At 71.9% G+C, this 227,506-nt stretch carries 206 protein-coding genes, 4 tRNA genes and 2 pseudogenes (1 of these 212 running past the window's edge); 98 read left to right on the forward strand and 114 right to left on the reverse strand.

Features of this window, described 5'->3' with window-relative positions; genetic code table 11:
• The 3 genes in view from IFY26_RS01270 to IFY26_RS01280 are tightly spaced (each overlapping or abutting the next) and all read left to right on the forward strand, a layout consistent with a single transcriptional unit that may run on beyond the window.
• Positions 1–458, forward strand: the 3' portion of a protein-coding gene (locus IFY26_RS01270; protein ID WP_463366314.1) for an ABC transporter ATP-binding protein. The gene continues 484 nt to the left of window position 1, outside the view; the window shows 458 of its 942 coding nt (coding positions 485–942); its start codon lies beyond the left edge, outside the window; it ends in the stop codon at positions 456–458.
• On the forward strand, positions 451–1,305 hold the full coding sequence (locus tag IFY26_RS01275; RefSeq protein WP_232547196.1) for an ABC transporter permease: 855 nt from the start codon (positions 451–453) through the stop codon (positions 1,303–1,305). The genes IFY26_RS01270 and IFY26_RS01275 overlap by 8 nt, the downstream gene beginning before the upstream one ends.
• The gene (locus IFY26_RS01280; RefSeq protein ID WP_232547197.1) at positions 1,305–2,159 is read left to right on the forward strand and encodes an ABC transporter permease; all 855 of its coding nucleotides are present in this window, start codon (positions 1,305–1,307) and stop codon (positions 2,157–2,159) included. The genes IFY26_RS01275 and IFY26_RS01280 overlap by 1 nt, the downstream gene beginning before the upstream one ends.
• A gap of 13 nt (positions 2,160–2,172) precedes the next feature.
• Here IFY26_RS01280 and IFY26_RS01285 read toward each other — a convergent pair whose 3' ends face one another.
• The 3 genes from IFY26_RS01285 to IFY26_RS01295 are packed head-to-tail and all read right to left on the reverse strand — an operon-like array spanning position 2,173 to position 5,111.
• Positions 2,173–2,871, reverse strand: coding sequence for a hypothetical protein (locus IFY26_RS01285; RefSeq protein WP_232547198.1), 699 nt, complete (start codon positions 2,869–2,871; stop codon positions 2,173–2,175).
• Positions 2,868–4,097 carry an MFS transporter gene (locus IFY26_RS01290; RefSeq protein ID WP_232547199.1) on the reverse strand — a complete coding sequence of 410 codons (1,230 nt, stop codon included), beginning with the start codon at positions 4,095–4,097 and terminating at the stop codon, positions 2,868–2,870. Before IFY26_RS01290 ends, IFY26_RS01285 begins: the two co-directional genes overlap by 4 nt.
• 42 nt (positions 4,098–4,139) lie before the next feature.
• Positions 4,140–5,111, reverse strand: coding sequence for an NAD(P)H-quinone oxidoreductase (locus tag IFY26_RS01295; RefSeq protein WP_232547200.1), 972 nt, complete (start codon positions 5,109–5,111; stop codon positions 4,140–4,142).
• Positions 5,112–5,155: 44 nt separating this feature from the next.
• Here IFY26_RS01295 and IFY26_RS01300 point away from each other — a divergent pair.
• Positions 5,156–5,240, forward strand: a tRNA-Ser gene (locus IFY26_RS01300).
• A 1-nt stretch (position 5,241) separates the two neighbouring features.
• Entirely contained in the window at positions 5,242–5,688 is a 447-nt protein-coding gene (locus tag IFY26_RS01305; protein ID WP_232547201.1) for a hypothetical protein, read from the forward strand.
• A gap of 21 nt (positions 5,689–5,709) precedes the next feature.
• On the opposite strand, the gene IFY26_RS01310 is transcribed toward IFY26_RS01305, so the two are convergent.
• On the reverse strand, positions 5,710–7,377 hold the full coding sequence (locus IFY26_RS01310) for an LCP family protein (RefSeq protein ID WP_232547202.1): 1,668 nt from the start codon (positions 7,375–7,377) through the stop codon (positions 5,710–5,712).
• 104 nt (positions 7,378–7,481) lie between these two features.
• Here IFY26_RS01310 and IFY26_RS01315 point away from each other — a divergent pair.
• A tRNA-Ser gene (locus tag IFY26_RS01315) sits at positions 7,482–7,571 on the forward strand.
• Between the two features lie 232 nt (positions 7,572–7,803).
• The gene (locus IFY26_RS01320; RefSeq protein WP_232547203.1) at positions 7,804–8,061 is read left to right on the forward strand and encodes a hypothetical protein; all 258 of its coding nucleotides are present in this window, start codon (positions 7,804–7,806) and stop codon (positions 8,059–8,061) included.
• 88 nt (positions 8,062–8,149) lie between these two features.
• On the opposite strand, the gene IFY26_RS01325 is transcribed toward IFY26_RS01320, so the two are convergent.
• The 4 genes from IFY26_RS01325 to IFY26_RS01340 form a co-directional block, all read right to left on the reverse strand.
• Positions 8,150–9,346, reverse strand: a complete 1,197-nt coding sequence (locus IFY26_RS01325) for a hypothetical protein (protein WP_232547204.1) — start codon at positions 9,344–9,346, stop codon at positions 8,150–8,152.
• Between the two features lie 57 nt (positions 9,347–9,403).
• Positions 9,404–11,272, reverse strand: coding sequence for a phosphoenolpyruvate carboxykinase (GTP) (locus IFY26_RS01330; protein ID WP_232547205.1), 1,869 nt, complete (start codon positions 11,270–11,272; stop codon positions 9,404–9,406).
• 145 nt (positions 11,273–11,417) lie between these two features.
• Entirely contained in the window at positions 11,418–12,623 is a 1,206-nt protein-coding gene (locus IFY26_RS01335; RefSeq protein ID WP_232547206.1) for an FAD-dependent oxidoreductase, read from the reverse strand.
• On the reverse strand, positions 12,620–13,348 hold the full coding sequence (locus tag IFY26_RS01340) for a class I SAM-dependent methyltransferase (RefSeq protein ID WP_232547207.1): 729 nt from the start codon (positions 13,346–13,348) through the stop codon (positions 12,620–12,622). The genes IFY26_RS01335 and IFY26_RS01340 overlap by 4 nt, the downstream gene beginning before the upstream one ends.
• A gap of 197 nt (positions 13,349–13,545) precedes the next feature.
• Between IFY26_RS01340 and IFY26_RS01345 the strand changes: the two genes are divergently transcribed.
• A tRNA-Arg gene (locus IFY26_RS01345) sits at positions 13,546–13,618 on the forward strand.
• Positions 13,619–13,822: 204 nt separating this feature from the next.
• Here the strand turns inward: IFY26_RS01345 and IFY26_RS01350 are convergent.
• Positions 13,823–15,361, reverse strand: coding sequence for a GntP family permease (locus IFY26_RS01350; protein ID WP_232547208.1), 1,539 nt, complete (start codon positions 15,359–15,361; stop codon positions 13,823–13,825).
• A 347-nt stretch (positions 15,362–15,708) separates the two neighbouring features.
• The gene (locus IFY26_RS01355) at positions 15,709–17,412 is read right to left on the reverse strand and encodes a 3-ketosteroid-delta-1-dehydrogenase (RefSeq protein ID WP_232547209.1); all 1,704 of its coding nucleotides are present in this window, start codon (positions 17,410–17,412) and stop codon (positions 15,709–15,711) included.
• 149 nt (positions 17,413–17,561) lie between these two features.
• Here IFY26_RS01355 and IFY26_RS01360 point away from each other — a divergent pair, with 149 nt between their 5' ends.
• Positions 17,562–18,155, forward strand: coding sequence for a TetR/AcrR family transcriptional regulator (locus IFY26_RS01360; RefSeq protein ID WP_269778958.1), 594 nt, complete (start codon positions 17,562–17,564; stop codon positions 18,153–18,155).
• Between the two features lie 111 nt (positions 18,156–18,266).
• Complete coding sequence (locus IFY26_RS01365) at positions 18,267–19,976, forward strand: hypothetical protein (RefSeq protein ID WP_232547211.1); 1,710 nt, start codon at positions 18,267–18,269, stop codon at positions 19,974–19,976.
• Positions 19,977–20,144: 168 nt separating this feature from the next.
• Here IFY26_RS01365 and IFY26_RS01370 read toward each other — a convergent pair whose 3' ends face one another.
• From IFY26_RS01370 to IFY26_RS01380, 3 genes are all read right to left on the reverse strand, one after another.
• The gene (locus tag IFY26_RS01370; RefSeq protein WP_232547212.1) at positions 20,145–20,537 is read right to left on the reverse strand and encodes a type II toxin-antitoxin system VapC family toxin; all 393 of its coding nucleotides are present in this window, start codon (positions 20,535–20,537) and stop codon (positions 20,145–20,147) included.
• Positions 20,534–20,761 (reverse strand): FitA-like ribbon-helix-helix domain-containing protein, encoded by a 228-nt coding sequence (locus IFY26_RS01375; protein ID WP_232547213.1) that lies wholly within the window; start codon positions 20,759–20,761, stop codon positions 20,534–20,536. Before IFY26_RS01375 ends, IFY26_RS01370 begins: the two co-directional genes overlap by 4 nt.
• 80 nt (positions 20,762–20,841) lie before the next feature.
• Positions 20,842–21,336, reverse strand: a complete 495-nt coding sequence (locus tag IFY26_RS01380; protein ID WP_232547214.1) for a VOC family protein — start codon at positions 21,334–21,336, stop codon at positions 20,842–20,844.
• Positions 21,337–21,551: 215 nt separating this feature from the next.
• Between IFY26_RS01380 and IFY26_RS01385 the strand changes: the two genes are divergently transcribed.
• On the forward strand, positions 21,552–22,679 hold the full coding sequence (locus IFY26_RS01385) for a ScyD/ScyE family protein (protein WP_232547215.1): 1,128 nt from the start codon (positions 21,552–21,554) through the stop codon (positions 22,677–22,679).
• A gap of 110 nt (positions 22,680–22,789) precedes the next feature.
• Here the strand turns inward: IFY26_RS01385 and IFY26_RS01390 are convergent, their stop codons facing one another.
• Both IFY26_RS01390 and IFY26_RS01395 read right to left on the reverse strand, forming a co-directional pair.
• A complete protein-coding gene (locus tag IFY26_RS01390) occupies positions 22,790–23,875 on the reverse strand; it encodes a hypothetical protein (RefSeq protein WP_232547216.1) in 1,086 nt (361 codons plus the stop codon).
• On the reverse strand, positions 23,872–24,414 hold the full coding sequence (locus IFY26_RS01395; protein WP_232547217.1) for an RNA polymerase sigma factor: 543 nt from the start codon (positions 24,412–24,414) through the stop codon (positions 23,872–23,874). Before IFY26_RS01395 ends, IFY26_RS01390 begins: the two co-directional genes overlap by 4 nt.
• 289 nt (positions 24,415–24,703) lie before the next feature.
• Between IFY26_RS01395 and IFY26_RS01400 the strand changes: the two genes are divergently transcribed.
• The 4 genes from IFY26_RS01400 to IFY26_RS01415 all read left to right on the forward strand — a co-directional run bounded on the left by IFY26_RS01400 (position 24,704) and on the right by IFY26_RS01415 (position 26,416).
• Positions 24,704–25,084 (forward strand): nucleotidyl transferase family protein, encoded by a 381-nt coding sequence (locus IFY26_RS01400; protein ID WP_232547218.1) that lies wholly within the window; start codon positions 24,704–24,706, stop codon positions 25,082–25,084.
• Positions 25,081–25,512 carry an FAD synthase family protein gene (locus IFY26_RS01405; protein ID WP_232547219.1) on the forward strand — a complete coding sequence of 144 codons (432 nt, stop codon included), beginning with the start codon at positions 25,081–25,083 and terminating at the stop codon, positions 25,510–25,512. The genes IFY26_RS01400 and IFY26_RS01405 overlap by 4 nt, the downstream gene beginning before the upstream one ends.
• A gap of 128 nt (positions 25,513–25,640) precedes the next feature.
• On the forward strand, positions 25,641–26,096 hold the full coding sequence (locus tag IFY26_RS01410; RefSeq protein ID WP_232547220.1) for an SRPBCC family protein: 456 nt from the start codon (positions 25,641–25,643) through the stop codon (positions 26,094–26,096).
• A 95-nt stretch (positions 26,097–26,191) separates the two neighbouring features.
• On the forward strand, positions 26,192–26,416 hold the full coding sequence (locus IFY26_RS01415) for a hypothetical protein (protein ID WP_232547221.1): 225 nt from the start codon (positions 26,192–26,194) through the stop codon (positions 26,414–26,416).
• 53 nt (positions 26,417–26,469) lie between these two features.
• On the opposite strand, the gene IFY26_RS01420 is transcribed toward IFY26_RS01415, so the two are convergent.
• Positions 26,470–26,682, reverse strand: coding sequence for a DUF5302 domain-containing protein (locus IFY26_RS01420; protein ID WP_232547222.1), 213 nt, complete (start codon positions 26,680–26,682; stop codon positions 26,470–26,472).
• Between the two features lie 78 nt (positions 26,683–26,760).
• On the opposite strand from IFY26_RS01420, the gene IFY26_RS01425 reads away from it, so the two are divergent.
• The 4 genes from IFY26_RS01425 (at position 26,761) to IFY26_RS01440 (ending at position 31,247) form a co-directional block, all read left to right on the forward strand.
• Positions 26,761–27,225: an NUDIX hydrolase gene (locus IFY26_RS01425; RefSeq protein WP_232547223.1), complete on the forward strand. Its 465-nt coding sequence runs from the start codon at positions 26,761–26,763 to the stop codon at positions 27,223–27,225.
• A gap of 50 nt (positions 27,226–27,275) precedes the next feature.
• Positions 27,276–27,899 (forward strand): DUF305 domain-containing protein, encoded by a 624-nt coding sequence (locus IFY26_RS01430; RefSeq protein ID WP_232547224.1) that lies wholly within the window; start codon positions 27,276–27,278, stop codon positions 27,897–27,899.
• A 152-nt stretch (positions 27,900–28,051) separates the two neighbouring features.
• A complete protein-coding gene (locus IFY26_RS01435; protein WP_232547225.1) occupies positions 28,052–29,800 on the forward strand; it encodes a DEAD/DEAH box helicase in 1,749 nt (582 codons plus the stop codon).
• A 25-nt stretch (positions 29,801–29,825) separates the two neighbouring features.
• A complete protein-coding gene (locus tag IFY26_RS01440) occupies positions 29,826–31,247 on the forward strand; it encodes a TIGR01777 family oxidoreductase (protein ID WP_232547226.1) in 1,422 nt (473 codons plus the stop codon).
• A 25-nt stretch (positions 31,248–31,272) separates the two neighbouring features.
• On the opposite strand, the gene IFY26_RS01445 is transcribed toward IFY26_RS01440, so the two are convergent.
• The 5 genes from IFY26_RS01445 to IFY26_RS01465 all read right to left on the reverse strand — a co-directional run bounded on the left by IFY26_RS01445 (position 31,273) and on the right by IFY26_RS01465 (position 36,954).
• Positions 31,273–31,782: a GNAT family N-acetyltransferase gene (locus IFY26_RS01445; protein ID WP_232547227.1), complete on the reverse strand. Its 510-nt coding sequence runs from the start codon at positions 31,780–31,782 to the stop codon at positions 31,273–31,275.
• Between the two features lie 48 nt (positions 31,783–31,830).
• Positions 31,831–32,874: a glycerophosphoryl diester phosphodiesterase membrane domain-containing protein gene (locus tag IFY26_RS18050; RefSeq protein ID WP_232547228.1), complete on the reverse strand. Its 1,044-nt coding sequence runs from the start codon at positions 32,872–32,874 to the stop codon at positions 31,831–31,833.
• A 44-nt stretch (positions 32,875–32,918) separates the two neighbouring features.
• A complete protein-coding gene (locus IFY26_RS01455; RefSeq protein WP_232547229.1) occupies positions 32,919–33,275 on the reverse strand; it encodes an iron chaperone in 357 nt (118 codons plus the stop codon).
• Positions 33,276–33,280: 5 nt separating this feature from the next.
• Positions 33,281–33,718, reverse strand: a complete 438-nt coding sequence (locus IFY26_RS01460) for a hypothetical protein (protein WP_232547230.1) — start codon at positions 33,716–33,718, stop codon at positions 33,281–33,283.
• Positions 33,719–33,843: 125 nt separating this feature from the next.
• Complete coding sequence (locus IFY26_RS01465; protein WP_232547231.1) at positions 33,844–36,954, reverse strand: S8 family peptidase; 3,111 nt, start codon at positions 36,952–36,954, stop codon at positions 33,844–33,846.
• A gap of 498 nt (positions 36,955–37,452) precedes the next feature.
• Between IFY26_RS01465 and IFY26_RS01470 the strand changes: the two genes are divergently transcribed.
• Entirely contained in the window at positions 37,453–38,655 is a 1,203-nt protein-coding gene (locus IFY26_RS01470; protein ID WP_232547232.1) for a DUF480 domain-containing protein, read from the forward strand.
• Positions 38,656–38,665: 10 nt separating this feature from the next.
• Here the strand turns inward: IFY26_RS01470 and IFY26_RS01475 are convergent, their stop codons facing one another.
• The 4 genes from IFY26_RS01475 to IFY26_RS01490 all read right to left on the reverse strand — a co-directional run bounded on the left by IFY26_RS01475 (position 38,666) and on the right by IFY26_RS01490 (position 44,538).
• Positions 38,666–39,853, reverse strand: a complete 1,188-nt coding sequence (locus IFY26_RS01475) for an MFS transporter (RefSeq protein WP_232547233.1) — start codon at positions 39,851–39,853, stop codon at positions 38,666–38,668.
• A 132-nt stretch (positions 39,854–39,985) separates the two neighbouring features.
• Positions 39,986–41,674 (reverse strand): glutamine--tRNA ligase/YqeY domain fusion protein, encoded by a 1,689-nt coding sequence (locus tag IFY26_RS01480; protein WP_232547234.1) that lies wholly within the window; start codon positions 41,672–41,674, stop codon positions 39,986–39,988.
• 33 nt (positions 41,675–41,707) lie between these two features.
• Positions 41,708–42,412 carry a cytochrome b5 domain-containing protein gene (locus IFY26_RS01485; RefSeq protein ID WP_232547235.1) on the reverse strand — a complete coding sequence of 235 codons (705 nt, stop codon included), beginning with the start codon at positions 42,410–42,412 and terminating at the stop codon, positions 41,708–41,710.
• A gap of 5 nt (positions 42,413–42,417) precedes the next feature.
• Complete coding sequence (locus IFY26_RS01490; RefSeq protein ID WP_232547236.1) at positions 42,418–44,538, reverse strand: glycoside hydrolase family 3 N-terminal domain-containing protein; 2,121 nt, start codon at positions 44,536–44,538, stop codon at positions 42,418–42,420.
• Between the two features lie 68 nt (positions 44,539–44,606).
• On the opposite strand from IFY26_RS01490, the gene IFY26_RS01495 reads away from it, so the two are divergent.
• On the forward strand, positions 44,607–45,656 hold the full coding sequence (locus tag IFY26_RS01495; RefSeq protein ID WP_232547237.1) for a Gfo/Idh/MocA family protein: 1,050 nt from the start codon (positions 44,607–44,609) through the stop codon (positions 45,654–45,656).
• A gap of 18 nt (positions 45,657–45,674) precedes the next feature.
• Here IFY26_RS01495 and IFY26_RS01500 read toward each other — a convergent pair whose 3' ends face one another.
• A complete protein-coding gene (locus IFY26_RS01500; protein WP_232547238.1) occupies positions 45,675–46,700 on the reverse strand; it encodes a ketopantoate reductase family protein in 1,026 nt (341 codons plus the stop codon).
• Between the two features lie 66 nt (positions 46,701–46,766).
• On the opposite strand from IFY26_RS01500, the gene IFY26_RS01505 reads away from it, so the two are divergent.
• Positions 46,767–47,516 carry a DUF3152 domain-containing protein gene (locus IFY26_RS01505; RefSeq protein WP_232547239.1) on the forward strand — a complete coding sequence of 250 codons (750 nt, stop codon included), beginning with the start codon at positions 46,767–46,769 and terminating at the stop codon, positions 47,514–47,516.
• Position 47,517: 1 nt separating this feature from the next.
• Here the strand turns inward: IFY26_RS01505 and IFY26_RS01510 are convergent, their stop codons facing one another.
• Positions 47,518–49,086, reverse strand: coding sequence for an S-layer homology domain-containing protein (locus tag IFY26_RS01510; protein WP_232547240.1), 1,569 nt, complete (start codon positions 49,084–49,086; stop codon positions 47,518–47,520).
• A 53-nt stretch (positions 49,087–49,139) separates the two neighbouring features.
• Here IFY26_RS01510 and yaaA point away from each other — a divergent pair, with 53 nt between their 5' ends.
• The gene (gene yaaA, locus IFY26_RS01515; protein WP_232547241.1) at positions 49,140–49,943 is read left to right on the forward strand and encodes a peroxide stress protein YaaA; all 804 of its coding nucleotides are present in this window, start codon (positions 49,140–49,142) and stop codon (positions 49,941–49,943) included.
• On the opposite strand, the gene cobA is transcribed toward yaaA, so the two are convergent.
• The 3 genes from cobA to IFY26_RS01530 are packed head-to-tail and all read right to left on the reverse strand — an operon-like array spanning position 49,940 to position 52,558.
• Entirely contained in the window at positions 49,940–50,686 is a 747-nt protein-coding gene (gene cobA / locus IFY26_RS01520) for a uroporphyrinogen-III C-methyltransferase (protein ID WP_232547242.1), read from the reverse strand. The two genes, yaaA and cobA, sit on opposite strands and share 4 nt — an antisense overlap.
• Positions 50,687–50,744: 58 nt before the next feature.
• A complete protein-coding gene (locus IFY26_RS01525; protein WP_232547243.1) occupies positions 50,745–51,380 on the reverse strand; it encodes an IMPACT family protein in 636 nt (211 codons plus the stop codon).
• Between the two features lie 2 nt (positions 51,381–51,382).
• Entirely contained in the window at positions 51,383–52,558 is a 1,176-nt protein-coding gene (locus IFY26_RS01530) for an ROK family transcriptional regulator (RefSeq protein ID WP_232547462.1), read from the reverse strand.
• Positions 52,559–52,694: 136 nt separating this feature from the next.
• On the opposite strand from IFY26_RS01530, the gene xylA reads away from it, so the two are divergent.
• From xylA to IFY26_RS01555, 5 genes and pseudogenes are all read left to right on the forward strand, one after another.
• Positions 52,695–53,867 carry a xylose isomerase gene (gene xylA, locus IFY26_RS01535; RefSeq protein ID WP_232547244.1) on the forward strand — a complete coding sequence of 391 codons (1,173 nt, stop codon included), beginning with the start codon at positions 52,695–52,697 and terminating at the stop codon, positions 53,865–53,867.
• Positions 53,868–53,871: 4 nt separating this feature from the next.
• On the forward strand, positions 53,872–55,278 hold the full coding sequence (xylB, locus tag IFY26_RS01540; protein WP_232547245.1) for a xylulokinase: 1,407 nt from the start codon (positions 53,872–53,874) through the stop codon (positions 55,276–55,278).
• Between the two features lie 12 nt (positions 55,279–55,290).
• Positions 55,291–57,978, forward strand: coding sequence for an FtsX-like permease family protein (locus IFY26_RS01545; protein WP_232547246.1), 2,688 nt, complete (start codon positions 55,291–55,293; stop codon positions 57,976–57,978).
• Between the two features lie 26 nt (positions 57,979–58,004).
• A pseudogene (locus IFY26_RS01550) lies at positions 58,005–58,724 on the forward strand (ABC transporter ATP-binding protein); the annotation flags it as partial.
• 194 nt (positions 58,725–58,918) lie between these two features.
• Positions 58,919–60,511 carry a DUF222 domain-containing protein gene (locus tag IFY26_RS01555; RefSeq protein WP_232547247.1) on the forward strand — a complete coding sequence of 531 codons (1,593 nt, stop codon included), beginning with the start codon at positions 58,919–58,921 and terminating at the stop codon, positions 60,509–60,511.
• Between the two features lie 79 nt (positions 60,512–60,590).
• On the opposite strand, the gene IFY26_RS01560 is transcribed toward IFY26_RS01555, so the two are convergent.
• The 4 genes from IFY26_RS01560 to IFY26_RS01575 are packed head-to-tail and all read right to left on the reverse strand — an operon-like array spanning position 60,591 to position 62,225.
• Positions 60,591–61,265 carry an aspartate/glutamate racemase family protein gene (locus IFY26_RS01560; protein ID WP_232547248.1) on the reverse strand — a complete coding sequence of 225 codons (675 nt, stop codon included), beginning with the start codon at positions 61,263–61,265 and terminating at the stop codon, positions 60,591–60,593.
• Between the two features lie 16 nt (positions 61,266–61,281).
• Complete coding sequence (locus IFY26_RS01565; RefSeq protein WP_232547249.1) at positions 61,282–61,614, reverse strand: hypothetical protein; 333 nt, start codon at positions 61,612–61,614, stop codon at positions 61,282–61,284.
• 36 nt (positions 61,615–61,650) lie between these two features.
• The gene (locus IFY26_RS01570; RefSeq protein ID WP_269778961.1) at positions 61,651–61,998 is read right to left on the reverse strand and encodes a type II toxin-antitoxin system PemK/MazF family toxin; all 348 of its coding nucleotides are present in this window, start codon (positions 61,996–61,998) and stop codon (positions 61,651–61,653) included.
• Positions 61,998–62,225 carry a ribbon-helix-helix protein, CopG family gene (locus IFY26_RS01575; RefSeq protein WP_232547250.1) on the reverse strand — a complete coding sequence of 76 codons (228 nt, stop codon included), beginning with the start codon at positions 62,223–62,225 and terminating at the stop codon, positions 61,998–62,000. The genes IFY26_RS01570 and IFY26_RS01575 overlap by 1 nt, the downstream gene beginning before the upstream one ends.
• Positions 62,226–62,647: 422 nt before the next feature.
• On the opposite strand from IFY26_RS01575, the gene IFY26_RS01580 reads away from it, so the two are divergent.
• From IFY26_RS01580 to hisC, 3 genes are read left to right on the forward strand one after another with little or no spacing between them, the layout of a single operon-like run.
• The gene (locus IFY26_RS01580) at positions 62,648–63,805 is read left to right on the forward strand and encodes a VanZ family protein (protein WP_232547251.1); all 1,158 of its coding nucleotides are present in this window, start codon (positions 62,648–62,650) and stop codon (positions 63,803–63,805) included.
• 3 nt (positions 63,806–63,808) lie between these two features.
• Entirely contained in the window at positions 63,809–64,201 is a 393-nt protein-coding gene (locus tag IFY26_RS01585) for an MmcQ/YjbR family DNA-binding protein (protein ID WP_232547252.1), read from the forward strand.
• 10 nt (positions 64,202–64,211) lie between these two features.
• Positions 64,212–65,315 carry a histidinol-phosphate transaminase gene (hisC, locus tag IFY26_RS01590; RefSeq protein ID WP_232547253.1) on the forward strand — a complete coding sequence of 368 codons (1,104 nt, stop codon included), beginning with the start codon at positions 64,212–64,214 and terminating at the stop codon, positions 65,313–65,315.
• On the opposite strand, the gene IFY26_RS01595 is transcribed toward hisC, so the two are convergent.
• Complete coding sequence (locus IFY26_RS01595) at positions 65,306–65,848, reverse strand: type 1 glutamine amidotransferase domain-containing protein (RefSeq protein WP_232547254.1); 543 nt, start codon at positions 65,846–65,848, stop codon at positions 65,306–65,308. The genes hisC and IFY26_RS01595 overlap by 10 nt on opposite strands.
• A gap of 81 nt (positions 65,849–65,929) precedes the next feature.
• On the opposite strand from IFY26_RS01595, the gene IFY26_RS01600 reads away from it, so the two are divergent.
• Positions 65,930–66,745, forward strand: coding sequence for a uracil-DNA glycosylase (locus tag IFY26_RS01600; RefSeq protein ID WP_332836128.1), 816 nt, complete (start codon positions 65,930–65,932; stop codon positions 66,743–66,745).
• Positions 66,746–66,752: 7 nt separating this feature from the next.
• Here IFY26_RS01600 and IFY26_RS01605 read toward each other — a convergent pair whose 3' ends face one another.
• The 7 genes from IFY26_RS01605 to IFY26_RS01635 are packed head-to-tail and all read right to left on the reverse strand — an operon-like array spanning position 66,753 to position 74,142.
• Positions 66,753–67,340 carry an HAD hydrolase family protein gene (locus IFY26_RS01605; RefSeq protein WP_232547256.1) on the reverse strand — a complete coding sequence of 196 codons (588 nt, stop codon included), beginning with the start codon at positions 67,338–67,340 and terminating at the stop codon, positions 66,753–66,755.
• Position 67,341: 1 nt separating this feature from the next.
• Positions 67,342–68,811 carry an MDR family MFS transporter gene (locus tag IFY26_RS01610; protein WP_232547257.1) on the reverse strand — a complete coding sequence of 490 codons (1,470 nt, stop codon included), beginning with the start codon at positions 68,809–68,811 and terminating at the stop codon, positions 67,342–67,344.
• A 54-nt stretch (positions 68,812–68,865) separates the two neighbouring features.
• The gene (locus tag IFY26_RS01615) at positions 68,866–69,153 is read right to left on the reverse strand and encodes an alpha/beta hydrolase (RefSeq protein WP_232547258.1); all 288 of its coding nucleotides are present in this window, start codon (positions 69,151–69,153) and stop codon (positions 68,866–68,868) included.
• Positions 69,090–69,629, reverse strand: a complete 540-nt coding sequence (locus IFY26_RS18055; RefSeq protein ID WP_232547259.1) for an alpha/beta hydrolase — start codon at positions 69,627–69,629, stop codon at positions 69,090–69,092. Before IFY26_RS18055 ends, IFY26_RS01615 begins: the two co-directional genes overlap by 64 nt.
• Positions 69,630–69,643: 14 nt before the next feature.
• Entirely contained in the window at positions 69,644–71,380 is a 1,737-nt protein-coding gene (locus IFY26_RS01625; protein WP_232547260.1) for a glycoside hydrolase family 13 protein, read from the reverse strand.
• A 34-nt stretch (positions 71,381–71,414) separates the two neighbouring features.
• On the reverse strand, positions 71,415–73,226 hold the full coding sequence (locus tag IFY26_RS01630; RefSeq protein ID WP_232547261.1) for a sugar-binding domain-containing protein: 1,812 nt from the start codon (positions 73,224–73,226) through the stop codon (positions 71,415–71,417).
• A 10-nt stretch (positions 73,227–73,236) separates the two neighbouring features.
• Positions 73,237–74,142, reverse strand: coding sequence for a DMT family transporter (locus IFY26_RS01635; RefSeq protein ID WP_232547262.1), 906 nt, complete (start codon positions 74,140–74,142; stop codon positions 73,237–73,239).
• A gap of 119 nt (positions 74,143–74,261) precedes the next feature.
• Between IFY26_RS01635 and IFY26_RS01640 the strand changes: the two genes are divergently transcribed.
• Positions 74,262–75,233 carry a Gfo/Idh/MocA family oxidoreductase gene (locus IFY26_RS01640; protein WP_232547263.1) on the forward strand — a complete coding sequence of 324 codons (972 nt, stop codon included), beginning with the start codon at positions 74,262–74,264 and terminating at the stop codon, positions 75,231–75,233.
• A 1-nt stretch (position 75,234) separates the two neighbouring features.
• Here the strand turns inward: IFY26_RS01640 and IFY26_RS01645 are convergent, their stop codons facing one another.
• Positions 75,235–77,706: a glycosyl hydrolase gene (locus tag IFY26_RS01645; protein ID WP_232547264.1), complete on the reverse strand. Its 2,472-nt coding sequence runs from the start codon at positions 77,704–77,706 to the stop codon at positions 75,235–75,237.
• A gap of 34 nt (positions 77,707–77,740) precedes the next feature.
• On the opposite strand from IFY26_RS01645, the gene IFY26_RS01650 reads away from it, so the two are divergent.
• The gene (locus tag IFY26_RS01650) at positions 77,741–78,565 is read left to right on the forward strand and encodes an exodeoxyribonuclease III (protein WP_232547265.1); all 825 of its coding nucleotides are present in this window, start codon (positions 77,741–77,743) and stop codon (positions 78,563–78,565) included.
• A 10-nt stretch (positions 78,566–78,575) separates the two neighbouring features.
• On the opposite strand, the gene mmuM is transcribed toward IFY26_RS01650, so the two are convergent.
• From mmuM to IFY26_RS01665, 3 genes are read right to left on the reverse strand one after another with little or no spacing between them, the layout of a single operon-like run.
• On the reverse strand, positions 78,576–79,490 hold the full coding sequence (mmuM, locus tag IFY26_RS01655; RefSeq protein ID WP_232547266.1) for a homocysteine S-methyltransferase: 915 nt from the start codon (positions 79,488–79,490) through the stop codon (positions 78,576–78,578).
• Complete coding sequence (locus IFY26_RS01660) at positions 79,487–80,137, reverse strand: SIMPL domain-containing protein (RefSeq protein ID WP_232547267.1); 651 nt, start codon at positions 80,135–80,137, stop codon at positions 79,487–79,489. The genes mmuM and IFY26_RS01660 overlap by 4 nt, the downstream gene beginning before the upstream one ends.
• Positions 80,137–80,442, reverse strand: coding sequence for a GNAT family N-acetyltransferase (locus IFY26_RS01665; protein ID WP_232547268.1), 306 nt, complete (start codon positions 80,440–80,442; stop codon positions 80,137–80,139). The genes IFY26_RS01660 and IFY26_RS01665 overlap by 1 nt, the downstream gene beginning before the upstream one ends.
• A gap of 41 nt (positions 80,443–80,483) precedes the next feature.
• Here IFY26_RS01665 and IFY26_RS01670 point away from each other — a divergent pair, with 41 nt between their 5' ends.
• The gene (locus tag IFY26_RS01670; protein ID WP_232547269.1) at positions 80,484–81,428 is read left to right on the forward strand and encodes an NAD(P)H-dependent flavin oxidoreductase; all 945 of its coding nucleotides are present in this window, start codon (positions 80,484–80,486) and stop codon (positions 81,426–81,428) included.
• 6 nt (positions 81,429–81,434) lie between these two features.
• On the opposite strand, the gene IFY26_RS01675 is transcribed toward IFY26_RS01670, so the two are convergent.
• Genes IFY26_RS01675 through IFY26_RS01685 form a run of 3 tightly spaced genes read right to left on the reverse strand, consistent with a single transcriptional unit; the run spans position 81,435 to position 84,045 of the window.
• Positions 81,435–82,208 carry a tyrosine-protein phosphatase gene (locus IFY26_RS01675; protein ID WP_232547270.1) on the reverse strand — a complete coding sequence of 258 codons (774 nt, stop codon included), beginning with the start codon at positions 82,206–82,208 and terminating at the stop codon, positions 81,435–81,437.
• Positions 82,205–82,870, reverse strand: coding sequence for a response regulator (locus IFY26_RS01680; protein ID WP_232547271.1), 666 nt, complete (start codon positions 82,868–82,870; stop codon positions 82,205–82,207). Before IFY26_RS01680 ends, IFY26_RS01675 begins: the two co-directional genes overlap by 4 nt.
• Positions 82,867–84,045, reverse strand: a complete 1,179-nt coding sequence (locus tag IFY26_RS01685; RefSeq protein WP_232547272.1) for a sensor histidine kinase — start codon at positions 84,043–84,045, stop codon at positions 82,867–82,869. The genes IFY26_RS01680 and IFY26_RS01685 overlap by 4 nt, the downstream gene beginning before the upstream one ends.
• A gap of 143 nt (positions 84,046–84,188) precedes the next feature.
• Between IFY26_RS01685 and IFY26_RS01690 the strand changes: the two genes are divergently transcribed.
• The 8 genes from IFY26_RS01690 to IFY26_RS01725 all read left to right on the forward strand — a co-directional run bounded on the left by IFY26_RS01690 (position 84,189) and on the right by IFY26_RS01725 (position 92,110).
• Entirely contained in the window at positions 84,189–84,563 is a 375-nt protein-coding gene (locus tag IFY26_RS01690) for an SHOCT domain-containing protein (protein ID WP_232547273.1), read from the forward strand.
• A gap of 71 nt (positions 84,564–84,634) precedes the next feature.
• A complete protein-coding gene (locus IFY26_RS01695) occupies positions 84,635–87,241 on the forward strand; it encodes an alpha-amylase family protein (RefSeq protein WP_232547274.1) in 2,607 nt (868 codons plus the stop codon).
• Between the two features lie 225 nt (positions 87,242–87,466).
• Positions 87,467–89,758, forward strand: a complete 2,292-nt coding sequence (locus tag IFY26_RS01700; RefSeq protein ID WP_332836133.1) for a nitric-oxide reductase large subunit — start codon at positions 87,467–87,469, stop codon at positions 89,756–89,758.
• Positions 89,755–90,390, forward strand: a complete 636-nt coding sequence (locus IFY26_RS01705; RefSeq protein WP_232547275.1) for a hypothetical protein — start codon at positions 89,755–89,757, stop codon at positions 90,388–90,390. Before IFY26_RS01700 ends, IFY26_RS01705 begins: the two co-directional genes overlap by 4 nt.
• Positions 90,380–91,225, forward strand: coding sequence for an SPFH domain-containing protein (locus tag IFY26_RS01710; protein ID WP_232547276.1), 846 nt, complete (start codon positions 90,380–90,382; stop codon positions 91,223–91,225). The genes IFY26_RS01705 and IFY26_RS01710 overlap by 11 nt, the downstream gene beginning before the upstream one ends.
• Entirely contained in the window at positions 91,222–91,521 is a 300-nt protein-coding gene (locus IFY26_RS01715; protein ID WP_232547277.1) for a hypothetical protein, read from the forward strand. The genes IFY26_RS01710 and IFY26_RS01715 overlap by 4 nt, the downstream gene beginning before the upstream one ends.
• Positions 91,518–91,946, forward strand: a complete 429-nt coding sequence (locus IFY26_RS01720) for a hypothetical protein (protein ID WP_232547278.1) — start codon at positions 91,518–91,520, stop codon at positions 91,944–91,946. Before IFY26_RS01715 ends, IFY26_RS01720 begins: the two co-directional genes overlap by 4 nt.
• Complete coding sequence (locus IFY26_RS01725; protein ID WP_232547279.1) at positions 91,943–92,110, forward strand: hypothetical protein; 168 nt, start codon at positions 91,943–91,945, stop codon at positions 92,108–92,110. Before IFY26_RS01720 ends, IFY26_RS01725 begins: the two co-directional genes overlap by 4 nt.
• A 13-nt stretch (positions 92,111–92,123) precedes the next feature.
• Here the strand turns inward: IFY26_RS01725 and IFY26_RS01730 are convergent, their stop codons facing one another.
• Complete coding sequence (locus IFY26_RS01730; RefSeq protein WP_232547280.1) at positions 92,124–94,178, reverse strand: MDR family MFS transporter; 2,055 nt, start codon at positions 94,176–94,178, stop codon at positions 92,124–92,126.
• 48 nt (positions 94,179–94,226) lie between these two features.
• Positions 94,227–94,652, reverse strand: a complete 426-nt coding sequence (locus tag IFY26_RS01735; protein ID WP_232547281.1) for a ChaB family protein — start codon at positions 94,650–94,652, stop codon at positions 94,227–94,229.
• Positions 94,653–94,695: 43 nt separating this feature from the next.
• Between IFY26_RS01735 and IFY26_RS01740 the strand changes: the two genes are divergently transcribed.
• Together IFY26_RS01740 and IFY26_RS01745 are read left to right on the forward strand one after the other, a co-directional pair.
• Positions 94,696–95,121, forward strand: a complete 426-nt coding sequence (locus IFY26_RS01740) for a DUF3224 domain-containing protein (RefSeq protein WP_232547282.1) — start codon at positions 94,696–94,698, stop codon at positions 95,119–95,121.
• A complete protein-coding gene (locus tag IFY26_RS01745) occupies positions 95,118–96,020 on the forward strand; it encodes an RCC1 domain-containing protein (RefSeq protein ID WP_232547283.1) in 903 nt (300 codons plus the stop codon). Before IFY26_RS01740 ends, IFY26_RS01745 begins: the two co-directional genes overlap by 4 nt.
• Here the strand turns inward: IFY26_RS01745 and IFY26_RS01750 are convergent.
• Complete coding sequence (locus IFY26_RS01750; protein ID WP_232547284.1) at positions 96,010–97,521, reverse strand: DUF222 domain-containing protein; 1,512 nt, start codon at positions 97,519–97,521, stop codon at positions 96,010–96,012. The genes IFY26_RS01745 and IFY26_RS01750 overlap by 11 nt on opposite strands.
• Positions 97,522–97,601: 80 nt before the next feature.
• On the reverse strand, positions 97,602–98,546 hold the full coding sequence (locus IFY26_RS01755) for an SDR family NAD(P)-dependent oxidoreductase (RefSeq protein ID WP_232547285.1): 945 nt from the start codon (positions 98,544–98,546) through the stop codon (positions 97,602–97,604).
• A 104-nt stretch (positions 98,547–98,650) separates the two neighbouring features.
• Here IFY26_RS01755 and IFY26_RS01760 point away from each other — a divergent pair, with 104 nt between their 5' ends.
• From IFY26_RS01760 to IFY26_RS01770, 3 genes are read left to right on the forward strand one after another with little or no spacing between them, the layout of a single operon-like run.
• Entirely contained in the window at positions 98,651–99,838 is a 1,188-nt protein-coding gene (locus IFY26_RS01760) for a zinc-dependent alcohol dehydrogenase (protein WP_232547286.1), read from the forward strand.
• Positions 99,839–99,893: 55 nt separating this feature from the next.
• Positions 99,894–100,529, forward strand: coding sequence for a class I SAM-dependent methyltransferase (locus tag IFY26_RS01765; RefSeq protein WP_232547287.1), 636 nt, complete (start codon positions 99,894–99,896; stop codon positions 100,527–100,529).
• Entirely contained in the window at positions 100,522–102,021 is a 1,500-nt protein-coding gene (locus IFY26_RS01770; protein WP_232547288.1) for a xylulokinase, read from the forward strand. Before IFY26_RS01765 ends, IFY26_RS01770 begins: the two co-directional genes overlap by 8 nt.
• A 20-nt stretch (positions 102,022–102,041) precedes the next feature.
• Here IFY26_RS01770 and IFY26_RS01775 read toward each other — a convergent pair whose 3' ends face one another.
• Positions 102,042–103,040, reverse strand: a complete 999-nt coding sequence (locus tag IFY26_RS01775) for a DNA topoisomerase IB (RefSeq protein ID WP_232547289.1) — start codon at positions 103,038–103,040, stop codon at positions 102,042–102,044.
• 9 nt (positions 103,041–103,049) lie between these two features.
• Positions 103,050–104,138, reverse strand: a complete 1,089-nt coding sequence (ald, locus tag IFY26_RS01780) for an alanine dehydrogenase (protein WP_232547290.1) — start codon at positions 104,136–104,138, stop codon at positions 103,050–103,052.
• Between the two features lie 171 nt (positions 104,139–104,309).
• On the opposite strand from ald, the gene IFY26_RS18060 reads away from it, so the two are divergent.
• The gene (locus IFY26_RS18060) at positions 104,310–105,680 is read left to right on the forward strand and encodes a M23 family metallopeptidase (RefSeq protein WP_232547291.1); all 1,371 of its coding nucleotides are present in this window, start codon (positions 104,310–104,312) and stop codon (positions 105,678–105,680) included.
• Between the two features lie 7 nt (positions 105,681–105,687).
• Here IFY26_RS18060 and IFY26_RS01790 read toward each other — a convergent pair whose 3' ends face one another.
• Complete coding sequence (locus IFY26_RS01790) at positions 105,688–106,338, reverse strand: helix-turn-helix transcriptional regulator (protein WP_232547292.1); 651 nt, start codon at positions 106,336–106,338, stop codon at positions 105,688–105,690.
• 93 nt (positions 106,339–106,431) lie between these two features.
• Here IFY26_RS01790 and IFY26_RS01795 point away from each other — a divergent pair, with 93 nt between their 5' ends.
• Together IFY26_RS01795 and IFY26_RS01800 are read left to right on the forward strand one after the other, a co-directional pair.
• Positions 106,432–107,991: an ATP-dependent DNA ligase gene (locus tag IFY26_RS01795; RefSeq protein WP_232547293.1), complete on the forward strand. Its 1,560-nt coding sequence runs from the start codon at positions 106,432–106,434 to the stop codon at positions 107,989–107,991.
• A gap of 8 nt (positions 107,992–107,999) precedes the next feature.
• Positions 108,000–108,479, forward strand: coding sequence for a DUF3817 domain-containing protein (locus IFY26_RS01800; protein ID WP_232547294.1), 480 nt, complete (start codon positions 108,000–108,002; stop codon positions 108,477–108,479).
• Between the two features lie 10 nt (positions 108,480–108,489).
• On the opposite strand, the gene IFY26_RS01805 is transcribed toward IFY26_RS01800, so the two are convergent.
• Both IFY26_RS01805 and IFY26_RS01810 read right to left on the reverse strand, forming a co-directional pair.
• A complete protein-coding gene (locus IFY26_RS01805; protein ID WP_232547295.1) occupies positions 108,490–108,885 on the reverse strand; it encodes a DUF2752 domain-containing protein in 396 nt (131 codons plus the stop codon).
• Between the two features lie 47 nt (positions 108,886–108,932).
• The gene (locus tag IFY26_RS01810; protein ID WP_232547296.1) at positions 108,933–109,229 is read right to left on the reverse strand and encodes a hypothetical protein; all 297 of its coding nucleotides are present in this window, start codon (positions 109,227–109,229) and stop codon (positions 108,933–108,935) included.
• 159 nt (positions 109,230–109,388) lie between these two features.
• On the opposite strand from IFY26_RS01810, the gene IFY26_RS01815 reads away from it, so the two are divergent.
• A complete protein-coding gene (locus IFY26_RS01815) occupies positions 109,389–110,531 on the forward strand; it encodes a YibE/F family protein (protein WP_232547297.1) in 1,143 nt (380 codons plus the stop codon).
• 10 nt (positions 110,532–110,541) lie between these two features.
• Positions 110,542–111,144, forward strand: coding sequence for an HAD family hydrolase (locus IFY26_RS01820; RefSeq protein WP_232547298.1), 603 nt, complete (start codon positions 110,542–110,544; stop codon positions 111,142–111,144).
• Positions 111,145–111,153: 9 nt separating this feature from the next.
• On the opposite strand, the gene IFY26_RS01825 is transcribed toward IFY26_RS01820, so the two are convergent.
• A complete protein-coding gene (locus IFY26_RS01825; RefSeq protein ID WP_232547299.1) occupies positions 111,154–111,945 on the reverse strand; it encodes a carboxymuconolactone decarboxylase family protein in 792 nt (263 codons plus the stop codon).
• 38 nt (positions 111,946–111,983) lie between these two features.
• The gene (locus tag IFY26_RS01830; protein ID WP_232547300.1) at positions 111,984–112,955 is read right to left on the reverse strand and encodes an aldo/keto reductase; all 972 of its coding nucleotides are present in this window, start codon (positions 112,953–112,955) and stop codon (positions 111,984–111,986) included.
• 191 nt (positions 112,956–113,146) lie between these two features.
• On the opposite strand from IFY26_RS01830, the gene IFY26_RS01835 reads away from it, so the two are divergent.
• On the forward strand, positions 113,147–114,805 hold the full coding sequence (locus tag IFY26_RS01835) for a carbohydrate-binding domain-containing protein (protein ID WP_232547301.1): 1,659 nt from the start codon (positions 113,147–113,149) through the stop codon (positions 114,803–114,805).
• Between the two features lie 423 nt (positions 114,806–115,228).
• Here IFY26_RS01835 and IFY26_RS01840 read toward each other — a convergent pair whose 3' ends face one another.
• Positions 115,229–117,520 (reverse strand): RecQ family ATP-dependent DNA helicase, encoded by a 2,292-nt coding sequence (locus tag IFY26_RS01840; protein ID WP_232547302.1) that lies wholly within the window; start codon positions 117,518–117,520, stop codon positions 115,229–115,231.
• Positions 117,521–117,593: 73 nt separating this feature from the next.
• Between IFY26_RS01840 and IFY26_RS01845 the strand changes: the two genes are divergently transcribed.
• Positions 117,594–117,962 carry a PaaI family thioesterase gene (locus tag IFY26_RS01845; protein ID WP_232547303.1) on the forward strand — a complete coding sequence of 123 codons (369 nt, stop codon included), beginning with the start codon at positions 117,594–117,596 and terminating at the stop codon, positions 117,960–117,962.
• A gap of 9 nt (positions 117,963–117,971) precedes the next feature.
• Here IFY26_RS01845 and IFY26_RS01850 read toward each other — a convergent pair whose 3' ends face one another.
• The 7 genes from IFY26_RS01850 to IFY26_RS01880 all read right to left on the reverse strand — a co-directional run bounded on the left by IFY26_RS01850 (position 117,972) and on the right by IFY26_RS01880 (position 124,046).
• Positions 117,972–118,799 (reverse strand): carbohydrate ABC transporter permease, encoded by an 828-nt coding sequence (locus IFY26_RS01850; protein WP_232547304.1) that lies wholly within the window; start codon positions 118,797–118,799, stop codon positions 117,972–117,974.
• Positions 118,796–119,728 (reverse strand): carbohydrate ABC transporter permease, encoded by a 933-nt coding sequence (locus tag IFY26_RS01855; protein WP_232547305.1) that lies wholly within the window; start codon positions 119,726–119,728, stop codon positions 118,796–118,798. The genes IFY26_RS01850 and IFY26_RS01855 overlap by 4 nt, the downstream gene beginning before the upstream one ends.
• Positions 119,729–119,736: 8 nt before the next feature.
• On the reverse strand, positions 119,737–120,054 hold the full coding sequence (locus IFY26_RS01860; protein ID WP_232547306.1) for a type 2 periplasmic-binding domain-containing protein: 318 nt from the start codon (positions 120,052–120,054) through the stop codon (positions 119,737–119,739).
• On the reverse strand, positions 120,054–120,293 hold the full coding sequence (locus tag IFY26_RS01865) for a hypothetical protein (protein WP_232547307.1): 240 nt from the start codon (positions 120,291–120,293) through the stop codon (positions 120,054–120,056). The genes IFY26_RS01860 and IFY26_RS01865 overlap by 1 nt, the downstream gene beginning before the upstream one ends.
• On the reverse strand, positions 120,248–120,838 hold the full coding sequence (locus tag IFY26_RS01870) for an ABC transporter substrate-binding protein (protein WP_232547308.1): 591 nt from the start codon (positions 120,836–120,838) through the stop codon (positions 120,248–120,250). Before IFY26_RS01870 ends, IFY26_RS01865 begins: the two co-directional genes overlap by 46 nt.
• A gap of 123 nt (positions 120,839–120,961) precedes the next feature.
• Positions 120,962–122,752 carry a glycoside hydrolase family 35 protein gene (locus IFY26_RS01875; protein WP_232547309.1) on the reverse strand — a complete coding sequence of 597 codons (1,791 nt, stop codon included), beginning with the start codon at positions 122,750–122,752 and terminating at the stop codon, positions 120,962–120,964.
• A gap of 58 nt (positions 122,753–122,810) precedes the next feature.
• On the reverse strand, positions 122,811–124,046 hold the full coding sequence (locus IFY26_RS01880) for an ROK family transcriptional regulator (protein WP_232547310.1): 1,236 nt from the start codon (positions 124,044–124,046) through the stop codon (positions 122,811–122,813).
• A gap of 164 nt (positions 124,047–124,210) precedes the next feature.
• On the opposite strand from IFY26_RS01880, the gene IFY26_RS01885 reads away from it, so the two are divergent.
• From IFY26_RS01885 to IFY26_RS01895, 3 genes are all read left to right on the forward strand, one after another.
• The gene (locus IFY26_RS01885) at positions 124,211–125,551 is read left to right on the forward strand and encodes an ABC transporter substrate-binding protein (RefSeq protein WP_232547311.1); all 1,341 of its coding nucleotides are present in this window, start codon (positions 124,211–124,213) and stop codon (positions 125,549–125,551) included.
• Positions 125,552–125,666: 115 nt separating this feature from the next.
• Entirely contained in the window at positions 125,667–126,536 is an 870-nt protein-coding gene (locus IFY26_RS01890) for a carbohydrate ABC transporter permease (RefSeq protein WP_232547464.1), read from the forward strand.
• A complete protein-coding gene (locus IFY26_RS01895) occupies positions 126,533–127,384 on the forward strand; it encodes a carbohydrate ABC transporter permease (protein WP_232547312.1) in 852 nt (283 codons plus the stop codon). The genes IFY26_RS01890 and IFY26_RS01895 overlap by 4 nt, the downstream gene beginning before the upstream one ends.
• On the opposite strand, the gene IFY26_RS01900 is transcribed toward IFY26_RS01895, so the two are convergent.
• The 5 genes from IFY26_RS01900 to IFY26_RS01920 all read right to left on the reverse strand — a co-directional run bounded on the left by IFY26_RS01900 (position 127,385) and on the right by IFY26_RS01920 (position 133,072).
• A complete protein-coding gene (locus tag IFY26_RS01900) occupies positions 127,385–128,146 on the reverse strand; it encodes an alpha/beta hydrolase (RefSeq protein WP_232547313.1) in 762 nt (253 codons plus the stop codon).
• Positions 128,147–128,283: 137 nt separating this feature from the next.
• The gene (locus tag IFY26_RS01905) at positions 128,284–129,906 is read right to left on the reverse strand and encodes a glycosyltransferase family 39 protein (RefSeq protein WP_232547314.1); all 1,623 of its coding nucleotides are present in this window, start codon (positions 129,904–129,906) and stop codon (positions 128,284–128,286) included.
• Positions 129,903–131,360 (reverse strand): glycosyltransferase family 2 protein, encoded by a 1,458-nt coding sequence (locus tag IFY26_RS01910; RefSeq protein WP_232547315.1) that lies wholly within the window; start codon positions 131,358–131,360, stop codon positions 129,903–129,905. The genes IFY26_RS01905 and IFY26_RS01910 overlap by 4 nt, the downstream gene beginning before the upstream one ends.
• A complete protein-coding gene (locus IFY26_RS01915) occupies positions 131,348–131,926 on the reverse strand; it encodes a hypothetical protein (RefSeq protein ID WP_232547316.1) in 579 nt (192 codons plus the stop codon). The genes IFY26_RS01910 and IFY26_RS01915 overlap by 13 nt, the downstream gene beginning before the upstream one ends.
• 411 nt (positions 131,927–132,337) lie before the next feature.
• On the reverse strand, positions 132,338–133,072 hold the full coding sequence (locus IFY26_RS01920; RefSeq protein WP_232547317.1) for a hypothetical protein: 735 nt from the start codon (positions 133,070–133,072) through the stop codon (positions 132,338–132,340).
• 74 nt (positions 133,073–133,146) lie between these two features.
• Here IFY26_RS01920 and IFY26_RS01925 point away from each other — a divergent pair, with 74 nt between their 5' ends.
• Genes IFY26_RS01925 through IFY26_RS01935 form a run of 3 tightly spaced genes read left to right on the forward strand, consistent with a single transcriptional unit; the run spans position 133,147 to position 134,992 of the window.
• Complete coding sequence (locus IFY26_RS01925) at positions 133,147–133,746, forward strand: LysR family transcriptional regulator substrate-binding protein (protein ID WP_232547318.1); 600 nt, start codon at positions 133,147–133,149, stop codon at positions 133,744–133,746.
• Between the two features lie 14 nt (positions 133,747–133,760).
• Positions 133,761–134,078 (forward strand): hypothetical protein, encoded by a 318-nt coding sequence (locus IFY26_RS01930; RefSeq protein ID WP_232547319.1) that lies wholly within the window; start codon positions 133,761–133,763, stop codon positions 134,076–134,078.
• An 11-nt stretch (positions 134,079–134,089) separates the two neighbouring features.
• Complete coding sequence (locus IFY26_RS01935) at positions 134,090–134,992, forward strand: alpha/beta fold hydrolase (protein ID WP_232547320.1); 903 nt, start codon at positions 134,090–134,092, stop codon at positions 134,990–134,992.
• On the opposite strand, the gene IFY26_RS01940 is transcribed toward IFY26_RS01935, so the two are convergent.
• Both IFY26_RS01940 and IFY26_RS01945 read right to left on the reverse strand, forming a co-directional pair.
• Positions 134,955–135,104, reverse strand: coding sequence for a hypothetical protein (locus IFY26_RS01940; protein WP_232547321.1), 150 nt, complete (start codon positions 135,102–135,104; stop codon positions 134,955–134,957). The two genes, IFY26_RS01935 and IFY26_RS01940, sit on opposite strands and share 38 nt — an antisense overlap.
• A 34-nt stretch (positions 135,105–135,138) precedes the next feature.
• Positions 135,139–135,693 carry an NADPH-dependent FMN reductase gene (locus IFY26_RS01945; protein WP_232547322.1) on the reverse strand — a complete coding sequence of 185 codons (555 nt, stop codon included), beginning with the start codon at positions 135,691–135,693 and terminating at the stop codon, positions 135,139–135,141.
• Between the two features lie 64 nt (positions 135,694–135,757).
• Here IFY26_RS01945 and IFY26_RS01950 point away from each other — a divergent pair, with 64 nt between their 5' ends.
• The 6 genes from IFY26_RS01950 (at position 135,758) to IFY26_RS01975 (ending at position 142,077) form a co-directional block, all read left to right on the forward strand.
• Positions 135,758–136,207 (forward strand): MarR family winged helix-turn-helix transcriptional regulator, encoded by a 450-nt coding sequence (locus IFY26_RS01950; protein WP_232547323.1) that lies wholly within the window; start codon positions 135,758–135,760, stop codon positions 136,205–136,207.
• Positions 136,208–136,216: 9 nt separating this feature from the next.
• Entirely contained in the window at positions 136,217–137,416 is a 1,200-nt protein-coding gene (locus IFY26_RS01955) for a nucleotide disphospho-sugar-binding domain-containing protein (protein ID WP_232547324.1), read from the forward strand.
• Positions 137,417–137,465: 49 nt separating this feature from the next.
• Positions 137,466–138,752: a hypothetical protein gene (locus IFY26_RS01960; protein ID WP_232547325.1), complete on the forward strand. Its 1,287-nt coding sequence runs from the start codon at positions 137,466–137,468 to the stop codon at positions 138,750–138,752.
• Positions 138,753–138,818: 66 nt separating this feature from the next.
• Positions 138,819–140,357: a hypothetical protein gene (locus IFY26_RS01965; RefSeq protein WP_232547326.1), complete on the forward strand. Its 1,539-nt coding sequence runs from the start codon at positions 138,819–138,821 to the stop codon at positions 140,355–140,357.
• Between the two features lie 136 nt (positions 140,358–140,493).
• The gene (locus IFY26_RS01970; protein ID WP_232547327.1) at positions 140,494–140,847 is read left to right on the forward strand and encodes a YciI family protein; all 354 of its coding nucleotides are present in this window, start codon (positions 140,494–140,496) and stop codon (positions 140,845–140,847) included.
• A gap of 705 nt (positions 140,848–141,552) precedes the next feature.
• The gene (locus IFY26_RS01975; protein ID WP_232547328.1) at positions 141,553–142,077 is read left to right on the forward strand and encodes a DUF6596 domain-containing protein; all 525 of its coding nucleotides are present in this window, start codon (positions 141,553–141,555) and stop codon (positions 142,075–142,077) included.
• Positions 142,078–142,102: 25 nt separating this feature from the next.
• On the opposite strand, the gene IFY26_RS01980 is transcribed toward IFY26_RS01975, so the two are convergent.
• The 4 genes from IFY26_RS01980 to dnaB all read right to left on the reverse strand — a co-directional run bounded on the left by IFY26_RS01980 (position 142,103) and on the right by dnaB (position 146,472).
• Positions 142,103–142,480: a DoxX family protein gene (locus IFY26_RS01980; RefSeq protein ID WP_232547329.1), complete on the reverse strand. Its 378-nt coding sequence runs from the start codon at positions 142,478–142,480 to the stop codon at positions 142,103–142,105.
• A gap of 90 nt (positions 142,481–142,570) precedes the next feature.
• The gene (locus IFY26_RS01985; RefSeq protein WP_232547330.1) at positions 142,571–143,230 is read right to left on the reverse strand and encodes a DUF1345 domain-containing protein; all 660 of its coding nucleotides are present in this window, start codon (positions 143,228–143,230) and stop codon (positions 142,571–142,573) included.
• Positions 143,231–143,286: 56 nt separating this feature from the next.
• Positions 143,287–144,831 (reverse strand): hypothetical protein, encoded by a 1,545-nt coding sequence (locus tag IFY26_RS01990; RefSeq protein WP_232547331.1) that lies wholly within the window; start codon positions 144,829–144,831, stop codon positions 143,287–143,289.
• Between the two features lie 354 nt (positions 144,832–145,185).
• Positions 145,186–146,472 (reverse strand): replicative DNA helicase, encoded by a 1,287-nt coding sequence (gene dnaB, locus IFY26_RS01995; RefSeq protein ID WP_232547465.1) that lies wholly within the window; start codon positions 146,470–146,472, stop codon positions 145,186–145,188.
• 589 nt (positions 146,473–147,061) lie between these two features.
• Here dnaB and IFY26_RS02000 point away from each other — a divergent pair.
• The 4 genes and pseudogenes from IFY26_RS02000 (at position 147,062) to IFY26_RS02015 (ending at position 152,030) form a co-directional block, all read left to right on the forward strand.
• Positions 147,062–147,394, forward strand: a complete 333-nt coding sequence (locus IFY26_RS02000; protein WP_232547466.1) for a metal-sensitive transcriptional regulator — start codon at positions 147,062–147,064, stop codon at positions 147,392–147,394.
• Between the two features lie 251 nt (positions 147,395–147,645).
• Positions 147,646–147,885: pseudogene (locus IFY26_RS18350) on the forward strand (heavy-metal-associated domain-containing protein); the annotation flags it as partial.
• A 102-nt stretch (positions 147,886–147,987) separates the two neighbouring features.
• On the forward strand, positions 147,988–150,219 hold the full coding sequence (locus tag IFY26_RS02010; RefSeq protein ID WP_416046538.1) for a heavy metal translocating P-type ATPase: 2,232 nt from the start codon (positions 147,988–147,990) through the stop codon (positions 150,217–150,219).
• Positions 150,216–152,030, forward strand: coding sequence for a glycoside hydrolase family 13 protein (locus IFY26_RS02015; RefSeq protein WP_232547333.1), 1,815 nt, complete (start codon positions 150,216–150,218; stop codon positions 152,028–152,030). Before IFY26_RS02010 ends, IFY26_RS02015 begins: the two co-directional genes overlap by 4 nt.
• A gap of 3 nt (positions 152,031–152,033) precedes the next feature.
• On the opposite strand, the gene IFY26_RS02020 is transcribed toward IFY26_RS02015, so the two are convergent.
• The gene (locus IFY26_RS02020; protein ID WP_232547334.1) at positions 152,034–153,128 is read right to left on the reverse strand and encodes an ROK family transcriptional regulator; all 1,095 of its coding nucleotides are present in this window, start codon (positions 153,126–153,128) and stop codon (positions 152,034–152,036) included.
• 61 nt (positions 153,129–153,189) lie between these two features.
• Here IFY26_RS02020 and IFY26_RS02025 point away from each other — a divergent pair, with 61 nt between their 5' ends.
• Genes IFY26_RS02025 through IFY26_RS02040 form a run of 4 tightly spaced genes read left to right on the forward strand, consistent with a single transcriptional unit; the run spans position 153,190 to position 158,222 of the window.
• Positions 153,190–155,268, forward strand: a complete 2,079-nt coding sequence (locus IFY26_RS02025) for an alpha-galactosidase (RefSeq protein WP_232547335.1) — start codon at positions 153,190–153,192, stop codon at positions 155,266–155,268.
• Complete coding sequence (locus IFY26_RS02030; RefSeq protein ID WP_232547336.1) at positions 155,265–156,512, forward strand: ABC transporter substrate-binding protein; 1,248 nt, start codon at positions 155,265–155,267, stop codon at positions 156,510–156,512. The genes IFY26_RS02025 and IFY26_RS02030 overlap by 4 nt, the downstream gene beginning before the upstream one ends.
• A gap of 7 nt (positions 156,513–156,519) precedes the next feature.
• Positions 156,520–157,398, forward strand: a complete 879-nt coding sequence (locus IFY26_RS02035; RefSeq protein WP_232547337.1) for a carbohydrate ABC transporter permease — start codon at positions 156,520–156,522, stop codon at positions 157,396–157,398.
• Entirely contained in the window at positions 157,395–158,222 is an 828-nt protein-coding gene (locus tag IFY26_RS02040) for a carbohydrate ABC transporter permease (RefSeq protein WP_232547338.1), read from the forward strand. The genes IFY26_RS02035 and IFY26_RS02040 overlap by 4 nt, the downstream gene beginning before the upstream one ends.
• Here the strand turns inward: IFY26_RS02040 and IFY26_RS02045 are convergent.
• The 10 genes from IFY26_RS02045 to IFY26_RS02090 form a co-directional block, all read right to left on the reverse strand.
• Entirely contained in the window at positions 158,200–158,601 is a 402-nt protein-coding gene (locus tag IFY26_RS02045; RefSeq protein ID WP_232547339.1) for a YchJ family protein, read from the reverse strand. The two genes, IFY26_RS02040 and IFY26_RS02045, sit on opposite strands and share 23 nt — an antisense overlap.
• A complete protein-coding gene (locus tag IFY26_RS02050; RefSeq protein WP_232547340.1) occupies positions 158,598–159,923 on the reverse strand; it encodes a glycosyltransferase in 1,326 nt (441 codons plus the stop codon). Before IFY26_RS02050 ends, IFY26_RS02045 begins: the two co-directional genes overlap by 4 nt.
• Positions 159,924–160,005: 82 nt before the next feature.
• The gene (locus IFY26_RS02055; protein WP_232547341.1) at positions 160,006–161,028 is read right to left on the reverse strand and encodes a dihydroorotate dehydrogenase-like protein; all 1,023 of its coding nucleotides are present in this window, start codon (positions 161,026–161,028) and stop codon (positions 160,006–160,008) included.
• A 1-nt stretch (position 161,029) separates the two neighbouring features.
• Complete coding sequence (nifJ, locus tag IFY26_RS02060) at positions 161,030–164,647, reverse strand: pyruvate:ferredoxin (flavodoxin) oxidoreductase (RefSeq protein WP_232547342.1); 3,618 nt, start codon at positions 164,645–164,647, stop codon at positions 161,030–161,032.
• Positions 164,648–164,847: 200 nt separating this feature from the next.
• Positions 164,848–166,479, reverse strand: a complete 1,632-nt coding sequence (locus IFY26_RS02065; RefSeq protein WP_232547343.1) for an NAD(P)-binding protein — start codon at positions 166,477–166,479, stop codon at positions 164,848–164,850.
• Positions 166,480–166,548: 69 nt separating this feature from the next.
• Positions 166,549–167,670 (reverse strand): glycerate kinase, encoded by a 1,122-nt coding sequence (locus IFY26_RS02070; RefSeq protein ID WP_232547344.1) that lies wholly within the window; start codon positions 167,668–167,670, stop codon positions 166,549–166,551.
• A gap of 10 nt (positions 167,671–167,680) precedes the next feature.
• Positions 167,681–168,556: a 2-hydroxy-3-oxopropionate reductase gene (gene garR / locus IFY26_RS02075; RefSeq protein WP_332836129.1), complete on the reverse strand. Its 876-nt coding sequence runs from the start codon at positions 168,554–168,556 to the stop codon at positions 167,681–167,683.
• Positions 168,553–169,467 carry a dihydrodipicolinate synthase family protein gene (locus IFY26_RS02080; protein ID WP_232547345.1) on the reverse strand — a complete coding sequence of 305 codons (915 nt, stop codon included), beginning with the start codon at positions 169,465–169,467 and terminating at the stop codon, positions 168,553–168,555. Before IFY26_RS02080 ends, garR begins: the two co-directional genes overlap by 4 nt.
• On the reverse strand, positions 169,464–170,591 hold the full coding sequence (locus tag IFY26_RS02085; RefSeq protein WP_269778964.1) for an L-talarate/galactarate dehydratase: 1,128 nt from the start codon (positions 170,589–170,591) through the stop codon (positions 169,464–169,466). The genes IFY26_RS02080 and IFY26_RS02085 overlap by 4 nt, the downstream gene beginning before the upstream one ends.
• Positions 170,592–170,636: 45 nt before the next feature.
• Positions 170,637–171,212 carry a GNAT family N-acetyltransferase gene (locus tag IFY26_RS02090; RefSeq protein WP_232547346.1) on the reverse strand — a complete coding sequence of 192 codons (576 nt, stop codon included), beginning with the start codon at positions 171,210–171,212 and terminating at the stop codon, positions 170,637–170,639.
• Positions 171,213–171,385: 173 nt separating this feature from the next.
• On the opposite strand from IFY26_RS02090, the gene IFY26_RS02095 reads away from it, so the two are divergent.
• Complete coding sequence (locus IFY26_RS02095; protein WP_232547347.1) at positions 171,386–172,879, forward strand: MFS transporter; 1,494 nt, start codon at positions 171,386–171,388, stop codon at positions 172,877–172,879.
• Positions 172,880–172,882: 3 nt separating this feature from the next.
• Here IFY26_RS02095 and IFY26_RS02100 read toward each other — a convergent pair whose 3' ends face one another.
• The gene (locus IFY26_RS02100) at positions 172,883–173,392 is read right to left on the reverse strand and encodes a DUF4112 domain-containing protein (protein WP_232547348.1); all 510 of its coding nucleotides are present in this window, start codon (positions 173,390–173,392) and stop codon (positions 172,883–172,885) included.
• 101 nt (positions 173,393–173,493) lie between these two features.
• On the opposite strand from IFY26_RS02100, the gene IFY26_RS02105 reads away from it, so the two are divergent.
• The 4 genes from IFY26_RS02105 to IFY26_RS02120 are packed head-to-tail and all read left to right on the forward strand — an operon-like array spanning position 173,494 to position 177,272.
• Positions 173,494–174,477 (forward strand): siderophore ABC transporter substrate-binding protein, encoded by a 984-nt coding sequence (locus IFY26_RS02105; protein ID WP_232547349.1) that lies wholly within the window; start codon positions 173,494–173,496, stop codon positions 174,475–174,477.
• Positions 174,474–175,481 carry an ABC transporter permease gene (locus IFY26_RS02110; protein ID WP_232547350.1) on the forward strand — a complete coding sequence of 336 codons (1,008 nt, stop codon included), beginning with the start codon at positions 174,474–174,476 and terminating at the stop codon, positions 175,479–175,481. The genes IFY26_RS02105 and IFY26_RS02110 overlap by 4 nt, the downstream gene beginning before the upstream one ends.
• Entirely contained in the window at positions 175,474–176,520 is a 1,047-nt protein-coding gene (locus IFY26_RS02115) for an iron chelate uptake ABC transporter family permease subunit (protein ID WP_232547351.1), read from the forward strand. The genes IFY26_RS02110 and IFY26_RS02115 overlap by 8 nt, the downstream gene beginning before the upstream one ends.
• Positions 176,517–177,272: an iron ABC transporter ATP-binding protein gene (locus IFY26_RS02120; protein ID WP_232547352.1), complete on the forward strand. Its 756-nt coding sequence runs from the start codon at positions 176,517–176,519 to the stop codon at positions 177,270–177,272. The genes IFY26_RS02115 and IFY26_RS02120 overlap by 4 nt, the downstream gene beginning before the upstream one ends.
• Positions 177,273–177,278: 6 nt before the next feature.
• On the opposite strand, the gene cydC is transcribed toward IFY26_RS02120, so the two are convergent.
• From cydC to IFY26_RS02140, 4 genes are all read right to left on the reverse strand, one after another.
• Positions 177,279–178,859 carry a thiol reductant ABC exporter subunit CydC gene (gene cydC, locus IFY26_RS02125; RefSeq protein WP_232547353.1) on the reverse strand — a complete coding sequence of 527 codons (1,581 nt, stop codon included), beginning with the start codon at positions 178,857–178,859 and terminating at the stop codon, positions 177,279–177,281.
• Entirely contained in the window at positions 178,856–180,424 is a 1,569-nt protein-coding gene (gene cydD, locus IFY26_RS02130) for a thiol reductant ABC exporter subunit CydD (RefSeq protein WP_232547469.1), read from the reverse strand. Before cydD ends, cydC begins: the two co-directional genes overlap by 4 nt.
• A gap of 102 nt (positions 180,425–180,526) precedes the next feature.
• Positions 180,527–181,585 carry a cytochrome d ubiquinol oxidase subunit II gene (gene cydB, locus IFY26_RS02135; RefSeq protein WP_232547354.1) on the reverse strand — a complete coding sequence of 353 codons (1,059 nt, stop codon included), beginning with the start codon at positions 181,583–181,585 and terminating at the stop codon, positions 180,527–180,529.
• Positions 181,586–181,599: 14 nt separating this feature from the next.
• Positions 181,600–183,096, reverse strand: a complete 1,497-nt coding sequence (locus IFY26_RS02140; protein ID WP_232547355.1) for a cytochrome ubiquinol oxidase subunit I — start codon at positions 183,094–183,096, stop codon at positions 181,600–181,602.
• A 58-nt stretch (positions 183,097–183,154) separates the two neighbouring features.
• Here IFY26_RS02140 and IFY26_RS02145 point away from each other — a divergent pair, with 58 nt between their 5' ends.
• Complete coding sequence (locus IFY26_RS02145) at positions 183,155–183,475, forward strand: BlaI/MecI/CopY family transcriptional regulator (protein ID WP_232547356.1); 321 nt, start codon at positions 183,155–183,157, stop codon at positions 183,473–183,475.
• 8 nt (positions 183,476–183,483) lie between these two features.
• Entirely contained in the window at positions 183,484–184,131 is a 648-nt protein-coding gene (locus tag IFY26_RS02150) for a VIT1/CCC1 transporter family protein (RefSeq protein ID WP_416046539.1), read from the forward strand.
• Positions 184,132–184,155: 24 nt separating this feature from the next.
• Here IFY26_RS02150 and IFY26_RS02155 read toward each other — a convergent pair whose 3' ends face one another.
• The 4 genes from IFY26_RS02155 to IFY26_RS02170 all read right to left on the reverse strand — a co-directional run bounded on the left by IFY26_RS02155 (position 184,156) and on the right by IFY26_RS02170 (position 190,057).
• A complete protein-coding gene (locus IFY26_RS02155; RefSeq protein ID WP_232547358.1) occupies positions 184,156–185,568 on the reverse strand; it encodes an APC family permease in 1,413 nt (470 codons plus the stop codon).
• A 132-nt stretch (positions 185,569–185,700) separates the two neighbouring features.
• Positions 185,701–187,716 carry an ABC transporter ATP-binding protein gene (locus IFY26_RS02160; RefSeq protein ID WP_416046540.1) on the reverse strand — a complete coding sequence of 672 codons (2,016 nt, stop codon included), beginning with the start codon at positions 187,714–187,716 and terminating at the stop codon, positions 185,701–185,703.
• The gene (locus IFY26_RS02165) at positions 187,713–189,446 is read right to left on the reverse strand and encodes an ABC transporter ATP-binding protein (protein WP_232547359.1); all 1,734 of its coding nucleotides are present in this window, start codon (positions 189,444–189,446) and stop codon (positions 187,713–187,715) included. Before IFY26_RS02165 ends, IFY26_RS02160 begins: the two co-directional genes overlap by 4 nt.
• Positions 189,446–190,057 (reverse strand): TetR/AcrR family transcriptional regulator, encoded by a 612-nt coding sequence (locus IFY26_RS02170; protein ID WP_232547360.1) that lies wholly within the window; start codon positions 190,055–190,057, stop codon positions 189,446–189,448. The genes IFY26_RS02165 and IFY26_RS02170 overlap by 1 nt, the downstream gene beginning before the upstream one ends.
• A 124-nt stretch (positions 190,058–190,181) precedes the next feature.
• On the opposite strand from IFY26_RS02170, the gene IFY26_RS02175 reads away from it, so the two are divergent.
• From IFY26_RS02175 to IFY26_RS02185, 3 genes are all read left to right on the forward strand, one after another.
• Positions 190,182–191,084 carry an AEC family transporter gene (locus tag IFY26_RS02175; RefSeq protein WP_232547361.1) on the forward strand — a complete coding sequence of 301 codons (903 nt, stop codon included), beginning with the start codon at positions 190,182–190,184 and terminating at the stop codon, positions 191,082–191,084.
• Positions 191,085–191,179: 95 nt separating this feature from the next.
• On the forward strand, positions 191,180–192,685 hold the full coding sequence (locus IFY26_RS02180; protein ID WP_232547471.1) for a DNA-3-methyladenine glycosylase 2 family protein: 1,506 nt from the start codon (positions 191,180–191,182) through the stop codon (positions 192,683–192,685).
• Positions 192,682–193,176, forward strand: coding sequence for a methylated-DNA--[protein]-cysteine S-methyltransferase (locus IFY26_RS02185; protein WP_232547362.1), 495 nt, complete (start codon positions 192,682–192,684; stop codon positions 193,174–193,176). Before IFY26_RS02180 ends, IFY26_RS02185 begins: the two co-directional genes overlap by 4 nt.
• A gap of 766 nt (positions 193,177–193,942) precedes the next feature.
• Here IFY26_RS02185 and IFY26_RS02190 read toward each other — a convergent pair.
• A complete protein-coding gene (locus IFY26_RS02190; protein ID WP_232547363.1) occupies positions 193,943–196,306 on the reverse strand; it encodes a putative PEP-binding protein in 2,364 nt (787 codons plus the stop codon).
• Positions 196,303–197,292, reverse strand: a complete 990-nt coding sequence (locus IFY26_RS02195; RefSeq protein ID WP_232547364.1) for a LacI family DNA-binding transcriptional regulator — start codon at positions 197,290–197,292, stop codon at positions 196,303–196,305. The genes IFY26_RS02190 and IFY26_RS02195 overlap by 4 nt, the downstream gene beginning before the upstream one ends.
• A 239-nt stretch (positions 197,293–197,531) precedes the next feature.
• Between IFY26_RS02195 and IFY26_RS02200 the strand changes: the two genes are divergently transcribed.
• The 3 genes from IFY26_RS02200 to IFY26_RS02210 all read left to right on the forward strand — a co-directional run bounded on the left by IFY26_RS02200 (position 197,532) and on the right by IFY26_RS02210 (position 201,362).
• Entirely contained in the window at positions 197,532–198,764 is a 1,233-nt protein-coding gene (locus tag IFY26_RS02200; RefSeq protein WP_232547365.1) for a sugar ABC transporter substrate-binding protein, read from the forward strand.
• A gap of 100 nt (positions 198,765–198,864) precedes the next feature.
• Positions 198,865–200,463 (forward strand): ABC transporter permease subunit, encoded by a 1,599-nt coding sequence (locus IFY26_RS02205; protein WP_232547366.1) that lies wholly within the window; start codon positions 198,865–198,867, stop codon positions 200,461–200,463.
• Complete coding sequence (locus IFY26_RS02210; RefSeq protein ID WP_232547367.1) at positions 200,463–201,362, forward strand: sugar ABC transporter permease; 900 nt, start codon at positions 200,463–200,465, stop codon at positions 201,360–201,362. Before IFY26_RS02205 ends, IFY26_RS02210 begins: the two co-directional genes overlap by 1 nt.
• On the opposite strand, the gene IFY26_RS02215 is transcribed toward IFY26_RS02210, so the two are convergent.
• A complete protein-coding gene (locus tag IFY26_RS02215; RefSeq protein WP_232547368.1) occupies positions 201,363–202,739 on the reverse strand; it encodes a glucose-6-phosphate dehydrogenase in 1,377 nt (458 codons plus the stop codon). It lies immediately after the preceding gene.
• A 371-nt stretch (positions 202,740–203,110) separates the two neighbouring features.
• Here IFY26_RS02215 and lysS point away from each other — a divergent pair, with 371 nt between their 5' ends.
• Positions 203,111–204,604 (forward strand): lysine--tRNA ligase, encoded by a 1,494-nt coding sequence (gene lysS, locus IFY26_RS02220; protein WP_232547472.1) that lies wholly within the window; start codon positions 203,111–203,113, stop codon positions 204,602–204,604.
• A gap of 21 nt (positions 204,605–204,625) precedes the next feature.
• Here lysS and acs read toward each other — a convergent pair whose 3' ends face one another.
• Together acs and IFY26_RS02230 are read right to left on the reverse strand one after the other, a co-directional pair.
• Complete coding sequence (gene acs, locus IFY26_RS02225; RefSeq protein ID WP_232547369.1) at positions 204,626–206,515, reverse strand: acetate--CoA ligase; 1,890 nt, start codon at positions 206,513–206,515, stop codon at positions 204,626–204,628.
• 89 nt (positions 206,516–206,604) lie between these two features.
• Positions 206,605–206,904 carry a cell division protein CrgA gene (locus tag IFY26_RS02230; protein WP_232547370.1) on the reverse strand — a complete coding sequence of 100 codons (300 nt, stop codon included), beginning with the start codon at positions 206,902–206,904 and terminating at the stop codon, positions 206,605–206,607.
• A gap of 81 nt (positions 206,905–206,985) precedes the next feature.
• On the opposite strand from IFY26_RS02230, the gene IFY26_RS02235 reads away from it, so the two are divergent.
• The gene (locus IFY26_RS02235) at positions 206,986–207,774 is read left to right on the forward strand and encodes a DUF881 domain-containing protein (RefSeq protein ID WP_232547371.1); all 789 of its coding nucleotides are present in this window, start codon (positions 206,986–206,988) and stop codon (positions 207,772–207,774) included.
• Between the two features lie 47 nt (positions 207,775–207,821).
• Complete coding sequence (locus IFY26_RS02240; RefSeq protein ID WP_232547372.1) at positions 207,822–208,457, forward strand: aminodeoxychorismate/anthranilate synthase component II; 636 nt, start codon at positions 207,822–207,824, stop codon at positions 208,455–208,457.
• Positions 208,458–208,472: 15 nt separating this feature from the next.
• On the opposite strand, the gene pknB is transcribed toward IFY26_RS02240, so the two are convergent.
• The 8 genes from pknB to treY form a co-directional block, all read right to left on the reverse strand.
• A complete protein-coding gene (gene pknB / locus IFY26_RS02245) occupies positions 208,473–210,509 on the reverse strand; it encodes a Stk1 family PASTA domain-containing Ser/Thr kinase (RefSeq protein WP_416046544.1) in 2,037 nt (678 codons plus the stop codon).
• Between the two features lie 119 nt (positions 210,510–210,628).
• A complete protein-coding gene (locus IFY26_RS02250) occupies positions 210,629–212,053 on the reverse strand; it encodes a peptidoglycan D,D-transpeptidase FtsI family protein (protein ID WP_232547374.1) in 1,425 nt (474 codons plus the stop codon).
• Entirely contained in the window at positions 212,050–213,522 is a 1,473-nt protein-coding gene (locus IFY26_RS02255) for an FtsW/RodA/SpoVE family cell cycle protein (RefSeq protein ID WP_232547375.1), read from the reverse strand. Before IFY26_RS02255 ends, IFY26_RS02250 begins: the two co-directional genes overlap by 4 nt.
• Positions 213,522–214,967: a PP2C family protein-serine/threonine phosphatase gene (locus IFY26_RS02260; protein WP_232547376.1), complete on the reverse strand. Its 1,446-nt coding sequence runs from the start codon at positions 214,965–214,967 to the stop codon at positions 213,522–213,524. The genes IFY26_RS02255 and IFY26_RS02260 overlap by 1 nt, the downstream gene beginning before the upstream one ends.
• On the reverse strand, positions 214,967–215,449 hold the full coding sequence (locus IFY26_RS02265; protein WP_232547377.1) for an FHA domain-containing protein FhaB/FipA: 483 nt from the start codon (positions 215,447–215,449) through the stop codon (positions 214,967–214,969). The genes IFY26_RS02260 and IFY26_RS02265 overlap by 1 nt, the downstream gene beginning before the upstream one ends.
• Positions 215,442–216,158 (reverse strand): FhaA domain-containing protein, encoded by a 717-nt coding sequence (locus IFY26_RS02270; protein WP_232547378.1) that lies wholly within the window; start codon positions 216,156–216,158, stop codon positions 215,442–215,444. The genes IFY26_RS02265 and IFY26_RS02270 overlap by 8 nt, the downstream gene beginning before the upstream one ends.
• Positions 216,159–216,284: 126 nt before the next feature.
• Positions 216,285–218,021, reverse strand: coding sequence for a malto-oligosyltrehalose trehalohydrolase (treZ, locus tag IFY26_RS02275; RefSeq protein ID WP_232547379.1), 1,737 nt, complete (start codon positions 218,019–218,021; stop codon positions 216,285–216,287).
• Positions 218,014–220,806 (reverse strand): malto-oligosyltrehalose synthase, encoded by a 2,793-nt coding sequence (treY, locus tag IFY26_RS02280; protein WP_232547380.1) that lies wholly within the window; start codon positions 220,804–220,806, stop codon positions 218,014–218,016. Before treY ends, treZ begins: the two co-directional genes overlap by 8 nt.
• 167 nt (positions 220,807–220,973) lie before the next feature.
• Here treY and IFY26_RS02285 point away from each other — a divergent pair, with 167 nt between their 5' ends.
• The 6 genes from IFY26_RS02285 to IFY26_RS02310 all read left to right on the forward strand — a co-directional run bounded on the left by IFY26_RS02285 (position 220,974) and on the right by IFY26_RS02310 (position 224,988).
• Positions 220,974–221,918 carry an AEC family transporter gene (locus IFY26_RS02285; RefSeq protein WP_232547381.1) on the forward strand — a complete coding sequence of 315 codons (945 nt, stop codon included), beginning with the start codon at positions 220,974–220,976 and terminating at the stop codon, positions 221,916–221,918.
• A gap of 24 nt (positions 221,919–221,942) precedes the next feature.
• Positions 221,943–222,767 (forward strand): SDR family NAD(P)-dependent oxidoreductase, encoded by an 825-nt coding sequence (locus IFY26_RS02290; protein WP_232547382.1) that lies wholly within the window; start codon positions 221,943–221,945, stop codon positions 222,765–222,767.
• A 52-nt stretch (positions 222,768–222,819) separates the two neighbouring features.
• Positions 222,820–222,902, forward strand: a tRNA-Leu gene (locus IFY26_RS02295).
• A gap of 239 nt (positions 222,903–223,141) precedes the next feature.
• Positions 223,142–224,002, forward strand: a complete 861-nt coding sequence (locus IFY26_RS02300; RefSeq protein ID WP_232547383.1) for a tyrosine-type recombinase/integrase — start codon at positions 223,142–223,144, stop codon at positions 224,000–224,002.
• The gene (locus IFY26_RS02305; protein ID WP_232547384.1) at positions 223,968–224,273 is read left to right on the forward strand and encodes a tyrosine-type recombinase/integrase; all 306 of its coding nucleotides are present in this window, start codon (positions 223,968–223,970) and stop codon (positions 224,271–224,273) included. The genes IFY26_RS02300 and IFY26_RS02305 overlap by 35 nt, the downstream gene beginning before the upstream one ends.
• Before the next feature lie 280 nt (positions 224,274–224,553).
• On the forward strand, positions 224,554–224,988 hold the full coding sequence (locus tag IFY26_RS02310) for a hypothetical protein (protein ID WP_232547385.1): 435 nt from the start codon (positions 224,554–224,556) through the stop codon (positions 224,986–224,988).
• Between the two features lie 558 nt (positions 224,989–225,546).
• Here the strand turns inward: IFY26_RS02310 and IFY26_RS02315 are convergent.
• Together IFY26_RS02315 and IFY26_RS02320 are read right to left on the reverse strand one after the other, a co-directional pair.
• Positions 225,547–225,774: a helix-turn-helix domain-containing protein gene (locus tag IFY26_RS02315; protein WP_232547386.1), complete on the reverse strand. Its 228-nt coding sequence runs from the start codon at positions 225,772–225,774 to the stop codon at positions 225,547–225,549.
• Positions 225,775–226,160: 386 nt separating this feature from the next.
• Positions 226,161–226,508 (reverse strand): MarR family transcriptional regulator, encoded by a 348-nt coding sequence (locus tag IFY26_RS02320; protein ID WP_232547387.1) that lies wholly within the window; start codon positions 226,506–226,508, stop codon positions 226,161–226,163.
• A 357-nt stretch (positions 226,509–226,865) separates the two neighbouring features.
• Here IFY26_RS02320 and IFY26_RS02325 point away from each other — a divergent pair, with 357 nt between their 5' ends.
• A complete protein-coding gene (locus IFY26_RS02325; RefSeq protein ID WP_232547388.1) occupies positions 226,866–227,414 on the forward strand; it encodes a hypothetical protein in 549 nt (182 codons plus the stop codon).
• Positions 227,415–227,506: the final 92 nt, after the last annotated feature.

A 227,506-nucleotide genomic window follows, 5' to 3' on the forward strand; every position in this document is an offset into this window, starting at 1 on the left:
CCACCGGCCTCGACCCCCAGGCGCGTCACATCCTGTGGGACCGGCTGTTCCGCCTCAAGGAGCAGGGGGTCACGCTCGTGCTCACCACCCACTTCATGGACGAGGCCGAGCAGCTGTGCGACCGGCTCGTCGTGGTCGACCACGGGCGCATCGTGGCCGAGGGATCCCCGCGCGGCCTCATCCAGGAGCACACCACCCGGGAGGTCGTCGAGGTGCGCTTCGGCTCGGCCCGCAACGCCGAGATGCAGGCCGAGCTGGCCGCGCTGGTGGCCGACGGGCAGCGCAGCCGGGCCGGCCTGGAGGTGCTGCCCGACCGCATCCTGCTCTACACCGACGACGGTGAGGCGATGCTGGAGGAGATCAACCGCCGTGCCCTCAACCCGCTGACGCAGCTCGTGCGGCGCACCTCGCTGGAGGACGTCTTCCTCCGCCTCACGGGGAGGTCCCTCATTGACTGACACGGGCACCCCGGGGGCGGACGCCGGCCCCCGCGTCACCTTCACCGGCCTCGACCACCACGCCCTGGCCGCCCGGACCCGCCGCTGGGGCTGGCTGCAGTACGCCGGTTACCGTCAGGTCGCCGAGACGCCGTTCCTCGCCACCTGGCTCGCCGTCGCGTTCGGCAACCCGGTGCTCTACCTCGCCGCGATGGGCCTCGGCCTCGGCGCGATCGTCCAGGGGGACGTGGACGGCGTCTCGTACCTCACGTTCGTCGCGCCCGGCCTGCTGGCCGCCACGGTGGCGACGACCGGGGCGCAGTTCGGCACCTGGCCGATCTTCGGCGGCTTCAAGTGGCAGAAGAACTACCTCGCGGGGTACTCCACGCCCCTGGAGCCGGGGCAGATGGCCCTCGGCGAGACGACCGCGATCGGCGTCCGGCTCGTGCTGCAGGCCGTGATCTTCTGGCTCATGGCCGCGCTGTTCGGGGCGTGGCCGTCGGCGTCCGCGCTGCTGGCGATTCCCGCGGTCACGCTGGCCGGGCTCGCGATGTTCACCCCGCTCATGGCGTACTCGGCCACCGTCGAGAACGAGGGGCTGCAGTTCAACTTCATCCAGCGGCTCGTGGTGATGCCGATGTTCCTGTTCGCCGGCACCTTCTTCCCGCTGTCGGTCATGCCGGCGTACCTGCAGTGGGTCGGGTGGATCTCACCGATGTGGCACGGCACCCAGCTGGCGCGGATGGCGTCCTACGGCATGGCGAACCCGCCGTGGCTGACGGCCGTCCACGTGCTGTACCCGCTGGCGCTGATTTTGGCCGGGCAGTGGTGGGCCGGCCGCACGTTCGCGAAGCGGCTGGTGGGCTGATGGACGCCCCGAGCACCGGGCCCACCGACGTCATGGCCGCCACCAAGGAGCGGCTGCGGCGGCGTCCGGGGTGGATCGCGAACCTCTACGCGGGCAACGCGCGCGCCGTGATCGCGCGCGGGTTCCGCGTCATCCGCAGCGCCAACTGGGGCGTGGTGGCCACCGGGTTCTTCGAGCCGGTGTTCTATCTGCTCGCCATGGGCGTCGGCATGGGGGCCCTGGTGGGCAGCGTGCCTGGCCCGGACGGCCAGCCGGTCAGCTACGCCATGTACATCGCGCCGGCGCTGCTGGCGACCTCGGCGATGAACGGCGCGGTGTACGACTCGGTCAACAACGTGTTCTTCAAGATGCGCTACTCCAAGCTCTACGAGGGCATGCTGCAGACCTCGCTCGGCCCCATGGACGTCGCCATCGGCGAGATCTTCATGGCCCTGTTCCGGGGCTTCCTGTACGCCGTCGGCTTCCTCGGGGTGCTCACCGTGATGGGGCTCGTCACGAGCTGGTGGGCCCTGGCGATGATCCCCGTGGCGGTGCTGATCGCGCTCGGGTTCGCGTCCGTCGGCATGGCGGTCACGAGCTACATGAAGAGCTTCCAGCAGCTGGACCTGGTGCCCATGGTGCTGCTGCCGATGTTCCTGTTCTCGGCGACGCTCTACCCGATCACGGTCTACCCCGAGCCGGTGCAGTGGTTCGTGATGGCGATGCCGCTGTGGCACGGCGTGGAGCTCATGCGGCAGTTGTCGGTCGGCTACGTCACCGCGGCCTCGGCCGGTCACGCGCTGTACTTCGTGGTGATCAGCGTGATCGGCATCACCGCGGTGACGCTGCGGCTGCGCAAGCTGTTCCTGCGCTGAGCCGCCCGCCGCGTCAGGGCAGCCGCGTCCGGGCCACGACCTTGGCGCTGCGCTCGGCCAGCCGCTGCGCCTCGGCCGCCTCGTCGAGGGCGCCGGTCCAGTCGTCCACGGTCACCGAGACCAACGTGTTGCGCACCAGCACGGTGTGGACGGCCGTGTGCACCTCACCGACCCGGTAGGTGGCGGCGAACGCGTCGTGGTCGGCGAGCGTCACGGCGTAGTCCTCCACCCCGGCGGTGTCGAAGCGGCAGGCGCCGGTGTCGTGCGCGAGGTCGGCCAGCGCGCCGTCACCGTCGGCCCACGCGGTGACGACGTGGGTCGTGCCGACGCTGCCGTCGGTGGCGTACCAGGACCACTGCCGCCCACCCAGCGGCGTCGGCTCGAGGCCGGTGGCGCCGTTGTTGCTGGTGTCGCAGTACTGCCCCCCGGCGGCGGGTTGCAGCGGGCTCTGGCCACTGTCGAAGCCCAGCACCTGGCGCACCGTGAAGTCGCGGGCGCGGAGGGCGACGCGGCCGGGCACCACGGTGCTCGCCGTGGGTCGGCGCGCGGAATCGGGCACCAGGCTGATGCCGGAGGTCGCCGTGGTGGTCGTGACGGTGGAGCTGGCGGAGAGTTCGGTCGCGGCGGCGGCGGCGGGGGCGGTGAGGGGCGCGATGAGCGTCATGGCGGTGAGGGTGGCGGCGATGGCACGACGGCCGGTGGAGATACTCATGCCGACAACGACGAAGGACGCCCCCTTTGGGTTGCGTGGATTCTGCGGCGGGTCCGCACCCCGGCCACGAGCACGAGCCAGCCCAGCGCGGCGAGGAGCAACCCGACGCCCCCGGTGGCGAGGAAACCGGCCTGCCAGCCCTGGTGGTCGATGACCCACCCCACCACCGGGGGAGCCAAGGCGTTGCCGGCCGTGGCGAAGGTGCCCTGCCAGCCCAGCGCCTCGCCGCGGTACCGCTCGGGCACGTGGTGGCTGATGCGCTCGACCGCCGCCGCGAGGCTCGTGGCGCAGAACAGCCCGGCGCCCATCATGGCGAGGCTCAGCAGCCACCAGGTCACTCCCAGCGACCCGAGCAGGGTGGTCAGCGCCAGGCCGGCCACCAAGAAGGTGAGGGGGATCGTCCGGCCGGTGAGCCCCCCGTAGATCAGTCCGCCGATCAGCGAGCCGGACGCCCACACCGCCAGCACGACGCCCAGCAGGTGGGTGGTGCCCATGGCGCGCATCGCGCCGACGATCGCGAGGTCGGAGCCCGCGAGGGTGAACGCGATGGCCACGTTCGCCACGAACGTCGTCGCCACGGCGCGGTTCAGCCAAGTGCGCATCCCGGCGCGCGGCGTCGCGTCGGCGGCGGCGTCCGGACGCACGGGCGCGACCAGCGGGGGATTGACCACGACGAAACCGAGCGCGCCGAGCAGGCTCAGCAGGGCGAAGGTCACCAGCGCCCAGCCGGTGTCCCACGTGGTGGCGGCCAGGACGCCGGCCAGCGGCCCGAACATGAACGCCAGCTCGGTGAGCACCGAGTCGAGTGCGAGCGCCGTCCGGCGTTGCTCGACCGGCACGGCCGCCAGGGTCATCTGCCGGGTGATGACGAACCAGGGCACGGCGAAGAGCCCGACGGCCGCCATCGCCACCAGCAGCCAGCCGTAGCCGACGAACGTGGCGGCCAGGAACGCCACCGGGAGGACGACCAGGCTGGGGATCAGGGTGCGCCGCAGCCCGACGGTGTCGAGCAACCGGCCGCGCCACGGCGAGCTGACGGCGGTCGCGAGGGTGAAGACGGCGGTGACCAGCCCGGCGGCCGCGTAGCTGCGGCCAAGGCCGTCCACGACGTGCAGGGTGAGGATGATCGCGGCGCCGAACCACGGCGCCTTGCCGAGAAACCCGAGGATCGCGGCCTGACGCACCACCGGGTGCGCCCACACCGCGCGATACGCCGACAATTGCACCGCGCAAGCCTCTCACAGGCGCCGGGGGCGCCCGGACGCGCGTCAGACGACCAGGATGACCTTGCCGACGTTGTCGCCGCTCTCGAGGTGCTCGTGCGCGGCGCGGACGTCGTCGAGCGCGAACCGCGTCTCCCCGGCGGGGCGGATCGTGCCGCCGCTGATGAGCGGCCACACCGACTCCGCGACGCGCGCCACGATCTCGGCCTTCTGCTCGGTGGGCCGGAAGCGCAGCGAAGTGGCCGTCACCGTGGCGTTGCGGGTCAGCAGCGCGTTGAGGTTCAGCTCGCCCTTCACGCCACCCTGCAGCCCGATGACGACGAGACGTCCGCCCCGGGCGAGCGAGGCGACGTTGGACCCGAGGTAGGCGGCGCCCATGACGTCGAGGATCACGTCGACGCCCCGGCCGTCCGTGGCCTCCTTCAGCTCGGCCCCCCAGTCGCCGTGGTAGTCGAGGGCGAAGTCGGCGCCCAGGTCGCGGCAGACGGCCAGCTTGGCGTCCGAACCGGCCGTCGTCGCCACCGTGCAGCCGCGGGCCTTGGCGTACTGGATCGCGAAGCTCCCGACCCCGCCGGTGCCGCCGTGCACGAGGAGGGTCTCGCCGTCGCGCAGGCCGGCGTGGTCCATGTTCGAGACCACCGTGGCGGCCACCTCGATCAGACCCGCCGCGCTCAGGAGGTCGACCCCCTCGGGCGGCGACGTGACCAGGCCGGCCGGGACGACGACGTACTCCGCGTAGCCACCGCCGGCCAGCAGGGCGACCGCCGGGTCGCCGACCGACCACGTCGTCACCCCGGCGCCAACGGCCTCGATGTGGCCCGACACCTCCAGGCCGAGGGTCTCCGACACGCCCTTCGGCGGCGGGTAGTGGCCGCGGCGCTGCAGCAGGTCGGCCCGGTTGACCCCGGCCGCCGCCACGCGCACGAGCACGTCACCGTCGCCCGGGCTCGGGGTGTCCACCTCGTCGACGCGCAACACGTCGGGTCCGCCGTCCGCCGTCCTCACCACAGCTCGCATGGGTTCGAGCCTACGTGTCGAGTCGGTAGGATGAGGCCGTCCTTGGCGAGGTCGCATAGTGGACTAGTGCAGCCGCCTTGAAAGCGGCCGAGTGGCAACGCTCCGTGGGTTCGAATCCCACCCTCGCCGCGTGGAGTCGACCCGTCACGTCCTCAGGCCCAGCCCGGCGATCCGGGCGTTCGGGCTCGCCGCCGCGCTCGCCCTCGCCGGGGCGGCCCTGACCGTCGGGGCGTCCGCCTGGGGCTGGCCGCTGGCCTGGGGCGTCGTGGGGCTCGTCGTGATCGCGCTCGCCCTGGTGCTGGTCGGGCTCGCCTGGGCCGCCGCGCGGCGCCAGCAGGTGACGGTGGAGCTGGACGACGACGGTTATCGCATCGCCGAGCCCGGCGGGGAGCGGGCCGGCGCCTGGGCGGAGGTGACGCGGATGACCGGCGCCCCCGGACGCCTCACGCTGCACCACGGCGACAACGAGCGAGTCCACCTGGTCGCCTCACCGCAGCGGGCCGAGGCGCTGGACGCCGTCGCCGCCGACATCGCGCAGCGGCTCGACAACAGCCGCGGGTACACGACGCTGATCTGAGCGCCGCGCTTCGCGGGTGGCTCAGCCCCGCGCGGTGGGCGTGGGGGAGGGGGTCACCACCGCCGAGGCGGGGTTGTAGGCGCACTCGTCGGTCACGGTCTCGGGCGTGGGTGTGGCCTCCGGCGCGGCGGTGTCGGACGCCTCGGGTGCGGCCGTCTCGGTCGGCGCCGGGGCCGTGGTCGGAGCGGACGTCACCGTCGCCTCCGGTGCCGGCTCGGGCGCCGGCGGCGGCGCGAGGGCCTCTTGGACGCGGGCGCGCACGAGATCCCAGTCCGGCCGGGCGGTGGAGAAGCCGTCGACGGCGTTCTCGAAGCTGACGCTCTGCAGCGCCTGGCCCTGCACCTTGCGGGCCAGCACGAGCAGCGCCGGCAGCCGGCTGTTGGGCACGTCGGTCTGCACGATGTTGCGGCCCGCCTTGGAGAGCGCCTCGTAGTTGGTGAGCACGGTGGTGGGGTTGGCCTGCTGCACCACGGCCTGGATCACGCAGCGCTGCCGGGCCATGCGGGCGTAGTTGCCGGCCTCCGAGCCGTACCGGCCCCGGGCGAACCACAGGGCGTCGGTACCGTTGAGGTGTTGGGAGGGGCCGGGCGGGAGCCAGCGGTCCGGCGGACGGTTGGCGTCGTCGCTGCCGCCGACCGGAACCGGTTCGTTGATGTTGACCGTGACACCGCCCAGGGCATTGACGAACTCGATGAAGCCGTCCATGTTCACCATGGCGTAGTAGTCGACGTCGAGGCCCAGCGCCGTCCCCACCGACATCTTCAGGATCTCGGCCGCCGGGTCACGCACGCCGGTGGGCACCAGATCGGGGGCCATGGCCGGCACGTTGTTGTACAGGGCGTTGAGGGAGTACTCGGGGTTGTAGGACGAGCCGTCGGTGAACCCGTTGGGCCACCGCTGTGCCAGCGCCGAGCCCTCCGGGAACGGCATGCGCTGGATCTGGCGGGGCAGGCTGAACAGCGTGGTGAGGCCGGTCTCGGTGTCGATGGAGGCGAGGATGACGGTGTCGGTGCGGATGCCGAGCGCCGCGTCCCGCGACTCCCCGGAGTCACCCCCCAGGAGCAGGATGTTGAGGCGGGGTTTGCTCGCCCACGGGTCGGTGGCGGTGCCGAAGGTGGGTTCGGGCGTCGCGCCCGGCTCGTCATCGGTGAACACCCCGCCGATCAGCTCGCGGGTGTCGTAGACCGAGCGGGCCGCCACAAAGCTGGGGGCCACGATGGCCAGCACCAGGGCCCCGACCACCACCGAGCCCAGCAGCCGTTGGACGCCCGTCGGCGCGGCCGGCCGCAACGCGAGGTGGGTGACGACGACGGAGGCAGCCCACACCAGCCCCAGCAGCGGGATCGCGACGCCGACCACGGTCAGCACATCAGGGTCGAGTGCGGAGGTGAGCAGCAGGTCGCGTCCGCCGAGCCACAGCAAGCCGACCACGGCGGCCAGCAGCGCCACCACGACCAGCATCACGACCCCGACGGAGCGCCAGCGCGTGCGCAGCAGCCCGGCCCCGGGCAGCACCGCGCCGAGCAGGGTCCAGCCGAGGGCCGCGGGGAACGTCCAGCGGTCCCTCACCCTGCGGGCGCGGGTGGCGTGCGGCATCGGGGCGGGCTCGTCCGGCAGGGCGCGCTGAGGGGCGGGGTCGGCATCGGACGCCTGCGTCGCGTCGTCCTCGCTGCTCGCCTCGGTGGCCATGCCGCTCCGTTCGGGATCGGTGAATGATCGTGAGCATACTCGGGGACGCCTCGGCAGGTTTTGCCTGCCTGCTCCCTGCCCGGGTAGCCTGTGCCCTTGGCCGAGGAGGTGTCGCCTAGTCCGGTCTATGGCGCCCGCCTGCTAAGCGGGTTTGGGGGTTAACCCCATCGCGGGTTCAAATCCCGCCACCTCCGCCGCGCGTCCCGCCCGCTGCCCGTCAGCCGGCGGGGCGTCCTGTTTCTGGGGGCACCGCAGCCCCTCAAGAAGAGTTGTCCACAGATCTGGCCGGTGGGGAGTCCTCCCCATGGCGCCCCCGTCGACCCGCCCCTAGGTTGAAGTCATCGAAGCGACACCGGGTCGCGATCGAGACACAGAACCAGAGGCTCCGGTGGGGGCCGACAGACGAAGGGAGACACCATGTCGGGCATGGTCGGAATGGACATTGCTGGCGTTCGTGCGCTGTCGAAGCTGATGCTCAGCAAGGCGGACGAGATCGACAACGCCGCCAAGGCGATCACCAAGCAGCTCAACTCTGTGAAGTGGGTCGGCAACGACGCGCAGCGGTTCCGCAACGACTGGAACGGGCGGCTGACGAGCAACGTCCGCACGGTCACCGATGCGCTGCGCACGGCGGGCAAGCAGGCCTCCCGCGACGCCGACGAGCAGGAGAAGGCCTCCTCGTAACAGACCTCGGCCGCGCCCCAATCCGCGGCCGAGCAGGGGGGGAGGAGTGGGGCGGACCGTCGGGTCCGCCCCACTTCTGCGTCGCGGCTCAGGCCGCCGGATCGGCGTGGGCGTCGGGGACGCGCGGGTAACGAGTGAGCGCGACGAGCCGGGCGGCGCATGCTTCGCGGACCGTGTCCTCCGCCGTGTCCACCATGCTGTCGCGCAGGGCCGCGTCGGTCCGGGACACCACCGCGTAGTAGAAGCCGGCGAACACGCCCAAGAAGCCGGCAACGCGCAGGTGCTCCCACGTGAGGTCGTAGCGGTGGCGGCTGGTCTCGAACGAGAAGAGCACGGCCGGGTCGGCGCCGATCCAGGCGCGCACCGTCTCGGCGTTGATCGCCAGCCAGCCCAGCAGCATGAAGAACGCGAACACCGCCGCGCTGATCACCGTCACCACGGTCACGCGCGAGGACGTCACCACGAGCCGCAGGTCGTGCTCGTGGCGGTCCCCCAGCGGCGTCCGCACGGGGGCGACGATCTCACCCGCCCGCGGTGCCAGGGGGGTGGCCGCCAGGAGCCGGTCGATCTCGTCGGCGTCGTCGAAGGTGGCGAGCGCGGTCAGGTCGAGGTGCTGGCGGCTGTGGATGAACATCCACGACAGCACGCCGAACAGCAGCAGCACCCCGAGGTAGGCCCAGCTCGCGAGGCGTCCGACCGACTGCCAGATCTCCCCGGTGAAGTAGAACAGGCCGACCACGCCGAGCAGGAGCGGCAGCGTCCGGCCCAGGGCCACCCCGGCCGAGAGGAAGGCCAGGGCCACCTGTCGCCCGAGCCACGGGAACACCGCAAGGATGCCGCTGCGCACGATCAGGGGCGCGACGGCCAGCACCACGAGCTGCACCACCACCTGCGCCGAGGCCAACAACGTCACCAACCAGGCAGCAGACAGGGGAATCCCGGCGTCGGCGTCCCCGCCACGCGGGGTGAGCGCGTAGGCGAGGGCGGGCAGCAGCACGAACACCACCCGCTCCGGCACACCGACCACCCGTGGCGGAGCGAGCGGACGCCGACGCCGCGCCAGGTTCAGGCCGACCCAGGCGCCCAGCAGCAGCGCGACTCCCACCCCCAGAGCGATCCAGGGGTGGGGTGCTTCCAGCGGCATGAGCACGAGCAGCGTGACGGCGAGCAACACGGTGAGCACGCGGGCCAGCGTGGCGGGGCTGCGGTGCATCGCCGTGCCGTCGAGCAGCGCGGTGAAGCCGCGGCGGCGGAACCACCGCTCGACCTCTCTCGCCTCGTCCACGCCCCCATGGAAGCACACCCGCGGCCGGGCGGACGCCCCGCGCCGCCGGTGTGGCCGTCAGTGAGCGGACGCCTCGGGGAAGGTCGGCGGCTCCTCGCCGAGCTCCTCCGCGATGCGGACGCGGATGTGATGCAGCTCGTCCATCAACGCCTGGGGCAGCTTCTCCCCGAACTGCTCGAAGTAGGCCTCGGTGAGGTCGCACTCCTCGCTCCACGCGGCGTGGTCGACGTCGAACAGTGCGGTCAGGCGCTCCTCGGGCAGGTCCAGGCCCTCGGTGTTGAGGTCTTCGGGGCGGGGGAGGCGGCCGTTGAAGCGGTCGACGGCCTCGACCTCGCCGTTGACGCGGCGCAGGGCCCACTCGATCGCGCGGGCGTTGTCGCCGAAGCCCGGCCACAGGAACGACCCGTCGGCGTCCTTGCGGAACCAGTTGACCTGGAACACCTTGGGTGCCCCCTCGCCCAGGCTGTTGCCCAGATCGAGCCAGTGCGCCCAGTAGTCGGCCATGTTGTAGCCGCAGAAGGGCAACATCGCGAACGGGTCGCGGCGCAGGGCCCCCACCGAGCCCTCCGCCGCAGCGGTCTGCTCCGAGCTCACCGTGGCGCCCACGAAGACGCCGTGCTCCCAGCCGTAGGTCTCTGTGACGAGCGGAATGTTGGTGGCGCGGCGTCCGCCGAAGAGGATGACGTCGATCGGCACGCCGGCCGGGTCGTCCCAGTTGTCGCTGATGGACGCCGCCTGGTCGGCGCGCACGGTGAAGCGGCTGTTCGGGTGGGCGGCGAGTCGCTCGTCCTCGGGCGTCCAGTCGTTGCCCAGCCAGTCGACGAGGTGGGCGGGGGGCTCGTCCGTCATGCCCTCCCACCAGATGTCGCCGTCGTCGGTCAGGGCCACGTTGGTGAAGATCGTGTCGTGGTCGAGGGCCTCCAGGGCCGTCGGGTTCGTCTTCAGCGAGGTGCCCGGTGCGACGCCGAAGAAGCCCGCTTCGGGGTTGATGGCGTAGAGCCGGCCGTCGGGGCCCGGGCGCATCCAGGCGATGTCGTCGCCGACGGTCTCGACCGTCCAGCCCGGGATCGTCGGGCGCAGCATCGCCAGGTTGGTCTTGCCGCACGCCGACGGGAAGGCCGCGGTGAGGTGGTAGACGCGACCGTCCGGCCCGGTGATCTTGAGGATCAGCATGTGCTCGGCCAGCCAGCCCTCGTCGCGGGCCAGCACGTTTGCGATGCGCAGCGCGTAGCACTTCTTGCCGAGCAGGGCGTTGCCGCCGTAACCGGAGCCGAACGACCAGATCTCGCGGGTCTCGGGGAAGTGCGTGATGTACTTCTCGGCGTTGCACGGCCAGGCCACGTCCGGGCGGGCCGCGCCGTCGGCGTCCACCAGCGGGTACCCCACCGAGTGGATCGCCGGCACCCAGTCGCCGCCCTCGGCGATGGCGGCGAGCGCCTCGGTGCCCATCCGCGTCATGATGCGCATGTTGACCACGACGTACGGGCTGTCGGAGAGCTCCACGCCCAGGCGGCTGATGGTGCCGCCCAGGGGGCCCATCGAGAACGGGATGACATACATCGTCCGGCCCCGCATGCAGCCGGCGAACAGCCCGCGCAGCGTCTGCTTCATCGCGGCCGGCTCGGCCCAGTTGTTGGTCGGGCCGGCGTCGCTCTCGCGTTCGGAGCAGATGAACGTGCGCGACTCGACGCGCGCGACGTCGGAGGGGTCGGAGCGGAAGAGATAGGAGTCCGGACGCAGCTCGGGGTTGAGCCGAATCGCCATGCCACTGGCGACCATCGCGTCGTAGAGCCGGTCGCGCTCCTCGAGCGAGCCATCACACCAGACGATCTCGTCGGGTTGGGTCAGCTCCGCGATCTCCTCGACCCAGGCGACCAGGTCGGCGGGCGCGATCGCAGGGGGGGCGGTGGTGGTCTCCACGGACACGGGGTGCTCCTTCGCTCCACTGCGCCGGCACCGTCGCCGGCTCAGGACCCCATCATGCCCGGTCCGGTACGGCGCACCGCAAACGCTTCGAGCGAGTCGATCACCCCCTGGACGCGTTCATCTCACGATGTGTGCCGGGGTCGCCTCAACGGCCGTGGCGGTGGCCGGCGCGCGCGGCCAGCAGGGCCTCCGCGGTGCGGCGTCCGCTCGCCAGCGCCCCGTTGATCGAGGCCCCCGCGAGGTGGTCGCCGGCGAGGTGGACGCCGGGCGCCACCTCCGCGGTGCTGGGCTGCCACCCGGCGCGCAGGTCGGGCAGGGCATGCGGCAGGACGTCGCGGCGCAGCAGGGGCCAGGCGGCGGCGTCCGTGCCGTAGAGGAGGCCCACGTGCGCGCGGACGTCCGCCTCGCTGGGGGCGACGTCGTCCAGCACCGTCGAGGCCTGCACGAGGTGGCGCCCGGCGGGGGCGTACCCGGGGGCAGCGTTGGTCATCACGCAGGTGTTGACGACGGGGCCGCGACCCCGGATGCCGTCCACGACGATGAACGGGTGGTCGACGGGCGCGGCGTCCGGGGCGAACCACCACGTGGTGAGGCCACGCATGGGGCGCACGGGCGCGCCGGTGAGTTCGCCGGCGGTGGTGGGGTCGGTCGCCACGATGACGGCGGACGCCTCCAGCCGCTCGCCGTCCACCAGCACGGCCGGGCGCTCCCCGGGCTCGACCGCGGTGACGCGGCGGCCGATCTCGACTGCGACGTCCTCGGCCAGCAACTCCGCCAGGTGCCCCATGCCCGCCCGCGGCACACCGGGCGTCCCACGTAGGAAGAAGCCGACCAGGGTGCGCGCGAACGCCGCGGAGGTGACGCCGGCGGTGTCGGCGAGCACGCCGGACAGGAACCCGTCGAGCACCGTGCGGAGCTGGCCGGTGACTCCCGCGGCGTCCAGGGAGCCGCGCAGGTCGCGGTCGCGGCCGCGGGAGGCGAACCAGCGGGCGAGCGCCACGGCGTCGCGGGGTGTCACGATGCCCGAGCCGAGGGTCTCACCGACGCGGGAGCGGTGACGGAGGGGGTCCGCGAGGACGGTCTGACCCGCGTCGGTCGCGACCGCCACGCCGCGGCCGAAGCGCTGCAGCGCCAGGGCGTCCACGTCGATCGCGGAGCGCAGCTCGGGGTAGGCGGGGTTCACCAGGGCAAAACCGCGATCGAGCAGGAAGCCGTCGACCGAGTCGGTTGCGATGCGACCACCGGCGCGGCACGACCCCTCCAGCACGCGGACCTCGAGATCGGCCGCACGGAGCACGCTCGCCGCGCGCAGACCGGCGAGGCCGGCGCCGACGATGAGGACATCGGTCATGGGAGGCTCCCTTCGACGGGCTGCGCCGGGCGTCGCGCCCGGAACAGGTGGAGGATCTGGTGTTGCCAGCCGGGGACGGTGGAGCGGGCGACGTCGTCGAAGCCGGCGGCGACGAGGCGGTCGGCGAAGGCGGCGGGGGCATCGAAGTCGATCACGCTGCGGTGCAGGTGGGAGTAGAGGGCGCGGTTGCCGCCGGTGACGGTGGCGAGGGGACGGACGACCCCGAGGGCGACCGTCGTCCACACCGCGCGGGGCGCGGGCGAGCCGTCGAGGGCGTAGTCCTGCGCCACGAGGGCGCCGCCGGGGGCGAGGTGGTCGTGAGTGTCGCGGAGCGCGGCGTCGCGCGCGTCGGCGGGCACGTTGCGGAACAGGTAGCAGGCCAGGACGCCGTCGACCGGCCCGTCGAGCACATCGCCCGACGCGCCCGCGCGGCCCTGCTGGAAGGTGACGCTCGCGGGCCACTGTTTGGCGCGCGCCTCGGCGAGCATGCCGGGGGAGGCGTCCACACCGATGATGCGGACACCCGCGCCGAAGGCGTCCAGCAGCGCGCGCGTCGAGGCGCCCGAGCCGCACCCCAGATCGACGATGGTGCGCGCGTGCGGCACGGCCTCGGCCAGCGCCGTCGCGGCCCGGCGCAGATGGGCGTGGTACCCGGGGTTGAGTGAGGTCAGCAGGTCATACCGGCGTGCGCCGGCGTCGAAGGCACGGGTGACGTGCTCGCTCATCGTTCTCCCGAGGGGTTGGGGGACGCCGCGGTGGCCGGGTGTCCAACCTAGCCGGACGCCGCGTCCGGCGCAGCCTGGTGGGTCGGAGAGGGCCGTTCAGGCTGGGCCGCGAGCGATGTGCGGTTCGGACGCCCCTGAGTCGCGTTTTGGACGCGGTGCGGCCGGGAGGGTAGAGTGGTTCTCCGGTTCACGACCGAGCGCTCGTAGCTTAACGGATAGAGCAGCTGACTACGGATCAGCAGGTTGGGGGTTCGAATCCCTCCGAGCGCGCCGCTGATGGATCAAGGGCCCCGCACCAAGTGGTGCGGGGCTCTTGTTCTTCTGCGTCGCGGTCCACCAGGGGTCGAGGGCCTCCGGCTCAGGGGCCCAGTGGCCGTCGGGCCACCCGGACTCGGCTCGAACCCGCGGGCGGCCCCCACGTGGCGCACGGCGGCATCACGTGGCGCACCTCAACCTCACCTGGCGCAGCGGAGCTCACGTGGAGGGCCTTGTACGGGCCGCCGGGTGGGCTCCACCGCGCCAGGTCGCGTTTGGGTGCGCCACGTCCTGGTTCACTGCGCCAGGTGATGCCCTGTTGGGCCCCGAGCACGAATCGCCCGCCCGGCTGGCCCATGACGCCGTACGTCTGGGCGCACGGTCCGGGTCGGGGCGGCGTCCGTGACCGGTGCCTAGCCGGCGATCAGTGCCGCCACCATCACGAGCGGTAGCGACACGACCGAGGCGATGGACGTCACCGTGGTCATCGTCTTCAGTGCGCCTTGGGTGGTGAGCCCGAGCAGGGACTTGAACATCCAGAAGAAGTTCGAGTTCACCTGGAGGGCGAACATGGCACCGGAGGCGATGGCCAGGGCGAGGATGACGGGGGCGACGTCCAGTTGGCCGGCGATCGGCGCGATGATGCCGGCGGCGGTGATGGCACCGACCGACACCTCCGATGGCCAGGTGCAACAGGGCCGCGATGAACCACGCCAGGAGGATCGACACGATGACCGGGGCGCCGGAGTCCACCGCGAAGAGTCCGCCGAGCAGGTCAGCAAGGCCGGTGGCCTTGATGACCGCGCCGAGCGAGCCGCCGACACCGGTCACCAGCAGGATGTCGCCGGTGGTCTTGAGGCCGTCACCGAAGGCGTCCGCCGTTTGCTCGGTACCGACGTAGCGACGGGCCATGACGTAGGCACCGACCAGGCCGAGGAACAGGGCCACGTTGGCGTTCCCGAAGAAGGCGATGATGTCGTTGGTGAAGCCGGCGAGCTCAGCGAAGGCGCCGAAGGCGATCAGCAGCAGGGGCACGATGATGGGCAGCAGTGAGAGCAACAGCGAGGGACGCCTCGCGCCGCGGGGCAGGGCGTCCGCGGCCTCGACCTCCTCGAGGGCCTCGGAGTGCTCCTCGTCCTTGGCCGCGTTCCACCAGCCGATGGTCAGCATCCGGCGGAAGATCCAGACGGTGACAAGGGAGGTGATCACCCCGATCACGACGCCGTAGAGCATGTAGAGCCCCAGCGGCACCGACAGCAAGCCCGCCGTCGAGATGGCTGCCAGCCCCGGGATGACGAACACGTACCCGACGAAAATGCCCGTTCCGAGTGCACCGGCCAGCCACGCGAGGCCGTTCTTCTCGATGTACCTCGCCGACGAGCGGGCGACCGGAGCGGCGAGCACGACCTGGACATCGACGTAGATGGACGGCGCGATGGTTGTCAGCGCGAGAGCCAACGCGTAGGGCAGCCTGTTCGCGGGCACGACCCGGACGAGCGCCTCGACCATGACCGTGAACGCCCCCATGCGATGAAGGAGGGCCCCCATCAGGACGCCGAAGCCGATGAGCAGGCCGATCTTCGTCATGATGTCGCCGAAGCCGGTCGTGATCGCCTCGACGGTCGCGACGAAGCCGGTGCCCGATGCCAGCCCGAGGTAGAGACAGCCAAGGACGAGCGCGATGATCGGGTCGACCTTGACCCTGATGATGAGGACGATGATCGCGAGGATGGCGATCACGGTGTGCAGGGCAATCATGGGGGACTCCTTCGGCCGCACCGTTGTGGTTGGCATCAGCGTGCGCCGGGTGGGCCCACGAGAGCACGTGCGTGTTCACCATGTGGTCCGGCGTCGCGTCGACGAGCCGGGCAAGCTGTCCCTGGCCGGGACCCCCGTTCAGCCGAGCGCGCGGACGAGCACCGCAGCGGACGCGGCGGCCCACGCCTGCGGGCGGCAGGAGGCTGGGTAGGGGGCCGGGGCCGCACACGCCCGGTGTTGCGTTGCCTCACGGCCCCCCGCCGCCACAACCGTGTGGTCTGGTAGCCGCCGTCAAGGTCACCTTCCCCCGAAGAGATCCGCTGGCCCCGCTGGGTCGCCCGGGCAGATTAGTCGGCGGGATGGCCCGCGGCGTCCCGGGCGGCGATGTAGCCGTAGACCAGCCCCTGGCCGATCGTGGCTCCTGCACCGGGGTAGCAGGCCCCGAACGCGTTGGCTGCAGTGTTCCCGATGGCGTACAGGCCCTCGACCGGAGACCCGTCGGCGCGCAGGGCCCGGCCCCGCTCGTCCGCCCGAACACCCCCGCAGGTACCGAGGTCGCTGAGCACCACCTTGACCGCATAGAGCATGCCGCGCAGGGGTCGCAGGTTCGGGTTGGGGGTGACGGTGGGGTCGCCGTAGTACCGATCGTAGGCGCTCTCCCCGCGATGGTAGTCCTCGTCGTTGCCGTTGGCGGCGAGCGTGTTGAAGCGCTGCAAGGCCTCCACGAAGGTGCCCTCGGGCAGCCCGGCGGCCCTCGCGAGGGTGGCGGCGTCCGAGCCCTTGGCGGCGATGCCCGCGTCGTACCACGCCTGGGGGATGGGCATGCGGGGGAACAGGACGCCCGCCATGACGTAGCTGTTGCGGTAGGCCTGGTCGAACACGAGCCACATCTGCTCGACGGGGTCGCCGGCCTGCTCGCGGGCCAGGACGCCCTGCCCGAAGGTCATGTAGTCGTCGGCCTCGTTGATGAAGCGGCGTCCGTACTGGTCGACCATGAACGAGCCGGGCAGTGACCGCTCGGCCAGCAGCACCTGCGGCGCATCCTCTCCCATGGGTGCAACGGCCGGGAACCACCACGACTGGTCCATCAGGTCGATGTCGGCGCCGTACCGTTGCGCCAGCTTGATGGCGTCGCCTGTGTTGCCCTCGGCGCCGAGGCTGACGTCGTGGGTGAGGGAGGGCGACTGGTGGGCCTGCCGCATCTGCAGGTCATGGTCGAAGCCACCGGCCGCGAGGACGACGCCCCGACGGGCCCGGACGCTCATCGTCGTGCCCCGCTGATCCAGCACGGCACCTGTCACCCGGGCATCCTCGACGATGAGATCCACCACGGAGGTGTTGGTCCACACCGGGATGCCTGCTCGGATCAGCCCGGAGAACAGTCCGGCCGCGAGTGCCTGGCCCCCCGCGGCGTACTCGCGGTGGATCACCAGGCCGCCGACGCCCTGGAGGGCGCGCTTGACGATCCTTGGCAGGGCCTTGGCCGGCGCCTTGGCCATGAGGTTGAGCCACTTGTAGTCCGCGCCGGTGACCGGCATGGGAATGGGCGCAGCCAGGGGCCCTGGGCGCAAGCGACCGCGCTCCTCGCCCAAGGCTTCTGTCACGTCGAGCGGTGTGCACTCGCAGGTACGGCCCTGTGAACTCCCGCCCGGGTTCTCCGGGTGGTAGTCGGAGTATCCCTTGGCCCAGAAGAACTTCATCGGGGTAGTGCGTCCCAGCATCGCGACGGCGGCGGGTCCGTGCTCCAAAAAAGCCAGCCACCGCTGCTCGGGTGTGGTGTCCCCCACGACCGCGGCGAGATACTCCCGGGCGCGGGCGAGGGAGTCCGCAGCGCCGTCCTCGGCGAGCGCGGGGTTGGCAGGGATCCAGAAGGCTCCGCCGGAGCGAGCGGTCGATCCGCCCACCGTGCTCGTCTTCTCGACGACGAGCGTGGACAGGCCGAGCTCATGCGCGGCGAGTGCGGCGGCCATGCCAGTGCCGCTGCCGATGACGAGGAGGTCCACCTCTGTGTCAACGGCTGTGGGGCCGGCGGGGATCGTGGCGGTGTTCATGGCTGGCTCCTTCATGGCTGGGCTTTGCCGGGGGGGCGCTGACACTGACAACGTGTCCTCGGCCGGATCGTGCTCTCACACTAGCCGATCGGCTAGTTTGGGCAACACGGTTGGCTAGTCGGAGCGACACAACGAGGGAAGGGGTCCTCATGCCAGGAAGTGGCGGCCCGGCGGCCCGCGGCCAGGTGGTCGCGGCCGCTGAAGAACTTTTCGCCGTTCAAGGGGTGGCGGGCACCTCCCTGCAGAACATCGCCGACTGCCTCGGCGTGACGAAGGCGGCCGTCTACCACCACTTCCGCACGAAGGCAGCCATCGTATTCGCCGTCCTGCACCCAGCCATGGACGGGCTCGCGACGCTTCTCCGCGTGGTTGAGGGTCACGATGACCCCGTTCGACGCACCGAGGCTGCCGTGGTCGCATTGGCCGACCAGGCTGTCGTCCACCGACGGCTCTACGGACTGCTCCTGGGTGACGTGACCGTCGGGCAGCTGATCAGCGACGACGCCGAGATTGCCGGTCTTTTCCACCAGCTCCATGACGTCCTCGCTGGCGCGTCTGCAGGTACGGACGCCTCGCTGGTCCGCGTGTCGGTGTTCCTCTCCGGCCTCATGGGCCCCGCCGTTGACCCTCGTTGCGCGCAGGTCGAGGACGTCGCGCTGCGCAGGGAGCTCGTCCAGATCGGCAGAGCCCTCTTGGTCCCCCCGTCCGCGGCGAGCGGGACGCCGAACGCGCCAGTCCGGTGAGTGGGCGGATCTCGAAGTGAACGACATCGAACGGTAAACTAGCGCGTGCTAGCAATCCTTCGGCGAGGAAGGGGAATCTCCATGGGGCAGCGTCGCGCGAGGCGGGCGTGCGTGGGTGGAGTGCTGCTGGGACTGGTCGTGGCCGTCCCGGCCTGCAGTGCCGGCGAGACGGCGGGTCCGCCCGCCGAACCGACGCTGGTGCCGACCGCGACGGCGCCAGCGACCTCGGTCGAGCTGACGGGGGCGAGCACGCTGGTGGTGAACGACCCTGACGCGGTGGGCGAGGTCGGTGATGAGCGGTTGTCCCTGACCGAAGCGCTCCAGCTGGCCTCCGGAGCGCTGGGCGACGGCACCCTGTCCGCGGCCGAACGAGCCCAGCTCGACGGGGTCCCGGGGGCTGGCAGTGGCGACGAGATCCGATTCGACGTCGACGGTGGGCGGATTGAGGTGCCCGAGCAGACGGTCCCCTGGGGCTTCGAGTGGGAGCCGGCACCTGCGGAGACGCGCCTGCCGCGGCGGGAGAACAACACGGGCGACCGCATCGTCGGTGGGGGAGTCATCATCGCGAACGGGCCCGTCGACGGCCCCATTGGTGGCCTGGCCCTCAAGGTGTCGAGTTCCGATGTGTCCGTCGAGGGCGTCACCTTCGAGCGCTTCGCGCAGATGGTGAGCATCCAGCCCGTCGGGGCCGGTGAGCTCACCGGAGTCACGCTGGCCGACAACGCGTTTCTCAATGGCGGGGGGATCGACATCACGGCCACCGCTGTCGATGGCTCGAAGAGCACCGTCTCTGCTGTGACGATCACGGGCAACGACATCTTCGGGCCCCCCGAGTTCGGGGAGACCTTCCCCCGGAAGATCCACAGTGCGGTCGGCGGAAACGCGGCGCTGCTCACCGCCTCGGACCGAGCTGGCGCCGCCACGATTCGTGGGCTCTCCCTGACCGACAACGATGTCCGGGGATTCCAGGGCGGGTTCACCATCGCAGCCCTCCAGTCCCGAGGGGGCAATGCCCGCGGGGCACTCGACGGCCTGGTGATCGAGGGCAACACGATCGCGATGCCCGAAGGCGCTGGCGATCCGGCGGTCTACATCTGGGGAGCGGTGAACATGGACGGGCACGTGACCGACGTGACGGTTCGAGACGTGCGCATCGCCGAAAACCAGATCGCCGGCAACGGGTACGTGGTGCTCGTCGCCGGAGTTGAGCACCTCCTCCAAGGCAACACCAGGTCCGACAGCGTCGCCCTGGACGGGATCGAGCTCGAGGGAAATGAGATCTCCGCCGTCGAGACATGCGACGTCGGCATCCTGCTTGCCGGTGCCTTCACCGAGATGGGTGGCGGGCCGGGTGAGGGCATCGCGGTGCGTGACGCGTCCATCACGGGCAACACCGCCCACGGCTGCACCACAGGCATCCTGGCCACGCCCGTGCTGAACTGGGGGACGGCGGGGGTTAGCAAGTCCAACACGATCGAGGGGTTGGAGATCCGGGGCAACCGTGCGGGCGGAGCGGTGCACGAGGTCGTGGTCGCGGGCGGGACGCTCTATGCGACGGACGCCAACTTCTTCGACGCCGGTGACGCTGGGGTGGAGCAGAACGAGATCCGCGGGCTGACGATCCAAAGCCCGTCCGGTGGGCAGGGAGCCGTGCTCGTCGCGGGTGGACTGGGCTGGGGGCCAGCGAGGGGCTCGGTCACGGGCAACGCCGTCTCGGTCACGGCCGTCGACGTCCCGGGCGCGTGCACCACGCAGGAGGACGTGTCATTCGACTCACGCGCCACCGTCACGGGCAACGTTCTGAACGGGGTGGGCTGCTGACCAGCGGGATCGCCGCATCGATGCCGGATCAGCAGGTGGGGGGTCGAATCCCCCCGAGCGCGCACTCACGCAGCAGTGCCCGGCACCAGAGGATCCGGTGGGTGCACAACCTGCGCCTGGGCGGGGCTTGTCTCGATGTTGCCGCTCGACCAGGCCTTGGCTTCGGCGCTACGAGCCCTGCGCGATGAGACGGATCTCGGCGTGGTGACCGCTGGTGGCGAGTTTCGCGTCGCAGGTGAGCAGTGGCGACCCGAGCGCTTCGGCCAGGGCCAGGTAGCTGGCGTCGTAGCTGGTGAACTGATGGCGCAGCTGCCAGATCCTCTCAGCCAACCCGGCGATCTCGTACCGGTGAATCGTCAGGGCGAAGTAGTCCTCGCGAGCCCGGTCCGCGTCCAGTGGATTGAGCTTGTGAGCCAAGGTGAGGCCGCGCAACACGGACAACACCTCGACATCCAGAAGGTGTGGGGCATACAGGTCTCCGCCGAGAGCCTCGAACAGCGCCGCGTCCGCATCGCGCCCGACCAGCGCCTCGACCATGGCCGAGGCGTCAACGACGATCACGGGCGGCTGTTCTCGACCGCGGCCACGATCTCGGCTCTGCTCGGACCCTCGGCGCGATCCCTGGCGCGAAGTCGAGCGGCCACGTCCTCGTTGGTGGGGCGGGCGGCGATCCTGGCCAGCTCCGCTGCCACATAGGAGGACAGCGACGTGCCCTGCGCAGCGGCGCGTTCCTTCAGTGTCGCGGCCACAGCCTCGGGGACGTCGCGGATGTACAGGATGGTCACGCCTTCATGCTAGCAGTCTGCAAGCACTGCGTTCGGTGCCGGACGGTGAGCGGCAGATCATGGACACCGCGGGGGTGCTGTCAAGGACTAGGGGTTGACGGCCCGGACACCGCCTCGACCGCAGCGCGGATCGGCTCGATGTCGATCTTCCTCTGCTGCTGCATGGCCCTGTTCGCTGCGCGTGCCCGTGCGGGATCGGGGTCGCTCACCAGGTCCAGCAGCTCCTGGGGGGACACCTGCCAACTCAACCCGTAACGGTCGGTGAGCCAGCCGCAGGCCATCTCTGAGCCACCCTCGAGGAGGGCTTCGTAGATCCGGTCTGATTCCTCCTGGGAGTCCGTGCGGACCTCGATCGAGACGGCGGGGCTCAACTCATCAGGCAGGCCCTGCATCACGGTGAAGGTCTGGCTGCCGAGCGTGAACCCCACGAGCAGCGCGGTCCCGGGTTCTCCGCCCGTGACCTCGCTGTGCGGGAGGACCACCGTTCTCCTGAGATCCGGCAGGATCGAGGCGTAGTGGTCGACGATCTCCTCAAGATTGCCCTGGAACGACAGGACGGTTCCGTAGCGCGTCACCGTGACTCCTTCTCCGTGCGGCTCCCCCGACGTGGCGCCGGCCCGTGTTCGAGCAACTCCAGTGTGAACGGACCGGCGTCGCTGGTCCAGGCCGTGGCGGGCATCGGTGGCGCGCGAGCGCCCGGGCCCCGCACCCACGAGTGCGGTGGGTCATGTATCACCAGTGTCGTGCGGGTGCTCCTTGGGGGTGGGCCAAGGACCACAGGAGGACTCCGATGACCACTGCACTGCACGCTCGCGCCTGCGCCGCGCTCACCGCGGTCGCTCTGGCAGCCTTGGTGCAGCCAGCCCTCGCCGCCGATGATCAGCCGTACACCGTCGTGGCCTCCGGGCTGAACAGCCCCCGCCACCTCTCCTTCGCACGCAACGGTGACCTCTACATCGCCGAGTCCGGGGCGCCCTCGGCCGACGCGGGTGCGTGCGCGGATCACCCCGAGTTCGGGGAGGTCTGCCTCGCACACACCTCGTCCATCACGCTGCTGGACCGCACCGGCCGGCAGTCGCGCCCCGTCACCGGGTTGCCCGCCATTGTCAACGCGGACGGCGAGGCGACGGGCGCCTCCGACGTCGTCGCCCTCGGCACGACCCTCACGGTGGCGATGGGGCTCGGCGGGACGCCTGAGCTCAGGTCGCTGCTCGGCAGCGATGCGGATCTTCTCGGCACCGTCGTCGAGGTGAAGACGAGAGGTGGGCGGCAGCGCACGTCCGTGCTGGCCGATCTGGCGCGCTATGAAGCCGACCGGGACCCGGACGCCGCCGGCGCGGACAGCAACCCGGTCGACGTCGTCCGCGACCGCAGCCACGTCCTCACCGTCGATGCCGGGGGCAACAGCGTCCTGCGACTCACCGGGCCGCGGCGCGGCGTCCGCGAGTTCGCCGTGTTCGACGAGCCGGTGCTCATGGATCCGCCCCCGATTCCCGGACCGCCCCCAGGCTGGCCCACCCCCTTCCCCGCACAGTCGGTGCCCACCGCGGTCGCCCAGGGGCCCGATGGCGCCTGGTATGTCTCCGAGCTCACCGGCTTCCCGTTCCAACCGGGCAAGGCGACGATCTGGCGCATCGCCCGCGACGGGTCGCGCACCGCGTACGCCACCGGCCTGACCACGGTGACCGACCTGGCTTGGGACCGCGGCACGCTCTATGCCGTGCAGATCTCCGACGCCGGTCTGCTGAGCGGGGTCCAGGGCTCGCTGGTGCGCGTGGACCGATCCGGGGCCCACCAGACCGTGGTCGGTGACCTGTTCGCCCCCTACGGCGTGGCCATCCGCCGGGGGCAGGCCTACGTCACCACGGGATCCGTGGCGCCGGGAGCCGGCCAGGTCATCCAGGTCGCGCTGCGCTGAAGCCTCCTTCGCCGTCCCCCGCCGGTCTCACGTCGAGGTCGGCATGCGCCACGCACCGGTGAGGTCGCCGCGCCACCGTGCCCGGGACGCGGCGACCCCCTCGGCCGGCGTCAGCCGGTGACCGCCACGTCCTCGATCACGGACCCGTCGGACAGCGTGAGGGTGAGGGTGACGTCAGGGGCTGGGTCCTCCAGGCTGACGCCCTCGGGCAGCGGCCAGGAGGCGCTGAAGGCTCCGTCCTCCAGGGTGGCCGGCACGACGAGCCCGTGCGCGTGAACGCTCACCGCCACCACGTTCTCACCAGCCAGGCCCTCGATGGTGCCCACCTCGTGGCCGTCCACGACCCCGCCGCCCTGGGCCACCCGCGCGACCGAGGTCGGCGCCGGGAGGGCGGACGCCGGCCCCGTGCTGTGGTGGGGTGAGACGGTCCCGTCGGTGTAGGTGACGTCAGCCGTCACGTCCAACGGGCCGAGGGTGTCGTCGGGCCCCCACGGGGTGGTCGGCCACCAGGCCACGAACTCGCCGTTGGCGACGGTGGCGTGGATGGCCCGGCCGTCGGCGTGCAGCGTGACCGCCTCGACCTCCGCCCCGACCCGGCCTCGCAGGAAGGCGAAGGCATATCCCGGGCCGCTCTGCATGCCGGGGCCGTCCATCTCCACGTCCCGGGGCCCCAGGGGGGCCAACGGGCCCGGGCCGCCGCCCGTCCCCCCGCGCACCTGGCCGTTCTCGGCCTCCACCAGGCACTCGGCGGTTGACCCGTCGTCGGCGCGCAGCGCCACGAACACATGGCTTCCGCGCTGCTCGGCGAGCCCGACGCGGGCGTGTCCCGCATCCGGCACCTCCCAGGTGCCCATGAAGGCCCGGCAGCCCTCGGTCGCCTTGGCGAGAAGCCCGGGTTCGACGGACGATGGCGTGTCCGTCCAGTCGGCGAACGCGGCGTTCAGGCTCGGGTTCCAGGGCCACACCAGGGCGCCGACGGCCAACACGGACGCCGCCGCGGCCGGCACCAACCAGCGGGCGAGCCGGCGCGGGCGCAGCGGGACGACCCGGGCGCCGTCAGCACCGCCCGTGGCGTCCGTCGCGAGGATGGACGCCAGGAGGGCGTCGGCCCGGGCCTGCTGGTCGGGCGTCAGGGGTGAGGCGGCGTCCAGGCTGCGCAGGGCGTCGTCGACGGGGTCGTGGTGAATGGTGTTCATGGGTGGGCCTCCTCCAGGGGCAGGGTGGTCGGTTCGGCGCCGAGGTGGCGGCGGAGTTGCGCCCGGGCGCGGGAGAGTCGGACGCGGTAGGCGCCCGGTGAGATGTTCAGCACGGCGGCGGCGTGGGTGGACGTCAACTGCTCGAAGACGGCGAGGGCCAGCACTTCCTGATCGGCCTCGGAGAGCTGATGCCAGGCGTTCGCGACGCTGATGCGCGCCACCACGGCGTCCGCGGTGTCGGGGGTGCGGTCGCCGTGCAGCGCGGCGGCGTCCGCGAGGCGGACGGCGAGGGCGTCCGACCGCCGTTCGCCCCGACGGTGGTTGAGCAACTGGTTGCGCGCGATGCCGAACAGCCAGGCGCGGGCGCCGTCGAGGTCGACGGGGAGGTCGGCCACGCGACGCCACGCCACCATGAAGGTGTCGGCGACGACGTCTTCTGCCCGGTCGGGGGTGGTGCGACGCTGCACGAAGCGCAGGACGTCGGGGTGGGCGGCCCGGAACACTCCCCGGAAGCGCTCGGGCTCTGATTGTGCGTTCACACCCTGTTCCTGTCCGGTCGATCCCCAGGTGTTACCGGCGGTGCGCCGCCGGGTGGTGGACAGTGTTTCCCACCCGGGGGGACTTGCGCCCCCAGGCCATCAGTGATGGATTTGTCCGATGCCTCCCGTCGTAGCGCAGGGTCGAGGCGCCCGTGCGCGGCGTGGGGGGCGGGGGTGCCCGTGCAACCGGCGTCACGACGCCGCTCAAAGTTGCCGTTCACCCAACGGAGGGTGAACAGTTGACGAGTGATGCATCCACCCGGGTGCATCGGACACTGGGGGGAGCGAGATGGTCGGCACGGGGTACCTCGTGGGGCGGTTCGACATGGTGAACATCCGCGACCTCGACCTCATCGCCCAGGCGTCGCAGGCCTGCGAGCAGTTGGTGCTGCTCGTTCCCTCTGACGAGTTGTCCCTCGCGATGACGGGACGGCTGCCCGTCGTCCCCGTGAACGAGCGCGTGGCCATCGCTGCGGAATTGCAGGGTGTGGACTCGGTGGTCACCGTGGAGAGCACCTCGCTTGAGCTGGACTCCGACGCCGTCCTCTTCGCCGCGGACGACGAGGTGCTGCCGGCCGGGTGGGACGCCGCACGGCTCAGCGGCATGCGCACCTCGGCCAGCGCCATCCTGCGCCGGTGGCAGGCGCCGGCGGTGAGTGGCGCGGCGTGACCGACGCCCAGCCCGCCCGCTACCGCCTCGGCTATGTGCCAGGGGCGTGGGACATGTTCCACATCGGGCACCTCAACATCATCCGCCGCGCGCGCGAGAACTGCGAGCGCCTCGTCGTTGGTGTCGTCACCGACGAGGCCCTGTTCGCCGCCAAGGGCAAGTACCCCATGGTCCCGCTCGAGGAACGCATGGAGATCGTGCGTGCCCTGGCCATGGTGGACGACGTCGTCGTGGACTTCTCCTCCGACAAGCGCGAGGTGTGGGAGCGCGTCCGCTTCGACGTCCTGTTCAAGGGCGATGACTGGAAGGGCACGCCCAAGGGGGAGCGGCTGGAGGCCGCCATGGAGTCCGTCGGCGTCACGGTGTTCTACTTCCCCTACACCGCCCACACGTCCTCGACGGTGCTCCGCCGGGTGCTGGGCGGCTGACGCTCGACCTCTCGCACGCTGCACAATGGGTGTTGGCGTGCCGGTCCGGACGCCGCACCAGCCGGAGGCGTCCCGACGCGGGGCTGGCGGCGCAGGGCTGACGGTGCAGGATCAATGAGGGGGCAACGGTGATCGTCCACGAGCACAGTGCGGAGGCGGCGGTGGATCCGGCCGTGGTGTGGGATCGGTGGACCCAGGTGGAGCACTGGCCGGTCGACGACCCCCAGGTGGAGCGGGCCACGCTGAACGGCCCCATCGCCGTCGGCGCGGTCGGTCAGGTGAAGCTTGCGGGTGGCCCCCGGGCGACGTTTCGTTTCGCCCAGGTCGACCGGATGGGTGGCCGTTTCGCGATCGAGTGCAAGTTGTTGTTGTGCACCCTCCGCCTCGAGCACGAGCTCGACCGTCCGGACCCCGACGCCCCCGACGTGGAGGGTCAGGACGCGCCGTCCCAGCTGTGCCGCATCACGCATCGCGTCGTCCTGACAGGCCCCCTCGCGCGGCTGTGGAACAGGGTCATCGGCGCCGCCATGGGTCGCGGGCTGCCGACGGTCGTCGCCAACGTCGTGGCCGTCGCGGCCATCTGATCGGCACGCAGGCATTGTGCGGCGGGCGCCGCGTGGGGTAGACACTCCAGTGCCCGCGGCGTCCGCCGGTGCACGGGTGACGAAGGGAGCCAGCCATGACCGAGGCCAACGACGAGCAGCTGCATCGCGCCGACGAGGCGATCGACGAGGCCAAGCAGGCCGGGGACCGCATCGCGGACGCGGCCGTGCCCGAGGATCTCCGCCAGCCCGACTACTTCGGTCACCTCGAGGTGGGCGAGGAGTCGCCCGCGCAGGCGTGGGCCGAGCGCGAGCCCGACGCCACCGACTTCGAGCCGGAGAAGCCCGGCGACAACGCCTGAATCAGCGCGCCTGAATCAGCGCGGCGCCCGGTGAGCGGAGGCCGCGCGGGCGGTCAGCCGCCCGACTTGCGCCGGAACTGACGTTTGCCGCCCTGCTGGCCGTGCGGCCCGCCGGACGCCCGGCCCGGTGACCCGGCCGGACCGCCCGCGCTGCCGTGCTGGGCGTTCTTCTTGGCCTCGAGCGCCGCCTTCATCTGTTCCCGCGGGTCTGGCTGGTCCGCGGCCTCGGAGGGCTGCGCCCGGCCAGTGTCATCGGTGGTGCTCATGGCGCCCACTGTGGCACCTGGGGGGTGCTGGCGTCCAGAGGACGAAGCCCGGGCCGGGGGGCCGTCTAGCATGGGGGGATGCCGTTGCACAGCGCGGGGCTGCTGCCCTTCAACGATGCCGGTGGAGAGGTCAAGGTCTTCATCGTCCACATGGGTGGCCCGTTCTGGGGCCACCGTGACGACGGCGGCTGGTCGCTGGCCAAGGGCATGTACATCCCGGGTGAGGAAACCCCTGAGGACGCCGCGCGGCGCGAGTTCTCCGAGGAGGTCGGCATCCCGGCGCCGGCTGGTGAACTCATCGATCTCGGCGAGGTGCGGCTCAGTTCCGGCAAGCGGGTGCGTGGCTTCGCGGTCGCAGCGGACGCCGGCCTCGCCTTTGTGACGTCCAACACCTTCGAGGTCGAGTGGCCCCGCCGCTCGGGGCGCATGCGCACCTATCCGGAGGTCGACCGGGCGGGCTGGTTCGGCCTCGACGTGGCCCGCACGAAACTCACCGCTGGCCAGGTGCCGCTGATCGACTCCCTCGAGCGCATCATCGGGTGAGGCCATCGAGGCGCCCAGCCAGGCAGTGTGCCGGGGGCTACGCTGGATGCATGACCTCCCCCACTCGTCGCCGTGACTCCGCTTCGTTGCTCACCGCTCTCGCTGCGTCCCTGGCTGCCGGAGCGGCACTGCTGTCCGGCTGTGCGGGTCAGCCTGCGGCCTCCCCGGACGCCGGCGTCACGCCCGCCACCACAGCGCCGGCGTCGGAGCAGCAGGCCCACAACGAGGCCGACGTGATGTTCACCCAGATGATGATCCCGCACCACGAGCAGGCCATCGAGATGAGCGACATCCTGCTCGCCAAGCCCGGCCTGGGCACCGAGATGACCGATCTCGCCACCGCGATCAAGGACGCCCAGCAGCCCGAGATCGACCAGATGCGCGCCTGGCTGGCCGCGTGGGGTGAGCCCGAGGGTGGCGCGCACGCCGGCCACACCGGCATGGACGGCATGGTGTCGGCCGACCAGCTGGACGCCCTCCGCGACGCCGACACCCTCGCCGCGTCCGAGCTGTTCCTGGAGCAGATGATCGGCCACCACGAGGGCGCGGTCGCCATGGCCGAGGAGGAGTTGGCGTCCGGCACCGACCCCGACGTGCGGCAGATGGCCGAGGACGTGATCGCCACGCAGACCCAGGAGATCGAGTTGATGCGCGAGCTCCAGGTCGGGTTCTGAGCCACCCGCCGCCAACACGCGGCCAACACTCGGCCAACACGCCGGCCGGGGGTTCGCAGGGGGGCCGCGTCCGGCTAGGGTCGGGGGCCTATGTCTCGTCCCCCTCGGCGCCACGCGGCGTCCGCCCCTGCGACCGGGGGAGGGGTGCACCCGTGAGCCAGTCCGCCTTCGAACGCCTGAGCCCCGCCTTTCCCCAGCGCGCGCCGTGGGGCACGTCGGCGTCGCTGCGCGCGTGGCAGGCCGAGGCGCTGGAGAAGTACACCGCCGCCGCCCCGCGCGACTTCCTCGCCGTCGCGACCCCCGGCGCGGGCAAGACCACCTTCGCCCTGCGGGTGGCCGCCGAGCTGCTCCAGGAGCGCACGGTGCGCCGCGTCATCGTCGTCGCGCCGACCGAGCACCTCAAGGTGCAGTGGGCGGACGCCGCCGCCAAGGTGGGCATCCAGCTCGACCCGGGCACCGGGGGCCGCACGCGCGGCCGGTCGCGGCAGTACGACGGTGTGGCGGCCACCTACGCGGGGGTGGCGGCGTCCGTGTGGGGCTACCAGGCGATGGCCACCGACATCCCGACGCTGGTGATCCTCGACGAGGTGCACCACGCCGGCGACGCGCTGAGCTGGGGCGAGGCGATCCGCGAGGCGTTCCAGTTCGCGGTGCGGCGGCTGGCGCTGACGGGCACCCCGTTCCGGTCCGACGAGAATCCCATCCCCTTCGTCACCTACGACGAGTCGGAGGCCGGCGTCCGCGTCTCGAAGGCCGACTACACCTACGGCTACGCCGACGCGCTGCGCGACCACGTCGTGCGCCCCGTGGTGTTCATGAACTACGGTGGCCCGATGCGCTGGCGCACCAAGGCCGGCGATGAAATCGAGGCGAACCTCGGCGAGCTCCTGACCAAGGACGTCAGCGCGCAGGCGTGGCGCACCGCGCTCGACCCGAAGGGCGAGTGGATCGCCGCGGTGCTCGGCGCGGCCGATCGGCGGCTGACCGAGGTGCGCCGCCACGTGCCGGACGCCGGCGGCCTCGTCATCGCCACCAACCAGACCGTCGCCCGCGCGTACGCCCGCGTGTTGGAGCAGCACACGGGGGCGCGCCCCACGCTCGTCCTCTCCGACGACACGGGTGCCAGCAAGCGCATCGAGGAGTTCGCCGCGTCCGAGGAGCGCTGGATGGTCGCGGTGCGCATGGTGTCCGAGGGCGTCGACGTGCCGCGCCTGGCGGTGGGGGTGTACGCCACGGCCACGTCCACGCCGCTGTTCTTCGCCCAGGCCGTCGGCCGGTTCGTGCGGACGCGGCGCCGCGGCGAGGTGGCCACCGTGTTTCTGCCGACCGTGCCGATCATCCTCGCCCACGCGTCCGCCCTGGAGCGGCAGCGCGACCACGTGCTCGGCGCGCCCAAGCGCGGTGACGACTGGGCCGAGGACGCCCTCGTCGACGAGGCGAACCGCAGCGAGGCGGCGTCCGACGACCTCATCGGCAGCTTCGAGGCGCTGCGGTCGGACGCGGTGTTCGACCACGTGCTCTTCGACGCCCAGCAATTCGGCATGCACGCGGTGCCCACGTCCGACGACGAGGCCGACTACCTGGGCCTGCCCGGGCTGCTCGAGCCTGACCAGATCGGTCATCTGCTCCGCGAGCGGCAGCGGCGGCAGGTGAACCGCCACGAGCGGGCCGAGCGGCGCGAGCGGGTGACCCCCGAGGTCTCGCTGCACCGGGCGCTGGCCACCAAGCGCAAGGAACTGAACACGCTGGTCGCCCAGTACGCGCGGGTCAAGGGTGTGCCCCACAGCCACATCCACGCCGAGCTGCGCCGCCAGTGCGGCGGTCCCTCGCTCGCGCAGGCCAGCAGCGACCAGGTGGACGCCCGCATCACGATGCTGCGCACCTGGCACGCGCGTCCCTGAACGGCGGCGCTCTAGGCTGGGCTGCATGCCTGTCTTCGAGCACGTGTCGCGCTACCCGCACCCCCGCGCGGAGGTGTTCGCCTGGCACACCCGTCCGGGCGCGTTCGTGCGGCTCACCCCGCCCGGCATGGCGACGCTGCTGCAGGGGCCGAGCGACGGCATCAACGTCGGCTCAAAGATCACGCTGCGCATCTCCCACCCGCTGGTCTCCGGGCTGCTGCCGCAGGTCTCCTGGCGCGGACGCCGCGGCCCGGTGGGCGTGGACTGGCGCGTCCGGCACGTCGAGCTCGAGCCGGGGGTGCGGTTCGTCGACGAGCAGGTGAGCGGGCCCTTCAAGGCGTGGCGCCACGAGCATGAGTTCGCCGACGGGCCCGGCGGGTCGACGGTGATCACCGACCGGGTCACCTGGGAGCTGCCCGTGGTGCCCGACCGGCTGGCCGCCCCGCTGGTCGAGATGCAGCTGGCGGGCCTCTTCGCCTTCCGCGAGCGCCAGCTGCGCGCCGACCTCGCCCTGCATGCCCGCCTGGCCGCCCGCCCGGACGCCGCACCGCTCACGGTCGCCGTCGCAGGTAGCTCGGGCCTGATCGGCACCCAGGTGTGCGCCCTGCTGACCTCCGGTGGGCACACGGTGCGCCGGCTCGTGCGCTCCACCAGCGCGGACGCGGACGCCGTCACCTGGGATCCTGGGGCGGGGCACCTGCCGGCGGACGCCCTGGCCGGGGTGGACGTGGTGGTGAACCTGGCCGGGCACTCGATCGGCGGGCGGTTCACGGAGCGTCACAAGGAGCAGGTGCTGGAGTCACGCTTGCAGGCGACGGGCACGCTGGCCGCTGCGCTGGCGTCCGACCCCGAGGGGAAGCGCCTCGTCCAGGCCAGCGCGATCGGTATCTATGGGGCCCGGCGGCCGGACGAGCTGCTGACGGAGGGCTCCCTGCCCGGCGAGGGGTTCTTGGCCGACGTGGTGCAGCAGTGGGAGGCGGCGGCGCTCCCGGCGGTGGACGCCGGCGTCCGCACGGCGTTCCTGCGGATCGGCATCGTGCTCAGCGAGGGTGGCGGCGCGTTGCTGCCGCAGGTGCCACTGTTCTCGGTGGGCCTCGGCGGCCGCCTGACGCGCCGCGACGCCTGGTTCAGCTGGATCGGGCTGGACGACCTGGCGCGCGCCGTCGTCCACGCCGTGGCGACCCCGGAGCTGACCGGCCCGGTCAACGCGGTGGCCCCGCGCCCGGTGACGCACGGCGAGTTCGCGCAGACGCTGGGCCGGGTGCTGCACCGCCCCGCGATGCTGCCGACGCCGGCGGTGGGGCCGACCGCCGTGCTGGGCGCCGAGGGGTACGACCAGATGATCGACACCGACCAGCGCGTCAGCGCCGGCGTGCTGGCCGACAGCGGGTTCCGGTTCGCCCAGCACACCTTGAGCGATGCGCTGCGGCACGCGTTGATGCGCTGAGGCGTCCGGGTCACCGAACCCGGGGTCAGAGCACCAGTGTGAGGCCTTCGTGGGTGGGGCGGAAGCCCATCGTGGTGTAGAAGCCGTGGACGTGGCTGCGGTCCTTCTCGGTCGCGACCATCAGGACGCGGGCGCCCTCGGTGCGGGCACGCTCCTTGATCCAGCGGAAGACATCGCGCCCAACGGCGACCGAGTCGTCGCCAGCCCGGATGCGCGCACCGTTCACGATGGCGCGCATCGCGCCGCCGCGGGCCATCGTGCTGAGGAACGACAGCTGGAACGTCCCGATCACCCGTTCGGTGTCGTCGAGCACGACGGCCAGCAGCTGGTTCGGGTCGCGATCGATCCGCTCGAACGCCGTGGCGAGCCCGCAGGTCTCATGGGCCTCGCCGAGGATGTCGTCGCTGATCAGGGTCGTGGTGGCGACGTGCTTCGGCGAGGTGGGGTCATCGGCCAGGAGTCGCTCGATGATGTCCACGTCGTCGCGCGTCGCGCGGGCGATCGAGACGTCGTCGAGGTACGCGAGAATCTCCATGCCACGATTGGACCCCTTCGGGCCGCGCCGTGGCAAACCCAGTTGCCGTCAGGCCTGCGGGGCCGGCCCGGAACCCTGGGGCCCATATCCCTGCGGCCCATACCCCTGCGGCCCATACCCCTGTGGCCCGGGCCCCGGGCCGAAGCCCTGCCCGTAGGCGTAGCTCGGCGGCTCGCCCGCGAGCTGGCGGTGGCGGTTGAGATACATCACCGTGATGAAGATGGCCGTGACGGGCTGCAGCACCACCGTGAGCAGGAACTGCAGCAGGCCGGCCACGACCGCGCCGACGATGGCCGCCGCCGAGACGTCATTCCCGGTCTGGGACGCCGCGGTCAGCGGCATCAGCAAGACCTGGAGGAGCATCGAGATGACGTAGCTGGGGATGCTGATCGCCAGACCGATCAGCAGGTAGTAGCCGAGCGTGGGCCAGAAGGCGCCACGCGTCAGCCGCCAGGAGCTGCGGAGCCCGTCGAAGCCGGAGACCTGCTCGATGCCCATGGCAGGGATCAGGTAGAGCCACCGGACGTTGAGAAACACCGCGAGCACGCCCAACGCCAGGAACAGCAGCATGACGAACGCCATGGTGCCCAGCACGGCGACGGCAGCGTCATCGTCCCCGGCGATGCTGGCCTGGATGAGGGGCATCACGATGATGGCGAGGAGTAGCGCGTACAGCGCAAACACGGCGGCGGACAGGGCGAGCAGGAGCAGGACGATCCGCCGCGCGAAACCCCGGGTGCGGTCCATCAGGTCGCGCCACCCCGGCTCGTAGCCGGCGCTGAGGTCGCGGGTCGCCAGCGACGTCATGGCCTGGCAGCGGTACTGGAACAGCATCACGACGAACAGCACGGCGAAGAAGGCCAGACCACCCAGGAGCAGGATCCCGAGGGACGGCCCCGACGCATCGACGCCGGTGGCGGCGAGGGCGGCCGCGACGATGAGCGACACGATGACGAGTGCCACCACCAGCACCGCCATGGGGGCCAGCGCGAGGGAGATGAACAGCCAGAACTTGGCCTTGTAGGTGTGCAAGGTGCCGGTGAAGTGATCGGCGAGCGTCAGGGTGCCCTGCTTGAGGGTCGGGGTGGTCACGGGTTGCTCTTCGGGTAGATCTCACCCGCGATCCTAGGGCTTGGTCAGCCCGAGGCCTTCGCCCGCTGCTGGGCGAGGCGAAACTTGACGACGCGCGTGACGAGCTCCACCGGGATCGGCGCGGAGAGCGGCAGCTGGATGGCACCCTTGCTGTGCTTCAGCCCGAGCTCGGTGCAGGCGTCCGCCACGTGGGCCACCCCGTCGGCCCCGGGATACAGGCCGACGTGGTGCTTGCCGGCCGCGACGTGGACGAGGTTGCCGTGCAGCGTCCAGGTGGGCATGCCCCAGCTGATCTTCGCCCCGGCGTCGGGGGCCAGCGCGCGGACCAGCGCGACAAGCTGGGTGAGGTGGGGTTGGTGGGACGTCTCCTGCGCGGCAACGTAGTCGTCGATGACCGACACCGCGGTCAGCCCAACGGAGCCGGGGTCGGGGCGGGGGTCTCGGCGGACGCCTCGGGCCGCGCTGTGCGGCGTCCGAAAATGAAGCTATGGGACGCTACGACGGCGGGGAGCAGCGCCCAGATGAGGAAGCCGAGCGTCCCGAACCACAGGCCCGCCAGCACGGGCAGGAACCCGCCCGGCTCGAAGGCGACGAGCAGCGTCACGGCGATCAGCGCGAGCAGCGCCCAGAGCAGACCGAAGGTGCGCGGCAACGCCCGCGCCTCACGGGTGCGGGCGAGCAGGACGCCGGCGGTGACCGTGAAGAGGGCCCACGCCAGGCCGATGCCCGCGCCGAGGGAGACCACACCGCTGGGACCGCCCCACAGGACGGTGCCCCACACCAAGCTGCTGAGGACTCCCGCCAGGGCGACGGCGCGGTGGGGCAGTACGTGCTCGAAACCCATGGCGGTGGCCCTTCTGCGGGGAGATGGGGGAAGTCTAACCAGGGCCGGTTGATTGGGGTAGTGCCGGGGGGAAAGGGGATGCCCCCGCCCCGGCTTGGGCCGGGACGGGGGCATCGGTGGTTGGGTCAGCCCTGCAGCTGCAGGACCTGCGCCTCAGCGGCACCCGCGGCGTTGTCGACCACCACGACCATGGAGCCCAGGGGCTGCTGGTCGGCGAGGGCGTCGGCGTCGATCGTGATGGGCAGCGACGAGTTCGAACCGGCCGCGACCGGCTCGTACTGGCCCGTCTCCAGCGCCGGAGCCCACGGGTTGTACCGCGCGCTGCCGTCGAAGGAGTCATTCGCTCCGCTGTCCGTGATGGAGCTCACGTAGGCGGTGTAGGTGAAGTCGCCGTCCTCGGCCGACAGGCCGAGCGAGCTGGCCCGGACGGGGATGAGGACGGTGCTGTTGTCGGTCGGCGACTGGGCGAGGTAGCCCGCGGCGAGCGTCCGCGCGTTGGCCACGTCGCGGATGAACACCTCGTTGCTGCCGTCCACGTTGCCGGTGCGGACCAGGCCGGAGTCGGTGGCGTACACCACGTAGTCGGCCTCGTCGTCCCCGTTGGTGTCGATGATCACCTGGGTGTTGTTGCGGGCCGCGTTGGAGTAGCGATCCCAACTGTTGATGGCGAAGACCAGCAGCTGGTCGTTGCCGTCGGTTTCGAAGGACTGCACACCGGCGGCGCGCACGTCGGTGCCGGGGTGGTCCGCCAGGGTGGCGTCACCTTCGGCGTCCTCGAGACCGGCTTGGTAGATGTCGGCGACGCCCTCGACGGCCCCGCGGTTGCGGAGGTTGATGGACAGGTTGTTCCGGTCCGCGCGGCCCCGGTAGGCGGCCGTGAGGTCGGAGTCGGCGCGGGGCACGAGGAGGTACGGCACCTTGATGGTGTCAGGCCCGGTGAAGACCACGCTGCCCGAGACCTCGTGCATCGCGAAGCCGCCCTCCAGCGCACCGCCGATCGTCTCGACCGGGACGCGCAGGGTCACCTGGACGGTGGCCGTGCGGTTGGCCGGCACGGTGACGCGCTGGCGGTTGACCGAGACCGTCGCCGGCTTGCTCTGCGGCGAGGCCTCGGTGCTGACCGTGTAGGTCACCGGCGCGTTGGTGTGGTTGGTGAGCACCACGCGCTTGACGCCCGTGATGTCACGCTTGGTGGACTCCGCGAAGCCGAAGCTCAGCGACGGCTCACGGTAGACACCGCTGGTCGTCGTGAACTGGTCACCGGAGGCCGTCACGCGGGCGGCCACCACCCCGGCGGGGTCCACGAGGCCGGCGCCACCGAGGGTGAGGCGGTAGTTGGCGATCGCGTCGGCGTCCGCCGTGTTCACCAGGGCGTCCGAGAGGGCCCGGGCGTTCCAGGTCGGGTGTGCCTCGACGGCGAGGGCAGCGACGCCGGCGACGTGCGGAGCCGCCATCGACGTGCCCGACTTGTACGAGAAGCCGTTGCCCGCACCGACCTGGGCCGAGCGGATGGAGACGCCGGGGGCCGTGACGTTCGGCTTGGCACCGGAATCACCGGTGCGCGGGCCGCCCGAGGTGAACGAGCCGTACTCGGAGAACGTCGGGTTGGCCAGGGTGCTGGCCGTCATGGTGACGCTGCCACCCGCGGCGGCGACCAGGCGGTCACCGTCGTCGGTGGGAGCCGTGCCCAGCACGCCGCGCACCCCGAGGAACGGGATGGTGACGGTGTAGGGGGTGCCGTCGTCGGGGTTCTCGACGATCGGGCCCTCATAGGGCGGGAAGGCGGCGGTGTTGTTGACCATGACCGCGGCGACCGCGCCGGCCTGCTGGGCGTAGATGGCACGCGCCACGCGGGCACACGTGCCCCGCTGGCTGACGGCCACCTGGTTGTAGCCCGGCGTGATGCCGTTGCTGGTGTAGGCGTTGACCGAGCACCCGAGGGCCTCGTTCTCGCCGGTGGCCGGGTTGTCCTTCAGCACCACGACGCGCGCCGGGCCGCTCGGCAGGGCGGCGCCGTTGGCGTTGATCGCGTCGATGGAGCTGCCGTCGGGCAGGGTGATCCGCGCGGCGGGGAAGCTCTCGGTGGCGTCGTTGGCGGCGACGCTGATGACGCCGCGTCCGGTGCCCGGGGAACCCGTCAGGTAGGGGTTCGGGCCGGAGTTGCCGGCGGACGCCACGACCACCACGCCCGCGCCCACCGCGTTGGCGGCGGCGACAGCGGAGGGGTCATCGGCGGTGCCGTAGGACGAGCCGAGGGACATGTTGATGACGTCCATGCCGTTGGCGACCGACCAGTCGATGGCCTCGACGGTGACGTCCGTGCTGCCCGAGCAACCGAACACACGCACCGCGTAGAGGTCGACCTCCGGGGCCACGCCCGGGCCGATCAGCCAGTCCTGGTCAGCCGTCGCCGCGTTGTAGGGCCCGGAGTAGGCCTGGCCGTCCGCCGTGACGCCGCCGCCGCCGGTCGACCCGGCGACGTGCGTGCCGTGGCCGTTGCAGTCGAGCGGGTTGGGGTCGGGCTGGGGCACGGAATCCGCCTCGCCGGCGTCGTAGTCGTTGCCCACCAGGTCGATGCCGCCCTTGATGCGGGGGGCGTTCGGGCCGAACAGGGCCGGATCGGCCGGCTCGGTGCTGGTGGCCTCAGCGGCCTCGAAGGCCTCGACCGTGCCGGGGCCGCCGAAGTCGGCGTGGGTGTAGTCGATACCCGTGTCGATGATCGCGACCTTGATGCCCGCGCCGGTGTAGCCCGTGCTCTCCCACACCTCGGGAACCCCGAGGTAGGGGACGCTGATGTGGTTGGTGCGCTCGTGGATCTCGACGGCGTGGATGGCCTTGACGCCCGGCTTCTCAGCCAGCGACGTGAGCTCCTGCTTCGAGACCCGCACCTTGACGCCGTTGTAGGCGTCCTGCATCTGGGCCAGCACCTCGCCGCCCTCGGCCTCGGCGGCGTCCGCCACCGCGGCCTGCTCGCCGCGCAGCTTGGAGCGGACGTTCTCCTTCTGCCGCTCGGAGAGACTGCCCTGCTTGGCCTGGACGACAGCCACCGGATCGGAGGCCATCTCGACGATGACGTCGACCGGCTCGGTGTCGGTGAGCGACGTCGGCATGATGGCGGTGTCGACGAGCCCGGCCTGGGTCTTCTCGAAACGGTCGGCACCGGTCGCCGTCGCCGGGGCGGCGTAGGCGACCATGGGGGTCGCGGCGATCGCCAGCGCGGCGACGCCTGCGATCACTCTGGAGGGGTGTTTCACGGAGATCCCTTTCGGTGGGGGCGGCCCCAGCCCTGGAGCCAAGATGAGGAGAGGCTAAACCGCTCTCAGGGTCCCTGTCGCCCCTTGTCACAAAATCGATACCTTCTTTCTGGCGCCGACACGCACACCCCGGCTCCGAACTCCGGTTCCGGTCGCGGAGTTTGAGCCATGAACCGGAGTTTGAGCGAGATGGCGGGGTGGATCGGCCCTGGGATGGGCGCTGCAGGGGCGACCTGTGGGGGGCTGGTGAGTCGCCGTGTGTGGGGTCGGCTGACGGCGCTCCTTGGGTGCAGGGACGCTCCCCGGACGCGGCGCTGCTCCCGTCCGTCAGGCGCTTCGCTCCTCGCCCGCCACCGGGCTCTCCGTGCAGGAAGAGCGCTGCGATGGCCAGGGAGCGCAGTGGGGTGGGGCCCACCCAAGCCGGCGACGGCGTCCGGTTCGGGGTTGTCGCCGGCGTCCGGGGGCGGCCAGACTGACGCCATGGAGCGTCCCGTTCTCGACCCGGCCGAGCAACGCGTGCTGGGGGCCCTGCTGGAGAAGGAACGGACGGTGCCGGCGTCCTACCCGCTGTCGCTCAATGCGCTGCGCACCGCCTGCAACCAGACCACCAGCCGCGAGCCGGTCTCCGACTACTCCGATGCTGAATTGGAGGAGATCGCGCGGCGCCTCAAGCAGCGCGAGTTGCTCCGCGTGGTGTGGGCGGGCAAGGGGTCGCGCACGCTGAAGTACCACCAGCGGCTCACCGACGCGCTCGCCCTCGACGACGCCGAGCGCGCGCTGCTCACCGTGCTGCTGCTCCGAGGGCCCCAGGCCGCGGGTGAGCTCAAGTCGCGCACCGAGCGGCTCCACACGTTCAGCGACCGGTCCGAGGTCGAGAACTGCCTCACCCGCCTGGCGGGTCGGACGCCCCCGCTGGCGGCTCAGCTGGAACGCCGCGCCGGTCAGCAGGATCCGCGCTGGTCGCACCTGCTCGGCCCGGTGCCGGACGCGACCGCCGCTGCTCCGGCGAGCGGGTCCATCGACCGCGAGGTCGTGCTCGCAGCAGGGCCGGCCGCCCGCGACGCGGCGGTGCGGGACGCGTACGACGCGGCCGCCGACGCGTACGCGGACGCCACCGCCGACGACCTCAACGACAAACCGTTCGACCGCTGGCTGCTGGAGCGGATCCCGGACGAGGCGCCGGCGGGCCCGCTGGTCGACGTAGGGTGCGGGCCGGGGCACGTGGCGGCCTTCTTGGCGGACGCCGGCGCGGAGGTCACCGGGGTGGACCTGTCACCCGCGATGATCGAACGCGCGCAGGCCGACTACGGCGACCTCACGTTCCAGGTCGGGGATTTCGCCCAGTTGTTGAGGCCGCCGCGCAACCCGGGGTGGGCCGCACTCGTGGCGTGGAACGCCTTCGCGCACCTGGCGGCGTCCGAACTGCCGGGGGTGTTTACGACGCTGGCCCGCACGCTGATCCCAGGGGGCTGGTTCGTCGCCAACGTGGAAATCGGACATGAGGTTCGCCACGTCACGCAGGCGTGGGGTCGAAGCGTCGACCTGACGTTCGTGCGGCACGATGCTGGCGCGGTGCGCGATGCTCTCGCCGCGGCCGGGTTGCGCGTGGACGAGTGGTACATCCGCGGTCCACAGGCTGATGAGGAGGGCGAGCGGTTGCTCGTGCTGGCGCGGCGTCCGTGATGGTCGACGGCTAGACGCGCGCCTCGGCCGGCGGCGCGGCGCGTCCGGCCAACGCCAGGACGGCGAACCCGGCGATGGCCAAGAGGGCCAGGGAAACTCGCAGGCTGGTGAAATCCGACACCAAGCCGATGAGTGGCGACGCGGCCAAGAACCCAATGCGCAGCAGCCAGCTCGCGATGGTGACGCCCGCGCCCTCGGGCAGCCCGGGGAGGCGTCCGGCTGCGGCGTACGCAGCGGGCACGACCGTCGCGCTGCCGTACCCGGCCAGCGCGAAACCGATCAGGACGGCCGGCAGTACCGGCACGGCGATGACCAGGACGCCGCCGATGGCGATCATGAGGCCGCCGAGGCGCATCACCGGGACGACGCCCCAGCGATCGGTGGCGAGGTCGCCGAGGAAGCGGCCGACCGTCTGGGCACCGATCATGACGACGAAGCCGATGCCGGCGATGCCGATGGGGGTCTCGACGATCTGCACCAGGTAGAGGGCCGCCCAGTTCATGGCGACCTCCTCGGGCAGGACGCCGACGATCGCCAGCACGGCGAGCGGGATGATGGCCAACCACATGGACTTCGTGAGCCGTGTGGACGCGGGGTGGTTGGACTCTTCCCTCCGCTGGGTGCGGAAATCGGCGGGGAGCCGGGCGAGCCAGACCGCGAGGCCAGCGATGGCGAGCCCGACGAGGGCGGCGGCGACGAGGTGGATCTGGAGGGGGACGCGCTGGCTGGCGGCGAAGGTGGCGACGGCGCCACCCGTCACGGCGCCCAGGCTCCACAGGGCGTGCAGCGAGTTGATGATCGACTTGCCGTAGAGGTCCTCGACCAGGAGGCCGTGGACGTTCTGGGCGGCGTCGGTCACCGCGTCCGCGAAGCCGGCGAGGAACATGGCGGCGCCCAGGACGAGGACGTGGGGGGCGAAGCCGATGATGCCGAAGGCGACGGTGAGGACGGCCGTGCTGCCGAAGGCGGTGGGCGCGGCGCCGAAGCGGCGGATGAGCGGGGCGGGCAGCCAGGACGAGAAGAGGGCCCCGAAGGGGTACATCGCGATGAGCACGCCGAACTGGGTGTTCGTGAGGCCGAACAGGGCCATGATCTCGGGGTAGCGCGGCAGCAGGTTCGACAGGGCGAAGCCGTTGGTGAAGAAGAGCAACGAGATGCCGATGCGGGCGCGCACGGGGTGGGTCGACGATGGTGACACGATTCAGGATCGTACGGGCGGCGTCGGAGAGAAGTCGAACTGCGTGAAACTCCGGTTTGGGTCTCAAACTCCGGCTCCGAACCCGGAGTTTGAGACCCAAGGGAGCGTGTCGGCGCCCCTCGGGCGGGCGGCTCAGGCCTGGCGCTTCTGGACGGACGCCCATTCGTCGCGGAGGCCGACCGTGCGGTGGAACGTCAGCGGCTCCGTGGTGTCGGCGGCGAAGTAACCCAGGCGCTCGAACTGGACGACCTCGCCGGGCTCCGTCTCCGCCAGCACCGCCTCCACCTTGCAGCCCGTCAGCAGCTCCAGGGACGCCGGGTTGAGGTCGTCCAGCGGCTCACCAGTCGCCTCACCCGGCACCTCGGTGGTGAAGAGCCGGTCGTACAGGGCCACGGTGGCATCCGCCGCGTGGTGCGCCGAAACCCAGTGCATCGTCGACTTCACCTTGCGCCCGTCGGGGGAGTTGCCCCCGCGGCTGGCCGGGTCGTAGGTCGCGTGGACGGCGACCACCTCGCCCGCCTCGTCGGTCACCACGTCGGTCGCGGTGACGAAATAGGCCCCCCGCAGGCGCACCTCCCTGCCCGGCGAGAGCCGGAAGAACTTCGGCGGCGGCACCTCGGCGAAGTCGTCGGCCTCGATCCACAGCTCGCCGCTGAACGCGACAAGGCGCGTCCCGGCCTCGGGATCGTCCGGATGGTTGGCGACCTCGAAGTGCTCCACCACCGGGTTGCCGTCGGCGTCGGTGGGCCAGTTCGTGAGCACCAGCTTGAGCGGACGCAGCACGGCCATCCGCCGCTGGGCCGTCGTGTTGAGCTCGCGGCGCACGAACGACTCGAATTCTTCGATTGCCTTGCGCGAGTTGGTGCGCGTGACGCCGACGGCCTCACAGAACGCACGCAGCGCGGCGGCCGGGTAGCCGCGCCGGCGCAGCCCACGCAAGGTCGGCATGCGCGGGTCGTCCCAGCCCGACACCACCTTGTCCTCCACCAGCGTGCGGAGCCGACGTTTCGAGGTGATCGTGTGCGTCAGCTCCAGCCGTGCGAACTCGCGCTGGGTCGGGGCGGGGCCGTCCAGCGGCAGGTGCGCCAGGAACCAGTCGTACAAGGGGCGATGTGACTCGAACTCCAGCGAGCACAGCGAATGGGTGACGCCCTCGATCGCGTCGGACTGGCCGTGTGCCCAGTCGTAGGTCGGGTAGAGGCACCACGCATCGCCCGTGCGGTGGTGGTGGGCGTGCCGGATGCGGTACATCACCGGGTCGCGCATCTGCATGTTCTCGTGCGCCATGTCGATCTTGGCCCGGAGCACGCGCGCACCGTCGGCGAATTCACCGGCACGCATGCGGCGCAGCAGGTCGAGGTTCTCCTCTGGCGTCCGGTTGCGGTTCGGCGACTCGACGCCCGGCGTCGAAAACGTGCCCCGCTGCTCGCTGATGGTGTCGGCGTCGGAGTCGTCGACGAACGCCAGCCCGGCCTCCACCAGGTGCTCGGCCCACACGTAGAGCTGCTCGAAGTAGTCCGAGGCGTGGCAGACCGAATCGGGGGTGTACCCGAGCCACGCGATGTCGTCGACGATCGACGCGACGTACTCGGCCTCCTCGGTGTCGGGGTTCGTGTCGTCCAGGCGCAGCTTGCAGACGCCCCCGAAGTCCTCCGCGATGCCGAAATTGGTGACGATCGCCTTCGCGTGCCCCACGTGCAGGTAACCGTTCGGCTCGGGCGGGAACCGGGTCTGGACGCGTCCGCCGTAGGTGCCCGCCTCGTTGTCGCGACGGATCAGGTCGCGGATGAAATCGTGGGCCCCGGACGGCGAATCGGTCATGCGCGAAGGCTACCAACGGCGCTCACGCGTCGCTCAGGCGAGGTCCCCGATGCGGAACGACGCCAGCGCGGCGTTCGGTCGCGTTCGATCGGCATGCTGGGCGCGGAAGCGTTCGGTCGCGTCGGTACCGCACAGCCCAAGGATGCGTGGCGCGCCCCCGGGGTGACGCCCGACCCACTCGGTGAGGTCGTAGACGCCGCCGTCGATCGCCACCCAGCACGACGCGGCGTCCGCGTGGGTGGCCACCTCGGCCAGCGAGTACGCCACTGCCGGGGACGCCTCGGCCGCGGCGGGGGCTGCCAGCCGCTGCGTCCACGTCGCGGTCGAGCCGGAGTGCCCCGCCAGCACGACGAACGTCAGGCAGGCCAGGGCCGCGCCCACGGCGAGCGCCCCGACGGCCAGGACGCCCACGCCCCGCTGGCCGGGGCGGTCGGCGTCCCGGCGCTGCAGCACCCACCACCATCCCGTGAGGACGGCCAACGCCACCGCGGCGATCATCGTCAGGGTGCCCCACCGGGCGTGGGCCTCGGGCTCGGTGAGCTGCGCCGCCAACGCCTCGCCCGAGAAGCGCGCCGCCACCGCGGCCACGGCCGCGGCAACCACCGCCACCAGCGTCAGCCCGGCGTGACGCTCGCGCCACCTGGCGGACGCCACCGCCGCAATGACGGCCAGCGCGGCCAACGGCACCAGCACCACGGCCGCGTGCACGACCAGGGGGTGGAAGGGAAGTCCGAGCATGCGCGTCAGTCGGCCGCCAGGTGGGGGGCACCCAGCCCAAAGCCCGTCGCGTAGGCGTTCCCCGCCGCGTCCACGTAGGGCTCGTAGTCGTCGAAGACGTCCTCACAGGACGCCTCGACGGTCGCCATGTCGGCCGGCATGGTGGCGGGCAGCCGGCCACCGGGGTGCCCGGCGCCGGTCACCACGTCGAGCAGCGCCCGATCCGAGACGCCGTAGTGGACGAACAGCGCGTCGGCGAGCGGCTCCACCTCGGCCAGCACCACCGGCGTGTCCAGCTTCACCACCGCGACCACCGGCCGGTCGCCCATCGCGGCCCGGGCCTGCTCCAACCGGTCGAGGTCGGAGGCGTTGGAGATCACGGCGTCCGCGCCGCGGTAGCTGCGGTCACCCGCCAGGGACGCCTCGCGCGCGGTCTCGGCGCGGTAGGGCCGGTACTGCAGGCTGATCGGCCGGAAGCCGTCGACGTACGGGTCGGCGTGCGGGCTCTCCATCACGACCAGGGCGGCGTCGGCGTCCGCCGGGTCGTCCACCGCCTCGAAGTACTCCGCCACCACCGCCGGCTGCAGGGCGTCGCTGTCGGCGGCGGGCACGAGATTGCGCATGAAGCCCTTGTGGGCGTCGGTGTGCCGGGGCGGGATCCACACCTTCGCGCCGCGTGGCAACCGCGTGTCGAGGCCCTTCAGCGCGATCACGGACGCCAGCTGCGCGTCGTGGCCGGCCTGCACGAACGCCGGATTGCCGACCACGGCGAGGCTCTCGGCCAGCTCCAGGTAGGGGTCGTCGAACAGCCCGACGCGGAACATGCCCCGCAGCAGCCGGACGGCCGCCTCCTCGAATCGGGCGCGCATCACGTCCTCGCCGTACCACTCGGCACCCAGCGCGTACGCCTCAAGCACCGGCGCCACCTCGTTGTTGCCGCCGAACTGGTCGACGCCGTTCATGATGAGGCGCAGGTGACGCTCGGCCACGCTCAGGTCCTCCACCCCGAAGCAGCGGGCGGCGAAGGAGTCCATCGGCCCGGGGTCGCCGGTGATGCCCCAGTCGGTGCACACCACGCCGTCGTAGCCGAGCTCGCCGCGCAGCTCGTCTTTGATGAGTTGCTCGCTGTAGGCGTTGCCGAACGCGCCCTCGTTCTGCCCGACCGACACCGAGTAGTACGGCATCACGGCTCCGGCGCTGCCGGTTGGCCCGTCAAGGGCGAACGCCCCCTCCACGAAGGGGCGGCGGTGGGCGTCCGCGTTGCCGCCGGGGTACACGTTGTACTGGCCGAACCGGTAGTGGGCGTCGCGTCCACCCTCGCCGGTGCCGCCGCCGGGCCAGTGCTTGACCATCGCGATGACGCTGCCCGGCCCCCAGCCGCCCTCGGCGTCCGGGGTGGTCTGCAGGGCGTCCACGTAGGCGCGGGTGAAGGCGACGGCCTGCTCGACGTCGCCGCCGAAGGTGTCCACGGCGCGCATCCAGCGCGGCTCGGTGGCCAGGTCGATCTGCGGGCCGAGCGCGGTGGTGAATCCCAGGGCGCGGTACTCCTGGCGGACGGTGTCGGCGAAACGCCGCACGGTCTCGACGTCGCCGATCGCGGCCAGCCCGATGCCCTCGGGCCACTTCGACACCGCGGCGCCGCTCGACTTGAACTCCGCGCCGGAGTCGGACGCCCCGTGGCGGGGGTCGGTGGAGAAGTTCACCGGCACGCTGAACGGCTGCTCCTCGGCGAGCTGCTGCATGCGGTTGTGCCAGCCGACGGCGGTCGGCACGTCGGCAAAGGTGATGACGAGCACGTGGCGGATGTTGTCGCGCAGGATGAGCTCGCGCTGGCCGTCGGTGAGATCGTCGGGGGCGTGGACGTCCGGGTCGTACGGCTGCCCGCCGTAGGTGCTCGAGAACGGCCCGCCGGGCAGTGACGGCACCGTCTGGTGCCGCGAGTAGAGCATGAGCCCGGCGATCTGCTCTAGGCTGAGGCGGCCGGCCAGGTCGCGGGCGCGGGCGGTGGCGTCCAGGCGCCAGTCCCCGGCCGGGATCAGCTCGCCGGTGCCCGCCAGGTCGCGGAACCAGCGGCCGTCGATCTCGACGACGCGGCCCGTGGCCGTCGAGATCGTCGGCCCGTCGGGGTTGGTGAAGCGCTGAACCATGGGGTCCTCCTCGATCCGGTCTGCCCCCGAGCCTACGGCCACCGGGGCCGGCATGGTTGAGTGGAGCCATGACGCCGAGTGGATCCAGGACGCCAACGCTGCCGACCCCCCGCACCCCCGACCCCGCCGAGGCTCCGCCGCTGCGCTGGGGCATCATCGCTCCCGGCAACATCGCCGGCGCCCTGGCGCACGCGGTGCGCACCCACACCCGCCAGCGGCTCGTGGCCTGCGGATCCCGCTCGGCCGAGCGGGCCGAGGCGTTCGCCCGCGAGCACGGCATCGAGCGGGCCTACGGCAGCTACGAACAACTCGTCGCCGACCCGGAGGTCGACGTCGTCTACATCGCCTCGCCACACAGCGAGCACCGCGCCCAGGCGCTGCTCGCCATCGAGGCCGGCAAGCATGTGCTCATCGAGAAGTCGGTCACGCGCAACGCCGCCGAGGCGCGGGCGGTGTTCGACGCGGCCCGCGAGGCCGGCGTCGCCTGTCTGGAGGCCATGTGGCCGCGGTTCGCCCCGCGCTACGACATCGTCCGCCAGCTGCTGGACGACGGCGCGCTCGGCGAGGTCGAGACCGTGCTGGCCGACCACGGCCAGCGCATCACCGCCGAGCACGCGCCCCGCCTGCACGACCCGGAGCTGGCCGGGGGCGCGCTGCTCGACCTCGGCGTCTACCCGGTGTCGTTCGCCCAGCTCGTGCTCGGCTCCCCGGCGGACGTCGACGCCCGCGGCACCCTGACCGAGACGGGCGTCGACCGGCAGGTGACCATGGTGCTGGGTGCCCCGGGCGGCGCGCAGGCCGCGCTGTCGACGACCCTGGCGGCCAAGACGCCGTGCGCCGCGTCCGTCTCCGGCTCGGCGGCCCGCGTCGAGCTGCCTGGCGTGTTCTACTCCCCGGGCATCGTGCGGCTCGTGACGGCCGAGGGCGACGCGGTCGAGTCCGAGCAGCCCGCGATCACCGGCAGCGAGGGCCTGTGCCACCAGGTCGCCCACCTCGCCCAGCTCATCGCGGACGGCCGCACCGAATCGCCCCTGCTGTCGCCGGAGGAGTCCGTCGCCGTCATGACGACCATGGACGACGTGCGCGCGCAGGTCGGCGTGCGGTATCCGGGGGAGTAGGAGACCGCACGGCCGAGGTCAGGGGAGCAGCGCCAGCAGCTCGGCCGGGCGGTGCCGGAACCGCTCGATGCTCTCGGTGCCGTCGGTCAGGGCGAGCAGGGTGCGGGTCAGCACCTCGTTGACCGGGGTGGGGACGCCGTGGGCGGCGCCGTGGCGCACCACGGCCCCGTTGAGGAACTCGACCTCGGAGCGGCCCCGCCCCGAGTGCAGGTCGATGTGGAAGCTCGGCATCTTGTCCCCGCGCCCGGAGCCGAGCGCCCGCGTGAGGGCCGGCTGCGCGATCACCCGGGGCAGCCGTTGCGCGGCCAGGGCCAGCAGGCGGACGGGCGTGCCTGGCAGGTCGACCGGTCGCAGCCCCATCGCGCGCATCACGCGCAGGCACTCGCGCAGCACCTCGACCTCGACGCGGTAGAGATCGGCGTCGGAGAACAGCGCGGCCACCGGCAGATCGAGGATCGCCGAGGTGGCGTTGCCGGTCAGGTTCGTGAGTAGCTTCGACCACTTCATCGCGTCCGCGTCGGCAAACCCGCGGCAGGCGAGCCCGGCGCCGTCCAGCGCCGCGACGAGCCGATCGGACAGCGGGTGGCCGAGCGCGACGCCCATGCCGCGGTGCTTCTCCTCCACGGCCTCGCCGACGCCCGGCTTGCCGACGGCCGACACCACGGTGCCCGCGATCACCCCGGACGCCCCCACGCGCGCGGCGATCGTGGCCTCGTTGTCGACGCCGTTCTGTAGGCTGAGGATCGCCGGGAGCGACGCCCCGGTGGCCACCAAAGAGTCGATGGCGTCCGCGGTGTCGAAGGACTTCAGCGCCACCACGGCCACGTCGTGCGGGCCGGCGGCGAGGGCGTCCGCCGGGCTGTCGTACACCGTGACCGTGTCGACGGCGCGGACGCCGCCCGCGGTGGTCACGCGCAGGCCGCGCTCCCGGATCACCGCTGCGGTGGCCGGCTGCTCGACGAACGCCACCGTCTGGCCGGACGCGGCGAGCGAGCCGCCGATGTAGGTGCCGATCGCGCCGGCTCCCAGGAACAGGAACTTCATCGCCCACCGCCTTTCCGCGCCGAGCCTAGCGACCCGTTGTCGGTCGGTCTCCCTAAGCTGGCTGCCATGAGTACCGCCCACCCCGCGCCCCGCCGCGGCACGACCCTGTGGCGCCTCGTGCTGGTGCTGTTGCTCCTGGCCGTGGCGGCCGGGGTGGTGTGGGCCTATGTGGTGCCGCGTCCCCCGTCGCCGGACGCCGTGCCCGTCGAGACGACGCCGGCGCCCACGCCGACCCCGACCCCCGCGATCCCGGAGATCGCGCGCCAGCAGGTCTGGACGTCCGACACCCCCTCCTCGGGGGAGTACCGGCTGAACACGGTCGCCCTCGAGCCTGCCGTCGCGCACGAGCGGGTGGTCGACTATGTGGTCAAGGTCGAGTCCACGGTGCCCGACATCGACCCCGACGAGGCGGCCCGGGAGATCCAGGCCGTGTTCGACGATGAACGCGGCTGGGCCGGGTACGGCCGGACGTCCTTCCGGGCGGTCACGCACGAGTCGGCCGCGGCGATGATCCTGTACCTTGCCGCCCCCGACAGCGCCCAGGAGTTGTGCGCCCCGCTCGACATCGCGCGGACGTGGAACTGCCGCAACGGCGCCAACGTCGTGCTGAACACCGACCGCTGGCTGTACATGACGCCCACCTACGACGACCTCGCCGCGTACCGCGCCTACCTGGTCAACCACGAGGTGGGGCACTACCTCGGGCTGGGGCACGTCGAGTGCCCCGCGGCTGGCAGCGTCGCCCCGGTGATGATGCAGCAGAGCATCGACCTGGGCGGGTGCCTGCCCAACGCGTGGCCCCGCGAGGCGGACTGACTCAGCCGCCCGCCCGCCGGTAGAGGAAGGCGGCCATGGCCTCGCGACTGACCGGATCCCACGGCCGGTAGGTGCCGTCGGGGTAGCCAGTGGTGACGCCGCTGGCGACCAGCCACTCGATCTCGGCGCGGAACGGGAGCCCGGCCGGCACGTCGGTGAACGTCGCCCGCGCCGGCGGGGTGAGGGCCGGGGAGCCGCTCGCACGGTGCAGGAAGGCGGCCATGGCGTCGCGGCGCACGGGTTCGAGCGGCCGGTACGTGCCGTCCGGGTACCCCGTGGTGATGCCCACCGACGCGGCCCACTCGATCTCGCGGTAGAACGGGTTGTCGGGCGTCACGTCGCGGAACGTCTGCCGCGTCGGGGTGAAGGCGGGCGCACCGGCGGCGCGGTGGAGGAACGCGGCCATCGCGTCGCGGGCGATGGGCTGCGCCGGGCGGAACGTGCCGTCCGGCCAACCGGTGGCGATGCGGCGCGCAGTCAGCCATTCGACCTCGTTGCGGAAGCCCGAGCTGGCCGCATCGGTGTAGGACGCCGGTGGGGCGGTCACGCCGGCGACGCCGAGGGTCGTCCGGCGCGCAGCCGTCCACCAGATGGTCAGGTTCGCGTAGCGCTTCGAGCACACCCCGGCCGCGGTGCACGTCATCGGCGCCAGCGCGTTGCCCGTCCGGGCGGCCGTGAGCTGGGACGCTCGCGCGAGGGTCTCGGTGAGGGCGGGGGTGACGGTGGCCGGGGGCGAGGGCGCGATGGGCGGGGCGGTCGAGCCGGAGGCGGTCGCGGGGAACCAGGCGCGCAGGATGCGGTGGAAGTTGCGGTTGCCGTAGGTGGAGCACGCGTCGCCGGTGCCCGACACCGCGGCGATCGCGGCCTGGTTCGGCACGTAGGGGGTGTAGTTGTACAGCCCCGCGGTGGCCTGGTTCTGCAGGTACACCGACGCCTTCCCGCACGTGGTCTCGGGGTGGTAGGCGATCTGCACGGTGGTGCCGGCGCGGTGGTTGTAGCGCTCCGGGTGCTGCCGGTACTTCTGGAAGCGCTCGGCGGCGCCGTAGACCTGCGCGAAGTAGGACGCCCAGTCCGGCGCGCAGCCGGTGAAGTCGGGGCACCCGGCCCCCGTTGCCTGGTTGTACATCTGCCGGGTGAGCTGGCTGCCCGAGCGGGTGAGCAGGCTCGACTCGCGCTGGATCAGCACGAGCAGCACCTGCGGGTTGATGCCGCACGCCGTCGCCACGTCGGCGACGATGCCCGCCCCGGTGTTGGCGGGGTTGGCCGCGAGCGCTGCGCAGTAGGCGGTGGCGGTGAGCGCGGGGGTGGGCACCGTGTAGTCCTTCAGGCACGGCGTCTTGTCGGCGTTCGGCACGCAGGCGGCGCCGATCTGGGTGACGAACGCGGTCACCTCGGCGCGCGTCATCGCGCCCGGCCGGTAGAACGCGGCGTCCGAGATGAGGTTGCCGGGGTCGAAGCCGTCCAACGGGGAGGCGGCGGACGCCGGCGTCGGTGCGGCCCAGCCGGCCAGCCCGACCGCCAGGGCGGCCGCCGCGGCGGCGAGCGCGCGGAGGGGGCGAAGGACGGGCATGGTGCTCCTCAGGGGCCGACGGATGGGCGTCCGGGCGGGGTAGCCTGCGGGGCATGCTCGCCCTGCTCTCGCCCGCCAAGTCGCTCGACTTCGACACGCCGCTGCCGACGCGCAGGCACACCGTACCGACCCTGCTGGGCGAGTCGGAAGCCCTCATCGACGTCCTGCGCGGCCTGTCGGTGGCCGACGTCGGTGCCCTGATGGACATCTCCGAGGAGCTCGCCGCCCTCAACGCCCAGCGGTACGCCGAGTTCACCGTTCCGTTCACGCCGGCCAACGCGCGCCCGGCCGTGTTCGCGTTCGCGGGTGACGTGTACCAGGGGATGGACCCCCGCCGGTTCGACACCCGCGACCTCACGCGCGCCCAGAAGACGGTGCGGATCCTCTCCGGGCTCTACGGCGTGCTGCGCCCCCTCGACCTCGTGCAGCCCTACCGGTTGGAGATGGGCACGCGGCTGCGGACCGAGCGCGGCGCGTCCCTGTACGCGTGGTGGGGACGCCGCATCACCGACGCGCTGCGCGACGACCTGGCCGCCTCCCCGGGCGCGGACGCCGTGGTGAACCTGGCCTCGCAGGAGTACTTCGGCGCGGTGGACGTCGAGCACCTGGCCGCCCGCGTGATCTCGCCGCGCTTCGAGGACACCTCGGCGCGGGGCCAGCGGTCGGTGGTGTCCTTCTACGCCAAGCGGGCGCGCGGGGCGATGGCGGCGTGGCTGGTGCAGCAACGGGTGCAGAGCGTCGCGGCCCTGCGGGGGTTCGACGCCGCGGGGTACCGCTTCGACGCGGACGCCTCGACGGCCGACCAGCCGGTGTTCGTCCGCCGCTTCGAGGACAGGCCTGCGCCGGCCGGAGGTTAGGCGTCCGGGCTGAACGCCAGCGCGGCGACGTCCCCGATCACCACCACCGACGGCGGGGCCATGCCGGCGGCGGCCTCGGCCAGCTCGGCCAGCGGGGCGCGCACCACGTCCTGCCGCGCGGAGAACGCGTGGGTGACGACGGCGGCCGGCGTGGCGGCGTCCAGGCCCCCGGCGCGGAGCTCGGCGGTGATCTCGGGCAGGTTCTTGACGCCCATGAGGATGACCAGCGTGGTGCCGGCGTGCGCCAGGGCGCGCCAGTCCAGCGTGCTGCGCGAGTCGCTGGGCGCGACGTGGCCGGAGACCACGGTGAACCCCTGGGTCAGGCTGCGGTGGGTGACCGGGATGCCGACGGCCGCGGGGGCGGCGACGGCGGACGTCACGCCGGGGATGACCTCGACCGGGACGCCGGCCCGCGCGCACGCCAGCCACTCCTCCCCGCCGCGGCCGAACACGAAGCTGTCGCCGCCCTTGAGGCGGACGACCCGGCTGCCGGCGCGGGCGTGTTCGACGAGGAGGTCGTTGATCACGTCCTGGCTGGTGGCGTCGCTGCTGCGCGGCCGCTTGCCGACCTCGATCACCCGGGCGCCGGGGCGGAGGAACGCGGTGGGGTCGGGCGCGAGGTGGTCGATCAGCACCACGTCGGCCTGGCCGAGGGCGCGCGCGGCGGCGACCGTGAGCAGATCGGGGTCGCCCGGGCCACCGCCCACGAGGGTCACGGACCCGGGGAGGAGCTCGGAGCGCATGCCCGACAGGGTAGGCCAGCGCGGGTCGCGCGCTTCGGGCCGTCCGAGCCTTGTGCGTTCAGCCGGCGACGGCCACCTCGGTGACTTGGCGTCCCGCCGGGGTGAGGGCCGCGGGGTGCTGCAACACCTCGGCCGCGAGCGCCTCGGCCGCGGCGGGGTCGTCGACGGCCAGGCGCAGCACGACGGTCGGCCCCCAGGTGGCGTCGGTCACCTCGACGCCGCGCGCGAGCAGGGCGCCGTGGACGCGTCCGGCCTCGTCAGGGCCCAGTTCCAGCTCCACCAACGTACGCACGACGTGCCGGACGCGCGGCGCGCCGTCCAGCGCCAGCGCGACGGCGTCGGAGTAGGCGCGCACCAGCCCACCGGTGCCGAGCAGCGTGCCGCCGAAGTGGCGCGTCACGACGGCGACCACGTTGGTGAGCCCGGCGCCGCGCAGCACCTCGAGCATCGGGGTGCCGGCGGTGCCCGCGGGTTCGCCGTCGTCGGAGGAGCGCTCGATGGGCTGGGCATCGGCCACATCGACGATGAAGGCGCTGCAGTGGTGCCTGGCCTCGGGGGCTCGGGCGCGGGCGGCCGCGACCACGGCGCGGGCGGCGTCCTCGTCGTCCACACGCTCGACCCGGGCGAGGAACACCGACCGCTTCACCTCGAGCGTGGCCTCGCGGACGTGCCCGAGCGGCAGCCGGTCGGCCACGGTCAGGCCTGGGCCGCGGCGGCGTCCGGCTCGGACGCCTCGTCGGCCAGCACGCGCGCGGGGTCGGCGAGCAGGGTGGCGATGCCGTGGTAGGCCGCGCCGAGGGCCCCGGGGGCCTCGGCCGCGGTGCGGACGCTGACCTGCACCGGCTCGAAGGGCCCCGACAGCACGCGGGTGTCGAGCTCGGCGCGCACGGCCGGGGTGAGCGCGTCGGCCAGCTCGGCGAGGTGACCGCCGAGCACGACGTGGGAGAGGTCGAGCAGGTTGAGCGCCGCCGAGAGCGCGATGCCGAGGGCCCGGCCGGCGCGGGTGAGGGCGGCGGCGAGGGCCGGGTCGGGGTCGGGGGCGGCGGCGTCCGCGACGAGGACGTCCCAGTCGTCGCGCCCGGACGCGGCGAGCAGGGCCCGGCGTCCGGCGACGGCCTCCAGGCAGCCGCGCGCGCCGCAGCCGCAGACCGGCCCGTCCGGGTCGACGCACACGTGGCCGAGCTCGCCGGCCCAGCCGTGCCGCCCGGCGAGCACCTGGCCGCCGAGCACGGTCGACGAGCCGATGCCGACGTTGCCCGAGACGTACACGAACGAGTCGAGGTCGCCCGGGTACCCCGGGGCGGGCTGGGCGATGGTGAGGGCGGCGCAGTCGGCCTCGTTGTCCAGCCCCGTGAGGGTGCGTTCGGACGCCCATCGCGCCAGGTGGGGCAGCACGGCGACCTGGCTCCAGCCGAGGTTCGGCGCGCGCAGCAGGACGCCCGCGTCGTGGTCGACGATGCCGGGCAGGGCCACGTGGGCCGACAGCAGGTGGGCCCCGGCCGGGGCGTCCGCGAGCGTTTCGGCCCCGAGATCGGCCAGGCGCGCGAGGGTGGCGTCGGCGTCCGAGCCCGCGAGGTCGTCGGTCACGAACCGGCGAGCGAGCACGCGGCCGGCGAGGTCGATGACGTAGGAGGCGAGGTGACCGACGTTGGCCTCCAGGCCCAGCGCCACGAACGTGCCCGGCGCCGGCCGCAGCGGCACCCCGGGTCGGCCCCGGCCGCGCTGGGCCGGGTCGTCCTCGGCCAGGATGCCGCCGGCGACCAGCTGGTCGACGAGCCGGGAGACCGTCGAACGTGTCATGCCCGTGGCCCCCGCGACGTCCGCCCGGGTGAATTCTCCAGGGCGCGCGAACACGGCCTGGGCCACCAGCACGAGATTCAAGGAGCGAAGCGTCGACTGCCGTGCGCCGCGGGGTGAGGTGGAGGACAATGGCTGCACATCTTGACTGTACGCGAGAGCGCGTTTAGTCTTGTCGTGAAACTTATATCGATGGCGAGGAGGCCTCATCATGGTTCGTGCTCCGGAGAAGTCAGACAAGTTCTCGTTCGGTCTGTGGACGATCGGCTGGACGGGCACCGACCCCTTCGGCCCGGACACCCGCCCGGCCCTGGAGCCCTGGGAGTACGCGGAGAAGCTGGCCGAGCTGGGCGCGTGGGGCATCACGTTCCACGACAACGACGTGTACCCCTTCGACGCCGACGACGCGACCCGTTCGGAGCGCATCGACACGCTCAAGAAGGCGGCGGAGGCGTCCGGCCTGGTCATCGAGATGGTGACGACCAACACGTTCAGCCACCCCGTGTTCAAGGACGGCGGTCTCACCGCCAACGACCGCGCGGTGCGCCGCTTCGGCCTGCGCAAGGTGCTGCGCAACGTCGACCTGGCGGCCGAGCTGGGGGCGTCCACCTTCGTGATGTGGGGTGGCCGCGAGGGCACCGAGTACGACTCGTCGAAGGATCTCCACGCCGCGCACCAGCGTTACGCCGAGGGGCTCGACACGGTCGCGGCCCACATCAAGGAGCAGGGCTACGACCTGCGCATCGCCCTGGAGCCGAAGCCGAACGAGCCCCGCGGTGACATCTTCCTGCCCACCATCGGGCACGCCCTCGGCCTCATCGCCACGCTGGAGCACGGCGACATCGTCGGCCTCAACCCCGAGGTCGGGCACGAGCAGATGGCGAACCTCAACTACACCCACGGCCTGGCGCAGGCGCTGCAGGCCGGCAAGCTGTTCCACATCGACCTGAACGGCCAGAAGGGCCTGAAGTACGACCAGGACCTCGTGTTCGGCCACGGCGACCTGCTGAGCGCGTTCTTCACGGTCGACCTGCTGGTCAACGGCTTCCCCAACGGCGGCCCGACTTACGACGGCCCGATCCACTTCGACTACAAGCCCTCGCGCACCGAGGGCATGGAGGGCATCTGGGACACGGCGAAGGCCAACATGGAGACCTACCTGTTGCTCGCCGAGAAGGCCCGCGCGTTCCGCGCCGACCCGCAGGTGCAGGAGACCATGAAGGCCGCCGGCATCTTCGAGCTCGGTGTGCCCACGCTGGCCCAGGGCGAGTCGGTGGCCGACTTCCTGGCCGCCGAGGAGGAGTTCGACGCCGAGGCCTCCGGGGCGCGGGAGACGTACTTCGTCCGCCTGTACCAGCAGGCGCTGGCCCACCTGATCGGCTGACGCCGTGACGCTGGTCGCCGGAATCGACAGCTCCACCCAGTCGGTCAAGGTCCTGGTCGTCGACGCCGAGTCCGGCGCCGTCGTCCGCCAGGGCCGGGCCGCCCATCCCGACGGCACCGAGGTGGCGCCGTCGGCGTGGTGGACGGCCCTGGGCGAGGCCATGGAGTCCGCCGGCGGGCTGGACGACGTCGCCGCGGTGTCGGTCGGCGGCCAGCAGCACGGCATGGTGGCGCTGGACGCCTCCGGTGCGGTGATCCGCGACGCGCTGCTGTGGAACGACACCCGCAGCGCGCCGGCGGCATCCGACCTCACCGAGGAGCTGGGCGGGCCGCAGGCGTGGGTGGACGCCGTCGGCTCGGTGCCGGTGGCCAGCCTCACCGCCACCAAGCTGCGGTGGCTTGCCGATGCGGAGCCCGACCACGCGGCCGCCGTCGCGGCCGTGGCCCTGCCGCACGACTGGCTCACGTGGCAGCTCGCCGGCGCGCCGGGCATCGAGGCGTTGGTCACCGACCGGTCGGACGCCTCGGGCACGGCCTACTTCGACGCCGTGGGCAACGCCTATCGCCGCGACCTGCTGGGCCTCGCGCTGCGCCGCGACGCCGCCGACGTGGTGCTGCCCCGCGTGCTGGGGCCGGCGGAATCGGGGTTGGCCATGGCCACCTCCGGGGCCCCGCTGGGGCCGGGCTGCGGCGACAACGCCGGCGCGGCCCTGGGGCTGGGGCTGACCCCGGGGGAGACGTCGCTCTCGCTCGGCACGTCCGGGGTGGTGGCGGTGGTCTCGACCACGCCGGTCGCGGACGCCTCGGGTGCGATCAACGGTTTCGCCGATGCCACGGGTGAGTACCTGCCCCTGGCCTGCACGCTGAACGCCGCCCAGGTGTTCGACGTGTTCGCTCGCCTGTTGGGCGTCGACCACCGCGCGCTCGGTGAGCTCGCGCTGAGCGCCGAGCCGGGCGCGGGCGGGTTGGTGCTGCTGCCGCTGTTCAACGGCGAGCGGACGCCCAACCTCCCGGACGCCACGGCCTCTCTGCGCCACATGACGATGGCCAACTCCACGCGGGCCAACCTGGCGCGCGCGGCGTTCGAGGGCGTCCTCGGTCATATGGCCTACGCCCTGGACGCCGTCCGCTCGTTTGGCGTGGCCGTCGAGCGTGTGTCGCTGGTGGGCGGGGCGGCGAAGTCCGCCGCGATTCGCCAGCTGGCGCCGTCGATCCTCGGGGTCGAGGTCGTCGTGCCGCCGGACGGAGAATACGTCGCCCTGGGCGCGGCCAAGCAGGCCGCGTGGGTGGCGTCCGGTGCCGCCGAGGTGCCCGTCTGGCCCTTGGCGGGGGTCGAGACCCTCGCGGGCGACGACACCCCCTTCATCCGGCAGCGGTTCGCCGAGGCCCTGGCCGAGGCCGAGGGAGTCTGAGAAGCTGCCCGCATGGGTGTGCTGGCGCAGGCGTGGCAGGAGGTGCGCCTGCACCCGGCCCGTTTCGCGGCGACGCTGACCGCGATCGTGCTCTCGGTGGCGTTCCTGGCCGCCACGCAGGTGTTCGCCGCCACCGAGTCGAACGCGATCACCGAGCGCGAGATGCTGTTCGCCTCGCGCGCGGATGTGGTGGTCGACTCCCACCTGTGGCACTGGCCCGACGCGCGCCTCCAACGCGATGGCGGCCTGGCGTTGGCGGAGGAGACCCTGCGCGACCAGCCCGAGGTGGTGTCCTTCGAACGGTTCAGCCAGCTGTACACGCACCTGAGCAGCCGCGACGCGTTCGCGGGCGTCAAGCTCACCACCTCGCCGATGGATCCGGAGCTGCGGTGGTACGCCCCGAGCGAGGGCCGCTACCCGGAGACGGCCGTCGAGATCGTCCTCACCCGTGACACGGCCGCCGACCTGGGTGTCGGGCTGGGCGACACCGTGCAGCTCAACCTGGCCGACGTCCTGCCCCTGACCGTCGTTGGGCTCACCGACGAGCGCGGTTACGACGACCCGCCCGCCTACGCGATGCACGCGTTGCTGGAGCGAGCGGGCACCCTGTTGCCGCCGCCCGACTACAGCATCCTCATCAATCCGGCCACCACCGCCCGGGAGACCCCCGGCGCGTCCAGCGGCGGCGTCGGCGTCCGACTGCTCGTGCGCACCGCCAGCCCGGACGTGGCGTCGGCGGTCGTCGAGAAGACCCAGCAGGCGCTGTACCGGGCCGGCTTCCTCAAGATCATCGTCGAGCCCAAGGTGGCTGCGGTCGTCCGCGCCGAGGCGGCCGGGGCCGTCGCGGGCGGGGCCGGCTGGCTCAGCCTGCTGGTGACCGGCTGCGGTGCCGTGGCCGTGCTCGTCGGCACGCTCATCATCGCCAACACGTTCACGATCCTCGTCGCCCAGCGCCGGCGCCAGATTGGCCTGCTCCGTGCGGTGGGTGCGACGCGCGGTCAGGTGCTGGCCCGGTTCGTGGCCGAGGCGGGGGTGCTCGGCGCGTTGGGCACGGTGCTCGGGCTGCCGGTGGGGGTGGGGCTCGCCGCCGCGGTGTCGGGCTGGGCCACGCGGTCGCTGGTCCACGGGTTGGTCGTGCCGTGGCTGACGCTGGCCGGGGTGGCGCTGCTCGGCGTCGGGGTCACCGTTCTCGCGTCCCTCATCCCGCTGTCCCGGGCCACCCGCGTCCCGCCGCTCGCGGCGCTCCAGCCGGTGGACGCGGTGCCCCAGGCGGCCCGCCGGTCCGTCGTGCGGGGTGTGGTGTGCGCCGCCCTGGTGGCGATCGGCGCGGCGGTGATGGCGGCGGGGCTGGGGGCTTGGGCCGGCGTGGGCTCGGAGGCCTGGGGGCCGGTGGTGCGCGTCGTGGTGGTGGCCGTGGGCGCGGTTGGCGTCAGCGTGGGCGTCCTGGGCGCGTCGTCGCTGTACGTGCCACCGCTGGTGCGGCTCCTTGGCGCCCCCGTGGTGGGCCGGTGGCCGGAGGCGCGCCTCGCCGTCGCCAACGCCGTCCGCAACCCTGCCCGGGTCGGTGCGACGGCCACGGCCGTCATGCTCGCCGTCGGCCTGATCGTCACCGTGCAAGTGGGCAGCGCCTCGGGGCGGGCCAGCGCGTTCGCGCGGATGGACGAGCGCTACCCGGTCGATCTCGCGCTGCAGTCCGCCGTCGCAGAACCCGACCTCGCCAATCCCAACGGCGCCTGGGCGGGCCCCAGCCGCCGCGACGCGACCGGCCGGCTGAGGGGGTTCGCGCCCGGGGGGCTGGACGCCGTCCGCGCCACCCCCGGCGTGGCGGACGCCGAGCTGCTCACCACCACCGAGCCGCTCCTGCTGTGGACCGGCACGGGCATGATGCGCTTCCTGCCCGCCGCCGTCGTGCCGGCGGGGGCGCAGCGGCTGCTCAACGCTCCCGTCGAGGTGGGTCCGGGCGAGGTCGGTCTCCCGGCCCAGGTCATCTCACTGCTGCAGATCCAGGTGGGCTCGATCGTGATGCTGCAGTCGCTCACCGGGGACCGGGAGCCGTCGCTGCGGGTGGTGGAGAGCAATCTCGGCCCGTCGCTCGCGGTGCTTCACCCGGACACCCTGGCTGCCCTGCGCGCCCACACCCGCGACGGCCTCATTCTGGCGCGGCTGCAGAACCCGGACGACAGCGTGGGCGTCGTCCGGCAGTTGCAGGCGCAGCTCATGGCGGACAACCCGGGCCTCGAGGTGAGCGGGAGCGCCGAGCAGAAGGCCATGCTGCGCACCCTGCTCGACGACGTCACGGCGTTCCTCACGGGGCTGCTCGCCGTGGCCGCGCTCGTGGCGCTGATCGGGGTGGGCAACACGCTCGGGCTGTCGGTGCTGGAGCGCAGCCGCGAGTTTGCGCTGGTGCGCGCCCTGGGTCTGCAACGGTCGGGCGTCCGCCTCATGGTATTGCTGGAGTCGCTGGCGATCGCACTCGTCGCGATCGCGGTGGGGCTGGCGTTCGGCCTCCTGTTCGGGTGGGCCGGCGCGGCCGCCGTCGCCCAGGCGTTCGGGCTCAGCACCCCGCCGCTCGTCGTCGACTGGCCGGCCACGCTGCTCACCTGCGTGCTCGTCGTCGCGGCCGCGGCGCTGGCGTCCGTCCTACCCGGACGCCGCGCAGCCCGGGCGACCCCGGTCGAGGCGTTGGCGGACATCGGATGAGGGTCGAGGAGGGAGCGCCCATGGGTGAGGACGTGGTGGCCGAGGCCATCGATCTGGTGAAGGTGTACGGCGAGGGCGACCGCGCGGTCCGGGCCGTCGACGGCATCAGCGCGCGATTCACCCGCGGCTCCTTCACCGCGATCATGGGGCCGTCGGGCTCCGGCAAGTCCACCCTGATGCACTGTCTGGCGGGGCTGGATCGGGTGACGTCCGGCCGGGTGCTGCTGGGTGGGGTCGATCTGGCGGGCATGGACGACCGCACGCTGACCCGCACCCGGCGGGACAGGATTGGCTTCGTGTTCCAGGCGTTCAACCTGCTGCCCACCCTCACGGCCCGGCAGAACATCACCCTGCCCGCGGAGCTGGCGGGCCGCCGCGTCGGGCGGGAGCAGCTGGACTCCGTGGTGGCGCCGTTGGGGTTGGGGGATCGGCTGGAGCACCGGCCCTCGGAGCTCTCGGGCGGGCAACAGCAGCGCGTCGCGATCGCCCGGGCGCTGATCACCCAGCCGGATGTGGTGTTCGCCGACGAGCCCACCGGTGCTCTGGATTCCCACACGGGCGAGCAGATTCTCGCGCTGCTGCGCCAGTGCGTCGATGAGCTGGGGCAGACGGTCATCATGGTCACCCACGACGCGCACGCGGCGTCGTACGCCCACCGCGAGGTGCACTTGTCCGATGGCCGGACGGTGCCGGTGACGGACATCGGGACTTCTGGGCGCCCCGAGCGCTCGGGCGCGCCGACCTGACCAATGCCCGCCTGACCGATGCCCGGCCCGGAGTGCCGCTGCTGCAGCGGAGCAGATGGGTTGGGCCGGGGCCGGGGTGTCCGGTTACCCGGCCCGGGTGGCGCGGCCGGCCGGGTGGGCAGCGGCCCCAAAAGTTGCCCACAGATTGCCTCACCCCTCTGGTGCGCACGCTTCGATCCCTCTAGAATAGGTACATGAGTTCGAATAAGGCGAGAGCGGCGGCGGTGGGTGGTGTGATCAGCGCGGCCGCTGCCGACAACCTCGCCGCGCTCGACCATGCCACCGCGCAACTGGAATCGGCCGAGGTAGCGCAGCTGATCTGCTTGGCCAACGCCTGCGACCTCCACCGCATCGACGCCGCCGTCATCGTTGACGGGTGCGAGCGGCTGGTGTCGTTGGGCGGGGACGGGACGCCGCAGGTCGGGGAGTTCCTCGCCGCGGAGATCGGCGCGATGCTGCGGATCGGGCCCGGCGCCGCGAAGCGTCGGCTGGCGCAGGCGCTGAACCTGAGCCACCGGCACCCCCAGTTGTGGGATCTGACGATGCGCGGGTTGGTCCGCGTGTGGCAGGCGGTGTGGGTCGCGGACGCGTGCGTCGAGGCCGGGATCTCCCAGCAGGCCTGCGCCGTGGTGGACGGGCACTGCGCCGTGGCGCTCGCGATGCAGCCGTTCGGACGCGTCCGCGATCAGCTGGCGGGCTGGATCCTGTTGGCCGACACCGAACTCGCACACGAGCGCGCCGAGCGAACGGCGGGGTGGCGTGGGGTGAGGGTCGAGCCCATCCGCGAGGGTGCGACCGCGCTGAGTGGCAAGCTCGACGCCCGCGATGGCGTTGACTTGGACGACGCGCTGGGGCAACTCGCCCAGCAGCTGCCCACCGACCTGGACTTCCAGCACCGCCGCGCCCTGTCGTTGGGCATGCTGGCGCGGCACGCCTTGGGTCAGGACGAACTGCCCGACGTCGCGTCGCTCGCGCCCGGCGGCCCCGGCACGGGCCGGGGCGCAGGGGGCAACGACGATCCCACGGTGTTCGTCGTGGACGCCGCGGGCTTCGCCGCGCCGCGGCGAACCCCGGCCGACGGACGCGCGGACGGCGACACCGGCGCGGATGCTGCTGGGTTGGACGAGTCGGTGACCGACGCTGCGGCGGGTTGGTTCACGCAGCTGATCGGCGCCACCAAGCCGCGGACGCGCGAGCTAGTCATCCACCTCGACGCCGACGCCTTGCGCCACCCCGAGCGCGGCGTGGCGACCGTGGAGGGCTGGGGTGTGCTGCTGGCTGACCAGCTCGGCGGGCTGCTGAAGGACGCGACGGTGATCTGCCGGCCGGTGATCGACCCCGGCCGGCTCCCCGCCACGGACGCCTACGGCGTTCCGGAGCGGATGCGGCACGCGGTGGAGGTCCGCAACCCGGTGGAGGTGTTCCCGTGGGGTACGGCGCGGGCCCGGGCGTGCCAGCTGGACCACACGGTTCCTTTCGATCATGACGCCCCGTCCGGTGCCGGGCAGACCCGGCCCGACAACCTCGGCCCACTCGGTGCGTTCACGCACCGGGTGAAGACCCATGGGGGCTGGCGGGTCGAGCAGCCGATGCCCGGGGTGTTCTGCTGGGAATCACCGGCGGGGTTCCGCTATCTGGTGACCCCGACCGGCACCACGCTGGTCCGGAGGCCCCCGCCCCGGACGGGGGAGTGGTGGACGGTCGAGCCGCCCGGCTGGCTGGACGAGCCCGACCCACCCGAACACTGCGACCCCCGCGACGACACCCGTGCGCTGACCGCCGTCTGAGCCACCTCTGCGGCGGGCACCACTGCGCCCCAAATGCACCCCTGCGGGCGGTCACCACTGCGCCCGGGGGCGCCACGCATCAGGCGTCCGCAGCCTCCGCCAGCGCGTCGGCCGCCGACGCCGGCGAGGACAATACGCACCCGCCCCGGTCGTCGCCGCCCAGCGCGTTCGCCATCGTCGCTTGGGCGAGCACGATGACGGCACCATCGGCGAGGGCCGCGTCGACGGCCTCGCCGATGAGCCGGTCGAAGGTCGCCGTGTCGCCCACGTGGCGCGCCTGGATGGCGCCCTCCACGATGCGTCCGGCCACCTCGATCCCGGAGCCCGCCTCGTCGGTGAGCAGCCGGGTGGTCGGCTCGAGCGTGGACGCCAGGGTGGCGAGCGCTGTGATGCGGCCGCCACCCGCCTTCGCGAGCGCGGCGGCGCGCCGGGCCATGGGCCGGTCCACCCGCAGGACGGGCACGCGGGCGTCCAGGGCCACGCGGTCGCCGACCTCGCCGATCGAGGAGCAGGTGACGAGGATCGCAGCCGCCCCCCGCTCGGTGAGGTGTTCGACGTGGGCGGCGATCCGCTCGTCGTGGCGGCCGTCGACTCGGTGGCGGACCGCCTCGTCGAGCAGCCAGGCGTCCACGACGTGGAGTTGCTCGGCGTCGGGCAGCCGTTCACGGACGAGCGCGTCGAAGCGCACCGCGTTGTCGGGTGCGGTGTGGATGAGGCCGACGATGCGGCCGGCGCGCTGGCCGCCCGGGGTCACGTCTTGCTCCTGGGGTTCATGGGGCTCCTTGCTGGGTGGCGGCATCGATGAACTGCCCGAGCCGGACGCGGAACGCGTCGGCGCGGTGGACGAAGGGAGTGACGGGGGTGGTGGCCAGGGTGGTTTCGGCATCCGTGGCGCCCGCGCGGACGAGCGCCAACAGGGCGGCGGCGGACGCGACGGGCTCGGCGGCGTTCCCGTCCCGGGTCTGGACGTCCGCGAGGGTGGCCTTGATGCGCGCCCAACACCGGGTGCGGCGCAGCAGCTGGCCGATGAGCGTGAGCCCCCCGACCCGTCCGCCGGCCAAACCTGCCTGGGCGTCGATGAGGGGGCGCGGGCCCAGATTCACCGCCGCGGCGCCTGATCATCTCCGGGAGCAGCGAATTCAGAGGTGCAGGTGGAGCCGCAGCGCGTCGTCCAGTTGGGCCATGAGGTGTGTCGGGAGCCGCCCGACGGTCGCACCGAGCCGCTCCAACGAAACCGCGCGAACCTGCTCGCCCTGGGCCTTCGAGTCGGCGTGGATGCCTGTCTCGTGGGCCGGAAGCAGCACCTGGAAGGGGAAGATGCGCGCGATATTGCTCGTCACGGGCACAACGGTGACGACGCCGCGTCCCAGCCGCGCGGCCGTGGCGTTGGCGTTGTCATTGCTCACGATCACGGCCGGCCGGCGCTTGTTGGCCTCGCCCGGTCGAGCGGGCTCCAGATCGACCAGCCTGATCTCACCGCGCAGCATCAGGCCAGACCATCCATGGTGACGGACTCCCACGCGTCGGCGTCCGCTGAGCTCTCCCACTCCGCCCACGCCGTTTCGTAGGCGGATTGGAGTTCGGCATCCCTGAGCAGTCTGATCGCCTGCTTGATGGCGGCGGATCGGGACGTGATGCCAGCCGCAGCGGCGTACTTGTCCAGCGCCGCGACGTCGCTCTCGGAGAGGCTCACGCTCAACTTCACCTGGCTCATGCCACGAGGGTACTCCGGATGTTCCTACCACGGTAGTACCACTTTCCCGGTTCATCACCTCGACGCCGGACGCCGCGAAACCGGGGGTGACCACGGTCGCCGACCGTCCGCCCGAGCTCTCGTAGAGCCGCACGATCACGTCACGGGACCGGTCCGAGGCGAGCTTCACCGCCGCGACGACCGCGTCGGGCGGGTTGAGCAGCCGATGCCGGGGGTTGACGAACCGGCCCGCCCGAACAGCACGACCCCCGCCACCCCACCCGACACGACCCCCGACACGACACTCGTGACGACCCCCGTGCGCTGACCCTGGCCTTGACCCCACCCTGCCCAGGACACCAGTGCGCCCGGACAGCGTCGTTCGATCCGCTCGTGGACCCACCACTACGCTCGGGGACCGTTCACCCCCGAGGAGGCGAAGCGTGTCCACCTGGATCGCCCAGGGCCAGCTCGCGCTGATCAACGCCCTGATCGTGTTCGTCGTCACGTTCGTGCCGGTCGTGACGTGGCAGTACCGCCGCTACGGCCGCCCCAACGCGGCGCGGCTGCTGGGGGCGTTCGCGCTGGCGTCCTACACCACCGCGTTGCTCACCTACACCTGGCTTCCGCTGCCCGAGCGTGACAGCCTCGTGTGCTCGGCGGCGCCGCGCCCGCGGTTCGTCCCGTTCGCGTTCGTCGACGACATCGAACGGGCGGTGTCCGAGGTGGGGCTGCCGGAGGGGCTGTGGTCGTTCACGGTGCTCCAGGTGGTGCTCAACGTGATCCTCTTCGTGCCGTGGGGCGTCATCGTTCGCCGGTTCCTCCACCGCAGCATCCTCGCCGCGACGCTGAGCGGGCTGGCGGCGTCCGCGTTCATCGAATCCGCCCAGCTGACCGGTCTGTTCGGCATCTACCCCTGCGCCTACCGCATCTTCGACGTGGACGACCTCATCACGAACACCCTCGGTGCGTTCCTCGGCGCGCTGGTCGCGCCGCTCCTGTTGGCCTGGATGCCGCGAGCGCGGGAGCTCGCGGCCCACCGGCACGTCCCGCGCCCGGTCGCGGCGCCGAGACGCTGGCTCGGCATGCTCACCGACGCGTTCGCGTTCATGGTGCTGTCGGCGATCCTCTCGGTGCTGACGCTGGTCGGCGCTCTGGTGCTCGGCATCGAGACGGACGCCGGCATCGCCTCGCTCGGCTGGCTGGGCTTCGCCCTCACCGTCGGGGTGCCCTGGATCGTCTGCTTCGTCGTCCCGCCGTGGGGCGGTCATGCGGCCTCAGGCGGTCAGTACGCCGTGTGGCTCACCCCCCTGTGGCGTGACGCGGCCGGCAACCTGACCCGCGGCACGCTCGCCCGGCGCCTCGCGCGGGCGCACGTCGTGCCGGGGCCGATGCTGGTGACGCTGGTGCTCGACGAAGGGCTGGGTCTGGGGCCGGGGTGGAGCCTCCTGTGGGTGCTCGTCGTCGCCGCAGCCGTCCTCCTCGTCCCCTTCACCCGGACCCGACGCTCCCTCAGCGGCGTTCTCACCCGCGCCGAGATGGTCGACCTCCGCACGCTGGACGACATCCCGGACGACCTCCCCGACGAGGGGCACGCTTGAACCATGACGCACCCGCAGATGTTCGACGACGACGATGCCCTCCTGGCTGGCCTGCGCAACCTCGCCCTGTCCTTCCCCGGTGCGCAGGAGAAGGTGAGCCACGGGCGTCCGGTGTGGTTCACGCGCAAGACGTTCGCGTCCTACGGCGGGCACGTGAAGGGATCGCACGGCGACACCTCGCTCAGCCGGGCCCTGCTCTTCAAGCCCGACGCCGACCACCGCGACCTCCTGCTCCGCGATGAGCGCTTCGTCGTGCCCGCCTACGACGGTCCGTACGGCTGGCTGGCCCTCGCGCTCGACACGTGGGAGCCGAGCGCCGAGGAGGTGCGGGACCTGCTGGAGGAGTCCTTCCGCATGACGGCACCCCCGGCACTGGTGCGCGAGCTCGAGGCCTAGGATCGGCTCCGTGATCCGTCTGCGCCCCGACCTCGCCGCGCTGCCCGCCTACAAGCAGGGCCGCATCCCCGACACAACCGAGCGGGTCTTCAAGCTGTCCTCCAACGAGAGCCCCCACGGCCCGCTGCCCAGCGTCGTGGACGCCATCGCCGCGGCCGCGGCCGAGGTGAACCGGTACCCGGAGGCGGCGGCGTCCGCCCTGGCCGACGCGGTGGCGCAGCGCCACGGGCTCACCCCGGAGCACGTCGTGTTCGGCGGCGGCTCGGTGGAGAGCGTGTCGCAGGTGATCCGGGCCGTCGCCGGCCCCGGTGACGAGGTGGTGTACGCGTGGCGCTCGTTCGAGGCCTACCCGCTGCTCGTGGTCGGCGCGGGGGCGACGCCGGTGCCGGTGCCGCTCACCGAGGACGGCCGCCACGACCTGTCGGCGCTGCGGGCGGCGATCACCGACCGGACGCGCCTGGTGATCCTCTGCACCCCCAACAACCCCACCGGCCCCGCCATCGCGCCGTCCGAGCTGGCCGACTTCGTCGCCTCAATCCCCGACGACGTGGCGGTCCTCATCGACGAGGCCTACCTCCACTTCCAGCGGGGCCTGGACGCCGACCCCGGCGTCGCGCTGCTGCGCCGCCACCCGAACGTCATCGTGGCCCACACGTTCTCCAAGGCGCACGGGCTGGCCGGTCTGCGCGTGGGCTACGCGCTGGCCGATCCCCAGGTCGCCGAGACGCTCCGCAAGGTGGCGATGCCGTTCGCGGTGACCACCCTCGCCCAGGTCGCGGCGCTCGCGTCCCTCGCGGCCCAGGACGAACTGGACGAGCGCGTCCGCGGGATCGTCGCCGAGCGCACCAGGGTGACCGACGCGCTCGCCGCCGACGGCTGGCGCCTCCCGGATTCGCAGACCAACTTCATCTGGTTCGGCCTGGGTGAGGACACGCTGGCCGCCAACGAGGTGTTCGCGCGCCACGGCCTGATCGTGCGCGCCTTCCCCGGCGAGGGGTTGCGCGTCACGATTGCCGAACCCGAGGCGAGCGAGGCCATCCTGGCCGCCGCGGCCGAACTCGCCGCCTCGGGTCTGACCAACGGCCTCAGGGCCGGCGAACGAGCTCAGGCCTGAGCGAACGCCTTCACGATCCCGGCGTTGAACGCGGGCAGATCATCCGGCGTCCGGCTCGAGAGCAGGTTGCCGTCGGCGTGGAACTCCTCGTCCACCCACGTGGCGCCCGCGTTCACGAGATCGGCCTTGATGTTCTCCACCGAGGTGAGGGTGCGCCCCTCCACCAGACCGGCGTTGACCAGGATCCAGGCGCCGTGGCAGATCGGGGCGACCGGCTTGCCGGCGCTCATGAAGGCCGTGACGAACTTCTGCGCGTCGGCATCCACCCGCAGGTCGTCGGCGTTGATGGTGCCGCCGGGCAGCACGAGCGCGTCGTAGTCGGCCGCGTCGGCGTCGGCCAGGGTCACGTCGACGTCGAAGTCGTCGCCGCGGTCCCAGTCGCCCTTCAGCGCCGTGATCGTGCCGGGCTTCTTGCTGACCAGCACCGGCTCGCCGCCGGCGTCCTTGACGGCCTTCCACGGGTCGGTCAGCTCGGGCTGCTCGACGCCGCGGTTGGCGAGGAACGCGATCTTCTTTCCGGACAGGTCGGACATGGTGGTGCTCCCTTCGTCTTCCTCCACCGTAGGTCGTCCGCGGTCGGCGGACACCACCCGCAGGTGGGGTAGGTTGCCGGCGTGCACCCCCATCCGATCACCGGCCAGCCGTTCGGCTCGCCCGTGCCGCCCGGGGCGGGCTGGCCCGGCGACCCGGCGGACGCCGCCACCCCCGTCGCCCACGACGCGGCCGGGGTGGCCGCGCTCGCCGCAGCCGCCGCCAGCACGCAGGCCTTGGACGCCGCCGTGTCGGTCTGCCGCGCGTGCCCCCGGCTGGTGGAATGGCGCGAGTCCGTGGCGGCGACCAAGCGGGCCGCCTACGCAGGCGAGCCCTACTGGGGACGCCCCGCGCCCAGCTTCGGCGACCCGGCGGCGTCGGTGCTGATCGTCGGGCTCGCCCCGGCGGCGCACGGCGCCAACCGGACGGGCCGCATGTTCACCGGCGACCGCTCCGGCGACTGGCTGTACGCCGCCCTCCACCGCGCGGGCTTCGCGTCCCAGGCGCGCGCCACGCACACCGGCGATGGGATGCAACTGCGCGGCGTCCGCATTGCCGCGGCCGTGCACTGCGCCCCGCCGGCCAACCAGCCGACCACGGCCGAGCGGGCCACCTGCGGCCCATGGCTCGACCGGGAACTGCAGCTCCTCGAACCGCAGCTGCGCTCGATCCTGTGCCTGGGCTCGATCGGCTGGGACGCGGCGCTGGTCGCCCTGCGCCGCGGCGGGTGGGAGGTGCCCCGCCCCAAGCCGCGGTTCGGCCACGGCGCGGTCGCCGAGGTGGCCACGCCCACCGGACGCGGCGTCCGGCTGGTCGGCAGCTACCACGTCAGCCAGCAGAACACGTTCACCGGCCGGCTCACCGAGGCCATGCTGGACGCGGTGTTCGCCCTGGTGTGAGCCGCAGTCAGCGGGGCGGGCCCAGCAGGCCCAGCCGCGCGAAGGCGTGCGCGAGGCCGTCGGCCTCGACGTCGTCGGTGACCAGATCGGCGGCGGACTGCACGTCGGGGCTCGCGTTGCCCATGGCGACGGCCGTGCCGCAGGCGGCGAACATCGGCAGGTCGACGGTGGCGTCGCCGAAGGCGACGGTGTCGGCCCGGTCGGCACCCAGGTGGGTCAGGAGGGCGTCCACGGCGTACGCCTTGGTGACACCCGTGACGCCGACGTCGCCGAACAGCGCCTCGGCGCCCCGGCCGCCCCAGGTGCCGTGCTGCAGGTGGCCGAAGGCGGCCACGCAGGCGGTGTGGTCGTCCGGGGAGCCCAGGAGGTAGCTGACCTTCATCGCGTCGGCGCGGTACAGCTCGCCGCCGAACACCATGCCGTGCAGCACGACGCGGTCGGCCGACACCTCGGGCTTGGCGCGTCCGCTGCAGAGGTACACCAGGTGCCCCGCCGCGCGCGCCTGCCTGATCGCGGCGACCGCGGAGGCCGGCAGGTCGTTGTGGTAGTCGACCAGCGTGCCGTCGACATCCAGGAACAGGATGCGGCGGGCCATGTCAGTGGACGCCGACCGGCAGGTCGCCGTCGACATCGGCCGGCTTGCGGACGAAGAAGCTCGCGACGACGGCCAGCACCCAGACGCCCCCGGCGAACAGGAACGCCCAGTGGGAGCCGGAGAGCAGGGCGGCGGCGTCCGGCAGGCCCTGGGCGAGGGCGGCGTCCGACATCGTGGAGAACACCGTGACGAACAAGGCGGTGCCCGCGGCGCCGGCGACCTGCTGGATGGTGCCGACCACGGCCGAGCCGTGGGAGTAGAGCGGACGCGGCAGCAAGCCGAGCGCGACGGTGAACAGCGGCGTGAACATGAAGGCGAACGACGTGCTCAGCGTCATGTGGCCCAGCATGACGGCCCACCACGGCGTCGCCAGCGTGAGCGTCGAGAAGAACCAGAACACCCCGAGCACGACGAAGCTGGCGGGAATGACGAGCACGCGCGGGCCGAAGCGGTCGTAGAGGCGTCCGGCGATCGGCCCGATGAGGCCCATCATGATGCCGCCCGGCAGCATCATGAGCCCGACCTGGATCGGCTCGAGCCCGAAGCTGCGCTGCAGCAGCAGCGGCAGCATGATGACCGAGCCGAACAGCGCCATCATGCCCAGCGCCATCATCGTGAGCGCGACGGTGAAGGTGCCGTGGCGGAAGACGCGCAGGTCGAGCAGGGCGGTGTCGGTGCGCTGCAGCCGGAGCTGACGCCACACGAACAGGGCCAGGAACACCAGGCCAGCGACGAGGGCCACGGGGGCCTCCCAGGCGGCGCCCCCCTCACCGCCGCCGCCTTCACCGAGCATGCTCATGCCGAAGATCAGCGGCCCGAAGCCGAGCGCGGTCAGGGCGATCGAGGCGGGGTCGAGGGGAGTGAGGCGGTGGTCGCCGGTGTTGCGGAGCTTCCAGACGCCGAGCGCGAGCATCAGCAGCGCGATGGGCAGCACGGTGAGGAAGATGAAGTGCCACGAGCCGAGCTGCAGCAGGAAGCCCGACAGCGTGGGGCCCACCGCGGGGGCCACGGCGATCACGAGCGAGATGTTGCCCAAGACCGCACCGCGGCTGTGGGGCGGCACGAGGTTCATGATCGTGGTCATGAGCAGCGGCATCATCATCGCGGTGCCGGATGCCTGCACGATGCGGCCGGTGAGCAGCAGCGCGAACGAGGGCGCCACGGCGCACACCAGCGTGCCGAGGCAGAACAGCACCATCGCGGTGACGAACACCTGGCGGGTGGTGAAGCGGTCGATGAGCCAGCCGGTGATGGGGATGACGACAGCCATGGTGAGCATGAACGCGGTGGTGAGCCACTGCGCGATCCGCTCGGTGACGTCGAAGTCCGCCATGATCGCGGGCAGGGCGACGTTCATGGTGGTCTCGTTGAGGATGACGGTGAAGGCCGCCACCAGCAGGATCGCGATGATCGAGCGGTTGCCGGACGCCGTGGGGGCCGGGGCGTCGCTGAGCGTGGGGGCGGCGGACATGGGCGTCCCTTCGAGACGAAAACGGGGAGCGGCCGCATGCGGCCACGATTCAGGTTAGGCCACGCCGCCGGTGAAACGTAACAGTGTTGCCGTGATTTGGCGCTCGGCCTCGGCGCGGGTGACGGTGGGGACGCTGTCGTCGGCCTGCGGCCCGTAGCGCCCGAAGAAGGCGTGGACGGCCCCGGCCACCACGACCTCCTCGTGGACGGGCGGGAGCCGGTCGCGCCCGGCCTCGAGGCCCTCGGGATTGATGACGCCGTCGTGCTCGGCGAGCAACGTCAGGGCGGGGAAGGCGGCGTCGCGCAGGTCGACGCCGTTGCCGGGGTAGGCGCCCAGCAGCACGAGCCCGGCGACGGCGTCCTTGTGGCCGGCGCGTACTGCGCCGCCATGGCGCCACCGAGGGAGTGCCCGCCGACCACGACGCGCAACCCCGGCGCCAGCGAGGCGGCGACCGTCTCGGCGCGATCGATGCCGGTGAAGGCCAGGTCGGCACCGAACTCGGGGATCAGCGTCGTCACGCCCCCGGACGCCAGCGCGTGGCCGATCCACTCGTAGGCCTGGGGCCGCACGAGCGCGCCGGGGTAGAGCACGAACGCCAGCGTGGCCGGACGGTCGGTGGGCTCGACGACCAGCACGGTGCCGCCGGCGTCGGCGAGCCGCGCCCGGGAGGGGGCGGCGTCCGCCACCACCGCGTCCTGCCCCACGACCAGGGGCGCGCGTACGACGAGGGGTTGCAGGATGCCGATGCCGTACCCCAGCAGGCCCACCAGCACGACGAGGAGGGCCAGGCGCAGGCCCCCGGAGCGTTTCTTCGGCACGCCTGGCAGCGTAGTCAGCCGGTCACGCCGTCGAGGCCCACCCACGCGGCCGCGTCGGTGCCCAATCGGCCGTCGGTCAGCTCCGCGGACGCCACCAGCACCTCGCCGGCGGGCAGCTCGACCGGCTCGGCGCCGAAGTTGACCACGACCACCACCGCGCCGCGGGTGAACGCCAGCACCTCGCCGCCGTCGAGGGCGTGCCAGGCGAAGGCGTCGGTGCGCAGGTCGGGCAGGTCGCGGCGCAGGTGCAGCGCGCGGCGGTAGAGGTTCAGCGTCGAGGCGGGGTCGGCGGCCTGGCGCTCGACGGTCAGCTCGGCCCAGTGCGCAGGCATGGGCAGCCACGGGTCGGCGTCCGCGCTGAACCCGAACGGGGCGGCGTCACCCGACCACGGCAGCGGCACCCGGCAGCCGTCGCGACCGCGGATCGTGTGGCCCGAGCGCTCCCACACCGGGTCCTGCAGCACGGCCTCGGGCAGGTCCTCGACCTCGTCGAGCCCCAGCTCCTCGCCCTGGTAGATGTAGGCCCCGCCGGGCAGCCCCAGCTCCAGCAGCGCGGCGGCGCGGGCGCGGCGGCGTCCCCGTTCGATGTCGGTGGGCAACGCCAGCAACTGTGCGGTGAGGTCGATCGGATCGCCGGCGGCATCGCTGGGTTGGGTGAAGTCGCGCCCGGTGACCGGCTTGCCGTAGCGGGTGGCCACGCGCGTGTTGTCGTGGTTGCCGAGCACCCAGGTGGTGGGCGCGCCGACCTCGGCGTGCGCGGCCAGCGTCGTGGCGATCACGGCGCGCTGCGAGGCGGCCGACCACTCCGAGATGAGCGCGTCGAAGTTGAAGGTGGTGTGCAGCCGGTCGGGCTCGACGTAGGAGACGAGGCGCTCGATCGGGTCGAGGTAGGCCTCCGCGACGAAGACGCGCCCGCCCAGCTCGGAGTCGGCATAGGAATCGGCGACCCGTCGCCAGCGGCGCTGCACGTCGTCCAGCCCCGGGACGTCCCAGTGCGGCATGCCGGGGCGCTTGGTGTTCGTGCCGTACCCGGTGGCCGGGTCGAGCGGGGCGTCCGGCAGCGCCGGATCCTTCACCATCGAGTCGGCCACGTCGATGCGGAAGCCGTCGATGCCCCGGTCGAACCAGAACCGCAGCACGGAGTCGATCTCGGCGCGGACGGCCTCGTTCTCCCAGTTCCAGTCGGGCTGGGAGGTGTCGAACAGGTGCAGGTACCACTGCCCGGGGGTGCCGTCAGGGTTCGTCGTCCGCGTCCAGGCGGGGCCACCGAACAGCGAGCCCCAGTTGTTGGGAGCCTGGTCGCCCCCGGGGCCGCGGCCGTCGCGGAACAGGTACAGCGACCGCTCCGGGGAGCCCGGCGTCGCCGCCAGCGCGGCGCGGAACCACGGGTGGTCCCAGCTCGCGTGGTTGGGCACCAGGTCGATGAGCACGCGCAGGCCGCGCGCGTGCGCGCCGGCGATGAACGCGTCGGCGTCGGCGAGCGTGCCGAAGTCGGGGGAGATGTCACGGTAGTCGGCCACGTCGTAGCCGCCGTCGAGCAGCGGCGAGGGGTACCAGGGGCTCACCCAGACCGCGTCGACGCCCAGATCGGCCAGGTGGTCGAGCCGGTCGATCATGCCGGCGACGTCGCCCGTGCCGTCGTTGTTCGCGTCGGCGAACGAGCGCGGGTAGATCTGGTACACCACGGCGTGGCGCCACCAGTCGGCGGCGAGGAAGTGCGGGTTCGGCGGCGCGGCGGCAGAGTCGGTCACGTGCCACCAGCCCACCACCGCCGCGGCGGTCAGGTCAAGCCTGCGCGCTCTCGGTGATCGCCGCGCGCAGGTCGGCGATCGGCGCCTTGGGCGTCCGGTCGGGCCAGGTGAGGCCGTTCTGCTCCTGCAGGGTGTCGGTGAGCTGCGTCCAGCACCAGCCGGCCAAACCCGAGTCGGGTCCCACGGCGTCCACCAGTGCGCTGACCCGTTCCACCAGCGCGGACGCCGAGCGCACGCGTCCGTACCCGCGCCACGCCGCCTGGTCGCTGTCCAGCGACACCCCGCCGAACTCGCTGAGCACCACCGGGGTGCCCTCCAGGGCCAGGGTGCGGCCCAGGCGGCGGGGCGCGCCGACGACCAGCCGGCGGGCACCCGGCCGGCGCCACGCGAGCGTCGCGGCGATCACGCCCGGCAGGTAGCGGCGCTTGAGCTTGGCCGGCTCGTGGGAGTAGTCGTGGACGCCGATGACGTCGCCGGTGACGTGCTCCCAGCCGTCGTTGCCGAGGGCGAGCCGCGTCGGGTCGAGCGCCTTGGCCAGGGCCTGCAGCGCGACGACGGCGTTCTGCTGCCGCAACTCGCGCGCCACGCGCGGGATGCCCCAGCTCTCGTTGAACGGCACCCACGCGATGAGGCTGGGGTGGTTGCGGTCGCGCGCCACCAGCTCGGTGAGGTTGGCCGTCGTCCGCTCCAGCGCGGCCGGCGTGAAGAGCTGGGCGGCCGGCAGGTCGGCCCACACGAGCAGGCCGAGCTCGTCGCAGGCGCGCAGGAACCGCGGGTCGGCCGACACCTGGTGCATCCGCAGCCCGTTGAAACCCAGGTCGGCGATGAGCTGCGCCTCGGCGCGCAGCGCCTCCAGGGAGGGGGCGGTGAACTGGGAGTCCGGCCAGTACGCCTGCTCGAGCACGAGCCGCAGGAACGTGGGCCGCTCGTTGATGCGGACGGCGCCGCGCACGGCCCGCACGGTGCGCAGGCCGGTGTAGGAGGCGACCTCGTCGGCCACCGCGCCGTCGCTGACCAGCTTCACGTCGACGTCGATGAGGCGCGGGTGCTCGGGCGTCCACAGCAACCGCTCGATGGGCACGGTGCGGGCGTCACCGAGCCGCACCTGGAACTCGACCTTCGGCCCGGTGGCCTGCAGCGTGATGCGGGCCAGCAGCACCCCGTCGTGGGTGAACGTCGCCTCCACGCTGTGCCTCCCGGACGCCCCGCGCGGCAGCCCGGCCAGCGCGATGCTGCCGGCCAGCGTGCCATCGGTGTCGAGCGGCGTCCAGGCGACCGACGCGATCCGCAGCGCCGGCACCTCCTCCAGCCACACGCTGCGCCAGATGCCGGAGCTGCGCCGGTACCAGATCACCTCCGGGTCGGCCGTCCAGGCCTGCTTGCCGCGCGGCAGCTCCAGGTCGCGCGCGTCGTCGGACGCCGCGACGACCAGGGTGTGGGTGTCGCTCTCGCCGTGGCCCAGCGCGTCGGTCACGTCGAGGGCGAACGGGGTGTACCCGCCAGCGTGGCCGCCGACGAGGTGGCCGTTGACCCACACGCGGGCGTCGTGGTCGACCCCCTCGAAGTGGAGCAGCACGCGGTGGCCGGGGGCGGGGTCGGCGGTGAACGTGCGCCGGTAGCGCGGCTCCTCACAGGTGTCGACGCCGAGGCCGGACGCCGCCGACTCGGGCGGGAACGGCACGACGATGCTCTGGTCGAACGTCAGGTCGGCGGGGTTGTCGCCGGGGGCGCCGGTGGTGAACTCCCAGTCGCCGTCCAGGCTGGCCCAGCCCGGTCGGGCCAGGGTGGGGCGGGGGTGGGAGCGGAGGAGGGACGCGCGGTCGTCGGCGTCGGCGGTGCTGCGCATGGTGCCGACCCTAGCCGCCCCGCACGTCCCGGTGGGCGAGCGTCGTCAGCGCGACGGCGAGCACGAGCAGGCCGGCCCCCACCCACCCGCTGGGCGCCAGCCGCTCGCCGAGCACCACGGTGGCCAGCACCGTCGCGGTGACCGGTTCGAGCAGCGAGACCAGCGCCCCGGTGGTGCTCGACTGGGTCCGCAGGCCGCGGAAATAGGCGAGGTACGCGACGGCCGACGGGACGAGGCCGAGCGCGAGCAGCCAGGCGAGGGCGGCGGGGGTGGGCGTGAACGCGATGCCGCCGGTGGCGGCGGCCACGCCCAGCACAGCGGTGCCGCCGGCGAGGAACGCGCCCGCGGTACCGGTCGCGTCGTCGTAGTCGGCCACTGGCCGGGCGCCCAGCAGGCTGATCGCGGCGAAGCTCGCGGACGCCAGCAGCGCCAGCGCCAGCCCGGTCAGGGTGCGGCCGGCGTCCGCCCCGGTGGGCGCGGGCGCGCCGGCCAACAGGGCCAGCCCGGCCAACGCGAGGGCGAGCGTGAGCCCCAGCCGCGCGGTGGGGCGCAGGTGGCCCGTGGCCGCCTCGACGGCGATGACGACCAGCGGCGTGGCGCCGATCACCACGAGGGTGGCGACCGCGACCCCGACGAACTCCAGCGCCGAGAAGAACCCGAACTGGAACAGCGCCGATGCGGCGGCGATGGCCGCCACCCGCCGCCAGCCGGCCCGGGTGCGGGGCCAGCGGGCGCTGCGGGTGGCCCAGACGAACGCGAGCACCAGCAGCCCGCCCACGAAGATGCGGTAGCCGGCGACGGCAAGGAAGGCCAAGCCCGTCTCGGCGCGGAGGAAGGTGCCGATCGTGCCCGAGGTGCCCCACGTGAGCCCGGCGAGGACGAGCCACCCGAGGCCGGGGGCAGGGGCGGAGCGCACGGCGCCCAGTCTCCCACGCGGCCGCCGTCCGGCCGCCCTACGCTGGCGGCATGGGATTCCTCCTCGTCGGCTGGGGTTACCGCTCGCGCGCCTGATGGGAGGCTGCCCGCGGCACCGGGGTGGAGTGCCTCGGCGTCGTCGTCCGGACGCCGCGGCCCACCCCTGCGCCCACGTTCACCTCGCTCGAAGACGCCCTCGCCGCCACCGGGGCGCGGTTCGTCGTCGCCTCGGTGGACGCCGCCGCCGCGCCCGACGTGGTCCGGGCCTGTGTGGCGGCCGGCGTCGGGGTGCTCACCGAGACCCCGCCCGCCGCCGACCCCGACCGCCTGCGCGCTCTGTGGGCCGACGTGGGCGCCAGCGACCTGGTCCAGGTGGCCGAGCAATACCCCCGCTACCCCTCCCACGCGGCCCGCCGGGCGCTGGTCGCGTCCGGGATCATCGGGACGCCGACCCAGGCCCAGGTGTCATCCACCCAGCTTCACCACGCCGCCGCGCTGATGCGGTTCCACCTCGGCGTCGCTCCCGGGCCGGCCACCGTGCGCGCCACCACGACCACCGCGCCGCTGCTGCAGCCCCTCACCCGCGCCGGCTGGACGGGCGCCACCGAGCCGGAGCCGGCCACCACGACGCACGCCGTGATCGACCTCAAGGACGGCCGCAGCGGTGTGTACGACTTCACCGACAACCAGACCCGCAACCTGCTCCGCGTCCGCCGCCTGGTCGTCCGCGGCACCCACGGCGAGCTGGACGGCGAGGACGTCGTCGCCTGGGGCGGCCCCGAGACGGTGCTCACCAGCCGCATTGAGCGGCGCCAGGCCGGCCACGACCTCGACATGTCCGGCTTCGCCACCCGCACGCTCGCTCACGGCGCCGACGTGCTGTGGCGCAACCCGTGGCCGGGCAAGGCCTGGTCCGACGACCAGCTCGCGACCGCCGACCTCCTCGCCGCGACGGCGCGCTGGGCCGACGGCGAGGGCAAGGAGCCCTACCCGCTGCGCGAGGGCTGCCAGGACGCGGCCATCGGCTTCGCCATCGAGCGCGCAGCGGCCGGCGGCGAGGCGGTGCGCCTCACCGACGAGCCGTGGTGGTGAGTCAGCTCAGCCGCAGCGTGGGCGTCGCCAACAACCCCGAGCGGACGCCCGCGTCGGCCTGGTCGAGGTCCTGCAACACGAACCGGCGCCCGTAGCGGCGCGTGACGGCGGCCACCGCCTCGGCGAGGTGGGTGTCGTCGGCCAGCGCGTGGGCCGAGGTGCTGGACACGACCAGCGTCAGCTCGTTGGCCCCCGCGCGCAGGGCGTCGGTGAGGTCGAGGCGGAACGGCGGGGCCCACAGGACGCCGCAGTCGGTGCCGTTGACCCGCACCTGCACCACCGCGCCGACCGGGGGCTCGACCGCGGCGCGGAACGACGGCAGCCCCGAGTCGCCGGCGAAGGCCCCGTCGCTGGGGGCCGACGAGCCGAAGTCCAGCTCGGCGCGCGCGGGCGCGGCGTCCAGCGCGACGGTCGCCGTGTAGGTCACGCTGCCGCAGAAGCGGGCGAGCGCGGGGTCGTCCTCCCACACGTGCGGCAGCGTGACGGCCCGCTCGCGCGCGGCGGGGCCGTGGACGCCGGCGCGCAGCGTCCAGTCGGCCAGCGTGAGCCGCGTGGCGGGCGCCGAGGAGCCCACCAGCACCGCGGCCTCGTAGGGGGCCAGCGCGAGGTCGGCGAACGGGGTCTGCCAGGTCGCGCTGACCCGGCCGGTGTGGGCGTCCCAGCGTTCCAGCCCGGGCGCGGCGTCCGGGGGCCGGACGCGGACGCGGCTCTCGTGGGGGCCCGTGTTGGCCACGAACCACACGTCGACGCCGTCGATCCGGCGGTGCACGGCGCCGACGTCCCCCTCGCCGCCCTCGATGCCCACGTCGGGATCGCCCACCAAGTCCGGATCCGCGACCACCTCCGCTGCCCGCACCACCCGGCTGCCGGCGGCGGCCCGCTCGGCAAGCCACGCCTCGGCGCGGGCGTCGGTGGTGCCGGCCACGACGATGACCGGGCGGGGGCGGGGGGCGGCGTCCAGCACGGCGTCGTCGACGAGCACGTAGTCGTGCCCCGCGGTGCGCAGGGCGGCGGTCAGCTCGACGCCGACGTGGCGGCGGACGGCGCGAAAGAGATCCAGCTCGGGGGCGAGCTGGGCGTACACGTCGTGCCCGGGCACGAACAGCGTCACCTCGCGCACGGGCTCGCCCTGGCGCAGCAGCCACCCCAGCCGCGCGAGGTAGCGCCACAGCGCGGGCGCGGCGGGCCACCAGGCGTTGCGGTCGTCGAGGGCGCCGGAGGCGTAGAAGATCCAGCCCAGGCCGGGGGCGTCCGCGGGGGAGTGCGGCCAGCCGTGGCCGACGATGTGGTTGACGCCGGCCAGCAGGTGCTCGTGGGCCTCGCTGGCCAGATCGAGCGGGGTGGCGCGGAACGACGGGCTGTTCACCCACGTCCACGCCTCGGCGGACACCACCGGCGTGCCGCGCTCGTGGGCCGCCGAGCTGGCCCACTTCGCCGACGTCAGCTCCCGCCAGCCCCAGCCCTCGCCCTCGATCATCGCGACGTCGCGGTAGCTGGAGACCGACGCCGGTGGCACCCCGTAGCCCTGCAGCCGGAACGCGACGCCGCGATCATCGGCCCAGGCGCACACCACGTCGACGAAGTGCTCCTCGTACAGCTCGGTGAGGGTGCGGTGGACGTCGGCACGGAACGCGTCGCTGCCGGGGGTGTCCACCACCAGCTCGGCCAGCCGGGGCACCAACGCATAGCCCCGCCGGGCGGCGAACTCGGCCGGCAGCGCGGGCGTCCAGTTCGCGTCGTAGACCTCGAGGCTGTCGCAGAACACCGCGCCCAGCAGGCTCGCATCGACGGCGTCGAGCAGCACGTCGCCCACGGCGCGCAGGTGGGTGCGGACGGCCTCGGCGTCGTAGTGGTCGAGCACCGGACCCTCCGCACCGGCCGCGGCGCGCTTGACGTTCTGGCCGGTCCGCCGGGTGGTGGCGAGCAGGAGCTGGCGCGGGCCGGGGGTGTCGGGCACGTCGAGGTGGCCGTCGACCACCGGCAGGTGGACCGGCGTGGCCGGCCCCTCCAGCGGGAGGACGTACCCGCCGACGACGTCGTCCCCGGGGAACGTGGGCGAGACGGGGACGCGGTGGGCGCCGGGCGGCAGCAGCCGGCGCTCCCACACCAGCGTGCGGGCGGCGAGGTCGTCGGTGATGTGGGGGCCGCCGAACGACCAGCCGCTGCCCAGCGTGAGATCCATGCGCAGCCCCAGCGCGGCGCCGAAGCGGACGGCGTGGTCGAGCGCGGCCAGGAAGCGGGGGGAGAGGAAGGGGGCCTCCTCCTCGAGCACCCGCATCGGGTAGACGAAGGCGATCTCGGCGCCGCCCAGGCCGGCCTCGGCCATCGCGGTCAGGTCGCGCTCGACCCCCTCGGTGGTGATGTCGGGCCCGAACCACCACCAGCGCATCATCGGTGCTGCGGCGCGCGGCGGGTCGGCGAACCCCGCGCGCAGGGCGGCGAGGCCGGGCGATTCAGGCGTCAGGGGTGCCACCTCGCCCAGCTTAGGAGGCGGCTACTCTCGCGGGGTGAGGATCGCCACCTGGAACGTGAACTCGGCCAAACAGCGCGCGCCGCGGCTGCTGGCGTGGCTGGAGCAGCGGCGTCCGGACGTGGTCTGCCTGCAGGAGACCAAGCTCACCGACGCCGCGTTCGCCGACCTCTTCGCGGCCGAACTGGACGCGCTGGGCTACGCGTTCGCCAGCCACGGGCAGGGGCAGTGGAATGGCGTGGCGCTGCTCTCGCGGGTGGGGCTGGACGCCGTGGAGCGCGGCTTCGCAGACCAGCCCGACTTCGCCACCGCAGAGGCCCGTGCGATCAGCGCGACGTGCGGCGGCGTCCGCGTGCACAGCCTCTATGTGCCGAACGGACGCGAGCCGGACTCCGACCACTACCGCTACAAGCTCGCCTGGCTGGCGGCGCTGCGGGACGCCGTGGCCGCCGGACCGGCCGACGTGGCGCTCTGCGGCGACCTCAACATCGCGCCCACCGACGCCGACGTCTTCGACCCGGCCGCCTTCGTGGGCCACACCCACGTGACGCCGCCGGAGCGGGCGGCCCTCGGCGCGCTCCTCGACCTCGGGCTGACCGACGTCGTGCGGGAGCGCTGGCCCGACGAGCGCGTGTTCTCCTACTGGGACTACCGCGCCGGCATGTTCCACAAGAACCGCGGCATGCGGATCGACCTGGTGCTCGCGTCGGCAGGGGTGGCCGGACGCGTCGCGGCGGCCTGGATCGACCGGGAGGCCCGCAAGGGCACCGGCCCGAGCGACCACGCGCCCGTGATGGTGGATCTCGACGACGCCCCCGACGGCGACCTCGGCCCGATGGTGCCGCCGCCGTCGGCGCGCTGAGGCGTCCGGCTCAGATGTCGAAGCCGGCCTCGCCGGCGTGCAGGGCGTCGGCGATGGCCCGGATCTCGGCCGGCCCCACCCGGCAGCAGCCGCCGACCAGGCGGGCGCCGGCGTCCACCCACCCCCGCACGAGGGCCGGGTCGAAGGCGGACGCCCCCACCCAGGCGCGGGCGGTGGCGTCCCACTGCTGCCCGGAGTTCGGGTAGGCGACGCCCGGACGGACGGCGACGGCCTGCTCGACGACGCCCAGCACCTCGCCGGGCGCGGAGCAGTTGACGCCCACGGCCAGCACGTGGGGCGCATCGGCGGCCAGGGCGAACGCCTCGGCCACGGACTCCCCGGAGCGCAGCCGGCCGTTCGCGACCGTCACGGACAGCCAAGCCGGGATGCCGAGCTGTGCGGTCTCAGCGAGGACGGCCTCCACCTCGGCCAGGCAGGGCAGGGTCTCCAGGGCGAGGACGTCGGGCTCGGCGTCGGCCAGCACGGCCAGCCGCGGGCGGTGGAAGTCGCGGAGCTCGGTGACCGTCAGCCCGTAGTCGCCGCGGTACTCCGAGCCGTCGGCGAGCACGGCGCCGTAGGGCCCGACGGACGCCGCCACCCAGCCACCGCGCTGCGCCTCGTCGCGCGCCGTGCGGGCGAGCTTCACCGAGCGCCGCAGCATGCGGTTGGCCTCGGTGCGGTCGAGCCCCAGCGCGGCGAACCCGTCGTGGGACGCCTGGTAGGACGCCGCCGTCGCCACCTGCGCGCCGGCCTCGAAGTAGGCGGCGTGGGCGGCGACGATCGCGCCGGGGTCGTCGATGAGCAGCCGGGCCGACCACAGCGCCGAGCCGAGGTCGTGGCCCCGGGCCTCCAACAGGGTGGCCAGCCCGCCGTCGAGGATGACGGGGCCGTCGGCGAGGGCGCGGGAGAGCGGTCCGTGGGTCATGACGCCACGGTATCGGCCGCGAACGTGGCCTCCACGGCGACGGCGCCCTCGATGTCGTTGACCACCAGCGGGCTCGGGCCGTCGGGCGCACCGCCGGAGAGCATCACGGCTCTCCCGTAGGGCACCGGCCCGTGGTCGGGGCGCGGGTCGCGGAACGACACCGGCCGCACCGCGCCGGCGCCGGCGGCCTCGGCGATCACCGTGGCCCGCCGGCGCGCGTCGGCGACCGCCGCGGCGAGGGCGGCGTCCTCCAACTCCGCGCGGGTGGCGTCGCTGAGTTCCCAGTCGACGCCGTTGAGCTGGCAGGCGTCGCGCAGGGCCCACGCCGACACGAAGGCGGCCAGGGCGGGCAGGTCGGCGAACCGGGCGCGCACAGTCACCGACGCGGAGTGCCGCGGCGCGAGCGGCGCGCCGTCGGGGTCGTACGGGCGCCACGACGAGGTGGTCATCGCTCCGACGGTGTGCCAGGTGACCGGGCCGCCCGGGCCGGCCAGCCCGGCGAGTTCCTCGGCCAGCTCGCGGGCCAACGCCGACACGGTGTCGGCGGCCTCGCGGGCGGCGGGGGCCTCCGCGACCAGGCCGAGGGACACCAGCCCGGTCTCGGGCGGGACGCGATAGCTGTGGCGCCCGGTGACGGTGATCTCCATCAGTCGGTCACCTGGCTCTGCGGCGCCCGGTAGCGCAGGTCGGCGTAGTCGGGGTGCTGGTCCAGCCACGCCGTCACGAACGAGCACGTCGACAGCACGGGCATGCCTTGGCTGCGGACGTGGTCGAGCGTCGCCTGCACGAGGCGGCCGCCGATGCCCTGGCCCTCCCACTCTGGGTCCACGTGGGTGTGGGTGAAGACGATCAGCTCGGCGGTCTCCTGGTAGGCGGCCCAGCCGATCACCTTGCGCCCCGAGCGCATCTCGAAGCGCTCCCGCTCCTCGTTGTCGACGACCTCAAGCTCCATGCCCGCCAGCGTAGCCACGCCCGACCTGCCAGACTGCCCGCATGGCACTGCCCGCGTCGCTCGAGGGTCGCCTCCGCCTGCCGGTGGTGGCGGCGCCAATGTTCCTCGTCTCCGGCCCCGACCTCGTCGTGGCGTGCTGCCGCGCGGGCGTCCTGGGCAGCTTCCCGGCGCTCAACCAGCGCACGACGGCCGGCCTGGACGACTGGCTCACGCAGATCGAGGACGCCCTGGGCCCGGGCGACGCCCCCCACGGCGTCAACCTCGTGGTGCACTCCTCGAACCGGCGCCTGGCCGACGACCTGGCCGTGATTGCCGCTCACCGGGTGCCGGTCGTGTTCACCTCGCTCGGGGCGGCCACGGAGGTGGTCGCGGCGGTGCACGCCTACGGCGGGGTGGTGTTCCACGACGTCACGAACGCCCGCCACGCGGCCAAGGCGGCGGACGCCGGCGTCGACGGCCTGGTGTGCGTCGCGGCCGGGGCCGGGGGGCACGCCGGCGCGGTCAACCCGTTCGCGCTGCTCGCCGAGGTGCGGCGTGTCTTCTCCGGCACGCTGCTGCTCGCCGGCGGCCTCGGCACCGGCGCCGACGTGCTGGCCGCCCGCGCGATGGGTGCCGACCTGGCCCACCTCGGCACCCGCTTCATCGCCACCGCCGAGTCGATGGCCTCCGACGCCTACCGGCAGATGCTCGTCGCGGCCGGCGCCGAGGACGTGGTGCTGACGCCCGGGGTCAGCACCGTGCCGGCGAACTTCCTGCGCGCGAGCCTCGTCGCGGCCGGTCTCGACCCGGACGCCCTGCCCACTCCCGAGCGCCCCGACCTCACCCACCTGACCGACCCCACCCCCGACGACGCCAAGGCCTGGCGCGACATCTGGTCGGCCGGACAGGGCGTGGCGGGCATCGACGACGTGCCGAGCGTCGCCGAGCTCGTCACTCGGCTGGAGCTCGAGTACGACGCCGCGCTGGCGCGACTGGCGTCCGGCTGAGGGCGCTCAGGCGTCCAGCAGGTGGCGTTCGAGGGCGGCCTGGTCGGCGTCGGTCCAGCCCAACGGGGTGAGCGCGGCGCGGACGCTGCCGTGGGTGCGCGTCAGGTGGTCGAGGATCGCGAGCATCGGCTCGGGGGTGGGGCGGACGGCGTCCGGGTCGATCCGGCCGCCTGCCTCGGCCTCGTAGGTCGGGTCCTTCCACAGGTTCGCGATGACGTCGACGATGGCGTCCGCGGTGCGCGCGTAGTCGGCGGCGATGACGTCGTCGGCGACCCCGACCAGGGCGAGGGCCAGGGCGACCGTGAAGCCCGTCCGGTCGCGCCCGACGGCGCAGTGCACGAGCGCCGCGCCCTCGGCGCCGGCGATCGCGCGCAGGGCGGCGATCACCGAGTCCGGGCGCATGGCAAGGAACATGAGGTACCCGTCGGCGTGCTCGTTGCCGGTGACCGGCGTCACCTTCAGCTCGTTGTCGACCCAGGGCAACGCCTGGTCGAGCACGTCGGCGTCGTCGTCGGCCGCGGTGGGGAAGTAGCTGAGGTGGTGGTAGGCCACCCCCGCGCGCTCGGCGAACGGGGAGGGGGAGCCGTTCACCTCGAAGTCCGTCCGCAGGTCGATGACGTCGCTCAGACCCTGCTCGACCAGCGCGTCCAGCGCGGCCGGCGTGAGCAGCGTCTGGTTCTCCGAGCGCCACAGCCGCCCCGGTTGCACCGTCGCTCCGGTGCCGGTGGGCGTGCCGCCCAGGTCACGCAGGTTCAGCAGGCCGTCGACGCGCAGGGTCATGGTTCCAGCCTAGAGGTGAGGGCGATCACGACGAGCTGCGCCCGATCCCGGGCGCCAAGCTTCAGCAGGATGTGGCTCACGTGGGTGCGGGCGGTCGCCTTGCTGATGAACAGGCGCGTGGCGATTTCGTCGTTGTTCAGCCCCTCGGCGACGAGGGCGAGCACCTCCCGCTCGCGGTCGGTCAGCTCCGCGAGGCCCGGGTGCGCGCGGGGAGCCGGGGGCGTGCGTCGCGTGTGCGCGAATTGAGCGATCACCCGACGCGTGACGGTCGGCGACAGCAGGCTCTCCCCGGACGCGGCAGCCCGGACGGCGCGCAGGATGTCGTCGGCATCGGCGTCCTTGACGATGAAACCCGAGGCGCCAGCCTCCAGGGCGGCGAACACGTACTCGTCCAGCTCGAAGGTGGTGAGCATGACGACCTTGGTGGCCGTCAGGGCGGGGTCTGCCGTCACGGCGCGCAGTGCGGTCAGGCCGTCGGTGCCCGGCATCCGGATGTCCATGAGGACGACGTCGGGAGCCAGCTCCCGGACGACGGCCACAGCGGCGTCACCGTCTCCGGCCTCGCCCACCACGGTGAGACCGGGCTCGGAGGTGATGAGGGCGCGCAGACCCATCCGCACGAGGGGCTGGTCGTCGACGATCAGGACGCGGATGTCGGTCATGGCTCCTCCGGGGACGGGGACGGGAACGGTGTGGGATCGGGCAGCGTCGCGGTGAGGCAGAACCGATCCGGGCCGGGGGTGACGGCCAGGCGTCCGCCCACGGCTTCGACCCGGCTCCGCATGCCGCTCAGCCCCCCGCCCTCGGTGATCGCGCCCGCAGCGCGATCGTTGGCGACGGTGACGCGCAGTGCCCCCGCCCCCCGGGTCAGGGTCACCCGGACCGCCGAGCCGGGGGCGTGTCGAATGGCGTTGGTGAGTGACTCCTGGACGACGCGGTGGGCGACGGTCTGGACGGCCGCGGTCAGGCCGGAGGCGTCCGGGACGGGGTCGAGTTCGACCCGGACGCCGCCGGCGCGGACGTCCGCCACGAGGGAGGCGATGGTGTCGAGGGTGGGGGCCGGGGTGAGCACGGCGTCCGCGGTGCGGAACACGTCGAGGGCCGCGCGCAGTTCGGCCAGGGCGTCCCGGCTGGAGCCGCGGATGGCCTCGAGCGACAGGCGTGCCTGGGCGGGGTCGGTGTCGAGGACGCGGAGGGCGACGGCCGACTGGAGCGAGATCATCGACAGCGAGTGCCCGACGATGTCGTGGATGTCATGGACGACGCGGAGGCGCTCCTCGTGGGCGGCGCGCTGCAGCTCGCCCGCGCGGGCGGCCGCAGCCGCGCGCAGACGCGCCATGCGCAGCGCAGCAAAGGCTGCGGGGACCAGCGTCAGCGTCGTGGTGGTCACCACCGACCAGACCACGCGCAGATCTGTCAGGCCGAGCCACGCCTGGTTCCACGCGGGCGACCACAGCGCCACGGGCAGGGCCAGCAGCCACAGCCACAGCCGGCGCGGGGGGAGATGATGGACCAGGCCGACGGCGACGAACATGCCGGGCAGCACCAGCGCGGGCGCGTCGCCGCCCGCCAGACCGTGAGCCACCATGCCGAGGAGGGTCAGGCCGTACCCGAGGCGCGGCCGGACGCGCGCGACCAGCAGCCCGGCCACGATGATCGTGACGGTGGCGGCGACGAGCGGCGTGAGAGGCTTCGCCTCGATCGGGAGGCCCCCGGTGCTCCAGGGCGGGGCATCGCCCGGCGTCCCTGCCAGCCCGGCGAAGCGCCAGCCCGCCAGCAGCACGAGGGCAGAGGCGGCGGCGCGCGCCGCCGTGCCCACCCACGCGCGAGCCGCCATGCCTCGAGCGTAGGGCGTGGCGGGGACGCGTGTCGTGGGCTGAGGTGCGTAGCGCCACGTACGCACGCGGACGTATGAGGCCCCACCTGGATTCATCGCAGCGGCCGATGTGCAGGCTGTGGCGTGACGGTGGAATGGAGCCCATGGAAATCACACTCACCGGCCTCCCCCTGGCAGGCTTCGTTCTCTTTGGCCACCCGATCGGCATTGTCGTCTGGCCGTTCCTCTTCACGGTCCTCGCCGTCGTGATCGCCCTGCGCATTCTGCGCAGGCACGGTCGCCTCGACGCGGTGCGTCCGATCCATCCCGAAGCCGAAGCCCTCGCCGCTCTGCGGGGTCGGCTGGCCGCCGGCGACGTCACCGTCGAGGAGTTCCTCAGCCGGTCTGCCGTCCTGCGCGAGGATTCCTTGACCGTCGCGCACGCCGCACCCGAGCGCGTCCTGGCCCATCGGCTCGCCGATGGCGCTCTGGCGCCCGAGGAGTACCTCGAGCGGCTGTCGGTGCTCCGGGACCGATGACTCGCGACTGGGCAGCGGCTCCCGGGGTTGGGCGTTAGCCTTGGAGCGCCCAGCACCCACGAGGAGGACGCGTGAAGCCCACCCTGCCCGTCATCGACGACGTCTCGACCGTTCCCGTGGGGGACATGCCGGGCGACAAGGTGCACATCACGGAGGGGCACGTGCGCGGGGCGCAGGCGATCTTCCCGGTGTTGTGGGACCAGCTGACCCCGCTGCTCGCCGACGGCGGCAAGGCGGTCGTGGCCGTCCACGGCGGGTCGGGCGTCGGCAAGTCTGAGACCGGCTCGCTGCTGGCGCACTACCTCAACCACAACGGCGTCGGCGCCTACATCCTCTCCGGCGACAACTACCCGCGCCGCGTCCCGGCGGCCAACGACGCCGAGCGGCTGCGCCAGTTCCGCAACGGGGCGGTGCAGGGGCTCGTGAAGTCCGGGCAGTACAACCCGCAGGTGCGCCAGGAGCTGGCGGACCTGCAGGCGGCGGGGCTGGACGCCGACGCCGGCCAGGTGGCCGAGCACCCGTGGCTCGCGGCCTACCTCGACGCCGGACGCCGCACGCTGGCGTCCTACCTCGGCAGCAAGCGCGAGATCGACTTCGAGGAGGTCAACGGCATCCTCGCCGCGTTCAAGGCGGGCGAGCCGGTGCTGACGCTCAAGCGGATGGGCCGCGAGGAGGGCGACCTCTGGTACGACCTCGTCGACGTCTCCGACGTCCGCGTGCTCGTCGTGGAGTGGACGCACGGCAACAACGAACTCGTCGAGGGCGTCGACATTCCGATCCTGCTCAACAGCACCCCGGAGGAAACGCTGGCGCACCGCCGTTCCCGTGCCCGCGACGGCGCGGTCGACAGCCCGTTCACCTCGCTGGTGCTCGCGCTGGAGCAGGCCAAGCTGCACGCGCAGTCATCCCGGGCCAAGATCATCCTGGCCAAGTCTGGCGAGCTCATCGACCACGCGGCCTACCTGCGCCGCATGGGCAACGCGGGCCCGGACGCCGGCCCGATGCTGAACGCGTACCCCGACAGCCTCGGCGGCACGCTGGGCGACCTCGTCGACTTCCTCCGCGCGCCGGCCCTGACCGACGTGTTCAGCTCGGCCTACCTGTTGCCGAGCGTGTTCAACACCGACCTCGACCGGGGCTTCTCGGTCATCAGCTACGACCTGAGCGACGTGTACGCCACCCCGGCCGACCTCGCCGCGCTCTCGGAGCTCGGCATCGACCTGAAGTTCGACTTCATCCTCAACCACGCCTCGGTGCTGTCACCGCAGTTCCAGGACATCCTGGCCCGCGGCGAGGCGTCCGAGTACGCCGATTTCTTCATCGACTGGAACGCGTTCTGGGCCGGCCACGGGGAGATGACGCCGGAGGGCTACATCCAGCCCGATCCGGAGCTCATCAAGGACATGTTCTTCCGTAAACCGGGCCTGCCGATCCTGATGGTGCGCCTGCCCGACGGCACGGAGAAGCCCTACTGGAACACGTTCTACCAGCACGTCTCCTACCCCCGGCTCGACGCGCAGGACCTCATGGCAGCCGCCGGCCTGCAGTACGGCGCGGCCCTCCTCGCCGCCGCCCGCGTCAACGCGGCCCTCGACGCCGGCGCGCGGCCGGCGTCCGCCGATTTCACCGGGTTGGCCCACGCGGCCGACGCCGTGGTGGACGCCTACGAATCCCGCCGCCGGTACCTCGGCCAGATGGACCTGAACATCCGCTCGGAGAAGGTGTGGGACTTCTACGCCGACACCCTCGCCCGGCTGGCCGGCTACGGCGCGACGATCGTCCGGCTGGACGCCTTCGCCTACGCCCCGAAGGAGCCGGGGGCGACGAACTTCCTCAACGACCCGGGCACGTGGGAGCTGCTGGACCGCGTCAAGGGGCTCGCTGACCGCCACGGCGTCTCGCTGCTGCCCGAGATCCACTCCCGCTATGAGGAGCGCATCCACGAGACCCTCGCCGAGAAGGGGTTCATGACCTATGACTTCTTCCTGCCCGGCCTGCTGATCGACGCCTTCGACCGCCGCGACACCACCGTGCTGCGCCGCTGGATCGGCGAGATGCTCGACCGCGGCATCGTCACGGTGAACATGCTCGGCTGCCACGACGGCATCCCGCTGCTCGACCTCAAGGGCCTGCTCAGCGACGAGCGCATCGAGGCGGTCATCGAGACGGTGAAGGGCCGCGGGGGCCGCGTCAAGGATCTGCACGGCGCGAAGAACATCTACTACCAGGTCAACGCCACCTACTACTCGGCGCTCGGTGCCGACGACGCCCGCATGGTGCTGGCCCGCGCGATCCAGCTGTTCATGCCCGGCAAGCCGCAGGTCTGGTACCTCGACCTCTTCGCGGGGGAGAACGACATCGCGGCGGTCGAGACGCTCGGCCAGGATGCCCACAAGGAGATCAACCGGACGAACCTGTCCTACAGCGACATCGTCGACGGCCTCGGCAGGCCCGTCGTGCGCGACCAGCTGACCCTGCTGCGCTTCCGCAACACCAGCCCGGCCTTCGGCTTCGACGCGACGTGTTCGGTGGCCGACACCGACCCCGACAAGCTCTCGATCACCTGGACCCGCGCGGGCCACACGGCGGTGCTGGACGCCAACCTCTCCGCGGGCACGTTCACCGTCCACGCCACGGACGCCGACGGCGCCGAGACGTTCCGCCACACGCAGGCCTGAGGCACACCGGGGTCGATAGTCGAGGGTGGAACGGGGGGTGGACAAAGCCCACCTGCCGTCACTAGCTTGAGCGCCAGGCCGTCTCTGTCGCGACCCTCGCAGCACCGTCGACCACGTCCGGGTCAACCGTCAGGAGCTTCCTGACGGTCTCACCAACGTGGAGGTGTGGCCGTGAGCCTGGTCGACAAGAGCCATGAGGCCCAGCCGTCGAAGGCTGAGCTGACGATGTCCAAGGGCTGGGTGCAGGGCGTCGCCCTCGTCCTGGTCTTCGGTTTCATGGTCATGGGCGTGCTCGCCTACCGGACCTACACCGACTCCATGCCCCAACCCGACCGCGTCGTCAGTGCGACCGGTGAGGTGGTGTTCACCGGCGAGGAGATCACGGCCGGCCAGCAACTCTTCCTCCGACGCGGGCTGCAGCAGTACGGCTCGGTGATGGGCCACGGCGCCTACCTGGGGCCGGACTACACCGCCGAGTACCTGCGGCTGGCCGCCGACCACGTCCGCGGGGAGCTGGAGGCCCAGGGCGTGCCGGACCCCACGAGCGCGACCGCCGAGCTCATGCGCACCAACCGCTACGACGCCGCCACCGGCGTCCTGACCTACACCCCGGAACAGATTTCGGCGTTCGAGGAGATCACGGCCCACTACGCCGAGTTCTTCGGCGAGCCCAGCACGCGGTACGGGCTGTTGCCGAGCGTCATCACCGACCCGCAGCAGATCCACGAGCTCACGGCGTTCTTCAGTTGGACGGCGTGGGCCAGCGCCGCGCAGCGCGAGGGCCACGACTACTCCTACACTAACAACTGGCCCTCCGAGCCGCGGGTCAACAACACCCCGACCGCCGACATCCTGGTCTGGTCCGGCATCTCGTTGGTCGCGCTGCTCGGCGGCCTCGGCGCGCTGTTCGCCCTCTACGGACGCTGGAGCCGCAAGATCGGTTGGCACAGCGCCGAGACGCCCTCCCTGCGCTTCCTGCAGCCCGGGGCCGTGGGCATCACGAAGGCGCAGCGCTCCACCGCGTGGTTCTTCCTCGTCGTCGCACTGCTGTTCGCGATCCAGACGACGTTGGGGGCGGCGATCGAGCACTACCGCGCCGACCTGTCCACCTTCTTCGGGATCGACCTGGCGCGCATCCTGCCGTTCAACCTGGCACGCACGTGGCACCTGCAGCTCTCCCTGCTGTGGACCGCGGCGGCCTTCCTCGCGGCAGCCATCTTCCTCGCGCCGATCATCTCCGGACGCGAACCGAAGCGGCAGCACTGGCTGAGCTTCGGGCTCCTCGGCGCCCTGGCGCTCGTCGTCGGCGGCACCTTGGTGAGCACCGCGATCAGCGCGTACGGCCCGCAGTGGGCGGCGGGCTCGATCTTCTTCGACCAGCAGTGGGAGTACCTCGACCTGCCGCGGTTCTGGCAGATCCTGCTCGTGGTCGGCCTGTTCCTGTGGATCATCATCATCTACCGGGCCATCCGGTCGCGGCTGCGCACCGAATCGAAGTTCAACATGCCGTGGCTCTTCTTCTACGCCGGCCTCGCGATTCCGGCGTTCTATGCCGTCGGTCTGCTGGCCACCACCGAAACCCATCTGACCGTCGCCGAGTTCTGGCGCTTCTGGGTGGTCCACCTCTGGGTCGAGGACTTCCTGGAGCTGTTCACCACCGTCATGGTTGCCTACATCTTCGTCATGCTCGGCGTCGTGCGCCGCACCATCGCGATCCAGATCATCTTCCTCGACATCATCTTGTACTCCGTCGGTGGCGTGATCGGCACCATGCACCACTTGTACTTCTCCGGCACCCCGGTGGAGCACATGGCCCTCGGCGCCTTCTTCTCCGCTCTGGAGGTCATCCCTTTGACGTTCCTGACCGTGGAGGCCTGGACGTTCCTGCAGTTGGGCTCCAGCCAGGAGTCGCGCTCGAGCGCACCGTTCCCACACCGCTGGTCGGTCATGTTCCTCGTTGCCGTGGGCTTCTGGAACTTCGTGGGTGCCGGTGTCTTCGGCTTCCTGATCAACCTGCCGATCGTCTCCTACTACCAGATCGGCACAGCGCTCACGGCGAACCATGCCCACGGGGCCATGATGGGCGTCTACGGCATGCTGGCTGTCGGCCTCGCGCTGTTCGCGCTGCGCTACATCATTCCGCCAGACCGGTGGCCGGAGCGGCTCGCCAAGATCTCGTTCTGGTCGCTCAACCTCGGGTTGGCGTGGATGGTGTTCGCCACGTTGGCGCCGCTGGGCGTCCTGCAGTTGTGGCAGTCGGTGAACACCGGCTACTACGAGGCGCGGACGCTCGGCTACATCGCCCAGCCCGGCAACGCCATCCTCGAGTGGATGCGCCTGCCCGGCGACGTCGTGTTCCTCGTCGGCGGAGTCCTGCCGTTCCTGTGGATCTGCTGGCTCGGAGTCCGCCACGCGCTGCCTGCCACCGTGACCCGGATGGAACCGGAGACGCTGTTCGTCGCCGAGCACGACGAGGCCCGCGAGGACCGCACGGGATTCAGGGAGCCGGGGCAATGACCGCGATCGAGATCGCCGCCTGGCTGGGTGCGGGGTACGGCGTCGTCCTGCTGCTCGTGGCACACGGGATCGACCGGCTCGCGCAGCGCTCGCACAACGCGCTCGAGAGGCACCGCACCGGCGGGTTCGTCTATCACGAGAGCCACGACGCCTGGCTGTGTCCGGAGGACCAGTGGCTCTACCCCAAGTCATTCGACCCGGAGAACCGGGTGATGCGTTACCGAGGGTTGCCCCTGGTGTGCAACGCCTGCCCGGTCAAGGAGACCTGTACGGCGTCGGACGCCGGCCGGGAGATCAAGCGCCCGGTGGACACGTGGCCGGCGTCGGAGTCGGCCCGCTTCCATCGGGGCATCGCGTGCTCGGTGACCGTGTTGGCCGTGCTGTTCCCGGTGGTCACTGCCCTCACCGTGTCCACGTGGCCGAGCCAAGCGCTGGCGCTCGGCACAGCGGTGTTGGTGGCCATTGGATCACTGCCGCTGTGGTCGCACCTGCGTCACACCCCGGTCGACCCCCACGGCGTCTTCGTGCAGAGCCTGGACGACGTCGTCGCCGAGCGCGCCGCCGCGGCCGCTGCCGCCGCTCGCAAACGCTCCCACTACGCCTCGGACCGAAGGGCCACGCATGAATCCTGAGACCATCCTCATCCTGGTGGCCGTGTTGCTCGTCCTCACGCTCGTGGTGGCGTCCGTCCGGGTCATCCGCGAGTACGAGCGCGCCGTGACGTTCCGGCTGGGAAGGCTTCGGGGGCCGCTGGGCCCGGGCCCCATCCTCGTGCTTCCGTTCCTGGACAAGCTGGTGCGCGTCGACCTGCGTGTGGTGACGCTAACGATTCCGCCGCAGGAGGTGATCACGAAGGACAACGTCACAGCGCGCGTCAACGCCGTGGTGATGTTCAAGGTGGTCGACCCAATCCTGTCGGTGATGTCGGTGGAGAACCATGCGATCGCCACGTCACAGTTCGCGCAGACCACCCTCCGCTCGGTCGTCGGTCGCGCCGACCTCGACACCCTGCTCGCACACCGCGCCGACCTCAACGAAGACCTGGCCCATTCGATCGCCCAGCAGGCCCAGGAGTGGGGTGTCGAGGTACCCGTCGTCGAGATCAAGGACGTGGAGATCCCGGAGATCATGCAGCGGGCGATGGCGCGGGAGGCGGAGGCCGAGCGGGAACGGCGCGCCAAGGTCATCAGCGCCCGCGGTGAGCTACAGGCGTCCCAGGAGCTCCGTGACGCCGCGCTCACCTTGAGCGAGGCGCCGGCATCCCTGCAGTTGCGTTACCTGCAGACGCTGCTCGAGCTGGGCGCGGACCAGAACTCCACGGTCGTCTTCCCGCTGCCCATGGACATCATCGGGCCGCTGCTGGGCACGCTCAACCGCCTGGCCGCACCGGAGGAGCCGGTGGACGGGCCCCACACCAAACCCGGGCTGGCCATCGTGGACCGCCCCCGCGAAGGAGGAGCGCGATGACCGAGGAGACACTCGAGATCCCGGCCGGCCGGCCCGTGCGGTTGGTGCCGACACCGCCGGGCTTCTGGATGACGGTGCTGGGCGCGGTGACAGCCGGGTTGGCGCCGCTGTTCGGCTTCCTGATCGGCACCATCGTCAGCGGCACCGAGACCGACTTCTTCCTCCAACCTCTTTACTGGGGACTGTTCCTGGGGGTGGTCGTGGGCGGGATCGGCGTGCTGGTCGCCGCTCTGGGCGCCCGACGGTGGTGGCTGCACTCCCGGGCGGCGCGTGACGCGGAAGGGGGCGTGGGATGACAGACTCCGTCGTCGCGACCCCCTCGACCACCGGGCCTGCCGGTTCTGTGTCGTTCCGGTCGACCGCCGTGACCGACCGCGCCATGCGTGCCGTGCTGGGTGTCCGCACCCCGGACCCGCGTGCCGGCGGCGGCGCCCACCGCGCCTTCCGGATCTCGGTGGTGGTGTCGGCCGTCCGCTGCCTGATCACCTATGTGATGGTGCCCGTGCTCGTCCCGATCCTGAGCCTGTCGGGGTGGGTGGCGGCGCCGATCGGGATAGCGCTGTGTGGCTATGCCGTCGTCAATGGCGTCATCAGCCTGCGCCGATTCTGGCGTGCCGACCACCCGCACCGCTGGCTCTACACGGCGTTCATGGGGGTCGTGTTCGTCATTCTCACGATGGCCCTGGTGTCCGATCTCGGTCGGTTGGGGGGCAACGGATGAGCGAGCACCTGGACCAGACCGCAGTGACGCCGGAGGAGCCGCTGACATCCGAGGAGGACGGACCGTCACCCAGCGAGCTGGAGAGCCTGCTGCTGAGCGTCGCGCTGTTCGGCGGCCTCATCCTCTTCTCGGTCGGCTGCACCGTGCTCAACTGGTTCGGCTGAGCGCCCGTCCGGCTCAGTCCTCGTCGGCTCCCGGCCAGCGGCGGTTCGCCAGATCGGCGATCATGGCCACGTTGAGCATGTTCACCGCGCGGTCCAGGGCGGCCGCGTCGATGCCCTCGACGGTGGCCAGGTGCGGTTTCGTGGGCGGGCCGTCCGGCTGCTCGGCCACCCGGGAGGCCACCTCGTAGAGACGGGCGGTGAGGGCGTCCGACAGCATGGATCGGCGCTTGCCGCGTTCCGAGAGCTCGACCGCATACCCCTCGTGGGCGTCGATCACGGTCGGGTCCTCGGACTCGAGCATGACGCTGGTGGAGCGCATGAGCTGCAGCCCGCGGTCCAGGTCGCCCTCGCCGAAGTCGGCGACCGCGGCGCGGAGGAGGTCGTTGTGGGGCCGCTCCACCTGTTCGGCCAGCAGGAACAGGTGGGCGGCCAGCAACCGCTCCTTGCTGCGCTGGTGGAACTCCCGGGGGGTGAGCAGGGTCATCTCGCGGTCGGTGGCCGACATGGCCGTCGAGTCGAGGATCCCGCGCCCCGTGCGCTCGGGGGAGGCGAGGGAGTCCCGCAGGGGGATGGAGCGGATCAGGAGGGTGGCCACCAGCGCCACCGCGGCCAGCCCGGGCAGCAACAGGTAGACGCTGTGCATGGCGTCGGCGAGCGAGCGGTGCAGCACGTCCACCACGGCCGGGTGGAGGCCGGCCAGCTGACTGGGGTTGAGCACCGCGTTCGGGTCGATGCCGCCCGCGGGGACGTTGGCCGCCGCCTCCGGCGTCATGTGGCTGCCCAGACCGGCCAGCAGCTGTTGGGTCATCATCGTGCCCGCGACGGCCGTGGCCAGGGTGTTGCCGATGTTGCGGAAGAACTGCAGGGACGCCGTCGCCGGGCCCAGGTCGCGCCGCTGGACGGCGTTCTGGACGGCCAGGGTGTAGATCTGGAACGACATGCCGATGCCGATGCCGAACACGGTGGTGATGGCGGTGAGCTCCAGCTGGCTGGAGTGGGCGTCCAACAGGAGCAGCAGCCCGCTGGCGACCACCACGATCGCGGTCCCGCCCACCGCGAAGACCTTGTACCGGCCGGTGCGGGTGGTGAGCAGGCCGATCACGATGCCGATGCCGAAGACGGCGAGGTTCATCGGCATGAGGATGAGTCCGGACGCCGTCGCGGACACCCCGAGCACGCCCTGGGCGTACACGGGGGTGTAGATGAGCAGCACGATCAGCACCATGTTGAGGAAGAAGGAGGCGATGACCGACCAGGTGAAGATCGCGTTGCCGAACAGGTGCATCGGCACGATCGGCTCGGCCGCGCGCCGCTCGATGAACACGAACCAGGTGAGCAGCGCCAAGCCGGCGGCGATCAGGCCGAGCACGACCGGGTCCAGCCAGCCGAGCGTGCCGCCGAACGTGATGCCGAGCAGGGCGGAGGTGACGCCCAGCGACATGGTGGTGATGCCCGCGTGGTCGACGGTGCGGGGGATCGACAGCTCCGGCACGTGGAGGAACCGGATGATGATCACCATCGCGATCAGCCCCACCGGCAGGTTGACGTAGAACAGCCACCGCCACGACGAGGCGTCCGTGATGGCGCCACCGATGAGCGGGCCGGCGACCTGCGCGGCGCCCATCATGGCACCCATGTAGCCCTGGTACTTGCCGCGCTGGCGGGCCGGGATGATGTCGCCCAGGATGGTCTGGGACAGCGGCATCAGGATGCCCATGCCGATGCCCTGCACGGCACGACTGAACACGAGGAACCAGAAGTTCATCGCCAGCCCCGACAGCACCGAGCCACCCATGAACACCAGGAGACCGATGATGTAGAAGCGCCGGCGTCCGAACATGTCGGCGAGCTTCCCGCTGATGGGGGTGATGATGGCGCTCACCAGCATGACGATCGTGGAGAGCCAGGCGTAGTACGGCAGACCGCCCAGGTCGGCCACGATGCGCGGGATCGCGGGGCCGATGATGGTCTGGCTGATCGACGACGTGAACATGCCGATCAACAGGCCGAAGTAGATCCAGCGGACGCGGGCGAAATCGAACTCCGCCGGTGGAGGGGCTTGGGACACGTCGGGTCAGGCTACTCCCGGGCGGGGTGCCGACGCGGCCCCCGGCCGTCAGTTGCCGCGGGCTTCGCGCGTCGCCTTGTCGTTGGCCTTCTGCAGGGCCTCGACGAGCTCGGCCTTGGTCATGCGTGAGCGGCCCTTCACGTCGAGCCGCTTCGCGAGGTCGAGGAGGTGCTCCTTCGTGGCATTGGCGTCGACGCCGCCGGCGGTCGGTTGGCTGCCGCGTCCACCCTGCTCGGCCCGCTCGTCGGAGGGGCCGGGCTCGTCCTTGGGCTCCCAGTGGTCGCCGACCTTCTCGTGGGTGTGCTTCAGCGAGGCGAACGCGGTGCGCTGGGCGCGCTCCTCGTCGCCGTCGTAGGACTCGATCGCGGAGTCGTAGGTGTGGGCGTAGGTGCGCTGTGCCTTCTCCCCGGAGCGTTCAAGGGTCGAGGGCAGCTCGGACTTCTTGGCACTGCCGTCGCGGTTGGTCTTGGGCATCGGGCCTCCTCACGGGTCGCGTCCCACGCTAGCGTGGGGTGTCATGACTGATGCCCCGATCTCCGCCGGCAATGCTTCCTTCGTGATCGATCTCGCGCCGGACGATCCGCTGCTCGACGGCACGGCCCGCTTCGCGTTCACCAAGACCTGGGAGGGCGCCCTGACGGGCACCGGACGCGGCGTGATGCTGTCGGCCGGCGATCCCGGCCTGGGTGAGGCCGGTTACGTCGCCCTCGAGGCCGTCACCGGTGAGGTCGAGGGCCGGCTGGGCACGTTCGTGCTGCAGCAGCTGGGCACCATGACCGACGGCGCGTCGACCCTGACCTACACGGTGGTTCCCGGCTCGGGCACCGGCGAGCTCGCGGGCCTGTCGGGATCGATCGAGATCCTGGTGGCCGAGGACGTCCACCAGGTGCAGTTCGACTACGCCTTCCCCGTCGGGGGCAGCGCCGGCATTCCGGCGGTGTGACCGCGGCGCGCGTCGCCGCCGGACGCCGTCACAGTGTCGGCGTGCTGGTCGACGGCACTGTGGTCGCGGCCGGGATGGACCTTGCGGGCGTTGCGCGGGCGCCGGAGTGCGCCGTCGGTGAATGGCGCGACGTGGTGGCCGTCGCGGCGGGCAACGTCCACGCGGCCGCCAACACGGGTCGGTCGCACACGGTGGGCCTGCGCCGGGACGGGACGGTGCTCGCCACCGGCTGGAACGGCGACGGTCAGTGTGACGTCGCCGGCTGGACCGGCGTGGTCGCCGTGGCGGCCGGGTGGCGACGCACGCTTGCGGTGCTGGGGGACGGCGCGGTGCTGGCGGCGGGGCGGACTCGGGAGGGCGCGTGCGACGTGGGCACGTGGCGGGAGATCACGAGCGTCGCCGCGGGGGACTGGCATTCCGTCGGGGTGCGCGCAGACAGCACGGTCGTGGCCACGGGGGTCAACCGCCGGGGCCAGTGCGAGGTCGGTGGGTGGCGCGGTGTCCGTCGGGTCGCGGCCGGGTGGCTGCACACGGTCGCCGTCACCGCAGCAGGACGGGTGCTGGCCGCCGGCGACCCGGGAGCGGGGTTGGCCGAGACCGCCGGCTGGCGAAACATGGTCGACGTTGCAGCGGGCAGCCACCACATTGTGGGGGTGGACGCCCGGGGCCGGGTCTGGGCCGCCGGTGACGACCGCCGCGGCCAGTGCGAGGTCGGTGGGTGGCGCGACGTGGTCGCGGTCGCTGCGGGGGCCGAGCACAGCCTGGGGTTGCGCGCCGACGGAACCGTCCTCGCCGCGGGCAGCAACGACCACGGTCAGTGCGACACAGAAGCATGGGAGCTGGGCGCCCACGACGGGGCGCTGGAGCGAGAGGGGGATAAGCGCGTGATCAGGCCGTGAGGGCCAGGGTGTCCTCGCGTGGGTCGCGCCACTCCGGCGGGTCCGGCTCGGTCTGCCACGCGGGCGGCTCGGCGTGCCACCAGGCGTGTTCGGGGGGCGGCGGGCGTCGGACCCGGGTGGAGCCGTCCGCGGTGACGACGTACTGGTACCCCGCCGGTGACTCCCAGCAGAAGACGCCCTCAACGGGCTGCGCGAGGCGCCAGCCGCCGTGGGTGCGGGCCCGGTGCGTGAACGACGACAGCGGCCCGAGATTGTCGGGCCGGGTCTGCCCGTGGCCGGCGGGGAGGCCGGCGACGAAGGGGACGGTGTGGTCCTGCTGGCAGGATCCGGCGCGCCGCGTCCCCCACGGAAACACGTCCACCGGATTGCGTACTTCGACCCACCGGCGCATCCGCTCGGGCACCTCGTAGGCGTCCGAGGCGCCGATGGTGTTCGGGTCGAGCACCGGGCGCACCGTCACGGCGCTGCCGGACAGCAGCCCGCCCAGTTGCTCGGCGAGCACCACCCCCCACCCCTCGACCGTCGCCACACCGGACGCCGGGTCGGCCAGCGCGGCGGCGTCCAGGTGCACCACCAGATCGCGCGGCCGCGGTTGGGTGCCCCCGAGCAGGCGGGCGAACGCCGCGTGCCCGCACCCGCAGGCCTCCGAGACAGCGGGGTTCCCGACTGGGGGCACGGCGTGGGCCTCACCCGCGGCATCCACGCTGAACAGGGTGTTCTCGGCCACCTCGCCCGCGACCTTCAGCGCCGCGGTGTCGTCGACCGGCGGCAGCGGTTCCTGACCCAGCGCGTGGCGAGCCAGCATGCCGAGTGAGGCGGCACGGCGGGTGCCGGGATCGATCGCCGCGGGGAGTTGGCCGGCCAGCTGGGTGAGGGCGTCGTCCAGCGCGATGCCGTCGCCGGCGTCGAGGCGGCCGTGGATGCCGGTCGCCCCGTCGACGATGGGGTCGACGGTCACGCCGCGCCAGCGGGCGGTCTGCTCGGCGCGCTCGCGCGCGAGGGCCGGATCGGCGGCCAGGATCCAGCCCGGCAGCTGGGACAGGACGCGCCCGAGCGGCTGCAGCGCCGCGGCGATCGCGCACTGCCGGTCGACGAACGCGCACGCGTCGCCACTCAGGCCGGCGTCGACGCAGGCGTCCACGACCATGAGGGCGTCGCGCGGATCAACCAAATCCTGCATCGTCAGCTCCCACAGCCGCGGGTGACGGTGGCGCAGGTTGAGGGCCTGCCCGAGCCGCCGCTTCGCCGATGCCGGGCTGATGCCGAGCAGGGCACCGACCTCGGCCGCCAGGAACTCGCCGACCAGCGGCGTCCCGTCACCGCCGAGGGAAACCAGCCGCTCGGCGCCGTCGACGATCACGGTCGCGTCCACGGCGTGGAGATCGCAGGCCCGAGCGAGGCACACCAGCTCGGCCACGCGGGCCGAGCGCTGGGCCTGGTGCGCGTGGTCGAGCGCGGCCAGGTTGTCCGAGGCCTCTCTGCTCATCACATTCGATCTCATGTACGAATAATAGCGGAGGATGGACGCGCGAGGAAGGGCGGAGAGAAAAATGTGGACACGCGTTCGCAGCCCGGCCAGGATCAGCGCCGGCGCAGCCCGGCGCGGGTGTTGAACCGCCGCGCGGCCCGGGAGCCGAGCACGGTGAGCGCGGCCACGACGGGTGAGTTCAGGCGCCGCGCGGCGACATGGCCCTCCACGGTCTCCGACGAGCTGCCCCGGGGCAGCAGCAGGGACGTGACGCCCATCGCCCGTATGGTCAGGCCGGGCACGAGGCCGCGCACGCGGACGCCGATCTTGGCCAGCGGGGTCAGGATCACCATGGGCCGGCCCGCGAGCACAGCCGTCACGATCCGGCGGGCCGCGCGCTCGGCGCCCATCGAGAGGCCGGGCAACGAGGCGGCGGGTGCGAACCACGCGTACTCCGCGGCCGCGTCCCCCGAGAAGAACGCGCGCTCGTGGGAGCCGGTGCGCATCAGACCGGGCACGATCGTCGTCGCGGTCACGCCGGTGCCGGTCAGCTCGGCGGCCAGCCCGTCGCTGAAGCCGACCGCGCCGAACTTGGCGGTCGCGTACGGCAGCAGGTGCGGCGGGGAGACCATGCCGCCCACGGACGTCACGGTGCCGATCCGGCCGCTGCGCCGGCTCCGCATCGAGGGCAACACGGCGGTGGCCACGTGGATCGGCCCCCACAGCATGGTGTCGATCGCGTCGGCGAAGTGGTCGAGCGTCATCGCCTCGGCCGGCCCCACCTGGATGATGCCGGCGACGGTGATGGCCACCTCGACCGGCCCGGCCTCGGCCTCGATGCCCGCCACCATGGCGGCGACGGCGTCCGCGTCCCGCACATCGCAGACGCGCGTGGCCACCGATCCGTGGGAGGCCAGCAGCTGTTGGGCGGACGCCAGCTCCTCGGCGTCCCGGGCGGCGATGAACACCTGGTGGTCACGGTCGAGCAGTTCGCGGGCGATGAGCAGCCCGAGGCCGCGCGAGGCCCCGACCACGAGGGCGATGGGTTGCGAGGTCACAGCGCCACGGTACGGCCCGCACCGCCGCACCGTTCCACCCCGAGGGGTGGAAGCTCACCCCGCGGGGTGTGGGCCGGGCGGCGGCCACGCCGTAGGTTCGGTTCATGCGTGCACTCACATGGCAGGGGATCGAGGACGTCAGCGTCGAGACCGTCCCGGACCCGACGATCGAGCAGCCCACCGACGCGATCGTCCGCGTCACGTCCACCGCCATCTGCGGCTCCGACCTCCACCTCTACAAGGTGCTGGCCCCCTACCTGAAGCCCGGCGACATCCTGGGTCACGAGTTCATGGGTGTCGTCGAGGAGGTCGGCTCGGACGCCGCCGGCTCGCTCGCGGTGGGCGACCGGGTGGTCGTGCCGTTCAACATCTCGTGCGGTACATGCTGGATGTGCACGCACGGCTACTTCGCCCAGTGCGAGACCACCCAGAACCGCGACCAGAACCGCGGCGCGAGCCTGTTCGGCTACACCAGCATGTACGGCGCGGTGCCGGGCGGCCAGGCCGAGTACGTGCGCGTCCCGTTCGCCGACTTCGGGCCCGTCAAGCTGCCCGCCGAGGGGCCCGACGAGCGCTACCTCTACCTTTCCGACATCCTGCCCACCGCCTGGCAGGGCGTCGAGTTCGCCGACGTCCCCGCCGGCGGCACCCTGCTCGTCATCGGTGCCGGCCCGGTGGGTCTGCTGGCAGTGTCCTCGGCGATCCACCGCGGAGTGGGCCGGGTCTTCTGCGCCGACCTCGTGCCCGAGCGCCTCGCCGCCGCCGAGGCCCGCGGCGCGGAGATCATCGACCTCACCACCGTCGACAACCTCGGCGACGCCATCCGCGGCCTCACCGGTGGCCGGGGCGTTGACGGGGCGCTCGACGCCGTGGGCATGGAGGCGCACGGCAACCCGGTCGCCGAGAAGATCATCGGTGCGGCGTCCCGCCTGCCCAAGCCGCTGGCGCGCAAGGCCGTCGACAGCGTCGGCATCGACCGGCTGGACGCCCTCCACTCGGCCTTCGACGCCGTGCGGCGCGGCGGCACCGTCTCGGTCAGCGGCGTGTACGGTGGCGCGGCCGACCCCATGCCGCTGGGCGACATGTTCGACAAGGGGCTCACCATCCGCATGGGGCAGTGCCATGTGAAGCGGTGGACCGACGACCTCCTCGCCCTCGTCGCGTCCGACGACGACGTACTGGGCGTCGAGTCGCTGGCCACCCACCGCGTCGGCCTGGAGGAGGCGCCCGCGATGTACCGCACCTTCCAGCGCAAGGAGGACGACTGCATCAAGGTGGTCCTCACCCCCTGACCCCCGCGCGCCGGATTGCCTTGAGGTGGCGCGGGGGAGGTGTTTGACTGAACCCGTGCCCACCGCCGAACGCTCCCGCCGCTTCTGGGACCGTCAGGCCGCGACCTACGACCGACGCATCGCCCCCGTGGAGCGCCGGTTCTTCGCCGACAGCCGCCGGTGGGTCTGTGAGCGCGCCCACGGTGACGTGCTCGAGGTCGCGATCGGCACGGGCCTGAACCTGCCCCACTATCCCCCAGGGGTCCGGCTGACGGGGGTGGACAGCAGCCCGGCCATGCTGGACGCCGCCGCCACCCGGGCGGCCCGGCTCGGCCTGACCCCGCGCCTGCTCACCGCCGACGCCCACGCGCTGCCGTTCGGGCCCGCGAGCTTCGACACCGTGGTGTGCACCTGGGCGCTGTGCGGCATGGCCGACGAGCGCCGCGCGCTGGGCGAGATGGTGCGGGTGCTGCGTCCCGGTGGAAGTCTGCTGCTGGCCGACCACGTCGTCGCCACCCATCCCGGCCTCCGTGCGCTGCAGCGCCTGGCCGACCTCGTCACCGGCCCACTGCAGGGCGAGTACTGGACGCGGCGTCCCCTGCCCCTCGTCGCCGACCTCGGCCTCACCCTCGTCGAGACGGACCGGCTCCACGCGGGCACCGTCGAACGGCTCCGAGCCCTCAAACCCTGTTGGAAGGACGCTGATGTCTGATTCCCCCCTCGTGCTCGCCGTGGATTCCTCCACCACCGGCACGAAGGCCCTCGTCGTGGAGGCCGACGGAACCGTCGTCGCCCGTGGCCGCGCCGAGTTTGGCATGGCCAACCCGCGCAAGGACCACTACGAGCAGGACGCCGCCGACTGGGTCACCGCCGCCGACACCGCCATCGGCGAGGCCGTCGCAGCGCTGGACGACGCAGACCGCCACCGCGTCGCCGCCCTGTGCGTGACCCCGCAGCGGCAGACGTTCGTGCTCTGCGACGCCGACGGGACGCCCCGGCGTCCGGCGATCCTGTGGCTGGACGGCCGCGCCGCCGACCAGGTCGCCCGCCTGGGCACCGACCGCGTCCACCAGCTCTCCGGCATGGTGCCCGACGTCACGCCCTCGCTGTACAAGTTGGCCTGGCTGGCCGAGCACGAGTCGGACGCCCTCGCCGCGGCCGAGCGGGTGGCCGGCGTCCACGCCTACCTCACCCACGCGTTCACCGGAGAGTGGCTCGACTCCCGGGCCACCGCCGACAGCCTCGGGCTCTTCGACATGGCGGCGCTCGACTGGGCGCCCGAGCTGCTGGACGCCGCCGGCGTCCGCCCCGACCAACTGCCCGGCCTGGTCGACGCCGCCGCGGTGATGGCCCCGGTGACGCCCGACGTCGCGCGCCGCTGGGGCCTGCCCGGCCCGATCCCGATGGTGGCCGGCTGCGGCGACGGGCAGGCCGCCGGGCTGGGGGCCGCGGCGACGCGTCCCGACGAGGGCTACCTGAACATGGGCACCGCGGTGGTGGCCGGCGTCCATGCCGAGGCCTACCGGCACGGCGCGGTCTATCGCACCGACGCTGCCGGACTGCCCGGCCAGTACGTCCTGGAGGTCGTGCAGAACTCGGGGGCCTACCTGGCCGGCTGGTTCCGCACCGAGCTCGGCGACCCCGCCCTGCACGGCGCCCCCGACCCCGCCCTCGAGGCGGCCGCGTCCGCCCTACCGGCCGGCGCCGACGGCCTGCTCACGCTGCCGTACTGGAACGCCGTGCAGTCGCCGCACTGGGATCCGCGGGCCCGGGGCGCGATGGTCGGCTTCGCCGGGAACCACGGCCGCGCCGCGATGTACCGCTCGGTGCTGGAGGGCATCTGCCTGGAGACGGGGCGCAACCTGCGCGCCCTCGCCGAGGCCACCGGCACCCCCCTCAGCTCGATCCGCATCATGGGCGGCGGCCAGCGCTCCGAGCTGTGGCGCACGATCATGGCGAACTGCGTCGACGTGCCGCTCGTGGCGTGCACCGAGGCGGAGGTCTCGGCCCTGGGCGCGGCCGCGATGGCGATGGCGGCGGCGACAGACGCCGACGTCGCGTCCTGCGCCCGCGCCATGGGGCGCCTCGGCGAGGTCACCGAGCCCGACCCGGCGCTCGTGGCGCGCTACGCCGAGATCGGCGCCGTGCAGGGCGAGCTCTACGGACGCCTCCGCGACGTCTTCGCCCGCCTCGACGCCCTCTGAGTCGTCAGCCCAGCACTGAGTCAGCCCAGCATGGCCAGGACGGCCTTCTCCAGGCCGGCCTGCCGCGCCTGCGGCGTCCGGTAGCGTCGCCGGGCCGCCTCGCCGATGGTGGTGCCGGACTCGTAGGCGTCGATGATCCGCGGGTCAATGTAGGAGGAGCGGGCCACGGTGGGCGTGTTGCCGAGGTAGCCGGCGACCTCCAGCGTCGCCTGCCGGACGGCCCGCGTCCGGGACGCCTTCGTCGCGCCCGGATCCTCCGACAGCGCCAGCACCTCGGCGGCGATGACGCCGGCGTGCCAGGTGCGGAAGTCCTTCGCGGTCAGCGTGCCGCCGAAGAGCTCGGCCAGGTAGGCGTTGACCTCCGCGCTGCCCAGGTCGTGCCAGGACCGGTTCACCCGGTAGGCGAGCAACCGGTGGCTGTCGTCGCGGCGGGTGCGCATGGCGTCCAGCGCCTCGACGGCCGGGGCGTCCTCCACCGTGATCGCGTGGCTGATGCCCGACTTGCCGATGAACGAGAACACCAGCGCCTGCTCGCGACGCCGGACGTGCTGGCGCTCCAGCGTCGTCAGCCCGAACGAGCCGTTGGCATCGGTGTAGGCGTCGTTGCCGATGCGGAAGTACCCCACGTCGAGCAGCCGGACGGCCGTGGCTGCGGCCCGCTCCAGCGGCATGCCGTCGAGGGCCAGATCCTTGCTGATGCGCTTGCGGGCCTGGGGCAGCAGGGCCGCCGCCGAGGTCACGCGCGTGAACTTCGACCGGTCGCGGCGCACCCGCCAGTCGGGGTGGTAGAGGTACTGCCGGCGCCCGGCCGCGTCCGTGCCGACGGCCTGCAGGTGCCCGGTGGGGTGCGGGCAGATCCACACGTCGGTCCAGGCGGGCGGGATCACGAGGGCCTTGATGCGCGCCACGTCCTCGGCGGGGAGCGCGGCGCCGTCGGTGTCGGTGTAGCTGAAGCCCGAGCCGCGCTTGCGCCGGGTCCAGCCCGGCTGGCGGGGGCTGACGCGGCGCAGGCGTGGCATGCGAGGATGCTAGCCCTCCGCGTACGCCGCCGCGACGCCCGGATGGGTGATCTCCCCGGCGCGGGTGTTCAGCCCCAGCGCCAGGGCCGGATCGGCGGCCAACGCCTCGGCCCACCCCAGCTCGGCGATGCGCAGCGCGTAGGGCAGCGTGGCGTTGGTGAGCGCCCAGGTGGAGGTGTTCGGCACCGCGCCGGGCATGTTGGCCACGCAGTAGAACACCGACTCGTGCACGGTGAACGTGGGGTCGGCGTGCGTCGTGGGGTGGGAGTCCTCGAAGCAGCCGCCCTGGTCGATCGCGACGTCGACGAGCACGGAGCCGGGCTTCATCTGGGCGACCATCGCGTTGGTCACCAGCTTCGGGGCCCGCGCCCCTGGGATCAGCACGGTGCCGATCACGAGATCGGCCGCGAGCACCTGGTCGTGCACGCTCATGGCGGTCGACACGATCTGCTTCACCCGGTTGTCGTAACGCCAGAACGTCTGCCGCAGCTTGTCCAGGTCGGTGTCGAGGATCGTCACGTCGGCGCCCATGCCGAGCGCGACGTTGGCGGCGTTCTGCCCGGCGACGCCACCCCCGAGCACCACCACCTTCGCGTTCGGGACGCCCCCGACGCACCCCATCAGGACGCCGCGTCCGCCCTGGGCCTTCATCATCGCGTGGGCGCCGACCTGGGGCGCGAGGCAGCCCGCCACCTCGCTCATCGGGTACAGCAGCGGCAGCAACCCCGAGGGCAGCCGCACGGTCTCGTAGGCGATGCCGATGGTGCCGGCCTCCAGCAGCCGCTGCGTCAGCGGCCGGTCGGCGGCCAGGTGGAGGTAGGTGAACAGCACGAGGTCGTCGCGCAGAAACGCATACTCCGTCGCCACCGGCTCCTTCACCTTGAGCACCAGCTCGCCGGCCTCCCACGTGGCGGCGGCGTCCGGCAGCAGTGTCGCGCCGGCGTCGACGTAGGCCTGATCGGTGAGGGCCGAGCCCACCCCGGCGCCGGCCTGCACGAACACCTCGTGCCCGTGGCGGACGAGCTCGTGCACGCCGACGGGCGTGATCGCGACGCGGAACTCTTGGGGCTTGACCTCGGTGGGGACGGCGATCTTCATGGCTCCTCCTCGACGCCGGTGTGGTGCCACGCTCTCATGCGGTGGGGCGTTTGTCAGGAGGCTCGGACGCGAATGCGCGACACTCGGCCCGCGGGCACCCCCGACCCCCGGCTCCGCGCCTAGGCTCGTCGCGACACCCACCGATCGACAGGGGACCCACACGTGCGCCAGGTGCCTTCCTCCACCTGCTCCGCCGCCACCGAACGAACCACGTGGTTCCGGCGCGCCCGACGAGCACTCCTCGCCACCACCGTCAGCGTGATGCTCGCCGCGGGCGCCCCCGCGCTCGCGTCCGCCGAGGACGATCTCATGACCCGCCACGCCGACCTCCAGGCGCGGATCGTCGCGACCCAGGGCTCGATCGACGCCCACTCCGCCGGCGTGGCGGACGCCGAGGCCGCGCTGGAGGCGTCCCGGGTTCAGCTCACCGAGGCGCGGGCCGGGCTGGAGCGCACACGCGCCGAGCTGGCGGCCGCCCGGGCGGCGGACGCCGAACTCGCCCAGAGCCTGGCGCGCGAGCAGCAGCGGCTCCGCGAGGCCCAGCGGGCCACCGCCGCGGCCCGTGCGGACGTCGCCGCCCAGAAGGAGCTGATCGCCCAGGCGGCCCGCGAGGCCTACCAGAACCGCTCCGACCTCACCGGCATCCCGGTCGTGCTCGGCTCGGCCTCGCCGGCCGACCTGCAGCAGCGCGTCCAGTGGAACACCACGATCTTCGACGCCACCGCCGCCCGCCTCGCCGAGCTCGAGACGCTCGAGCAGCGGCTGGCCGACGCCGAGGCGGCGCAGGCCGCACTTGAGGCGGAGGTCGCCGCGCAGAAGCGGGCCGCGGCCGAGGCCGTCGACCGCATCGCCGCGCTCGAGGCGGACGCCACCCGGCAGGCGGCCGACGTGGAGACCCTCGTGGCTGCCAACGAGGCCTACCGCGCCGAGGCCCAGCGGCTGCTCGACACCGACAACGAGAACTACGCCGAGCTGCAGGCCGAGGGGGCCGCCGTCGAGGCGGCCATCGCCGCCCGGGTGGCCGATCAGCTCGCCCACGGCGCCCCGCGGGAGGACATCGCGAAGCTCGTCGCGATGGGGGTGGTGTCCACCGATCCGTCGACCTACCCGCTGGCCGCCGACGGCGCCCAGATGATCCTGAGCCCGCAGGGATTCATCCGGCCGGTGAAGGCCCAGCCCGGCTCCGCGTTCGGGCGGCGGTTCCACCCGATCCTGAAGTACTGGCGGATGCACAACGGCACGGACTTCGGCGCCGCCTGCGGCACCCCGCTGTACGCCGCCCAGTCGGGCACCGTCGTCCAGGCCCGCGTCCAGGGTGGCTTCGGCAACTACACCGTCATCGACCACGGGGTCATCGGCGGCACGTCGATCATGACCGGTTACGCGCACCAGTCGTCGATGGCCGTGCGGGCCGGGCAGCGCGTCGAGATGGGCCAGCTCATCGGGTACGTCGGCACCACCGGGTTGTCGACCGGCTGCCACCTGCACCTGCAGGTCTACGCCAACGGGTCGCCCGTCGACCCGCTGACCTACATTCCCTGAGCCGCGCTCAGGGCTGGCGGACCCAGCGGCGCGGCCGCGTCGTGAACCCGTGCGCCATGCCCCAGATCACCGCCTGCGAGCGCCGCTGGACGCCCATCTTGCGGTAGGCGGAGCGGATGTAGGACTTCACCGAGTTAATGCTGAGGAAGGCCCGCTCGGCGATCTCGGCGTTCGTCAGGCCCTGGGTGATGAGCCCGATCACCTCGGCCTCGCGCATCGTGAGGCCGGCCTCGTGGCCGGGGTGGGGCAGGTTGGCGTCCTCGATGACCTCGTGGTTGTCGGGGAACACACACTCCCCAGCGTGGACCCGCAGCAGGGCATCGATCAGTTCGTGGCGCGCCGCGCCCTTCGAGACGTACCCGTGGACGCCCTGGGCCTGGGCCTTGGCGACCAGCTCGGGCTGCAGGTTCCAGGTGAAGATCACCACCTTGTCGACCAGCGGGTTGCCCAGCACATCGTCGACGTCGTCCGCGCCGGCCTGGCGGGCCGAGAAGGTGTCGTACAGCGCGATGTCGACGGGTTGGGCGGTGGGCAGGTCGGCGTCGAGTTCGATGACGTGGACGCGCTCGGTGTCCTCCAACATGGCGGCAACACCGCGCACCACGATCTCGTAGTCGTTGATCACGGCCACTCGGACGGGCACGCGGGGCTGCAACATACTGCAAGCGTACGGCTTCCCCGGGCCGCACCGCGCATTGGCCGTCCTGGGCGTGGCTTGGTGGTTCGCCCACGCGGGGCGTAGCGTCCGCGCATGGATTCCCTGCCGTTGGCGCGCGTGGTCGCCACCCTGGCCGAGGTGAGCGCGACGGGTTCGCGGACGGCCAAGACCACCGCGCTCGCAGGGTTGCTGGCCGCTGCGCTCCCGGGCGACCTGGTGCCGCTGATCGGGCTGCTGCGCGCCCAGCCGCGTCAGGGCCGGTTGGGGGTGGGGTGGCGCACGGTGGCCGCGCGCCGGTCGGGGGTGGAGCCGGACCCCGGCGCCCCCGCGGCACCCCTGACCGTGGCCGATGTCGATGACGCCTTCGGAGCACTGGCCGCCGTGCCGGCCGGCACCGGCTCCTCGGTCGCCCGCCACGGCGTCCTCGACGCGCTCTGGGCGCGCGCGACGCAGGCCGAGCAGGACTTCCTCACCCGGGTGCTCGTCGGTGAGCTGCGCACCGGGGCGCTCGACGGCCTGCTGGTGGACGCCGTGGCGCGGGCGTCCGGGCGACCCGTCGCCGAGGTGCGGCGGGCGGCGATGCTGACCGGGGACCTGGGCGCGACGGCCCAGCTCGCCCGCACCGACCCGGCTGGGCTGGCCGCGGTGCGCTTGGGCGTGGGCGTCCCGGTGCTGCCCATGCTCGCCTCCAGCGCGGCGTCCGTCGCCGAGGCGCTGGCGGTCACCGGGCCGGCGTCGGTGGAACACAAGCTGGACGGCGCCCGCATCCAGGTGCACCGCGACGGCGACGACGTCCTCGTGGTCACTCGCAGCCTCGCCGACGTCACCGACCGGCTGCCGGAGGTGGTGGCGGCCGTCCGTGCCCTGCCCGTGCAGCGCGTGATCCTCGACGGGGAGACCCTGCTGCTCGGTGAGGACGGGGCGCCGCGTCCGTTCCAGGACACGATGGCGCGCTTCGGCTCCGGCGGGTCGGACGCCGTGCTGCGGCCCTGGTTCTTCGACGTGCTGCACGCCGACGGTCGCGACCTGATCGACGAGCCGCTGGCCGAGCGGCGCCGGGTGCTGGCCGAGGTGGCCGGCGACCTCGTGGTGCCCGGGATCGTCACCGACGACCCCCAGGAGGCCGAGCAGTTCGCCGCGGCCGCGCTCGCCGCGGGGCACGAGGGCGTCATGGTCAAGGGGATCACGTCGGCCTACGCGGCCGGGCGGCGCGGCAAGGCGTGGGTGAAGGTCAAGCCGGTGCGCACCGTCGACCTCGTCGTGCTCGGGTGCGAGTGGGGCTCGGGACGCCGCCGCGGCTGGCTGTCGAACCTGCACCTCGGGGCGCGGGACGCCGCGGGCCGCTTCGGCCCGCCGGGTGAATTCGTGATGGTCGGCAAGACGTTCAAGGGGCTCACCGACGCGCTGTTGGCCTGGCAGACCGAGCGGCTGCTCGCGCTGGAGGAGCGGCGCGACGGCGCGGCGGTGTTCGTGCGGCCCGAGCTGGTGGTGGAGATCGCGTTCGACGGCGTCCAGCGCTCGCAGCGCTACCCCGGGGGCGTGGCGCTGCGGTTCGCCCGGGTGAAGGGCTACCGCGAGGACAAGGCGGCGGACCAGGCGGATACCATCGACGACCTGCGCACCCTGTTGGCCCCCGCCCCCGCGCCCGACTGAAAGGCACCATGACTTCGCTGTTCCGCTCGCCCCGCACGCTGTACGGCCTGCTCGCGCTCGCCGAGATGGTCACCTGGACGCTGCTGCTGGCGGGCATGGCCGGCAAGTACCTGCTCCGGCTGGGGGAGTTGGGCGACCTCGGGGTGCGCATCGGCGGGAGCCTGCACGGGTTCGTCTTCCTCTCCTACTGCCTCGTGACCGTGCTCGTCGCCGTCGACCAGCGCTGGCCCCTGCGCGACCTCGTCGTGGGTCTGCTCTCGGCCGTGGTGCCCTATGCCACGCTTCCGTTCGAGCGGTCGGCGGATCGGCGGGGCCTGCTCGCCGCCACCTGGCGGTTGCGCAGCGAGCAGCCGGCCGGTGCGGCCGAGGGAACGGTGGCCGCGGCCCTGCGGCGGCCCCTCCTCGCCGCGGCCCTGGCGCTCGTCGTCGTCAGCGTGGTGTTCGCCCTCCTGCTGGCGGCCGGGCCGCCGACGCAGTGGTTCCGCTGACAGGGCCGGTTCAGGTGAGCGGACGGGGCGGGCCGAGGAATTCCAGGCCGGGCACGTTGCGGAGCACCCAGTAGGCCACGACGACCACGGGCAGCACGGCCAGCAGCCGCGGGCCGGGCGTCCACCGCCGGGGCACCCCCAGCCAGGCGCGGCGCACGGCCGTCACCCACACGAACGCGAACACGGGCAGCGACGCGACGAGCAACGGGTTGAACGCCCATGCCGCGGCGACGTCGCCGCCGGTCAGGGCGTGCAGGGCCCGCAGGGTGCCACAGCCCGGGCAGTAGAAACCCGTCGTGAGCAGGTAGGGGCAGGTGAGCCAGCTGCCCGGCACGTTCGGGTCGTGGACGGCCGTGGCCACGCACAACGCCGCCACGCCGCCGGCAGCGAGCAGGGGGTCGCGCAAGCGCGTCCACCGGCCCGTCTCACCGGCGGCGCGGCGCCGCCTTGGTGTCACTGCGGGATGAGGGCGGTGAACGCGCCGGTCGTCCAGTTGATGATGATGCCCGCGGCCCACAGCACCAGGGAGACGATCGCGATGATGCGCGTCGTCTTCACCTTGCTCGTGTCGAAGCCACCGGGGGACTTCTCGATGCCGTTGGCGGTGATCAGCACCCAGATGTTGATCGGGGCGCAGCAGATCAGGCCGACGATGCTCCAGATCAGCAGCTTCTGGGCCTGGGGGTGTTCCCCGCCCATCGAGGGGTAGGGGGAGCCTCCGGGCGGGGGAGGCGGCGGCTGGTACGTCATGGTGTGTCTCCTCGGTGAACCGGTCGGGTTGGTGTCGGTGTTGACATCCGGCGCGCGCATCTTTGCACGTCTGGCACCCTGTGTGCCCTGGGTCCCGGACACAATCACGACCACGCCGCCCTGGACGCCGACGTCCGGGTCTCCCAGACCGCGCGGCGGGTGACCGTCGTCGCCCTCTGCCTGGTGGCGGTCGTCACCCTCGTCGGGCTGGTGTGGCTGTGGCCGACCGAGCGTGCCACGCTGCCCGGCGGGTCGACGCTGGCGGCCGAGGGTATCGAGGTGGTGCCCGGGCGCGTCACCGCGCTGGCTCCGTGCGCCGACAGCGCGCCGGACGCCGGCGTCCAGCATGCCTGCGAGGTCGCCACGGTCGAGGTGCTCGAGGGCGCGGACGCCGGCGCCTCCGTCCCCGTCGAGCTGATCGGCGTGTCGGCGCGCAGCGGCATCACGGTGGGGGATCGGCTGCAGGTCGCGGCGGTGCCCGGGGCCGCGGGGGAGCCCACCTACTCCCTCATCACCGTCGACCGGATGGGCGTCATCGTGGTCTTCGGCGCCCTCTTCGTCGTCGCCGTGCTGGCGGTGGCCGGGTGGAAGGGCCTGCGCGGGCTCGTCGGCCTCGTCATCTCCGGGTGGGTGCTGTTCGCGTTCGTCATCCCGGCGCTGGCGGCGGGGGAGGCGGCCGTGCCCGTGGCGCTGGTCGGCTCCACGGCGATCATGTTCGTCGTGCTCTACGTGGCGCACGGCGTCTCGATGCGGACGTCGTCGGCGTTCGTCGGCACGCTGCTCAGCCTCGTCGCGACGACGGCGCTCGGGGCGGCCGGGGTGTGGGCGGCCCGCCTCTCCGGCATCTCCACCGACGAGACGATCACGCTGGCGAACCTGTTGGGCGACCTCGACTTCCCCGACATCCTCACCTGCTCGCTGGTGATCGCCGGCCTGGGCGTCCTCAACGACGTGACGATCACGCAGGCGTCCGCCGTGTGGGAGATTCGCGCCGCCGGCCCGCACCTGACGCGGCGCGAGCTGTTCGCGTCCGGCATGCGCATCGGGCGTGACCACATCGCCTCGACCATCTACACGATCGTCTTCGCCTACGCCGGTGCCGCCCTGTCGCTGCTGCTCGTGCTGAGCCTGTACGACCAGCCGCTGCACCTGTTGTTGTCGACCGAGCAGTTCGCCGAGGAGATCATCCGCACGCTCGGCAGCGGCATCGGCCTGGTGCTCAGCGTGCCGCTGACCACGGCCGTCGCCGCTCTCACCGTGCGGGGTGCGCAGGACGCGGTGCAGCCGGCCCGCGCTCGGTAGCGTGGGGAGCGTGACGAGCATCACGACGCTGCTGTTGGACGCCGACGGCGTCACCCAGTACAACCGGACCTTCCTGGAGCGGATGAACGTCCTCCTCGACGGCAGGGCGACCATGCCGGAGGTCTCCCGCGTGGAGGCCCTCTCGCTGACCGGGCAACGCGACTTCGAGGCCGACCTGCGGGAGTTTCTCGACGAACGCGGCATCGAGGCCACCACCCAGGACCTGTTCGAGCCATGGTTGGACATCACGCCCGACCCCGAGGTGCTCGCCATGATCGCCGAGGTGCGCGGCCGGGGGGTTGACGTGTACCTGGGCACCAATCAACAGCCGGTCCGCGGCCGGTCCATGACCGACCGGCCCGAGCTCTATCCCGACATCGTCCGGCAGTTCCACAGCTGGCAGATCGGGTTCGCCAAGCCCGACCCGCGGTTCTTCACCCACATCATCGACGAACTGCAGCTCGACCCGGGCTCGACGCTGTTCATCGACGACCTCCGGCCCAACGTGGCCGCCGCCCGCTCGGTTGGCCTGGTCGCGGAGTTCCACGACCGGGAGGCCGGCGCGGCCGGCGTCCGGGCGATCCTGGTGCGCCACGGGTTGCTGGACGCCTGAGAGGTCTCGTCAGTTTCCTTCCGGCGGCAGGGCCGCGTTGACCGCGGCGAGCCCGTTGAGCGTGCGCGGGTAACCGATCCAGGGGAGCAGCGTGGTCAGCGCGTCGAGGAGCACGCCGCGGTCGTTCCCGACGTTCGCGTTGCCCTGCGCGTGGCTGCGCGCCTGCGGATCGGCGCCGCCGAGCGCCACCAGGTAGCAGAACGTGAGCAGCTCGCGGGTGGGGGTGTCGAGGCCGGAGCGGGTCTGGTAGTCGCCGAAGCAGTTGTCCGCCAGGCGGTCGCGCAGGTGACGTTCGTCGGGCGCGGCGGCGTCGTAGCCGGCCTGGATGGCGTCGCCGAAGATCTGCACCTGGAGATCCCAGCCGGCCTGCCAGCGGTCCTCCGGCGCGACGGTGGCCTGCGGCGGCAGGGGCAGCTCGACGCCGCGCGCGGTGAGGACGTCGTTGGTGGCGTGGAGGAAGGCATACACCCGGCCCTGGCCCACATAGGCGGCGGCCTGGTAGACGATCTCCTTCGCCTCGACCGGGGTGACGCCGCCGTTCAGCGCCGCACCGAGCATGACGCGGTACTCCGCCTCCGCGCCGACGGCGATGAGCGCGGCCAGGATGAGTTTCAGGCGCAGCTCCTCGGGCAGGGAGCCGTGCCCGGCGATCCGGTCGAACGCGAAGTCGACGAACATCTCGACGAACTCCGGGTCGGTCCGGGCCAGGCCGGATCCCCCCTCGGGAAACAGCCGGTCGTGTCGCTCGCGGGCGGCGTCGGTGAGTGCCCTGTTGGTGAGTGCCCTGTTGGTGGGTGCCATGGTCGTGCTCCTTGGTCGGGTGGTTGGTCGGGGGTGATTCAGCGGTAGGACTGCGGGACGCGGGGGGTGTAGTGCTCCTCGAGCGCGTCGACCTCGTCGTCGGTGAGGTCGATCAGCAGGGCGTCGGCGGCGTCGGTGAGGTGGCGTGGCTTGGACGCCCCCACCAGGGGCGCGCTCACGACGGGGTTGCGCAGCGCCCAGGCGAGGGCGACCTGGGCCATCGGGACGCCGCGGGCGGCGGCGATGCGCTCGACGGCGTCCACGATGGGGGCGTCCACGTCGTTGTCGTAGCGCTGGCCGGCGGGGTCGTTCCGCGAGCGGGCCGACTGCTGGCCCCACGGCCGGGCGACCCGGCCCTTCGCGAGTGGGCTGAACGGGATCGCCCCGACGCCCTGGTCGGCCAGCAGACCGAACATCTCGCGCTCCTCCTCGCGCTGGATGAGGTTGTACTCGTCCTGCATCGAGATGAACTTCGTCCAGCCGTGCAGCTCGGCGGTGTACTGCATCTTGCTGAACTGCCAGGCGTGCATGGCGGACGCCCCCAGGTAGCGCACCTTGCCGGCGCGGACGACGTCGTGCAGGGCCTCCATCGTCTCCTCGACCGGCGTCGCGCGGTCGAAGCGGTGAATCTGGTAGAGGTCGATGTGGTCGGTGCCGAGGCGGCGCAGCGAGGCGTCCACCTGCTCGAACACCGCCTTGCGTGACAGGCCCTTGCCGCCCGGGCCGTCGTGCATCGGGAAGTACAGCTTGGTGGCAAGCACGACCTCCTCCCGGCGGCTGAAGGTGCGGATCGCGCGTCCGACGATCTCCTCGGAGCTGCCGTGGGTGTACACGTTCGCCGTGTCCCACAAGGTGATGCCGAGCTCGACGGCCTGGGCGAAGAACGGCTGGCTCTCCTCCTCGCTGAGCGACCACGCGGAGAACCCGCGCGAGGGATCGCCGTAGCTCATGCACCCCAGCGCGACGCGGCTCACCCGCAACCCGGACCGGCCCAACCGTGTGTACTCCATGCCCCCATTCCACCGCCCCGGCCGCGCCGGGGGAAGGGACCAGCGAAAGGGGTATCGGCAGAACCCCCCAGGAGCCGCCCGAGGGCTCACAGGAAGCTCACAAGCTCTCTGACGGATCCTCACGGGTGGGCGGCCCAGCATGGTGTCAACGCACCAGTCGACCGGCTGGCACCACGACCGAGGAGATTCCCATGTCACGCCTTCCCTTCCGCCGAGCACTCGCAGCGGCCGCCGCGTCCGCGGTGCTGCTGGCCGGGTGCACGATGTCGTCGGAGGTCACCACCGCGACGAGCAGCACGACCACCACCACGACCCAGACGAGCGCGACGAGCAGCGACGACACCGCCAGCTCCACGGCGTGGACGACCATCTCGACCGCGGTGATGGACGCCTCGACGGGTGCGAGCGTCGCCGACATCCTCGCCGCCAACGACGCGATCGCCGATGTGTCGACCGCTGCGGACGACGCAGGCACGTGGGACGCGGCGTCCGCCACCACGGTGACGCTGTCCGACGCAGGCACGACCGTGGAGGGCACGGACGCGTCCGGGGTCACGGTGGACGGCTCCACCGTCACGATCACCGCGGGGGGCACGTACGTGTTGTCGGGGACGCTGAGCGACGGCGAGGTGGTCGTCGACGCGAACGGTGCGGAGGTGCGCCTCGTGCTCGACGGCGTCGACCTGACCAACGCCGACGGGGCGGCCGTGAACGTGGTGGATGCCGGCTCGATGATCGTCGTGCTGGCGGACGGCTCGACCAACAGCCTCGCCGACGGCGCGACCTACGCCGACACCTCCGACGAGGCGCCGACAGCCACCCTTTACTCCTCCGACGACATCACGATCACGGGCACCGGCGCGCTGGAGGTGACCGGCAACGCCAACGACGGCATCTCCAGCAAGAACGGCATCGTCATCACGGGCGACACCACGATCACCGTGACCGCGGTGGACGATGGTGTCCGGGGCAAGAACTACGTGGCCGTCGAGTCGGGCACGCTCACGGTGGACGCCGGCGGCGACGGCCTCAAGTCGAGCGAGGATACCGACGAGGCCCAGGGCTTCGTGGCGCTGGGGGCGGCGAGCGTGAGCCTGACGACCGGTGACGACGGCATCAGCGCCACCACCGACGTGACGATCGACGGCACCGAGCTGTCCGTCGTCGCCGGGGGCGGGGCGGCCAATGCCGTCGGGGAGAACGCCGAGGAGTCCCCGAAGGGCATCAACGCCGGGGTCTCGGTGACGGTCGACGCCGGCACGGTCGTGGTGGACGCCGCGGACGAGGGCATGCAGGCCGTCGCGCTGAACGTCAATGGCGGCACGCTGAACTTCACCACCGGCGACGACGGGGTGAACGCGTCCAACGGCGACGTGGTCGTCGAGGGCTACGAGAACGCCGACTCCGAATCCGACGACGGCAGCGTCTACACCCAGACCGGCGGCGTCGTGACGATCGACAACGCTGCCTCCGACGGGCTCGACTCCAACGGTTCGGCGCACGTCACGGGCGGGCTGCTCGTGGTCAACGGCACCGCACAGGGCCCGGACGGCGCGGTGGACGTGAACGGCTCCGCCACGACGGTCGGTGTCGCGGTCTCCGTGTCAGCCACGGCGGGGGAGACGGTGACGGTTGCCGGCTCGGACGGCTCCAGCCAGACCTTCACGATGCCCACCGACGCCGATTCGGTGACCATCGTGGGCCTGACCGACGGCGTGAGCTACACGGTCACCTCGGGCTCCGGCAGCGCGACCGGCACGGCCGCTGCGATGAACGGCATGGGCATGGGCGGTGGCCGGGGCACCATGGGCGGTGGCACGGGCGGCGGCATGCGCGGCCCGCGCCCCTGACCGAGCGCGACGCTCCTGACGGCCGGCCTGGGAACCACTGAGTTCCCGGGCCGGCCGCTGCCGTGAGCGCTCGGTTTCGCGGCCGCCGGGTTGCCCCCTGTCTTTATGGCCGCCTCCCTGCCGTTGTTGCCGCCGCCCTGTCCGGAACTCACCCCCCTGCTGGTGCAACGGCAGCGGGGTGCAGCGATGGCAGGGGGGTGGCTGGATCGCTAGGGAGGCGCGCGGATCGCTAGGGAGGCGTCCGGATCGCTGGGGAGGGTAGGCCGTCAGCGCTAAGCCCCGGCGCCGAGGGCGAAGTGGCTCGGTTGAGCCGGGGTCTGCAGCGCGACTGGGGCACCACCTGGCGCACCGCACCGCCACGTGGCGCACCTCAACTCCACCTGGCGCAGCGCCGCTCCCCCCGGGGCACGCATTCCCGAGCGCTCAGGCCACGGACGCCAGCGCCAGGGGGAGGACGGCGTCGGCCCCGGCGCGGCGGAGGAGGCGTCCGGCGACGGTCAGGGTCCAGCGGGAGTCGACGAGGTCGTCGACCAGCAGCACCGGGCCGCCCAGCTCAGCCAGCCGCCGGGTCATCGCCTCACCGACGGTGAACCGGCCCCACACGTCGCGCACCCGGTAGGCCGAGTTCGTCGAGCGGTTGAGCGGCTCGGCCCCCGCGGCCAGATCCAGCGGCCCGAGCACCTCGAGGCGTCCGACGCGGGCGACTCCCGTGGCCAGGGACTCCACCAGGGCCGGACGCGTCAGGCTCGGCACCCAGGCCACGGCCACCGGCCGCTCGCTCCACCCCCAGCCGGCCAGCACGCGGACCACCGCGGCGCCCAGGTCGGGCGGCACGGGGGCGTCGGGTTGGCGGCCCTCGGCGTCGGGGGCGAACAGGTCGCGCAGGCGTCCGCCCCACCCGAGATCGGTGAGCCGGGCCACGACCCGGCCCTCCTCGACCTGCTCGGCCGGCGGGATCTTGCCCTTCACGGGCGCGCCGTCGGCCAGCACCCCCAGCGTGTCGAGCCCGTTGGGCCACAGCGCCCGCGGCGCGACGGGGACGCCGACGCGGTCCAGCGTGTCCTGGGCCTCGGTGAGGTTCGCCACCGTGATCTCGATGGGGTACCACGGCTCGGCGCACACGTCGCAGCGGCCGCAGCGCGCGGCGTGGGGGTCGTCGAGCGCATCGGTGAGGAACTGCATCCGGCACCCGTCGCCCGCCAGGCGCTCGTAACCGAGCATCGCCTCCTGCTCGGCGACGCGCGCGGCGGCGATGCGCTCGTAGCGCTCGGCGTCGTAGGTCCATGGACGTCCGGTGCCGACCCACCCGCCCTGCACGTTCTCCACCACGCCGTCGACCGCCAGCACCTTCAGCAGCAGCTCCAACGGGCCGCGCCGGATGTCGACGCGTGCCTCCAGCGCCGGCACCGAGAGCGGCCCGCCGGCCTCGGCCAGGCAGGTGAGCACCGCGTCCGCCCGCGCCTGGGTCGGCATGGCGTTGGTGGCAAAGTAGTGCCAGATCTCCCGGTCCTCGGTGCCGGGCAGCAGCAGGACGTCGGCGCTCGGGGTCGCGCGGCCGGCGCGTCCCACCTGCTGGTAGTACGCCACCGGCGAGCTGGGCGCACCCAGGTGCACGACGAACCCGAGGTCGGGCTTGTCGAACCCCATGCCGAGCGCCGAGGTCGCCACCAGGGCCTTCACCTCGTTGGCCTTCAGCGCCTCTTCCGCCGCCTCGCGCTCGGCGGCGTCGGTGCGGCCGGTGTAGGGCAACACCCGGTGCCCGGCGCTCGCCAGCAGGCGCGCCGCGTCCTCGGCCCCGCTCACGGTGAGGCAGTACACGATGCCCGAGCCCGGCAGCGCGTCGAGGTGCTCGGCGAGCCACGCGAGGCGGCGCGCGGGCGTCCCCACATCAAGGACGCCCAAACGCAACGAGTCGCGCGCCAGCGCACCCCGCAGCGTGAACACGGCGTGACCGCCGGCGGCCATCTGCTCCTCCACGTCGGCGACCACGCGGGCGTTGGCCGTCGCGGTGGTCGCCAGCACGGGGACGCCGGCCGGCAGCTCGGCGATGAGGTCGCGGATGCGCCGGTAGTCGGGCCGGAAGTCGTGGCCCCAGTCGCTGATGCAGTGCGCCTCGTCCACCACCAACAGCCCGCACGTGCGCACGAGCCGCGGCAGCTGCTCGGCCCGGAACTTCGGGTTGACCAGGCGTTCCGGCGACACGAACAGCACGTCGACGGCGTCGGCGTCCAGCTGCTCCTCGATCGAGCGCCACTCGGTGACGTTGGCCGAGTTGATCGCCGCCGCGCGGACGCCGGCCCGCTCGGCCGCGGCCACCTGGTCGCGCATCAACGCCAGCAACGGGGACACGATGAGCGCCGGCCCCGCCCCGGCGCGCCGCTGCAGCAGCGCCGCGATGAAGTACACGGCCGACTTGCCCCACCCGGTGCGCTGCACCACGAGCGCGCGACGGTGTTCGGCCACCAGGGCCTCGATCGCCTCGTACTGGCCGGGGTGGAAGTCCGCGTCCGCGCGTCCGGTCAGGTCGCGCAGGATCGCCACCGCCTCCTCCCGCAGCCCCGCCGCGTCGCGCTGCACCGCGATCGCCGGCGCGGCCGGCTCGGGTGCGTCGCGCGGCGGCACCGCGTCCCACAGATCATCGGGCGGCAGCTCGTCGAAGTCCGGCGGCGGCTCGTCCGGCCAGGAGGGAGGTTCGACCGGCCCACGGTTGCTCATGGCCACCACCTTGGCACGCCCCACCGACAGTTCCCGTCGCGCCCCATGCCGGTGGGCAGCAAGAATGGGGGCCATGAGCGAGACACAGCCCTTCGCCGACCACCTCGGGATCACCGTCGACGACACCACGGTCCGGGTCACCACCACCGAGCGGCACGCCAACGTCAGCGGCACCGTCCACGGCGGCCTCATCGCCACCTTGGTCGACATGGCGATGGGCCGCACGGTGCGTGCCCAGCTCGACGACGACGCCTCCGCCGCCACCCTGCAGCTGTCGCTGACCTACCTCAACGCGGCGGAGCCGGGCGACACGCTGATCGCGACCGCCGAGATCGGCAAGCGCGGCAAGGCGGTGGTGCTGCTGTCCGCCGAGGTGGTCACCGAAGACGGCCGTGACATCGCCGAGGCCGTCGGCACGTTCACGATCACGTCCGCGGGGTGAGTGGCCCGCCTACTTGACCGACCCCGCCGTGAGGCCCCCGACGAGATGCTTCTCGATCAGGGTGAACAGGATCGCCACGGGCACGATCGCGATCACGGACGCCGCGAACAGCTGGTCCCAGTGCTGCTCGTAGCCCGTGACGTAGGCGCGCATGCCGACGGTGAGCGGCTTGCGCTCGTCGCTGATGATCAGCGTGAGCGCGACGACGTACTCGTTCCATGCCGCGATGAACGTGAAGATGATCGCCGTCACGGCCCCCGGCGCGGTCAGTGGCAGCATGATGGACGCCAGCGTGCGGATCCGCCCCGCGCCGTCCACCGCCGCCGCCTCCTCGATCTCGCGGGGGATCGAGCTGAAGAAGCCGTGCAGGATCCAGATGGCGAAGGCCAGGTTGAACGCCGCGTTGGTGAGGATCAGCGCCGCGTAGGTGTTCACCAGGTTGAGCTCGAAGAACTGCCGGTAGATGCCGACCACGAGCGAGGTCGGCGCGAACATCTGGGTGATGAGCACGACGAACAGGAAGACCATGCGGCCCGGGAAGCGCGTCCGGGCGGTGATGTAGGCGGCCGGGATGGCCACGACGATCACGATCAGCGTGGACGCCGCCGCCACGATCACCGACGAGCCGAGCCAGTTGAGGAACCGGCCGTCGGAGAGGATCTGGGCGTAGGTGTCCCACTGCCACTGACGCGGCCAGAACGACGGCGGGGAGGTCTTGTTGTCCTGGCTCGTGCGCAGCGAACCGAGCAGCATGATGACGTACGGCATCGCGAACACGGCGGCGAGCGCGAGACCGCCGAGGGTCAGCCAGACGCCCCGGGCGCCGCGGGCCCTCATGCGTCCGCCTCCTTGCGGGGGTCGACGATCTTCAGGTAGATCGCGACGACGACGAGGATGAGCAGCACGTTGAGGATGCCGGCCGCGGCGGACATGCCCACGTCCTTCTCCTGGCTCTTGAAGGCGAGCTTGTACATGAACGTGATCGTCGTGTCGTGGGTGTAGACCGGGTTGCGGTCGTTGAGGGTGTAGATGATGGGGAACGAGTTGAACACGTAGATCGTGTTGAGGACGGTCGCGATCAGCAGCGCCGGCCGCAGCAGCGGCAGCGTGATCGAACGGTAGGCCCGCCACGGCGAGGCGCCGTCGATGCGGGCCGCCTCGTACACGTCGTCGGGGATCGCGGAGAGCCCCGCGATGAACACGAATGTCGTGAACGGGATCGACACGAACACGCCGACCAGGATGAACGACCAGCGGACGACCGCGTCGTCGCCCAGCCAGTCGACCGGTCCGGCAATGAGGCCGAGCGTCTGCAGGAAGGGGTTGAGCAGCCCGTAGTTGTAGTCGTAGATCAGCACGAAGACCTGCGCGGTGATCACCAAGGACGCCGCCCACGGCAGGATCAGCGCCGTCCGCAGCACGCGGCGTCCGAGGAAGTCCTTGGACGCGAGCTGGGCGATGGCGAGGCTGAACACGATCGTGATGGCCACCACCGCGACCACCCACACCACGGTGTTGAGCAGCACGGTCGGCAGCATGGGGTGGTTCAGGACGGCGACGTAGTTGGCGAGGCCCGCGCTGCCGCGGCGCAGGCCCGTGATGGAGAAGTTGGCCAGCGAGGCGTCCACGAGCAGGACCGCCGGCAGCGCGACCACCCCGATGATCAGCACGAGGGCGGGGGCGAGCCACAGCAGGGCCGTGCCGAGGCCGACGTGGCCCGGGCTGCGGCGCCGGCGTCCGCGCCCTCGTACTGATCGGGTGGTCATCGCCTGCGTCAGCTCCCGGACTCGGCGGTCTGCTGGAGCTGGTCGAGCGTCGCCTGCGGGTCACCGGTGATGCCGGCGCCGATGTTCTGCTGCACGGCGAGCTTCACCCTGTCCCACGTCGGGTCGTCGGTCGGCGTCAGCTTCACGTTGGGCAGCGTGTCGAGGTAGACCTCCAGATCGGGGTTCGAGCTGAAGTACTCCAGGCCCGACTCGGTGACGGGGAGGAAGCCCTCGGCCTCGATGAACGCGTTGACCTGCTCCGGGGTGTAGTACAGCTCGTAGAACGCCCGGACGGCCTCCTGGTTGTTGTCCTTCTTGAACGCCATCAGGTAGTCGGTGACGCCGAAGGTGGCGGTTCGCCGCCGTCGTTGACCGGCATCGGGGCGACCGCGTAGTTCACGGTGCCCTCCTCGTCGAGCTGGCCCGCCAGCGGGCTGAAGCCCACGACCATGCCCACGCGGCCGGACTTGAAGAGGTCGAACGCGTCGGCGCGGTTGGTGCGCGCGGGGTTGTTCTGCGTCAGGCCGCGGTGATCTTCTCCGCGGCGTCGCGGAACTCGTCCCATGTGATCGGAGGGGCGGCGATGCCGGCGCGCTCGAACAGATCGGTGTTGTAGAAGAACGCCCGCGCGCTCGACAGGTCGGGGAACCCGTAGAAGTCGCCGTCGTAGGTGCCGTAGGTGACGAACGTGTCGAGAATGTCGTCCTTCACCTCGCCGGGCAGCACCTCGTCGCTGTTCCACAGCAGGTCGTCGGCGGCGTAGGACGCGTAGACGTTCAGGTTGAGGATGTCGGGCGCCTGGTTGTTCTGGATCATCGTCGAGCTCTGCTGGTCGATGCTGTCCCACGAGACGATCTGCACCTCGAGGGGGATGCCGGTCTTCTCCTCATAGGCGGTGGCGAACTGATCCCAGAACGCCTTGGTGTGGCTCGAGCTGTACTCGGCCGCCACGAGGGTCAACGACTCGGGGGCGTCCGTGCCGCCCGAGGCCGCGTCACCCGAACCGGTGGTGCCGGAGCCGGTGCCGGCCCCCGTGCCGCCGGCGCAGCCGGCGAGCGCCACGGCCGCGGCGGCCCCGATCGCCCAGATCTTCGTGCCGAAGGTGGCCATGGTGCGTGCCTTTCGTTCGGTGCCTGGTGCCCACGCCCGCTCGGGAGGAGCATTCGTTCAGGCTGTTGACGAACCACGGTAGCGGCCAGTGTGCGGGCCGTCGAGTACTACGACGGTGTGAGGTCACGATTTGTTCACGATGTGAACGGACCCATCGAGCTCGGGTTCGTCACGCAGCTGGACGCCGGCGTCCGTCGGGACGCCTGCCCCGGCCAGCGCGCCCACGACGATCTCGTTGGCCCCGGCCCGCCACAGCGGCAGGGCGGCATACAGGGTGCGCTGCGGCCCGACCTCGTCGAACCGGCCGAGCAGGACGCCGTTCAACCAGCAGAAGCCCCGGCCCCAGCTGGGCAGGGCGAGGAAGCCGTCGGCGGGGGCGTCCACCACCATCTCGGCGCGGGCGAGCAGCGGGCCGGCCGTGGCGGGGCGCGACGCCGACCAGCGGACGCCGCCCAGCCAGGCGGGGTCGTCGATCGTGAGCGCGCGCGAGGCCCAGCCGTGCACGAACCGATCGCCCAGCCGGACGCCGGTGAGCCCCTTGCGTTCGCCGAGCCGGGGGCCGAAGTTGATGCGGCCGGCGTTCTCGACCACCAGGGTCAGCTGTCGCTCGGCCCCGTCCGCGCGAGGGGTGAGGGGAAAGCGGGCCTCGCCGTCGTTGCGATCGGCGGTGCCCGCCGACACCCCGTCGACGAGCAGCTCCGCGCGGTCGGCCAGCCCCTCCAGCACGAGGTCGCGGCCCTCGGGGGGCACGAACGTGCTGCCCTCGTACAGGGCGAGCCCGTGATCGGCGCCCAGCTCCTCCAACGGCAGCGGGTGCGCAGCGTGGCGCGGCGGGCCGAACAGGTCGGCGTGGTCGAGCAACGACGCCCACCCCGTCACCGCCACCTGCTGCGGCCGGTGCCGCGGCAGGGGAGCGGGGGCCGGCGGCGGCGTCCGCCCCGTGTGGGCCGCTATGACGTCGGCGTAGGCGTGGAACTTCGCGGTGAGCTCGCCGGCCTCGCCCACCGGGGCGTCGTAGTCGTAGGAGGTCACCGTGGGCTGGAGGCGCTCCCCGTCGTGGTTCGCGCCGCTCCACAGGCCGTGGTTGGTGCCGCCGTGGGCCATGTAGAAGTTCACGCCCGCCCCGGCGGTGAGCATCTCGGCGAGGGTGGCGGCGGCGTCCTGCGCCTCGCGGGTGTGGTGGGGCTCGCCCCAGTGGTCGAACCAGCCGTTCCAGAACTCCATGCACACCGGCGGATCGTCGGGCCGGACGCGGCGCAGCTCGGCGAACGAGGCGGCCACCCGGGAGCCGAAATTCACGGTCGCCGTGACGCCGGGCACCGCGCCGTGGGCCAGCCAGTCGGGCCCCGGCCCGTCGGAGGTGAACAGCCACACGTCGACGCCGCGGCGCACGAGGCCGTCGCGCACGTGGGCGAGGTAGGCGGCGTCGCTGCCGTACGAGCCGTACTCGTTCTCCACCTGGACGCCGACGACGGGGCCGCCGCGGGTGGCCAACAGGGGGGCGATCTCGGCGACGGCGGCGTCCAGCCAGCGGTCGACCGTGGCGAGAAACGCCGGGTCGGCGGTCCGGAGTGCCATCGGCGTGCGCATCAGCCAGGCGGGCAGGCCGCCGAAATCCCACTCCGCACAGATGTAGGGCCCGGGCCGGACGAGCACGTCGAGGCCCAGCTCGCCCGCCAGCTCGATGAAGCGGCGCACGTCGCGCGGGCCGCTGAAGTCGATCGTGCCCGGGGTGCGCTCGTGGTAGTTCCAGGCCAGGTAGGTCTCGACGGTGTTGAGGCCCAGCGCGGCCACGCGCTCGAGCCGGTCGCGCCACAGCTCGGGGTGGACGCGGAAGTAGTGCACCGCTCCGCTGATGATCTGGTGGGGGCGTCCGTCCCGGACGAACCCGCCGTCGACGATGTCGAGGGTCATGCCACGCTCCTGAAAAGTTCGGACAACAAACGAAGTATTGTCCGCACGGGAGGGGCGGTCAAGCCCCGGCCGGCACCAGCGTGGGGTCGGCGAACACGTCCTCCAGGGCCAGGAAGGCGCCGCCGCGGGCCGCGGCCATCAGCCCGAGTTCGGACGCGACCACGCGGGCGTGGTTGCCGGCGTCCAGGGCCCGTGCCTGCAGGCGGGTCTCCGCGACGGGGATGATGAACGCGCCGAACCAGGCGAAGTAGCCACCCAGCACGATGGCCTTGGGGTTGAGCACGTCCACCAGCACGGCGAGGCCCTCGGCCAGGTGCTCGGCGATCGCGGTGAGCGCGGCCAGGGTGGGCGCGTCCCCGGCGTCGGCGCGGCGGCGCAACTCGTAGAGCCGGTCCTCGATCGGACGCCCCGGGTCGCGCAGGCTGTCGCCGGCCGGGGCGGCGGACTCGAGGAGGGCGTTGAGCCCGACGACCGTCTCCCAGCATCCGGTGCGCCCGCAGTTGCAGGGACGATCATCGGGGGCCAGGTGCAGGTGGCCGACCTCCCCGGAGAACCCGGCCCAGCCGCGCATCAGCGCGCCGTCGGCGATGATGCCGGCGCCGACCCCCACGTCGCCGGTGAGGTAGACGAGGTCACTCACGCCCTCGCGCGCGAAACGGACGGACTCGGCCAGGGCCGCCAGCTTGGCGTCGTTCTCCAGGCGGATCGGCGGGGTCGGCTCGCTCAGGCGGGTCGCGTATTCCCTGACCAGCGCCACGTCGCGCCACCCCAGGTTGGGCGCGAAGCGCAGCGAGCCGCTGGCGTAGTCGATGATGCCGGGCGGCGAGACGGTGATGCCGGCCACCCGGGTGCCCGACTCGGCGAGGGAGTGGATCATGCGCTGCAGCTGGGTGGCCGTCCGGTCCAGCACCTCGGCCAGGGGGAGGTGGGCCACGTCGAGCGGGGAGACCTGCTCGCGCACCACGGTGCCCGCGAGCGTGACGGCGGTGAAGGACGCATAGTCGACGGCCAGCTCGATGCCGATGCCGGCCACCCCGCTGCCGTCCAGGGCCACCGTCGTGCCCGGACGCCCCACCGCGCCACCACGCTCCAGCGCGCCCTCGCGCACCAAGCCCCGCTGGGCCAGGTCGGTGACGAGGCTCGAGGTGGTCGCCTTCGACAGGCCGGTCTCCTGTGCCAGCCGGGCCCGGGAGCGTCCGCCGTGCGCGCGCAGGTGCCGCAGCAGCAGGCCCATGTTGGCCGACCGCATCTCGGCCTGCGCGACGCGACCGGCCCCCGGTGTGCCTGCTGCCATTTCGTGCTCCTCGTCGGTTGCGGTGGGGTGTGGGCGGACGCGGCGTCCGACAGGCCCGATTGTGTCACGTGCGGGGGGACTTGACAGCCGCTTAATTAGTTAGGATGCTGTACGAACAATCAATGCCCGCGCTGGTGCGGGCTCAGCAGAGAGGCAGACGCCCCATGGAGCACACCGTGGCCCGCGCAGCCGGCGTCCTCGCGGCCGTCGCAGCGCTCGCAGCGACCTCCGCCTGCGCGGGGACGCAGGCGACCACCACCGCACCGAGCCCGGCGGCCCCGGGCACCACCGCCGTCACCGGTGGCGAGCCGGTGGAGATCGCCTACCTGCACCGCCTGCCCGACGGCGAGGGCATGACCAAGGTGGCCGAGCTGGCGGAGCAGTGGAACGAGGAGAACCCCGACATCCAGGTGACGGCGACCAAGTTCGACGGCCGCGCCGCCGAGATGATCACCAAGATCGAGGCCGACGTGCAGGCCGGCACCGCGCCGTGCCTGGCGCAGGCCGGGTACGCCGAGGTGCCCTCGCTGTTCACCCGCGGCCTGCTGGCCGATGTGACGAGCGAGGCGGCCGGGTACGCCGACAACTACTCCGCGGGCGCCTTCAGCCTCATGACCGTGGGCGGCACGACGGTGGGCCTGCCCCAGGACGGCGGCCCCCTCGTCTACTACTACAACGCCGCGGAGTTCGAGCGCCTCGGGCTGACCGTGCCCACCACGATGACCGAGCTCGCCGACGTCGCCAAGACGGCGGCCGGCCAGGGCAAGTACGTGGTCGCGTTCCAGCCCGACGAGGCGCAGTACTGGCTCGCGGCGCAGGCGGCCGCAGCGGGCGGCACCTGGTTCTCCGCCGAGAACGACGCCTGGCGCGTGGATGCCGCGGGCGAGGCGTCCCAGCAGGTGGCCGGCCTGTGGCAGGACCTGCTCGACTCCGACGCTGCGCTCGTGGAGCAGCGCTGGGGCGACGGCTTCCGGGGTGCGCTGAACGACCAGTCGCTCATCGGCACGATCGGCGCGGCCTGGGAGGCCCCGCTGCTGGCCGGCGACATGGCGGGCACCGCCAACGAGGGCCAGTGGTCGGTGGCGCAGCTCCCGTCCTTCGGGTCGGAGGCCATGACGGGCCCCGATGGCGGCTTTGGCGTCGTGGTGCTGCGCACCTGCGATCACCCGGCGGAGGCCATGGAGTTCAACAACTGGCTCAACACGCAGATCGACGCGCTCGTCTCCCAGGGCCTCGTCGTGGCCGCCACCGGCCCGATGGAGACGCCCGAGGCGATCCGCACCTTCTACGGCGGCCAAGACGTGTTCGCCGAGCTGGCCACCGCCAACGAGAACCTGAACCCCGACTTCCCCTACATCCCCACCTACCCCGCGATCGGGGCCGAGATGGCTGCCGCGGCGGACCGGGCCGGGTCGGGGCAGGGCACGGTGATGGACATCTTCACCACCGCCCAGGAGGCGTCGGTGTCGTCGCTGGAGGACGCCGGCCTGCCGGTGGCTCGCTGACGTGGCGGCGACGGGGAGGGGAACAACCATGGCCGCACGTGACCGCCGCGCACGCGGCGGACGCGGGTTCGGGCGCCGCGGGTTCGGACGCAGCCACGAGGCGCGCACCGGCTGGATGTTCCTCTCCCCGTTCGTCTTGCTCTTCGCCCTGTGCTTCCTCGCCCCGATCGTGGTGTCGGTGCGGGCGGCGTTCCACCGAGACCTCCCCACCGGGGGCGGTCTCTACGGCGGCGGGGAGCTCGTGGAGACCTTCGTCGGGGTCGAGAACTTCGCCCAGGTGCTGGCCACCCCCGCGCTGTGGGCGGGGCTGGGCCGGGTCGTGCTCTTCGGCATCTTCCAGATCCCGGTCATGATCGGTTTGGCGCTGCTGTTGGCGCTGCTGCTCGACTCCGAGGTCGTCCGCCGGGTGACCGTGTTCCGGCTGGGGTTCTTCCTGCCGTTCGCCATCCCCGGCGTCATCGCCGCGTTGCTGTGGACCTACATCTACAGCCCGCGGCTGTCGCCCATCAACCAGGTGCTGGGCGCGGTCGGGGCGCCGATCGACTTCTTCCACCCGCAGATGATCCTCGTCTCGATGGCGAACATGACCACGTGGACGTTCGCGGGCTACAACATGCTGATCTTCCTCGCGGCACTCCAGGCGATCCCGCGCGAGCTGTACGAGGCGGCCCGGATCGACGGGGCGTCCGAGGCGCGGATCGTGTGGGCCATCAAGATTCCGATGGTGGCCCCGGCGGCGCTGCTGGCGGTGTTGCTGTCGATCATCGGCACGATCCAGCTGTTCAACGAGCCCACGGTGCTCGCCACCGTCAACCCGTGGATGGGCAACGACTTCACCCCGATGGTGCTCGCCTACAACGCGATGACCGGGCAGGCCCAGCCGTCGGGGGCCGGGCCGGCGTCCGCGGTGTCGATCGTCATGGCCGTGTTCGCCGGCGTCCTGGCCGCCGGATACGCCCTCGCGCAGCGGAGGCTGGCCCGATGAGCGCGGCGTGGGGGGCGGCGCGTCCGCGCCGGGCGACCGTGGTGGTGACCTGGCTGGTGCTCATCGGGGCGCTGCTGTACTTCCTCGGGCCCGTGTACTGGGTGGTGGTCTCGGCCACCAAGAGCAACCAGGATCTCTACACCACCAGCGGCCTGCTGCCCGCTGCCAACCACATCGCCGAGAACTACGCCACCCTGTTGGCCTGGACGCAGAACCAGTTCTGGCGCTGGGTGGGCAACTCGGTGTTCTACTCGGCCGCCGCCGGCGTGATCGGCACGCTCGTGTCGGTCGCGGTGGGGTACGGGCTGGCGAAGTTCAAGACGCCGGGCGGCGCGGCCGTCCAAGTGGCGGTGCTGGCCGGGTTGCTGTTCCCGATCGCGCTGCTCACCGTGCCGCTCTACCTGTTGTTCATCCAGCTGGGGCTGGTGAACACGCCGTGGGCCGTCATCATCCCGTCGTGCGTCAGCCCGTTCGGGGTGTTCCTCGGCCGCATCTACGTCGAGGCGTCCGTGCCGGACGAGCTGCTCGAGGCCGCCCGGCTGGACGGGGCGTCCGAGCTGCGGATCTTCTTCGCCGTCGTGCTGCGCCTGCTCGCGCCGGCCATGGTGACGATCTTCCTGTTCATCTTCGTCGCCACCTGGAACAACTTCCTGCTGCCGTTGATGATGCTCACCACCAACGAGCTCAAGCCGGTCACCGTCGGTCTCTACGGCATGATGAGCTACTTCAACCCGCAGTACGGCGCCGTGCTGCAGGGGGCGCTGCTCGGTGTGCTGCCGCTGATCGTGCTGTTCCTCGGCCTGCAGCGCTACTGGCAGGCGGGTCTGGCCAGCGGTGCGGTGAAGTAGTCAGTCCAGCCAGCCCAGGGACGCCAGCCACCGCTGCGCCAGCGTCATCCACTGGGCCACCTCCGGCTCCGCGTCGGCCAGGCCGAGCCCGTGGCGTCCGCTGCGGAACACGTGCGCCTCGAACGGGACGCCCGCGACGCCGAGGGCGGTCATCAGCGTGATCGCGTGCAGCACGGGGACGCCGGCGTCGTCGCTGGTCGTCCACAGGAACAACGGCGGGGTGGGCTCCTCCTCGGGCGCGGTGATGCGGGTGGGGATGGAGAGCTCGGCGCGCAGGTGGTCACCGGCGTCCTCGCCGAGCAGGGTCTCCCCGGAGCGGACGTGGAGGTTCGGAATGCGCCCGAGCAGCGCCTCGCGCAGGTCGGTCACCGGGTAGCAGAGCAGGGCGGCGTCCGGCCGGCCGGCGAAGGTGTCCGGATCGGCGCCGGAGACCTCCGGGGTGTCGGTGGCCAGCAGGGCGGCGAGGTGCCCCCCGGCGGAGAAGCCGAGGACGCCGACGCGGCGGCGGTCGACGGCCAGCGGCGTCGCTCCCGAGCGCAGCGCGCGGAGGGCGGCGCGGGCGTCCTCGAGGGGGTCGGGCCAGCACTGGTCGCCGGTCGCGTAGCGCAGCACCGCGGCGTGGAGGCCGAGCGAGTTGAGCCAGTCCGCCACCGGTGCGCCCTCGTGGGCCGCGAGGTGGTCATAGCCGCCGCCGGGCAGGACGAGCACGCAGGGGGCCACCGCGTCGCCGGCGGCGTGGAACGTCCAGTCGAGGTCAGCCATGAGCTCCATCCTGCCCGACGCCCCAGGCCGGGCCTCAACACCCCGGACAGGCTCTCGCTGGGGACCACCGCTAGGTGGTGCTGGGCAACGGCAGGTCGCGGCGCGAGCCGTCCTGCCACTGACCCACGTGCGTGGCGTCAGGGTGCGTTGTGCCACTCATAGAGGCGCCACTGCTGAATCCCCTCGCCCCAGGCACCCACCAGCACCGCCCGGTCGGCGCCGTCGGCGTACAAGCCTGGGTAGAGCGCGGCGATGGCGTCCGCGGCCCCCACCTCGGGGGAGGTGAGCAGGACGTAGCGGACGCCGTGGCCTGTGGGGTCGGCGATGGCGGCCTCGAAGTCCCGGTCGGGCGTGATCACGAAGCTGCGCGGGTGCCGGCTGGCGAGGACGATGCCGTAGGAGTAGGCGACATCGGTCGCCACCGAACCGTCGGGGAGGCCCAGCGCGTCGATGGTGTCGGCGACCTGCCGCTCCGTGCGGTGAACACCCAGCCGCGCCTGTTCGGCCAAGTAGACCTCTTCGCGCGCGATGCGCGCGTTGCCCATTCCCAGCCACTGCAGGGGCAGCACCAGGATCAGGAGCGCTGGCAGGGTGATGGCGACCCAACGCGCCGGCCGTGACGCGGGGCGGAGCAGCACGAGACTCTGCCCGGCGAGCAGCACGGTGAGGGGCACGGCTCCCACCTGGAAGCGCAGCCAGCCGAAGGAGGTGCCGAGCACGAAGACCAGGTCGGCGAAGATGAGCACGGCGCCGAAGACGGCGAGAGGAACAAGGACGCGGGCCTCCCGCCGGCGCCACGCCAAGATCCCCGCGAGGAGCACCAGCGCCCCCAGGAGCGGGGCCATCCACAGGGTCTGTTCGAGCAGGTAGCCCACTGCAGGCAGGGCGCCCCGACCCGTGGAGACGTCGATGCTGACCCGTCCGGCGCTCACCTGGGCCGAGTTGCCGTACTCCGAGGTGAACGTCGCAAACCACTCCCCGACGATCAGCTTGCTGGCGGCTGCCCAGCCGATGAACGACGCCAGCACGGGTAGGCCCACCAGCACGGCGTCGTTGACGGCGAACTGCCACCGACGTTCCTGCGCTGTGATGGCTGACCACACGAGGACGCCGACGACCACGGCCGCCGCCGGTGCCACCGCCTCGTACCGTGTTGCATAGGCCAACCCGAGGGCAAGGCCGGCCCACAAGAGCTCCCGGGGGTCGCGCGTCCTGACCCAGGCCAGCAACGGGTACACCACCAACAGGCACCAGAACGTGAACATGGCTTCGCTCGCTCCATCGGCCGAGGACAGGGCGGTGAGGGGGTGCAGAGCGAAGGCCGCCGTCAACGCGAACCGGGCCGGCCTGCCCACGCCGAGGCGGCGCAGGCAGGCGCTGATCAGCGCGACCGATCCGGCCCCGCAGGCCGCCGAGACGATCACGCCGGCCCAGCCGGTTCGGGCGAGGTCAGGCCACACCGGCGTGCCCAACAGGGGGATCATGGCTGCCAGGGACGGCAGGGGGTTCCAGACGAACCCGACGGCGGCCAGATGCGGGTCTCGGCTGAAGAGCACGTAGTAACCGTTGCCGACGCGGCTCAATCCGTCTGTGAAGAGCAGATCGTGGTGGATCAGGAAGGCACCAAGAACGACGTAACCCAGCAGGGCGATGAGGAAGAGCACCGTCCCTTCACGGGGGTGTGGGCGTCCGCGTCGCCGGGGGGCCGCGCGACTCGGGCCCGCCGTGGCGGCCCGGCGTTCGACGGTGATGACGCTCATGGCTCGGCCTTGTCGGTCGGGGAGAGGTGCAGTCCGTGGGTGGTTTTCTCCCAGTACGAGGGCGAGGCCACCAGCTGGATGGCGGCCTTCGTCGCGGCCAGCGTCATCAGCGCCCAGTACAGCGGGCTGAGCAGAGCTGCCACCAAGAGATCCGGGCGACCCAACTGACGGGTGGTGTACACATTCATGTACAGCACGGCCAAGTTGCCCAGCACGAAGCAGAGCAGACCGGCGTAGTAGAGCCAGGAGTCGAACAGCGCCTGCAGCCACGCGGGGTGGCGTGTGAACCACATGAGCGTCAGCGCCCAGAAGAATCCGTTGAGCGCCGTCAGGCAGGGCGTTCCGGCCACGAAGAGAACCAGTCCGGCCGTTCCCCGCCAACCCAGGTCGCGGAGGGTCGCCCAGGGCCGGCGCGCGTGGACCAGGAACGTCTGAAGGTAGCCCTTGTACCACCGGCTGCGTTGCTTCACCCAGTTGATCGGGTCCGAGTTGGCCTCCTCGAGCGTCACCGACTCCAGCACGCCCACCGCGTAGCCGAGCCGCGCCAGCCGGATGCCGAGGTCGGCGTCCTCGGTGACGTTGTGGGCGTCCCACGCACCGACCGAGCGCAGCACGTCGGTGCGGAAATGGTTGCTCGTGCCGCCCAAGGGAACCGGGGCGCCGACGGCGATCAGGCCCGGCAGGAGGTAGGCGAACCACGTCCCGTACTCCACCGTGAACCAGCGGGTGAGCACGTTCTGCGTGCTGTTGAAATAGCCCAGCTGGGCTTGGACGCAGGCGTACTCCGGCCCGAGACGCCGAAGTGCCACCACGGCACGGCGGAGTTGGAGTGGGTCGGGGATGTCCTCGGCGTCGTAGATCGTGACGAGTTCGCCCCTGGCGTCGACGAGGCCGTAGTTGCAGGCCTTGGGCTTGGTGCGTGGTTCCGCGGGTGGGACGAGCACCAAGATGACGTGGGGTGGGCAGGTGGTTGCGCGGGCGGCGGCGATCGTTTCGGTGTCGTCGGCCTCGAGGAGCACCCGGACGTCCAGACGGTCACGGGGGTAGTCGAGCTGCTCGAGATGGGCGAGCAGCTCGCCGATGAGGGGCTCGCGATGCACCGGAACCAGCACGGTGTACGGCGGAAGCTCGGCGTCCGGGACGGACTTTGCTTCGGCATCGCTGACACGTGTGCGGTGCCGATCACCCACGCCTCGGCAGAACAGCAGGACGCGATACACCACAGCTGCCACGTACCCCACAGTCACGACACCGACCAACATCTGGGCGGCCACGAGAGGCGTGGCCAGGGCTAGCGCCACCCACGCGGCGATGAGGATCAATCCCGAGACGGCTTGGGGCGCGGTGACCACGCGCTGGGCGGAGAACTCGGGAGCGGCGTCCGCCAGGGCGGAGACGCTGGCTCGCAGCCGCTCGTCTGCGTCGGACGAGACGATGCCCGTCACGAGAGCCACCACCCGATCACAGCCCACACTCCGACCATGGCTCCCAGGGGTGCGGCTCGTGCGATCACCGCACTCCACGCAGAGAGGTGTGCGCCCCGCCACCCACGGGCACGCCGGGCGAGGGCGGCACAGGCCAGGGCGATGACCACGGAGAGCCACCATCCCCACCTGCCGGCGACGGCGGCACCGGCCAACAGGAGGATGGCTGGCCAGGATTGCGCGACCGCTCGCGTTCCCAGGCAGGCCACCAAGGTGGCGAGCACCAGGAGCAGCGCGCCGATCCCGCGGGCGGGGGATCCGGCGGCCGGCCAGGCGGTCCACACCCACAGGCTCATCGCGGCGGCGCCGGTTGTCAGGATGCCGTCCAGCTGTCGGTCATGAACGTCAGGGGTCTGGGGACGGGGACGCGTGGCGAAGAGGAGCGCAACCAGTGCGCCGAGCCACCAGACCGCGGCGCCGGTCGGGAGTGGCAGCAAGTCTGCATAGACCACGAGCGCCAAGACTGTCCCCAGCACAAGAGAGAAGCAGATCTTCGCCGTACTGGATCCGTTCACGGCGATCTTCGACGTGTTCACAGGTCCCCCCTGTGGGCCCGCGGCGCCTCCCCCCTGGATGCGAACCGCTGGCCCTGAACAGCAGTGTGGGGGGACCAGCTGACCGCGGTCGGGAAATCCGTGAAATGGACGTTCAACTCGTCGTCATCGTGGGCGGCTATGGTCCGCCGGGTTCACTTCGCTCTCCTGCCGTAGCGGGGCCCTTGCTGCAAGAAGAGCGCCGCTCCGGGCGGGGAGCGACGTGCGTCTCCGGGGTGGCGCGGTGGCCGGGGTGGCGGGGGTCTCGGCGATCAGCACCATCTGGCTCTCGCGCTCCGACGCGACGGGCGGTGTGGATCAGCGACTACCGGGCGAACACGCCGTCGAAGCTGGCGTCGGGGAAAGGCAGGGCGGCCAGGGACGCGACGGCGGCCCGCACCGCCCGTTCGGCGGCTACGCCGGGTCGTTCCACGGCAGGGAGTCCTGCTCGGCGGCCGGCGTCACGGTGCCGATCACGTCGAGGCGGCCGCGGCCGTGGAGTTGCTCGGTGAACCAGCCGGTGGCCTGCACCTGGGTGCCGACGAGGCGGGCGGCCTCGGTGATGCCGCGCACGTCGTGGAGCTCGATCACGTGACCGGCTGCGTCCACCACGCGGCAGCGGTCGGAGCGCAGGTCTGCCATCTGCAGCTCGCCGACGACGGTGCGCAGATCCTTCGGGGCGCGGCGCTCCCACGGCTCGCGAGCGAGGTGACCCGTGGCCAGCCGCACGTCGCCGTGGCCGGGGACGCTCAGCGTGGCCTCCGTCGCGGCCCGGGCCAGCGCCCGGATGAGCGCGGCGACGGCGTCCGCCACCGTGGCCGGCGTGCCGGGCGGACGCTCACCCGCGGCCAGGCCCTGCAGCAGACGCCAGGCGTGGGCGTCCACCTGGTCGGCGAGCGGGTCGAGGTCGAGGACGCCCTCCTCGCCCACGCCGAACACCACCGTCCCCGCAGCGGGCATCGTGACGCCGAGGGCGCTGAGCTGCTCGACGGCCTGCGGTTGCCGGCCGCGATCGAGCTCGTCGGTGGCGTGGCGGTACAGGCGGTAGACGAGGGTCTGCACGGCGGTGCACAGGCGGGCGACGTCGGCGGCGCGCAACGCGCCGCCCGGGCCGGCGCGGCCGGTGAGGTTCAGGACGTACTGGCGCATGGGTGACCTCCGCGATTGTGGCCCCACGCTACCGCCTCGCCCGCTGGGCCGAGCCGGGGGGCTACGGTGCGTCCATGAGCGAGTCCCCGTCCAGCCCGGGCGCCCTGCGTGTCGGCCACGTGCCCGGCGTGACGCTGACCAAGTGGCGGATGCGGTGGGCCGAGCGGGTCCGCGCGCGGCTGGACGTGGTGGAGGTGGCGGACGCCGCCGTCCGCCGCGTGCTGGACGCGAGCGAGGTCGACCTCTGTTTCGCCCGGCTCCCGCTCGACACCGACGGGTTGCACGCCATCGCGCTCTACGAGGAGGTGCTGGTGGCCTGGGTGTCGCGCGAGCACCCCGTCGCGGCCTTCGAGGCGGTGTCGCTGAGCGACCTGGCCGACGAGACCGTGTTGACGGCGGGCGACCTGGCCGGCCAGGGGCCGGTGGCCCTCGATCGCGTGCTCGGTGGCGCGGTGCTGCTCGTGCCCATGTCGGTGGCGCGCTATGCGAGCCGGCGGGATCTGACGTTCTGCCCCGTCATCGACGCCGAGCCCGTCCCGGTCGTGCTCGCGTGGCGGCGCGACCACGAGCACCCGCTGATCCAGGAATTCATCGGCATCGTCCGGGGCCGGACGGCCAACAGCGCGCGCACCCACCAGGAGCGGGCGGCGTCGCGGCGCGGCCGGGGACGCTGACCTACGCTTTGGGCATGGACAAGCAGATCGACAACGCGACCCTGCGCGAGAGCCAGGAGATGCTGGACCAGGTCAATGCCGACGTGGTGCGCCTGGAGGGGTTCGTGGCGTGGTTCGCCGACGCGACCCAGCGCGTCCGCGCCCTCGAGGACGCCTACCGGGGCCCCGTGCAGGACGCGCTGGCGGAGACGTTGGGGGGCGATCCCGGCGCCGTGACCTGGCCGGTGGCCAACGAGGATGCGGTGTGGGAGGCGTCCGCGTCGTTCCACGACGGGGTGCTGGGCCTGCTGCGCGCCGTCACCGACGCGCTCACCGAGGAACGCGCCGGCTGAGACGCCGGATCGTGAAGGCTGCCGTGCACAAACGCATCACCGTCGACCTCGGTTGGGGTGAGATCTCGGCCGTCACGTGGGAGCCGGCCGTCGCGTCGGACGCCCCGCCCGTCGTGCTGCTGCACGGAGGCGGGCTGGACAATGCGCTGCTCTCGTGGGAGCCGTTGGGTGAGGCGCTGGCGGCCGCCGGCCATCGCGTCGTCGCGCCCGATCACCCGGGGTTCGGCCACAGCGCTCTGCCGCCGTGGCGCGTCGGCCAGGAGCGGCTCGTCACCTACGTCGGGGAATTCCTCGACGCGCTCGGGCTGGGCCGCGTCGTGCTGGGCGGCATCTCCATGGGTGGGGGGATGTCGCTGGGGTTCGCGCTCGAGCACCCCGGCCGCGTGGCCGGCCTGCTGCTCTTTGGGTCCTACGGGCTGGCCGACCGCCAGACGAGCGGGCCGTGGGCCGGGCCGGTGCAATGGCTCAGCTGGGTCTCGGTCCGTACCGGCGCGCTCGGGGTGGTCACGGGCGCCTACCTCCGCAACCGCCGACTGCTCGTGAGCAGCCTGCGGGGCATTGTGCGCAACCCTGCGGAACTCACGCCGGAACTCGTGGACGCGGTGGCCGCCGAGGCGGCCCGACCGGACGCCTTCGTCGCGTTCGGGCAGTGGCAGCGCGACCAGGTGCTGCCCGGTCGGCTGCGCACCAGCTATGCGGCGCGGCTCGCCGAGATCCGGACCGCGGTGCTGCTGGTGCACGGGGAGCGCGACTCCGGCGTGCCGCTGGCCAGCGTCCGCGAGGCCGCCGAACGTCTGCCCGACGCGAGGCTGCTGGTCGTCAAGGACGCCGGACACTGGGTGCAGCGCGACCGGCCCGACCTGGTCATCCCGGCCGTCACGGAGTTCCTGAACCGCGCCAGCCCAGCTCGATGAGTTGGTGCAGCAGACGCCGGGCGCCCTCCGCGCGGCGTCGCTCGGTCGGGAGCTGCGCGTAGTAGGCGGCCGGGTCGACGTCGGTGAGGTGCGTCTCCAGCTCGTAGGCCATGGCCGGGATCGTAGTGACCCAGTCCGGCGGGGCGTCAGGCCGCCGTCGTGGCTTGGCCGGACGCCGCGTCCGCCAGCTCGGTGAGCAACGTGGCGAGCTGCTGCGTGAGCGCCTCGTCGGGGGTGGCCAGTGACTGGTGCGCGCGCGGGACGGCCACCGTGGCGTCCAACACCGTCGCGCCGGCGCGACGCAGGACGCGCACGGCGTCCTCGACGCCCCCGCGGGCGCCGCCCGGGCTCGGGCTGCTGCCGATGACGGCGGCCGGCAGTCCGGTCAGGGCCGCCGCACCGCGCGGCCGGGAGAGCCAGTCGAGCGCGTTCTTCAGCACGGCGGGCATGCCGCTGTTGTACTCCGGGGTCACGACCAGGAGGGCGTCCACGGCGGCGGCGTCCTGGCGGAGGGCGGCCACGGCGTCCGGGGTGGGGTCCTCCAGCTGCTCGGCGAAGAAGGGGAGGCGGTCGATGCCGTCGAGGCGCACCACCCGGTGGGTGGTGGCCTGCGTGGCGAGCTCGGCCAGGCGCTGGTTGAACGAGCCGGGGCGGGTGCTGCCCACGAGGAGACCGATGGTGAGGGACGAATTGGTCAACATGTTGACCAGTTTGTCAGTCTGCGCGTGGATAGTCAACCCGTTGACCAGTTGGTAGGGTGGGCGCGTGGATGAAACACCCGAAGATGCGCTGCCCCTCGTCGCGCTGCTCGGGCAGGCACACGACGCCCTTGAGGCCGCGTTCGACGAGCGGCTGGGCGCGTCGCCGTTCTCGGACCTCTCGCTGGCGCACAGCCGCAACGTGCTGCGCCACGTCGGCCGGGGCGGGTGCGCGCGGCCACGGCAGGTGGCCGAGCTGTCGGGGGTGAGCAAGCAGGCGGTCTCGCTGCAGATCGCCCACCTCGAGCGGGCCGGGTACCTCCGTACGCTGCCGGATCCCTCCGACGGACGCGCACGCGTCCTGGAGCTCACCGCGCGCGGCCGATCGGCGCAGCGATGGGTGCTGCGGACGATGCGCGAGCTGGATGCGCTCTGGCGAGACCGCTGGGGTGAGGATGTCTGGTCGGAGGTCAGGGGGCGGCTGAGGGAGGTCGTCGCCGAGCGGGGCGCATCGTAGGCTGCGTGCATGGCCAGGATCCTGTTCGGGTGTCTGCCCGCTTACGGCGTGATCAATCCCTCCTTTCCGCTGGTGAAGGCGTTGGTGGCGGCGGGCCACGACGTGGACTACTTCGTGCCCGAGTCGTTCCGCACCGCGGTGGAGAAGATCGGCGCGACGCCGATTCCGTGGGGCTTCTACCTCGACGGCCCGATCGTGCGGCCCCAGCAGATCGCCCGTTTCGGACGCCGCATGTTCGGCGACCAGGACGCCGGGCTGCGCACCTTGGGCCCGCGCTACGACGCCGTGGTCGCCGCCGGCATGCAGCCCACGTTGCCCGAGTTGCAGGACTCCCTCGATGTGCCCGTGGTGTTCTGCTCGCCGGTGTTCTTCCAGAGCCCTCGGGTGATGGCCCACCTGGCCGACATCGGCGACGGACTGCCGGGTGTGGCTCGTCGGCTGATGCGCAGTGATGGGCAGCGCTCGGCGCTGGGCGCGATGTTCGGCCTCGCGATGCTGGGGCGTCCGCTGGGCGACATCGTCGCCATGATGGCCCCGCGTTCGCGCACGCTGAACATCACCCCGGCCAGCTGGCTCTACCAGCCATGTGCCGATGAATTCTCAGATCCGACGTGCGTGTTCATGGGGCCGACGCCGACGCTCGCGTCCTCGCAGGCCGTCCTGGACTCTTTCCCACTCGACCGCGTCCGCGAGCACGACGGGCCCGTGGTGTACGGCACCCTCGGCACGGTGTTCAACACGTGGACGCCGTTCTTCCGCACCCTGGCGGACGCCTTCGCCGGCACCGACGTGCTTCTCGTGTTGACCACGGGGAATGAGGCGAACCGGGCTGCGGTGGGCCCGGTGGCTGACAACGTGATTGTCTCGTCCTTCGTGCCCCAGGCGGAGGTCCTCGAGCGGGCGGACGTCTGCTTCACCCACGGCGGTTTCGGAAGCGCCACGGACGCCGTGGCTCTCGGCGCCACGCCGATCGTGACCCCTATGGGGGCCGACCAGTTCTTCAACGCTTACCGCCTCGAGGAGTTGAATGCCGGGCGCGTCCTGCCCAAGAGAGAATTCACGGTGGGGGCGGTCCGCGATGTCTACCAGGCTGTGCGCCACGACGACCGGCTCGCCGCGGGCCTGGGCGCTCTGCGGGAGTCTTTCGCCGAGGCCGAGGGGCCGGCCGGGGCGGCCCGGCGGATCGGCGACCTCATCGCGGCGTCCTGAACCCGCTTCGGCCGACGCGCACGCACTTTGTGTCAGAATTCTTCACGTGATGGATGAAGCAACGGTGCAGGTGTTCGAGGCCGAGGACGGGTTCCTCGTGCTAGGGGATGAGGGAACTCTTGCTGGGGTGTGGGGCGACCAAGCCCGCGGCGGCGTCCGCCGGCTGAGCCCGACCGATGTCGCGCGCATCGGGCGTGCGATGGGTGAGGCGAACAATATGTGGGCGGAGAGCGGCCGCTGGGTGAAGCTGACAAAGGAGTCGGCAGAGTTGTTGAGGAAGCACGGCCCGGTGCCGAACAAGGCAGGCGACGCCATCTCGGGAGTCGTCCGCGGCAAGGGCGGGGAGATCGTCAAGCACCTCAACTTTCAGAAGGGGTTGCTCGTCACCCCCGCCGGCGGTGCGGCGCTGGCTGCAATGGTCACGCAGCAGGCGCTCCAGGCGTCCCTCGACGAGATCACCACGTACCTGCGCACCATCGACGAGAAGCTCGACCAGCTGCTGAAGCAGCGCAAGAACGAACTCCTCGGCCGCGTGGGTGGCGTCATGTTGGCGCTGGAGGAGGCCGAGGCGATCTACGAGCACACGGGCGCGGTGTCGGAGGTGACGTGGTCGAAGGTGCAGGCGAATTCGCTGACGCTGCAGACGCTACAGGCCGAGTCCGTGGCGCAGCTGCGGGCGTCTGCCGACAACGTCGCCGCCGCACGGGCAGACACGGACCGCGCGGCAAAGGCCGCTGAGGCGGCGCGGGTGGAGGTGGGCTTCTGGCTGGGGGTATTGGCTCGTTCGCTGGCGCTACAGGATCGGCAGTACGTGCTCGAACTGGCCCGCGTTGCCGAGGCCGACGCGGAACACCTCGACGCACATCGGCGGGGGATCGTGATTGCCCGCGCGGAACGCAGCCGGAAGATCGCCGTGGCCCTGGACGCCATTGCGCGGGCAGTCAGCGAGGCGTCATCGCTCACCAACTTCGCGCGCGTCGCAAACCCGATCAGCGCGCAGCGCATCGTCCGCGAGGCCAACGCGATCGCGGATGCTGTCAACACCTTCGCCGAGCACGCGGAGCTGACCGGTCTGTCGGCCGGAAGGCTGGAGGCTGTTGGTTGGGGCACCGCGGCCAAGGCCTTGGTGGCGGACGCCGCAGGTCAGGTGAGCACGACCGGGGCGGACGTCGCCGGGCGTGCGAAGATGTTCGCCAAGGGCATGGAGGATTTACGGGATCGCCAAATCCTCCGGTCGGCCGAGCGCGTGGAGCAGAAACGGCGGCTCCGGTTGGGTGCGTCTGCGGAGGCGGCAGAGGCGGAAGCGGCGGACGAGGGCGAATCGCCGTCGATCTGAACGCGCCGCCCAAGGGGCTCGAACCTCTGTACGAAAAATGTCAGAGGGGCGTGGTTCGATGGTTCCATGAGCGAATCGGTGGCAGGAGCGGTGGGGTTGAGGCCCCGCGATGAGGGTGGCGAGACGGATGTCTTCGACGACCTCGCCCTGGTCGTCGCGCGCCAGCGGGCGGACGCCGCGCGCCGGCTGGCGCTGATCGTGCAGGCCTGCGATGAGCACGACGTGGTCGAGGACGACCTGCGCGATGATGACGCAGCCCCCGATGCGGCCCTGGGGTGGGAGGGTGCCGAGCGGTGGGTCCGCGTCGGGGCCGACGGGACGCCCTGGGTGGCTGAGTTCCTCACGGTGGAGCTCGCGGGGCTGTTGGGCTGCACCGTGCCGGGGGCTCGGGCGCGGATCGCCGAAGCGCTGAATCTCCGGCACCGGCATCCGCGCCTGTGGGAGGCCGTGCAGACGCTGCGGGTCGAGGCCTGGCAGGCGCAGAACGTGGTCACGGAGTGTCTCCGGGCTGGGCTCGGGGCCCAGGAGTGCCTCCAGGTCGACGCGTGGCTGGCCGACGGTGTCGACCTGCTCGGTTGGCCCCGGGCGCGGCGGTTGCTGAAGGGGCTGATCGTCCGGGTGGACCCGGTGCTCGCCGCGGAGCGGGTGGCGGCGCGGCGGGAGCAGCGCGGCGTCTGGGTGTCGTCCATCGAGGAGGGCCAGGTGACGCTCGATGGCCGGCTGGACGCGATGGACGGCCTCGCGCTCGAGGCGCAGGTCACGCGCATCGCCACGCTGCTGGCCGGCGAGGCCACCGCCGCGGGCGAGGAGCCGGAGCCGCTCCAGCACCGTCGCGCCCGCGCGCTGGCCCTGCTCGCCGTCCCGCACCTGGCGGCGGCCTACCTGGAGGAGCACGGCCAGCCCGCGTCGGCGGTGGAAGAGGTCCTGTCGCCGGTGCCCCGGATCGACCCCGACAAGCTCCGCCCGCAGGTGAAGCTGTTCCTCCACCTGCACGCCGACGACGTCTCCCGTCCGGACGCCGACGGCGTGGTGTCTGCCGGCAGCGGCGTGGTGCGCATCGAGCGTCACGGACCGGTCGACATCGACTCGCTGCACCACGTGCTGCGGGGCAGCGTGGTGAAGGTGCAGCCGGTCATCGACCTCAACGCACCGCCCGTGTCAGACGCCTACGAGGTGCCGGACCGGCTCCGCGAGCACGTGATCGCCCGCAACCCCTACGACCTGACGCCCTGGTCGGCGACGGAATCGCGCCGCTGCGACCTCGATCACACGGTGGCGTTCGATCACCACGACACAAATGGACGCCACCAGACCCGGGCGGACAACCTCGGCCCGCTGGCCCGCACCGCCCACCGGGCCAAGACCCACGCGGGCCACCGCTGGGAACAGCTGAGACCGGGCGTCTTCTGGTTCACCAGCGAGGCCGGCTTCCAGTACCTGGTCACACCGCACGGCACCACCCCGATGGGGCGCGCTCCGAGTGCCGCGCGATCCTCACCGCCCGAACTGGCACAGGCAGCGGGGGAGCGGCGGCGTCCGGTCACGCCGATGCGTGAGGGACCGGCGCGCCCTGAACCGGGTTGGAACGACCCACCGCCGTTCTAGGCGCGGCCGCCCGCATGCTGGGTGGGCGACCAATCAAGGTCGGGTCGGATGTGAAAACACCCGACGCCTGTCGATTCGGGCACCTCTCATGCGTCATGGTGGTGAGGTCGCACCCGCGGCCCGCGAAGGAGGAACGATGAAGTACCTGGTGTTGCTGATGGCCGACGGGGACGAGAAGCCGTGGGGGGAGCAGACGGACGCCGAGCAGGCTGCGTCCATGGAGAAGTTCGATGACTTCGGAGCCGCGTGCGGGCGTCGTGGTGTGACGATCCTCGCCGGCGATGCGTTGGGCGCTGCGGACACCGCCACGGTCATGCGCACCCGCGGCGGGGCCGTCACCTTGACCGACGGACCGTTCGCCGAGGCCGTCGAGGGTCTGGGTGGTTTCTACCTCCTGGACGCCCCCGATCTGGACACCCTCACCGAGGTGCTCCGCGCCCTGCCCGCCTACGACATCCAGATCCAGCCGGTGGTGGACCCCTACGAGTGAAACGCCGGCCGGCCAGCTCGAGGCGGTGGTTCGCGACGACTGGGGCCGTCTGCTGTCCCTGCTCGTGGCACGCTTCCACCGCCTCGACCTCGCCGAGGACGCCCTCGCCGACGCCGTCGAAGCGGCGGCGAGGACGTGGCCACGCGATGGCGTGCCCGCGAACGGTGCGGGTTGGCTGTACACGGCGGCCCGGCGCCGGGCGCTCGACCGGCTCAGGGCTGAGGCCCTGCATCGGCGCGTCGAGCCATCACTCCCTACCCCGATGTCGCCCGGGGATCCGGCCGACCCGGGCGATCCCGGGCGCGTCGACGACGACCTCCTCCGGCTCGTGCTCCTGTGCACGCACCCCGCGCTCGCCCCCGCCGGCGCCTCCGCACTCACGCTCCGGCTCGTCCTGGGGGTGGCGACGGCCGACATCGCGCGCCTCTTCCTCGTCCCCCAGGCCACGATGGCCGCCCGCCTCACCCGGGCCAAACGCAAGATCGTAGCGGCCGGTCTGCCCTTCACCCTCCCGGGGGCAGGCGTCCTGCCCGAGCGCCTGGACGCGGTGGCCCGCACGGCCTACCTGGCATTCACGGCCGGGTACGCACCGGGCGGCGGCTCCGATGTGCCACGCGCCGAGCTCGCCGGCGAAGCCGTCCGCCTGGTGCGCTGGTGCGACAGTTGGTGCCGGATGAACCGGTTCTCGAGTCGCTACTCGCCCTCATGCTGCTCCAGCACTCGCGGCGGAACGCACGCGTCAACGGCGCCGGTGCACTCGTCGTGCTGGCCGAGCAGGATCGTGCCCGGTGGCGTCACGATGAGATCGCCGAGGGACTCGCCCTGCTGCGCTCATCCGTGCTGGGTCAACCCCTGTCCGGTCTGGCCGCCTCGTACGCCCTGCAGGCTGCCATCGCGCGCGAGCACGCCCTCGCCCTCGACCCGACCACCACCCGGTGGGACGCCATCGTCCGGCTGTACGACGCCCTCCTGGAGATTGATGCTTCGCCGGCCGCCGCGCTGGCCCGCGCGGTCGCCGTCGCCGAGGACGCCGGGCCCGCGGCCGGCCTCGAGGCACTGCGGTCGGTGGACCTCCCACACAGCCATCGCGTGGACGTTGTGCGCGCCGAACTATGCGCCCGGACGGGCGATGTGGTCGCCGCGCGGGCATCCTACGACCGGGCGATCGCCGCCTGCCCCAACGACACCGAGCGCGAGCATCTGCGTCGGCGCCGTGCCCTGCTCGGGTAGGCCCACCGCAGCCTCGACCGACCGCTCACGCGTGCCGGTGGATGTGTTCGGACTGCCGGATCAGCAGGGCCTGGAACGGGAGACGACCCCACGCGATGAGCCGCGACGTCAGCGGGCGGTCGCGCCAGTCCCACGCCATCTTCAGGTTGCCCGGGAAGACGCCGAGGTACAGCAGGGTGGCCAGGCGGCCGCCCAAGCGCCGGGTCTGCGGGGCGGCGAGCAGGCCAGCCACGGCCAGCTCGGCGACGCCGGAGCCGTAGGTCCACGCCCGGGCCAAGCCGGGCAGCGCCTCGGGGATCAGGCCGTCGAAGGGCTTGGGCTTGACGAAGTGCAGCACACCCATGCCGGTGAGGAATCCTGCTGAGACCAGCGCCGAAATCGTTGCCTTGCGGTGTTCGGTCATGGGCGGGCCTCGGTGATCGCGATCATGCCCCCAGCACACCACTGCGCCCCGGCCGGGGTCCAGTCCGGGTGGGCCGGTCGGCGTCCGGTCTCAACTCCCAGATGCGGCGAGTTGAACCACGAGGTTGATCGTGCAGGCGATGATGACGGCCCCCAAGAAGTACGACAGCAGGGCGTGACGCAACACGGTCCGGCGGATGGCTGTGGACTTCATGCCGGTGTCGGAGACCTGGTACGTCATGCCGATCGTGTAGGCGGTGTACGCGAAGTCGCGGTACGTGGGTCGCTCGTCACCCTCGAAGTCGACACCGTGTTCGGGATCGTCGACGTGTTGGCGGGCGTAGCGCAGCGTGAACAGCATGTGGACGACGAACCAAGAGGCGACCACGGCGGCGACGCCGAGCAGCGAGTCGAGCACGCGTCCCGTGGAGTCGGTGGTGCTGGCCAGGAGCAGGAATCCGACGCCCACGACGGACGCGAGACACGCGACGAGGAGGATCGTGGCGCCGGCGGCCCGGCCCGTGTCCTCGGCGCTGGCGTGCTCGGCCATCGCGTCCGCGTCCATCGCGCGCACGACCAGCCAGGTCCACACACAGAAGGTCGCCGACGTGGCGATCCAGCCCAGCAGGGGAGCCCACAGGGCATGCCCCCCGAGCAGGGCGCTCGTCGTCAGACCCACGGCGGCGCCGATCGCGACGCAGATTCCGACCCGGACGGCGGTCGACCCCGGCCAGGCGTGTGATCTCTCCACCCTGCGGAACCTACTCCTCCCCTCTCCGCTCCGCGCGCCACGCTCTCGGCCGTCGGTCACGACGGCAGCGCCACGAGTTCCTCCCCGGCCAGCCGGTAGCTCCGCAAGGCGTCAACGATGTCGGGGGACACCCCGGGCCCGACGTAGACGGTCCAGAAGTCGCACTGTTGCATCGCGGTGGATCGGAGGAGCCGCAGGTCGTGGTGATCGGCGTAGGAGTACAGCCGGGACACCATGTCGGACCAGTCCCCGCCGGACCGGCAGGCGATCTCCGCGAACGCGGGTGGGGCAGTGAATCCGTGCACGATGAGAACGTTGGGCTCGAATTCCTGCAGCCGTTGCTCAAGGGTTCCCCGCCGACTCTCCGCAAGGCTGCGATCGTTGTGCCCCCAGGTGTCCAGCGCCTTGCCCGACACGCTGAGGGGAATCAGGCCGGCCTCGGTGGTGGCCAGCCGCAGCGACGAGGTGTCGACACCGGAGAGCGCTCGCGAAACGGCGGTGTGGAAAGGGCTCTCTTGGTAACCGTTCCCCACATGCGAATACAGGGCCAGGGCCATGCAGAGGCCCACCGCAACCAACGCGGTGAGGGACGGGACCGGCCCGGCGACGGCGCGGCGCGCAGCCACGTCCGACAACGCCGAGACCATCAGGATGGCCAGTGCGGGCACCAGGGGCCACTGCATGCGTTCCCAGTGATTGAAGGTCGCGTGCACCGGCAGCCACACGACGGCCGCGACGAGGAGGGCGCCCACGACCACCAGGCCCTTCCATCCCACCCGGGCCCACCACTTCTGTCGGTTCCACACGATCACGGTGAGGGGTGCGGTCCACAGGAGATAGAGGCCAGCGGCTTCGAGGACGCTGCCGGGGTAGATCCCTTCGCCGGACTTCATGACGGCCGACGTGGGGAGGAGCTGCCCGATGTAGCCCACGCGAAACGCCACCCAGGCCAACCCGCCCACCACGAGGGGCACGACGAACAGCAGGACCGGTCGAATCAGCCGCCGCCACGAGCGGTCGGGAGCGAGCATCAGCCATGCCGGCGCGACCATGATGCTGCTCAGCACGAAACCTTCCGGACGCCACCAGCCGGCGATCCCTGCGCAGACCCCACTGGCGGCGAGCAGGACCTGCCACCGTGACCCGCCCACCTTGGCGGCCGCGCTCAGCGCTGCGAGCACCGTTGCCGCTGCGATGATGAAAGCGAAGATGGGTGGCGAGAAACCACTGGCGAGATAGCGATTGGCGGGTCCGCTGAAGATGACCAGCGTCACCAAGGACAGGGACGCCGCTGGCAGCTGCCACACCCTGCGATTCATGACGTCCAGGAGAACGCCCGTGGCGAACACCGCCGCGGTGTTGAGGGCCAGAGCCGCGACCTGCACCTGGACGCCCAGCCAGACCAACGCAGCCAGCACCAGAACGAAACCCAGATCCGTGGCCCCGTCCGTGACGGCCGGGGACTCGCCGGCGTTCCAGGCCAGTCCACCGCCGGAAGCGAGATTGTCGGCATATCGGAACAGCATCGCGGCATCCTCATACGGCGGGTAGACCCTCGGAAACCCTTCCTCGAGCATCAGCCACAGCGCCACCGTCGCCACGGCGATCAGTCCTTGGACGGGCGGATCAACAAGGCTCCCTCTGCTCCGTCGCCCGCTCGCATCCGGGGGGCTGTGGCCCTCCAGAGGAGAATGCACAGTGTTCACGGTCAAACCTCGTGGGAAGGGGGTGCGCGCCATCGCTGGAGCCTTCTGAGACCGACATTAGGATCCCTGCGGCGATCGCGCGGCTGGTCTCGACTTTTCCCTTGAACGGGGCCGCAGCCGCACCCCTGCCGCGTCTGCACTCGGCGCGTGGCACTTGGAGACGCCCCCGCGGGACGGGTCCGGGCGCCGTCGCTACCGGACCGTGGATGTGGACGCGTTCGCCGTGATCACCGCGCTACGGGGCGGGGTTCATCGCTGCATGTCGACGAAGCGGCTGAGCGCCCCCTGGAACGCGACGGGCAGGGTGGTGGTGGCGCCATTGCGGTGCTTGGCGATGATGAAGTCGGCCTCGCCCTGGCGGGGGGACTCCTTGTCGTAGGCGTCCTCGCGGTGCAGCAGGATCACGACGTCGGCGTCCTGCTCGAGCGAGCCGGATTCACGCAGGTCGGACAGCATCGGGCGCTTGTCGGTCCGCGCCTCGGGGCCACGGTTGAGCTGCGACAGCGCTACGACGGGCACCTCGAGTTCCTTGGCGAGCAACTTGATCTGCCGGCTGAACTCCGAAACCTCGAGCTGGCGGCTCTCGACCTTCTTGCCCGACGTCATCAGCTGCATGTAATCGATGATGATGAGCTTGAGGTCGTGCTTCTGCTTGAGCCGCCGCGCCTTGGCGCGGATCTCCATCATCGTCAGGTTGGGGGAGTCGTCGATGAACAGCGGCGCCCGCGAGATCTGCGCCGTCTTGCCCGCGATGCGGCTCCAGTACTCCTCGCTCATCTCGCCCTTGCGAATGTGCCCGAGCGGAACGCCCGACTCGGCCGCCATGAGGCGCATCACGATCTCGGACTTCGTCATCTCGAGGCTGAAGAAGATGCTCGTCAGGCCGTGCTTGATGGACGCCGCCCGCGCGAAGTCGAGCCCCAACGTCGACTTGCCCATACCGGGGCGCGCCGCGACGATCACCATCTGGCCCGCGTGGAGGCCGTTGGTCAGCTGGTCCAGGTCGATGAAGCCCGTCGGCACCCCCGCCATCACGCCGTGCTGGGCGAGCGACTCGATCTCGTCCAGGGTGAGCTCCACCAGCTCGCTCAGCGGCTGGTAGTCCTCCGCCGTGCGGTTCTCGGCCACGTCGTAGATCGCCTGCTGCGCCCGGTCGACGATGCCGTTCACGTCGCCCTCGGCGGCGTACCCCATCTGCGAGATTTTCATCGAGGCGTCCACGAGCCGCCGCAGGATCGCCTTGTCGCGCACAATCTCGGCGTAGTAGGTGGCGTTCGCCGTCACCGACACCGCCGACACCAGCTCGTGCAGGTAGATGTGCCCACCGATTTGGTTGAGGTGGCCGCCCTTGCCCAGGTTGTCGGCCACCGTGATGGCGTCCACCGGCTCGCCGCGGCCGTACTGGTCCATGATCGCGTCGTAGATCAGCTCGTGCGCGAGGCGGTAGAAGTCACGCCCCTTGACCAGCTCGGTGACCTCGCCGATCGCATCCTTGCTGAGCAGCATCGCCCCCAGCACCGACTGCTCGGCCGCCATGTCCTGCGGCGGCGTCCGATCACCCGCGGAGCCCCCCCGATCGAACGGGACGACGCTCGCCCCCGACCACTGGCCCTGCAGGTTGTCGACCGACACTCCTCTTCCTTCCCTCACGACCGTGACGCTAGGGGCCGCCTCTGACAAAACTGGCGAGCGGACCCGGTCATGGCACCGTAGGCCCCCGCCGAGCCCTCGCCAAACGCGCCCACCGGGCGCCGGTGTGGACAACCTGTGGATGGCTGTGGAGCCACGCGGGGGCGGCTGTGTACGACACGCCGTCGTCGTTGGGGATTGAGAAGTTTAGAACCCAGCGAAACCCCTCTGACAAGCTGCGATGCTCTTCACCGCTGTGGGTTGGCGCGGTGAGCAGGAGGTATCCGAATGGTGAACACAGCGATCTCGGGCGTGGGTGATGGGCCTGGGCGGCGTCGCATCGCCCCCAGCTTTTCCACAGGGCGGGCCCTCCGGGTGTCGAGTTCAGTCCCACTGGGATTTTGCCCGGTGCGGGCGGCCCGCAAGTGGCCGCTGGGTACCCCCACGGGGTATCATTGCCGAGGGAGGGGACGAGATGAGCGAAGAGACGATGCAGATGGCCGTGACCGGCGGGCACGAGAGCTGCGGCCACGAGGCCGGGCACCACCACGGTTACATCACCGCGCGCGAGAACTATCTGCGCCGGCTGCGTCGCATCGAGGGCCAGGCCCGCGGCCTGCAGCGCATGGTGGAGGAGGAGAAGTACTGCATCGACATCCTCACCCAGATCTCCGCCATGACGAAGGCGCTCGAGTCGGTCGGGCTCGAACTCCTCGATGACCACATGAATCACTGCGTCCTGGCCGCCGCCCGATCCGGCGACGACGCCGAGGCACAGGCCAAGATCCGCGAGGCGTCCGAGGCGATCAAGCGTCTCGTCCGCAGCTGACACCACCACGCCGAACCATCCGAACACGAAGGAGCACAGACATGGTCGATCTCACCATCAAGGACGCGAACGCCACCGGTGGGGGCTGCGGCTGCGGCTGCGGCGACCACGCCGCCCCGAAGGACGCCGCCCAGGCCACCTGCACCTGTGGTGCCGACTGCGGTTGCGGTTGCCAGGAGGGCAAGGCGTGCACGTGCGGTGAGCAGAAGGGCGCGCAGGTGGGCGTAAAGGAATCCGAGCAGTCGGCCCCGCTGGCCGGCGCGGCGTCCGGTGACGCGGCCGAGTCGAGCAACGCGGCCACCTACACCGTCTCCGGCATGACCTGCGAGCACTGCGTGAAGGCCGTCACCGAGGAGGTCTCCTCGATCGACGGCGTCACCGGCGTGACGGTCGACCTGGAGTCCGGACGCCTCGAGGTCACCTCCGACGCGCCGGTCGACTTCGACCGCATCGTCGAGGCCGTCGCCGAGGCCGGCGACTACACCGTCGCCTGAGCCGACGCCCCCGCCCGAACCCGGCACCACCCACTTTGGCCAGGAGCCCCGCGTCCGCGTGAGCCCACGCGGGGTCTCCTGACGAACCAAGGAGACCTTGTGTCCACCGACACCGACACGGCCCCCGTGGCCGATGTGCGCACGTCCGTCGAACTCGACATCCTCGGCATGACGTGCGCGTCCTGCGCCGCGCGCATCGAGAAGAAGCTGAACCGGCTCGACGGCGTGAGCGCCAGCGTGAACTACGCCACCGAGCGCGCCCACATCCTCTCCACCGGGCCGGACGCCGCCCACCTGATCCGGGTCGTCCGGGACACCGGCTACGACGCCGCCGTGCCCGACCCGGTCGCCGAGGAGCCCGACCGCGTCACCCCGCTGCGCCGCGACCTCGTGCTCGCCGCCGTGCTCACCGTGCCCGTGATCGCCCTCGCGATGGTGCCCGCCTGGCAGTTCCCGGGCTGGACGTGGCTCTCGCTCGTGCTCGCCACCCCCGTCTACGCGTGGTGCGGACGCCGCTTCCACCGCTCGGCCCTCGTGAACGCCCGTCACGGCGCCACGACGATGGACACCCTGGTCTCCCTCGGCACGACTGCGGGCTACCTCTACTCGGTGTGGGCCCTGTTCTTCACCCACGCCGGCGACTGGCACTACCAGCACCCCTTCAGCCTCGCCCTCGGCCGGGGTGACGGCGCCGCCGTCTACTTCGAGGCCGTCACCGGCATCACCACGTTCCTGCTCGCCGGGCGCTGGTTCGAGGCCCGCGCCCGCACCCAGGCCTCGGACGCCCTCCGCGCGGTCCTCACGCTGGGCGCGGCGGAGGCCACTGTGCTGCGCGACGGCGTCGAGCACCGGGTGGGCGTCGACGCGCTGGCGGTCGGCGACGTGTTCGTCGTCCGACCCGGGGAGAAGATCGCGACCGACGGCGTCGTGGTGGACGGGGCGTCCGCCGTCGACGAGTCGATGGTGACGGGGGAGTCGCTGCCGGTCGACAAGGCCCCCGAGGATGCCGTGATCGGCGCCACCCTCAACGCCAACGGACGCCTCCTCGTGCGCGCCACCCGCGTGGGGGCCGACACCGAGCTGGCCCGCATGGCCCGCCTCGTCGAGGACGCCCAGACGCGCAAGGCCCCGGTGCAGGCCGTGGTCGACCGCATCTCCGGGGTCTTCGTCCCCGTCGTGCTCGCGATCGCCGCAATCACCCTCGTCGGCTGGCTGCTCGCCGGGGAGACGCTCCTGTTCGCCGCCACCGCCGCCGTCGCGGTGCTCATCATCGCCTGCCCCTGCGCGCTCGGCCTCGCGACGCCCACGGCCCTGCTCGTCGGCACCGGCCGCGGCGCGAAGCTCGGCATTCTCATCGGTGGCCCCGACGTGCTCGAGCGCGCCCGCCGCATCGACGCCGTCGTGCTCGACAAGACCGGCACGCTCACCCGTGGCGACCTGAGCCTCGCCGCCGTCCACGCCGCCCCCGGGGTGACCGAGCGCGAGGTGCTGCGGCTGGCCGGGGCGGCCGAGTCGCCGTCCGAGCACCCCATCGCCCGGGCCGTGGTCGCCGCCGCGCGCGCGGCCCAGCACACGACGCCCCTCGCCGCCCCGACGCTGTTCGCCAACGTGCCCGGCGAGGGCGTCCGGGCAAGCGTCGACGGCGAGATCGTCACCGTGGTGCGGCCCGACGTCGTCGACCTCGGCCCGCTCGCGGACGCCGTGGCCGCGGCCGAGGTGTTTGGCCAGACGGTCGTGGTCGTGACGCGCGATGGCACCCCGATCGGCGCGCTGGCGCTGGCCGACACCCTCAAGCCGACGTCGGCCGAGGCGGTCGCGCGGTTCCGCGAGCTGGGCCTCACCCCGGTGCTGCTCACCGGCGACAATGAGCGCGCCGCCCGCGCGGTGGCCGACGAGGTGGGCATCGAGCGGGTGGTCGCCGGCGTCCGCCCCGAGGGCAAGGTGCGCGTGGTGAGCGACCTGCAGGCGTCCGGGCTGAAGGTCGCCATGGTGGGTGACGGCGTCAACGACGCCGCGGCCCTGGCGGCGGCCGATCTCGGCGTCGCGCTCGGCACGGGCACCGACGCCGCCAAGGAGGCCGCCGGCATCACGCTCATGCGGGGTGATCTGCTGCTCGCCGTCGATGCGATCCGCCTCTCGCGGGCCACGCTGCGCACCATCACCACCAACCTGTTCTGGGCGTTCGCGTACAACGTCGCCGCGCTGCCGCTCGCGGCGTTCGGTTGGCTCACCCCGATGATCGCGGGCGCCGCCATGGCGTTCTCCAGCGTGTTCGTGGTGGGCAACAGCCTGCTGCTGCGCCGGTTCCGCGGTCTAGGCTCGCGCCCGTGACTTTCGGCCTCGCGCACCACGACCCCTCGCCCCTGTACGTCTCCGACCCCCACCCGGTGCTGGGTGACACCGTGACGCTGCGCGTCCGCGTGCCCGACGCCCACCCCCTCGAGCGGCTCCACCTGCGGTACCTGCTCGATGGCGAGGGCACCTTCGTCGAGGCCCACCCGGCGCAGCAGGGCGACGGCGAGACGTGGTGGAGCGCCGAGGTCGTGATGGCCAACCCGACGCTGCAGTACCGCTGGTTCCTCGAGGGTCCGCTCCACCCCGGGGGTGCGTGGCTGAACGGCACCGGCGTCCACGCGCGCGACGTGCCGGACGTGGCCGACTTCCGCCTCATCACCGCCGCGCCCCCGGCGTGGGTGGAGGACGCGGTCGTCTACCAGGTCTTCTGCGATCGCTTCGCCCGCAGCGCGGACGCCGACGCCCGCCCCCTGCCCGGCTGGGCCCTGCCCGCCGCCTGGGACGACCCGCTGCGCACCTACGCGCAGCGCCAGCAGTTCCAGCTCTACGGCGGCGACCTCGACGGCGTCGCCGAGCACCTCGACCACCTCGTCTCGCTCGGCGTCACCGTGCTCTACCTCACGCCGTTCTTCCCCGCCGAGTCGAACCACCGCTACAACGCGACGAGCTTCGACGAGGTGGACCCCCTCCTGGGCGGCGACGCGGCGCTGACCCGTCTGATCGACGCCGCCCACGCGCGCGGCATCCGCGTGATCGGCGACTTCACGCCCAACCACACCGGCAGCGGCCACGGTTGGTTCCGCACCGGACGCGACGACCCCGCCAGCGCCGAGCGCGGCTTCTACACGTGGGACGCCGACGGCCCCGGCTACGCCTCGTGGCTGGGGTTCGCCTCGCTGCCGAAGCTGAACCACGCGTCGGCCGAGCTCACCGAGCGGCTGACCGGGCCCGAGGGCGTCCTGCGCCGCTGGCTGCGCGCCGGCCTCGACGGCTGGCGCATCGACGTGGCGAACATGACCGGACGGCTCGGCGCCGTCGACGACAACCGCGCCGTCGCCCACCGCATCCGGGAGGCGGTGGACGCCGAGGGTGACCGCTGGCTCGTCGCCGAGCACTTCTACGACCTGCACCACGACGTCGACGGCTTCACCTGGCACGGCGCGATGAACTACACGGGCTTCTCGCGCCCGGCGTGGGCCTGGCTTGAGCAGCCCGACAGCGCCGAGGAGGACGCCCACTTCGCGGTCACCGCGCGCATCCCGGCGGTGGACGGGCCGGGCCTGGTCGCGGTGCACCGCGATTTCACGGCCCAGGTGCCGTGGAGCGTCACGACCGCGTCGTTCAACATCGTCGGCTCCCACGACACGGGCCGCATCCGCTGGCGCGTGGGCGACCACCGAGGCCGGGTGCTCGCCGCGCTCGGCCTGGCCCACACGCTGCCCGGCGCGCCGATGCTCTACTACGGCGATGAGATCGGGCTCGCCGGTTCCACCGGCGAGTACGGCCGCCGCCCGTTCCCCTGGCAGGCGCCGAAGACCTGGGACCACGAGCTCCTCGCCGCCGTCCGCCGGTTCGGCGCGCTGCGCCACGAGCTGCCCGCCCTGCGCCGCGGCGGCCTGCGGTGGGTCGGCGCCGTGGCGGACGCCGTCGCGTTCGTCCGTGAGGCGCCCGAGGGGTCGGTGCTGGTGCTGGTCGCCCGCGACCCCGCCGAGCCGATCGAGGTGGACGCCGCCCTGCTGCCCGGCGTGGCGTCAGGGCGCGCCGTCCTCGGCGAGGGGATCACCGTGGCCGACGGCCGCGTCAGGCTGCACCCAACCCAGGCCGGCGTCGCCCTCTGGGCCTGGTGAGGCTCACAGGCCGCTGACGTGGCGCACCAGTGCCGTGACGGCCGCCCCGCGCGCCCAGACGTCGCGGTTGTGGGGCCGGACGGTGACGGCCAGCGGCGGCGCGACGGCCTCGCGCACCGAGGCGATGCCCGCCTCGAAGTCATCGGCGAAGGCCGCCACCAGCCCGGCGCGCTCGCCGAGCACCACCACCGCGTCCGGCACCAGGAACGCCGCCCCCGTGCCGGCCAGGGCCCCGCAGGCGTACGCGAACTCCGCGGCGGCGCGGCGGGCGCCGGCGTCCGCACCGGCCTCCACGGCGTCCGCCGTCGTCGCGGCCGAGCCGTAACCGCGGGCCAACCTCACCAGGGCGCCGTCGGTCAGGCTCATGTTGGCCCGGCGCACCGAGCCGTCCGGCCAGGTGAGGGGCAGGTGGCCGAGGAGTCCCACGCCCTGGGCCTCCGCGTCCTGCACCTCACCGCGCACCACCGCGGCGCCGCCGACCCCCGTGCCGAACGTGAGCGCGAGAAAGCTCTCCGCCGTCAGCCCCACGCCGAACCACGCCTCCGCAAGGGCCACCGCGGCGACGTCGTTGGCGACGACGCAGGGGTGCCCCAGCCGGTGCGACACCAACTCGGCCAGCGGGACGTCCGCCCACCTCAGGAACGGCGAGCGCACCACGGTCGAGCCGTCGTGGACGATGCCGCTCACGCCGATCCCGATGCCGACCGTGGGGGCGGGGGCCAGCCGGTCGACGAGCAGCGCCAGCCGTTCCACGACGGCCTCGGGGTGACGAGAGGCCAGCGGGCCGCTGAGGTCTTCCAGCACCCGGGCGCGCAGGTCGGTGCGCACCAGGCGCAGCGTGTCGGCGGTCACCGACACGCCGAGGAGCGTGTCGGCGGGCAGCACGGCGTCGAGGGTGTGCGCGGGGCGGCCGGCGGCGTTGCGCTGCTCCGCGGTGGCGACGACCAGGCCCCGCTCCTGCAACGGTTTCGTCAACCGGGTGATGCTGCCGCCGCTGAGGCCCAGCCGGTGGGCGAGGTCGCGGCGCTGCAGCGGCCCGTGCTGCAGCAGCGTCAGCACGAGTCGGCGGTGCGCATCCCCCAGGCCCGTCAGATCCACGACGTCATTGTGCCCCAGCCGGGGGTTGACGCCCGAGTTTATTTCGGGCCAGAATAATTGGGTGACGCAGACGTCCTTCCCCCTCGCGCGCGGCGGCGTGAGCCTGGTTCTCACCACGCGTGACGGCCACCTGCCGGTCGTCACCTACTGGGGCCCGGCGCTCGATGGGGCCGACGACCCGGCCGCCACGCTCACCCCGCCGTTCGTGTCCGACCAGACCGAGGAGCTCGTCGAGTGCTCGCTGCTGCCCGAGGAGTCCCGCGGCTGGCTGGGCACCCCGGGGCTCGCCGGGCACCGGGCCGGCCGGCACTCCACCCACGCCTTCGTCGTCGATGAGGTGGACGCCGACGCCACGTCTGCGACCTTTCGCGCCGTCGCCGACGGCCTGGCCCTGACGCTCACCGTCGCGCTCACCGAGGAGGGCGTGGTCGAGTTGGCCGCCGAGCTCACCAACACCGGCGCCGACGCCTACACCCTCGACGCGTTGACCCCGGCGCTGCGCGTCCCGCCGCACGCCCGCGAACTGCTCGACCTCACCGGGCGCCACCTGCGCGAGCGTTCCCCGCAGCGCCACCCGTTCTCCGTCGGCAGCCTGCGGCGCGACAACCGCCGCGGCCGCACCTCCCTGCAGTCGACCACGCTGATGATCGCCGGCGAGGAGGGCTTCGGCTTCCGTACGGGGCGGGTGTGGGGCGTCCACGTCGCGTGGTCGGGCAACCACACCCACCTGGCCGAGCGGTCCCACGGCGGGGAGCAGATCCTGGCCGGCGGTGAGCTGTTCGGGCCGGGCGAGCTGGTGCTCGCGCCGGGGGAGACCTACGCGACCCCCATGGTGCTCGCCTCCTTCGGGGTCGGTCTGGACGCCCTCAGCGCGCGCTACCACGGCTGGCTGCGGCGCGTGAGCGGCCCGCGGCGCCCGCGTCCGATCACGCTGAACACGTGGGAGGCGGTCTACTTCGCCCATGACCACGACGCGCTGGTGGAGCTGGCCGAGGCGGCGGCCCGCGTCGGGGTCGAGCGCTTCGTGTTGGACGACGGCTGGTTCGGCTCGCGGCGCGACGACACCACCGGGCTGGGGGACTGGGCGGTCTCGGACGCGGTGTGGCCGGGTGGGCTGGAGCCGCTGGCCGAGGCGGTCCGCGGCCTGGGCATGGAGTTCGGCCTGTGGGTCGAGCCCGAGATGGTGAACCTCGACTCCGATCTCGCCCGCGCCCACCCCGACTGGATCCTGCGGCCCGACGCCGAGCGGCTGCCGTTGCGCGTCCGCAACCAGCACGTGCTCAACCTGACGCGCCCCGAGGTCGTCGACCACCTCGCCGAGCGGCTCGTCGAGCTGGTGCGGCGGATCGGCATCGCGTACCTGAAGTGGGATCACAACCGCGACCTGATCGAGGCCTGTGGCGTGGCGGGGGAGCGGCTCGTCCACGACCAGACGCTGGCGTACTACCGCCTCGTCGAGCACCTGAAGCGGGAGTGCCCCGGCCTGGAGATCGAGTCGTGCGCCTCGGGCGGCGGCCGCGTCGACCTCGGCGTCCTGACCCGCACGGACCGCATCTGGGCGTCGGACTGCAACGACGCCCTGGAGCGCCAGGACATCCAGCGTTGGACCGGCCTGCTCCTGCCGCCGGAGGTCGTCGGCGCCCACGTCGGCCCGCCGCGCGCGCACACGACGGGGCGCACCCAGGAGCTGTCGTTCCGCGCCGGCACCGCCCTGTTCGGCCACTTCGGGATCGAGTGGGACCTGCGGACGGCCTCCCAGACCGAGCTGGAGCGGCTCGCGGCGTGGGTGGGCCGGGCCAAGGAGGTGCGTGACCTGCTGGCCACCGGTGCCACGGTGCGCACCGAGGACCGCGACGGCACGCGCGTCCACGGCGTCGTCGGGCCCGATCGGGCACTGTTCGCCGTCGTCCAGCTCGCCACGTCGCCGACCTACCCGACGGCCCCCGTGACGCTGCCGGGGCTCGATCCGGACGCCCGCTGGCGCGTCCGCCTCGACGAGCTGACCCCGCAGCCGGGCCTGCCGTGGGCGTCCGGGACGCCCGTGCTGAGCGGCCGGGCGCTCGCCGAATCCGGGCTCGCCGCCCCCACCCTGCACCCCGAACACCTCGCGATCATCCACCTCGAAAGGAGCGAGTCATGAACGGTCAGTTGAGCCGACGGACGGTGCTGTCCGGGCTCACCGCGGCAGCGTTGCTGGCGCCCCTGGGCGCATGCGCCCGGCCCACCGGCACCGGCGTCGGCAGCACCGAATTCTTCCAGTTCAAGTCCGAGGCCATCACGTTGTTCGACCGCATCTGTGCGGAGTACAACGCCGCCCACGGCACGAACATCGAGCAGAACTTCCAGGCCGACAACGTCACCGCGCTGCGCGTCCGGCTGGTGAAGGGCGACATCCCGCCGCTCATCACCATCAACGGCGACTACAGCTACGGCGCGCTGGCCCGCTCGGGCGTCTTCCACGACTTCGCGGGCAGCGACCTGCTCGCGCCGGTGAACCCGTCCATCGCGCAGATCCTGCCGACCCTGGGCGTGGGCGCCGAGGGCCAGGTGAACGGCGTGCCGTTCGCCAACAACGGCTCCGGCATGATCTACAACCGCGCGATCTTCGACGAGCACGGCTTCGACCCGCCGCAGACGTGGGACGAGTTGATCGGGCTGGCCGACGAGTTCACGGCGCTGGGCGTCGACCCCTTCTACTGGGGGTTCCGCGACAACTGGACCGGGGCGCCGATGTTCAGCTCCCTGTCCGGCAATTTCCTCGACGGCGAGGTCGCCGCCTGGTACGCCCGGCGCCAGGTGGGCGAGACGTCGTTCGAGGAACTGATGCCCGTGCTCGAGAAGATGCGGCAGATCGGGGGGTACGGCAACAGCAACAAGTACGAGATCGGCTACAACGACGCCAACCAGGGCTTCGCGCAGGGCCGGGCGGCGATGTACGTGCACGGCACCTACGCCATCCCGGCCATCCGGTCCTACAACCCCGACATCCAGCTCGGCACGTTCGCGACGCCGCCGGACTCCGGCGAGGCGTGGGTCGTGTCCGGGGTGGACGTCGCGCTCACCTGCGGCACCGAGCCGGTCGACGGCGCGCTCGACTTCTTCTCCTACCTGATGGAGGAGCCGAACATGGCCGCCTACTGCGCCGAGCAGGTCGCCTTCCCGACCCGCGAGGGCATGACGGCCGACGACGAGGCGCTCGAGGGACTCATGCCGTACTTCGAGAGCCAGCGGCTCACGACGTACTCCGACCACAACTTCCCCCCGGCCGTGAACCTCAACAACTACATGCAGCAGTTCCTGATCAACGGGGACGCCGCCGCCTTCGTCCGCACGCTCGACGTCCAGTACGACCGCGTCATCGAGCGCATCAACTCAACCCTGTGAGGCCGTGATGCAAACCACCTCTCCCGGGCGCATCGACCGCGCCTACGTCTGGATGATCGCGCCCGCGGCCATCCTGTTCACCGCGATGCTGACGATCCCGCTGCTGACGGGCTTCTTCTACACGTTCACCAACTACGCCGGCTACGGCGACTGGCGCTTCGTCGGCTTCGCCAACTACCTCAACCTGTTCCGCGACGACGTGGTCTGGGGCTCGTATGCGTTCACGCTGCTCTATGCCGTGTCCGCGACCATCCTCATCAATGTCATCGCGCTGTCGCTGGCCCTGTTGCTGAACAGCGCGATCAAGGCCCAGACGTTCTTCCGGGGCCTGTTCTTCCTGCCCAACATCCTGCCCGTGCTGATCGTGGCGTACATCTTCCAGTACCTGTTCACGAACAACCTGCCGGCCATCGGCCAGGCGCTGGGTTGGGAATGGCTGTCGACGTCGCTGTTGGCCAACGAGAACACGGCCTGGATGGTGATCGTCTTCGTCGGTGTCTGGCAGGCCGTCGCGTTCAGCACGATCGTGTACCTCGCCGGTCTCCAGACGGTGCCCGAGGAGGTGTACGAGGCCGCAGCCATCGACGGCGCGAGCCGGTGGGAGCAGTTCCGGCGCATGACGTTCCCGCTCATCATGCCGTTTTTCACCATCAACATGGTGCTGAGCTTCAAGAACTCACTCGGGGTGTTCGACCAGGTGGTCGCCCTCACCAACGGCGGCCCCGGAACGGCGACCCAGTCGATCTCGTTCCTCATCTTCCGCAACGGCTTCCAGGGCGGCGAATACGCCTACCAGACCGCCAACGGCATCATCTACTTCATCCTGGTCCTGGTGATCTCGTTCGCGCAGCTCCGCTTCCTCTCGAGCAAGGACACCAACGCATGAACCGCCAGCGCTCCTCTCGCGGCTGGGCCCTCACGGCGCTCGCCGCCGTCTTGTCCCTGACCATCCTCGTCCCGCTCTACTTCGCGGTCGTGACCGCCCTCAAGACGCCGGCGGAGCTGGCGGAGTCCGGCTTCGGACTGCCCACCACCTGGCGGTGGGACAACTTCGCCACCGCGTGGACGATGACCGACTTCCCGTCGCGGCTCGTCACCTCGGCGGTCATCACCGTCGGCGCCGTCGTGCTCACCCTGGTGACGAACTCGATGGTGGCCTACGCCATCGAGCGCAACATGCACCGTCGGTGGGTGCGGTTGCTGTTCTACTACTTCATCGCCGCGATGTTCGTGCCGTTCCCCATCATCATGCTGCCCGTCGTGCGGCAGACGGCGATCCTCGGCATCGACAACGAGGCCGGCCTGATCCTGCTCTACACGGTGTACGGCCTGGCGTTCAACCTCCTGCTGTACACGAGCTTCGTCCGCGCCATTCCCCTCGAGATCGAGGAGTCGGCGGCCGTGGACGGCGCGTCCCGCTGGGGCATCTTCTGGCGCATCGTGTTCCCGCTTCTGGGGCCCATGAACGCCACCGTCGGCATCCTCACCTGCCTGTGGGCGTGGAACGACTTCCTGCTGCCCCTGGTCATCCTGACCGACCCGGGTACGCAGACCCTCCCGCTCGCGCAGTACGTGTTCCAGGGCCAGTTCAACGTGAACTACCCCGTGGCGTTCGCGTCCTACCTGATGGCGATCGCGCCGCTCGTCCTGGTCTACGTGTTCGCCCAGCGGTGGGTGATCTCCGGCGTCATGCGGGGTTCGCAGCGCTGACGCCGTCCACGTACACCCAGCGGCCGTCCAGCGTGGTGAACCGACTGGTCTCCCGCTGGGTGCCGTGGCGGCGTCCGGAGCGCCACGATGCGGCGAAGGTGACGGTGCCGGTGGTGTCCCACGCGCGGCCGGCGGTGGTGTTCTCGATGACCAGCCCCGTCCATGCGGTGGCGGAATCGAGCGTGACGGACGCCGGCCGCGTCGCCGGGTGCCACGTGTCGGCCAGGTAGGCCGTCAGCCCCAGCGCGAACGCCGCGTAGCGCGAACGCATGAGGGCCTCGGCGGTCGGGGCCACTCGGCGTCCGGAGTGGAATGGGCCGCAGCAGGCGTCATAGGGCGTCCCGGTGCCGCAGGGGCAGGCGTCCGGGGTTGCGCTCACGGGTGCGGCACCGCGGTCATGCGCTCCTCGATGGGACGCCCCGCCGCGAGGTCCGCGTACAGCTCGACCATGGCGGCCGACTGGTGCTCGATCGTCCACCAGCTCGCCATCTCGCGGCTGCGCTCGGCGGCCCGCTCGCGGAAGGCCGGGTCCTCCAGCTTGGAGAGCATCATCACGAGCTGCCGGGCGAACGACTCCGGCGTGGGCCGCGCGATGGCGCCGTTGACGCCGGGGTCGATGACGAGGCGCAGCTCGTGGTCGCAGCTCACGATGGGCAGCCCGGCGTGGGCCGCCTCGTGCAGCACGAGGGCCTGGGTGTCGGTGGTCGACGGGAAGGCGAACACGTCGGCCGAGGCGTAGTAGGGGCCGAGCTTCTCCCGGGGCACCTGACCGACCAGCGTCACCCCGCCCCGGCGCCGCGCGCGGCGCAGCTTCTGCTCCAGCAGGGCGCCGGTGCGCCAGTTGCCGACGATCATCAGCTCGGCGTGGGGAATCTCCTCACGCACCCAGGCGAAGGCGTCCACGAGCAGGCCGATGCTCTTCTCAGGGGCGATGCGGCCGACGTAGAGGATGCGCGGGCCGTGCGGCGCCGGCAGGTCAGGGCCGGTGGGGAGGGCGTCCGCCCCGTTCGGGACGACGCGGATGTGGGACTTCGGAGCCAGCTCGAGGCAGCGCGTGGCCGTCTTGTCCGACGGGGTGGTGACCAGATCGGCCGCCTCCAACATCTCGCGGGCGGCGTTGAGCACGGCGCGCCGCGTGATGCGGCCCCGGCGCCACCAGCGGGGCTGGAAGAAGCTCTGCATGTCCTTCAACTGCGGGCGCTGCATGCCGCGGGTCGCGGTGGTCAGCACGCGGATGTAGGCGTCCCCGACGGGTGCCAGCAGCGCGTAGTGCTCGGCGTAGGCCTCGAAGTCGGTGTGCCACGTGACCATGAGCGGCACGCCGAGTCGGTCGGCCGCCCAGACGCCCAGCAGCCCGATGGTGCCCAGGCCGTGGACGTGGATGACGTCGGGCGGGTCGGCGGCCAGCTGGTCGAGGGCCCGCTCGAACCCGCGCCCCGTCGCCATGACCAGCGACATGCCGGGCACGGGGATCCCGGGCAGCCGGAGCTCGGTGCGGTGCGGGTGGTCGCGGTAGGGGTTCGGGCCGTCACACGCCGGTGCCACGACCTGCACCCGGAAGCCCCGCGCCAACAGCTCGCCCTCAAGAAACTGCACCGCGTACAACAATCCGCTGTGCCCGGGCCCGTAGTTGTCCGTGAACAACGCGACCCGCAAGGGCCGGGCCTCCCCGGTGGGGTTCGACGGCTCGACGGCGGACATGGCTTCCTTCCCACGGTGGGCACGGCAACCAGACCAGACTATCCAGATTCGCCGCCCTGGCCCGGCCGTCGCTCGCTGCGGCTCAGAGCGACCCGTAGCGCTGCTTGGCCGCCTGCAGGGCGGCCACGTAGCCGCCGCGCTCGAAGGCGTCGGCGCGGCCGTCGGCGGGCAGCGCCAGCAGGCCGCGGGCCTCGGCGACCGAGGCGTAGCCCTTGCGCGCCAGCCAGGACTCCAGGCCGGCCACCAGCGTCCGCGTGTGGTCGCGGCCGTGACGGATCAGCGCGGCCGTCGACATCACCACATCGGCCCCCGCGAGCAGGTATTTGATCACGTCGTCGGCGGATTCGACGCCGGTCGAGCCGGCCAGCGAGGCCTGCGTGTGGTTGCGAATCGCGGCGATCCACGTGCGCGGCAGCCGGCCCTCGTGGGGCGTCGACAGCTCGAACGCGTTGTCCATGCCGAGGGTCTCGATGTCGATGTCGGGCTGCAGGAAGCGGTTGAACAGCACCAGGCCGGACGCCCCGGCGTCCAGGATCTGCAGGGCCGCGTTACCAGGCGAGCTGAAGGAGGAGGAGAGCTTCACCGACACCGGCAGCTCCACCGCCTGGGTCACCGCCTGCACGATCTCGAGGTGCCGCTTGAGCACCAGATCGCCGGTGGTGCGCACGTCACCCGGCACGAAGTAGATGTTCAGCTCCAGGGCGGACGCCCCTGCGGAGGCCAGCTCGCGGGCGAAGTCAACCCAGCCGCCGAGGTCGGAGCCGTTCAGCGACGCGATCACCGGCACGTCGAGCTGGGCGGCCGACTCCTCGACCAGCTTCAGGTACCCGTAGGCCGCCGACTTCGCCGTCACCTCCACATCGGGAAAGAAGTCGGTCGCCTCGGGGTACCGGTCCTCCTGGGCATCCAGCAGGGCCGCGTCCCGGTTGGCCTCGGCACGCAGCTGCTCCTCGAACAGCGAGTAGAGCACCACGGCGGACGCCCCACCCCCGGCCAGCGCCCGCACACCGGCCGCGTTCTGCGACAAGGGACCCGCGGAGGCCACGACGGGGTGGGCCAGCTCCAGGCCGAGGTAGGTGGTGGTCAGGTCGATCGCGCGCTCCATGTCACTCCTTCGCATCCGCGGCGAACTCTGACGCGCCCCGCGTCGCCATCTCTTCGTAGTCGCGCCAGCGGCGCTCCACCTGCGCCTGCCCGAACTCGAGCATGCGCTCGGCGCCCTCGGGGTCGACGTTCTTCAACATCCGGAAGCGCAGCTCGTTGCGCTGGTACTGCTCCAGCGTGAACCGCGGCCGCGGGCTGTCGAGCAGGAAGGGGTTCTTGCCGGCCATCCGCAGCACCGGGTTGAACCGGATGAGCGGCCAGTGGCCGGAGTTCACCGCCAGGTACTGCTGGTCGAGGCCCTTCTTCATGTCGATGCCGTGGGCGATGCAGTGGCTGTACGCCAGGATCAACGACGGCCCGTCGTAGGCCTCCGCCTCGCGGAACGCCGTGAGCGTCTGCTGCGGGTCGGCGCCCATCGCGATGCGGGCCACGTACACGTTGCCGTAGGCGATCGCCTGCATCGCCAGGTCCTTGTCGATCGTCTCCTTGCCGGCGGAGGCGAACTTGGCCACCGCCCCCATCGGCGTCGCCTTGGACGCCTGCCCGCCGGTGTTGGAGTACACCTCGGTGTCCATCACCAGCACGTTCACGTTGCGTCCCGAGGCGAGCACGTGGTCGAGGCCACCGGAGCCGATGTCGTAGGCCCAGCCGTCGCCGCCCACGATCCACACGCTGCGGCGCAGCAGGTGGTCGGCCACCGAGCGGAGGTCGGCCGCCTGCGGGCCGGTCATGGAATCGAGGCGCTCCTTGAGCTGGTCGACGCGCGCGCGCTGGTGCGACAGGTCCGACTCGTACTGCTGCTCGGCGGTGAGGATGTCATCAACCAGCGCATCGTCGCCGATCTCGCCGCGCAGCTGTTCCAGCCGACGCCGCGCGAGATCGGTCTGCAGATCGGCCGCCAGGCGCAGGCCGAGCCCGAACTCCGCGTTGTCCTCGAACAGCGAGTTCGACCAGGCGGGCCCGCGGCCGTACTTGTTGCGCGCCCACGGCGTCGTCGGCAGGTTGCCGCCGTAGATGGACGAGCAACCCGTCGCGTTCGCGATGGACGCCCGTCCGCCGAACAGCTGCGACAACAACTTCAGGTACGGCGTCTCGCCGCAGCCCGTGCACGCCCCCGAGAACTCGAACAAGGGCTCGAGGTACTGCACGCCGCGCACCTGGGCGAAGTCGACGCGGCTGCGCCGGTTCACGGGGATCGCCTCGAAGAAGGCCACGTTCTGCTTCGTCGGCTCCCGGTCGAGCACCGGCGCCAGGTTGATGGCCTTGCGCTCCCCGCCGGTGCCGGCCGCGGGGCCCACCACCTTCACCGGGCACGACTCCACGCACAGCCCGCAGCCTGTGCAGTCCTCCGCGTAGACCTGCAGGGTGTACTTCGCGCCCGGCAGGCCGGCGGCGTTGAGCTCGGCGGTCTGGAACGTCGACGGTGCGCCGTCCAGCGCCGGCTCGGGGTAGTACTTGGCGCGCAGCACGGCGTGAGGGCAGACGAAGCTGCAGTTGCCGCACTGGATGCAGGTCTCCGGATCCCACACCGCCACGATGTCGGAGATGTTGCGCTTCTCGTACTGCGTCGTGCCGCTCGGGTAGGTGCCGTCCACCGGCAGCGCCGAGACGGGCAGGTCGTCGCCCTCGTCGAGCAGCATCTTGGCCGTGACGCGGCGCACGAAGTCGGGCGCATGGTCGGGCACGGGCGCGATGAGGCCCTTGTCGGACGCCACCGCGTCCGGCACCTCCACCCGGTGCAGGTGCTCGATCGCGGCGTCCACCGCCGCATGGTTCTTCTTCACCACGTCGGCGCCGCGGCGGCCGTAGGTCTTCTCGATGGACGCCTTGACCGCGGCGATGGCCTCCTCGCGCGGCATGACGCGGCTGATCGCGAAGAAGCAGGTCTGCAGCACGGTGTTGGTGCGGTTGCCCATGCCGGCGGCCCGCGAGACGGCGTTGGCGTCGATCGTGTAGAGCTCCAGCTCCAGCTCGATGATGCGCCGCTGCATCGGCTCGGGCAGGTGCGCGAACACCTCCTCGGGCGCGAACGGGGTGTTGAGCAGCACGACGGTGCCGCGCCGCGCGGTGCGCAGCACGTCGACGCGCTCCAGGATCGACAGGTGGTGGACGCCGATGAAGCCGGCCTCCTTCACCAGGTAGGGCGCTGTGATGGGCTCCGGACCGAACCGGAGGTGGCTGACCGTCCGGCTGCCCGACTTCTTCGAGTCGTAGACGAAGTAGCCCTGGGCGTAGGTGCCCTCCTGGCCGCCGAGGATCTTGATGGTGTTCTTGTTGGCGCCGACGGTGCCGTCCGAGCCGATGCCGTAGAACACGGCGCGGTGGGTCTCGGGGGATTCCACGTCGAGGTCGGCCGGGTACTCGATCGACAGGTTCGTGACGTCGTCGGTGATGCCCACGGTGAAGCGCGGCTTGGGCTTCTCGCGCTGCAGCTCCTCGACGATGCCGACCACCATGGCCGGGGTGAACTCCTTGCTCGACAACCCGTAGCGCCCGCCGATCACCAGCGGCAGCGAGGCCCGCTCGCCGTTCGAGACGGCCTCGGCCAGCGCGGAGGTGACGTCGAGGAACAGCGGCTCGCCTCCGGCGCCGGGCTCCTTCGTCCGGTCGAGCACGGCGATGCGTTCCACGGACGCCGGCAGCGCGGCCAGCAGCTCGGCGACCGGGAACGGGCGGTAGAGCCGGATCTGCAGGACGCCGACCTTCTCGCCCTGGGCCGTCAGGTGGTCGATCGCCTGGTGGCAGGTCTGGGCGCCCGAGCCCATCACGATGAGCACGTGGGTGGCCTCGGGGTCGCCGTGGTATTCCACCAGCCCGTAGGAGCGTCCGGTGAGCGCGGCAAACTCGTCCATCGCCCGGCGCACCACCCCGGGCACCTCGAGGTAGAAGCTGTTGGAGGTCTCGCGGGACTGGAAGTAGGTGTCCGGGTTCTGCGCCGTGCCGCGAATGTAGGGGTGCTCGGGGCTCAGCGCCCGGTCGCGGTGGGCGCGGACGAGGTCGTGCGGCACGTAGGTGCGCAGGTCGTCGTCGGAGAGCATCGTCAGCGTGTTCAGCTCGTGGCTGGTGCGGAAGCCGTCGAAGAAGTGCAGGAACGGCACCCGGCTGCGCAGCGTCGACAGCTGGGCAATCGCCGCCATGTCGTGGCTCTCCTGCACCGAGGCCGAGCTGAGCAGCGCGAAGCCGGTCTGCCGCACCGCCATCACGTCCTGGTGGTCGCCGAAGATGCTCAGCCCCTGCGTGGCCAGCGAGCGGGCCGCGACGTGGAACGTCGTCGAGGTGAGCTCGCCGGCGATCTTGTACATGTTCGGGATCATCAACAACAGGCCCTGGGACGCCGTGAACGTCGTCGACATCGCGCCGCCCTGCAGTGCGCCGTGCAGCGCGCCCGCCGCCCCGCCCTCGGACTGCATCTCGATCACGGTGGGCACCGTGCCCCACACGTTCGCGCGGTCGCGCGAGGACCACTCGTCCGCGAGCTCGGCCATGGTCGAGCTGGGGGTGATGGGGTAGATCGAACACAGCTCGTTGAGCCGGTAGGCCACCGAGACCGCGGCCTCGTTCCCGTCGATAATGTCACGCCTCGCCGGCGGGGCTGGTGCTCGCTCCGCTCGCGCTGGCACATCCTCACGCCTCGCCGGCGGGGCTGGTGCTCGCTCCGCTCGCGCTGGCACATCCTCACGCCTCGCCGGCGGGGCTGGTGCTCGCTCCGCTCGCGCTGGCACATCCTCACGCCTCGCCGGCGGGGCTGGTGCTCGCTCCGCTCGCGCTGCTGCGTCCTCGATTGTCATGGTTGCGCTCCCTCTTCTGGCGTCCGCGCGGCTCAGCGCTCGGCGACCATCTCGATGGCGTGGACCGGGCACTGCTCGTAGCAGGTGCCGCAGCCGGTGCACTTGGCGTAGTCGTAGCGGTAGCGCAGGCCCTTGCCGAGCTTGATCACCGCGTCCTCCGGGCAGGAGCCCAGGCAGCCGTCGCACTCGATGCAGTTGCCGCACGACAGGCAGCGCCACGCCTCGGTGCGCGCCTCGTCGGGCGCCAGGCCACCCACGATTTCGTCGAAGTTCTGCCGGTGTTCAACGGCCAGCTCGGGCTGGGTGCTGCGCCGGTTGTCTCCCCAGTACCAGAGGTTCAGCTTCTCGAACGTCGCGATGTCGTTCTTCTCGCGCGGCACGTGCGGGCGGCTCTGCAGCCACAGGTCGATCATGCGCGCGGCCTTCTTGCCGTGGCCGACGCCGACGGTCACGGTCCGCTCCGAGGGCACCGCGTCGCCGCCGGCGAAGATGCCGGGCACATCGGTCATGAGCGTCGTGGTGTCGACGGTGACGACATCGCCGTCGAACCGCATGCCGGGGATCGCCTGGAGGAAGCCGGAGTCGGCCTCCTGGCCGAGGGCGAGGATCACGGTGTCGGCCTCGAGGGACTCGAAGCGGCCCGTGCCGCGGGCCTTGCCGTTCTCGTCGAGCTCCATGATCTCGACCTGCATGGCGCCGGCGTCCACTTCGGTGATCGTGCGCAGCCAGTTCATCTTGACGCCCTCGCGGACGGCCTCGTCGTGCTCGTCGGCGTGCGCCGGCATCTGCTCCTGGGTGCGCCGGTAGACGATGATCGACTCCTCCGCGCCCAGCCGGCGGGCCACGCGGGCGGCGTCCATCGCGGTGTTGCCGCCGCCGTAGACCGCCACGCGGCGGCCGATGACGGGCTTGGTGCCGGAGGCGACGTCGCGCAGGAAGCCGACGGCGTCGACGATCTTGCCGGCGTCCATGGTGGGGATGTCGACGCGCTTGGACAGGTGCGCCCCGATCGCGACGAAGACGGCGTCGAAGTGGCCCTTCTCCTGCTCGGCCAGCAGGTCGGTGACCGTGTGGTTCTGCACGATGGTCACGCCCAGCTCGACGATGCGGGCGACCTCGGCGTCGAGGACGTCGCGGGGCAGGCGGTACTCCGGGATGCCGTAGCGCATCATGCCGCCGGGGGCGTCGGAGGAGTCGTGGATCTCGACCTCGTGGCCCAGCATCGCGAGCTGGTAGGCGGCCGACAGCCCGGACGGCCCGGCGCCAATCACGAGGACGCGGCGCCCGGTGCGCCGGGTGGGCGCGGTGAACTGCCAGTTGTTCTCGATGGCGAGGTCGCCGAGGTAGCGCTCGACGGAGTGGATCGACACCGCCCCGTCGAGCTCGATGCGGTTGCAGGCCGTCTCGCACGGGTGGTAGCAGACGCGGCCGTGGATGGCGGGGAACGGGTTGTTGCGCGTCAGCTCGCGCCACGCCTCCTCGTCCTGCTTCGCCTTGACGAGGCGCAGCCATTCCTGGATGTTCTCCCCGGCCGGGCACGCGTGGTTGCACGGCGGCAGCAGATCCACATAGATCGGCATCCGCACCCGCACCGGGCCCACCCGACCCCGCGCGGTGTCCAGGTTCGGCAGGTGGGTCAGGTTGCGGCTCGTGGGTGCATCCATGGGTGGGTCCCTCCGGTGGGTTCTGCGCAGCGTCGCGGTGGGTGTCCCTCGCACGATACCCCCCACCGATCAGCTTTGTGCGGCGTCCCCGGCGATGCCCGACATCACCTCCGCGGCGGCGGCGGCGAGGTGCTCCGGCCCCCGTGCCAAGGCGGTGGCAAGGGCGGTTCCCTCGGGCGTGATGCACACCAGGCGGTGGACGCCGGCGCCCAGCAGGGCTGCGGCGTCGGGCGCGAGGCGGCCGCCGAAGAGCACCACCGGGACGCCGTGGGCGGCGGCCAGCCGCGCGACGCCGGCGGGGGCCTTGCCGGCCAGGGTCTGGGCGTCCACGGAGCCCTCGCCAGTGAGGACGAGGTCGGCGTCGGTGAGCGCGGCGTCCAGCCCCACGGCGTCGGCGACGACGTCGAAGCCGGGCCGGACCGTCGCGCCCAGCGCCAGCAGCGCCCAGCCCAGGCCGCCCGCGGCGCCGGCTCCGGGCCGGTGGGCCTCGGCCGGGGCCAGCGCGGCAGACACGCGGGCGAGCACGCCATCGAGGAACGCGACGTCGCCGGCGTCGGCCCCCTTCTGCGGGCCGAAGACCGCCGAGGCGCCGTCCGGCCCGCACAGGGGATGGGTGACGTCGCAGGCGGCCTCCAGGGTGACCTCGGCCAGGCGGGGGTCGAGGCCCGTGGTGTCGACGGATGTCAGGTGCGCCAGCGCGGCGGGGGTGGGGGCGAGCTTGGTGCCGTCGGCGGCGCGGAAGCGGACGCCGAGCGCGTGCAGCAGACCGGCGCCGCCGTCGTTGGTGGCCGAACCGCCCAACCCGATGACGAGGCGGCGGGCGCCGGCGTCCAGGGCCGCGCCGATGAGCTCTCCGACGCCCACGGTCGTGGCCTGGCGGACGTCCCGCTCGGCCGGGGCGATGGACTCCAGCCCGACCGCCTGGGCGACCTCGATGACGGCCAGGTCGCCCGCGAGCGCCCAGGCGGCACGGGTGGGGCGCCCGAGCGCGTCGGGAACGGTCAGGTGGCGGAGGTCGGCGCCCAGCCCGGCCGCGAGCGCGGCGACGAAGCCCTCGCCACCGTCCGACAGCGGCACCTCGACGACGATGGCGTCGGGGCGGGCGGCGCGGACGCCGGCCGCCATGGCCGCCGCGGCGTGGGCGGCGGTCATCGACTCCTTGAAGGAGTCGGGGGCGCAGACGACCTTCACCACACGACCTTCACCAAGCTTCGCCGGTGAGCTTCTCGTAGTGGCGCAGCAGGGCGCTGTGGTCCTCCCCGGCGTGACCGCCGGCCGCCAGCGTCGTCATCATCTCGCGCACGGCGGCGGTCAGCGGCAGGGGCGAGGCGGCGGCATGGCCGGCGACGAGCACGTTGTCGAGATCCTTGATGTGCAGGGCGATGCGGAAGCCCGGGTCGAAGCGGCGCTCCAGCATGAGCGGCACCTTGGCGTCCAACACCGTGGAGCCGGCCAGGCCGCCGCGGATCGCCGCGTAGACGGCTTGGGGGTCGACGCCGGAGCGGGCCGCCAGTGTCATCGCCTCGGCGGCCACCGCGATGTTGACCGCGACGATCGCCTGGTTGGCGAGCTTGGTGATGTTGCCGGCGCCAATCGCGCCGACGTGGGTCACCGAGGCCCCCATCACCTCCAGCAGGGGCGTGACGGCCTCGAACACCGCCGCGTCGCCGCCCACCATGAACGCCAGCGTGCCGTCGACGGCCTTGGGCTCCCCGCCGGAGACCGGGGCGTCCAGCATCGCGACGCCCCGCTCGGCGAGCGCGTCGTGCACGGCGCGGGCGGACGCCGGGGCGATCGAGCTGGCGTCCACCACGACCAGCCCGTCGTGGGCGCCCTCGATCACCCCGTTCTCGCCGAGGACGACCTCCTCCACGTCGGGGGAGTTGGGCAGCATCGTGATGAGCACCTCGACGGCTTCGGCGACCGCGCGCGGCGTGGCGCGGGTGCTCGCGCCGGCGTCGGCGAGGGCGTCCGAGCCCGTGCGGCCGCCGAGCACGACCAGCTCGTGGCCCGCCTCGATGAGGTTGAGCGCCATGGGGCGCCCCATGATGCCGAGCCCGATGAATCCGACCTTCACGATGTCTCCTTCTGTCCGGGGTCCTTCGCCAGCGCGCCGAGGGCGGCCACGACCTCGGCGAGCTGCGTGCGCCAGGGCTTGCCCAGCGCGCGGGCGGGCGCGAAGCACCACCCGGCGTCGATGCCGGCCAGGCGCAGGCCCTCCTTGAGCACGACGGGGAACGTGGCCTTGTCGACGAGGTGGCGCAGCGGGGTGAGGGCGTCCTGCAGGGCCTGGGCTCGCGCCAGATCGCCGGCGACGAAGGCGTCGTAGATGCCCGCGACGACGTGGGGGGCGATGTTGGCGGTGGACGCGATGGCCCCGTCGGCACCGGCACGCAGGGCGTCCAGGATGAGGGTGTCGCGGCCCATGATCACCGCGAAGCCCGGCGGGCGGGCGGCCACCAGCGCGCGGGTGGAGGCCAGATCGCCGCCGGAATCCTTGATGCCGACGACGGTGTCGAGCTCGGCGAGGGTGAGCACGGTGTCGAGGGCGAGGTCGACGCCGGTGCGGCCGGGGTTGGTGTAGAGGACGACGGGCAGGTCGGTGCTGGCCGCGATGGCGGTGTAGTGGTCGACGAGCTCGGCCTGGGTGGGCGTCATGAAGTGGGGCGTGAGCACCGACAGGCCGGCGACGCCCCCGATGCCGGCGACCATGCGGGCGGTCGCGATGCAGTCGCGCGTCGTGATCTCCGACGCGCCAGCGTAGACGGGGACGCGTCCGGCGACGTGCTCCACGGTGATCTCGACGACGCGGCGCTTCTGCTCGGCCGACAGACCGTAGATCTCCCCGGAGCTGCCGAGCACGAACACGCCGTGGACGCCGCCGGCGATCGTGAAGTCGATGACGTCGCGCAGCCCGGCCTCGAACAGCTCGCCGTCGGCGTCCAGCGGCGTGACCAGCGCGGGGATGACCCCCGTCACCGCGCTCATGCCGGCTCTCCGAACGAGGCGGTGGCGATCGTCCAGGCCCGCATCTGGTCCGAGAGCGTGACGCCGAGCCCGGGCCGGTCGGAGACGACCATGCGGCCGTCGGCGATGGCCATGCGCTCGTTGAACAGCGGGTCGAGCCAGTCGAAGTGCTCCACCCACGCGACGCCGGGGTAGGCGGCGGCCAGGTGGCAGTGGATCTCCATCGCGAAGTGGGGCGCGAGCGCCAGCCCGGCCTGCTCGGCGAGCGTGGCGACCTTGAGGAACTGGGTGATGCCGCCGACGCGGGGGGCGTCCGGCTGGAGGTAGTCGCACGAGCGGTGGTCGATGAGGCTGACGTGCTCGGCGACCGAGGCGAGCATCTCGCCGGTGGCGATGGGGGTGTGGATCGCGCGGGCGAGGTCGGCGTGGCCCTCGTGGTCGTAGGCGTCCAGCGGCTCCTCGATCCAGACGAGGTTGAACTCCTCGAAGATGCGGCACATCCGGATCGCGGTGGCGCGGTCCCACTGCTGGTTGGCGTCGACCATGAGCGGGAACGTGTCGCCCAAGTGCTCGCGCATCGCGGTGAGCCGTTGGAGGTCGACCGTCCGGTCGGGGTGGCCCACCTTGATCTTGATGCCGCCGATGCCGGCCTCGACGGACGCGGTGGCGTTCTCCAGCACCTGGGGCAGCGGGGTGTTGAGGAAGCCGCCCGAGGTGTTGTACGTGCTCACCGCGTCCCGGTGGGGGCCGATGAGCTTGCTCAAGGCCAGGCCGGCGCGCTTGGCCTTGAGATCCCACAGCGCCACGTCGAACGCGGCCAGCGCCTGCACCGCGACGCCCGAGCGGCCCACGGACGCCCCCGCCCACAGCAGCTGGGTGTTCAGCCGGCCGATGTCGGAGGGGTCCTCGCCGAGCAGGCCCTCGGCCACCTGAGCCGCGTGCGCGAACTGCGCGGGCCCGCCGGCGCGCTTGGCGTAGGAGAACCCGACGCCGCGGTGGCCCTCGGCCGTGGTGATCTCGGCGAAGAGGAAGTGCACCTCGGTCATCGGCTTCTGGCGGCCGGTGAACACCTTGGCGTCCGAGATCGCGGTGGCCAGGGGGAGGACCACGTGGCTCAGCGCGATGTGGCGGATCGTGTCGCCCATGACAGCTCCTTTGCTCCTGCCGGCATCATATGACCGACAAAGTCGTCATACAAGCTGCGGGCGTGTCATCCGGACCATCGGGATGCGGCCCCACGTCTCGCCCGAGCTGACCGGCCCGAGCTCGGTGACGAAGCCGTGGCGGGTGTAGAACGCCACGGCGCGCGCATTGTAGGTCATCACCCACAGGTGGGCCGCCGCGCCGCCGGGGAGGGCGGCGTCCAGCAGCCGTTGCGCGAGGCCGGTGCCGTGCGTGCCCGGCATGAGGTAGAGGTGCGCCAGGTTGAGCGGCGTCGCCGGCGGCACCCAGGCGTCGCCGAGGTGGGGCTGCTCCCACGCGCCCACCTCGGACGCGACGCAGGCCACGCCCACCACGGTGCCGTGCGCGTTCGTCGCGACGAGGTGCCTGCGCAGCGGGGCGCGTCCGGCGGCGCGGGCGTCCGCCGCCTCGGCGACGTCGGCGCGGACGCCGGCCACCCGCTCGTCGCGCTCGGCCCACCGGAGTGCCGCGAAGTCAGGCCCCACGAGGTGGGCGTAGGTCGTCTCGAGCAACACCAGGTGGGCGTGGACGTAGGCCGCGACGCCGTCGTGGGTGAGCTCGGTCAGGGCGGGCTGGGTAGGCACGGCACCCATTGTGACCCCCCGCGCCTGCCCCGTGGCGGGTGCAACTGGCGCACTGAAACGCTGTTGTTGCCGTGCGTCGCGGCAACACGCGGGAACAGCGAGCGTGGGAGCCGACGCGGGCGACCCCCGCAGGGTGATACTCATCGCACGCACGACGAACAGAGAGGTTCTCCATGACCGACAACCACGATCGCCGCGACGCCGATCCGAGCGCGTTCCGGGCGCCGGGCGACCCGTTCGGCGCCACCCAGGTTCCCGAGACGGGCGACATGGCGGCGACCACGCCCCAGGGCGTGACCATCGTCGACGTCGACGACGACGCGGACGAGCGCGACTTCGTGCCGCCGGCCGGCCGGCTCGCCGGCACGGTGGTGCTGGGCATGTCGCAGTCCATCGACAACTCCGAGGGCGGGGTTTCGCGCACGTTCTTCCCCCAGATCACCGTCGCGTTCGGCCTGGGCGACGGCTCGCTCGGCCTGCTGGGCGGCCTGAGCTCGGCCGCGCGCATGATCTTCGGCCCGCTGTGGGCCATCATGGCCGACCGGTTCGGCCGCAAGCGCATCCTGTTCATCGTCACCGGCCTGTGGGGGCTGTGGACGGTCGCCGCCGGGTTCGCCCCGAACTGGCCGATCCTGTTGTTGATCTACTCGATCTCGCTGATCGGCACCGTGGCCTCCGAGCCCATCCTCAACGGACTGCTCGGCTCGCTCTACTCGCGCACCGAACGGGGCAAGGCGTTCGGCACCGTGCGCGGCGTGTCCGCCGGCGTCGGTTTCGTCATCACCCCGCTGCTCGGCCAGTTCGGCGGCAACCCCGAGGGCTGGCGCTGGGCGTTCATGACGATGGGCGCCCTCTCGGTGCTCTCCGGCATCCTCATCCTCATCTTCGTGAAGGAGCCCGACCGCGTCGCCGCGGCCGACACCGACGAGATCAAGTCGGAGGCCGGCATGTTCCGTTGGTCGGACGCGGCCAAGGTGATGAAGATCCCGACGCTCGCGCTCATGGCGCCGATGCTGCTGCTGGTGACCTCGCTGGTGCTGTTCAACTTCGTGGCCCAGGTGTGGGCCCGCGACTTCGGCTTCGGTGTCACCAACGCCGCCTACCTCAACACCGTCATGCAGATCGGCATGGCCATCTCGGCGCTCGTCGGTGGGCTCACGGGTGACTGGTTCGTGCGCCGGTTCGGCAACAAGGGCCGCATCATCCTGTTCCAGATCTACGGCGTCTCGTTCGCCGCGATCATCGCCCTCACCATGTACTGGGCGCAGCTGTGGGACAACGACATCGCGCCCGGAACGGGGCAGACGGTCACCAACGACCCGAGCTTCCTCTACTACGTGATGGTCTTCCTCATGGGCCTGATCTTCTCGTTCGGCTTCTCGGGCTGCGTCCTGCCGATGGTCTCCTCGGTCTGCCCCAAGCAGCTCTCGGCGACGTCGTTCGCCCTGCTGTTCTCGCTGATCCAGGGCGGCATCAACACGGTGTACCAGCCGCTGGTGGGCGTCATCGCCCAGGCGATCGGCAACCTGCCGCTGACGATCCTCGTGGGCGTGTGCGTGCCGTACGTGCTGAACTCGCTGTACTGGTTCGTCTTCTACCGCAACTACGAGAAGGACGTGTCCCTGCAGGCCGAGCGCACCCGCCTCATCGCGGCGGGTCAGTTCTGAGGGTCACCGGCCCAGGAGGGCGCCCAGGCCGGCGACGAGGCCCCAGATGAGCAGGCCGGCCAGGGCGAGCGCCACCGCGATGAAGCCGATCACCATGGCGACGGCCAGCACCCCGTAGGTGCGGGCGCTGGCGTCGACATGGCGGTTTTCGATGACGCACCGCTCCAGCAGGCGGAAGTTCTTCCGGTTCGCGCGGTGCAGGACGTCGGCGGCGTCCCCGACGACCGGGACGAAGCCGAGCAGCGCGTCCACGAGCAGGTTCCACCCCATGCGGGCGAGGACGTGCAACGGGACGCGCTGCCGGACGGCGTCCGCCATGATCGCGGCCGACAACCCCGTGCCGACGACATCGCCGATCCCCGGCACCAGGCCGACGAGGGCGTCCAGCCCGATGCCGATCCCGGTGCCGGGGATCCGCACGAGATCATCCGTCACGCGCGCCAACCGGCGGCTCATCGCGATGTCGGGATACACGCGGGGCGGCTCGGGCGGCGGTGGTGGGTCTGCGGGCACGACGGCAGTCTAGGTCGGGTCCGGGAAGTGGGACGGGTTCGCCAACCGCGCGGAATTTGGTTAGGTTAGCCTCACCTAAACCACTCCCCAGGAGGATTTCCATGCCGTTCGCCCCTGTCGCAAGGGTACTGGCCCTGTCGGTCGCCGCGCTCGCCCTGGCCGGGTGTGGCGCCCCTGCCGCGACGCCCACCGCCACCACCGAGACCCAGACCACCGTCACGGTCAGCGACAACGTCGGGGAGCACACCATCGCGGTGCCGCCCGCCTCGGTGGTCGCGACGGACAACCGCCTGTTCGAGACGCTGTCGGACTGGGGCGTCCAGCTGGCCGCCGCGCCCCGCGACCTGATCCCCACCACGATCGCGTACCGGGACGACGAGTCGGTGGTCAACCTCGGCAGCCACAACGAGCCCAACCTCGAGGCCGTGGTGGCCGTCGAGCCCGATCTCATCATCAATGGCCAGCGCTTCGCCCAGTACGGCGAGGACTTCGCCCGGCTGGTGCCGGACGCCACCGTCCTCACCCTCGACCCGCGCGACGGTGAGCCGCTGGACGAGGAGCTCAAGCGGGGCGTCGGCGTGATCGGCCAGGTGTTCGACAAGGAGGCCGAGGCCCAGCAGCTCTCCGACGACCTCGACGCCGCCATCGCCCGCGCCGAGGCCGCCTACGACCCGTCGATGACGGTCATGGCCGTCAACGTCTCCGGCGGCAACATCGGCTACATCGCCCCCGTCGCGGGCCGCACGCTCGGGCCGGTCTTCGACATCCTCGGCCTCACGCCGGCCCTCGAGATCGAGGGGGCGACCGACGATCACCAGGGTGACGACATCTCGGTGGAGGCCATCGCGGCCTCGAACCCGGGCCTGATCCTCGTCCTGGACCGTGACGCCGCCGTGGCCGCCGACGACGCGAGCTACCAGCCGGCCAGCCAGGTGCTCGAGGGCTCGGAGGCGTTGGCGAACGTGACCGCCATCACGGAGGGCAACGTCGTCTACCTGCCGAACGACACCTACACCAACGAGGGCATCCAGACGTACACGGAGTTCTTCAACACCCTCGCCGACCAGCTGGAGTCGCAGCCGTGACCGTCCCCTCCCCGGCCGCGGGCGCCGTGAGGGCGCCGGGCCGGGGACGGGCGCCGGGCCGCCTCGTCGACCCGAAGCTCCTTCTCGGCATCCTGGTCGTGGGCGCGCTGCTGGTCGCGTCCCTCTTCACCGGGGTGTACGACATCTGGGGTGCCGACGATGGTGCCGCGATGTTTGCGATCACCCGGGTGCCGCGCACCATCGCGCTCGTGCTGGCCGGTGCCGCCATGGCCATGTCGGGCCTGGTGATGCAGCTGTTGACCCAGAACCGGTTCGTCGAGCCCACCACGACGGGCACCACGGAGTGGGCGGGCCTGGGGTTGTTGTTGGTGATGGTCGTGGCTCCCGAGGCGAGCCTCACCGCCCGCATGATCGGCGCCGTGGTGGCGTCGTTCGTGGGCACCGTCATCTTCTTCGCGTTCCTGCGCCGCGTCACGCTGCGGTCGTCCCTCATCGTGCCCATCGTCGGCATCATGCTGGGCGCGGTGGTCGGCTCGATCTCGACCTTCATCGCGCTGCGGACGAACTCGCTGCAGATCATCGGCGTGTGGTTCGCGGGCAGCTTCACCGACATCATCCGCGGCCAGTACGAGGTGTTGTGGATCACGGGTCTCGTCGGCGTCGCGGTGTTCATCGCGGCCGACCGCTTCACGGTGGCCGGCCTCGGCGAGGAGATCGCCACCAACGTGGGCCTGAACTACCCCCGCATGGTGCTCATCGGCACCGGCCTCATCGCGGTCGCCACCGGCGTCGTGACGGTCGTGGTCGGCAACCTGCCGTTCCTCGGCCTCATCGTGCCCAACATCGTCTCCCTCATCCGCGGCGACGACCTGCGCAGCAACCTGCCCTGGGTCTGCCTGCTCGGCATCGGGATCGTCACCGTCTGCGATCTGGTGGGCCGCACCCTCATCATGCCGTTCGAGGTGCCGGTCTCCCTGATCCTCGGCATCCTCGGCGCCGTCGTCTTCATCGCCCTCCTGCTGCACCGGCGCCGCCGTGGCTGACGTCCTCTCCCGCCCCGCGCCGGCTCGCCCGGCGGACGCCCCCGCGTCCGGCCCGCTGCCCACCGTGGCCGCCCGCCGGCGCTACACCGTCGTCGTGGTGGTGCTCGCGGCGATGGCCCTGGGTTTCGGCTTCGGCCTGCTGGCGTGGGCCAACCCCATGCCGGTCGGGTCGCTCGGGTTCTGGCGCATCGCCGAGCTGCGCGCCACCAACCTCGTCACCATGGGCGTGGTCGCACTCTGCCAGGCCGTGGCCACCGTCAGCTTCCAGACCGTCACCACCAACCGCATCCTGACCCCCTCGATCATGGGTTTCGAGGCCCTGTACGCCGCGATCCAGACGACGGCCGTCTACGTCCTCGGCGTCACCGGCATCATCGCCCTGCAGGGGCTGCCGCAGTTCGTGCTGCAGGTCGTGGTGATGGTCGCGTTCTCGGCTTTGCTGTACGGCTGGCTCCTCACCGGACGCTTCGGCAACCTCCAGATCATGCTGCTGATCGGCATCATTCTCGGTGGCGGCCTGCGCTCGGTCTCCTCCTTCATGCAGCGTCTGCTGACCCCGAGCGAGTTCGACGTGCTCACCGCCCGGTTGTTCGGCAACGTCAGCAACGCCGATCCGCAGTATCTGCTCGTCGGCGTCCCCGTGGCCCTGGTCGTCTCCGGGGTGTTGTACCTGCGCTCCCACCGGCTCAACGTGCTGGCGCTCGGCCGGGAGACCAGCCTCAACCTCGGGGTCAACCACCGCCGCGAGCTCATCACGGTGCTCGTGCTGGTCTCGATCCTGATGGCCATCTCGACCGCGTTGGTCGGCCCGCTGACCTTCCTCGGGTTCCTGGTGGCGACGCTGTCGTACCAGTTGGCCGACACCTACGACCACCGCCTCATCTTCCCGGTCGCCGCGCTGACCGGCTTCGTGGTGCTGAGCGGTGCCTACTTCGTCATGAACCACGTCTTCCGGGCCGAGGGTGTGGTGTCCGTCATCATCGAGCTGGTGGGGGGAACCGTGTTCCTGTTCGTGATCGTGAGGAAGGGGCGCCTGTGATCCGCGTCACGGACGTCATCAAGCGCTACTCCAGCGAGGTGGCCATCGGGCCGGTCGACCTCACCATCGAGCCGGGCGGCATCATCGCCCTCGTCGGCCCCAACGGGGCCGGCAAGTCGACGCTCCTGACGATGATGGGCCGCCTGCTGGGCATGGACGGGGGCAGCATCAGCATCGCCGGGCACGACGTCGCGCGGACGCCCTCGCGCGAGCTGGCCACGATCGTCTCGATCCTGCGGCAGGAGAACCACTTCATCACCCGGTTGACGGTGCGCCAACTCGTCGGGTTCGGTCGCTTCCCATACTCCCAGGGGCGCCTGACGCCGGCCGACGAGCAGATCATCGACCGGGCCATCTCCTTCCTCGACCTCACGGGGCTCGAGGGCCGCTACCTCGACGAACTGTCCGGCGGGCAGCGGCAACGGGCCTACGTCGCCATGGTGCTGGCGCAGGACACGGAGTACGTCTTGTTGGACGAACCCCTCAACAACCTCGACATGCGCCACTCGGTGGCCATGATGCGCCACCTGCACGATGCCGCCCACACGCTGGGGCGCACCATCGTGATCGTGCTGCACGACATCAACTTCGCCTGCCAGTACGCCGACCGGCTGTGCGCCATGAAGGACGGCCGGGTGGTCGCGTTCGGCACGCCGGAGGAGATCATGACCAGCGAGGTCCTCACCGACGTCTTCGAGACGACGGTCGAGGTCATCGACGGGCCCCGGGGCCGGTTGGCCGTCTACTACTGAGCCCGCTCACCGAGCCGGGGCCGGCCCCAGGGTGACGACGCGGTCGCAGCGGGCCACGACGGCCGGGTCGTGGGTGATGACGAGCACCGGCCGATCGCCCGCGGAGGCCCAGATGTCGTCCAGCAACGCCGTCGCCGTCTCCGGGTCGAGGTGCTCGCTGGGCTCGTCGAGCACCAGCACCTGCGCCTCGCGCACCAGCAGGCGCGCCAGGGCGAGGCGGCGCTGCTCGCCGCCGGACAGGTCGGTGCCCAGCTCGCCGACGAGCCGGCCCGGGTCGACGCCGAGGCGGGCGCGGGCGAGGGCGTCGGCCACCTGCTCGGCGGACGCGTCCTTGGCGCCGATGCGGACGTTCTCGGCGACGGTGGTGGTGAAGACGTGGGCGTCCTGGGCGAGGTAGCCGATGCGGCCCTCGACGGTCACGGTTCCGGCCACGGGCGGGATCAGCCCGAGCACCGTCGCGGCCAGCGTCGTCTTGCCGACCCCGGAGGGCCCGACGAGGGCCACCCGCTGCCCGGGGGCGACCTCGAGGTCGAGCCCGCTGGCCAGCGGCGCCGCCCCGGGCCAGCCGATGGCCAGGCCCCGCACCGCGAGGCGGGGGGCGGCGACCGGCTCGCCGGTGGCGACATCGCCCGCGCCGACGGTGGGGGCGTCCAGCAGGTCGCGCACCCGAGCCAGGGACGCCGACGCCCGCGTCCAGGTCTGGGCCGCTCGGGTGAAGTCGGCGAACACCTCGTGCAGCGCGAGCGGCATCAGCACGAGCACGGCGAGCATCGGGCGTTCCAGGGTGCCGGCGCGCACGGCGTCCGCCCCGAGCAGCAGGGCGGCGACGACGGAGGCTCCCGCGGCGAGCACCTGCAGCGCCGTCGCCAGCCCGCGCGTCCAGGCGGCGCGGGCGTCGGCGGCGACCAGCCGGGCGTCGGCATCGGCGAGCCGGGCCAGGGCGTCGGCGTCGCGGCCGTGGGCGACGAGGTCGGGTGCCGTCCGGCCGATCTCGTGGACGACGTCGGCCAGGGCACCGCGCGCCGGCACGGCCGCGGCGTCCGCCGTCGCCGACAGCCGCGCGGCCAGCCACGGGGCCGCCACCCCGGCGACCAGGGCGGTGGCCAGCACCGCCAGCGCCACGGGCCACGCAAAGGCGCCCAGCACGAGGGTGGTGCCGAGCAGCACGAACACCCCGGACGCGAACGGCAGCGCCACGCGCACGACGACGTCGAGCACCGCGTCCACGTCGGCGACCACCCGGGCGAGCAGGTCGCCGCGGCGGCGTCCGAGCAGCGTGGTGCGGGCCAGCCGGCCGTACGTCTCCAGGCGCAGGGCCGACTGCAGCTGCAGCGCCAGCTCGTGGCCGACGAGACGCTCGGTGTAGCGGAAGACGCCGCGGCCGATGCCGAAGGCGCGCACGAGCACGGCGGCGGCCGTGAGGTACATGACCGGCGGGTGCTCCGCGGCGCGCGAGAGCAACCACCCCGACACCCCGAGCAGCGCCACCGAGGAGGCCGACGCGAGCGCGGCCAGCAGCACCGCGAGCGCGACGCGCCCCCAGCCGAGCGGCACGCCGGCGACGAGGCGGCCCAGCAACCGGGTCATGGCGTGCCCACTCGCGCGACGGCGCCGATCCGGACGACCCGGTCGGCCCCGGCCAGCACGGCCGGGCGGTGCGACACGACGACCGCGGCCACGCCGGTGGCGCGCAGGCCGGCGAGCAGGGACGCCTCGGCGTCGGCGTCCAGCCCGGCGGTGGGCTCGTCGAGCAGCAGCAGGTCGGCGCCCGCGTCGATGCGCAGCAAGGCCCGGGCGACGGCGACGCGGCGGCGCTCGCCGGCGCTCAGGCCCTCCCCGTCGTCGCCGACGTCGCGAGCCGGGTCCATCCCGGGTGCACCGGCCCGGGCGAGGGCGTCCGCGACCGCGGCGTCGGAGGCGTCCGGATCGCCGAGGCGCACGTTGGTGGCGATCGTGCCCGCCACCATGCCGGGGTTCTGCCCGACGTACGCGATGCGCGCCCGGCCCGGGCCGGCGACCGTGCCCGCCGTGGGGGAGAGGAAGCCGACGAGCGCGTTGAGCACGGTGGTCTTGCCGCCGCCCGACGGGCCGGTGAGCACGACGAACTCCCCGGGCGCGACCGTGAGGTCGACCCCCGCCACGGCCGGGGCGTCGGCGCCCGGATAGGTGTGGGCCAGGCCCTCGACCCGCACGAGCTCACCGGCCGGGAGCGCGGCGGCCGGCCCGGTGGGGGTGGCGGGGGCGGCCTCGATGAAGGTGAGCGCCTCGTCGGCGGCGGCCATGCCGTCGGCGGCGTCGTGGTAGTGGACGCCGACCTGGCGCACCGGCAGGTAGACCTCGGGGGCGAGAATCAGCACGAACAGGGCGGTGGCGAGGTCGAGGTCGTGGGCCACGACGCGGAAGCCCACGGTGACCGCGACCAGGGCGACGCTCAGCGTCGCCAGCAGCTCGAGCACCAGGGCGGAGAGGAACGAGATGCGCAGGGTGCCCATCGTCTCGGCGCGATGGGCGTCCTCGGTGCGGCGCAGGCCGGTGGCCTGGGCGCGGGCCCGGCCGAACACCTGCAGGGTGGGCAGGCCGGTGACGAGGTCGGCGAAGTGGTGGGCGAGGCGCTGCTGGGTGGCCCAGCGCCGCTCGGTGCGGGCCTGCGTCGTCCACCCCACCAGCACCATGAACACCGGAATGAGCGGCAGCGTCAGCGCAATGATCAGCGCGGCCGGCACGTCGGCCAGCAGGATCACCCCGCCCACGAGCACCGGCACCGTCACCGCGAGCAGCAGCTGGGGCAGGTACTTGCCGTAGTAGCCGTCGAGCGCGTCGAGGCCCACCGTGGCGAGCGTCACGAGCCGGGCGGTGGACGCCGAGGGGTCCAGCGGGCGGGCGAGCCGGGCCGCGACGAGGTCGCGGCGCAGACGCGATTTCACGGCCGCGACGGTGCGGTGCGCGAGCACCTGGTTGAGCCAGCCCAGCGCGGCCTTGCCGGCGAAGATCGCAGCCAGCGCGAGCGCGGCACCCCCGAGCTCCGGCCACCACCCGGTGCCGGGGGTGGGGCTGGTGTATTCCCACCCGGGGGCGGCGGCGAACACGCCGCTGATCGCCCCCGCGAGCACCCACGCCTGAGCGACGGTCAGCACGGCGACCAGGCAGCCGATGAGGGCGCCGGCGACGAGGTACCACCGGGTCGCTGCCGCGCGGCGCACCAGCCGTGGGTCGATCGGTCCCCGCCGTCGTCCCTCGCCTGCCACCACGACAGGTTACGCGGCCAGCGAGGCGTCCTCCGGGATGTTCTTGGTGCTGAGGCGCTTGCGGAACACCCAGAGCGTCCAGCCCTGGTAGGCGAGCACGATCGGCACGAACACCACCGCGGCACCCGTCATGATCGAGAGCGTCAGGTCGGTCGACGCCGCCTGGACGCGATCCAGCGGCACGGCCACGGCGCTGTTGTCGAAGCCCAGGTTGGGCCACATGCGGGCGAAGATCCACACCGCGACGGTGAAGATCGTGACGGTCGTGAGCACGAAGGCCCAGCCGTCGCGTCCGGCGCGGATCGCGAGCCAGCTGCCGACGAGCGCGACCGCCGCGACCGCGGCGAGCAGCCAGCCGAGGACGCCGAACCCGTACGCGAGGTTGGCCCACAGCAGGTAGGCGGCACCGCCGATGATGGCGACGACGCCGACCTTGCCGGCGAACTCCTCGGCCCGGTCGTGGACGACGTCACGGGTCTTGAGGGCGAGGAAGTTGGCGCCGTGGAACAGGAACAGCACCACGAGCACGACGCCGCCGAGCAGCGCGAACGGGCTGAACAGGCTCCAGAAGCCGCCGGAGAACACGTACAGGTTGTCGTTGCCGGGGGCCGTGGTGACCGGCATGCCGATGATGAAGTTGGCGAACCCGACGCCGAACACGAGCGACACCACGAAGGAGCCGACGCCGGCCATCACGTCGAAGCGGGTGCGCCATGCCGAGTCGGGGTTCTTGGCGCGGTACTCGAAGGCCACGCCGCGGATGATGAGGCCGACGAGGATCAGGAACAGCGGGAGGTACAGCCCCGAGAACAGCGTGGCGTACCAGCCCGGGAAGGCCGCGAACGTGGCCCCACCGGCGGTGAGCAGCCACACCTCGTTGCCGTCCCACAGCGGGCCGATGGTGTTCACGATGACCCGGCGCTCCTTCTCGTTGCGGCCGAGCACGCGGATGAGCATGCCGACGCCGTAGTCGAAGCCCTCGAGGATGAGGTAGCCGATCCAGAGCACGGCGATGAGCAGGTACCAGACGACCTGCAGGGTGGTGGGTTCGGTGGCGAGCAGCGTCACGGGAGTCTCCTTCCTCAGTAGGCGAAGGAGAGGACGTCGTCCTCACCCTTGATCTCGACCTCGGGCACCTCGGCCGGCATGCCGGCGTGGGCGTACTTCAGCAGCAGGCCGACCTCGACGACGGCGAGCGCGCCGTAGAGGACGGTGTAGCCCACCATCGACGCGAACACCGTGCCGGCCCCCACGCCGGGGGAGACGGCCAGCTCCGTCGGCAGCACACCGGCCACCACCCAGGGTTGGCGGCCCATCTCGGTGAAGATCCAGCCGGCCGAGTTGGCGAACAGCGGCGCGAGCACCACGGCGATCAGCGTGACGTCCAGCCCCAGGCCGGGTTTCGGGAGCTTGCCGCGCCCCAGCTGCAGCAGCGTGAAGGCGCCGATGCCCATGGCCAGGAAGCCCAGCGTCATCATGATGCGGAACGTCCAGTAGCTGACGGGGATGATGGGCGTGAAGTCGGTGATGCCGAGCGTGGCCAGCTTCTCGGCGTAGGCCTGCTGCAGCGGCGAGTCGGGGTTCACCAGCTCGCCGCGCTGGTAGGCGGCCTGCAGGTTGCGGATGCCGGGGATCTCGGCGTACGGGTCGCCCGCGGCCAGGAAGCCCAGCACGCCCGGCACGTGCAGTTCGAAGACCGGCTCGGTGCCGTCGAGCGTCCCGATGGTGAGCAGGGAGAACGGCGCCATCTCGCCGTCGCCGCCGGCCGTCTCGTAGAGGGCCTCGGCGGCCGCCATCTTCATGGGCTGCACGTCGTACATGATCTTGGCCTGCAGGTCGCCGGAGATCACCGTGGCCAGGCCTGCGCCGAGCAGCACCCACGCGCCGAGCTTCGTCGCCCAGCGGTAGCCCGCCACGTCGTCGTCCTCGGCCGGCGTCCGGTCGGCCTTGTTGAGCCGCGCCAGGTGCCACGCGGCCACGGCCAGGACGAAGCCCGAGCCGGTCATGAACGCGGCGGCCACGGTGTGGGGGAACGTGACGAGGAACACCGGGTTGGTGAACAGGGCGAGGAAGTCGGTCATCTCCGCCCGGTCGGTGATCGGGTTCCAGGTCGCACCCACCGGGTTCTGCATGAAGCTGTTGGCGGCGAGGATGAACACCGCCGAGAGCAGCGTGCCGCTGGACGCCAGCCAGATGCACATCAGGTGGACCTTGCGGGACAGGCGGTCCCACCCGAAGATCCACAGGCCGAGGAAGGTGGACTCGAGGAAGAACGCGAGCAGGGCCTCCAGGGCGAGGGGCGCGCCGAAGATGTCGCCGACGAAGCGGCTGTACTCCGACCAGTTCATGCCGAACTGGAACTCCTGGACGATGCCCGTCACGACGCCCATGGCGAAGTTGATGAGGAACAACTTGCCGAAGAACTTCGTGAGGCGCAGGTACGTGGCGTCGCCGGTGCGGTACCAGCGGGTCTGCATGACGGCGACGAGGAAGGACAGCGAGATCGTGACCGGCACGAAGAAGTAGTGGTAGACGGTCGTGATCCCGAACTGCCACCGTGCGAGGATGTCCGGACTCATGCGGCGGAGTGTACTACTTTGCGTCGTACGACACCACCCGGCGGGTTACGATGCTGCCGTGTCGATTCTCGGAGAGCTGGAACAGGCGGTGATGGACGCCCTGTGGCGCCGGTCAGCCCCCACATCCGTGCGCGACGTCCACGCTGAATTGGCCGCCCAGCGCGAGATCGCCTACACCACCGTCATGACCGTGCTCGACCGGCTCGCCAAGAAGGGCATCGTCGTCCGCCAGCTCGACGGCCGCGCCTGGTTCTACGAGCCCGCGCACTCCCGCGTCGAGCTGCACGCCCGCGCGATCGAGGACATTCTCGGGGACCTCCCCCTCGATGTCCGTCACGCGGTGTGGGAGCGGTTGCGAGCCGGGGACTCCGCCGACTGACGCGTCGTTTGGGCAGCCTGCCCTTCGTTGCCGGATGCGCGATTCGGGATCAGGATCGGGGCATGAGCGAGACCCCGCCCGCTGCTGCCGCCCCGGCCGCGTCGCAGCCCACGCCCCTCGACGTGTCCGGCTCGGACGCCGGGCTGCTGAACAAGCTGCGCGCCGCCGTGCTGGGGGCCAACGACGGCATCGTGTCGATCGCCGGCATGGTCATGGGCGTGGCCGGCGCCACGACCGATTCCGTGTCCATCCTGGTCGCCGGGATCGCCGGGCTCGTCGCCGGTGCGCTGTCGATGGCCGTCGGGGAGTACGTCTCGGTCAGCGCCCAGCGGGACAGCGAGCGCGCCCTGCTGGCCCGGGAGGGCCGCCCCGCCCAGCAGCTCATCAGCGCCTGGGCGGCCGCCGGGGCGTCCATGGCCGCGTTCACCGCGGGCGCGCTGGTGCCGTTGCTGGCGATGGTGCTGACCCCGCCGGCGTTCCGGGTCGCCGCGACCGTGGCGGCCGTGGTGGTGGCGTTGAGCCTCACGGGTTACCTCAGCGCCCGCGCCGGCCGGGCGCCGGCCGGGGTCGCCGTGGCGCGTGTCATCACCGGGGGCCTGCTGGCCATGGCGATCACCTACGGCATCGGCGCGCTGGTGGGCACCCAACTCGGCTGACGTCCCCGGTTTGGGGAGGGAGCCTCAGTTGCGGACGCCGCCCTCGTCGAGCAGGTCGACGTCCTCGATCCGGGTCGGCCGCTGGCGCAGGGCCTTGTTCACGAGGAACGTGATGAAGCCGAGCACCGCGCCGATCGCGATGAGCACCAGCGCGATGGTGAACTGCTCCAGGGGGCGTCCGGTCCAGGGCCCGACGAGGTAGAACGTGCAGAGCCCGGCGACGACGGGCAGCCACGTCGGCGCCCGGAAGTGGCTGTGGGCCACCGTGTCGCGCCGCAGCACGAGGACGGCCACGTTGACGAGGGTGAACACAGCCAGCAGCAACAGGGCGGTGGTGCCGCCGAGCTGGGAGACCTGGCCGACGAACGTGATCAGGGCGATGGCCAGGCCGGTGGTGAACAGGATCGACACCCACGGCGTCCGCCGGCTCGGCAGCACGCGGGAGAACACGTGCGGCAGGACGAGCTGGCGGCCCATGCCGTAGAGCAGGCGGGAGGCCATCATCATGTTGATGAGCGCGGTGTTGGCCACGGCGAACATGGAGATGAACGGGAAGACGGCGCCGAACGGGAGCCCGGGGGCGCCCATCTCGACGACTGTCAGCAGCGGCGTCGCGCCGGTCTCGGTGAGCTCGCCGATCGGCACGATCGCCACCGCCGTCATGGACACGAGGACGTAGATCACGCCGGTGATGCCGAGGCCGGTCAGCATGATCGGCGGGAAGATCTTGGAGGGGTTCTTGGTCTCCTCGGCCATGTTCACCGAGTCCTCGAAGCCGACCATCGCGAAGAACGCCACCGACGTGGCGGCGGAGAGGGCGAGGAACCAGCCCTTGTCCTGCGGCGTCTCGAACAGCAGCACGCGGCTGAAGTCGGCGCGGCCGCTCGACATCGCGAGGAAGCCCACGAAGATCACCAGCAGCAGGCCCGACAGCTCGATGCACGTGAGCACCACGTTGGCCTTGACGGATTCCGCGACCCCGTAGAGGTTGACGCCCATCACGAGCAGCATGAACCAGATGGCCACAACCGTCACGATCGTGGGGTCGGTGCCCAGGCCGAAGCCCTTCATGAAGTTCTCGGCGAACGCCCGCGACGCGGTGGCGCTCGAGGTGATGCCCGACGCCATCACGGTGAACGCGACCATGAACGTCAGGAAGCCGATCCTGAACGCCTTGTGGGTGAACACGGCCGCTCCCCCGGCGTGGGGGTACTTGGTGACGAGCTCGAGGTAGGAGAAGGCCGTCATCAGCGCCACTGCGAACGCGACCAGGAACGGCAACCAGACCACGCCGCCCACCTCGCGGGCGACCGTGCCGGTGAGGGCGTAGATGCCCGTGCCCAGGATGTCGCCGATGATGAACAGCAACAGCAGGCCGGGGCCCATGACCCGCTTCAGCTCCGGTTCGGCGTGGGGGGTGGTGCTCGGCTCCGCCATGGCGCGCTCCTCGTCCGTGGGGCCGGGTGGCCCGCCGGTACTCTGCACCTCCCGCTGCGGGTGCGTAAAGGGCCCGCGCGCAATCGTCACGGGCCCTTAACACGTCCGGCCGTCCGGATCACACCGTCCGGTTCAGACCCCGGCGTCCTCCTCGACCGCCCCGGCGAACTGGCTCGCGTGCAGGCGCGCGTAGCTGCCCTCGGCGGCCAGCAGCTCCTCGTGGTTGCCCTGCTCGACGATGGAGCCGTTCTCCATGACGAGGATCACGTCGGCGTCGCGGATCGTGGAGAGGCGGTGGGCGATGACGAAGCTCGTCCGGTCGGTGCGCAGGGCCGCCATCGCGCGCTGCAGGAGCAGCTCGGTGCGGGTGTCGACCGACGAGGTGGCCTCGTCGAGGATGAGGATGGTCGGGTCGGCCAGGAACGCCCGGGCGATGGTGATGAGCTGCTTCTCACCGGCCGAGACGTTGGAGCCCTCCTCGTCGATCACCGTGTCGTAGCCGTCCGGCAGCGCGTGGACGAACCGGTCGACGTAGGTCGCGGTGGCGGCGGTGAGGATCTCCTCCTCGGTCGCGCCCGGGCGTCCGTAGGCGATGTTGTCGCGAATCGTGCCGCCGAACAGCCACGTGTCCTGCAGCACCATGCCCATCCGCGAGCGCAGCTCGGCGCGGGGGATGGCCGTGATGTCGACCCCGTCGATCGTGATGCGGCCCTGCTGCACCTCGTAGAAGCGCATGAGCAGGTTCACCAGCGTCGTCTTGCCCGCCCCCGTCGGGCCCACGATCGCGACCGTCGAACCCGGCTCGGCGACGAGGCTGAGGTGCTCGATGAGCGGCTTGTCGGGGGAGTAGCTGAACGACACGTCCTCGAACGCGACGCGTCCGCGCAGGCCCCGCGGCAGGGCGGCCGCGTGCTCGGGGGACTGCTCCTCGGCGTCCAGCACCTGGAAGACCCGCTCGGCGGACGCGACGCCCGACTGCAGCAGGTTCGCCATCGACGCCACCTGGGTGATCGGCTGGGTGAACATGCGGGAGTACTGGATGAACGCCTGGACGTCGCCCAGCGTCATCTGGCCCGACGCCACCCGGACGCCGCCGACGACGGCGACCGCGACGTAGGAGAGGTTTCCGATGAACATCATCACCGGCATCATCAGCCCGGAGATGAACTGGGCCGAGAACGCGGCATCGCGGAGCTGGTGGTTGTCGCGCGAGAAGGCCTGCTCCACCTCGCGGCTGCGGCCGAACACCTTCACCAGGGCGTGGCCGGTGTAGGCCTCCTCCACCTGGGCGTTGACGTCGCCGGTCGACTTCCACATGTCGGCGAACTTGCCCTGCGCGCGGCGTCCGATGAGGATGGCGGCGCCCAGCGAGATCGGCACGGCCACCAGGGCGATGACCGCCAGCACCGGGGAGACCCAGAACATCATGCCGAGGACGCCGACCAGCATGAGCAGGTTGGTGAGCAGCTGGCTCAGCGTCTGCTGTAGCGAGGTGGCGATGTTGTCGATGTCGTTGGTGACGCGGCTCAGCAGCTCACCGCGGGGCTGCCGGTCGAAGTAGGACAGGGGGAGCCGATCGAGCTTGGTCTGGACGTCGCGGCGCATCCGGTACACCGAGTTCTGCACGACGTCGTTGAGGATCCAGCCGGCCGCCCACGTGAAGGCGCCGCCGATGACGGCCAGGCCCAGCGCGAGCCAGGCCACCTGGGCAACGGCCGTCCAGTCCACGCCCACGCCGGGCGTGATGCCCGGCATGCCCGTCAGCATGTCGGCGAAGGTGTTCTCGCCGGCGGCGCGCAGCTGGGCGATGGCCTGCTCGAGCGTGATGCCGGCGGGCAGGTTCTTGCCGATGAGGCCCTCGAACAGGTGGTCCGTCATCGCGCCGAGCACGCGGGGCTGGACGACGTTGGCGAGCACACCGATGGCGGTGAGCACGACGACGATCCCGATCTTGCCCCGCTCGGGGCGCAACTGGCCGAGCAGGCGGCGCAGCGACGGGCCGAAGTTGATGGCCTTCTCGACGGGTCCCTGGGCCATGGGGCCGTGGCCGCGGGACTGGGGGCCGTGCTTGGGGCGCTCGGGGGCGTCCACGACGCGGCCGTCGTCCGACGTCGGTTGGGACGCCTCGGGCTGCTTGTTCTTGCTCATGCCACTTCCTCCGCCTTGAACTGGGACTCGACGATCTCGACGTACGTCGGGCAGGTCGCGAGCAGCTGGTCGTGCGTCCCGATGCCGTCGATGCGGCCGTGGTCGAGCACGACGATCTGGTCGGCGTCGCGGATCGTGGCGATCCGCTGGCCGACGATGACGACGGCGGCGTCCGCCGTCTCGGACGCCAGCGCCGCGCGCAGGCGGGCGTCAGTGGCGACGTCGAGCGCGGAGAAGCTGTCGTCGAACAGGTACACGTCCGGACGCCGCACGAGCGCCCGCGCGATCGACAGCCGTTGGCGCTGACCGCCGGAGACGTTGGTGCCGCCCTGGGCGATGGCGGCGTCGAGGCCGCCTTGCATCTTCTCGACGAAGTCGCGGGCCTGGGCGACCTCGAGGGCGTGCCAGAGCTCCTCGTCGGTCGCCTCCGGGTTGCCGTAGCGCAGGTTGGAGGCCACGGTGCCGGTGAACAGGTACGGCTTCTGCGGCACGAGGCCGATCGCGTTCCACAACACCTCGGGGTGCAGCTCGCGGACGTCGACGCCGTCGACCCGCACGGTGCCGGCGGTCGCGTCGAACAGGCGGGGGATGAGGTTGACCAGCGTGGACTTGCCCGAGCCGGTCGAGCCGATGATGCCGGTGGTGGTGCCGGGGGTGACGCGGAAGGAGATGTCCGACAGCACGGGGGCCTCCGCGCCGGGGTAGGAGAAGCTGACGGCGTCGAGATCCACCGCACCGTGGTCGATCACGTCGCCGACCGGGTTCGCGGGCGGCACGACCGAGCTGCGCGTGTCGAGCACCTCGCGGATGCGGATGGCGCACACCTGGGCGCGGGGGGCGATCATCAGCATCATCGTCGACATCATCACGCTCATTAGGATCTGCGTGAGGTACTGCAGGAACGCCGTGAGCTGGCCGATCTGCATCTCGCCGGCCTCCACCCGCAGGCCACCGAACCACATGACGCCGACGCTGGAGGCGGACATGACGAGCTGGACGAAGGGGAACAGGGTGAGCATGCGGCGTCCGACCCGCAGCGACACGTCGGTCAGGTCCCGGTTGGCGGACGCGAACCGCTCGCCCTCGTGCTCCTCGCGGACGAACGCGCGGATGACGCGCAGGCCGCTGATCTGCTCGCGCAGCACCCGGTTGAGGGCGTCGATGCGCACCTGCATGGCCCGGAACAGCGGCAGCGCCTGCATGAGGATCACGGCGATCACGATGCCGAGGACGCCGACGGCGACGGCGATCAGCCAGCTCAGCCCGACGTCCTCCCGCAGGGCCATGATGAGGCCGCCGACCATCATGATCGGCGCCTGCACGATCATGAAGGCGGTCATCATGACGAGCTGCTGGATCTGCTGGACGTCGTTGGTCGTCCGCGTGATGAGGCTGGGGGCGCCGAAGGTGTTCACCTCGCGCGTCGAGAACGACAGGACGTGGGAGAAGATGTCGGCGCGCAGGTCGCGGCCGACGTTCATGGCCGTGCGGGCACCGAAGAACACGGCGGCGGCCTGGCCGACGATCTGGCCGAACGTGACGGCCAGCATGGTGCCGCCGAGGCTCCAGATGACCGGGATGTCGCCGCGGGCGACGCCCTCGTCGATGATCCGGGCGTTGAGCGTGGGCAGGTAGAGCGCCGCGGCCGTGGCGATGAGCTGGAACAGCACGACCAGCGCGATCGCCCCGGTGTAGGGCTTGAGATAGGTGCGGAGCAGGGAGAGGAGCATCAGGCCTCCTTGGGGCCGGCCAGGCCGCTGAGGGCCAGCTGGGCGAGCGTGTCGGGATCGGTGAGGTCGGACGCCCCGACCAACGGGTGGTGCGCCCCGAACGAGAGGGCGACGAGGAGGGCCGCCGCGCGTTCCGGGGTGGTGCGCAGGGCGGCGGCGTGGGGGTTGAGCGTGGCGGCGACGTGGGCGAGGACCTCGCGGTGCAGGGCGGTGAAGTCCGGCCGCGGGCAGGCCGAGCCGTCGGGTTTGTGGGCGGGGCGGGGGGCGTCGGCCACCGCGGGGTGGGGGAACACGGCGGTGAGCGCGCGGACGTCGTCGAGGTGGTGGAGCATCGTCGTCAGCAGCGCCCGCGTGGTGGTGGGCAGGTCGTCGGACGCGGCGGCGTCCAGCTCGCCGGTCAGGTGCTCGATCGACAGGGCCTCGGTGAGGCAGGTGTGGATCAGATCGTCCTTGGACTCGAAGACCCGGAAGATCGTGCCCTCGGCCACGCCCGCGGCCTCCGCGATCTGGCGGGTGGACAGGGTCGGACCATGGGTGCGCAGCAGCGGGAGGGTGGCGTCGACGAGCAGGCGTCGGCGTTCCTCGGGCGGCAGGGGAGTGGCTCGGGTCACCGGCACAGCGTAAGTGAGTGAGCGCTCACTCACCAAGCGGGTTGCGCGGTGTTGCCGCGCCGCCCCGCTGGGTTGCCGGTGTGGGGTGGGAGGAGGGATACCGTCACGGGGAAAGGGGTGCGCGATGGAGATGCTCGTGACGGCGCTGACGCTCATCGCGATCATCGCGCTGGGCCACCTCGTGAAGCGGATCGGGTGGCTGCAGGCGTCCGACTTCCGGCCCCTGAGCATCATCGCCCTGCGCATCACCCTGCCGTGCGCGCTCGTGACGAGCTTCGACAGCTTCGAGATCGGGCCGCAGCTGCTGTGGCTGTCGCTGTTCGGGTTCGTCACGGTGGTCGCCGCGCAGGGGGTGTCGTTCCTCGTCGAACGGCGCCGGGGGGCGCGCGCGCAGGCGTTCGGCGTCCTGAACGTGGGCAGCTTCAACATCGGGCTGTTCGCCATTCCCTACGTCGGGGCATTCCTCGGGCCCGAGGCGATCGTGGTGGCGTCCATGTTCGACATCGGCAACGCGCTCGCCGGCGCGGGCATCGCGTACGCCTGGGGGCTCGGGCTGGCGTCCGGACGCCCCGCGTCGCTGGGGCGGTTCGTGCGAACCGTGTTCTCCTCGCCGGTGTTCCTGACGTACCTGGCGCTCGTGGTGATGGGGCTGGCGCGCGTGCGGTTGCCCGACCCGGTGCTGCAGTTCACCGCCACCGTGGGCGCGGCCAACACCTTCGTGGCGATGTTCATGATCGGGGTGGGGCTCGAGCTGGTGCTCGACCGGCGGGCCTACGGCGACGCGCTGCGGTTCCTGGCCACGCGGTGGGCCGTGATGGCGGTGGCGGCGTGGGTGCTGTGGTTCGTGCTGCCGTTCGGGCCGGCCGAGAAGGCGATCCTGCTGGCGCTGCTGTGCGCGCCCATGGCGGCGATGACCTCGGGATTCACCGCCGAGGCGGGCCTCGACGTGCGGGTGTCGACCTTCATGACCACCATGAGCGTGCTCGTCGCGATCGTCGCGATGCCCGTGGTGCTGTCGCTGCTGTGACACCCGGGGCGTGAGGCTCGCGGTGTGACGTGCCTGCTGTGATGTCGCATTCCTGCGAGAGCGCGGGGCGTGCGTGGGGGAGGATGGATGCCGTGATGCCCGCCCGCGAGACCTGCCTCGCCGCCGTCGACAGCCGCGACGCGCGGTTCGACGGGGCGTTCGTCACGGGGGTCACGTCCACCGGCATCTACTGCCGACCCAGCTGCCCGGCGCGGACGCCGTCGGCCGCGAACTGCACGTTCCATCCCAGCGCCGCCGCCGCGCAGGCCGCGGGGTTCCGCGCCTGCAAGCGCTGCCGCCCGGACGCCGCCCCCGGCTCGGCGGAGTGGGAGCCCCGTGCCGACGTGACGGCCCGGGTTGTCCGGTTGATCGCCGACGGCGTGGTCGACCGCGACGGCGTGGCCGGGTTGGCGCGGCGGGTGGGTTACTCCCCGCGCCAGCTCGAGCGCCTCACCCTGGCCGAGCTGGGCGCCACCCCCATCGGGCTGGCCCGCGCCCAGCGCGCGCACACCGCGCGGCTGCTGCTGCAGACGACCGATCTCGCGATGGCGGACGTGGCGTTCGCGGCGGGGTTCGGGTCGATCCGGTCGTTCAACGCCACCCTGGTGGCGGCCTACGCGGCGACGCCGTCGGGGTTGCGGGACGCGGGCGGGCCGTCGGAGGCGGGGGCGTCCGGCACCGGCGCCGTGGGCGGGCGGCTGTTGCGGCTCGACGTGCGGTTGCCGGTGCGCCCACCGTTCTGCGCGACCCACCTGTTCGGCCACCTGGTGGCCACCGGGGTGCCCGGCGTCGAGGAGTGGCGCGGCGGTGCCTACCGGCGCACGCTGCGGCTGCCCCACGGGCCGGGCATCGCGGCGCTGACCCCGCGGCCGGACCACGTGGCGGCGACGCTGCACCTGAGTGACCCGCGCGACCTCACCCCCGCCATCGGACGCTGCCGGCGGATGCTCGACCTGGACGCCGATCCGGTGGCCGTCGACGCCCTGCTGGCCCGCGACCCGGTGCTGGCGCCGCTGGTCGCCGCCGATCCCGGGTGTCGAGTGCCGCGCAGCGCCGATCCCGACGAGCTCGCCCTGCGCGTGGTGCTCGGGCAGCAGGTCTCGACCGCCGCGGCGCGGACGGCCGCCGGGCGGCTGGTGGCGCGGCTGGGGGAGCCGATCGCCGACCCCGAGGGCGGCCTGACCCACGTGTTCCCCACCGCGGACGCGGTGGCCGGGGCGTCCGCCGAGGACTACCGCGCGCCGGCGTCCCGGCGGTTGACGCTCATCCGGCTGGCCGCGGCGTTGGCGTCCGGGTCGCTCGATCTGGGGCCGGGCGCCGACCGCGACGAGGCCCGCGCCGGGTTGGCCGCCCTGCCGGGCATCGGCCCCTGGACCGTCGAGATGGTCGCGATGCGCTCCCTCGGCGATCCGGACGCCTTCCCCGCCACCGATCTGGGCGTGCGGCGCGCCGCGGCGGGGCAGGGGCTGCCGGACGGGCGGGCGCTGACCGCCCGGGCCGAGCGCTGGCGTCCGTGGCGGGCGTACGCGACGGTGCACCTGTGGTCCACCCTGGACCACGCGATCAACCGCCTGCCCGCCGACCCTGAGGAGGACGCATGAGACACCGCGTGATCGACTCGCCCGTGGGCCCGCTCACCCTCGTGGTGGACGCGAGCGGCGCGCTGGCGGCGTTGTACACGGCCGACCAGAAGCACTTCCCGGACGCCGCCGCCCTCGGCGAGCGCGACGACACCGTCGCTCCCGACGCGGTCGCGCAGTTGGCCGAGTACTTCGCGGGGACGCGCACGGCGTTCTCGGTGGAGCTGGCGCCGCGGGGCACGGCGTTCCAACACCGGGTGTGGGACGCCCTCGCCGCCATCCCCCACGGGCAGACCCGCTCGTACGGTCAGCTGGCCGCCGACCTGGGGTCGCCCGGGGCATCCCGCGCCGTCGGTGCCGCCACGGGCCGCAACCCGATCAGCATCATCGTGCCGTGTCACCGGCTGGTCGGGTCCACCGGGGCGCTCACCGGTTACGCCGGCGGCACGGAGCGGAAGCGGTGGTTGCTCCACCACGAGGGTGCGCTCCCGGGGGCGTCCGGGTTGGGCTGACGCCCAGTCTCGCTCGTTCAGGCCCGGCTGTCCCTGGCTCGACGGCGGTCGCCGGCGGGGGCGTCCTTACGTCCGAGCCCGCCGGTGTCGACCAGGCGTGCTTGTGCATGGGTCGTCGACGCGAATCCCCCGATTGCCGTCGAGGAGGCGTGCTTGTGCATGGGTCGTCGACGCCGGGGAACCGTTTGCGTCGACGACCAGGTCCTGTGCCAGGTTCTCGACGGGGCGCCCCTCCGATCCCGACCCCCGTCGGCCCGACCCGCCCCCTGTCGTTCGTGTCGCGACCCTGCCCCTGAATGCGCCTCCCTGCCGGGGGGCCCACCCCCCTGCCGTTGCCACGCTAGGGAGGTGCAAGTCGGGCAGGGTGGCGGTGCCAGTGGCAGGGAGGCGATGGCGACGGCAGGGTGGCGGCCCCTGCGGGACGGGGTGCTGGGGCTTGGTCTTGTCAGTTCGGACGTGTCGGCACCGGGTGGTCACGGTGGCGCCAAAGCAGGGACGCGACTGGCGGCTGGCGGCGTCCACGGGGGTCGTCGACTCGGCCTCGCGCACTCTGCGGTTGGCCGTCGCTGCCTCCCTGTCGTTGGCGTCGCGACCCTGCCTTTGAATGCGCCTCCCTGCTGGAGGCCCACCCCCCTGCCGTTGCAACGCTAGGGGGGTGGAGGTCGGGCAGGGTGGCGGTGCGAACGGCGGGGAGGCAATCGCAACGGCAGGGTGGCGACGCCTCCGGCAGCAACGCGACGCCAGCGGCAGTGTGGCGGCCGTCCGATTAGGCCAACTCCCCGCGGTGGACGCCTCGAACGGCCTGCTTGACCTCCGGGATTCGCGTCGGGGACGCGCTGAGCTCGGCGACGCCGAGGCGCAGCAGGGTGGCCGTCTGGGTGGTGTCGCCCGCCAGGTCGCCGCAGACGGCCACGTCGACACCGGGCAGGCCCACGCACGTCAGACGGATCAGTTCCAGCACCGCCGGGTCGTCCTGGCGGGCCAGGCCGCCGACGTCGGGATCCGTGCGGTCGGCGGCGCCGGCGTACTGCGCCAGGTCGTTGGTGCCGACGCTGGCGAAGTCCACGATCCCCGCGAAGTCACCCGCCCGCAGCGCCACGACGGGCACCTCCACCATGATGCCCACCGGCACCGGCCCAGCTCCCAACTCACGCTGCACCGCGTCGAGGACGCCCCGCGCCCACGTCACGTCGTCGGCCGAGCTCACCATCGGGAACATCACCCGCACGTCCGCGTCGCGCGCCGCCAGCAGTACGGCCCGCAACTGCTCGGCGAACACGTCCTCCGCGAGCCGCATCGCCCGGATGCCGCGCAGGGCCATGGCCGGGTTGTCCGGCGTCCCGGTCGGCACGAAGGCCAGCGGCTTGTCGGCGCCGGCGTCCCACGTCCGGATCGTCACCGGCCGGCCCCCGAGCGCCCGCGCGATCTCCACGTAGGCCGCCGCCTGCTCCTCCGCGGAGGGGGCGTCCACCCGCGAGGAGAACAGGATCTCCGAGCGCAGCAGCCCCACGCCGTCCGCCCCGAACCGCTCGCTCTCCCGGGCGTCGGCCAACGTCGAGACGTTCGCCAGCACCGGCACGCGGACGCCGTCGGTCGTCACCGCGTCCTCGTGCGCACGCGCCAGCGCGCGCTGGGCGGTGCGCCGTCGGTGGACGCGCACCTCGGCCAGCAGCGAGCGGCGCGCCGGGCTCGGGCGGCGCCACAGGTCGCCGGTCACCGGGTCGAATGCCACCTGGTCCCCGTCCCGCAGCGTGGCGGCGTCGCGCCGGCCGGGCAGCACGGCAATGCCCCGGCCCCGCGCCGTCAGGACGCCGTGGCCGGTGGCCCCGCCGCTGGTCGTGATGACGCCGAGGCAGGTCCGGCGGTCCAGCCGCAGCGCGGTGGGGGCGTCCAGCTCGTCGACGACCCACACGCGCGGCTCGTCGGGCCCCTCGTCGACCAACGGCCGCTCCATGAGGGCCAGGTGCAGCAGGCGGCGCAGGCCCCGCAGGTCCTGGGCGCGCTCGCGCAGGAAGGGGTCGCTCAGCGCCTCGAACTCCCGCACCGCCCGCGTCAGCTCGCTGCCCACCGACTCGACGGCGCTGAACCCCTCCGTGATCCGGGTGACGATCTCGTGGTTGAGCGCCCGGTCGGTCAGCAGGGTGGCCTCCGCGGCGACGATGCCCGTCGGGTCGCCGCCGGCGGCGAGGTCGGCCAGGAACTCCTTGACCTGGGCCACGGCGGCGAAGAAGCGGTCGAGCTCGTCCTTGGGCGTGCCCGGCACATAGCCCTGCAGGGGCGGGCCGGACGAGCGCAGGATCACCTGGCCCACCACGGGCAGGGTGTCCGAGGGGCCCATGGCCTCGGCCGGCGTTCCTGCGGGGGCGACCCCGGTCACCGGCGCCTGCCGGCGGCTGGCGCTCTCGCCGAAGTCGCGGGCCGAGAGGTCGGCCAGCACCCGGCGGGCCTCCTCGGCCTCGGGGCCGCTGATGCGCGCCTGCAGCACCTGGCCGCGGCCCACCTGCAGCGCGGTCACCCTGGACAGGCTGGTCGCCCGCGCCGGGCCAGCACCGGTGGTGGCGTTGCTGAGCAGCACCTCGGCGGCGATGTCGCCCAGCGCCGTCACCACGGTGGCGGCCGGACGCAGGTGCAGGCCCCGCGCGTTGCGGACGGTGGCGCGCCACACCAGCGACGTGTCCTTCGGGGTGGGCGCGGGCGTGGTGAGCAGGGGCGGGGCGGGCACGTTGTCGTCCACGTGCGAGCGCTTGGTCTCCACCGCGCGGCGTGCGGCGGCGTCCGCCTCCTCCAACGACGCCCCCGCGGACGCCGCCGCGACCGCCGCCACGAGCCCCTCCACCAGCGGCGCGGACGTGATCCGCACCTCGGCGTCGAACGAGGCGGGCAGGAACTCCACGGCGAGCTCGGCGCTCATCAGGGCGCTGCCCAGATCCAGGAAGACGAGGACGCCGTCGCCGCTGTTCGCGGCCACGATGGCCTTGGTGATCGCCGCGGCGTCCGTGCCGAGGGCCCCGTCCGCGACGCCGGCGGCGACGAGCACGGTGGGTGCGTCGTCGCCCGCCACGCGGGTCGCGAAGGCGACGGCGGCGGTGGCCAACTCCCGGGAGTGGCAGACGACGACGATGCCCATCATGGCGCGGGTGCCGTCGATCGCCGGATGATCAGGTCGGGGTGGAAGAGCACCTCGGTCGTGTCGAGCGGGGTGCCGTCCATCGCCCGCAGCAGCGCGGCGACGGCGGCCGAGGTGATCGCCCCCACGGGCTGGCGGACGGTCGTCAGCGCCGGCTCGGTGAACGCCATCAGGGGGCTGTCGTCGAACCCGACCACCGACAGGTCCTCGGGCACGCCCAGGCCCCGGACGCGCGCCTCGCGGACGGCGCCGAGCGCCATGAGGTCGGAGCCGCACACGATCGCCGTGTGGCCGGACGCCACGAGCCGCCCGGTGGCCACCTGGCCCCCCTCGGCGGTGAACTGCGTCATCGCCACGGAGTCGGCGCCGAAGCCCAACGCCCGGAACGCGGCCACCTTGCGCCGCGCGGGCAGGAAGCGGTCGGGCCCCACTGCGAGGCCGATGCGGGTGTGGCCCAGCGAGCGCAGGTGCGCCACGGACGACGCCACTGCCTCGGCGTCCGAGCACGAGAAGAAGCCTGCCTCGAGCTGTTCGCTGGGGGAGTTGATGAAAACGGTGGGGATGCCGGCCTCCAGCACCCGCTCGTACGGCTCCACCGGCAACGTGTTGTTCGCGGGCATGCCCGAGATGGAGATGATGCCCGCGATGTCCATGGTCAGCAGGGTCTCGAGGTGCTGTTCCTCGCTGGTGCCGCTCGGCCCGGCCGGGCAGACGAAGTTCGGCACGCCCGCGGAGTAGAGCAGGGTGTCGGCCATCTCGGCGAAGGCCGCGAAGGACGGATTGGAGAGTTCCCCGGTCATGATGGCCACGGGCCCCGGCCGCCGGGTGGGCCGCTCGAGGGGGTAGTGCAGGGCGGCCGCCGCCGCGTGCACCGCGTCCCGGGTGTCGCTGCGGACGCCGGGCTTGCCGTTGAGCACGCGGGAGACGGTGGCCGTCGAGACGCCCGCGGCGTGCGCGAGATCCACCAAGCGTGCCTTGGCGTGGTTCATCTGGACGTGCCCTCCCTCCGCGTCGTTGACGGAACGTTGCGAGTCTAGTGCAAAGTTTTTGGTCCGCTTCCACCGTCGGAAGTCACGACGCTCCGCATGAACTGTGGCAGCTGCCACCCGCCGGAACCAGCCTCGTTATGAAAGCGTTACGAAGATTTGGCGGCTGCTTGCAGAAAGTGGGCTACTCTGCTTGCAGACAGGGGCGCGCAGAGGAGCAGCCCCCCATCAAGGAGATACAGATGCGCAAGAGCATTGTTGCAGCGCTCGTCGCGGGCATGAGCCTCACCCTGGCTGCCTGCGGTGGCGGTACCGCCACCACCACGCCCGCGCCGGGCGGAGCCGACACCACGGCTGCTGCTCCGGCGGACGCCGGCACCCTGACGGTCTGGGTCGACGAGACCCGCATCGACGCGTTCACCGAGCTGGGTGCCGATTTCCAGGCCACCAGCGGGGTGTCGCTCGACCTCGTCCAGAAGCCGACCGGCGACATCAAGACCGACTTCATCGCCCAGGCCCCGACCGGCGAGGGCCCCGACCTGATCGTCACCGCGCACGACGCGACGGGTGACCTCGTGAGCAACGGCGTCGTGGCCCCGGTGGAGCTGGGCAACGTCATCGACGGCCTCTCGGATGCGTCGAAGGCCGCGTTCACGTGGGACGGCCAGCTGTATGGCGTCCCCTACGCCATCGAGAACATCGGCCTCGTGCGCAACAACGCCCTGGTGCAGGACACCCCGGCCACGTTCGACGAGCTCGTGACGCAGGGCAAGGGCGCGGGCACGCAGTTCCCGATCGTGATCCAGCAGGGTGACGGCGGCGACGCCTACCACCTGTACCCGCTGCAGACCTCCTTCGGGGCGCCGGTGTTCACCAGCTCCAACGGCGAGTACACCACCGAGCTCGGCATGGAGGGCCCGGAGGGCCAGGCGTTCGCCACCTACCTCCGCAAGCTCGCCGACGAGGGCGCGCTGAACGCCAACATCGGCGGCGACCAGGCCAAGCAGGCCTTCCTCGACGGCCAGTCGCCCTACATCGTGACGGGCCCCTGGTGGACCAGCGACTTCGTCGACGCCGGCCTCGACATCACCGTGCTGCCGATCCCGTCGGCCGGTGGCCAGCCGTCCGCGCCGTTCCTCGGCGTCCAGGGCGTCTACCTGTCCTCGCACTCGGAGAACGCGCTGCTCGCCAACCAGTTCCTCGACTACATGACGTCGGAGGACGCCCAGACCAAGCTCTACGAGCTGGGTGGCCGGACGCCGGCCAACACCGCCGCGGCCGAGGCCATCGACGACCCGATCATCGCCGGTTTCGCCGAGGCGGGCGCCGACGGTGAGCCGATGCCGGCCATCCCCGAGATGGCCGCCGTGTGGAACTTCTGGGGTGCCACCGAGGTCAGCATCATCAACGGCCAGGCCGCCGATCCCGCGGCCGCGTGGCAGGAGATGAACAACAACATCAAGGCCGCCTTCTGAGTCCGTCTCGCAGGTGACCTGACGACGCGGGGTGGTGCTGCAAGCGCCACCCCGCGTCGTCTCACACCCGCAGCGGACACCCGGCCCGAAAGGATCCGTCGTGAGCACCGACACCCAGCCTCCCGAGGCGCCGCCGACGTCGACGTCGGCCCCCCAGCTCTCCCACGCCCGCGACCTCTCGCGGCCCGGCTTCTACGTGAAGCTGGTGCTGATGATGCTCGTGAACGCCTTTGGGCTCTACGGCATCATGGCCGCGTTCGGCCAGGAGCAGTGGGTCATTCTCGCCGTTCTCGTGGTGACGCTCGTCGTCGCCGACTACGTGTACTTCTCCAAGCGCAGCATCCCGGCCAAGTACCTGATGCCCGGCCTGGTGTTCCTGCTGGTCTACCAGATCTACGTCATGGCCAACACGGCCGTGGTCGCCTTCACCAACTACGGCGACGGGCACAACGACCTCAAGGGCCCGGCCATCACGCAGATCCTCAAGACCTCCGACCGTCGGCTCGACGGCACCCCCACGTACCCCGTCACCGTGGTGGACGTGAACGGCTCCCTCGGCTTCGCCGTGGTGGAGGACGACGAGGTGCTCGTCGGCACCCAGGAGGATCCGCTCGAGCCGGTCACCGGCGCGGTGGAGTCCGGCGGCCGGGTCACGCAGGTGCCGGGGGCGTCCGTGCTGCCGCTCGCCGAGATCCAGCAGCGGCAGAACGAGGTGCTCGACCTGCGCGTCAGTGTCTCCGACGACCCGGACGACGGCTGGCTGCGCACCGACAACGGCACCATGGCCTACCAGGCGCGCTCGGTGCTGCGCTACGACGAGGCAGCCGACACGTTCACGGCCGAGAATGGCACGGTCTACACCGCCGACCCGGCCCAGGGCCTGTACGTCGCGCCGGACGGCACGTCGCTCAGCCCCGGTTGGCGGGTGTTCGTCGGCACCGACAACTTCACGCGGATGTTCACCGACAGCCGGCTGCAGGGCCCGTTCCTGTCCATCCTGCTGTGGACGTTCGCGTTCGCCATCCTCAGCGTGCTCACCACGTTCGCGCTGGGGCTGCTGCTCGCGGTCGTGTTCAACGACGAACGGGTGAAGGGACGCCGCTTTTACCGGGCCATGTTCATCCTGCCGTACGCCTTCCCGGGTTTCCTCGCCGCGCTGGTGTGGAAGGGCATGCTGAACCAGAACTTCGGCATCATCAACCAGACGTTGCTGAACGGCGCCACCATCAACTGGCTGGGCGACGGCACGCTGGCGAAGCTCAGCATCCTCGGCGTCAACCTCTGGTTGGGCTTCCCGTACATGTTCCTGATCTGCACCGGCGCGCTCCAGTCGATCCCCGGTGAGCTCACCGAGGCCGGCATCATGGACGGCGCCGGGCCGTGGCGGCGGTTCTGGAACCTGACGCTGCCGCTGCTCATGGTCTCGGTGGCGCCGCTGCTGATCGCCAGCTTCGCGTTCAACTTCAACAACTTCTCGCTGATCTACATGTTGACCGGCGGCGGGCCGAACTATCCGGGCGCCCCGCTCATCATCGGTGAGACCGACATCCTCATCTCGATGGTCTACTCCGTGGCCTTCGAGTCGGGGGTCCGGCAGTTCGGCCTCGCCAGCGCCTTGTCGATCCTGATCTTCGTCGTGGTCGGCTTCATCTCGTGGTTGGGCTTCCGCCAGACCCGCAAGCTCGAGGAGATCATCTGATGAGCACCGTCGCCAAGATCGAACTCGACAACGCCAACGACACCCGGCTGCGGGGCGTCCGCTGGTGGAAGGAGGTCGGCTGGAAGCACCTGTTCGCGATCGCCATGATCGCCTACTGCGTCTTCCCGATCCTCTACGTCCTCTCCGCGGCGCTGAACCCCGGTGGCACGCTGACCGGTTCCACCCGGTTGTTCACCGCGGTCTCGCTGCAGAACTTCACCGAGTTGTTCACCAACACGAACTTCCCGCGGTGGATCCTGAACAGCTTCATTGTGTCGACCGTCACCGCCGTGGGCACCGTCATCATGGGCGCGGCTGCGGCGTACGCCTTCAGCCGATTCCGGTTCGTCGGACGCCGCGGCGGCCTGACGGCGCTGCTCATCATCCAGATGTTCCCCCAGATGCTGGCGTTCATCGCCATCTTCCTGCTGCTGTTGACGCTGCGCGACATCTACCCCTTCCTCGGGTTGGAGTCGCTGTTCGGCCTCATCGCCGTGTACCTCGGCGGGGCCCTGGGGGCGAACACGTTCCTGATGTACGGCTTCTTCAACACCATTCCGGCCGAGCTGGACGAGGCCGCCAAGATCGACGGCGCCACGCACGCCCAGATCTTCTGGGGCATGATCATGCGCCTGGTCACGCCCATCCTGGCCGTGGTGGGGCTGTTGTCGTTCGTCGGCACCTACGGTGAGTTCATCCTGGCCCGCATCGTGCTGGCCCGGCCCGAGAACTACACCCTGGCGGTGGGCCTGTACGTGTGGGGCTCCGACGAGCGCAACGCCCCGTGGGGCCTGTTCGCCGCCGGCGCCGTCGTGGCCGCCGTGCCGATCATCCTGCTGTTCATGTACCTGCAGAAGTACATCGTCTCCGGCCTGACCGCCGGCGGCGTGAAGGGCTGATCAGCGCCAGTCCGAAGGGCCGGTCGAGCCGGCGGCGTACTCGTCCATCGGGACGTCGCCGGCCGCCCAGGCGTCCACGACGGGCTGCAGGATGCGCCAGCACTCCTCGGTCATGTCGCCGCGGACGCTGAGCAGAGGGTCGCCGTCCAAGATGCCCTGCAGGATTTCGCCGTAGGGTCGGACGGGCGACTCGGTGAGGTCGGCCGCCAGCGAGGTCTGCTCCAGGTCCCACCGATCGCCCTCGGCGTTGGTGTTCAGGCTCAGCGCGATGGATTCCGGCGTCATGCCGATGACGAGCACGTTCGGCTCCGCGGTGTTGTGGAAGCCGGCCGGCAGGTGCACCACGGGCCGGAACTTGACGACGATGCCGCGGAACCCGTCGCCCAACGCCTTGCCGCTGCGCAGCCGGAACGGCACACCCGCCCACCGTGAGTTGCGGATCTCGACGGTCACCTCGGCGAGGGTGTCGGTGTTGCGCTCGGGGTCGACGCCCTTCTCGTCGGTGTAGGACGGGATGTCCTTGCCGTCGATCTGCCCCGCCGTGTAGCGCGCCCGGCGGGAGGCCTGCACCGGGTCGTCCCCGGCCAGGTGGGTCGAGCGCAGCAGGTGCACGACGAGGTCGCGCAGCTCCACCTCGTCGATGCTGGCCGGCTCCTCCATGGCCAGCATCGCCATGACGAGCAGCAGGTGCGACTGGATCATGTCGCGCAGCGCGCCCGCCTTGTCGTAGTAGCCGGCCCGGCCCTCGAGGGCGAGCGTCTCGTCGGCGATGATCTCGACCCGCTCGATGTTCACCGTGTTCCAGATGGGCTCGAAGATGCGGTTGCCGAACCGCAGGCCGAGCAGGTTCAGCACGGTGGCCTTGCCGAGGTAGTGGTCGACGCGGAAGATCTGCCGCTCCGGCACCAGTTGTGCCAGCAATCGGTTGAAGTCCTGCGCGGAGGCGAGGCTCGACCCGAAGGGCTTCTCAATGGCGAGCCGGATGCCCGGCGGCAGGTCGAACTGCGTCATGGCCTGGCACGCCTGCTGGCTGATGGCCGGCGGCAGCGCGAAGTACACCACGATGGGGCGTCCCTCGGCGGCGAGCCGGCCCAGGAACTCCTCCAGCGCGCTCGGGTTGGTCACGTCGAGGTGCTCGAACGTCGTGTCGTCGATCATCGGCTCGATCCGGTCGGCGCGGCAGCCGCCCTCGGCCAGGCCCTCGCGGACGCGCTGCGTCCACTGCTCAGCCGTCAGGTCGTCCGACGCCGCCCCGACCAGGTGCACGCGGTACCCGGGGCGCGCGTGCAGCAGGGTGCCGAGGCCGGGCAACAGCAGGCGATGGGTGAGGTCACCCGAGGCGCCGAGAATGACGAGTGTGACCGGAGAGTTCTCCATCGGGACCCCTTTGGGCGAGAGCGTGGCACGGACGCGCCCACGGTACTCGCATCGGGAGGGGGCCGGGACGAGGTGGTCATGACGCGCGGGCCACGATGCGCTCGCCCCCACGATCCGCACCGGCGCTCCTGCGCGTCACGACCGGTCCCTGTGACAGGGCCCGGGGCCTGCCGATCCCCCAATAGGCAGGCCCCCGGCCCTTCATCAGGAACGATAGTCGGGCCCAGTGAGGAAAACCTGTCCCCGTGGGGGTGACTGAAGACGCCCGCGCCCCCACCCCGGTGGCCGTCCGCGCCTGCGCCCGGCGATAGGCTGGAGCGGTGACTGAATCCGCCCAGCCCAGTGCAGCCCAGCCCCGAGCAGCGCAGCCCGTGACGGAGCAGCCCGTCGCCGAGCAGGTCCAGGTGCGCCTGGCGAAGCGGGAGCGGCTGCTGGCCGCCGGCGGCGAGGCCTACCCGGTCGAGGTGGCCCGCACGCACGCCCTGGCCGCCGTGCGCGCGCAGTGGGGGCACCTGGAGGCCGGGCAGGAGACCGACGAGGTCGTCAGTGTCACCGGGCGCGTGATCTTCGTCCGCAACACCGGCAAGCTCTGCTTCGCGACGCTGGCCGACCAGTTCACCCCGGACGCCGACGGCGACCGCCTCCAGGTGATGCTCAGCCTCGCCGAGGTGGGCCAGGAGTCGTTGGACGCCTGGAAGGCCGACATCGACCTCGGTGACTTCGTCTCGGTGACGGGGCGGGTCATCTCCTCCCGGCGTGGTGAGTTGTCGGTGATGGCGACGGGGTGGGCGCTGGCGTCCAAGGCGCTGCGGCCGCTGCCGACCCTGCACAAGGACCTGGCGGAGGAGACCCGCGTCCGCCAGCGCTACGCCGATCTCGTCGTGCGCCCGGAGGCGCGCGCGATGGTGCGGACGCGGGCGGCGGTCACCCGCTCGATCCGCGAGACGCTGCACCGCCTGGGTTTCATCGAGGTGGAGACCCCGGTGCTGCAGCTGATCCACGGCGGCGCCGCGGCGCGGCCGTTCACCACGCACCTCAACGCGTTCGACATCGACATGACGCTGCGGATTGCGCTGGAGCTCAACCTCAAGCGGGCCATGGTCGGCGGCACCGACCGCGTCTACGAGTTGGGGCGCATCTTCCGCAACGAGGGGATCGACAGCTCGCACTCCGCCGAGTTCACGATGCTGGAGGCCTACCAGGCGTGGACCGACCAGGCCGGCATCGCCGCCACCACCCAGCAGATCGTGGTGGACGCCGCGGACGCGGTCGGCTCCCGGCAGATGGAGACCGAGGCCGGCGTGATCGACCTGGACGGGCAGTGGCGCTGGCTGCCGCTGTTCGAGGGGCTGTCGGAGCAGGTCGGTGAGGAGATCTCGCTCGCCACCCCGGTCGGGACGCTGCAGGCCGTCGCGGACGCCCACGAGCTCGAGTACAACCCGGCGTGGGGCACCGACAAGCTGGCCGTGGAGCTCTTCGGCGAGCTCGTCGAGCCCGGCCTGCTGCAGCCGACGTTCGTGTGCGACTACCCGGCCATCGCCCAGCCGCTCGCGCGCCCGCACCGCAGCGAGCCCGGCCTCATCGAGGCGTGGGACCTCATCATCGGCGGCGTCGAGCGCGGCACCGGGTTCTCCGAGCTCATCGACCCGGTGATCCAGCGGCAGCGGTTCGTCGAGCAGTCGTTGCTCGCGGCCGGCGGCGACCCCGAGGCGATGCAGCTCGACGAGGACTTCCTCAACGCGCTCGAGTTCGGGGCCCCGCCGATGGGCGGCCTGGGCCTGGGCGTCGACCGGCTGATGATGCTGCTCACCGGCCGCGGCATCCGCGAGACGATCCTGTTCCCACTGCTCAAGCCGCAGGGCTGAGCCGGGCTCATTCCTCCTGCCTCACTCCTCCAGCGTGCTGAGGTCGCCCTCGTCCAGACCTTGGGCGCGGGCCTTGAGGACGCGGCGCATGATCTTGCCCGAGCGCGTCTTGGGCAGCTTCTCGACGACGTCGATGGCGTCCGGCTTGGCGATGGGGGAGAGGTGCTGGGCCACGTGGGCGCGGAGCTCCTCGGCGAGCGTCGGGGTCTCCTTCTCCCCGACCCGGAGCACCACGTAGGCGTGGATGGCGTTGCCCTTCACCTCGTGCGGCAGGCCGATCGCGGCCGCCTCCGAGACCGCCGGGTGGGACACCAGGGCCGACTCCACCTCGGCGGTGCCTAGGCGGTGACCGGAGACCTTGATGACGTCGTCGGTGCGCCCGATGATCCAGAGGTAGCCGTCGGCATCCCGGCGGGCGGAGTCCCCGGCCAGGTAGACGCCGGGGTAGGTCGACCAGTAGGTGTCGACGTAGCGCTGGTCGTCGCGGTACAGGGTGCGCAGCATCGCCGGCCACGGGTTCTTCAGCACGAGGAAGCCCTCCTCGCCGTCGGGCACCTCGTTGCCGTCGGCGTCCAGGATCGCGACGTCCTGGCCGAAGAACGGCTTGCCGGCCGAGCCTGGCTTCTGCGGCTCGCCCGGGGTCTGCGTGATCTGGAACATGCCGGTCTCGGTCTGCCACCAGGTGTCCATGATCGGGCACTGCTCCTTGCCGATCACGCGGTGGAACCAGTGCCACGCCTCGGGGTTGATCGGCTCGCCCACCGAACCCAGCAGGCGCAGCGAGCTCAGATCGTGGCGGTTCGGCCAGGCCTCGCCGAAGCGCATGAGCGAGCGAATCGCCGTGGGCGCGGTGTAGAACTGCGTGATGCCGTAGTACTCGATGAGCTGCCACCAGCGGTTGGGGTAGGGGTAGGTCGGGCCGCCCTCGAACATGAACACCGTGGCCCCGGTGAGCAGCGGCCCGTAGACCAGGTAAGAGTGGCCGGTCACCCAGCCCGGGTCGGCGGTGCACCACCAGCGATCCTCCGGGCGCATGTCGAAGGTGTACTTCAACGTGGTGTACGTGCCGACCATGTAGCCGCCGTGGGTGTGCAGGATCGCCTTCGGCTTCCCCGTCGAGCCCGAGGTGTAGAGGATGTACAGGGGGTCCTCGGAGTCCAGCGACACGGTCTCGCAGGTGCCCTTGGCGATGGGCAGCGCGAGCAGGTCGGAGTACCAGTGGTCACGCAGCGCGTCCATCGTCACCTCGTTGCCGGCCCGCCGGACCACGATGACGTTCTCCACCGTGGGGGAGTAGCGGACGGCCTCGTCGACGATGCTCTTCAGCGGGAACACCGAGCCGTTCACGAACGAGCCGTCGGCGGTGATGACGAGCTTGGACTCGGAGTCGTCGATGCGCGAGGCCAGGGCGTCGGAGGAGAACCCGGCGAAGATCACCGAGTGGACGGCGCCGATCTTCGCGCACGCCAGCATCGCGAAGAACACCTCGGGGATGCGGGGCAGGTAGATGGTGACGCGGTCGCCCTTCGTGATGCCCATCGCCTTGATGATGTTCGCCATCATGTTCACCTGGCGGTTGAGCGAGTAGTAGCTGTAGGTCTTGTGCTCCGAGCCGTCCTCGCTCTGCCAGATGAGCGCCAGCTTGTTCTTGTTGGGGCCCGTCAGGTGCCGGTCGAGGCAGTTGTGGACGATGTTGCAGCGCGCGCCGGTGAACCAGCGGTAGAACGGGGCGTCGCTGTCGTCCAGCACCTTGTCCCACGGCTCGAACCATTCCAGCTCGTCGGCCATGTCGGCCCAGAACCCCTGCGGGTCGGCCAGCGCCTCGGCGCGCAGGGCGTCCGCATCGGGGACGTGGGCGGTGGCTGCCACGCTGCGGTCGGGGTGGAAGACGTCGCCGTCGAGCTCTGCCATGGGGGATCCCTCCGTTGGGCCAACGAGCGCCGAAGCGGCGCCCGTGCAACGGCGACCACCCTAACGGGCAAACGCGGTGGGATGAAGGGTCACTTCCACTGCGTGGCGACGGCGAAGGACGCCGCCATGAGGCCCATGCCGATCAGCATGTTCCAGTTGCCGAGCGCCGTCATGCCCGGCACGGTGATGCCGGTGGAGGTGGTGACGTAGTACACGACCAACCACAACACCCCGACGAGCAGAAGGGTGAGGAAGGTCGGCACCACCCAGCCGCGGCGGTTGCTGAGCGTCTGCTTCTTCCGGTTCTCGGCCCGCACCGCGTTGACCGACGCCTTGCGGGCGGACTTCTTCTTGAGCTCCGCCTGCTCGCGGCCCTTGGACTCCGGCACCCCATGCTCCTGCTGTTTGGTCGAACGGACCAGCTCACCCTACCCCAGTGGTCGGCGGTGGGCTCGGTTACGCTGGTGGCCATGGCCGGACGCGACACCTCCCGGACGCGCCGGGCGCGGCAGCGGCTCGGCGCCGCCCGCAGCCGCTTCGCCACCACCGCGTCCCCCCTGCGGTTGCTGACCGTGCTGGCCTGCGTGGTCGCCGGGTTCATGATGGCCACCGGCGCCCTGGCCTCGCGCGGCAACGACCTGCGTCCCGACCGCACGACCGAGCTCTCTCGCCTGGTCGCCCAGGAGGCCGACCGGGCGGACGCCCTCGCCCGCGACGCCGCGACGCTGCGCGCCGAGGTCGACGAGCTCACCCAGGCCAACGCCTCTCGCGCCGCCGGGCCGGACGCCGCCGAGATCGGTGCGGCGGCCGAGGCGGCGGCGTCCGTCGCCGTGGTCGGCCCCGCGGTCACCGTGACGTTGACCGACGCCCCGGCCTCGGTGCAGCCGGCCGGCGTCGACGCCGACCTCCTCGTGGTGCACCAGCAGGACATCCAGGCCGTCGCCAACGCCCTGTGGGCCGGTGGCGCGGAGGCCATGACCATCCAGGGCCAGCGCGTCTCGAGCCGCACCGGCATCAAGTGCGTGGGCAACACCGTGGTGCTGCACGGCGTCCCCTACGCCCCGCCCTACGTGATCACCGCCGTCGGCGACCAGGCCGCCCTCGAGCGCGCCCTGGCCGACTCCGCCTACCTGGACATCTACCGCCAGTACGTGGACGCCTACCGGCTCGGGTACGCCGTGGCCCGGACGCCGGAGGCGAGGCTTGCCGCCTACGAGGGGCCGGCGACGTTCGACCACGCGCGGGTCGCGGGGCGCTGAGCGGACGCCGCGGGCCCGGTGGGTGCGCGTGGGGGAGAATGGACGCCATGGCCCGGGTACTCGTCGTGGACAACTACGACTCGTTCGTCTACAACATCGTCTCCTACCTCGCCCAGATCGGCGCCGAGGTGGAGGTGTGGCGCAACGACGACGCGCGCTTCGAGGATCCCGACTGGCCCGACGGCTTCGACGGCGTCCTGCTCTCGCCGGGGCCGGGCACGCCCGAGGCCGCCGGCGTCTGCATCGACGTGGTGCGCACCCAGGCCGGCCGGCTGCCGATCTTCGGGGTGTGCCTCGGCCTGCAGTCGATCGGCGTGGCCTACGGGGGTGTCGTCGACCGCGCGCCCGAGCTGCTGCACGGCAAGACCTCGCTGGTGCACCACGACGGACGCGGCGTGTTCGCCGGCCTGCCCTCGCCGCTGACCGCCACGCGCTACCACAGCCTCGCCATCGAGCCGGCGACCCTGCCCGACTCCCTCGAGGTCTCCGCGCGCACCGAGTCCGGCGTCATCATGGCCGTGCGGCACCGCGAGCTGGCTGTGGAGTGCGTCCAGTTCCACCCAGAGTCCGTGCTCACCGAGGGCGGCTACCAGATGCTCGCCAACTGGCTCGCCGCCTGCGGCGACGCCGACGCCCCCGCCCGCGCGCAGGGCCTGGCGCCCCTCATGGCCGTCCAGGGCTGACCGACCGCGGTCGGCCTAGCCCGTGGGCTCCGGGGAGGGGCTGTCGACCGGCGGGGTGCTTGCCGTGGGTGAGGCGCTGGTGCCGGCCACGCCGACGACCAGCACGACCCGGCTGCTCTTCGCCACCTTGGAGTTCGCTTCGGGTTCGGTGTACATCACGTAGCCGACCAGATCCTCGGAGGCTGCGGCGTTGCGGGTGGTCACGTCGGTGAAGCCCAGGTCGGCGAGGCGCTGGGCGGCGTCCTCGGGTGTCGAACCACGCAGGGTCGGGACGGTGGCCGCTCCGGTCGTGACGGTCAGCGTGATGCTGCTCGAGGTGGCCACCACCTCCCCCGCGGCAGGGGAGACGGCCGTGACGACGTCGGGGGCGGCGTCGGCGGGCTCTGAGGTGGCGTCGGCGCGGTTCACATTCGTGAAACCGGCCTCGCCGAGTGCCGCCACCGCATCGTCGAACGACATGTCGACGAGCCCGTCCGGGATGGCGGCGCGCTCGGTCATGACGACCGTCAGGGTCACCTGGGCGCTGGTGGCGACGCTGGTGCCCGGGCTCGGGGAGACCGACAGCACCGTGCCGGCCGGGGTGTCGGCGGGCGCGTCGTCCTCCGCGGCGGGCGTCTGACCCACGTTGGGGAAGCCGGCGTCGAGGAGCCGCTGGCGGGCCTCCTCGTACAGCAGCCCCTCCAGCCCGTCAGGAATCTCCGCGCGCTCGGGGCCCGCGTTGACGGTCAGCGTCACGACCGACCCCTCCGGCACCACGGTGCCGGAGACGGGGTTGACCTGCGTGACGGTGCCGACGGTCGCATCGTCGGGCCCCTGCACGGTGGTGACGGCGGCCTCCAGCCCGGCCTCGTCCAGGCGCGCCTCGGCAACCGCCTGGGTCTGGGTGAGCAGACCGCTCGGCACCGCGACCGTCACCGGCCCGGTGTCGCGGTTGATGAGGAGAAACGCCGCGACGGCGGCCACGAGCACCAGCAGGATGCCGACCGTCCAGCCGATCACCGCCCGCCTCCGCCGTTCGCCGACCGGCTCCATCGAGCCGGTCATCGTCGTCTCCGTCGCGCTGGGCGCGGACGTCGGCGACGTGAGGGGCACCATCGCGGTCGCCATCGGCGGCACGGCGGCGGCCACCATGGGGGCCACCGGTGGCGGCAGGGTCGCCTTGACGCGCTGCCCGCCGAGGATGCGGCCGATGTCGTCGCGCATCTCGGCCGCGGTCTGGTAGCGGGCGTCCGGCTCCTTGGCCAGCGCGCGCAGCACCACGGCGTCCATCGGGGCCGTCACCTCGGCGTCCAGCTCCGAGGGTGCCTTCGGTGTCTCGCGCACGTGCTGGTAGGCCACGGACACCGGGGAGTCGCCCTGGAACGGCGGACGCCCCACGAGCAGCTCGTACATGAGGCAGCCGGCGGAGTAGATGTCGGACCGGGCGTCGACGGTCTCGCCGCGCGCCTGCTCCGGGGAGAGGTATTGCGCCGTGCCGATCACCGCGGCGGTCTGCGTCATCGTCGACGAGGTGTCCGACACCGCCCGCGCGATGCCGAAGTCCATCACCTTGATCACGCCGGTGGGGGTCAGCATGACGTTGGCGGGCTTGATGTCGCGGTGGATGATGCCGGCCTTGTGGCTGTAGCTCAGGGCGTCCAGCACGCCCTGGGTGAACTCCAGGGCCCGGCGCGGCAGGATCGGACGCCCCTCGCGCAGGATCTCGCGCAGCGTGCGGCCCGGCACCAGCTCCATCACGATGTAGGGCACGGCGACGCCGGTGCGGGGGTCCTCATCCTCCCCGGTGTCGTAGACCGACACGATGTTCGGGTGGTTCAGCCCGGCCGCGGCCTGGGCCTCGCGGCGGAAGCGGGTCTGGAAGGTGGGGTCGGACGCCAGGTCGAGCCGCAGCTCCTTGACGGCGACGTCACGCCCAAGCCGGGTGTCGCGCGCCTGGCTGACCACCGCCATGCCGCCGCGGCCGATCACCTTGCCGAGCTGGTAGCGCCCGCCGAGAATCCGCGGCTCCGCCGCCGGGGTGTGCGGGGAGTACGGCGGCCCGGCGGGCGGCATCGCCCGGGTCGCGGCGACCTCGTCGCCGGCCGGGAACGCCTGGGTCGCTTCGGTTACCTCGCCGGCCTCGGCCCGCGTGCTCTCCTCGCTCCACTGGTCGTCGGACATCTGTTCGTCGGTCATCGCATCGCCTCGATCACTGCTCGGGCCACGGGGGCCGCATACCGTCCACCGGACACGTCGCTTCCGTCGACGCCGGCGTCCTGCACGAAGACGGCCACTGCGACCGTCGGGTCCTCCGCCCACGCGACGAACCACGCGTAGGGCGTCCGCTCGCCGGTGACGGCCGTTCCGGTCTTGCCGCCCACCCGCACCCCACTGATCTGGGCGCGGCTGCCGGTGCCATCCTGCACCACGGCCACCATCATGTCCTGCAGCTGCTCTGCGTGCTCGGCGCTCATCGCCGTCGAGAGCTGGTTGGGGGTGCGGCGGCTCACCACGTTCAGGTCTTCGCCGCGGACGCTGCTCACCAGGTAGGGCTCCATGACGACGCCGTCGTTGGCGATAGCGCCCGCCACCATCGCCATCTGCAGCGGCGTCGCGGCCACCTCGAACGCGCCGATGGAGCTCATCATCGTCTGCGCCGGGTCGGGGTCGGCGGGGAAGGAGGACGCCACCCCGTTCAGCGCGGGCAGCAGCCGGGTGCCGAAGCCGAACCGCTCGGCCTGCGCGCGCAGCGCGTCGTCGCCGAGCTGACCGCCGAGGTTGGCGAACGCGGTGTTGCAGGAGACGACGAGGGCCTGGCGCAGCGTGATCTGGTCACCGCCACAGCTGCCGGCGTTGCGCAGCTCGTGTGTCGAGCCGGGCAGCTGCACGCTGGCGGGTGAGTCGACGAGGGTGTCCGGCGTCAGGCCGGATTCCAGGGCGGCCGCGCTGACGACGAGCTTGAAGGTCGACCCCGGCGGGTAGATCTCGCGGACGGCGCGGTTCGACAGCGGGGCGGCCGCGTCATCGTTCAGCGCCGTCCACGCCTGTGTGGTGGCGTCCAGGTCGTGGGAGGCCAGCAGGCTCGGGTCGAATGTCGGCGAGGTCACCAGCGCGCGAACGGCGCCGGTCGTGTAGTCCAGGGCCACCACCGCGCCCGGGCGGTCGCCGAGCGCTTGGGACGCCGCGGTCTGGGCGGCGGCGTCCAGCGTGGTTTCGAGCGAGGCCCCCTGCGGACGCCGCCCCGCCGCCAGGTCGACCAGCCGGTCGAGGAACTGGGCGTCGGAGGTGCCCGCGAGCTCGGCGTTGTAGGACTGCTCGAGCCCCGAGCCGCCGTAGAGGAAGGAGTAGTACCCGGTCACGGCTGCGTAGAGCTCGCCCTGGGCGTAGGTGCGCTGGTAGCCGAACCGGTCGTCGATCGGCTCGCTGGAGACGACGGCGGTGTTGCCGACGAGGATGTCGCCGCGGTCGGTGCCGAACGCAGCGTCGCGGACGCGGCGGTTGTTGGCGTCGGCGGTGAGGGAGGGCGTCCGGACGACGTAGCTGAAGCTCGCGTTCAGCATCAGGGCCACGAACATGAGCATCACCACGACGCTCACCCGGCGGATCGGGCCGTTCACCGCGCCTCCCCTTCCGTCGCACCAGAGGGCCCGTCGGCGAAGTCGGCGGGGTCGGGCCGCGGGGCCGCGACGGCGGGCAGGGCCTGCGTGGGGTCGGCCGACAGCGAGGCGTACTCCTCGGCCGTGGGGGCCACCTGCGGGCGACGGGCCTGGTGGGTGATCGTCAGCATCACCCCGGCCAGGATGTAATTGGCGATGAGCGAGCTGCCGCCCTGCGACACGAACGGCGTCGTCACGCCCGTGAGCGGCAGCAGCCGCGTGACGCCGCCGATGATCGTGAACACCTGCAGCGCGAACACGAACGCGACGCCCGCGGCGAGCAGCTTGCCGAACGGCTCGGTGGCGGCCAGCGCCGTCCGCAGCACCCGGGCCACGATCAGGCCGTACAGCAGCACGACGGCGCAGAAGCCGACCAGGCCGAGCTCCTCGCCGAGCGCGGCGGCGATGAAGTCGTTCTTGGCGAGCGGCGTCAGGTACGGACGCCCCTCGCCCCAGCCCGTGCCGAACAGCCCGCCCCAGGCGAGCCCGAACTGGGCGCTGATCACCTGCAGGTTGCGGTCGTAGTCGGTGAACGGGTGCAGCCAGGACGCGAACCGCGTCTGCACGTGGTCGAACATCTCATAGCCGACGAAGCCCAGCACGAGGATCAGCAACAGGCCCAGGACGGCCCAGCCCACGCGCTCGGTGGCGGTGTAGAGCATCATCACGAACAGGCCGAAGAACAACAGCGTGGTGCCGAGGTCGCGCTGGAAGACGAGGATGAGCAGCGCTACCCCCCACGCGATGCCGATGGGGCCAAGATCGCGCGGGCGGGGCAGGTCGATGCCGAGGAAGCGGTGGCCGGCCATCGCCAGCACGTCGCGCTTCTCGACGAGGTAGGCGGCGAACGCGATCGCCAGGATGATCTTGGCCAGTTCGGAGGGCTGGAAGCTGAACGGCCCCACCGCGATCCAGATGCGGGCGCCGTGGTTCTCGCGGCCGAGCACGGGCAGGAGCGGCATCAGCAGCAGCGCCAGCCCGGCGAGGAACCACACGTAGGTGTAGCGCTGCAGGCGGCGGTGGTCGCGCAGCGCCACGACGACGACGCAGTAGGCCGTGACGGCCGCGAAGAGCCACAACAGCTGCAGCTCGGCGCTGCGCAGGCTGTCGGCCTGGTCGAGGCGGTGGATCATCGAGATCCCCAGCCCGGTGAGCAGGAAGACCAGCGGCAGGATGATGGGGTCGGCGTACGGCAGCCGCCACTTCGTGACGCCCCACGCCACCAGCCCGAGCGCGAACCACGCCCCGACGCCGACGTACCACGGCCCGGAGAACTGCAGCGGCCCGACCGACATCAGCCAGTCCGGCGGCAACGCGCCGTCCTGGTTGAGGTGCACCAGCAGATACCCCGACGCGCCGAGGGCCAGGGCGAGCAGCATCATGAGCAGCGACGCGACGCTGCGCTGCCGGCGGACGACGACCTCGGACATCAGCAGTCCTCACCCACAGGCGCGGGGGACGTGGCCGGCGTCACCTCCGCGGTCGGGGCCGGGCTCGCCGGCTCGGGGCTCTGGGGTGCGGGGGTCTGGGGCTCGGGGCTCTCGGAGGGTGGGGCGGGGGCCGGCGTGGCGGTGGCCTGCGCCCGGGCCTCGCGCTGGGCGACGCACTGCGCGGCCTTCTGGCGCAGCTCGACGAGCGTGGAGCGCGCGGCCGCCAGGTCGGGCGTCCGAATGTTCTGGCGGACGCGTTCGGCGTAGTAGGGCGGCAGATTGGCGATCTCGGTGTCGTCGGTCTCGAGCAGGGTCGAGAGCGGCAGGCCGGCCAGCTGGTCGGGCACGCCCCGGTAGAGCGCGACGTTGGCGTCGTTCGGGCCGACGAAGTACTGCGTCTGCGTGTAGGAGTACCAGATGCCCCCGGCGCCGGCCAGCGCCACGATCGGCAGCAGGAAGGCCAGCGCCATGCGGACGCGGGAGCCGAGGCGGCGGCGTCCGGTCAACGCGTAGCGCTCCTCCTCGGTCATCGCGCGCTCGCCCGCCTCGTCGGGCGTCGGGTCGGTGACGACGGGCAGGGACGCGGTGCGCTCGGCCGACGTGGGCACCGCCAGCGTGCTGGCCGAGCCCAGCACGAGCACCGGCCCGGCGGGCCCGTCGATGGCGACGTCGGCGAGCACCAGGGTGATGTTGTCGTGCCCGCCTCGGGCATGGGCGAGCGCGACGAGCTCGGCGATGATCGCCGGCCGGTCGGCGTCCGCCGTCGCGATCGCGGCGAGCTCGGCGTCCGTCGCCAGCCCGCACAGCCCGTCGCTGCACACGAGCAGGCGGTCTCCCGGCACGATCTCGAGCCAGCCGAGATCGGGCTCGTGCTGCGGCGAGCCGTTGAGGACGCGGAGCACCAGCGAGCGGTGGGGGTGTTCGAGGGCCTCGGCCTCGGTGATCTTGCCCTCGTCGACCAGGGTCTGCACCCAGCTGTGGTCGCGCGTCACGCGGTGCAGCTGACCGTCGCGGACGAGGTAGGCGCGCGAGTCGCCGATGTTGACCACCGCGAGGCGGTCGTCGTGCAGCACGAAGCCGCACACCGTGGTGCCCATGCCCGCGAGGCTCGGATCGTCCTCCACCAGCTCGACGAGGCGCTCGTTGGCGCGGTTGAGCGTGTTGGCCATCACGGTGAGCACGTCGGTGAGCGAGCCGGCGTCCTCCTCGTGATCGACCGGGTCGGCCTCCCGCTCGGCCCGCGCGGCGGCGATGCGCGCGTCCAGCTGCGCGTCCGTCCGGGCGATCTCCTGGACGGCCACGGCGGACGCCAGGTCGCCGGCCGCGGCGCCGCCCATGCCGTCGGCCACGATGAGCATGCGGGGGGTCGCCAGCGCCGAGTCCTGGTTGTTGCTGCGGACGAGACCCACCTCGGTGTGCGCGTCGTAGGCGAGGGTCAGCGCCATCAGGCCTCCACGACGAGCAGCGTCCGCCCGATGCGCAACGTGTCGTTCGGGGTGAAGGGCACAGGTGTGCTGATGCGCTCGTTGTTGAGGTAGGTGCCGTTGGTGGAGCCCAGATCCTCCACCAGGTAGCCGCGCTCCCCGCGGACGATGCGGGCGTGGCGGGTGGAGACGTAGTCGTCGTCGAGGATGAGCTGGCAGTCAGTCGAGCGGCCGATCTGCAGCGCCTGGCCGAGCTCCATCGTGAGGCCCTGCTGCTGGCCCTGGGTGATGCGCAGCGTCGAGGGCAGGGACTTCGCCGCCCGGCGTTCCCGCCACGACGGGGCGGCGCGCGGCGCGGCCGCGGGCGGGCGCTCCTCGGCGTCGGCGACCGGGACGCGGCGTCCGAACAGGTCGGTGCGGATGATGTTGCCGCAGAAGAGGATGAACACCCACAGCAGGCCGAGGAAGGCGAACTTCAGGGCGAGGACGAGCAGCTCAGACATCAGTCACCGGCGACCTGACGAGCATGCGCGTGTTGCCCAGCTCGACGCGCGACCCCTCGCGGAGCAGCGCGTTCTGCACCCGACGGCCGTCGACGACGATGCCGTTGGTGGAGCCCATGTCCTCGATCGTGACCCGCGGGTCGGCCTGGGTGTCCGCACCGTCCTGGACGCTCACCCGCGCGTGGAGGCGCGAGACGCCCGGGTCGTTGATGCGCACGTCGGCGTCCGTGCCGCGCCCGATGGTGAAGCCCGGCGCCGAGAGCGGGTGCCGGATGCCGTTGACCTCCAGCACGAGGGAGGCGCGGCGAATCGCGGTCTGCGTGGCCGGGGTGTCGGCCGCGGCTAGGGCCTGGCTGGTGATGGTGAAGCGGCCGACCGGCAGGGCGGCGTCCAGCTCGTAGGCGATCGTGACCGGCCCGTTGAAGACGTAGCCGGCGTTGGCCGCGTAGTCGCGCAGCTGGGGGATGATTTCGGCGTTCAGGGTGCGGCTGTACGGCGTCAGGCGGTCGTAGTCGTGCGAGGAGAGGCCGATGGTGAAGTCGTTCGGCACCAGGTGGCGGTCGCGGGCCAGCAGCCGGGCCTCGGCGTCCAGCTCGCGCTGCAGCCGGGCCGTGATCTCGACGGGCTGGACGTCGCCCTTGAAGGCGCGTGCGAAGGCACCGTTGACCACCCCTTCGAGCTTGCGCTCGAGGTTGTCGAAGACGCCCACCGCGTGCCTCCCTCCTGGCCGGTTCCGTTCGTCGGGCAGCACCAGCGTAGCCCCCGGGTCTGTGGCCGGGAGGCGCGCAGCGCCGCCTCCAGAGCGACGCGACACGCGGTGTGCCAGCGGACGAGCCTACCCGAGGAGCACGGCGACGGACGCGGGCCCCAGGGTCAGGACGCCTCCGGCCAGGGTCGCGTCGCCCGCGGAGGCCGTCAGCTCACCGTCGCAGCCGAGCTGCGCCGCGCAGTCGATCTCCACCGCGCTGCGGGGGGAGGCGACCACGGTGAGGGGGCCGTGGGTCATCGCGATCCAGTCCGCACCGTGGGCGACGGTGAGGGGCAGGTTGCCGCCCCGGTCATCGGGGTGCAGGTGGGTGCGCCGCAGCGCGATCAGGGTGCGGTGCCAGGCGAGGGTGGCCGCGTGCTCGGGGTCGGACGCCTCGTCCCAGTCGAGCGTGCTGGCCGCGAAGGTGGCCGGATCCTGCGGGTCGGGAATGTCGGCACCGGGGCCGTAGATCTCGTCCCACCCGTGCTGGGCGAACTCGCGCATCCGGCCCTGCGTGACCAGCCGGCCCAGCTCGGGGTCGTGGTCGGTGAAGTAGCGGAACGGGCGGCGCGTGCCCCACTCCTGCCCCTGGAAGAGCATGGGCGTGAACGGGCTGAGCAGCAGCAGGGCGGCGCCGCCTGCCACGGCGCCGGGGGCGAGGCGCTCGTCGGGCCGGTCGCCCAGGCCGCGGTTGCCGACCTGGTCGTGGTTCTGCGTGAACGTGACGAAGCGGCGGCGCTCGACGTCGTCGGGCACCGGGGCGCCCCACGTCTCGTCGCGGAACGTCGAGAAGGTGCCGTCGTGGACGAAGACGCCCGTCAAGGCCTTTTCGAGAACAGAGATCGGGCCGAAGTCGACGTAGTAGCCGAACGTCTCCCCGGTGAGCCAGGAGTGCAGGGCGTGGTGCACGTCGTCGGCCCACTGGCCGTCCATCCCGAGGCCGCCCTCGGCGGTCGGGGTGATCATCGAGACCTGGTTGAGGTCGGACTCCGCGATCAGGGTGCGGCGCTGGCCGAGCTCGTCGCGCAGCGCGGTGACCGCGTCGGAGAGCTCGGCGAGCAGGTGCGGCTGCGAGTCGTCCACGAGGGCGTGCACGGCGTCGAGGCGGAGGGCGTCCACGTGGAAGTCGCGCAGCCAGCGGCAGGCGGCGTCCACGATGAAGGCGCGGACGCCGTCGGCGTGGGCGTCGTCGAGGTTGATGGCCGCGCCCCACGGGGTGTGGTGCTTCTCGGTGAAATACGGGCCGAAGGTGCTGACGTAGTTGCCGGCCGGCCCGAAGTGGTTGTAGACCACGTCGAGGCAGACCGCCAGGCCGAGGCCGTGGGCGGCGTCCACGAAGCGCTGCAGCGCCGCCGGGCCACCGTAGGCCTCGTGGACGGCGTACAGGCTGACGCCGTCGTAGCCCCAGCCGCGCTCACCCGGGAACGGCTGGACGGGCATGACCTCCACCGTGTCGACGCCGAGCTCCACCAGGTGGGGCAGCCGCTCGATCGCGGAATCGAGCGTGCCGGCGTCGGTGAACGTGCCGACGTGGAGTTCGTAGAACACCCCGCCCAGCACCTCGGGGTAGGCCCAGCCGGCGTCGGTCCACGCGTGGGCGGGGGCGTCGAACACCTCGGAGGGGCCGTGGATGCCCTCGGGCTGGCGCGGGCTGCGCGGGTCGGGGCGGGGCTCGCCGCCGTCCACCGAGAGGAGGTAGCGCGTGCCCACCGGGAGGTCGACGGTGAAGCAGCCGTCGCCGGCCGGGGTCATCGGGTGGACGGTGTCGCCCACGTGGGCGTCCGCACGGTGGGCCAGGGGGGCCCAGAGTCGGATCTCAGGCACGGTGATCTCTTTCGGGGTCAGCGAGGGTGTCGGGGTCGGTGGGAGTCGGCTGGTGGACGGGCACGCTGCCGGTGTCGCCGCGCTCGAAGAACCGCCGCGACAACCAGCCGAGCAGGCCGGTCGACTCGGTGCTGCTCTCGGCCTCGGTCTCTGCAGCGGGCCGACCGCGGCGGGCGGGGTCGGCCGGCTGGGCGCGGAAGATCGGGCCGCCGGCGGTGAACTCGCTTGCGAGGGCGTCCGCGTCGGCGTCCGCCGCGTCGTCCCCGCCGCCGGTGCGCTCGAGCGCCGCGGCCGGGTAGCGGCCCACGAGCTCGGTGAGCGAGGCGCTGCCGCCGTCGAACTCCGCGCCGGTGAACACGTTGCGCCAGCGGCCGGCCGGCAGGACGACGGCGTGCTGGGTGGGGCTCTGCTCGGCGAAGCTGCGGTGCAGGCGGATCGCGACGGTCACCACGTCCGTGCCGCGGGCGTAACAGACGGCGTGCCCGGTCGAGCTGGGCAGGGGGCGGTAGGTCGCGGTGGGGCCGACGAACGCGTGCGGACGCCGCCGGCGCAGCCGCAGGATCTCCCGGGTGAGGTGGAACTTCTCCTCCGCGAGGGTCTGGGGCTCGCGTCCGTCCAGGGTGCGGGCCAGGCCGGCGAGGGCGTCCCAGTCGAACGGGCCGCGGTTGTCGGGGTCGACCAGATAGTTCTGCGTGGTCTCGGTGGAGGAGTAGGTGTCGGCCACGCCCAGGCAGGTGAGCTGGATGGTCTTGCGGGTGAGGATCGCGACGCGCGCGCTGGCGTCGGTGAACGCGTACCAGTCGGCGAACGCCCCCATCACGTCGTCGTTGCCGTACAGCTCACTGATGAAATCGGTGAGGGCCTGCTCGCGGGCGGCGTCCTGCTTGGTCCAGGACGTCCAGAGCTTCTGCTCGCGGGCGGCCTTGAGGAGGTAGTCGGTGAGGCGCTCCTGGGCGATGGGGCCCTCGGGCGTCCACGTGCCGGCGAGGATCTGCCACATCAGGTTCTCGGTGTGGCCCTCGACGGCCTCGGCCAGCGGGTGCAGCTTGGTGAGCAGGGCGCGCCACTCGGCGGCGTACTGGGCGAGGATGCCGATGCGGCTGCGGACGTCCTCGGAGCGCTTGGTGTCGTGGGTGGTGCCGCACGTCATGGTGTCGGGCCACTCGGCGGTCATCTGGGAGAGCCAGGCGTGGAACGTGTCGGGGGAGAGGCCCCAGGTGTCCGGGGCGCCGCCGACCTCGTTGAGCGCGACGAGGTGCGTCCAGCGGTAGAACGCCGTGTCCTCCACACCCTTGGCCGTCACCGCGCCGCAGACCTGCTGGAAGCGGACGACCAGCTCGTCGCGGACGGCTTGCTGGACGCGTCCCTGCGAGCCGACCTCGCGGCCCAGCACGAGATCGACGACCACCTCGAGGGTGTCGTGGTAGTCGGCCTCCAGGCGGCCGCGAGCCGTGGCGGCGGCCTCCTCGATCAGCTCGATCGACTCCTGCGAGGCGGGCTCGCCGGGCACCACGTAGGCGCGGTAGCGGTCGACCGCGATGACGAGCTCGGTGACGCACTCGCGGATCCAGGTGAACGTGTGGTCGCGCAGCATGATGTCGGCGCGGCAGATGGCGTGGGCCAGCGTCGCGATGCGGTGCACCTCGGCGAACAGGCTGGTGGTGGCGATCTCGCGCTTGGCCTGCTCGATCACGTCGGCCAGCGAGCCCGGGATGTCACCGGTGATGACGTGGGCGATCGTGCCGAGGTCGCCGTAGCCCGCCGCTTCGACCTGGAGGGCCTGGATGCGCCAGGCGGTGTCGTAGCCCGTCGACCCGGCCACCGGCCAGTCGTCGGGCATCGACTCGCCACCCTCGAGGATCTTCTCGGCGGCGATGAACGCCCCGCCGGTGGCCATCGAGAGGCGGCGCATGTAGCCGCGAGGGTCGGCCAGGCCGTCGGGGTGGTCGATGCGGAAGCCGTCGATGTGGCCGGCGCGGAACAGGTCGAGCAGCAGGGCGTGCGTGCCGTCGAAGACGTCCGGATCCTCCACCCGCACCGCGACGAGGGTGTCGACGTCGAAGAAGCGGCGGAAGTTGAGCTCCTCGTCGGAGACCTTCCAGTAGGCGAGCCGGTAGAACTGCTCGGCGACGCACAGCGGCATGGGCAGGTTCTCCGTGCCGGCGCGGACGGGGAAGACGTGGTCGTAGTAGACGAGCACGGGCTGCTCGCCGGCGTCCTCGAAGCCGGGGACGACGCGGCGTTCGAGGGTGATCTCGTTGCTGTCGAGCACCGTGCCGATGCGGGCGCCCAGCACGGGCATGAGGATGCCCTCGTCGCCGGCGTCCGTGCCGTCGAACCAGGCGGCGTAGGGCGATTCGGGGCCCTGCTGGAGCACCGACCACAGCGCCTTGTTGTGGTACAGCGGGGTGGGGACGCCCATGTGGTTGGGCACCACGTCCACCACGATGCCCATGTCGCGCTCGTGCGCCGCCGTGGCGAGGCGCTCGAAGCCCTCGCGGCCCCCCATGGCCTCGTTGATGCGCGTGTGGTCGACCACGTCGTAGCCGTGCGTCGAGCCCGGCGCGGACTGCAGGATAGGGCTGAGGTACAGGTCGGTGACGCCGAGATCCTCGAGGTAGTCGAGGTGCCCGATGGCCTGGTCGAACGTCAGGTCGGGGCCGAGCTGGAGGCGGTAGGTGGACACCGGCGTGCGGCGTCCGGCTGAGGGGACGTGCGACGAGGTGGGCGAAAGGGTGGGGGAGGAGGACGTGGGGGCGTCGGCGTGGTCGTGGAGCTGGGTCATGCTGGGGGTCGCCTTCCGGTCGCGGGGTGCCCCCGCGGGAGCCGGGACGCGCTGCCGGGGTGCGTTCACGTCGGGGACCAACCTACCGTGTCGGACGCCCACCGGGCACCGGGCGTCTGTCCACTAGGCTCGCGTCGCGCCCATCGAGGCCGCATGAGCGGAGAGCCGTGCTCGACATCCTGACCATCACCGTGCCGCTGTACGCGTGCGTGTTCGTCGGCTACGCCGCGGTGCGCTGGGGGCCGTTCGGGCGGCGCGACGTGGACACGATCAGCGCGTTCGTGATGAACATCGCCCTGCCGGCGCTGATGTTCAGCTCGCTGAGCGCCCGGCCGCTGGCCGAGGCGCTGCACCCGACGTATCTGCTGGTGTACGCGCTGGCGAGCCTGGTGACGCTGGTGTTCGGGTACGTGTACTCGCGCCGCGTCGAGCGCACCGGGCACGCCGCCGCGGCCTTCGACGCCATGGGCATGGGCGCGGCGAACAGCGGGTTCATCGGGTTTCCGCTGTTCAGCTTGTTGCTGCCCGGGCTGGCCGGGCCCATCTTTGGGATGAACGTGTTGGTGGAGTCGCTGCTGACACTTCCCTTGGTGTTCTTCTGGGCGGGCCTTTCGGATTCGGCGGGGTCGTCGTTGGGGACGCAGGTGCGCGCCGCGGTCGTCCGGATGGCGAAGATGCCCGTGATGATCGCGCTGGTGGCGGGCATGGTGGTGTCGCTGCTGGGGTGGCACCTGCCGGAGGTGCTGGCCACGTCGCTGGACCTGTTCGGCCGCGCCAGCACGGCGTTGGCGCTGTTCGGCGTCGGCGGCATGCTCGTGGGCATCCGCGTGCGCGGCCAGGTGCGCCGCATCGTGGTGGTGACGGCGGGCAAGTTGCTGGTGATGCCGGGCGTGGCGTTCCTGTTCGTGTGGGTGCTGGGGTGGACGCCCCTGCCCCCGCTGGGCGACGATCTGGCGCTGGCCGCCGTGGTCGGCGCGGGGTTGCCGACGTTCACGAGCTCGGTGATCTTCGCGGCGACGTTCGGGGAGAAGGACGTGCCGCCCGCGGTGATGCTGCTCACCACGCTGGGGTCGTTCGTGACGGTGACCGGGTTGCTGGTGCTGCTGGGCTGAGCGCTGGTGGCTAGGTTGTGGTTCATGGACGACGGGGTGCGGGGCGCGCGGGTGCTGGTGACCGGTGCGGCGCAGGGCATGGGCCGGATGTACGTGGAGCGGGCGCTGGCCGAGGGCGCTGCGGCGGTGCACGCGTGGGACGCGGACGCCGCGCGCTTGGGCGAGCTGGCGGGGCTGTTTGCCCGGTATCCGGGGGTGCTGACCTCGGCCACGGTGGTCGACATCGCGTATGCCGACGCGGTGGCTGACGCGTTCGCCGGGCTGCCCGCCGAGGGCGTCGATGTGCTGATGAACAACGCGGGCATCGTGCGCGGGAACGACCTTTTCTGGGAGACCGAGGTGGCCGACCTGGCCGCGACCATCGCCGTGAACGTGATGGGGGCGTTGCTGGTGACCCGCGCGGTGCTGCCGGGGATGGTGGAGCGCCGGCGTCCGGCCCGGGTGGTGACCATTGCGTCCGCCGCCGCGCTGACGCCGAACCCGCGCATGGCGGCCTATGCGGCGTCGAAGGCCGGAGTGGCGTCGTGGAGCGAGTCGGTGCGCGTGGAGCTGGAGCGGGCGGGGCACGGGCACGTGACGGTGACCACCGTGTACCCCAGCTACGTCTCGACGGGGATGTTCGCCGGCGCCCGGGGGCCGCTGCTGACGCCTGTGGTTGAACCCGAGGTGGTCGTGGACGCCGTGTGGCGCGCCATGCTCGCCGGGCGGCCCACGGTGATGGTGCCGAGCTCCGTGCGGACGGCCAAGGTGCTGCGCGGTCTGCTGCCTGCGCGTGCGTACGACCTTGTGGCGGGGCGGTTGTTCCGGGTGTACGGCTCCATGGACGCCTTCACCGGCAGACCCGAATAGGTGGCCGCGTAGGGCCCGTGCTAGGCTGTCGGGGCTGCCCCGATGGGGCTGCGCGCGAGTGGCGGAATGGCAGACGCGCACGGTTCAGGTCCGTGTGTCCGAAAGGACGTGGAGGTTCAACTCCTCTCTCGCGCACAATGATGTATGGTCCCCTGACTACATCAAATACCCTCTGACAAGGACTTCGGTCCTTCTCAGTTGTGGACTCCCATGGACACGGATGGCCTTCAGAGGCCTCCCATTCCCCACGTATTCCCCACGGTTCCCCACGTATTCCCCACGACATCCCGGGCGTGGGGAACGTCGTCGGCGCCGCCCAGTGTCCACCCGACCGTCCTTCGGCCCGTTACGGAGTGTGACGGGAGGGGCGCACCATGGGTAGACCACGGGCCAAGGCCAAGCGTGGCTTCGGTGAGGTCGGCCAGCTGCCGAGCGGACGGTACCGGGCGCGCTACACCGGCCCCGACGGCGGCCGGCACAGCGCCCCGATCACCTTCGTCGCCCGGATCGACGCCGAAGGGTGGCTGGTCGACCAGGAACGGATGATCAGTCGCGGCGAGTGGGAGCCGCCGGCCCGTCAGGTCAGGGAGGTTCACGAGGCACCCCTGTTGCTGGGTGAGTACGCCGCCACTGTGGTGGCCCGCCGCCGGATTCGGCCGGGCACGGCGGCGCTGTACGCGAAATTGCTCCGGTTGACCATCCTTCCGGCGTTCGCCAAGCGGCCCCTGAGTGAGATCACTGCTGCGGAGATCTCCACCTGGTACGCCGGGATGCGGACGACGCCCACCCAACAGGCCAACGCCTACGGGCTGCTGAAGTCGATCTTCAAGGAGGCCGTCGAGGAGCGGCTCGTCGAGGTGAGCCCCTGCCGGGTGAAGGCGGGAACCCAGAAGGAACGCGCACGCGAGATCGAGGTGCTCACGGTCGACCAGCTCAACCGCTACCTGGCTGCCGTGCCTGAGGCGCGGCGGGTTCCGCTGTTGCTGGCAGGATGGTGCGGTCTGCGTTCCGGCGAGGTGCGCGGGCTCCGCGTGCGCGACCTGGATCTGGACCTCGGCTTGGTGCATGTCCGTCAGGCCGTGGTGCGACTCAAGGGGCAGCTCCTGATCGGCCCACCCAAGACGGACGCCGGGGTCAGATCGGTGTCCATCCCCCCCCCACCTACTACCGGCGTTGCGGGCCTGGGCGGCGCGACAGCCGGTGCGCGAGCGGGAGGCGTTGCTGTTCCCGGCTAGGGACGGGCACTCCCCGCTCAACGACAGTGTCCTGCGGGTCGCCCACAACAAGGGCAAGGCGGCCATCCGCATGCCCGGCTTGACGGTCCATGGGCTACGCCACACGAGTGCGACGCTGGCAGCGCAGTTGGGTGCCACCTTGGCTGAGCTTCAGGCGCGGATCGGGCACAGCACGCCGAACATGGCGATGCGCTACCAGCACGTCGCCGCTGAGCGCGACGCCCAGCTGGCCGCCCGCATGTCGGCGTTTGCCACTGGTCGCTCAGGTTAGTCAGTTCGGACACGGCGTCTGACCGTCGTTGCCCGACGATGGCTTCAACACAACCCCTGACCTGCTCTCGCTCTGGACCTGTGAGGTCGCCGATGTGGTCCTCCAGGTTCACCTTCGTGACGCACTTCCTGCGACGCCACACGATCGGCGTGAGCTCCTGGATGAGAGGCACCTGGACGCTGTCTCTCCCGCTGATCTCGAAAAACTGACTTGGGCCCGGGGGGTCGCTCCAATCGCACTCGATGAATGGCAAAGGGACGCAGGCCGCACCGTTCGCTGCTTGCTCGTCCTGTTCTCCGGCGGCGAGCGTCATTCCCGCGGCCATCTTGTCGATGTAAATGGGCTCGAAGTCCGCGGGATCGACCTGGATCCAGGCGTTCGGCAGAAGCCGCTTAGGCACATCCGCGATCAGGTTAGCGAGACGATAGACAGGTTTCAGATCTGCATCTTCCCGGCGACTTCACCGCGCTCAACGTCCGACAGCCAACTGCCCGACACGCTCCGCCACCCAATCAGAGAAACCCATCGCACCCCTCCCGGGCTCCTGGATACTCAGGCATCCCGCCTCATCGAACGAAAGAGTTGTCAGGTGATCGACGAGCGAACTGCCGGAATGCGGCACGTCCGCGCGCACAAACCCGCTCCAAGCCTGGAAGCAGTCGCCATTCAGAGGAGTTGGTTCTACCGGGTACACGTGGCCGGCGCTCATGGTTGACCCGTAAGCCTTCGATAGGGGCGTCCGGCGCCTTTGAAATACTCGGAGTGCTCTCATGGTGTAGACGCTCCACGTCCCGTCGCCATTCAGGAACAGGCTGATAACTGGCGCGATGGCCCACGCTCTCCCCGTCTCCTCGAATCTCTCCGTCTTGGAGCCGATGCTGGGTTCCAAAATTCGACCCACGGGCACTGGTTCCACTCCCGCACGGAGCAGGTAGGACACTGCTTCCCGCCCGACCTCTATGAGTGCTTGGTCGGCCCCCGACACCAACCGCGCTGCCAGAGCGCGCGCACCATCGTGTGCGTCCCTCGCCGATCCAACGGCTTGCGCAGATCGGTCAGCCTTGCTCGCAAAGTCCATGGTGCCGAGCTTACGGTCGTGCAGGATCTGAAGTCCGTCGACCTGGTTGTAGGGGTGCAGTGGTAGCCCGGGGGACTGACCGGTGGTGACCCTGTCTGCTCCACTCGATCGGTCGCCCGGCGACTGCGTTTCAGGGGGTATGAAGTCTCATTCGGAAGTAGCGCCTCCTTGATCGCCTGGGTCCCACGACGCCAGCTATGACGCCCGTCGCGCTGGTCGGCGTCCCGTCGAGCTGAACTCGGTCGAGCTCCACTTCGGATAGCGGCTGAACATGGCGTCCACGTCCTCCGGGTCCAGCCTGAGGATGCGGCCGCACCGGTACACGGGGAGGACGCCCTCGGCGATTCGCCGCCGGATGGTCTTCACGCTCACCCCGATCCGGGCAGCGGCCGTGGGCAAGGACTCGTAGGTTCGCATGGTCATGGCGCTGTCCCTTTCTGGGCCCAAGTGGGCCTCAAGGGACACAAGACCAGCTCGACGTACTCCTGGCCGCAGCCCTCGGCTCGCTCTCCGATGACTCCCCAGGTCGCTGCCTGGGCGAGCGGCGAGCAGTCATCCCTTGTGGGAGCGGGGTTGCGCGCACCGCGAGGCCTTAACGAGACCAAGAGCAAGGCGAGGCCGTTCTTGTGCCGGATGGCTGGCCCGGTGACCGTGCCCAATAACCGCCGTGTCGCTGGGCACGGACTCACGCCAACGTCACGCCTTGTGGATTAGGAGTTAGGCCGTTCGCGCCAAGGAGCTGGCGACTCCCGTAACCCAACTCGACCAGAGGGCTTCGCGTTCGATCACCCGACGGCCACCGCCGCCGGTCAACCCGTCACGGTCGGAGGCTCACCGGAGGGTGTGGTGGCTTGGATGAGGGCCCGCAGGTCGGCGTGAAGGTTCGCGTGGTTGAGCGTCCAGTGCGTTCGCCGGCGGCGACGCTCGTCGCGGGGAACGTCGCCGGTGACGTAGCCGTGGTCTTCGAGCTCGTTGAGGTTGCGCGCGATCGTGGTACCCGCGACCCCCTCACCGAGCGCTGCGATGAGCTCCGGTGTGCTGAGGCAACCCCCGTGTTCGGCCAGCGCCACGGCGATCGCGAGTTTGACGCGGTTCATGCCCATGCCGACCAACGCGTCCAACCCGACGGGGAGCGGGGCGTCGGAGTAGGCAGGCACGCGCCCATTGTTTCAGTGGTCCGCGGCAAGGGGAGACGAGACACGATGAGCAATCTATACCGCTAAACGGTGTAGATGTGCTAGCGTGACACGCAGAGGGACGAAGCTCGAAATCCGCAGGATCGCCGAAATCCATGCTTAGCCTTCCCGTACAAGGTCCACCCCCTGGAGAGCTTGGAGCCAGCGATGGCCGCTTCTGACAATGGCCGTACCCGCGACTACGCGGAACCGGCGCCACGAGCGCCAGACGCACCCGGGAGCTTCGGTGCTGCCGCCGTCTGGGAGACAACAACAGACAGCGCATGTCCACGAGGCGCCTCCGCGCCCCGTTATGTCCCGTAGGCGAAGGAGGATGGGATGACCCACCTGGGACTGGCCACCAAAGCAATGGGCGCCATCATGGCCGCTGCCCTGATCGGTGGCTGCACAGCCACGCCCACCACCAGTCCGACAAGTACGGGCCCGTCGCAATCGCCGTCGCCCACGGTGACGCCGACACCGACCCTCAGCCCCGAAGACCAGAAGCTCGAGGACGCGAAGGCGCGGGTCGTCCTGCTGTGGCAGACGCTCGACGGTCTCTTGGTCGACTCGAGCAGGAGCATCAACGAGCTCGACACCCTCGCCTCGGGCGAGGCCCTGAGCAGCCTGCAGGTGATGTTGACCACAGTCCGTCAGCGGGGGCAGGTGCAGGTCGGGGCCACGAGGATCCCCTCCCAGAGCGCCCTGGCCAAGGGCGACGGGTGGGTCGTCACCTCTTGCGTCGATCGCAGCGAGGCCATCCTCACGGACAAGGCCGGGCAGCCGGTCACGCCGGCCCCGCAGCCACGGCTCTCACACGAGAGCACCGTGCAGCTCGTCGGCGCCAACCTGCAGATCACCAAGGACGAGGTCCTCGGATCATGTTGACCAGGCTCCTCGCGGCGCTCGCGCTCTGCGTGGCTCTGGCGACAACGTCGCTGACGGGGACCCCTGCCTACGCGGACGCCGGCTGCGAAGGG

This window comes from Propioniciclava soli (assembly GCF_014858005.1).
In the GTDB taxonomy this organism is placed as follows: Bacteria; Actinomycetota; Actinomycetes; order Propionibacteriales; family Propionibacteriaceae; genus Propioniciclava; species Propioniciclava soli.

Bases quoted from the DNA above. Each gene is read 5' to 3' on its own strand.
- IFY26_RS01280 (WP_232547197.1), top strand. From the start codon at position 1,305: ATGGACGCCCCGAGCACCGGGCCCACCGACGTCATGGCCGCCACCAAG.
- IFY26_RS01285 (WP_232547198.1), bottom strand. From the start codon at position 2,871: ATGAGTATCTCCACCGGCCGTCGTGCCATCGCCGCCACCCTCACCGCC.
- IFY26_RS01295 (WP_232547200.1), bottom strand. From the start codon at position 5,111: ATGCGAGCTGTGGTGAGGACGGCGGACGGCGGACCCGACGTGTTGCGC.
- IFY26_RS01310 (WP_232547202.1), bottom strand. From the start codon at position 7,377: ATGGCCACCGAGGCGAGCAGCGAGGACGACGCGACGCAGGCGTCCGAT.
- IFY26_RS01320 (WP_232547203.1), top strand. From the start codon at position 7,804: ATGGTCGGAATGGACATTGCTGGCGTTCGTGCGCTGTCGAAGCTGATG.
- IFY26_RS01335 (WP_232547206.1), bottom strand. From the start codon at position 12,623: ATGACCGATGTCCTCATCGTCGGCGCCGGCCTCGCCGGTCTGCGCGCG.
- IFY26_RS01340 (WP_232547207.1), bottom strand. From the start codon at position 13,348: ATGAGCGAGCACGTCACCCGTGCCTTCGACGCCGGCGCACGCCGGTAT.
- IFY26_RS01350 (WP_232547208.1), bottom strand. From the start codon at position 15,361: ATGATTGCCCTGCACACCGTGATCGCCATCCTCGCGATCATCGTCCTC.
- IFY26_RS01355 (WP_232547209.1), bottom strand. From the start codon at position 17,412: ATGAACACCGCCACGATCCCCGCCGGCCCCACAGCCGTTGACACAGAG.
- IFY26_RS01360 (WP_269778958.1), top strand. From the start codon at position 17,562: ATGCCAGGAAGTGGCGGCCCGGCGGCCCGCGGCCAGGTGGTCGCGGCC.
- IFY26_RS01385 (WP_232547215.1), top strand. From the start codon at position 21,552: ATGACCACTGCACTGCACGCTCGCGCCTGCGCCGCGCTCACCGCGGTC.
- IFY26_RS01390 (WP_232547216.1), bottom strand. From the start codon at position 23,875: ATGAACACCATTCACCACGACCCCGTCGACGACGCCCTGCGCAGCCTG.
- IFY26_RS01400 (WP_232547218.1), top strand. From the start codon at position 24,704: ATGGTCGGCACGGGGTACCTCGTGGGGCGGTTCGACATGGTGAACATC.
- IFY26_RS01415 (WP_232547221.1), top strand. From the start codon at position 26,192: ATGACCGAGGCCAACGACGAGCAGCTGCATCGCGCCGACGAGGCGATC.
- IFY26_RS01420 (WP_232547222.1), bottom strand. From the start codon at position 26,682: ATGAGCACCACCGATGACACTGGCCGGGCGCAGCCCTCCGAGGCCGCG.
- IFY26_RS01425 (WP_232547223.1), top strand. From the start codon at position 26,761: ATGCCGTTGCACAGCGCGGGGCTGCTGCCCTTCAACGATGCCGGTGGA.
- IFY26_RS01430 (WP_232547224.1), top strand. From the start codon at position 27,276: ATGACCTCCCCCACTCGTCGCCGTGACTCCGCTTCGTTGCTCACCGCT.
- IFY26_RS01440 (WP_232547226.1), top strand. From the start codon at position 29,826: ATGCCTGTCTTCGAGCACGTGTCGCGCTACCCGCACCCCCGCGCGGAG.
- IFY26_RS01445 (WP_232547227.1), bottom strand. From the start codon at position 31,782: ATGGAGATTCTCGCGTACCTCGACGACGTCTCGATCGCCCGCGCGACG.
- IFY26_RS01460 (WP_232547230.1), bottom strand. From the start codon at position 33,718: ATGGGTTTCGAGCACGTACTGCCCCACCGCGCCGTCGCCCTGGCGGGA.
- IFY26_RS01470 (WP_232547232.1), top strand. From the start codon at position 37,453: ATGGAGCGTCCCGTTCTCGACCCGGCCGAGCAACGCGTGCTGGGGGCC.
- IFY26_RS01480 (WP_232547234.1), bottom strand. From the start codon at position 41,674: ATGACCGATTCGCCGTCCGGGGCCCACGATTTCATCCGCGACCTGATC.
- IFY26_RS01485 (WP_232547235.1), bottom strand. From the start codon at position 42,412: ATGCTCGGACTTCCCTTCCACCCCCTGGTCGTGCACGCGGCCGTGGTG.
- IFY26_RS01490 (WP_232547236.1), bottom strand. From the start codon at position 44,538: ATGGTTCAGCGCTTCACCAACCCCGACGGGCCGACGATCTCGACGGCC.
- IFY26_RS01495 (WP_232547237.1), top strand. From the start codon at position 44,607: ATGACGCCGAGTGGATCCAGGACGCCAACGCTGCCGACCCCCCGCACC.
- IFY26_RS01500 (WP_232547238.1), bottom strand. From the start codon at position 46,700: ATGAAGTTCCTGTTCCTGGGAGCCGGCGCGATCGGCACCTACATCGGC.
- IFY26_RS01505 (WP_232547239.1), top strand. From the start codon at position 46,767: ATGAGTACCGCCCACCCCGCGCCCCGCCGCGGCACGACCCTGTGGCGC.
- IFY26_RS01510 (WP_232547240.1), bottom strand. From the start codon at position 49,086: ATGCCCGTCCTTCGCCCCCTCCGCGCGCTCGCCGCCGCGGCGGCCGCC.
- yaaA (WP_232547241.1), top strand. From the start codon at position 49,140: ATGCTCGCCCTGCTCTCGCCCGCCAAGTCGCTCGACTTCGACACGCCG.
- cobA (WP_232547242.1), bottom strand. From the start codon at position 50,686: ATGCGCTCCGAGCTCCTCCCCGGGTCCGTGACCCTCGTGGGCGGTGGC.
- xylA (WP_232547244.1), top strand. From the start codon at position 52,695: ATGGTTCGTGCTCCGGAGAAGTCAGACAAGTTCTCGTTCGGTCTGTGG.
- IFY26_RS01545 (WP_232547246.1), top strand. From the start codon at position 55,291: ATGGGTGTGCTGGCGCAGGCGTGGCAGGAGGTGCGCCTGCACCCGGCC.
- IFY26_RS01555 (WP_232547247.1), top strand. From the start codon at position 58,919: ATGAGTTCGAATAAGGCGAGAGCGGCGGCGGTGGGTGGTGTGATCAGC.
- IFY26_RS01570 (WP_269778961.1), bottom strand. From the start codon at position 61,998: ATGCTGCGCGGTGAGATCAGGCTGGTCGATCTGGAGCCCGCTCGACCG.
- IFY26_RS01575 (WP_232547250.1), bottom strand. From the start codon at position 62,225: ATGAGCCAGGTGAAGTTGAGCGTGAGCCTCTCCGAGAGCGACGTCGCG.
- IFY26_RS01585 (WP_232547252.1), top strand. From the start codon at position 63,809: ATGACGCACCCGCAGATGTTCGACGACGACGATGCCCTCCTGGCTGGC.
- IFY26_RS01595 (WP_232547254.1), bottom strand. From the start codon at position 65,848: ATGTCCGACCTGTCCGGAAAGAAGATCGCGTTCCTCGCCAACCGCGGC.
- IFY26_RS01605 (WP_232547256.1), bottom strand. From the start codon at position 67,340: ATGGCCCGCCGCATCCTGTTCCTGGATGTCGACGGCACGCTGGTCGAC.
- IFY26_RS01610 (WP_232547257.1), bottom strand. From the start codon at position 68,811: ATGTCCGCCGCCCCCACGCTCAGCGACGCCCCGGCCCCCACGGCGTCC.
- IFY26_RS01630 (WP_232547261.1), bottom strand. From the start codon at position 73,226: ATGCGCAGCACCGCCGACGCCGACGACCGCGCGTCCCTCCTCCGCTCC.
- mmuM (WP_232547266.1), bottom strand. From the start codon at position 79,490: ATGACCCACGGACCGCTCTCCCGCGCCCTCGCCGACGGCCCCGTCATC.
- IFY26_RS01660 (WP_232547267.1), bottom strand. From the start codon at position 80,137: ATGGAGATCACCGTCACCGGGCGCCACAGCTATCGCGTCCCGCCCGAG.
- IFY26_RS01665 (WP_232547268.1), bottom strand. From the start codon at position 80,442: ATGGAGCTTGAGGTCGTCGACAACGAGGAGCGGGAGCGCTTCGAGATG.
- IFY26_RS01670 (WP_232547269.1), top strand. From the start codon at position 80,484: ATGGCACTGCCCGCGTCGCTCGAGGGTCGCCTCCGCCTGCCGGTGGTG.
- IFY26_RS01675 (WP_232547270.1), bottom strand. From the start codon at position 82,208: ATGACCCTGCGCGTCGACGGCCTGCTGAACCTGCGTGACCTGGGCGGC.
- IFY26_RS01680 (WP_232547271.1), bottom strand. From the start codon at position 82,870: ATGACCGACATCCGCGTCCTGATCGTCGACGACCAGCCCCTCGTGCGG.
- IFY26_RS01685 (WP_232547272.1), bottom strand. From the start codon at position 84,045: ATGGCGGCTCGCGCGTGGGTGGGCACGGCGGCGCGCGCCGCCGCCTCT.
- IFY26_RS01690 (WP_232547273.1), top strand. From the start codon at position 84,189: ATGGAAATCACACTCACCGGCCTCCCCCTGGCAGGCTTCGTTCTCTTT.
- IFY26_RS01700 (WP_332836133.1), top strand. From the start codon at position 87,467: ATGTCCAAGGGCTGGGTGCAGGGCGTCGCCCTCGTCCTGGTCTTCGGT.
- IFY26_RS01705 (WP_232547275.1), top strand. From the start codon at position 89,755: ATGACCGCGATCGAGATCGCCGCCTGGCTGGGTGCGGGGTACGGCGTC.
- IFY26_RS01710 (WP_232547276.1), top strand. From the start codon at position 90,380: ATGAATCCTGAGACCATCCTCATCCTGGTGGCCGTGTTGCTCGTCCTC.
- IFY26_RS01715 (WP_232547277.1), top strand. From the start codon at position 91,222: ATGACCGAGGAGACACTCGAGATCCCGGCCGGCCGGCCCGTGCGGTTG.
- IFY26_RS01720 (WP_232547278.1), top strand. From the start codon at position 91,518: ATGACAGACTCCGTCGTCGCGACCCCCTCGACCACCGGGCCTGCCGGT.
- IFY26_RS01725 (WP_232547279.1), top strand. From the start codon at position 91,943: ATGAGCGAGCACCTGGACCAGACCGCAGTGACGCCGGAGGAGCCGCTG.
- IFY26_RS01735 (WP_232547281.1), bottom strand. From the start codon at position 94,652: ATGCCCAAGACCAACCGCGACGGCAGTGCCAAGAAGTCCGAGCTGCCC.
- IFY26_RS01740 (WP_232547282.1), top strand. From the start codon at position 94,696: ATGACTGATGCCCCGATCTCCGCCGGCAATGCTTCCTTCGTGATCGAT.
- IFY26_RS01750 (WP_232547284.1), bottom strand. From the start codon at position 97,521: ATGAGATCGAATGTGATGAGCAGAGAGGCCTCGGACAACCTGGCCGCG.
- IFY26_RS01760 (WP_232547286.1), top strand. From the start codon at position 98,651: ATGCGTGCACTCACATGGCAGGGGATCGAGGACGTCAGCGTCGAGACC.
- IFY26_RS01770 (WP_232547288.1), top strand. From the start codon at position 100,522: ATGTCTGATTCCCCCCTCGTGCTCGCCGTGGATTCCTCCACCACCGGC.
- IFY26_RS01775 (WP_232547289.1), bottom strand. From the start codon at position 103,040: ATGCCACGCCTGCGCCGCGTCAGCCCCCGCCAGCCGGGCTGGACCCGG.
- ald (WP_232547290.1), bottom strand. From the start codon at position 104,138: ATGAAGATCGCCGTCCCCACCGAGGTCAAGCCCCAAGAGTTCCGCGTC.
- IFY26_RS01790 (WP_232547292.1), bottom strand. From the start codon at position 106,338: ATGTTGCAGCCCCGCGTGCCCGTCCGAGTGGCCGTGATCAACGACTAC.
- IFY26_RS01795 (WP_232547293.1), top strand. From the start codon at position 106,432: ATGGATTCCCTGCCGTTGGCGCGCGTGGTCGCCACCCTGGCCGAGGTG.
- IFY26_RS01800 (WP_232547294.1), top strand. From the start codon at position 108,000: ATGACTTCGCTGTTCCGCTCGCCCCGCACGCTGTACGGCCTGCTCGCG.
- IFY26_RS01810 (WP_232547296.1), bottom strand. From the start codon at position 109,229: ATGACGTACCAGCCGCCGCCTCCCCCGCCCGGAGGCTCCCCCTACCCC.
- IFY26_RS01825 (WP_232547299.1), bottom strand. From the start codon at position 111,945: ATGGCACCCACCAACAGGGCACTCACCAACAGGGCACTCACCGACGCC.
- IFY26_RS01830 (WP_232547300.1), bottom strand. From the start codon at position 112,955: ATGGAGTACACACGGTTGGGCCGGTCCGGGTTGCGGGTGAGCCGCGTC.
- IFY26_RS01835 (WP_232547301.1), top strand. From the start codon at position 113,147: ATGTCACGCCTTCCCTTCCGCCGAGCACTCGCAGCGGCCGCCGCGTCC.
- IFY26_RS01840 (WP_232547302.1), bottom strand. From the start codon at position 117,520: ATGAGCAACCGTGGGCCGGTCGAACCTCCCTCCTGGCCGGACGAGCCG.
- IFY26_RS01845 (WP_232547303.1), top strand. From the start codon at position 117,594: ATGAGCGAGACACAGCCCTTCGCCGACCACCTCGGGATCACCGTCGAC.
- IFY26_RS01850 (WP_232547304.1), bottom strand. From the start codon at position 118,799: ATGAGGGCCCGCGGCGCCCGGGGCGTCTGGCTGACCCTCGGCGGTCTC.
- IFY26_RS01855 (WP_232547305.1), bottom strand. From the start codon at position 119,728: ATGACCACCCGATCAGTACGAGGGCGCGGACGCCGGCGCCGCAGCCCG.
- IFY26_RS01860 (WP_232547306.1), bottom strand. From the start codon at position 120,054: ATGGCGTTCAAGAAGGACAACAACCAGGAGGCCGTCCGGGCGTTCTAC.
- IFY26_RS01865 (WP_232547307.1), bottom strand. From the start codon at position 120,293: ATGGGACGAGTTCCGCGACGCCGCGGAGAAGATCACCGCGGCCTGACG.
- IFY26_RS01870 (WP_232547308.1), bottom strand. From the start codon at position 120,838: ATGGCCACCTTCGGCACGAAGATCTGGGCGATCGGGGCCGCCGCGGCC.
- IFY26_RS01875 (WP_232547309.1), bottom strand. From the start codon at position 122,752: ATGACCCTCGACATCGTCGACGGCGGGTTCGTCCGGGACGGACGCCCC.
- IFY26_RS01880 (WP_232547310.1), bottom strand. From the start codon at position 124,046: ATGGCAGCAGGCACACCGGGGGCCGGTCGCGTCGCGCAGGCCGAGATG.
- IFY26_RS01885 (WP_232547311.1), top strand. From the start codon at position 124,211: ATGGAGCACACCGTGGCCCGCGCAGCCGGCGTCCTCGCGGCCGTCGCA.
- IFY26_RS01890 (WP_232547464.1), top strand. From the start codon at position 125,667: ATGTTCCTCTCCCCGTTCGTCTTGCTCTTCGCCCTGTGCTTCCTCGCC.
- IFY26_RS01895 (WP_232547312.1), top strand. From the start codon at position 126,533: ATGAGCGCGGCGTGGGGGGCGGCGCGTCCGCGCCGGGCGACCGTGGTG.
- IFY26_RS01900 (WP_232547313.1), bottom strand. From the start codon at position 128,146: ATGGCTGACCTCGACTGGACGTTCCACGCCGCCGGCGACGCGGTGGCC.
- IFY26_RS01905 (WP_232547314.1), bottom strand. From the start codon at position 129,906: ATGAGCGTCATCACCGTCGAACGCCGGGCCGCCACGGCGGGCCCGAGT.
- IFY26_RS01920 (WP_232547317.1), bottom strand. From the start codon at position 133,072: ATGCGCCAGTACGTCCTGAACCTCACCGGCCGCGCCGGCCCGGGCGGC.
- IFY26_RS01925 (WP_232547318.1), top strand. From the start codon at position 133,147: ATGAGCGAGTCCCCGTCCAGCCCGGGCGCCCTGCGTGTCGGCCACGTG.
- IFY26_RS01930 (WP_232547319.1), top strand. From the start codon at position 133,761: ATGGACAAGCAGATCGACAACGCGACCCTGCGCGAGAGCCAGGAGATG.
- IFY26_RS01940 (WP_232547321.1), bottom strand. From the start codon at position 135,104: ATGGCCTACGAGCTGGAGACGCACCTCACCGACGTCGACCCGGCCGCC.
- IFY26_RS01945 (WP_232547322.1), bottom strand. From the start codon at position 135,693: ATGTTGACCAATTCGTCCCTCACCATCGGTCTCCTCGTGGGCAGCACC.
- IFY26_RS01955 (WP_232547324.1), top strand. From the start codon at position 136,217: ATGGCCAGGATCCTGTTCGGGTGTCTGCCCGCTTACGGCGTGATCAAT.
- IFY26_RS01960 (WP_232547325.1), top strand. From the start codon at position 137,466: ATGGATGAAGCAACGGTGCAGGTGTTCGAGGCCGAGGACGGGTTCCTC.
- IFY26_RS01965 (WP_232547326.1), top strand. From the start codon at position 138,819: ATGAGCGAATCGGTGGCAGGAGCGGTGGGGTTGAGGCCCCGCGATGAG.
- IFY26_RS01970 (WP_232547327.1), top strand. From the start codon at position 140,494: ATGAAGTACCTGGTGTTGCTGATGGCCGACGGGGACGAGAAGCCGTGG.
- IFY26_RS01975 (WP_232547328.1), top strand. From the start codon at position 141,553: ATGCTGCTCCAGCACTCGCGGCGGAACGCACGCGTCAACGGCGCCGGT.
- IFY26_RS01980 (WP_232547329.1), bottom strand. From the start codon at position 142,480: ATGACCGAACACCGCAAGGCAACGATTTCGGCGCTGGTCTCAGCAGGA.
- dnaB (WP_232547465.1), bottom strand. From the start codon at position 146,472: ATGGCGGCCGAGCAGTCGGTGCTGGGGGCGATGCTGCTCAGCAAGGAT.
- IFY26_RS02000 (WP_232547466.1), top strand. From the start codon at position 147,062: ATGGCCGTGACCGGCGGGCACGAGAGCTGCGGCCACGAGGCCGGGCAC.
- IFY26_RS02030 (WP_232547336.1), top strand. From the start codon at position 155,265: ATGAACGGTCAGTTGAGCCGACGGACGGTGCTGTCCGGGCTCACCGCG.
- IFY26_RS02035 (WP_232547337.1), top strand. From the start codon at position 156,520: ATGCAAACCACCTCTCCCGGGCGCATCGACCGCGCCTACGTCTGGATG.
- IFY26_RS02040 (WP_232547338.1), top strand. From the start codon at position 157,395: ATGAACCGCCAGCGCTCCTCTCGCGGCTGGGCCCTCACGGCGCTCGCC.
- IFY26_RS02050 (WP_232547340.1), bottom strand. From the start codon at position 159,923: ATGTCCGCCGTCGAGCCGTCGAACCCCACCGGGGAGGCCCGGCCCTTG.
- IFY26_RS02055 (WP_232547341.1), bottom strand. From the start codon at position 161,028: ATGGAGCGCGCGATCGACCTGACCACCACCTACCTCGGCCTGGAGCTG.
- IFY26_RS02065 (WP_232547343.1), bottom strand. From the start codon at position 166,479: ATGGATGCACCCACGAGCCGCAACCTGACCCACCTGCCGAACCTGGAC.
- IFY26_RS02080 (WP_232547345.1), bottom strand. From the start codon at position 169,467: ATGAGCGCGGTGACGGGGGTCATCCCCGCGCTGGTCACGCCGCTGGAC.
- IFY26_RS02085 (WP_269778964.1), bottom strand. From the start codon at position 170,591: ATGGGCGACACGATCCGCCACATCGCGCTGAGCCACGTGGTCCTCCCC.
- IFY26_RS02095 (WP_232547347.1), top strand. From the start codon at position 171,386: ATGACCGACAACCACGATCGCCGCGACGCCGATCCGAGCGCGTTCCGG.
- IFY26_RS02105 (WP_232547349.1), top strand. From the start codon at position 173,494: ATGCCGTTCGCCCCTGTCGCAAGGGTACTGGCCCTGTCGGTCGCCGCG.
- cydC (WP_232547353.1), bottom strand. From the start codon at position 178,859: ATGACCCGGTTGCTGGGCCGCCTCGTCGCCGGCGTGCCGCTCGGCTGG.
- IFY26_RS02140 (WP_232547355.1), bottom strand. From the start codon at position 183,096: ATGAGTCCGGACATCCTCGCACGGTGGCAGTTCGGGATCACGACCGTC.
- IFY26_RS02155 (WP_232547358.1), bottom strand. From the start codon at position 185,568: ATGGCGGAGCCGAGCACCACCCCCCACGCCGAACCGGAGCTGAAGCGG.
- IFY26_RS02160 (WP_416046540.1), bottom strand. From the start codon at position 187,716: ATGAGCAAGAACAAGCAGCCCGAGGCGTCCCAACCGACGTCGGACGAC.
- IFY26_RS02165 (WP_232547359.1), bottom strand. From the start codon at position 189,446: ATGCTCCTCTCCCTGCTCCGCACCTATCTCAAGCCCTACACCGGGGCG.
- IFY26_RS02175 (WP_232547361.1), top strand. From the start codon at position 190,182: ATGGAGATGCTCGTGACGGCGCTGACGCTCATCGCGATCATCGCGCTG.
- IFY26_RS02180 (WP_232547471.1), top strand. From the start codon at position 191,180: ATGCCCGCCCGCGAGACCTGCCTCGCCGCCGTCGACAGCCGCGACGCG.
- IFY26_RS02185 (WP_232547362.1), top strand. From the start codon at position 192,682: ATGAGACACCGCGTGATCGACTCGCCCGTGGGCCCGCTCACCCTCGTG.
- IFY26_RS02190 (WP_232547363.1), bottom strand. From the start codon at position 196,306: ATGATGGGCATCGTCGTCGTCTGCCACTCCCGGGAGTTGGCCACCGCC.
- IFY26_RS02195 (WP_232547364.1), bottom strand. From the start codon at position 197,292: ATGAACCACGCCAAGGCACGCTTGGTGGATCTCGCGCACGCCGCGGGC.
- IFY26_RS02200 (WP_232547365.1), top strand. From the start codon at position 197,532: ATGCGCAAGAGCATTGTTGCAGCGCTCGTCGCGGGCATGAGCCTCACC.
- IFY26_RS02210 (WP_232547367.1), top strand. From the start codon at position 200,463: ATGAGCACCGTCGCCAAGATCGAACTCGACAACGCCAACGACACCCGG.
- IFY26_RS02215 (WP_232547368.1), bottom strand. From the start codon at position 202,739: ATGGAGAACTCTCCGGTCACACTCGTCATTCTCGGCGCCTCGGGTGAC.
- acs (WP_232547369.1), bottom strand. From the start codon at position 206,515: ATGGCAGAGCTCGACGGCGACGTCTTCCACCCCGACCGCAGCGTGGCA.
- IFY26_RS02235 (WP_232547371.1), top strand. From the start codon at position 206,986: ATGGCCGGACGCGACACCTCCCGGACGCGCCGGGCGCGGCAGCGGCTC.
- IFY26_RS02240 (WP_232547372.1), top strand. From the start codon at position 207,822: ATGGCCCGGGTACTCGTCGTGGACAACTACGACTCGTTCGTCTACAAC.
- pknB (WP_416046544.1), bottom strand. From the start codon at position 210,509: ATGCCGCCCGCCGGGCCGCCGTACTCCCCGCACACCCCGGCGGCGGAG.
- IFY26_RS02255 (WP_232547375.1), bottom strand. From the start codon at position 213,522: ATGTCCGAGGTCGTCGTCCGCCGGCAGCGCAGCGTCGCGTCGCTGCTC.
- IFY26_RS02260 (WP_232547376.1), bottom strand. From the start codon at position 214,967: ATGGCGCTGACCCTCGCCTACGACGCGCACACCGAGGTGGGTCTCGTC.
- IFY26_RS02265 (WP_232547377.1), bottom strand. From the start codon at position 215,449: ATGTCTGAGCTGCTCGTCCTCGCCCTGAAGTTCGCCTTCCTCGGCCTG.
- treY (WP_232547380.1), bottom strand. From the start codon at position 220,806: ATGACCCAGCTCCACGACCACGCCGACGCCCCCACGTCCTCCTCCCCC.
- IFY26_RS02290 (WP_232547382.1), top strand. From the start codon at position 221,943: ATGGACGACGGGGTGCGGGGCGCGCGGGTGCTGGTGACCGGTGCGGCG.
- IFY26_RS02300 (WP_232547383.1), top strand. From the start codon at position 223,142: ATGGGTAGACCACGGGCCAAGGCCAAGCGTGGCTTCGGTGAGGTCGGC.
- IFY26_RS02315 (WP_232547386.1), bottom strand. From the start codon at position 225,774: ATGACCATGCGAACCTACGAGTCCTTGCCCACGGCCGCTGCCCGGATC.
- IFY26_RS02325 (WP_232547388.1), top strand. From the start codon at position 226,866: ATGACCCACCTGGGACTGGCCACCAAAGCAATGGGCGCCATCATGGCC.